185 protein-coding genes and 1 tRNA gene (1 of these 186 cut by a window edge) are annotated in these 230,686 nt (G+C 35.8%); 76 read left to right on the top strand and 110 right to left on the bottom strand.

Annotated features, from left to right (window positions below; genetic code table 11):
- Positions 1–52 precede the first annotated feature (52 nt).
- Positions 53–604 (top strand): hypothetical protein, encoded by a 552-nt coding sequence (locus OL225_RS05415; RefSeq protein WP_264517549.1) that lies wholly within the window; start codon positions 53–55, stop codon positions 602–604.
- A 159-nt stretch (positions 605–763) separates the two neighbouring features.
- Here OL225_RS05415 and OL225_RS05410 read toward each other — a convergent pair whose 3' ends face one another.
- Both OL225_RS05410 and OL225_RS05405 read right to left on the bottom strand, forming a co-directional pair.
- Entirely contained in the window at positions 764–1,252 is a 489-nt protein-coding gene (locus OL225_RS05410; RefSeq protein ID WP_047378072.1) for an ecotin, read from the bottom strand.
- Positions 1,253–1,401: 149 nt separating this feature from the next.
- The gene (locus OL225_RS05405) at positions 1,402–7,308 is read right to left on the bottom strand and encodes an alpha-2-macroglobulin family protein (protein WP_264517548.1); all 5,907 of its coding nucleotides are present in this window, start codon (positions 7,306–7,308) and stop codon (positions 1,402–1,404) included.
- An 18-nt stretch (positions 7,309–7,326) separates the two neighbouring features.
- Here OL225_RS05405 and OL225_RS05400 point away from each other — a divergent pair, with 18 nt between their 5' ends.
- From OL225_RS05400 to OL225_RS05390, 3 genes are all read left to right on the top strand, one after another.
- Positions 7,327–8,082 carry a hypothetical protein gene (locus OL225_RS05400; protein ID WP_264517547.1) on the top strand — a complete coding sequence of 252 codons (756 nt, stop codon included), beginning with the start codon at positions 7,327–7,329 and terminating at the stop codon, positions 8,080–8,082.
- Positions 8,083–8,085: 3 nt separating this feature from the next.
- Positions 8,086–9,165 carry a DNA replication/repair protein RecF gene (gene recF / locus OL225_RS05395; protein WP_264517546.1) on the top strand — a complete coding sequence of 360 codons (1,080 nt, stop codon included), beginning with the start codon at positions 8,086–8,088 and terminating at the stop codon, positions 9,163–9,165.
- A 154-nt stretch (positions 9,166–9,319) separates the two neighbouring features.
- Complete coding sequence (locus OL225_RS05390) at positions 9,320–9,613, top strand: hypothetical protein (protein ID WP_047378076.1); 294 nt, start codon at positions 9,320–9,322, stop codon at positions 9,611–9,613.
- A 56-nt stretch (positions 9,614–9,669) separates the two neighbouring features.
- On the opposite strand, the gene OL225_RS05385 is transcribed toward OL225_RS05390, so the two are convergent.
- Genes OL225_RS05385 through OL225_RS05375 form a run of 3 tightly spaced genes read right to left on the bottom strand, consistent with a single transcriptional unit; the run spans position 9,670 to position 13,450 of the window.
- Positions 9,670–11,700 carry a site-specific recombinase gene (locus tag OL225_RS05385; protein WP_264517545.1) on the bottom strand — a complete coding sequence of 677 codons (2,031 nt, stop codon included), beginning with the start codon at positions 11,698–11,700 and terminating at the stop codon, positions 9,670–9,672.
- 13 nt (positions 11,701–11,713) lie between these two features.
- The gene (gene mtgA / locus OL225_RS05380) at positions 11,714–12,358 is read right to left on the bottom strand and encodes a monofunctional biosynthetic peptidoglycan transglycosylase (RefSeq protein ID WP_047378078.1); all 645 of its coding nucleotides are present in this window, start codon (positions 12,356–12,358) and stop codon (positions 11,714–11,716) included.
- 45 nt (positions 12,359–12,403) lie between these two features.
- A complete protein-coding gene (locus tag OL225_RS05375) occupies positions 12,404–13,450 on the bottom strand; it encodes an ABC transporter substrate-binding protein (protein WP_264517544.1) in 1,047 nt (348 codons plus the stop codon).
- A 60-nt stretch (positions 13,451–13,510) separates the two neighbouring features.
- On the opposite strand from OL225_RS05375, the gene OL225_RS05370 reads away from it, so the two are divergent.
- Positions 13,511–13,587 (top strand) — tRNA-Arg (locus tag OL225_RS05370).
- 70 nt (positions 13,588–13,657) lie between these two features.
- Here the strand turns inward: OL225_RS05370 and OL225_RS05365 are convergent.
- A complete protein-coding gene (locus OL225_RS05365) occupies positions 13,658–14,203 on the bottom strand; it encodes a hypothetical protein (protein ID WP_264517543.1) in 546 nt (181 codons plus the stop codon).
- Positions 14,204–14,306: 103 nt separating this feature from the next.
- On the opposite strand from OL225_RS05365, the gene OL225_RS05360 reads away from it, so the two are divergent.
- From OL225_RS05360 to OL225_RS05335, 6 genes are all read left to right on the top strand, one after another.
- Positions 14,307–15,071, top strand: a complete 765-nt coding sequence (locus tag OL225_RS05360; protein ID WP_264517542.1) for a response regulator transcription factor — start codon at positions 14,307–14,309, stop codon at positions 15,069–15,071.
- 135 nt (positions 15,072–15,206) lie between these two features.
- Positions 15,207–16,028 (top strand): helix-turn-helix domain-containing protein, encoded by an 822-nt coding sequence (locus OL225_RS05355; protein ID WP_264517541.1) that lies wholly within the window; start codon positions 15,207–15,209, stop codon positions 16,026–16,028.
- 42 nt (positions 16,029–16,070) lie between these two features.
- A complete protein-coding gene (locus tag OL225_RS05350) occupies positions 16,071–16,793 on the top strand; it encodes an SDR family NAD(P)-dependent oxidoreductase (protein WP_264517540.1) in 723 nt (240 codons plus the stop codon).
- A gap of 498 nt (positions 16,794–17,291) precedes the next feature.
- Positions 17,292–18,428 carry a helix-turn-helix domain-containing protein gene (locus OL225_RS05345; RefSeq protein WP_047378092.1) on the top strand — a complete coding sequence of 379 codons (1,137 nt, stop codon included), beginning with the start codon at positions 17,292–17,294 and terminating at the stop codon, positions 18,426–18,428.
- Positions 18,429–18,529: 101 nt separating this feature from the next.
- Positions 18,530–20,026: a serine hydrolase gene (locus OL225_RS05340; RefSeq protein ID WP_264517539.1), complete on the top strand. Its 1,497-nt coding sequence runs from the start codon at positions 18,530–18,532 to the stop codon at positions 20,024–20,026.
- 5 nt (positions 20,027–20,031) lie between these two features.
- On the top strand, positions 20,032–21,465 hold the full coding sequence (locus tag OL225_RS05335) for a serine hydrolase (protein WP_264517538.1): 1,434 nt from the start codon (positions 20,032–20,034) through the stop codon (positions 21,463–21,465).
- A 69-nt stretch (positions 21,466–21,534) separates the two neighbouring features.
- Here the strand turns inward: OL225_RS05335 and OL225_RS05330 are convergent, their stop codons facing one another.
- From OL225_RS05330 to OL225_RS05315, 4 genes are all read right to left on the bottom strand, one after another.
- On the bottom strand, positions 21,535–22,053 hold the full coding sequence (locus tag OL225_RS05330) for a DUF2911 domain-containing protein (protein ID WP_264517537.1): 519 nt from the start codon (positions 22,051–22,053) through the stop codon (positions 21,535–21,537).
- Positions 22,054–22,088: 35 nt separating this feature from the next.
- Complete coding sequence (locus tag OL225_RS05325) at positions 22,089–23,780, bottom strand: sodium:solute symporter (RefSeq protein ID WP_264517536.1); 1,692 nt, start codon at positions 23,778–23,780, stop codon at positions 22,089–22,091.
- A gap of 100 nt (positions 23,781–23,880) precedes the next feature.
- Positions 23,881–26,385, bottom strand: coding sequence for a PIG-L family deacetylase (locus tag OL225_RS05320; RefSeq protein ID WP_264517535.1), 2,505 nt, complete (start codon positions 26,383–26,385; stop codon positions 23,881–23,883).
- Positions 26,386–26,791: 406 nt separating this feature from the next.
- Positions 26,792–27,463, bottom strand: a complete 672-nt coding sequence (locus tag OL225_RS05315; protein WP_264517534.1) for a hypothetical protein — start codon at positions 27,461–27,463, stop codon at positions 26,792–26,794.
- A gap of 149 nt (positions 27,464–27,612) precedes the next feature.
- On the opposite strand from OL225_RS05315, the gene OL225_RS05310 reads away from it, so the two are divergent.
- Positions 27,613–28,125, top strand: a complete 513-nt coding sequence (locus OL225_RS05310; RefSeq protein ID WP_264517533.1) for an ATP-binding protein — start codon at positions 27,613–27,615, stop codon at positions 28,123–28,125.
- A gap of 701 nt (positions 28,126–28,826) precedes the next feature.
- Here the strand turns inward: OL225_RS05310 and OL225_RS05305 are convergent.
- Positions 28,827–29,372, bottom strand: a complete 546-nt coding sequence (locus tag OL225_RS05305; RefSeq protein ID WP_264517532.1) for a hypothetical protein — start codon at positions 29,370–29,372, stop codon at positions 28,827–28,829.
- A gap of 91 nt (positions 29,373–29,463) precedes the next feature.
- Here OL225_RS05305 and OL225_RS05300 point away from each other — a divergent pair, with 91 nt between their 5' ends.
- The 4 genes from OL225_RS05300 (at position 29,464) to OL225_RS05285 (ending at position 33,128) form a co-directional block, all read left to right on the top strand.
- Positions 29,464–29,697 carry a helix-turn-helix domain-containing protein gene (locus tag OL225_RS05300; protein ID WP_002977873.1) on the top strand — a complete coding sequence of 78 codons (234 nt, stop codon included), beginning with the start codon at positions 29,464–29,466 and terminating at the stop codon, positions 29,695–29,697.
- A gap of 63 nt (positions 29,698–29,760) precedes the next feature.
- Positions 29,761–30,144 carry a hypothetical protein gene (locus OL225_RS05295; RefSeq protein WP_264517531.1) on the top strand — a complete coding sequence of 128 codons (384 nt, stop codon included), beginning with the start codon at positions 29,761–29,763 and terminating at the stop codon, positions 30,142–30,144.
- A 43-nt stretch (positions 30,145–30,187) separates the two neighbouring features.
- Positions 30,188–31,996 carry a hypothetical protein gene (locus tag OL225_RS05290; RefSeq protein WP_264517530.1) on the top strand — a complete coding sequence of 603 codons (1,809 nt, stop codon included), beginning with the start codon at positions 30,188–30,190 and terminating at the stop codon, positions 31,994–31,996.
- A gap of 331 nt (positions 31,997–32,327) precedes the next feature.
- Complete coding sequence (locus tag OL225_RS05285) at positions 32,328–33,128, top strand: hypothetical protein (protein WP_264517529.1); 801 nt, start codon at positions 32,328–32,330, stop codon at positions 33,126–33,128.
- A 530-nt stretch (positions 33,129–33,658) separates the two neighbouring features.
- On the opposite strand, the gene OL225_RS05280 is transcribed toward OL225_RS05285, so the two are convergent.
- Positions 33,659–34,621 (bottom strand): beta-1,6-N-acetylglucosaminyltransferase, encoded by a 963-nt coding sequence (locus OL225_RS05280; protein ID WP_264517528.1) that lies wholly within the window; start codon positions 34,619–34,621, stop codon positions 33,659–33,661.
- Between the two features lie 261 nt (positions 34,622–34,882).
- Between OL225_RS05280 and OL225_RS05275 the strand changes: the two genes are divergently transcribed.
- Positions 34,883–36,007: a helix-turn-helix domain-containing protein gene (locus tag OL225_RS05275; RefSeq protein WP_264517527.1), complete on the top strand. Its 1,125-nt coding sequence runs from the start codon at positions 34,883–34,885 to the stop codon at positions 36,005–36,007.
- 155 nt (positions 36,008–36,162) lie between these two features.
- A complete protein-coding gene (locus OL225_RS05270; protein WP_264517526.1) occupies positions 36,163–37,209 on the top strand; it encodes a serine hydrolase domain-containing protein in 1,047 nt (348 codons plus the stop codon).
- 103 nt (positions 37,210–37,312) lie between these two features.
- Here OL225_RS05270 and OL225_RS05265 read toward each other — a convergent pair whose 3' ends face one another.
- From OL225_RS05265 to OL225_RS05255, 3 genes are read right to left on the bottom strand one after another with little or no spacing between them, the layout of a single operon-like run.
- Positions 37,313–39,907, bottom strand: a complete 2,595-nt coding sequence (locus tag OL225_RS05265; RefSeq protein WP_264517525.1) for a pyocin knob domain-containing protein — start codon at positions 39,905–39,907, stop codon at positions 37,313–37,315.
- 1 nt (position 39,908) lies between these two features.
- Entirely contained in the window at positions 39,909–41,327 is a 1,419-nt protein-coding gene (locus OL225_RS05260) for a hypothetical protein (protein WP_264517524.1), read from the bottom strand.
- A 2-nt stretch (positions 41,328–41,329) separates the two neighbouring features.
- Positions 41,330–42,181, bottom strand: coding sequence for a hypothetical protein (locus OL225_RS05255; RefSeq protein ID WP_047378110.1), 852 nt, complete (start codon positions 42,179–42,181; stop codon positions 41,330–41,332).
- 502 nt (positions 42,182–42,683) lie between these two features.
- Here OL225_RS05255 and OL225_RS05250 point away from each other — a divergent pair.
- Positions 42,684–43,130 (top strand): hypothetical protein, encoded by a 447-nt coding sequence (locus tag OL225_RS05250; RefSeq protein WP_264517523.1) that lies wholly within the window; start codon positions 42,684–42,686, stop codon positions 43,128–43,130.
- A 168-nt stretch (positions 43,131–43,298) separates the two neighbouring features.
- Here OL225_RS05250 and OL225_RS05245 read toward each other — a convergent pair whose 3' ends face one another.
- From OL225_RS05245 to OL225_RS05170, 16 genes are all read right to left on the bottom strand, one after another.
- Complete coding sequence (locus OL225_RS05245) at positions 43,299–48,125, bottom strand: hypothetical protein (protein ID WP_264517522.1); 4,827 nt, start codon at positions 48,123–48,125, stop codon at positions 43,299–43,301.
- On the bottom strand, positions 48,125–49,144 hold the full coding sequence (locus OL225_RS05240) for a hypothetical protein (protein WP_264517521.1): 1,020 nt from the start codon (positions 49,142–49,144) through the stop codon (positions 48,125–48,127). The genes OL225_RS05245 and OL225_RS05240 overlap by 1 nt, the downstream gene beginning before the upstream one ends.
- A gap of 14 nt (positions 49,145–49,158) precedes the next feature.
- Positions 49,159–49,998, bottom strand: a complete 840-nt coding sequence (locus tag OL225_RS05235) for a hypothetical protein (protein WP_264517520.1) — start codon at positions 49,996–49,998, stop codon at positions 49,159–49,161.
- Positions 49,999–50,321: 323 nt separating this feature from the next.
- On the bottom strand, positions 50,322–50,762 hold the full coding sequence (locus OL225_RS05230; RefSeq protein WP_264517519.1) for a lysozyme: 441 nt from the start codon (positions 50,760–50,762) through the stop codon (positions 50,322–50,324).
- The gene (locus OL225_RS05225; protein WP_264517518.1) at positions 50,759–51,328 is read right to left on the bottom strand and encodes a hypothetical protein; all 570 of its coding nucleotides are present in this window, start codon (positions 51,326–51,328) and stop codon (positions 50,759–50,761) included. The genes OL225_RS05230 and OL225_RS05225 overlap by 4 nt, the downstream gene beginning before the upstream one ends.
- A gap of 77 nt (positions 51,329–51,405) precedes the next feature.
- Positions 51,406–52,722, bottom strand: a complete 1,317-nt coding sequence (locus OL225_RS05220) for an ATP-binding protein (protein WP_264517517.1) — start codon at positions 52,720–52,722, stop codon at positions 51,406–51,408.
- A gap of 670 nt (positions 52,723–53,392) precedes the next feature.
- Positions 53,393–54,130, bottom strand: coding sequence for a hypothetical protein (locus OL225_RS05215; protein WP_264517516.1), 738 nt, complete (start codon positions 54,128–54,130; stop codon positions 53,393–53,395).
- Positions 54,131–54,838: 708 nt separating this feature from the next.
- Positions 54,839–55,720, bottom strand: coding sequence for a hypothetical protein (locus OL225_RS05210; protein ID WP_264517515.1), 882 nt, complete (start codon positions 55,718–55,720; stop codon positions 54,839–54,841).
- Positions 55,721–55,774: 54 nt separating this feature from the next.
- Positions 55,775–56,632, bottom strand: coding sequence for a hypothetical protein (locus OL225_RS05205; RefSeq protein WP_264517514.1), 858 nt, complete (start codon positions 56,630–56,632; stop codon positions 55,775–55,777).
- 406 nt (positions 56,633–57,038) lie between these two features.
- Positions 57,039–57,446, bottom strand: coding sequence for a 5-fold beta-flower protein (locus OL225_RS05200; RefSeq protein ID WP_264517513.1), 408 nt, complete (start codon positions 57,444–57,446; stop codon positions 57,039–57,041).
- A 174-nt stretch (positions 57,447–57,620) separates the two neighbouring features.
- Positions 57,621–58,259: a hypothetical protein gene (locus OL225_RS05195; RefSeq protein ID WP_264517512.1), complete on the bottom strand. Its 639-nt coding sequence runs from the start codon at positions 58,257–58,259 to the stop codon at positions 57,621–57,623.
- A 280-nt stretch (positions 58,260–58,539) separates the two neighbouring features.
- Positions 58,540–58,944, bottom strand: coding sequence for a hypothetical protein (locus OL225_RS05190; RefSeq protein ID WP_264517511.1), 405 nt, complete (start codon positions 58,942–58,944; stop codon positions 58,540–58,542).
- A gap of 10 nt (positions 58,945–58,954) precedes the next feature.
- Positions 58,955–63,106: a hypothetical protein gene (locus OL225_RS05185; RefSeq protein WP_264517509.1), complete on the bottom strand. Its 4,152-nt coding sequence runs from the start codon at positions 63,104–63,106 to the stop codon at positions 58,955–58,957.
- A gap of 294 nt (positions 63,107–63,400) precedes the next feature.
- Positions 63,401–63,781, bottom strand: coding sequence for a hypothetical protein (locus OL225_RS05180; RefSeq protein WP_047378127.1), 381 nt, complete (start codon positions 63,779–63,781; stop codon positions 63,401–63,403).
- Positions 63,782–63,841: 60 nt separating this feature from the next.
- Positions 63,842–64,009 carry a hypothetical protein gene (locus OL225_RS05175; protein WP_156118455.1) on the bottom strand — a complete coding sequence of 56 codons (168 nt, stop codon included), beginning with the start codon at positions 64,007–64,009 and terminating at the stop codon, positions 63,842–63,844.
- A gap of 383 nt (positions 64,010–64,392) precedes the next feature.
- A complete protein-coding gene (locus tag OL225_RS05170; RefSeq protein ID WP_156118456.1) occupies positions 64,393–64,551 on the bottom strand; it encodes a hypothetical protein in 159 nt (52 codons plus the stop codon).
- A 771-nt stretch (positions 64,552–65,322) separates the two neighbouring features.
- Between OL225_RS05170 and OL225_RS05165 the strand changes: the two genes are divergently transcribed.
- Positions 65,323–65,985 carry a S24 family peptidase gene (locus OL225_RS05165; protein ID WP_047378128.1) on the top strand — a complete coding sequence of 221 codons (663 nt, stop codon included), beginning with the start codon at positions 65,323–65,325 and terminating at the stop codon, positions 65,983–65,985.
- Between the two features lie 75 nt (positions 65,986–66,060).
- On the opposite strand, the gene OL225_RS05160 is transcribed toward OL225_RS05165, so the two are convergent.
- From OL225_RS05160 to OL225_RS05080, 17 genes are all read right to left on the bottom strand, one after another.
- Positions 66,061–66,969, bottom strand: a complete 909-nt coding sequence (locus tag OL225_RS05160; RefSeq protein WP_264517508.1) for a hypothetical protein — start codon at positions 66,967–66,969, stop codon at positions 66,061–66,063.
- Positions 66,970–67,072: 103 nt separating this feature from the next.
- Positions 67,073–70,684 (bottom strand): PKD domain-containing protein, encoded by a 3,612-nt coding sequence (locus OL225_RS05155; protein WP_264517507.1) that lies wholly within the window; start codon positions 70,682–70,684, stop codon positions 67,073–67,075.
- Between the two features lie 86 nt (positions 70,685–70,770).
- Entirely contained in the window at positions 70,771–73,773 is a 3,003-nt protein-coding gene (locus tag OL225_RS05150; RefSeq protein WP_264517506.1) for a PKD domain-containing protein, read from the bottom strand.
- Positions 73,763–76,621 carry a hypothetical protein gene (locus tag OL225_RS05145; RefSeq protein ID WP_264517505.1) on the bottom strand — a complete coding sequence of 953 codons (2,859 nt, stop codon included), beginning with the start codon at positions 76,619–76,621 and terminating at the stop codon, positions 73,763–73,765. The genes OL225_RS05150 and OL225_RS05145 overlap by 11 nt, the downstream gene beginning before the upstream one ends.
- A 24-nt stretch (positions 76,622–76,645) precedes the next feature.
- Positions 76,646–79,696 (bottom strand): baseplate J/gp47 family protein, encoded by a 3,051-nt coding sequence (locus OL225_RS05140; protein ID WP_264517504.1) that lies wholly within the window; start codon positions 79,694–79,696, stop codon positions 76,646–76,648.
- Positions 79,697–79,784: 88 nt separating this feature from the next.
- Positions 79,785–80,195: a GPW/gp25 family protein gene (locus OL225_RS05135; protein ID WP_047378134.1), complete on the bottom strand. Its 411-nt coding sequence runs from the start codon at positions 80,193–80,195 to the stop codon at positions 79,785–79,787.
- Positions 80,196–80,308: 113 nt separating this feature from the next.
- Positions 80,309–80,599, bottom strand: a complete 291-nt coding sequence (locus OL225_RS05130) for a PAAR domain-containing protein (protein ID WP_034699500.1) — start codon at positions 80,597–80,599, stop codon at positions 80,309–80,311.
- A gap of 5 nt (positions 80,600–80,604) precedes the next feature.
- Positions 80,605–82,350, bottom strand: a complete 1,746-nt coding sequence (vgrG, locus tag OL225_RS05125) for a type VI secretion system tip protein VgrG (RefSeq protein WP_264517503.1) — start codon at positions 82,348–82,350, stop codon at positions 80,605–80,607.
- 1 nt (position 82,351) lies between these two features.
- Positions 82,352–83,071 (bottom strand): CIS tube protein, encoded by a 720-nt coding sequence (locus tag OL225_RS05120; protein ID WP_047378136.1) that lies wholly within the window; start codon positions 83,069–83,071, stop codon positions 82,352–82,354.
- Positions 83,071–83,232: a DUF5908 family protein gene (locus OL225_RS05115; RefSeq protein ID WP_185097854.1), complete on the bottom strand. Its 162-nt coding sequence runs from the start codon at positions 83,230–83,232 to the stop codon at positions 83,071–83,073. Before OL225_RS05115 ends, OL225_RS05120 begins: the two co-directional genes overlap by 1 nt.
- Positions 83,233–83,434: 202 nt before the next feature.
- Entirely contained in the window at positions 83,435–83,902 is a 468-nt protein-coding gene (locus tag OL225_RS05110) for a phage tail protein (protein WP_047378137.1), read from the bottom strand.
- A 2-nt stretch (positions 83,903–83,904) separates the two neighbouring features.
- Positions 83,905–84,336, bottom strand: a complete 432-nt coding sequence (locus tag OL225_RS05105; protein WP_034699490.1) for a phage tail protein — start codon at positions 84,334–84,336, stop codon at positions 83,905–83,907.
- A gap of 34 nt (positions 84,337–84,370) precedes the next feature.
- The gene (locus OL225_RS05100) at positions 84,371–85,744 is read right to left on the bottom strand and encodes a phage tail sheath family protein (protein WP_264517502.1); all 1,374 of its coding nucleotides are present in this window, start codon (positions 85,742–85,744) and stop codon (positions 84,371–84,373) included.
- A gap of 23 nt (positions 85,745–85,767) precedes the next feature.
- A complete protein-coding gene (locus OL225_RS05095) occupies positions 85,768–86,199 on the bottom strand; it encodes a phage tail protein (protein ID WP_034699490.1) in 432 nt (143 codons plus the stop codon).
- Between the two features lie 36 nt (positions 86,200–86,235).
- A complete protein-coding gene (locus OL225_RS05090) occupies positions 86,236–87,957 on the bottom strand; it encodes a phage tail sheath family protein (protein ID WP_264517501.1) in 1,722 nt (573 codons plus the stop codon).
- Between the two features lie 86 nt (positions 87,958–88,043).
- Positions 88,044–89,762 carry a phage tail sheath family protein gene (locus OL225_RS05085; RefSeq protein WP_264517500.1) on the bottom strand — a complete coding sequence of 573 codons (1,719 nt, stop codon included), beginning with the start codon at positions 89,760–89,762 and terminating at the stop codon, positions 88,044–88,046.
- A 47-nt stretch (positions 89,763–89,809) separates the two neighbouring features.
- Positions 89,810–90,394, bottom strand: a complete 585-nt coding sequence (locus tag OL225_RS05080; protein WP_264517499.1) for a DUF4255 domain-containing protein — start codon at positions 90,392–90,394, stop codon at positions 89,810–89,812.
- Between the two features lie 571 nt (positions 90,395–90,965).
- Here OL225_RS05080 and OL225_RS05075 point away from each other — a divergent pair.
- The 6 genes from OL225_RS05075 to OL225_RS05050 all read left to right on the top strand — a co-directional run bounded on the left by OL225_RS05075 (position 90,966) and on the right by OL225_RS05050 (position 98,304).
- On the top strand, positions 90,966–91,286 hold the full coding sequence (locus OL225_RS05075; RefSeq protein ID WP_047378143.1) for a hypothetical protein: 321 nt from the start codon (positions 90,966–90,968) through the stop codon (positions 91,284–91,286).
- Between the two features lie 46 nt (positions 91,287–91,332).
- Positions 91,333–92,775 carry a contractile injection system tape measure protein gene (locus OL225_RS05070; protein WP_264517498.1) on the top strand — a complete coding sequence of 481 codons (1,443 nt, stop codon included), beginning with the start codon at positions 91,333–91,335 and terminating at the stop codon, positions 92,773–92,775.
- A gap of 108 nt (positions 92,776–92,883) precedes the next feature.
- Positions 92,884–94,338: an ATP-binding protein gene (locus OL225_RS05065; protein WP_264517497.1), complete on the top strand. Its 1,455-nt coding sequence runs from the start codon at positions 92,884–92,886 to the stop codon at positions 94,336–94,338.
- A gap of 45 nt (positions 94,339–94,383) precedes the next feature.
- On the top strand, positions 94,384–97,539 hold the full coding sequence (locus OL225_RS05060) for a peptidoglycan-binding domain-containing protein (protein WP_264517496.1): 3,156 nt from the start codon (positions 94,384–94,386) through the stop codon (positions 97,537–97,539).
- A complete protein-coding gene (locus OL225_RS05055; RefSeq protein WP_047378146.1) occupies positions 97,532–97,789 on the top strand; it encodes a hypothetical protein in 258 nt (85 codons plus the stop codon). The genes OL225_RS05060 and OL225_RS05055 overlap by 8 nt, the downstream gene beginning before the upstream one ends.
- On the top strand, positions 97,786–98,304 hold the full coding sequence (locus OL225_RS05050; protein WP_264517495.1) for an HD domain-containing protein: 519 nt from the start codon (positions 97,786–97,788) through the stop codon (positions 98,302–98,304). Before OL225_RS05055 ends, OL225_RS05050 begins: the two co-directional genes overlap by 4 nt.
- 196 nt (positions 98,305–98,500) lie before the next feature.
- Here OL225_RS05050 and OL225_RS05045 read toward each other — a convergent pair whose 3' ends face one another.
- The 6 genes from OL225_RS05045 to egtD form a co-directional block, all read right to left on the bottom strand.
- Positions 98,501–100,411 carry an amidohydrolase gene (locus OL225_RS05045; RefSeq protein WP_264517494.1) on the bottom strand — a complete coding sequence of 637 codons (1,911 nt, stop codon included), beginning with the start codon at positions 100,409–100,411 and terminating at the stop codon, positions 98,501–98,503.
- Between the two features lie 488 nt (positions 100,412–100,899).
- Positions 100,900–102,057, bottom strand: a complete 1,158-nt coding sequence (locus OL225_RS05040) for a MalY/PatB family protein (protein ID WP_264517493.1) — start codon at positions 102,055–102,057, stop codon at positions 100,900–100,902.
- Positions 102,058–102,068: 11 nt separating this feature from the next.
- On the bottom strand, positions 102,069–103,634 hold the full coding sequence (locus tag OL225_RS05035) for an ABC transporter permease/substrate-binding protein (RefSeq protein ID WP_264517492.1): 1,566 nt from the start codon (positions 103,632–103,634) through the stop codon (positions 102,069–102,071).
- Complete coding sequence (locus tag OL225_RS05030) at positions 103,631–104,551, bottom strand: ABC transporter ATP-binding protein (protein WP_264517491.1); 921 nt, start codon at positions 104,549–104,551, stop codon at positions 103,631–103,633. The genes OL225_RS05035 and OL225_RS05030 overlap by 4 nt, the downstream gene beginning before the upstream one ends.
- Positions 104,552–104,559: 8 nt before the next feature.
- On the bottom strand, positions 104,560–105,750 hold the full coding sequence (gene egtB / locus OL225_RS05025) for an ergothioneine biosynthesis protein EgtB (protein ID WP_264517490.1): 1,191 nt from the start codon (positions 105,748–105,750) through the stop codon (positions 104,560–104,562).
- A gap of 16 nt (positions 105,751–105,766) precedes the next feature.
- The gene (gene egtD / locus OL225_RS05020) at positions 105,767–106,747 is read right to left on the bottom strand and encodes an L-histidine N(alpha)-methyltransferase (protein WP_047378150.1); all 981 of its coding nucleotides are present in this window, start codon (positions 106,745–106,747) and stop codon (positions 105,767–105,769) included.
- Positions 106,748–107,108: 361 nt separating this feature from the next.
- Here egtD and OL225_RS05015 point away from each other — a divergent pair, with 361 nt between their 5' ends.
- From OL225_RS05015 to OL225_RS05005, 3 genes are all read left to right on the top strand, one after another.
- On the top strand, positions 107,109–109,505 hold the full coding sequence (locus OL225_RS05015) for a hypothetical protein (RefSeq protein WP_264517489.1): 2,397 nt from the start codon (positions 107,109–107,111) through the stop codon (positions 109,503–109,505).
- A gap of 676 nt (positions 109,506–110,181) precedes the next feature.
- On the top strand, positions 110,182–111,336 hold the full coding sequence (locus OL225_RS05010; protein ID WP_264517488.1) for a helix-turn-helix domain-containing protein: 1,155 nt from the start codon (positions 110,182–110,184) through the stop codon (positions 111,334–111,336).
- A gap of 140 nt (positions 111,337–111,476) precedes the next feature.
- Positions 111,477–112,535: a serine hydrolase domain-containing protein gene (locus tag OL225_RS05005; protein WP_264517487.1), complete on the top strand. Its 1,059-nt coding sequence runs from the start codon at positions 111,477–111,479 to the stop codon at positions 112,533–112,535.
- A gap of 67 nt (positions 112,536–112,602) precedes the next feature.
- On the opposite strand, the gene OL225_RS05000 is transcribed toward OL225_RS05005, so the two are convergent.
- Positions 112,603–113,745, bottom strand: coding sequence for a serine hydrolase domain-containing protein (locus OL225_RS05000; RefSeq protein ID WP_264517486.1), 1,143 nt, complete (start codon positions 113,743–113,745; stop codon positions 112,603–112,605).
- A gap of 800 nt (positions 113,746–114,545) precedes the next feature.
- On the bottom strand, positions 114,546–115,067 hold the full coding sequence (locus tag OL225_RS04995) for a hypothetical protein (protein ID WP_264517485.1): 522 nt from the start codon (positions 115,065–115,067) through the stop codon (positions 114,546–114,548).
- A gap of 92 nt (positions 115,068–115,159) precedes the next feature.
- On the opposite strand from OL225_RS04995, the gene OL225_RS04990 reads away from it, so the two are divergent.
- The 8 genes from OL225_RS04990 (at position 115,160) to OL225_RS04955 (ending at position 123,739) form a co-directional block, all read left to right on the top strand.
- Complete coding sequence (locus tag OL225_RS04990) at positions 115,160–115,381, top strand: hypothetical protein (protein ID WP_047421839.1); 222 nt, start codon at positions 115,160–115,162, stop codon at positions 115,379–115,381.
- Between the two features lie 298 nt (positions 115,382–115,679).
- Entirely contained in the window at positions 115,680–118,028 is a 2,349-nt protein-coding gene (locus OL225_RS04985) for an ATP-binding protein (protein WP_264517484.1), read from the top strand.
- Positions 118,018–119,082: a hypothetical protein gene (locus OL225_RS04980; protein ID WP_264517483.1), complete on the top strand. Its 1,065-nt coding sequence runs from the start codon at positions 118,018–118,020 to the stop codon at positions 119,080–119,082. Before OL225_RS04985 ends, OL225_RS04980 begins: the two co-directional genes overlap by 11 nt.
- Before the next feature lie 3 nt (positions 119,083–119,085).
- Positions 119,086–119,802, top strand: a complete 717-nt coding sequence (locus OL225_RS04975; RefSeq protein WP_264517482.1) for a hypothetical protein — start codon at positions 119,086–119,088, stop codon at positions 119,800–119,802.
- A gap of 12 nt (positions 119,803–119,814) precedes the next feature.
- On the top strand, positions 119,815–121,644 hold the full coding sequence (locus OL225_RS04970) for a class I SAM-dependent DNA methyltransferase (protein ID WP_264517481.1): 1,830 nt from the start codon (positions 119,815–119,817) through the stop codon (positions 121,642–121,644).
- Between the two features lie 223 nt (positions 121,645–121,867).
- A complete protein-coding gene (locus tag OL225_RS04965; protein WP_264517480.1) occupies positions 121,868–122,548 on the top strand; it encodes a hypothetical protein in 681 nt (226 codons plus the stop codon).
- A 2-nt stretch (positions 122,549–122,550) separates the two neighbouring features.
- Positions 122,551–122,784: a hypothetical protein gene (locus OL225_RS04960; RefSeq protein WP_264517479.1), complete on the top strand. Its 234-nt coding sequence runs from the start codon at positions 122,551–122,553 to the stop codon at positions 122,782–122,784.
- Between the two features lie 466 nt (positions 122,785–123,250).
- Positions 123,251–123,739 carry a GNAT family N-acetyltransferase gene (locus OL225_RS04955; protein ID WP_264517478.1) on the top strand — a complete coding sequence of 163 codons (489 nt, stop codon included), beginning with the start codon at positions 123,251–123,253 and terminating at the stop codon, positions 123,737–123,739.
- A 24-nt stretch (positions 123,740–123,763) separates the two neighbouring features.
- On the opposite strand, the gene OL225_RS04950 is transcribed toward OL225_RS04955, so the two are convergent.
- Together OL225_RS04950 and OL225_RS04945 are read right to left on the bottom strand one after the other, a co-directional pair.
- Entirely contained in the window at positions 123,764–124,684 is a 921-nt protein-coding gene (locus OL225_RS04950) for a helix-turn-helix domain-containing protein (RefSeq protein ID WP_264517477.1), read from the bottom strand.
- A gap of 61 nt (positions 124,685–124,745) precedes the next feature.
- A complete protein-coding gene (locus OL225_RS04945; RefSeq protein WP_264517476.1) occupies positions 124,746–125,576 on the bottom strand; it encodes an SDR family NAD(P)-dependent oxidoreductase in 831 nt (276 codons plus the stop codon).
- A 222-nt stretch (positions 125,577–125,798) separates the two neighbouring features.
- Between OL225_RS04945 and OL225_RS04940 the strand changes: the two genes are divergently transcribed.
- Positions 125,799–126,863, top strand: coding sequence for a serine hydrolase domain-containing protein (locus OL225_RS04940; RefSeq protein WP_264517475.1), 1,065 nt, complete (start codon positions 125,799–125,801; stop codon positions 126,861–126,863).
- Positions 126,864–126,867: 4 nt separating this feature from the next.
- Here OL225_RS04940 and OL225_RS04935 read toward each other — a convergent pair whose 3' ends face one another.
- Positions 126,868–127,734, bottom strand: a complete 867-nt coding sequence (locus OL225_RS04935) for a LysR family transcriptional regulator (RefSeq protein WP_264517474.1) — start codon at positions 127,732–127,734, stop codon at positions 126,868–126,870.
- 94 nt (positions 127,735–127,828) lie between these two features.
- Here OL225_RS04935 and OL225_RS04930 point away from each other — a divergent pair, with 94 nt between their 5' ends.
- Both OL225_RS04930 and OL225_RS04925 read left to right on the top strand, forming a co-directional pair.
- Complete coding sequence (locus tag OL225_RS04930) at positions 127,829–128,806, top strand: alpha/beta fold hydrolase (RefSeq protein WP_264517473.1); 978 nt, start codon at positions 127,829–127,831, stop codon at positions 128,804–128,806.
- 45 nt (positions 128,807–128,851) lie between these two features.
- Positions 128,852–129,814 carry a zinc-binding dehydrogenase gene (locus OL225_RS04925; protein ID WP_264517472.1) on the top strand — a complete coding sequence of 321 codons (963 nt, stop codon included), beginning with the start codon at positions 128,852–128,854 and terminating at the stop codon, positions 129,812–129,814.
- Positions 129,815–129,953: 139 nt separating this feature from the next.
- On the opposite strand, the gene OL225_RS04920 is transcribed toward OL225_RS04925, so the two are convergent.
- From OL225_RS04920 to OL225_RS04910, 3 genes are all read right to left on the bottom strand, one after another.
- Positions 129,954–130,412, bottom strand: coding sequence for a MaoC family dehydratase (locus OL225_RS04920; protein WP_047378165.1), 459 nt, complete (start codon positions 130,410–130,412; stop codon positions 129,954–129,956).
- A gap of 346 nt (positions 130,413–130,758) precedes the next feature.
- Entirely contained in the window at positions 130,759–130,953 is a 195-nt protein-coding gene (locus tag OL225_RS04915; RefSeq protein ID WP_047378166.1) for a cold-shock protein, read from the bottom strand.
- Between the two features lie 134 nt (positions 130,954–131,087).
- A complete protein-coding gene (locus tag OL225_RS04910; protein WP_052184789.1) occupies positions 131,088–131,873 on the bottom strand; it encodes a DEAD/DEAH box helicase in 786 nt (261 codons plus the stop codon).
- Positions 131,874–132,314: 441 nt separating this feature from the next.
- Here OL225_RS04910 and OL225_RS04905 point away from each other — a divergent pair, with 441 nt between their 5' ends.
- Complete coding sequence (locus tag OL225_RS04905; protein WP_047379354.1) at positions 132,315–133,262, top strand: beta-1,6-N-acetylglucosaminyltransferase; 948 nt, start codon at positions 132,315–132,317, stop codon at positions 133,260–133,262.
- A 70-nt stretch (positions 133,263–133,332) separates the two neighbouring features.
- Positions 133,333–134,544: a winged helix-turn-helix domain-containing protein gene (locus tag OL225_RS04900; protein WP_264517471.1), complete on the top strand. Its 1,212-nt coding sequence runs from the start codon at positions 133,333–133,335 to the stop codon at positions 134,542–134,544.
- 77 nt (positions 134,545–134,621) lie between these two features.
- On the opposite strand, the gene OL225_RS04895 is transcribed toward OL225_RS04900, so the two are convergent.
- Positions 134,622–136,130 carry an adenosine kinase gene (locus OL225_RS04895; protein ID WP_264517469.1) on the bottom strand — a complete coding sequence of 503 codons (1,509 nt, stop codon included), beginning with the start codon at positions 136,128–136,130 and terminating at the stop codon, positions 134,622–134,624.
- Positions 136,131–136,803: 673 nt separating this feature from the next.
- Between OL225_RS04895 and OL225_RS04890 the strand changes: the two genes are divergently transcribed.
- The 3 genes from OL225_RS04890 (at position 136,804) to OL225_RS04880 (ending at position 141,577) form a co-directional block, all read left to right on the top strand.
- Entirely contained in the window at positions 136,804–136,956 is a 153-nt protein-coding gene (locus tag OL225_RS04890) for a hypothetical protein (RefSeq protein ID WP_255815997.1), read from the top strand.
- A gap of 192 nt (positions 136,957–137,148) precedes the next feature.
- Positions 137,149–140,103, top strand: a complete 2,955-nt coding sequence (locus OL225_RS04885; protein ID WP_264517468.1) for a SusC/RagA family TonB-linked outer membrane protein — start codon at positions 137,149–137,151, stop codon at positions 140,101–140,103.
- Positions 140,104–140,113: 10 nt separating this feature from the next.
- Positions 140,114–141,577 carry a RagB/SusD family nutrient uptake outer membrane protein gene (locus OL225_RS04880; protein WP_264517467.1) on the top strand — a complete coding sequence of 488 codons (1,464 nt, stop codon included), beginning with the start codon at positions 140,114–140,116 and terminating at the stop codon, positions 141,575–141,577.
- 749 nt (positions 141,578–142,326) lie between these two features.
- Here the strand turns inward: OL225_RS04880 and OL225_RS04875 are convergent.
- Entirely contained in the window at positions 142,327–142,839 is a 513-nt protein-coding gene (locus tag OL225_RS04875; RefSeq protein ID WP_264517466.1) for a hypothetical protein, read from the bottom strand.
- A gap of 87 nt (positions 142,840–142,926) precedes the next feature.
- Here OL225_RS04875 and bla point away from each other — a divergent pair, with 87 nt between their 5' ends.
- Both bla and OL225_RS04865 read left to right on the top strand, forming a co-directional pair.
- Complete coding sequence (bla, locus tag OL225_RS04870) at positions 142,927–143,817, top strand: class A beta-lactamase (RefSeq protein WP_264517465.1); 891 nt, start codon at positions 142,927–142,929, stop codon at positions 143,815–143,817.
- Complete coding sequence (locus OL225_RS04865) at positions 143,817–144,854, top strand: serine hydrolase domain-containing protein (protein ID WP_264517464.1); 1,038 nt, start codon at positions 143,817–143,819, stop codon at positions 144,852–144,854. The genes bla and OL225_RS04865 overlap by 1 nt, the downstream gene beginning before the upstream one ends.
- A gap of 664 nt (positions 144,855–145,518) precedes the next feature.
- Here the strand turns inward: OL225_RS04865 and OL225_RS04860 are convergent.
- Positions 145,519–146,634, bottom strand: a complete 1,116-nt coding sequence (locus tag OL225_RS04860; RefSeq protein ID WP_264517463.1) for an acyltransferase family protein — start codon at positions 146,632–146,634, stop codon at positions 145,519–145,521.
- Between the two features lie 183 nt (positions 146,635–146,817).
- Here OL225_RS04860 and OL225_RS04855 point away from each other — a divergent pair, with 183 nt between their 5' ends.
- From OL225_RS04855 to OL225_RS04835, 5 genes are all read left to right on the top strand, one after another.
- A complete protein-coding gene (locus tag OL225_RS04855) occupies positions 146,818–147,771 on the top strand; it encodes a sensor histidine kinase (RefSeq protein WP_264517461.1) in 954 nt (317 codons plus the stop codon).
- Positions 147,772–147,874: 103 nt separating this feature from the next.
- Positions 147,875–148,573, top strand: coding sequence for a LytR/AlgR family response regulator transcription factor (locus OL225_RS04850; RefSeq protein WP_264517460.1), 699 nt, complete (start codon positions 147,875–147,877; stop codon positions 148,571–148,573).
- A gap of 102 nt (positions 148,574–148,675) precedes the next feature.
- Positions 148,676–149,158, top strand: coding sequence for a nuclear transport factor 2 family protein (locus tag OL225_RS04845; protein WP_264517459.1), 483 nt, complete (start codon positions 148,676–148,678; stop codon positions 149,156–149,158).
- A 304-nt stretch (positions 149,159–149,462) separates the two neighbouring features.
- Positions 149,463–150,023 carry a hypothetical protein gene (locus tag OL225_RS04840; RefSeq protein WP_047378180.1) on the top strand — a complete coding sequence of 187 codons (561 nt, stop codon included), beginning with the start codon at positions 149,463–149,465 and terminating at the stop codon, positions 150,021–150,023.
- Positions 150,024–150,103: 80 nt separating this feature from the next.
- Positions 150,104–150,799 carry an ABC transporter ATP-binding protein gene (locus tag OL225_RS04835; protein ID WP_264517458.1) on the top strand — a complete coding sequence of 232 codons (696 nt, stop codon included), beginning with the start codon at positions 150,104–150,106 and terminating at the stop codon, positions 150,797–150,799.
- A gap of 68 nt (positions 150,800–150,867) precedes the next feature.
- Here the strand turns inward: OL225_RS04835 and OL225_RS04830 are convergent, their stop codons facing one another.
- Entirely contained in the window at positions 150,868–152,805 is a 1,938-nt protein-coding gene (locus tag OL225_RS04830) for an SPFH domain-containing protein (protein WP_264517457.1), read from the bottom strand.
- 446 nt (positions 152,806–153,251) lie between these two features.
- Here OL225_RS04830 and OL225_RS04825 point away from each other — a divergent pair, with 446 nt between their 5' ends.
- Complete coding sequence (locus OL225_RS04825; protein WP_264517456.1) at positions 153,252–153,689, top strand: hypothetical protein; 438 nt, start codon at positions 153,252–153,254, stop codon at positions 153,687–153,689.
- Between the two features lie 107 nt (positions 153,690–153,796).
- Here OL225_RS04825 and OL225_RS04820 read toward each other — a convergent pair whose 3' ends face one another.
- From OL225_RS04820 to OL225_RS04810, 3 genes are all read right to left on the bottom strand, one after another.
- The gene (locus OL225_RS04820) at positions 153,797–154,597 is read right to left on the bottom strand and encodes a patatin-like phospholipase family protein (protein ID WP_047379362.1); all 801 of its coding nucleotides are present in this window, start codon (positions 154,595–154,597) and stop codon (positions 153,797–153,799) included.
- A 257-nt stretch (positions 154,598–154,854) separates the two neighbouring features.
- Positions 154,855–156,243 (bottom strand): dihydrolipoyl dehydrogenase, encoded by a 1,389-nt coding sequence (gene lpdA / locus OL225_RS04815; protein ID WP_047378183.1) that lies wholly within the window; start codon positions 156,241–156,243, stop codon positions 154,855–154,857.
- Between the two features lie 227 nt (positions 156,244–156,470).
- Positions 156,471–156,734 carry a hypothetical protein gene (locus OL225_RS04810; protein ID WP_264517454.1) on the bottom strand — a complete coding sequence of 88 codons (264 nt, stop codon included), beginning with the start codon at positions 156,732–156,734 and terminating at the stop codon, positions 156,471–156,473.
- Between the two features lie 206 nt (positions 156,735–156,940).
- Here OL225_RS04810 and OL225_RS04805 point away from each other — a divergent pair, with 206 nt between their 5' ends.
- Together OL225_RS04805 and OL225_RS04800 are read left to right on the top strand one after the other, a co-directional pair.
- Positions 156,941–157,321, top strand: coding sequence for a hypothetical protein (locus OL225_RS04805; protein WP_264517453.1), 381 nt, complete (start codon positions 156,941–156,943; stop codon positions 157,319–157,321).
- Positions 157,322–157,431: 110 nt separating this feature from the next.
- Positions 157,432–158,319: a hypothetical protein gene (locus tag OL225_RS04800; RefSeq protein WP_047378186.1), complete on the top strand. Its 888-nt coding sequence runs from the start codon at positions 157,432–157,434 to the stop codon at positions 158,317–158,319.
- Positions 158,320–158,382: 63 nt separating this feature from the next.
- On the opposite strand, the gene OL225_RS04795 is transcribed toward OL225_RS04800, so the two are convergent.
- The 13 genes from OL225_RS04795 to OL225_RS04735 all read right to left on the bottom strand — a co-directional run bounded on the left by OL225_RS04795 (position 158,383) and on the right by OL225_RS04735 (position 177,719).
- Entirely contained in the window at positions 158,383–161,046 is a 2,664-nt protein-coding gene (locus tag OL225_RS04795; RefSeq protein WP_264517452.1) for a beta-glucosidase, read from the bottom strand.
- Positions 161,046–162,491, bottom strand: a complete 1,446-nt coding sequence (locus OL225_RS04790; protein ID WP_264517451.1) for an alpha-L-fucosidase — start codon at positions 162,489–162,491, stop codon at positions 161,046–161,048. The genes OL225_RS04795 and OL225_RS04790 overlap by 1 nt, the downstream gene beginning before the upstream one ends.
- Before the next feature lie 50 nt (positions 162,492–162,541).
- A complete protein-coding gene (locus OL225_RS04785; RefSeq protein WP_264517450.1) occupies positions 162,542–163,441 on the bottom strand; it encodes a TIGR01777 family oxidoreductase in 900 nt (299 codons plus the stop codon).
- 113 nt (positions 163,442–163,554) lie between these two features.
- Positions 163,555–164,259 carry a YqjF family protein gene (locus OL225_RS04780; protein ID WP_264517449.1) on the bottom strand — a complete coding sequence of 235 codons (705 nt, stop codon included), beginning with the start codon at positions 164,257–164,259 and terminating at the stop codon, positions 163,555–163,557.
- A gap of 19 nt (positions 164,260–164,278) precedes the next feature.
- Positions 164,279–164,755: an SRPBCC family protein gene (locus OL225_RS04775; RefSeq protein WP_264517447.1), complete on the bottom strand. Its 477-nt coding sequence runs from the start codon at positions 164,753–164,755 to the stop codon at positions 164,279–164,281.
- A 3-nt stretch (positions 164,756–164,758) separates the two neighbouring features.
- Entirely contained in the window at positions 164,759–165,541 is a 783-nt protein-coding gene (locus OL225_RS04770; RefSeq protein WP_264517446.1) for a fatty acid desaturase family protein, read from the bottom strand.
- A 12-nt stretch (positions 165,542–165,553) separates the two neighbouring features.
- A complete protein-coding gene (locus OL225_RS04765; RefSeq protein ID WP_264517445.1) occupies positions 165,554–166,366 on the bottom strand; it encodes a DCC1-like thiol-disulfide oxidoreductase family protein in 813 nt (270 codons plus the stop codon).
- Positions 166,339–166,725, bottom strand: coding sequence for a hypothetical protein (locus OL225_RS04760; RefSeq protein WP_264517444.1), 387 nt, complete (start codon positions 166,723–166,725; stop codon positions 166,339–166,341). The genes OL225_RS04765 and OL225_RS04760 overlap by 28 nt, the downstream gene beginning before the upstream one ends.
- Before the next feature lie 156 nt (positions 166,726–166,881).
- On the bottom strand, positions 166,882–167,385 hold the full coding sequence (locus OL225_RS04755; RefSeq protein WP_034696386.1) for a GbsR/MarR family transcriptional regulator: 504 nt from the start codon (positions 167,383–167,385) through the stop codon (positions 166,882–166,884).
- Between the two features lie 132 nt (positions 167,386–167,517).
- Positions 167,518–172,035, bottom strand: coding sequence for a TonB-dependent receptor plug domain-containing protein (locus tag OL225_RS04750; RefSeq protein ID WP_264517443.1), 4,518 nt, complete (start codon positions 172,033–172,035; stop codon positions 167,518–167,520).
- Between the two features lie 3 nt (positions 172,036–172,038).
- Entirely contained in the window at positions 172,039–174,807 is a 2,769-nt protein-coding gene (locus OL225_RS04745; protein WP_264517442.1) for a hypothetical protein, read from the bottom strand.
- Positions 174,808–174,872: 65 nt separating this feature from the next.
- Complete coding sequence (locus tag OL225_RS04740) at positions 174,873–177,188, bottom strand: T9SS type A sorting domain-containing protein (RefSeq protein WP_264517441.1); 2,316 nt, start codon at positions 177,186–177,188, stop codon at positions 174,873–174,875.
- Between the two features lie 12 nt (positions 177,189–177,200).
- The gene (locus tag OL225_RS04735; RefSeq protein WP_264517440.1) at positions 177,201–177,719 is read right to left on the bottom strand and encodes an RNA polymerase sigma factor; all 519 of its coding nucleotides are present in this window, start codon (positions 177,717–177,719) and stop codon (positions 177,201–177,203) included.
- A 197-nt stretch (positions 177,720–177,916) separates the two neighbouring features.
- On the opposite strand from OL225_RS04735, the gene OL225_RS04730 reads away from it, so the two are divergent.
- Entirely contained in the window at positions 177,917–179,119 is a 1,203-nt protein-coding gene (locus tag OL225_RS04730) for an aminopeptidase C (RefSeq protein WP_047378198.1), read from the top strand.
- Positions 179,120–179,314: 195 nt separating this feature from the next.
- The gene (locus OL225_RS04725) at positions 179,315–179,479 is read left to right on the top strand and encodes a bacteriocin-like protein (RefSeq protein ID WP_157885757.1); all 165 of its coding nucleotides are present in this window, start codon (positions 179,315–179,317) and stop codon (positions 179,477–179,479) included.
- Between the two features lie 222 nt (positions 179,480–179,701).
- On the opposite strand, the gene OL225_RS04720 is transcribed toward OL225_RS04725, so the two are convergent.
- Positions 179,702–180,763: an NADH:flavin oxidoreductase gene (locus OL225_RS04720; RefSeq protein ID WP_264517439.1), complete on the bottom strand. Its 1,062-nt coding sequence runs from the start codon at positions 180,761–180,763 to the stop codon at positions 179,702–179,704.
- Positions 180,764–180,929: 166 nt separating this feature from the next.
- Here OL225_RS04720 and OL225_RS04715 point away from each other — a divergent pair, with 166 nt between their 5' ends.
- Both OL225_RS04715 and OL225_RS04710 read left to right on the top strand, forming a co-directional pair.
- Positions 180,930–181,322 carry a winged helix-turn-helix transcriptional regulator gene (locus OL225_RS04715; protein WP_264517438.1) on the top strand — a complete coding sequence of 131 codons (393 nt, stop codon included), beginning with the start codon at positions 180,930–180,932 and terminating at the stop codon, positions 181,320–181,322.
- Between the two features lie 126 nt (positions 181,323–181,448).
- Positions 181,449–181,865 (top strand): carboxymuconolactone decarboxylase family protein, encoded by a 417-nt coding sequence (locus tag OL225_RS04710; protein ID WP_264517437.1) that lies wholly within the window; start codon positions 181,449–181,451, stop codon positions 181,863–181,865.
- Between the two features lie 26 nt (positions 181,866–181,891).
- Here the strand turns inward: OL225_RS04710 and OL225_RS04705 are convergent, their stop codons facing one another.
- Together OL225_RS04705 and OL225_RS04700 are read right to left on the bottom strand one after the other, a co-directional pair.
- The gene (locus OL225_RS04705) at positions 181,892–182,707 is read right to left on the bottom strand and encodes a hypothetical protein (RefSeq protein ID WP_264517436.1); all 816 of its coding nucleotides are present in this window, start codon (positions 182,705–182,707) and stop codon (positions 181,892–181,894) included.
- A gap of 96 nt (positions 182,708–182,803) precedes the next feature.
- Positions 182,804–185,236: a thiamine pyrophosphate-dependent enzyme gene (locus OL225_RS04700; protein ID WP_264517435.1), complete on the bottom strand. Its 2,433-nt coding sequence runs from the start codon at positions 185,234–185,236 to the stop codon at positions 182,804–182,806.
- A 138-nt stretch (positions 185,237–185,374) separates the two neighbouring features.
- Between OL225_RS04700 and OL225_RS04695 the strand changes: the two genes are divergently transcribed.
- Both OL225_RS04695 and OL225_RS04690 read left to right on the top strand, forming a co-directional pair.
- Positions 185,375–185,668 (top strand): hypothetical protein, encoded by a 294-nt coding sequence (locus OL225_RS04695; RefSeq protein WP_047378204.1) that lies wholly within the window; start codon positions 185,375–185,377, stop codon positions 185,666–185,668.
- Positions 185,669–185,797: 129 nt separating this feature from the next.
- Positions 185,798–186,607 (top strand): hypothetical protein, encoded by an 810-nt coding sequence (locus tag OL225_RS04690; RefSeq protein ID WP_052184794.1) that lies wholly within the window; start codon positions 185,798–185,800, stop codon positions 186,605–186,607.
- 73 nt (positions 186,608–186,680) lie between these two features.
- On the opposite strand, the gene OL225_RS04685 is transcribed toward OL225_RS04690, so the two are convergent.
- From OL225_RS04685 to queA, 5 genes are all read right to left on the bottom strand, one after another.
- Complete coding sequence (locus tag OL225_RS04685) at positions 186,681–187,658, bottom strand: polyprenyl synthetase family protein (RefSeq protein ID WP_047378205.1); 978 nt, start codon at positions 187,656–187,658, stop codon at positions 186,681–186,683.
- Between the two features lie 72 nt (positions 187,659–187,730).
- Positions 187,731–188,639: a hypothetical protein gene (locus tag OL225_RS04680; RefSeq protein WP_264517434.1), complete on the bottom strand. Its 909-nt coding sequence runs from the start codon at positions 188,637–188,639 to the stop codon at positions 187,731–187,733.
- 286 nt (positions 188,640–188,925) lie between these two features.
- Positions 188,926–189,876 (bottom strand): sterol desaturase family protein, encoded by a 951-nt coding sequence (locus tag OL225_RS04675; protein WP_047378207.1) that lies wholly within the window; start codon positions 189,874–189,876, stop codon positions 188,926–188,928.
- A gap of 72 nt (positions 189,877–189,948) precedes the next feature.
- Positions 189,949–190,983 carry a 23S rRNA (adenine(2503)-C(2))-methyltransferase RlmN gene (rlmN, locus tag OL225_RS04670; protein WP_047378208.1) on the bottom strand — a complete coding sequence of 345 codons (1,035 nt, stop codon included), beginning with the start codon at positions 190,981–190,983 and terminating at the stop codon, positions 189,949–189,951.
- Positions 190,984–191,054: 71 nt separating this feature from the next.
- Complete coding sequence (gene queA / locus OL225_RS04665) at positions 191,055–192,104, bottom strand: tRNA preQ1(34) S-adenosylmethionine ribosyltransferase-isomerase QueA (protein ID WP_047378209.1); 1,050 nt, start codon at positions 192,102–192,104, stop codon at positions 191,055–191,057.
- A 154-nt stretch (positions 192,105–192,258) separates the two neighbouring features.
- On the opposite strand from queA, the gene OL225_RS04660 reads away from it, so the two are divergent.
- From OL225_RS04660 to OL225_RS04635, 6 genes are all read left to right on the top strand, one after another.
- Positions 192,259–192,981 (top strand): hypothetical protein, encoded by a 723-nt coding sequence (locus OL225_RS04660; RefSeq protein WP_264517433.1) that lies wholly within the window; start codon positions 192,259–192,261, stop codon positions 192,979–192,981.
- Positions 192,982–193,008: 27 nt separating this feature from the next.
- Positions 193,009–193,701, top strand: coding sequence for an AIM24 family protein (locus OL225_RS04655; protein WP_047378211.1), 693 nt, complete (start codon positions 193,009–193,011; stop codon positions 193,699–193,701).
- 59 nt (positions 193,702–193,760) lie between these two features.
- Positions 193,761–195,296, top strand: a complete 1,536-nt coding sequence (locus OL225_RS04650; protein WP_264517432.1) for a hypothetical protein — start codon at positions 193,761–193,763, stop codon at positions 195,294–195,296.
- Between the two features lie 210 nt (positions 195,297–195,506).
- The gene (locus OL225_RS04645; protein WP_047378212.1) at positions 195,507–196,904 is read left to right on the top strand and encodes a Gfo/Idh/MocA family protein; all 1,398 of its coding nucleotides are present in this window, start codon (positions 195,507–195,509) and stop codon (positions 196,902–196,904) included.
- Complete coding sequence (locus OL225_RS04640) at positions 196,894–197,808, top strand: nucleotidyltransferase family protein (RefSeq protein ID WP_264517431.1); 915 nt, start codon at positions 196,894–196,896, stop codon at positions 197,806–197,808. The genes OL225_RS04645 and OL225_RS04640 overlap by 11 nt, the downstream gene beginning before the upstream one ends.
- Entirely contained in the window at positions 197,799–198,833 is a 1,035-nt protein-coding gene (locus OL225_RS04635; RefSeq protein ID WP_264517430.1) for a phosphotransferase enzyme family protein, read from the top strand. The genes OL225_RS04640 and OL225_RS04635 overlap by 10 nt, the downstream gene beginning before the upstream one ends.
- A gap of 164 nt (positions 198,834–198,997) precedes the next feature.
- Here OL225_RS04635 and OL225_RS04630 read toward each other — a convergent pair whose 3' ends face one another.
- The gene (locus OL225_RS04630) at positions 198,998–199,489 is read right to left on the bottom strand and encodes a DNA-deoxyinosine glycosylase (protein WP_047378214.1); all 492 of its coding nucleotides are present in this window, start codon (positions 199,487–199,489) and stop codon (positions 198,998–199,000) included.
- Between the two features lie 153 nt (positions 199,490–199,642).
- Positions 199,643–201,637, bottom strand: a complete 1,995-nt coding sequence (locus tag OL225_RS04625) for a S9 family peptidase (protein WP_047378215.1) — start codon at positions 201,635–201,637, stop codon at positions 199,643–199,645.
- 205 nt (positions 201,638–201,842) lie between these two features.
- Here OL225_RS04625 and OL225_RS04620 point away from each other — a divergent pair, with 205 nt between their 5' ends.
- Positions 201,843–202,709 (top strand): chitobiase/beta-hexosaminidase C-terminal domain-containing protein, encoded by an 867-nt coding sequence (locus OL225_RS04620; RefSeq protein WP_264517429.1) that lies wholly within the window; start codon positions 201,843–201,845, stop codon positions 202,707–202,709.
- Positions 202,710–202,761: 52 nt separating this feature from the next.
- Here OL225_RS04620 and OL225_RS04615 read toward each other — a convergent pair whose 3' ends face one another.
- Both OL225_RS04615 and OL225_RS04610 read right to left on the bottom strand, forming a co-directional pair.
- Entirely contained in the window at positions 202,762–203,106 is a 345-nt protein-coding gene (locus tag OL225_RS04615) for a phage holin family protein (protein WP_047378217.1), read from the bottom strand.
- A 116-nt stretch (positions 203,107–203,222) separates the two neighbouring features.
- Complete coding sequence (locus OL225_RS04610) at positions 203,223–203,645, bottom strand: PaaI family thioesterase (protein ID WP_047378218.1); 423 nt, start codon at positions 203,643–203,645, stop codon at positions 203,223–203,225.
- 228 nt (positions 203,646–203,873) lie between these two features.
- Here OL225_RS04610 and OL225_RS04605 point away from each other — a divergent pair, with 228 nt between their 5' ends.
- From OL225_RS04605 to OL225_RS04595, 3 genes are all read left to right on the top strand, one after another.
- Positions 203,874–204,296 carry a hypothetical protein gene (locus OL225_RS04605; RefSeq protein ID WP_264517428.1) on the top strand — a complete coding sequence of 141 codons (423 nt, stop codon included), beginning with the start codon at positions 203,874–203,876 and terminating at the stop codon, positions 204,294–204,296.
- A 210-nt stretch (positions 204,297–204,506) separates the two neighbouring features.
- Positions 204,507–205,361 (top strand): helix-turn-helix domain-containing protein, encoded by an 855-nt coding sequence (locus tag OL225_RS04600; protein WP_264517427.1) that lies wholly within the window; start codon positions 204,507–204,509, stop codon positions 205,359–205,361.
- A 200-nt stretch (positions 205,362–205,561) separates the two neighbouring features.
- The gene (locus tag OL225_RS04595; RefSeq protein ID WP_264517426.1) at positions 205,562–206,053 is read left to right on the top strand and encodes a hypothetical protein; all 492 of its coding nucleotides are present in this window, start codon (positions 205,562–205,564) and stop codon (positions 206,051–206,053) included.
- A 425-nt stretch (positions 206,054–206,478) separates the two neighbouring features.
- Here OL225_RS04595 and OL225_RS04590 read toward each other — a convergent pair whose 3' ends face one another.
- The 15 genes from OL225_RS04590 to OL225_RS04520 form a co-directional block, all read right to left on the bottom strand.
- Complete coding sequence (locus OL225_RS04590; protein ID WP_264517425.1) at positions 206,479–208,605, bottom strand: type IA DNA topoisomerase; 2,127 nt, start codon at positions 208,603–208,605, stop codon at positions 206,479–206,481.
- 506 nt (positions 208,606–209,111) lie between these two features.
- Complete coding sequence (locus OL225_RS04585) at positions 209,112–209,840, bottom strand: M17 family peptidase N-terminal domain-containing protein (protein WP_264517424.1); 729 nt, start codon at positions 209,838–209,840, stop codon at positions 209,112–209,114.
- A 313-nt stretch (positions 209,841–210,153) separates the two neighbouring features.
- On the bottom strand, positions 210,154–211,521 hold the full coding sequence (locus OL225_RS04580) for an alginate export family protein (RefSeq protein WP_264517423.1): 1,368 nt from the start codon (positions 211,519–211,521) through the stop codon (positions 210,154–210,156).
- On the bottom strand, positions 211,518–211,949 hold the full coding sequence (locus tag OL225_RS04575; protein WP_047378224.1) for a DoxX family protein: 432 nt from the start codon (positions 211,947–211,949) through the stop codon (positions 211,518–211,520). Before OL225_RS04575 ends, OL225_RS04580 begins: the two co-directional genes overlap by 4 nt.
- A 223-nt stretch (positions 211,950–212,172) precedes the next feature.
- Positions 212,173–213,945: an amidohydrolase gene (locus OL225_RS04570; protein WP_264517422.1), complete on the bottom strand. Its 1,773-nt coding sequence runs from the start codon at positions 213,943–213,945 to the stop codon at positions 212,173–212,175.
- Positions 213,946–214,004: 59 nt separating this feature from the next.
- Positions 214,005–214,694, bottom strand: a complete 690-nt coding sequence (locus OL225_RS04565) for a hydrolase (protein WP_264517421.1) — start codon at positions 214,692–214,694, stop codon at positions 214,005–214,007.
- A gap of 45 nt (positions 214,695–214,739) precedes the next feature.
- Positions 214,740–215,615 (bottom strand): pirin family protein, encoded by an 876-nt coding sequence (locus tag OL225_RS04560; protein WP_264517420.1) that lies wholly within the window; start codon positions 215,613–215,615, stop codon positions 214,740–214,742.
- Positions 215,616–215,724: 109 nt separating this feature from the next.
- A complete protein-coding gene (locus OL225_RS04555) occupies positions 215,725–216,117 on the bottom strand; it encodes a Rid family hydrolase (RefSeq protein ID WP_047378228.1) in 393 nt (130 codons plus the stop codon).
- Between the two features lie 505 nt (positions 216,118–216,622).
- Positions 216,623–217,207 carry a Crp/Fnr family transcriptional regulator gene (locus OL225_RS04550; RefSeq protein ID WP_047378229.1) on the bottom strand — a complete coding sequence of 195 codons (585 nt, stop codon included), beginning with the start codon at positions 217,205–217,207 and terminating at the stop codon, positions 216,623–216,625.
- 9 nt (positions 217,208–217,216) lie between these two features.
- Positions 217,217–217,528: a hypothetical protein gene (locus OL225_RS04545; RefSeq protein WP_264517419.1), complete on the bottom strand. Its 312-nt coding sequence runs from the start codon at positions 217,526–217,528 to the stop codon at positions 217,217–217,219.
- Between the two features lie 152 nt (positions 217,529–217,680).
- Positions 217,681–219,291 carry a Na+/H+ antiporter gene (locus OL225_RS04540; RefSeq protein ID WP_264517418.1) on the bottom strand — a complete coding sequence of 537 codons (1,611 nt, stop codon included), beginning with the start codon at positions 219,289–219,291 and terminating at the stop codon, positions 217,681–217,683.
- Positions 219,292–219,561: 270 nt separating this feature from the next.
- Positions 219,562–220,182 carry an alpha/beta hydrolase gene (locus tag OL225_RS04535; protein ID WP_264517417.1) on the bottom strand — a complete coding sequence of 207 codons (621 nt, stop codon included), beginning with the start codon at positions 220,180–220,182 and terminating at the stop codon, positions 219,562–219,564.
- A gap of 5 nt (positions 220,183–220,187) precedes the next feature.
- Positions 220,188–221,141, bottom strand: coding sequence for a ring-cleaving dioxygenase (locus tag OL225_RS04530; RefSeq protein ID WP_264517416.1), 954 nt, complete (start codon positions 221,139–221,141; stop codon positions 220,188–220,190).
- 210 nt (positions 221,142–221,351) lie between these two features.
- Positions 221,352–221,648: a GNAT family N-acetyltransferase gene (locus OL225_RS04525; RefSeq protein ID WP_047378234.1), complete on the bottom strand. Its 297-nt coding sequence runs from the start codon at positions 221,646–221,648 to the stop codon at positions 221,352–221,354.
- 58 nt (positions 221,649–221,706) lie between these two features.
- Positions 221,707–222,639, bottom strand: coding sequence for a ring-cleaving dioxygenase (locus OL225_RS04520; protein ID WP_264517415.1), 933 nt, complete (start codon positions 222,637–222,639; stop codon positions 221,707–221,709).
- 583 nt (positions 222,640–223,222) lie between these two features.
- Here OL225_RS04520 and OL225_RS04515 point away from each other — a divergent pair.
- From OL225_RS04515 to OL225_RS04495, 5 genes are all read left to right on the top strand, one after another.
- Positions 223,223–224,221, top strand: coding sequence for an EamA family transporter (locus OL225_RS04515; protein WP_052184798.1), 999 nt, complete (start codon positions 223,223–223,225; stop codon positions 224,219–224,221).
- An 18-nt stretch (positions 224,222–224,239) separates the two neighbouring features.
- Positions 224,240–225,268 carry a methionine ABC transporter ATP-binding protein gene (locus OL225_RS04510; protein ID WP_047378235.1) on the top strand — a complete coding sequence of 343 codons (1,029 nt, stop codon included), beginning with the start codon at positions 224,240–224,242 and terminating at the stop codon, positions 225,266–225,268.
- Positions 225,261–225,917, top strand: a complete 657-nt coding sequence (metI, locus tag OL225_RS04505) for a methionine ABC transporter permease MetI (protein ID WP_047378236.1) — start codon at positions 225,261–225,263, stop codon at positions 225,915–225,917. Before OL225_RS04510 ends, metI begins: the two co-directional genes overlap by 8 nt.
- Positions 225,918–226,035: 118 nt before the next feature.
- Entirely contained in the window at positions 226,036–226,845 is an 810-nt protein-coding gene (metQ, locus tag OL225_RS04500; RefSeq protein WP_047378237.1) for a methionine ABC transporter substrate-binding lipoprotein MetQ, read from the top strand.
- Positions 226,846–227,336: 491 nt separating this feature from the next.
- Positions 227,337–229,547 (top strand): glycoside hydrolase family 3 C-terminal domain-containing protein, encoded by a 2,211-nt coding sequence (locus OL225_RS04495; protein ID WP_413541851.1) that lies wholly within the window; start codon positions 227,337–227,339, stop codon positions 229,545–229,547.
- Positions 229,548–230,017: 470 nt separating this feature from the next.
- On the opposite strand, the gene OL225_RS04490 is transcribed toward OL225_RS04495, so the two are convergent.
- On the bottom strand, positions 230,018–230,686 hold the 3' end of the coding sequence (locus OL225_RS04490) for a TonB-dependent receptor domain-containing protein (RefSeq protein ID WP_047378239.1). It continues 1,518 nt past the right edge of the window; 669 of the gene's 2,187 nt are visible here — the last part of the coding sequence; the start codon falls outside the window, past its right edge — the gene reads right to left on this strand; the stop codon is at positions 230,018–230,020.

Here is a 230,686-nt window from a genome sequence, read left to right as displayed (position 1 = left end):
TGAGATCATAAAAGATTCTGACGGAGACGGGCTTAATGATCTTGAAGAAAAAATGGAATTTTTTACCGATCCTTTGTCAAAAGACACCGACAACGATGGAGTTTCTGATCCTGAGGATAATAATCCAAAATACAAAACGATAGACAATGATTTTACAAAAGCATTATTAGCCGCTTTATACGGGGAATATGATCTTGTTGATAATCCTGATCCGTTAACCATTGAGTTTATTGTGAATTTAAAAACATTTAAAGAAGATTTTGCTTCACAGAGAAAAAGGTATAATTCTTCTTCAAATAACACTAAAAAGAGTTTCCTTGATATGCTACAATATCATGTTATGGTAACGAATGATGAAAATCTAAGAAGAACAGATACTTTAAGTGAAAAGATAATTTTTCTTACCTCAAAAGAGTTTTCAAAATATGCCCAACAAAGTTTTAGCAATCTATACGTTCCTGTTTACAGCAACCTTTTCAAATGTGATGATAAAAAAGACACTTATATTTTAATCCATAATGGGGTTTCCAGAGGTGAAACTTATGTTATAACAAGAATTCCTGAAGGCTGGAATATTAAGGTAATTAATCAGTGGATAACATAATAAAATTGACTCTATTTTTTTTATTCTATTCTGAATTTAGAATCTGGATTCCAACGAAATGACAAACGCCATATTTAATACCATCTACTACTATAGATAATAAACGAAAACTCCCCACATCGCTGTGAGGAGTTTTCTGTATAATTATAATAAGCTGATTTATCTTTGAACTGCTTTTTTCAAGCCAGCATCAGGACGTAAAATTCTGTAACGAACTTCGATATCTTTCGGTACATAGAACACCAATGGAAGTTTACTGTTGTATCTTACCGTTTCAGGCTTTAAGGTAACAAACTTTTTAGTCAGTTTTTTATCCATGCAGCCCATCAGGGTTCCGGCAGTCTCACCTTTAGATTCTACCTCATAATAGTTGTATCCCCATCCCTGAAGATCCTGAGTTTTCATTTCCCCCATCAGGAAATAGTTGTTACAATCTAACATTTTTTCAGCACCTACAAAAAGTTCAACTTTTAAATCGTTTTCGTTTTTTGCTACGGGAAGCTGAATATATACTTGCTTATATCCTTCTTTTGCTTTGGGGAACATTTCAATCTGTAGCTTTTCAAACTTTTCTGCCTTCTTTTGTGCGAAAGCATTTACTCCAGCCATTAATACTAATCCTGTGATTAAAGTTTTAGAAAATTTCATCTTTTAATAATTTTTTAATTGCTATTATACTAATTCCAAAAACCATTCCAAAATTAAACAATTGTTTGACTTTTCGATTTAATTCTATTTTCATTGAAAGCCCAGAAACAAAAAGACTGCAGTAATTTTTACTGCAGCCTTTTTATAAGTTACTCTAAAATTACGACATTACTTCCTTTTGTATGTGCATTCATCTGTGGTGCGTAATAATTCTGCATCGTTGTAATTCCGTTGGAGAATTTTCCTGATGCATTGGCAACCACATCATATTCAAAAACATATTTTCCTTTTGGCATGTACTGAATATAGAAGTTGGTAGAAGCATCTTTAGTTGACTGATAGTATCCAAGATTATTCTTCCATTGATATCCGGATAATACATCTACGGGTTCAAATCCTGCCGCACGCATATCTTTAATATGAATAAACTCCATGGCTCTGTCTGTATTCAGAATCATTCTTACCGTTACTTTATCTCCTACTTTCAACGGTGTTTCGGTTGAGATTTTCTGAAGCTCTTCTCCGTTTACAGTTTTCACTTTCTTATAAAGTTCTTTAGTTACGAAAATATAATTTTCAGAAGATTTGATTTTATCAAGGTCTTCATAATATTGCCAGAACAATCCTCCCTGAACAATTCCTGGACCAGGTTTTGTAACGGTTACGGATGCTAAGTTTTTATCTATAGCTTCTGGTTTCAATGTTGATTTCACATAACCCGTAGCTTGTGTCTGAGGAGCTAATTCTTTTCCTCCCCAAACGATAGTCGCTTTATCACTTTCCGCTCCTGTCCATGATTTTCCTGAATTCAGAATGGTAAAGATCACTTCTGCTGTACCTCTTGAGCTTCCCCATGAGTTCACTTCCTTCTGAGTTACCAGCCAGATTTTCATGTCTTCAATAAAGCTTTGATCGTTAGATTTTAACTTGTTGAATACTTCCAATGCTCCAGCGTGATTGACTACCTTTGAACCAAACCATCCCCAGTCATTAAGGTTTTGCTTCCAGTAAACACCTTGGGTTTTTGTATCTGTAGACGTTTCTTTAAGGTAAGTCATCAATTTATCAGATACATCTTTTAGACCGTAATCATTCATTAACAATGCTGCACGGTGAAGTCCGAAGAATGTGAAGTCTGTGATCTTTGCTGTTTTTGCTTTTTGTTTAACTAACGTTTTCAGGGCAGCACCTTTTCCTTTCAACGGATATTGTTTTTCCCAGTAATTTCTGGTATCCAGATAATCCATAGCCCAGTTATTCCAGACGTTGCCTTTCTTTACATCAAAATACTTGTTGATTTCATTATCTACATACTGAATCAACTTAGCTGTAATAGCATTCTGGTCGGCACTTTGATAGTCTTTCACATTGTCTTTTAACCATGAATTGATTTTCCCTAAGTTTTTAAGGATATACAATGAGGTACCGTAAGAGCTTGGATACCCAGAATACCAAGAGAATCCACCATCTGGATTTTGTAGTTTTTTGAACTCATCCCAATCCTGACTGATAGAATTTTTCATGGTATTAGCATCAAATAATAATGCTAGTTTCTGCATCTGCTCGCCTTCATTTTTGCTTTCCAATACCCAAGGGGTTTCTTCCAGCAGCAGTTGTTTCAACTCCTGATTTTTTTCAAGATTTGAATTCAATAATCCTTTGTTCTGATATTCTTCAAAAACCGTTTTCATTTTTGGATTGGCTTTGAATATTTCTGAAGCCAGTACATCTGCAAACCATTTATTGAAGATCACATCTGCAGAGTTATTCTGATCATTTTTCAGACTTGGAAGGGCAAACATAATCTCCCAGATCGGATTAGTTGTCAATTCTAATGTATTGGAAACATTAGAGGCTGTCGTGGATGCATTATTTTTAAGATTATCCAGTACAAATGTTTTGGTTTCTCCTTCTTTCACAAATACAGGAACGGCATCCGTCACCAGCATTCTGTTTGGCAATATGGCAACGGCCTGTTGTTCCCCGTCAGAATATGCGCCAGCTTTAGCAACCACTTTGAAAATAATAGAGGAAACATTGTCCGGAACTTTTAATTTCCATGTTAATGCACTGCTTCCGTTTTCATTTAAACTGAAGTTTTGAGCTCCTGACGTAAGTCCAAATTTTGAAGAAATATTCTCATTGGTAAATGCATCCAGAATCTGTAACTCAGCAGAACCATTTAGTTTTTTATCTGTAAGGTTAGATAACTTCGACTGCAGATTCAGTTCATCTCCTTCTCTCAGGAATCTCGGATAGTTTGGAGTTACCGAGAATTCTTTTTGGGTTACCACTTCTTTTTCCAATGTAGCAGCTCTTGCATCCTGAGTGTGTGCCAGGAACATTAATTTCCATTTTGTCAGCGCTTCCGGAGAAGTGAATTCAAAGCTTACGTTTCCTTCTGCATCGGTTTTCAGATTAGGATAGAAGAATGCCGTTTCATTCAGATTTTGGCGTACAGCTACTTTGTCCAGTTCTTTTGCTACATCATCATGATCTAAAACTCCGTCTGCATTAGATGCCATTACGTCTATCGCTGCATTATCCACAACTTCTTTTGCCACAGATGCTCTGGCAGTTTTAAATCTTGCTCCTGCAATTGGTGATGGTGGTAGCGCATAAGCTGGAGCTTTTACTCCTTCTCTATTTTGAAGCCCTGCAACTTCTCCCTGCAACGTGTAGAAAAGATCACCATCAAACCAGTTGAACTGTGGAACCTGTACATACTTATCTTCAAAATATCTTAGTCTTTTCTGATAGTTTTGCTGCTGTAGATAATTGTTGATCCCGTATGAAGTAACGATCACAAATGGAGTGTACAATTTTCTCCAACTAAAGCTGTTTGCGGCAAACTGATCCAGAGACATATCATACATATTGGCCAATACCTCAGCATTGATCTTTTCCTTATCATTTCCAGTTACTTTTACCGTCCATTTTTCCTTTGCATCAGGCTCAAGTTTATCTCTGAAGGTTACTGTTTCAATTTTTAAAGGTTTTTCTGTGTCTTTTATTTTTAAAGAAACAGATTCTGTATTCACATCATTGAATGCTACCAGCTGAAACTGAAGGTTCAGGTCTGATACACTTTTATCTTTAGGAATTTCAGCAGTATATTCCAATATCCCTTTTTTCATCTGATGAACTTCTGAAATCGTTTTTCCGGATCCATCCTGTACAAAAACATTCACTAATGCATCAGGAATTGCTGAAAACACATACACTTTAGCCTTTTCTCCTCTTGACAATTCTTCTTTCGGAGCAATCACTGTAAGGAACGTTTTCTGAACCGGCTTTAAAGAGGTTTTATCCCAGACACTGAAATTCTGAGCTGTTTTTATAGTGTCTTTCCCTTCAATATTGAAAAGTTCCAGCTGGTAATCTCCTGCTTCCAGTTTTCCTAAATCAAGATTCGTTGAAAGCTGAGCATTGTCAGCAGATGGCTGCTGTTGTCTTTCAACCAATACTTTTTCTGTTTTCCAATTTTTGATCTCATCATTTTTATCGAAAAGATCATGTGGGAATTTGCTGATAAATTCTTCTTTTGAATATTTCGGTAGATTCTGAACATCAGACTTGAAATTATCTCTGAAAATTCTGTCCGGAGCAATCAGTTTTGATAACTTCACCTGATATGGTTTCTTAAGATTCTGATCATTATAGTTCTTGGTTTCTACCTTCACTTTCACATTGTCATCTGCAAAAGTATTGCTGATATTTTCTGCCTGGATGTAGTGAGAAACCGAAGCTACTTTCAATTGAGTATTTGCAGTCTGTGTCTCCCCATTGATGTCTGTCACAGAAGCATTGATGGCATAGTTATCAATTTGTATCCCTTCCAGTTTTTCATCTTTCTGAAGTTCTAAACGGATCATAAATTCTCCTTTTTCATTGGTCTTTGCTTCGCCCAGAATTGAGTTTTCATTATCATTGTCCTGCGGATACCAGCTGAAATATCTCCATCTGATATTCTGTTTTTTGATTTCGTAGTTAACGGTAGTATTGTTCAGCGGAACACCGGAGAACATTACTGCTTTTCCTTTCAGTTCTATAGTTTGTCCGTATTTATATTCCTCTTTTACCGGAGTAAAAGTGACTTCAAATTTTGGTCTTTTGTATTCTTCTACCCTGAAATTTTTATATCCCTGGCTTTCACCGTCTATTCTCAGATAAAAATCACCGTTCAGTTTTCCTTTTGGAAGGATAAAGCCTCCATGATAAGAGCCAAATTCATTGGTGGTAAAATCCTGTGAAGAAACCTCTTCACTATTCGTATTCAATAATGTGATTTTCTGTTTCAATCCTGAAAGAACAGATTCAACTTCTTTATTGATTCTGGTATTAATCACCTTGAAATACACTATCTGCCCCGGACGGTAAATCCCTCTGTCTATGAAGATCTGAGCAGTTGAACGGGTTTGTTTATTAGGATTATAATCGTCAGCATAGCCTCTGTTTCCATAGACCTGCATGATCTGGAAATCATTCGTCTTAGGCTGTTGAATCAGAAAAGTTCTGTAATAATCTTTGTTTTCAGAAGAAGGGAACATAAATACTCCATTTGCATTCGTTGCTCCTTCAATTTTAGTTAACGTTTTATTGGAAACAAATTCATAAAATCTAAGGCCTTCATTTCCTATAGGTTTACCATTTTCACTGTTAACCAATTTCAATTCATCTGCCAAAGGTTTTCGGTCTGTTTTAGATTGATAGATGATCCTGTTTCCAGAAACCAAAAAGTAAAAATTCTGTCTGGAGTCTGAATCTTTCATGTCAGCTCCTGCAACCGTAAATTCAGCTACATACACTCCTGAAGGAAGCGGTTTCACCTCCAATGTGGTTTTATGATTCTGATAATCCTTAGGATCCGGAAGCTGAAATGTTTCTTTTCTTACCAGATTTTTTTTCAGTTTTCCAAAGGTATTGGAATAAGAATCCTGAACGTATTGAAGCAATGGTGTAAAATCATCTTTCACTTCATAAATATTCAGGGTAAATTCTGATACATTCTGATATTGTGCAACAAAATGAATCGGCAGATTGTTCTGAGTCTGTGCTTCATATTTCAGAGTCAGATACGGATTGACAATCTGTGCTTCCTTGCTTTTGATATTTTCAATGAATGGAGATTTCGGGTATTCATTTTTAGCCTGGGCAGCCAATGCTATAGCTTCTTTAGGTTTCTTCTTGCCCACAAGCTCATCCATAATCTCTCCCATGATGACCACTTTATAATCTCCTTCTACATCAGATTTTAAAAGATTCTGAAGCTGTTCAAGTTTATCTTTACAATGATTGAAGTTGCAGTTCTCTGTAATCTTTTCTTTCATGAAATACAGCTTTGTATTTCCTGTATTCTGAGCAATCAGTTCATCATAAATGGCATTGATCGTAATGCGGTTTGCTGTCAGTTCATTTTTTGTGAAAATATTATTTTCAGATAAAAATACTACTTTCCTGATTGCGTACCAGTCAGACAATGTTGGAAAATAAGCGATATCCTCAGTACCTGAAAAAATATTCTTATACTTTTCCAGAGAGATTTTTTTCATTTCAGGTTTCTCCTGATCAAGTTCCTGAAAGCTTTTTGTTAAATAATTTTTAAAATCAAGCTTACTCCAGGTCTCAATTTGTGAAATATCCTGAGAGTTGATATTGGTTCTTCCATTGACTTTCCATGAGTTCTGGTTGTAATAATCCATGAAAAAACCATTCAGTAAAACTTTGTATACCAATTTGCCTTCCCCACTCATTTTGCCTTCTGCATCTTTAAGCTTTTTAAAAAATTGGGAAGCGGAATCATTCTGGTCATCATCCACCGTTTGATTTACAATACTGAACTCCGCTTTCAGAGAACGGATCAGTTCAAAAGTATTATTTTCTTTCATAGCTTGTTTCTGTATGTCTAAAATGATGGGAAGATTAGATTTATAAGCTCCTTTCGTACTGTTTTCAGCCACTTTTTTCCATTGGGTATCGTAATATTTCTGTGCGGATACCATTGAAAAGCTTAGCATTACTAGCAAAAGCAGAAAAATCTTGGAAAATCTTTTCATATATATTAATTTTGATAAATGAACATCTTAAAAATACTGAAAAAAACTATCATAGACAGCCAATTTTATGTCTCTCTTATGGGAACTCTTTTTGCAGTATTTTTCATGAAAGAGCAAAACACATTCCGTTTCCCTACCTTTGCATTAATTTTCATCACTTATTTCAGTGGTTACCTGTATACTAAATACCAATACACCAAACATTTTTTTAAAATAGTAGTCATCAATGCTGTTGCAGGAATGGTCTGTGCTTTTTTAATCATTCACAACCACAATGAAATAAGGCTTTTGAAATGGTTCATTATTGTAGTATTGGGACTGCTTTACAATAGTTTCTTTCTTGATGTTTATATCCGGAAAATCCCACTACTCAAAGTTTTTTATGTTGGATTAGTCTGGGCCTTGGTCAACTGCTGGCTCACCCTTCCGGAATTCAGTATTCCCATTTTTCTGATCAGCTTTTTCTTTATCACTGCACTTGTGCTTCCTTTTGACATCCGAGATATGAATAATGATACGGTAAAAACCTTTCCTATGCTGATAGGTGTTCAGAATACCAAACACATTGCCTATGCACTTGTTTTCATAAGCAATATTATTGGAGTTTTTTGTCTTGAATTATCTTATGCCGCAGCTTTTTTTATGACCAGTATTGTAACTTATATTCTCATCTATTTCTCTGATAACAAAAGAGATGACAGCTATTTTTCATTCGGAGTGGAAACTTGTTCGGCACTTCCTTTTTTATTTTTACTAATAATGGAGTATTTTTGACGAATGATTATTAAGAAGCTTTCCCTCTACAATTTCAAAAACCACTCTGAGAAAAAATTTGAATTTTCCCCGCAGATCAATTGTTTTGTGGGCAATAACGGTGTGGGAAAGACCAATATTCTGGATGCTCTGCATTATTTATCTGTAGGAAAAAGCTTCCTGGGAAATACAGATCTCAATAATATTAAAAAAGAAGAAGACTTCTTTACTCTTGATGCTGAAATTATGAATGAGGACAGCGAAGATATCATTAGAATCACCCAGCCCAAAGAAGCCAAAAAGGTGATCAAAAAGAATGATAAGAGCTATGACAGGCTCGCAGATCATATCGGCTACCTTCCGAGTGTTATGATTTCTCCCTACGATTCCAATCTCATTTCAGATTCCGGAGAAAGCAGACGAAAGTTTCTGGATGCAATGATCTCTCAAACGGATTCAGAATATCTTTTTGACCTCATCCAATATCAGAAAACAATTCAGCAGCGAAATGCTTTACTGAAATATTTTGCCAAAAACAGAACGTGGGATAAAGATTCACTTGAAATTTACGATGACCCGATCACAAAATTTGGGACTAAAATTTTTAAGAAAAGAAAAGAGTTTGTAGAACAGCTCAACCCTATTGTTCAGAATTTCTATCAGATTATTTCTGGTGGGAAAGAAACAGTATCTGTTATTTATGAATCTCATTTGCTGGAAGATTCTTTTGAAAACCTTTTAAAAGAAAGCCTTGAAAGAGACCGTATGCTCACCTATACTTCAAAAGGAATTCATAAAGATGATCTTCTTTTTGAAATGGATCATGTTTTAATCAAAAAAACAGGATCTCAGGGGCAGCAGAAATCCTTCCTTATTTCTTTAAAACTGGCTCAGATGAGTCTTGTAAAAGAGCTCACAAAAAAGACTCCTATTCTATTGCTTGATGATATTTTTGATAAACTTGATGATACGAGAGTTTCACAACTAATTGAGCTGGTAAATAAAGAAAGTTTTGGGCAGATTTTCATAACAGACACTCATCGAGAACGTACAGAAAGCGTGGTAAAGAAAATTAATGAGGAAAGTATAATTTTTGAAGTCTAACCAGCTAAGATAGGTATCTCCCCGAATTTTGAATCAAAAAAAAGAAGCATTTGAATTTGATTCTCCTTTTTATAGTATTTTTTATCTTAACTTATCATTCCCAAATCACGGAACGCTAAAACCCCAATCACGCCTCCAACCCCGCACCACGACAATGAAGAAGAAAAAACGTGAATATCAATCCTCCGAACTGGTAAAATCTTTTGCCAGAATCTATGGTTTTGAACATAAACTTGTTGCTTTTGACATTAAAGATTTCCTTGAAGAGTATCTTGATGAAAGCCTTTTCAATGAAATTAGAAGTGTCAATATAGAAAACCAATGTATTATTATTAAAATTGATTCTCCCTTACTGAAACATGATTTTAAAATGCGTAAAAGCTTTTATCTCAAAAAGTTCCAGGATAAATTTGGGGTAGAAAAGTTCAATGACCTTCAAATATTATAAGGACAAAAATGTATACCTATAGAAAAATGCTACCCGAGGGTAGCATTTTTATTATATTAATGTTCTTCTGATTTATTAGAAATAGTACTGTTCATAAGATCATCTGCTTTCTTATCCAGTCTGGAACTTAATGGCAGGAAGAATTTCAACGGATGCTTCATAAAATACCTGAAGATTTCTTTATAGATCTCACTTACCTGTCCGAAATTCATCTTTCTTGATCGGAATGCCAGGAACATGGATAAGCTGAAACTTACCAGGAAGTTGAAGAAACCTATCAGGAAAACTGTTACAAAAGACATCCAGAACGTATAAGAATCTACTGAAAAATCTTTTCCATATAGTCCCAACGCAAAGTTACCCGCTGCAAATGTAATATGCCTGATATCAAGATCCAACCCGAAAAACATCCCTACCGGAGCTGTTGCTCCAAGGAACACCCCAAACCAAAAGTTGGAAACAATTCCAGGCCAGTTTTTAGCATAATATTTTGAAAGTCCTTTAGCAAATTTCTTTCCGAAAAAGCTTCTGATTGAAAGGTTCTTGGCAATTCTTTCCGGAATCTGGTAAAACACGGAATTGTTCCCGATATTCCCTGAAATAATCCCTGAAATAAAAAGATAAAACCCAGCAATACTTGCATGCAGAATCGCTTTTGATTTAAAAGGATCAAGGTCTTTTAACAATTTATCAGATCTGTCTACAGCCAGATTTTGTGAGAAAAACACATCCAATCCGTAAATAATGGCAAGCGCCACCGGAAAAGCAAGCAATACATTTCCTACAAAGGCAATAAACTGACTTCGGAATAATTTGGATACCAAATGGGCAAACTCAGTATTGTTTCTTTGGGTCTTTCCTTCTTCAGACAATACTTTTGTCATCGTAGCAGCAGTCATTGCCGGCTGTTTTGTAGCAAGAGTAAAGCCCATCAGATAGATCATCACGAATCCCATTGCATAGTTCATGGAGTACAGAAAAGCGTGTGAAAAGTCACTCCCGGGGATATATCCGTAGAGCATTTTCAGAACACAAAGTGCCCCTACAATAATTCCACCGCCACTAGCCTTGTAGAACATGGTCATATATTCCTTTCGGGTAGAAGTAATATAGTGCGTCCCTGCTTCTGCGGTATGATTGGTAATAAGGTGGGAAATCAGTCTTGTACTATCGTTAATCAGATCAGAAATATTATTTTTATGAGATTTATAACTCAGAATATTAAAGATCAACTGTTTAGATTTTATCTGAACATCTTCATCGGTATCGATAACCAATAACTGAACAATTTCATATATCCTTTCAGTCTGCTGGCGAATTTTTAACAGGGATTGATTGATCTTTCCGGAAATACCATATTTGGCAGAATTTTTAAAAGCAATATTTACAAATTCCTGGCATTGTTCTGCATAGATTTTAATTTGCTTATATCTGCTGTCCTTGGAATGCAGCTGAAGTTCAGGGTCTTTTACCAGATCTTCTGCTAATGTTTCCAGTTCGTTCTGAAGCGCAAGAAACGGGTTGTCCAGATTTCTGTACTGCGGAGCCATTCTCACCACTTCCACTTCCATAGCCATCCCCGTAACCCTCCAGGAAAGAATATTCATTGAGAAAATAAGTTCTTTTTTCACATTGGGTTTCAGAATAAAATCCGAAGCCCCCAGCATGTTTAAAAATTCATCAATCTCATTTTCAGGAAGATTATGAAGATATCTAAGATCCTTCTTCGGTCTAAGACTCACATTATCAATCATAAACCACACCGTTTTTTCGTTTTCAACAGGTGGCAAAACCTTGTTCAGGATTCTTTTTTTAAGTTCCGGAAAGAAAGCATTTTCTGAAAGAATATTAGCCTCCGTCAACGAAAGATTGAAGGGTCTTCCTCTAAATATATTGTGGATATAATGTTTAAAGTTCTCAGCAAAATTAGGATTGCTTCTGAAAAAATTGAGCACATCTGTAAAGTCTGCCTCTTTAATTGTCTCTAAAAACTCTGCAAAGGGCTCTAAAGAAAGGGTTTCATTCTTAAAAGAAAAATATTTTTTAAGAACTGACTCAAAGTTTGTGCTGGAATTAAAGAATTTCATTAGTACAAAGATACTATTTCAAACTCACATTCCTCATCTGTCTCATGATCCAATTATGTTTCTTTCTTAAATAGGGAGATGGATTTTTAGGGTCATACTTTTTCGGATTAGGCAATACAGCGGCAATCCAGGCTGCATCTGAAGCACTTAGGTCTTTGGATGATTTTCCAAAATAATATTGAGCAGCAGCTTCCACCCCAAATACACCCTGCCCCATTTCAATGGAATTCAGGTATCTTTCAAGGATAATATCTTTACTCCATACTTTTTCTATGATAAAAGTATAGACAGCTTCCAGCCCTTTTCTTACCCAGCTCCTTCCCTGCCAAAGAAATATATTCTTTGCTGTCTGTTGGGAAATGGTACTTCCTCCTCTTATTTTTTTACCCTTCTCATTATATTTCATAGCTTTTTCGATGGCTGTATAATCGAAACCGTCATGATCAAAGAATTTCTGGTCTTCAGAAGCAATTACTGCTTTTTTTACATTGCTTCCCATTTCGTCATAGGAAATATAATCTCTGTGTAGTTTTCCATATTCAAAAAGACCTCCTATCTGGGTAAGGGTAATTGGCGGATTAAAAAACCTGCCCCAGATAATAAACACTACATTCAGAACCAGAATGATGAAGATAAGCTGTTTAATTTTTTTCCACATAATTGTATAAAAAGGAAAGGCAAAAATAAGCAAATAGTATGAGTTTTACTGTAATTCTTTCATGTAAGTAAGCTGATAATCTGGTAAAAGTTCAGGATGGAAGATTTTAATATAATCTTTAAGAATAAGATCTGCTCTTACGACACCACTTTCAAAGAAATCATTAGCTTTCAGTTTTTCTTTTCCTGCAATAGTGTATATTTTTCCTTTATTGAATACATCAAGTTTTCCGTAGAAGGGATTCATTCCAAACATTTCTTTTTTTGAAGTGTGACTTCCTGCATTTACCCAGTACTGTACCCCTCCTGCTTTGGCATATACTTCTTCAAAGCTCATTGTCAGTGCTTTTTCATCTTTGTTGTCCTTCATGATATAATTCGCATTGGCATCAGAAATATAATGAGCAACGGAAGTATTTCCTCCGGGAAGATACCACACATCTCCATACATTTCGTTAGCTAGGACAACTGGTTTTTCTTTTGCTGTTGAAGCCAGTTTTTTCAGCTCACTATAATTTTTTTCAACCTCCTGATATTTAGCTTCTGCTTCCTTTTCTTTTCCGAAAAATTCTCCGAAAAGCTTGATATAGGCCGTTTTTTCCAAAGGTTTCTGTTCCATGTATTCATCAAGAAATACAACCTGAATACCATTATTTTTCAAAAGCTCATAAGTATTATCAAAACTGGCAATATGATTGGTAAAAATAGCATCGGGTTTCATGGAAATGATCTTTTCCACATCGTATTTCTGTTCGCTTCCTACATTCTGAATTTTTCCTTCTTTCAGTAGATTCTGGATTTTATCTGAATAAATATACTCCGGACTGGAAACTCCTATGATTAAATTTTCTGCTCCGAGCTCTGAAATATACCCTGCCATACTTGCATTCAACAGGATAATTTTCTTGAATGGAGTCTGATTTTGTTTAAAATTATAAGTGAAATTCCCCGATTTCAGCTCCAAGGTACCATCATGCTCCTTAAACTGGGTACGGGCGGAGATATTTGTCCAGTCTGAGGACGAAATTTTTGATTCTCTTTTACAAGCTGTTAGCGCAAAAACCGTAAATAAAAGTAAAATTCTTTGTTTCATCTTTCAAAGAAAGGAAAAAAGTGCTATATTTGCAAACCTTTAAACAACAAGGTAACACAAGGCCTCGTGGCGCAACTGAATAGCGCATCTGATTACGGCTCAGAAGGTTACAGGTTTGAATCCTGTCGAGGTCACCAAAAGCCAAATGGCACCAACTGAATACAGTTGGCGCCATTTTTTTATTTTTTTCTGATTACTTAAGCTAGATTATCTTTTTATTTTCTTGCTCAAGAAAATAATGACGTTCAAGAATAGAGAAAAGATGGTAAAAGTAAGGAAGTACCCCTTTAGAGTTGTAATAGATGAAGAAAAATAAATATTTTTTGAACCGATAACAGGATAAGTTAGTAGCAGCTTTATAACCAAAACATCTTCCAGACAATCAAATATTCCCGCCAAAAGCGGCAAAAAAACAATTAAGAATAAAATCCGGGATTTAAAATTATTTTTTTCAAACAGCCTTACAATTAAAATTGTAAATGTGATGGCATAAAGAATGATAAAAGGCAAATCTCCGAAAAGCTCAAGATAAAGATAAGTAGATCTTCCTGACTCACCCAGCTGTTCCATTAAACTATTAACATCATTTAAGTTGTAACCGTTGAATCTTGTATCCAACAGCTCTCCTCCGCCTATTTGTTGTTGCAGATTCGGGATAATAAAAAAAGTCATGATGCTGAAGATGGACAACAACGGAATTAAAAATATCCAGAAATTAGTGGTAAGACAAAAGTTCACCAATTTTTGTTTCATATTGTTCATTGCTAAAAATTATAAGGATAAATAATTAAATTACCACAGATTTAGTAATTTTGACAAAGGTAAACAGACCTTAAACTTAAAAAAATAGTAAAAAATGACCATTTTTCCAGTAATTGATAATCAGGCTCCACATACTCTTCTTGACCAGACGTTTAAAGGAGAACTTGATCCGAAAATGTCATTGGAAAAATACAGACATGTTGCCTTTATATTTTCAGTACTGCAAAACTCTTTGGCAGTTCTTACTGATTTAAAATCAAAAGAAAAATATGTTTATCACGGAGGGCTGTCTTTATATTTTGGTATTGCTGAAGAAAAATCCAGTTCCATCCAAAGTTCAGTTGGAACCGACAGTATTCTATCGCTTATTCATCCTGATGATCTTAGGACAAGACATCTTTTGGAGCTTAAATTATTCCATTTTATAAAGGATAAAAACTCAAAAGACAGACTGAATTTCCATATCATTCTCGGTATAAGAGTGTTAAATAAAGACCAACAGTATATTCCGATTGAACTGAAAATATTCTTCGGGTCCTCTACAGACAGCATCCAACTCATTTTATATCAGTACAGTTTTAGCAGCGGTATGAATCATACTTCTGTGCCTGTAATCATCAATTCAAGTAATGGTCAAATTCTTTCTGATCATAATTTCAATACCAAAAAGATCCTTACCAAAAGAGAGGTAGAAATTTTAAAAGAAATATCAGTCGGCAGGGCCAGCAAAGAAATTTCTCAAAGACTTTTTATTAGCAAAAACACCGTTGATCGTCACAGGCAGAACATTATGGAGAAACTTCGAGTAAAAAGTGCGCTTGAAGCATGTCATATAGCAAATAAAATGGGGATTATTTAGAATTTCGTCTTCACAAATTAAATTCATCCTGGTAAATACATTTCACACACGAGCCAGATAGAAAAGTAATTTTGAGCCGAATAGAAAACCAACTATTTAAAAATCCGACTAATTTTGCTTTATAATTTCAAGGAAATGGCAACAACCGAACAGGCTCAGGTATTCTTTTACTGTACTGAACAAAATAATTTAGCGATCGAATCTTTTATGGTAGAACATAAGATATGGCATATCCAAAAAGGATATATATTATTTTATGAAGATGGTAAGACACACCGGGCAGATGCGGGCCAAACCATCCTACTCCGAAGAAACCAGCTGATAAAAGCTTCATTGATGGACAGTGAAAATGGGGAAAAGTTTGAGATGGTCAAAATTTTGCTTACACGCGATTTTTTAAATAGTCTTATACTGGAAGATCTACATGCAGCAAATACAGATTCAGACTCTTCCAAAGAATATATGGAAAGATTTCTTATAGCTAAAAATGATCTTATGTCAGGTTTTTTTGAATCGCTAAAGCCTTATATCAATTCAGGACAGAATATTCCAGGACAACTAAGTACTAACAAGACAAAAGAGATTTTTTTGTTGCTGGAAATACTTTGGCCCGGTATCAAAAAAAGTCTTTTTGATTTTACTGAACCGATAAAACTTGAATTGGGTGAGTTTATGAGCAAGAACTATATTTACAATATTACCTTAGAACGATTTGCTTACCTTTCTGGTCGGAGTTTAGCCACATTTAAAAGAGACTTTAAGAAAATCTATAATCTGCCTCCGCATAAATGGCTAATGAAAATGCGCCTTGAAGAAGCCAAAAGGCTTATTTTTGAAGAAAAGAAAGCCCCCTCTTCCATATACCTGCAGGTTGGCTTTGAAAATCTTTCACATTTTTCCACCACATTTAAAAAATACTATGGCTTCAATGCCTCCTCTGAAAAGATTCCCACGTGAATTCAATTATCATTTACTTTATAAACAACTAAACAGATTACAATGAGAAAAGTACTTATTACAGGTGCCAATAAAGGCCTTGGCTTTGAGCTTGCCAAATATCTTCTTCAGAAAGGATATTTTGTTTACCTCGGATGCCGAAATATTGAAATAGGCCAGAAAGCAATTAATGATTTAAAAAGCTCCGGTTTAGAAAATTGCATGCTATTAGAAATCAACATATCAGATGAAGAATCTGTAAAGAAAGCTGCAAAGGAATTCGGAAAGGATAGCGATGTGCTTGATATCCTGATCAACAATGCCGGCATTCTAGGTAGAAGACAAAGTAAGGATAACCCTTTAAATCTTTCTGATGTGCGGGAAGTTTTTGAAACAAACTTTTTCGGGACCATTGCCGTAACAGAAGCATTCCTGCCATATTTAAAAAAATCACCTCTGCCTGTGATTGAAAATATTACAAGCGATCTATCGTCATTAACAAAGCACCAGGACCCGCAATGGCTTCTATATAATGCTAAATCTATTAGTTATGGTCCTTCTAAAACAGCTTTAAACGCTTATACAGTTGCCTTAGCATATGAATATAAAGATCTTGGTTTTAAAATAAATTGTGTTACTCCGGGATGGACTTCCACAGACTTTAATGGTAACAGTGGTGGAAAATCTGCGGCAGAAAACTGTATAAACCTTGCTAAATATGCAATGCTTGACAAGAATGGGCCTACTGGAAAGTTTTTTGGAGAAGAGGGTGAATTACCGTGGTAATCGGAACAATGCAGACCGTTAAATGTTCTACATACATCTTTAAATGATAAATTTCAATAAAATTTAAGATTTCAAAAACTAAAAGAAATTATTTGATAAACACAGGATTTGCAATTCTTGTTTAATCTGGCTCAACCGAACCAAATCATCTATAAAAGTGTTTGAAGATACGCTCGTCTTGGTCCCAAACAGCCAAATGACGCCACTTAGAACAAGTGGCGCCATTTTTATTTACTTTTTACAAATTCGAGGTCTCGGAGGATATTTTTCAGCATTTCTTTAACGCATTCTGTCTGGTCTTTTACACCTTGCTTCAATAATTACTACAACAATTTCAAAATAAGTCGATGGCATCGCAGTATTAATATTTATAGCAATGCAACTTTTAGTATTTGAGCGGAATATTTTTAACATTTGATAAAGTAGGAGGATAAAATTATCTATACTTCTTTAAGCTTTGCTATTTAAATATTAAATTGCACCTATGTTAAAAAAACCATGGACAAATACAGCTTTTTAGAAATAACCGCCTTTATTGGAATTTTTCTTGTATTTTTTCTTGCGTTGTTTTTATTGACTGTAAAAACCAAGCACAGACTTGCAAATTGGCTTCTTGCTTTTTTTCTTTTTACAAACGCTGTAGATGCTTTTAAATTTTTGATGCGTGATTTTCCTGTTAATTTTATTAACCTCGAGGCTTTTCGTTGGAGTATAAACTATTTGGTTCCGGCATCATTTTATCTCTATGTACTGTCCGTTTGTTTTTCCAAATTTCGATTAAAACCGAAACATTTATTGCATACCATTCCGTTTGTTGCTTTCAATTTGTATATGATGTCAGGAATATATTTTGAGGATAGAGCTGCGAAAGTGAGTTTCATAAATGCGATGAATCAAACGCCTATCATGCATTTTTTTTATTTCCTTTTCGAATTTCTATTTCAAGTTTATTTTATTGCTTCATTTCTGGTTATTAGAAAATCTAAAACTGTCTATCTCGAGAATTATACAAATCCAAATATTTCTATTCTAAATGCACTTTACAAAATAACAATTCTATATTATGTTTTACATTTTTTAGTTCTTATAAGATGGCTGGTTAGCTTTATCTTTGGTTGGGGAGAACTCAGACAATGGATTGTTACCCTTGACGGATTTGCCTTTTTCTTTTGTACGTGTTGGTATCTATTTGTTGCATTAAATAATCCTGAATTTTTCAGAGGAGTTAATTCTCAATTGAAACCTCTCGTAGATCTAATTCCGAAACAAAAATCCTCTCCCATACTTGACGATGAAAAAAATAAGCAAATCATAGCTTTGAAAGAATTTATGATTAAAAATGAACCTTATTTAGATTCTTCATTGACGATTCAGGATTTGGCAGAACAATTAAATATGCCCGTCAAAGATTTATCGGCTTTGATTAATCTGTATATGAATAAGCATTTTTTTGATTTCATTAATGAATATCGAATCGAAAAAGCTAAAGAAATATTGAAAAATCCTTTGCAAAAAGAACTGACTATTTTAGAAATTCTTTATGAGGTTGGTTTCAATTCCAAATCGTCGTTTAGTACTTCTTTTAAAAAATATACAGGAACAACTCCGACAAATTTCAGAAAAAACCCAAATTAATCCATTCTTTTTCTAAGAAATGCGTTCGACTTTTTTTAGTCGGTCGCGTACTGAGACGTTTTAAAGCATCTTTGCAGCAAATTATAAAATCAGAATCGATTATGAAAAATTTCTTGTGTGTATTTCTAGTGCTTTTATCTCTGAATACTTTTGCACAAAAAGCCATATCCAATTCCAATAAAGAAAAAGCAAAAAAAATCGATTTGATTATTGGTAAATATCACGACTACAATCTTTTTAACGGAAGTGCTTTGGTTATTCAAAACGGCGAAATTATCTTGCAAAAAAATTATGGAAAAGCCGATATGAACTGGAGTATCGAGGCAACTTCTGACACAAAATTCAGAATTGGCTCCGTAACAAAACAATTTACTGCAATGCTGATTATGCAGTTAAAACAAGAAGGAAAAATCAAGCTGGATGACAAAATAAGTGATTATCTTCCTTGGTTTAGTAAAACGACAGGAAGTAAAATTACCATTCATCACTTGTTAACGCATACTTCTGGCTTGCCAAATTACACTGATTTCCCTGATTTTAAAACTAAAATGGTTTTCGAAAATTTGTCTAGGAAAGATTTTGCTATCAAATATTTCAAGGATAATTTAGGATTTGAACCAGGAACAAAGCATAATTACTGCAATACGGGCTATTATCTATTAGGATTAATTATTGAGGAAATTACCAAGAAACCTTATGAGAAAGTTCTTCAGGAAAAGATATTTGATGTCATTGGAATGAAAAATACAGGAATTGAAGATCCAAAAGAAATCATTTCAAATTATGCTCAAGGCTATGATTTTGATTACGACGGTTATCAAAAAACAGATTACATTAATATAAAAACTGCGGTGTTTTCTGCTGGTGGAATGTACAGCACAGCAAATGATATGCGAAAATGGGATGATGCTTTATACACGAACACTTTACTGAATGACGAGAACAAAAAAATATATTTCACGCCAAATTTAGGTGATTACGCTTACGGTTTGGTTGTCCAAAAACATCAGAATTTTTTAGGTTCGGGAAAAGACATTACAACAATGGCACATAGCGGCGGAATCAATGGTTTTTCCTGCAATATTGCCAGAATTCCTGAGGAAAAAACATACGTAATCTTGCTTGATAACACTAGAGCAGGTAAAAGAGGCGGACAATTGGAAGCTGTTATCGATGATGTCTTCGGAGTTCTATACAATACCAAAGTTGATTTGCCTAAACCATTAATTATCTTCGAAGTTTATAAAAAAATGAAAGCAGAATCAGTAGAAAAAGGAATTGCTTACTTGAAAGAACTGAAGAAAAACAAATTCGATTTCTATAATTTTAATGATTTTGAAAATGAATTGAATAGATTAACATACAAGTTTTTGGGTGAAGGAAAACCTGATGATGCTTTAAAAATTATTGATTATGCAGTTTCAGAATTTCCCAACTCATCCAATATTTATGATACACGTGGCGAGATTTATTTTAATAAAAAAGATTACAATGCTTCTAAAAAGAATTATCAGAAAACGTTGGAACTGAATCCTAATAATGATAATGCCAAAGAAATGCTTTCAAAAATCAATCAAATTCTATTTCCAAAAAACTAATTAAAATGAAGAACCGATTTTTCTTATTATTAACAATTGTTTTATTGACAAATACGCTTTCTGCCCAAGGGTTAAATAATCCAAAAGAAACAAAGAAGATACATCAAAATTCGACTGAACAAAAATCAGAAATCAATCAAATTGATTCTTTAATGACGAAATCTTACGAAAGAGGTTTGTTCAATGGAAATGTCCTTATTGCTAAAAATGATAAAATTATTTATCAAAAATCATTTGGTTTTACCGATGAAACGAGACAAACTCCTTTAAACAGCAAGTCAATATTCAATATGGGCTCTATCGCAAAGGAATTTAATGCTGTTGCCATCATGATTTTGGTTGAACGTGGTCTTCTAAATCTTGATGACAAGGTATCCAAATTTAATTTAGGATTACCAAAATGGGCAGAAAAGGTTTCTATACGTCATCTGATTAATTATGCCAGTGGTATTCCTCCAATCGAACGATTAAAACCGGAAAATGATGCGGAGGCATGGAATATTTTGAGAAGTAATAATAGTCTACTCTTTGAACCAGGTACCAGTTACAGGTATGATAATGGCAATGTCTTTTTGCAAAGAAGAATTATTGAAAAAGTAACCGGAATGTCTTTTCAGCAGTTTGTCATTAAAAACATTGTTAACCCTTTGAAAATGACTAATTCCGTATTTGATCCAATATTTGGCTCTAAAAACAGAACCTCTTGTTATGATATGGACAATGTCCGATGCCCGGAATTGAAATTTATTAGCGGCTGGCTTTGGGTAGATATCAATGATTTTTATAAATGGACTGAAGCGATGAATACAAATCGTTTAATATCCAAAAAATCCTTTCAAACTTTGTTGAATAACCCATACGCAAAAGAGGAAGGCGGATCACTTGGCAGATACTTTGAAAAAGAAGACCTACAAAGACACAATGGAATTTCGTATAAATTTGAATCCATTTTTTTAAACGATTTTAAAAATAAAATTACGATAATTCTAGTGTCCAATAATCTCAATAGAGTTTGGGATTTAGGACATATTATTCACAACTTAATGTTGGGAAAAGAGTATGAAATTCCTAAAAAATCTATTTACCAAGCGATAAGAAAAGAATCTCTCAACGATGTAAACAAAGGGATAGAAACCTATTATTTACTCAAAGAAAAATCTAAAAATGAATATAGTTTTGAGAACCCGGGAGAGCTTAATAAGTTAGGATATGAACTATCAAGACTCGGAAAAAACAGTGAATCCATAATAATATTTAAATTGGCTACCACTGAGTTTCCTAAAGATGCTAATCTTTTCGATAGTTTAGGGGAAGCCTATTTTACAGATAAGCAATATGATTTAGCATTAGAGAATTATAAAAAAGCAATCAGTCTTGGCGGAACCAATGGTAATGCTGAAAAAATGATTGATAAAATAGAGAAAGAAATGGGAAAATAAAATTTTCAAATCAAACTTTAAACAAAAAAATCCCGGGTTAGCCGGGATTTTAATTTCTGATATTCAAATTTATTTTATCTCTACAGGAACTGAGATTTTATCCCAATCCATGGTGAATCCATTATTGTTTATTTTATATACTAAAGTTTCCTGTGTTGCTGGTAAAGCTTTGGTTTTTACATCAACACGCAAAGCATCTTTTGATTCTTCGTATTTATAAGCACCCCATTGCTTTGGCTCTTTATTAAAAATCGCAGTCCATGTTCCACTTTCTTTAGGAATTAAGAAAAAGCTGTATTTACCTGCAGCCAGTTTTTTACCCTGAACGGTAATGTCTTTATCCGTTTCAAAAGTAGTTGCTTCATTGGCACCCGCACGCCAAACTTTATTATAAGCTTCTAAACCACCCCAGATTGTACGCCCTTTAACAGAAGGACTGCTATAGGCAATGGTAATGGTTGCATCTTTAATTTTTCCCGTAGCAGTAGCCGGAGGGCTGGCAGGTTTTTTAGTGTCCTGTGCAAAGGCATTCAAGGAGATTGTCATTGTCGCAACAAGTACGGCAGCAGATTTCATGATAGTTTTCATATTATTTTTATTTGTTTGTTTTTATTATTATTTGCTTACGAATTTACTTCTTTCTGTTTATAAAACAGCAATCCAATTGCAGAAAATATAATGACTGCTGCAGCACCAATTACATTAAGCCAAAGAAAAGAAACGACATCAAATTGATACACGGCAATAACCGTAATTTCTGATAAAATGGCAGCAATAAATACATTCGCTCCGTCGATTTTTTTATAGTAAAATGCAACCAGAAAAATTCCCAATATCGGACCGTAGAAAAGAGAACCCAATACATTAACCGCTTCAATAAGGGAACCCATTTGGGTTGCAAACATGGCTACGCCGATTGAGAAGATTCCCCAGGCTAAAGTATGGAGGCGGCTATACTTCAATTCGGTTTTCTCATCAGGAATTTCTTTACTGAATATTAAATGAACATCTTTTAATGAACAGGCAGCAAGGGAATTCAACGCAGCAGAAATGGAGCCCCAGCTGGCCAGAAAAATGACAGCAAACAGTAAACCTATCATCCCTACAGGCAGGGTATTTTTCACAAAATACAGGAAAATATAATTGGTATCCGTTTTCTCGGCATTGTAGTTTGAATTGTTAATCGCTTCTTCTACCCTTCCGTGAAGTGCTTTTACCTGCGTTTGTGTATTTTTAAAATCCTTAATTGTGTTTTGAAGTTGGGGGGAATGAGTATCCTTCAACCTTAAAATTTTTTTCGATTCTGCATTGAATTTTATCTGCAAATCCTGATGCTCTTTTTCAAATACCGCAGCCTGTTCAGGTTGTGATTCCTTTAAATGTTGATAAGAGCGTTCGTTAAAATAAATCGGAGCCGGTTTTAGAGAAAAGAATGCAAAAAGCAGAGCACCGATCAGAAGAATAGCAAACTGCATCGGAATTTTGACCAATCCGTTCAACAGCAAGCCCATTTTTGCATTGGTATTGTCCTTCGCAGTAATATACCTCCCAACCTGGCTCTGGTCAGTACCGAAGTAAGAAAGCGCCAGAAAAAAACCACCAATTAAACCGCTCCAGATATTGTATTTATCTTTCCAATCGAATTCTGTGGTGATTACATTGAGCTTTCCGGATTTCCCGGCCAGATAAAGCGCATCCTTAAAACCAATTCCATTCGGCATATTCTGAATAAGCAGAAAACCTGCAAAAGCCATTGTTCCCAGAATAATGAGAAACTGTAATTTTTGGGTGTGAGCAATCGCCTTTGCTCCGCCAACATAGGTATAAATCAACAGAATACCCCCTGTTAAAACATTGGTTAAATAAATATTCCAGTTTAAGACGCTTGATAAGATGATACTGGGAGCATAAATACTGATTCCCGTTGATAAACCTCTGGAAAAAAGAAAAAGCAGTGAAGTGAGTACTCTTGTTTTTTTATCAAAACGGTTTTCTAAATATTCATAAGCGGTGTAAACATTTAAGCGCTGAAAAATCGGGATGAAAGTGATACAGATCACAATCATCGCCAAAGGCAAACCAAAGTAATACTGAACGAAACGCATCCCGTCTGTATAAGCTTGTCCCGGTGCTGAAAGAAACGTAATGGCACTTGCCTGGGTAGCCATAATGCCTAAAAGCACAATGTACCAAGGCATTTTATTATCTGCTTTCAGATATGATTCGTTGCTTTTTTGGCCACGACCGATGAATACGCCGTAGACCACCACTGCAACAAGTGTAACAATGAGAACTGTCCAATCTATATTACTCATGCCCAGGATTTAGTAAACCAATAATAAAATGCGATCTGCAATACTAATGCAACAGCTAATAGTATGTACCAGATATTCCAATTTTTAAGTTCCTTGTTCATCAGTTTTTCTGTGCAGATAAAAAGTTAAAAAATAAACGTGCCGCCCCCACATTTCCTGCAGGCAGCTGTCTGAAAAATGCCAGCGGTGTATAAATAAAATTACCCTTCCCGTATTGGGCATATAAAGTTGATCCCTGCTGTGACTCTTCATCCGTATCGTGCATTTCAAAAAGCGGTTCATACGCGGCATCCCATTGAGCAGGGAAATAGGCGCCACGCTCCTGTACCCAGCCTTTAAAATCATCCGCAGTAATTTTGTTCGGAAAGTTCAATAATTTATGATTTGGGTTTAAAAATGTAACCGCTGCATTTTCTTCGGTAACACGTTTATTGGCAATACTGAAATTGTACATTCCCAATTTGTCAACGGTTGTATCCTGGTTGGTGTTATACTGCATCACCAAATTACCCCCAGCTTTTGCATAAGACCATAAAAAAGGCATCCAGCGACCCAGCTTTTTCTCAGTGTTATTTGCACGAACACCAAGTACGATGGCATCATATTGCGATAGCTTGTTTTGACTACCGTTTCCGCCAGATTCATCTATGTTGCCATAAAAATCTTCGTCTTTCAAGACATCAACCTGAATACCAGCAATGCGTAGGAACTCAGGAATGAAATCGCCTGCACCTTCTATGTATCCCACTTTTTTAACCTTTGCTTGGATGTCCCCTTTCATTACGGTTACCGTTGCAGGTGTAAAATATTGTAAGGAAGGTAAATGCGGATACTGGATTAATACCTGTTTTTTATTATAAGTGACTCCATCTGCAAGAAAACTGGCATCCAATTGCAAACGGGATGAATGTATTGAGGTAAGCTTAGTTTTCGGAATAATGTAATCAATGGTTGTATCTTTTCCATTGAGCGAGCTTACATCAGCGCCGCCTAATCGCTCCCCGTTATACATCAGATTGAGAGTACCTTTACTGTACTGTTTGTTAGAATTAACCTTAACATTTAAACTCAAATGTAGATCTTCATTTTCTTTGGCCCAGTACAATGGTTGTGTAAATTTCAGTTCTAATGCAGGAACAATACGCAAGGCTTCAACCACATCACCACGCACCGGGTCTAATTTCTTGAAAGATAAAGGAAGTTTAACCTGAAAATTTTCCGAACCGATTTTTAAACCAAGCAAAACATTCAGTGGTGATTCTGCCTCAGGCAAACCGACTAAAGTATCATTCGGAACAGAGAAAGTTGCTGCATTTGTAGGAGGTTTTGCCAACCAGTAAGGTTCTGTGGGTGCGGCATCTGCAGGAATCTGAATATCATGCTGAATGGTAATTAAAGAATCTTTTGATAGTTTTCTATTGAAGTTTTCTGACTGACTTAACCATCGTACATTTTCTAAAACGACAGGGTTTGCAGCTCTTGAAATCAGATTTAACCTGAAATTGTAATGATCCCCGGCAACAGCTTCAGCTTGGTTGGTAACCACCTCACCCATAAATCCAGCACAACTTAAAATGATATTGTCAAGAGATGTAATTTTATCCTTTTTCAGGTCTGCATCTTTTAACGCCATAACCTTTTTTCGCAAAGCAAGCAAAGCAGGCAAACTGCGGTCTGGAGTATTGAAATTGAACGCGGAAATAATTTCATCTAACGATTGGTCAATATCAGCGTTTCCTTTTGAAGTCCAGGTTTTAATTACTCCGTCAAAAAGTGTTGCTTTTGCAGGTTCGCCAACAACATGGGCAAAATATTCAGTTCTGATGCCGGCTACAGACTGTGTTCCCGCACCCTGGCTTTTATGTAAACTTCTGCTTAATCCTGCCAATTCACCATAGCCCATGCCCAATTGCGCATCATATTGCCCAACGGTAACTTTCAGTTGATTTTCAGCTGTTGTATTGACCCCGCCAAAGCGAAAGGTATTCCACAGTACACGTTTTGGCTGCCATACATTAACATATTTCAATTGATTTGGGAAAGCCGTTTTATCACCTGCCAGCTTAAAAGCTTTTTCTGCAACCACAGCAGAAGCCGCATGTTGCCCGTGGCCGGCCGCAGCAGTAGGAGGAAAACGACAAATGATAACATCCGGACGGAATTTACGGATTACCCAAACTACATCTGCTGTAATGCTGTCTGCATCCCATTGTTTAAAGGTATCGGTAGTGTTTTTAGAGAACCCGAAATCAATCGCCCTGGTAAAAAACTGTTGGGCGCCATCTAACTTTCTTGCCTCTAAAAGCTCATGGGTTCTGATTAAACCCAATGCAGCACCCTGCTCTGTGCCTAATAAATTCTGACCACCATCACCTCTGGTTAAAGACAGATAGCCTGTTTCTACATTTTGATCGTTGATTAACCAGGAGAGTAATCCTGTATTTTCATCATCGGGATGAGCTGCAAGGTATAAAACTTTAGGCAGCTGTTTAAGTGTTTTGAGTTCACGGTAAATTTCAGATGATTTTGATGGCCGAACCTGCTGGGCCGAACAAAAAACCGTATAAAATCCAAGGATAAATACAGTGCTTACTTTTTTAAACATTTAATTTTACTTTGCAGAGCAAATATAAGTAAATCATCTTTCTTTCAACCTTAAAAGAATTAGACTGTGAATTTCACAAAAAAAAGTTGTTTATTTTTTTATTAAACCACAAATCGAATGTTATCTCCTTTCAGTCGATGAATGTTATTTCGATGGAGTCAAAAGTCACAAAAGATTTTTAAACACTTAAGCTATTTTAAGTTATATACTTTGTGTATAAGAAGTACACGTAAGTTTTGTTGACAATCAAAGATTTTCATCTTATGTGAACTTAATTATGCGGTATTCCTTTAAACTTTCTAAAGTGTACTAAAGTGTTTAAAAAAATAAAATCTTTTGTGACTTTTGTGGTTAAATTCAAACACACTTATTTATTAATGAGAGTTTCAAAGAAAATAAAAACTCCTTATGTTTTTCTAATTATGTTCCGTGTAAGATAGATATAATTAAACATACAAAATGTTGCTGCCGCTCCGAAAGTATGCCATAAAAAGTGGGTTCCGAAACTCAACCATTCCCATTTATCAACGATACGGAAAGTGAGTGCGAGAGCAAATGACAATAAAGCAAAACCTACCCATTTGCCAGCTTTCCATTGGGTATAAATCAAATAACTTAATACCGAAAAAAGTACAAATGAGGCCATTATTGCATAATTTACGTTGATAAAAAGAGAAGTCTTATCTACCAAAATCCAATTTCTCAAAGCAAACATAAGCACCAGATATACCAGAACCATTACAACAGCATAGTACCATCTGATGCTCTGAGCTAAAAAATAAAATCCGGCAGACAAACAGAGCAACATAATGGGCATCCAATCCATCATGATAAATACCGGCCATTGTCTGAATGAATGGTAAACAGTTCCCCCTATGGCACCAATATATAATAACACCAGGCAGTAGGTTAAAAAAGGATATTCCTTAAAATTACCCTTTATTTTAAGGGTCCAAAAAATGACTATGGCTAAAAATAATATAGCAGTTACTGCATTTAATGGCTCGGGGAAAAACTGAGCCATATCTGTTTCTTTATATAACATGCCTCCGTCCGGAGGTAGTGGGTTTATTGGCATTGTCTTTTTTTATATTATATTTATATACTTGTTCTAAATATAGAAAAATTATGTGTTAAATAGATTGACAAAACGTTATATAATGGACGCTCAAAAAACAGGCACGAAAATTTCGTATTAGACTTTTGGATTACAATATAAACTGAAATATGAGAATTGCAATAATCGGCGCTCACAAAGTCGGTAAAACCACATTGGCAGAAGAACTTCTGGAGAACCTTCCCGGGTACACACTTGAAACAGAACCCTATTACCAGATGGAGTCTTCAGGGTATGAATTTTCAGAAGAACCTCATCCTGACGATTTTCTTGAACAATTTAATTATGCAGCCAAACTGGTCTTCAAAAGCGGAGATGATGTCATATTTGATAGATGTGTCATTGATATCTTAGCTTATCTTCATGTTCTTGATTCTGGTCGAAATATCCAGTTGCTCTTTGAAAAAGTTCAAACCATCATCGATGAAATTGATGTTTTTGTTTTTGTCCCTATTGAAGAACCCGATCTGATATCCAACCATCAGATAGAGCTGCCAAAACTCAGGCATAAGGTTAATGAGTTACTTTATGAATGGATTGAGGATCTTGGAATAAAGGTCATTAAAGTAAGCGGAACTTTATCGAACCGAAAAGACCAGGTACTGACCAGAATTTTATCCTAGAATCTGAGGTGCTTAACTTCTGTAAGGCTAAAAAAAGGTTACAGGTTTGAATCCTGTCGAGGTTAGTTTAAGAGACCATCATTGACAGTTGTTAGCCCTTAAAAAAATCAGAGCAGAAATAATCTACTCTGATTGATATTTGAATAACAAGTATTGAATGCTCTTCATCGTCTCCGCTCTCCGAAGTCTCCTGACTTTGGAGCAAGTGTAAAGGAAATAATCTTATTTACTAGCTCAAACTCGGGGGACCTTGCGCAACAGAGACAATAAAACACAATATTTGAAAAATGATTATTGACAATCATTTCTCGTTGATTCATCGAAGCGCATGGAGAAGCATAATGCTTCATCAGCGACAAAGTTGCATCACTTTGCCCACTTACAATAAAGCGGAATTATTCATCAACTTTGCGTTAATCTTTGTAATCAAAAATAATGCACTGATGGTATGTTTTTCTAACGCAAAGCTTTAGCTGCATTATGCCTATTTTTTAGGGAGCAAAGAATAAAATCAACGAAGTTGATTCGTCGAAGCGCATGGAGAAGCATACAGCTTCATCAGCGACAAAGCCGCATCACTTTGCCCACTTACAATAAAGCGGAATTATTCATCAACTTTGCGTTAATCTTTGTAATCAAAAATAGTGTACTGATGGCGTGTTTTTTAACGCAAAGCTTTAGCTTCATTATGCTCAACTTTCTTATCCCGAATGGGTGTCCGCCATCTTCTTTTCTCTCCTTCTTTGAAGAATAAGGTGGGCAGCATCCAGCATTTTAACCGTATGAATATAGGGCATAACGATATTCCTTTCCGGTAGATTTTCATAAACACCCATTGAGAAATAAACGATTCCCGACATAAAATAATCAAATTCTTTGAGGGTGTATGCTCTGAATGCTGTTTTGAAAACCAGCAGAGGATTCCGGTATTCCTTCTCCGAAAGCAGGCCAAGAACCCACGGAGAAATCTTTTCCGGCCTGGTATCAACCGTCCATTTCCTTTCCTTCAGCATGATGAGATAGCCTGCCCGGATCAATGACCTCATCGACTGGTAAAACTCAAAGATCACCGCCGGATCTTCATTGATCCAACTATTTCTTTTTACTGCATAATTCATCATATTGCTGAGCTTTTCTTTGGAAACATCCAGCTCATTGAACTGAAAGAAAGTTTTCATCAGCTGCACCCCGAAGTGCTTCTTACCTGCCCGAAACCGGGGAGCAAAATCTGTTTTTATCTTTTTCATGAGTTCGTATTTTTTTATAAATGTAATAAAACAAATCCAATTACGGTCGATCGACCGTAATTTTTTATTATTTAATTATTTCATTTGTTCTATGACAGATATAAACGAAAAAATTTGTTCATACATTACAAAAAAATGGTTGATACCTTGGCTTCAAGAAGGCAAGTCACAAAATTCTTTTGCCAAAAATCATGGTGTAGAAGAAAGTACCATCAGAAAAATTAAAAGTGAAGAAACTTACAGAATACCCGTTGAAACACTTTTCAAAATATGCGAAGCAAGAAAAATCAGTTTATCTGATTTCTTTAAACTTATAAATGAATAATCCTGACGAAAGTTGGGATTTTTTTTGTGATGAAATTTTCGAAAAAAAACGTAAAAATACTGAATGGAAGTTTTAAGATGGTTTTTATTTTTATTGTTTACGGAAAGCCGTAATCATCTTCTATGTTGCATTACTAAATTTGTTAAAAAGTATGATCTTATGAACTATCAAAAATCTCAAATGATCTATTCAGACTATAAATGGTCAGCAAAGGCTGATCACGATAATCCAAAATTTATAGGAGCTCAAGATGCCGCTATGTTAAATAGAGAGGAAGGTTATGAAATGTTATATTTTATAAACAGTATGGCTTTAACCTGGAGTTGGAATGACAGTCTAGTTTCACGTCAAAAATTAGAACATATAATTAGAGCTGAAGTACCAAGCGATATTCGAACACATTCAGGAATTAAAAACTGGATAGAACAAAATTATAAGGAAATCTAGCCTTTATTCAATTTTAGACATAATATTTATAAAATCACACTAAATGACTGCATCACAATTATTAGACAATATAATTCTGCACGAAAATGCTTACTTCTATATTAAGGAAACATCAGGTTTCCTTTCAAAAAGGATTATAAAAGAAACTTTTTCAGAGGCAGCCACAGATAAACATGGAAGATCTTTATTAGAAATTGTCAAAGAGAAAAAAACACTAAGTAATGGGATTGAAATATTTTATTCTATTTTAGTTTTTAAATATATTAAAAAACCCTCGTTCACAGAGGAATTAATAACAAATTGGGAAGAGGTAAAATTGGCTTACATGTGTATAGTTGATTTTGAAGAACATCTTGTTGTTACTCGACGAAATATTTCAAAAATATCAGATTTCCTTAAGACATTTGAAGCATTGGACTACAATGTTATAACTTCTATATATTCACAAGACAATACTTCTTTTGAAAAATTAAGTATGGATAACATGAACATTTCTGACAGAGCAATTAGGCAAAAAAGCTTAGAATCACCCGACTTAAAAGAAAATGTATCTAGCTTCGGATTACAAGGATACATTCTTAATACAGTAAGAGTAAGCAACGATGAAGAGAAAATTGCTTTATCTGTAAATTCATCAAGAATTAATCAACTTGGCCCCAAAAATACATTCAATGCTTTCTTAAATTGGTGTAACAAAACTGTAGAAAAAATAAAAAACTATGTACCAAAAACAAATTTTTTATCCTCTTTTGCAACATCAATAGATTACTCAAAACATAAAGATGATTTAACGCCAACGTCAATTCTTATTATATTAAGTAAAATTTATAAAGAATTTGAAGAAAACAAAATTAAAAGATGCTTTTTTAGAATCAAAAAAAGAAATGAGATACTTGAAAGAGAAATTAACTTAATTCCTATTTTAAAGCAATTTGAATATTTGTTAGAAATTGAAGAAATAGAAGATGTATACAAAATAAAAAACAATGTTGTTAACGATTTATTTTTATTTTTAAATAATAAATCTATAACTCTTCGTTCAAAAAAACTATCTAAACTTTTTATTGAGTATGAAACAGATCTATGCTATCCTATTCTTTCAGTAATTAATTGGACCAGAAGTTATATAATAACATTTGATAATCCTGAGTTCATCTACTGCAATAGAAAACTATTTAAAGATAGCCGTTTACTCGGAAACTTAGACTCTGTTTTAAAAATTTTTAAAGAAAACCCAGAACTTGAGAATGTTACCTCTGAAAAAGGAAAATTCCGAGTTAATTTAACAAATTTCGAAACTAACTCTGTATTTGGGTTTGTTGAAAATACATTTAAAGCAAATTATGAATATTTTATATGTGATGATCTTTCTAAAGAATGGGCAGATCACATAGGGTTAAATGAAGATTCAATAGCATTCTATCATTCAAAATATAAAAATTCAAATTTTTCAGCTTCTGATTTTCAAGATATAATAGGTCAGGCATTAAAAAATTTAGGTAATTTATCTCCCTCTGATGATCAATGGGAAATCAAAGAAAGGCTTTGGAACAATTTATATAAAAACGATTTCGTAGAAACTCAAATATCTAGAATAAGAACGGGTCAAAGCTCAAATCAAACAATTTCATATTTCAAAACAATAAAGGGCTATCCAAATATAAAAAAGCAAGTTCATATTGTTATAAATTTCATCTCTAAATCTGCTCTAGAAGATAGATTACATAAATTAAAAAATGGTGAATCTTTTCAAGAGAGAAATGAAGTTATACAAATTTTATGGTTTATTTCTTCCCTTATTTCAAGTTGCTTTGAAGCAAATACAGAAGTTTACATACATTGTAAACCGTAGAACGAATCTCCAGTGTGCATTTCACACTATTCATCCTTAGAAAAAATCCACAACAAAAAACAATCAGTTGATCTAGCTACATTCTGTGATTAATTCACTTTTAACTAATAAAACCACTGTCATCTTGCTATTCGAAGTCTCCTGACTTTGAATATAATGATCTGATTTTACCCCCTTAAACTTACAAAGTAGAAAGAATAGTAAGTCTTGACTTCGGCTTTCAGTTAAGTTGTAATTTGTACTTGTATGGAATATTGTTTCAATCTAAACAATTCCCTTAATCATTTATTTATAAATTTGAGATAATAACCAATTATCAAATATTCAGAATATGAATTTAAAAGCAACTTTCAGACAGAAAATGGAATATGATATATTTTATTACGAAACACTCAAAATATTTAAACAACATTTTTTGAAAGATTATGATTATCATACGAAAGGAGAAATAACTTTTATCGAATATTTAGAAATTCTTAAAAAAAATTATTGGGGAATAGTTGACGATTTATCAGAAATAATAGATTTACATTCAGATAATTTTCGAACTGACAGCTATGATATAACTGATGATAAAAAAGAATTACGAAGAAATCTATTATTTGAATTAAGTAAATATTTTGAGTTTTACGAGATACTTCAAAAAGTAACAAATAAAAAATACGAACATTACTTTTTAAACCACAAAGACATGAAAAATGCTGACATTTACTTTATAGAAGAAAACTCCAAATTATTTTTGGAAGGTGCAATGGATGAAATGATAGGCATTAAAGCTGAAATAGAAAATAAGATTAAAGAATTTGAATTGATATCCATTTTTATAAATGCTAATAAATCATCAAAAATATTAAATCCAAATAAAATATTAGTTAAAGGAAGCTTACAATCTATTGGCTATTTATTTTCGGAATTAATCGAAAAAGGGTTTATTGAAGCTCCAAAAAGAAATGGTAAGGATAATACCAGCGCTATATCTCGTATGATTTTAGACCATTTTGAATTTATAGATAAAGAAGAGCAACCAAAGCCTGAAGATATACGCAAAACTCTTTTTACAGAAAATAAACTTTCAATCGAAAAACAAAATCAGTTTAAAATTCCTCAAAGTAAAATTATCAATACAGATTAAAACGTAACAATTTAGTTTGTAATGAATTATTATCGTTTCTGGATAAACTGGATAATAATTTGGATAACACTCATATTCAACAATAATTAATCTTTGCAGTATCAATTAACAAATATTGCAAATGAGTACAATTAAAACTATTGAAAAAAGTCAGAGAAAATTTAATGAAGAGATCTTAACAAATTCCTATCAAGAATCTCAAAGCAACAATATTTTCAAAGATAATTCTGAAATACAAGTCATTGCAGCTTTTTACTTAATTTTCAAAATGTTTCGAAGAATCAAAATGAATTTTGATATTAATTTGAGAATTTATGGGAAAAACAAAAAGTAAACAAATTTACTTATTTACCAGCCCCCCAGCTCTCCGAAGTCTCATGACTTTGGAGCAAGTTTTAAGCAAATAATCTTATTTACCAGCTCAAAGTCGGGAGACGTTGCGCAGCAGAGATTTAACTGTTTTACAAGCAATAAAAAAACCTCTATCAATTTTGATAAAGGTTTTTTTATTAGAATTTTCAATACTCTTTTTAGTTGAGATGATTAAAATTTCTGTCCATATTTTTCACATGGGTTATTTTTACTGATGTTTTAAAAGGCTCATCATATTTCATCTTAATATAATCAATTATTTTATTGTCTACATTATCATCGAACTTCCGGGCAAAAAGATGATTTCCTGTTTGGAGAAAGCTGATATCTGTTTTGGTGAATGTTTTAGGACGCAATTTGATGTCTCCGTCAGGAATCCAGATAATTGCTCTTTTGTCATCATTCACTAAAGTCCCTGTAAATGAAGTATTCATTAAAACGGTTTGAAAAAAAGATTCATCAGCAATGAGTGTATTTAAATAATAGTCTTCAAATTTTTTAACCTCAGCATTGCTGTTTATAAATTCACAACAATCTCTCGTCAAAATCATCCATTGTCCTCCGATATAAGGTATTACATCTTTCATGAAGCCTCTTTTATGGGTTTTATCAGAAATGCAATCTTCCAATTCTTCAAAATAATTCTCAATTCTATTCATCGTTTCAGGTCTTATTTTTTCCTGATTATCAATTTTAATATAACTGTTCCCATTATTTTTCGATAAAAACTCTTTGATGATTTTTTGTGATTTTAACGGATAATCCTGCCCGCTTAGGTTGATAAAATAATCCCATTTTGCATCCATGCCCAACAGATATTTTATACCATCCAACTCAGCCTGAACCATACTGTATCCTCCCCAAATAACATTTTCACTGTTTAGGATATGTACGTTCGGATATTGTTTTAAAAAATCCTTTACATCTTTACCAATTTCCTGATTGGCTTTTTTGTCAATATGAATAAGGTAGAAATTAGTAGAATCGTAGATGGCTTTAAAAAGCTTCTTAAATTGATTCGGTAAGCGATGTACTAAAATTAAGTATGCTATACTAATTGATTTCATTGGAGTTTCACCAATTCTATGTCCGTCGCTTTCGCTTACATAAACACTTTTCATTTTATTTAATTTAAAAATTACTAATGTTTACAACTTATTTCATAAAGTATTAATAGACATTTTTATAAATATACGAAATTTAAACTGTTTTTATTGGAAATAATAAAATAAAAAGATTTTCAACCCACTGAAGCTTTGAATTATGAAAGAACGGATTAATAAAATTTGAAGGACTATTGATGATGAAATACAATATTTGAAAAATGATGATTGACAATCATTTCTCTTTATGACTTAAATCCTATTTTTGTAAAAAAACTAATGGACAAATTAAGTTTTCTGGAAGTTATTGCTGCAATTGCTGTTTTTGCATCGCTGCTGCTTTCCGTGTTTTTGTTAACGGTAAAAACAGAAAGAAAACTGGAAAACAGATTATTTGCAGCGTTCCTTATCATTAATGCCATTGATATCAGCGGAATTTTCATGCACCTTTTTGTGGAGAGTTATAATCTGAAAGCTTTCAAAATATCTGCTTACTTATTGGTAATGCCTCTTTTCTATCTGTATGTGAATGCTGTTTGTTATTCTGATTTCACCTTAAAAAGAAAGCATTTACTGCATCTTATTCCTTTCATTGTGGCCAACTTAATTTTAGTTCCAAGACTTTATCTGGCAGAAGGTGCTGCTAAAGAGGACTTCTTTACAACGATGTGGCAATCCCCTGAAATGTTTGTGTATCAACTCATCGGGGAACTGCAGTTTTTCTTTTATATCGTTGCCGTATTCATTGTGCTTAAAAAATATAAGAAGATTTATCTTGAAAACTACACGAATCCCAACACTTTATTATACCAATGGCTGTTTCAGCTTACCCTGATTTTCCTATTTATCCATGTATGTATTATTTTTAAAAATATCATACGATATACTGCATACAACGATCTGTTTATTTGGTTGCATATTTTAGCAGGAACTTCCTTTTTATTGGCTGCCTGCTGGTTTATCTTAAAGGCATTACATTATCCTGAGCTTTTTCGCAGGGTTGATTCTACTCTACAATTGACAGAAGATTTTACGGAAACCCAGGAAACTGAAAATAAAACCGACAAAACAAAAAATTCTCAGATCGAGCAGCTTAGAAAATTCATGGTTGAAAAAGAACCTTTCTTAGATCCTTCATTAACGATTCAGGAATTGGCAGATCAGGTGAATATTCCTGTTCGGGAGCTGTCTGTATTAATTAACCATCACCTCAATCAACACTTTTTTGACTTTGTGAATGAATACCGCGTTAAAAAAGCAATGACTATGCTGAAAGATCCCACAAAAAAAGAATATACGGTGCTGGAAATCTTGTATGAAGTAGGCTTCAATTCAAAATCTTCTTTTCACACCTCTTTTAAAAAATATACGAACCAAACGCCAACCGCATTCAGAAACAGTTGATAATTAGCCAATTGTAAAAAATCGAACTTTGAATTGTAAATAATCGGACTCATTCTATTCATGAAAATGAGTCCGACTTTTTTATACGGACTTTTTTCAAGATTCTCTACAGCATATTTGCATCAGATTATGAATGTCAAATTAAAATTCTGACCATGAAATATGTAACCCTTATTTTATTTTTTGCCTTACTTGGCTGTAAAAGTGTTCACACAACCCATCAACAAAATGTTGAAAATGCGATTACAAAAAATGCTCTTCAGTTATTAGAGGACAAAAGATTTCATTCTGTTTCTATTGCTGTGCTTAAAGATGGAAAATCAACGACAAAACATTTTGGAGAATTAACGATTGGAAAAGGAAACAAACCCAACGATTCCACCCTTTATGAATTGGCTTCTGTAACCAAAACCTTTACAGGGTATATCGCTGCTAAAGCTGTACTTGATCAAAAACTCAATTTAGAGGATGATATCAGAATCTATCTTGATGAACCTTATCCCAATTTAGAATATAAAGGGGAACCTATTAAAATCAAACACCTCATCACCCATACCAGTGGATTTCCTAATTTCCCTATAAAAAGTGAAAATAAAAAGGCTTTTTTTGAAGGATTAAAACTCATCAACATTGAAACGAAGCCTGGAGAAATCTATTCCTATTCAAATACGGCTCCGGAGCTGACCGCCTATATCCTTGAAAAAGTGTATCAAAAACCGTTTGAGGAATTGGTCACTGAATTTATTTTGAAACCCAATACAATGAACCAAACTAAGTTTACACTCACTGAAAATGACAGAACAAGACTGGTAAAAGGTTATAACGATAAAGACGAGTTAATGCCCAACTTCAACAGAACTTTATGGGGTGGAATTTCAGGATTGCATTCTACGACTACAGATTTGGTGAAATATATGAAACTACAGCTTGACCCATCAAATCCTATTGTCAAAGAATCTCATACAAAATTATATAAAGAAGGTTCTGATTTTTGGGAAGGTTATCATTGGTACATTATAGAAAATGACCATCAATTAATATATAGACACCACGGAGGGATATACGGAATGCAGAATTGGTTTGTGATTTATCCTAAACAAAATATAGGAATATCCATATTAACAAACACCAGCTTTAATGAAACTGGAGAAATTTTAGAAAAAGTAGTGGATAACTTGTACAATGACATACATGTAAACTAAAAATAAACAGCACATAACAGCAGGATCACAAAAAAATATCGCCACTTTAAACAAGTAGCGATATTTTTTCAATTTTTATCCTGAAATATATATTCTGTTTTTCTTACCAGATAAACTTACAGTTCTGTTCCTGTTCTGCAATCACTCTTTTTGATTTTGTTACATATAATCTAAGGAAACAGCCCGGGCTGATATTATAGATTCTTTTGCCATATACATCAACTCCCATCGTACCTCCACCATAGTCAAAGTTATAAATAACGATCTGCTGTTTTGGATAGATTTCTTTGAAATTCACCACCATTTTGATCTGTTCTCCAATAACATGGATAAGCCTGTTTCTATCATCTATACTAAGATTACTGGAAGAGAACTCATATTCGTGTGGATCTAATCTAACGGCATAATCATTAGAATCAGACTGATCATTAACAATTTCATCTTTGAGAGAAGCTGTTCTCCCATTAGGAATAAACATTGTATCCGGGTTTTCATCCTCAGATTTAAAGTTTCCACTGGCTTTTATGGAACCTTTTACAGCTAACTTATCGCTATCATTGGCGTCTCTTCCCATTCCGAAGCGACTGGACTCCATATGAAAATTCAAACCTCCCAACCCGTTATACTCAGAACCATAAGAATAATATTCGTTTCGTTTCGCTGCTACCAATCTTTTCTGATGAACATCTACAATACCTGACTCAGCACTATTCAGATGGTTATCTGAAATCATTAAACCTGATCCTGTATTTACTGTGAAGTCCGAATTCAGCTGTAATCCGTACTGAGCCATATAATTCCATTGCTGAATATTTGTTTCAGTAAAATCTGCCTCTGTCCAGAATTTATACCAGGAAGTAGTCCAATTTCCATCAATTCCTTTTCTAATTTTCAACATCGGAACGCCGGAACCATTAATGCCAGTCTGATTGGCAAATGCTAACTGGTAGGACGAATCACCTGTAGAAGCAGTAGTACCATCCCAGGGAGCATAGGTCATAATCCCTGCATAATTTCCAGAGGCTCCCAATCCTGCGCTGTTAGATTTAGCAAAATCAAATCTTACTCTTTTAGGTGTAGAATTGGGTGCAATATCATCTGCATTTCTTGATCCATCCTTTGATGTTACAAAAAAGTTGGTAAGACTAACAGAATTATTACCGCTGATAGTTAATTGCTGCCCTCCTTCATTTTCAGGAGTAGCACTTAATGCAATTTGGTTCATGTTTACAGCGTGTGTTCCTAACGTTCCATTAGGAATAACAGGACTATGGGTAAATGTCTTTGTATCACTTATTGTTTCAACTCCATTTTTTCTAATGAATACATCTAAAGATTCACTTTTTGTGTAGTAATTAGATAATACAGCATTCGAAAGATATCCTGCATTGGCATGATTTCCCCAATTAAATGCGGTATTCCAGTTGTTTATATTGGCTGCAGAAAAATCATTGGAATCCCAATCTTTTGTCCAGGGATACCAGGTTCCACTAAAATAGTATCTCCTGTAAACATCATTGTTATTAGCATAAGTAGTATACTCCTGTACTATATGGGTTGAAGTATAATAAACTCTTAATTGTCCTGCTAATGCGGCGGGGTAATTATTGGCAGAAGTTGCGTTGGCATTTCCTGTCTGAACCCACCATCCTGTAGAAGTAATGCTATTTAAATCTACTGTAGGACCTAAAACACCCTTGTAAAGAAAACCTGTATTGTATGCTGATATCCAGTCAGCAGAAGTTCCATCATTCAGGGTTGTAATTCTACCTGTATTATTAATTTTTACAACTTCAGTTAATGCAGGAATATTTCCGTTTGTACCTGTAGCACTTCCATAATTAAATGAAAAATTTTTATGGTTATTCACGGTAAGTCCCCATGAATTTAATGATCCCCTTGGCTGAATAAAATCAGTACCATTAAATTGTAAATTGTGGCCTAACCACAACCCATAACCATGTGTTGTATTCGCCAGATTAGTGTGGAAAATAGCTGATCCTGCCGCCGTTTGACTGCCAAATAACAAATTATAAGCATCTACAAACTGAGTATTATTAGCATTGATAACTACCTGGCCAGCGCTTGTTGAATCTCCCTGGGGTCTCAAATAAACAATTCCCGAAGCTCCATCCCCTGAAATTAATGTAAATGCAGACCCTGTTCTGATTCTGTTTACACCTTGTCTTTGAACCACAAGTTCACCCGCTGTACTGTTAATATCTCCCGCAACTCCTATATTTCCGGATGTATAACTATTTCCGGAAACATGAAGCCTATATCCGTCCAATGGTAATGATGATCCGTTTAATCCAATTCCTATTCTCTGATCCGACGTCCAAAGGAGCGCTTTAGTAGCATTGTAAGCTGTTGCACCGAAATAACCATACGACATCTTTACAGTCCCATCCGCATCTACTGCTCCAAACCATGCAACAGTATCCACTACGCCATTAGAACCTGCTAATTGTAAAATATCTCTTGAAAAACCTGTTGCTGCCGTTACCGTAGATAAATCTTTTTTTATGGTACTGTTGGTAGCATGATTAAACGTAAGGGTACCGCTCATCAGGTCTCCTGATCTATTAACATAGGAATTATTATCCAGAGAACCATCTGCTTTTAAAAACTGGGCAGCTGTGCCGCCCGTTACTTTATAGCCTTTAGAAGTGTTATAATATGCGTATTTTACATCCATGTTAAATATCTTTACGAGTTACTGTTATGGATACAGTATTAGGCAAAGCAGAATCAAATTCAACATCTATTTTATTCGGATCCGTTAATTTTATTCTGCCATCTATTTTGTAAAGCGTTACCGTATCATACATTGCAACATCAACATTTCTGGTCCCTAAGTTGTGTACCACACCTGAAGATCCGGAAATAGCAGTAGTGTATGATTTTACAGTATTATTTCCAGCGGTAACTCTACCTTTGGCATCAACGGTAACCTCATCATAAGTTCCGGCAGTTACTCCTGTTGCAGCTAATGTCAACCCTGAGGTAACGTTTGCAGAACCGTCAAAGGTTGTGGTCCACGTAGCATCACCTGAAGCAGAAATTGTTCTTGGCGTTGTCAGTTTCGCAGCTGATCCCGTTGTATTGATTGCTGCAGTGCCTGTTAATAATGTTGCAGGAACAGCAGTAACAGGTACTGCTACATTTCCGGAACCGTCAATAGTTTGTGCTGTTGCAGTAACTCCGGAAAGCGTAATCGTTCTTGGTGTAGTCCATTTTGTAGCGGAAAGTACATTTTTTGCTGCATCTGCCGTATTTTCGGCATTAGCTAATCCTACATGAGATTTGTTTAAGACTACCACACCCGTTAATCCGTTTACAGAATCTACAGCTCCGGAAGTGATGTAAACGAATGTAGTTCCCGTCCATCGGTAGGTTTTATTGGTATCAAGGGATACGTAGATTTTGCCTGTCTCACCGGTGATAAGAGTAGTATAACCCGCTTCTTTGTAAAACTTCCCGTCAGCTGTTTTATAATATCCCTCCAGAACATCATCCACGTAAGATGGCAATTGGGATGCAGGCACCAGTCCTGATGCATCCAGTGCAGCAACCCCATTCGCAGTACCTTTTTGTGATAACGGAATATAATTAGCTAAATCTGATGAAGTAGGCACAGAACCCAGATTTACCGTTATTCCATTGGTTGTCTGGCTAACTCCCGTAACCACATTCCCTGTACCTGAAGTAGTAACGGGTAAAGAAAATGTAGTTCCTGCCAATGTCAAACCATTACCTGCGGTGTAGGTAGTATCTGTAGAAGCTAATGTGATTGTATTTCCGGTCTGGTTAACCGCCATATTAGCCCCTGCTGCAAGAGTAACATCACCAGAGACCAAAGTACCGGATACCCCACCTTTCAGACGGGTAATGGTATCTGGCGTTGTAAATGATCTGTTTGCTGACAAATCATAGGCTGTACCGTTAATTGTTAAAGTACGTGTTTTGGGCACATAATCTAACGGATTTAAATTTCCATCATGCCAAAAAGAATTGATTGCCCTTGTACCGCCTCCTGCGGTTACAATATCATTGTCTGTTTTCCCTTCTATTTTATACCCTACAGAACTTCGGTAATAAGCGTATTTAATGTCCATAATTATATTTTTTTAATTGTTAACTGAATTATATTTGGTGGTAATGAGTCAAACAGCACTTCAATAGTATTGGTGTCTATTCTTCTTACCTTAATGGGTATTGTAAACATTGTGACGGTGTCGTAAGCATCAATCACAAAGCTTAAAGTATCAAGATCATGTTTTATCCTGGAGTCTCCCCTCACTCTCTCTTCATGTTTAATTTTTTCGGAACTGGCTGCATCTTCGATGCTTTTAATTTTAGCATACACCAAATCATTAAACTGATTTTGATAGGTGACTGCACCCCAGTTTGAATAAATGCCGGCAAGGTTAATTTTATCATCTGAGATATTTCTGATAATATCCTCTTTAAGCAGTTCTATCTGCTGCCGGTTTTCTTTGATATAGTCTACGATTTCCTGAAGTTCATCAAGATTGGCGTCATTAGAGAGCAGTATTTCATTAATTCTGGCAATATGCTCAAGCATTTCATTATCCTTTGTCTGAATTGCATTTACAATTTCCCCGATCTGTTCTTTTGTATAGACATTTCCAATCTCCCCTCCTCCATCTATAGTAGCGGCTAATTTGATTTTTAACTTTTCTTTCCATTCATCTACGTTGGCATCTGTAAGATTGGATGCATTCAGTTTTGCCAGCACTGAAACATGTGCATTTTCATCTTCCAGATGATTTGTAAAAGTGGTGGTAGACAGTGTTTCCTGAAAAGCTTCCTGTAAGCCCATCACCTCGTCCATTTTGATTTTTTCATCTAAATGACGGAATGATGAAAAGGTCTGTTTAAATTGATATTCTGTAGGAATATCACCTTTTTCAAACCAACTGAAAATTATATGTAATGGTGTACTCATTTTTGATTATTGAAAATTAGTTTTGATAGAATTGACAACTGCGGAACCTAAATTATTTTATAGGCCGATTGCTCTGAATGAAATTCTATTTTTTTTGAGTGATTTTAATTCACTCTTTTATCATCTTGTCAATTAACGGATTACTTATCTACAGACATCAGGAAAACTATACTTTTTGTCAATGTTATCGGAGTTCAAATTTCATTTTTCTTATCCTCTTTTCAAAGTTTTTTGACCTTCCTATTCTGTAGCTGCAGTAAACTTTATTTTTCTGAAACAGAGTGATCCTGTTTGTAATTACTGTGTCCAAAATTCTTATTTTTAAAGCTCCTGTGAAAGTTTTTTAGCCTCTCCATTCTGTAGTTGCAGTAAATTACAATTCAGCAAACTCAAACGAACCGAATCATTTGTCTGACTCTGCATTTGGAGATATCATTTTTATAAAAACAGGATCTTTTAAAAGAAAATGCCAAATATTCCGTTTAATTCTTAAATTTGGCCAATGCAAAAGTATCTTTATCTCATCCTTATATCATTTTCCCTTACCAGCTGTTATACTTATCAGGTAAAAAAACAGCCGGATCCAGCGGCCAACAATAAACAGGACCCTAAAAAGACTGCTGAATCTGTAGGTAAGGCTTCTACGCAGCTACAAAATGCAACAGCTCAACCACCTGTTCAGGTTAGTATTCAGGAGAAACTTGCCCCTAACAAAAATGTTAAGATTGACGTTGACGGAAAGAGCTATAAAATAATAGTTGACAGATGGGAAAGCGACAGTCTGGTTGCACACGCTGTTTATAATCCTAAAAAAATTCTGAAATTTCATAAGAACCAGATCAACAGTGAGAAAATTGCAGAAAAACGTTTTTCGCAACCCATAGCTGATATCATTACGGTTACTGTGTATGCCGGAATTGGTGTTTTAATATGGGCACTTGTTCATTAATTTTTTTAATTGCCCGATACTATTTATTCTTAAAAGCATCAAGATTCTCCATAAACCTAGTTTAGGGTAATCCGTTCTGGTCACAAGCAGTCAAATGACGCCACTTTAGGACAAAGTGACGCCATTTTATATAAGTTATATATTCTTTTGTTTCTGAATTTTTCAGTTTTAATACATCTTATTTTCTGCATATTTATAAACTGTCTTTTCATCCCAGACAAATAACTGGATAGAGCTATATGGTGGTATTTTGTATGAATACCCTGCACTTTCTATGTCAAATCCTTGCCAATTATCACTAGCATTTAACACCAATATTCTTTGACCTCGGAAACATTTTCCTAATATAAAATGCTCACCATATACACATCTGATGACCAGCATTCTATTATCAGAATCATAATATTGAGTTCCCGGCTGCTGTTCAATCATGCCATGAGATAATCTCATTCTGGATTTTTCATTGGTAATCTCATCATCAAGACGTGATAAACTTCCGTCCGGAATAAATAAAGTATTAGGATCTTCATTTTCGGATTTAAAGTTATTAATGGCCTTTACCGAGTCCCCAACATATACTCTACCAGCAACATCTACTGAATCCGAAACTTGTACTGAGCCCCCAACATTTACGGAGTCTGAAACATTTAATGATCCTGCAATATTTACTTTATGTGAGTCATTAGCTGGTGCACCAATACCAATATTTTTGTTTCCTCTATTGAAATTAATACCTTCCCAGCCCTTATAGCTGCTTGAATATTTATAATATTCATCTTTTAATACCGCTAAATAGAATTTATCTTTTTCATTATATATACCGGATTCTCCACCATTATAATTATCAACAACCATTAATCCGTTACCTGTCTGATTAGTAAATTGTTGGTTGACAATAATGCTATTGTTGGACATATAATTCCAGCTGTCAATATTGCTTTGTGAGAAATTCAAATCACTCCAGACAGTTCTCCAAGGCTGCCATCCTGTATCTCCGGCCCCTGCATAGCTTCCTCTGAATTTCATGCCGCCGCCTGTTCTGTCGATGGTTAACTGTTGTCTGCCATCAGCTGAATTCAGATTTAAAGTAGTGGTATAATTAAACCCGGAAGACGGGGCTTCCTGTCTGTAAATTCCAGATTCAGAAACTAAATTTAAATCAGCAACATATTTTAAGTCTTTAAACTTATCGTTCCAATTACTGATCATCGTAGGGGTAAGATTACCGGTATCCCAAATTGTATTTCCCTGAAATGTTGGTCTTGATCTTACATGATCAACGGCACCATAATTATCAATAGTCATCGCTATCTGAGGCCCTGCTGCAAACGAATTAGTAGTTGCAAAAGCCATAGATGTACCATTTCCGTCATTACTTCTTACATATATACCGGCTTGTGTTCCGCTATTAGAGGAGAACCCGATGGAAGCCGTATACTGATTATCAGTATTTGGACCACTTTCAGTTTCTACCAAGAAAGAATACTCGGCAGATGCACTGGTGTTGCCCCAGCCTGTACCTGTATTTTTTCCTCTCCCTTTAATAATCTTAAGTCCGGTAATATCCTGTTGGCCATCGACATTAACAAACTTGCTGTTTGTCCAACTTTGTGTTGCTAAAAATACATAACCATCTGTTCTATGGTAAATGTAAGGCGCACCTGCTGATAAACCATTTGAGAATCCTAGTGTTTGAGCATTTTCGGCGGAATTAACTTTAGCATCAGGATTAAAGTTATTATTGGTCCAAAGCGTTTCTCCATCTGACAATAAAGGAATATTCCCTTTTTTCGTCATGGTTGTTGTATTTATCGCCTGCCAATACTCTAAGTGGTTGCTGAATAAAGGAAAATCTATTCTATGATACCATGTATTACTTCCTGCAATGTGTAAAGAGTTACCATAAGTAGACGGGAATCCGGTACCTGTAGCCCAATCTGTAACGCTTAAAGGATAATCAGTTTTCACTGCGGTTGCATCCTGATGATTCCCTCTTTTAGTCAGGTATTCTCCGGGATTTAAATTGTTGGTAGTCCACGGAATACCTCCCTGAATTTTAACAACACCACTATCTGAACTCAATAATAAATCACCGCCATTTGCAGCACGAACTACAAAACTATCTCCTGTTCCGCCCCATAAGGCAGAATTTCCATCAGCTCCGATATAAGCTATATCTTTAGCTCCGTCATATTTTTGCCAGGTCAGATAATTCCCTGTTTGTGCAGTACTTTTCCACCTACCTAACATAGCTGGTGTCTCTATATTAAAAGCACCTGTCATAGTACCGCCATCTTTTCTGAGATAGTTTCCTAAGTCTGAAGATGATACAAAATCTGAGGCTAATCTCTGGCCTCCGCCTGCTGTTAAGATATAGTTATCATTATACCCAACTTTATTGAAACCTTTTGATGAAACCTGGCCTGCATCAGTGAATTCTATACCATTACTTAAATCCCAATCTTCTGCATTATTTGTAACAGAAGGTGCCAATATTAAATTGTTATTGGTAGGTTTCTGAATGGACCAGGATTTATATGAACTATTTTTTAGTTTGAAAGGTATTCTGTTATAATAAGTTTTTGCGGCCGATACAATTTCATCTGTATTTCTTGTCTGATAATCATTTGGTTTGAAATTTACATTATCCCAGGCTCTTCTCCATAGTGTCCAATTTCCATTATGCCCGCTTCTATAGACTAATTCTCCTGCGTCTGCATTACCATCATTATATTTTATCTGCAACTGTGCTGTAGTATCCTGAGCACCCATGTGCAGCATAGGACTATATAAATGCTGAACCCCTCCTGCGTTATTGTTGGCTCTGTAAATTCCAGAACTGGCATAACCTCCAAGACTGTTGAAGTCATCATTATATTGTACTGCTTTAGGGATATAGCTGCTATCTGCAAAATTAGTTAACCAACTTCTTGTAGCCACTACATCAGAAGGCAAAACAATGATATTGGCAGGATATAAGTCAAAGTTAGATTCTATCGCATGAGACCATCCCAGATTCCAATCCAGATTATAGTTTCCATATTTAACTTCTACTTTAGCTACTTCAAATGAAAAGTACCCATTCCAAAATGTACTTGGCTCTCCTAATAAAATACTGAGATATCCATCAGTTCCAATTCCGATTCTGGCGGTAGTTGTAGGAAAATTATCTGTTACTTCCCATATAGCTTTTGAACCATTAGAGACCATAGTCCCTGATACATATTTATAGAAAGCAACATTCACTTTACCTAAGTATTGACTTTCATATCCATAAATATTGATATCAATACTGAACATAGCCTGATCTGGTGAAGCTTGCGGCATTTTAATAGCTAAAATACCTGTATGTCCCCCAACATCATAATAGCCCTGATAAACTTTATTAAATATTCTTACATTATTTTGGTGTTTATTTATAGATCCCCCACCATCAAATTCTAAATCCTTTGCCCCAAGATTAACATCTTGTGTTGCACCATTATAGGGAACATAATTATTTAAAGTTGATGACTTAACAAAAGTTGACGGATCTAAATTATGAGAATCCCAAACTACACCATTTACTCCATCCTTATAGTGTATTATATCATTGTTATTAGATTCTATAATAGCATTAATAGTAGGGTTTCCTATATATAATGTAGATGGATTACCATAATTTAAAACCTGGTTATTTCCTGTAGTAAATGAAGTAGAATAAATACCTTGTTTAGAATAAATCTGACCTGACCGTCCCAGAAAATGAGTAGGATGGTCTGCATCTCCAAAATGGAAACCTATACCTTCATTCAGGCTATTGGCACTTCCCTGATAATAGGAAAGTCCATAACTATCAGCATTAGCAAATGACCAGATTCTGTTTCTTTCATCTACTTTGTAGAATCTGTTTTGAAAACCTTCATCTGTCTGAACAAAGCCTCTTGAATGTATTCCATGTGCAGGAATAAACTGTGAATCGGTATAGGCAGAAGAAGCCAATAAACCACCAGATAAGATAACCTGAGAACTATTACCGTTTAAACCCGCTATAGGTCTGTCTGAATCTAATACCCAATAACCGCCTGTATCTTTCTTCTCCCAAAATGTATTACCAGAAACTAACTCTTCTCTGGTAAGTAAATGTTTAAGATTGATCTGAACCCTTTTTGTACCTCCCGGATCCGGATGATCCGACACTGAAGTAACTCTGTTTCTACCCTGGTCTAAACCTCCATAGCCAGCAGTAACTTTTACATCAAACCCCTGCCAGTAAGATAATTGAGTAAACCAAAAACAAAGTTTACCGTTTAAGTTTAATGCAGTAATCGCATTCCAGTAATACAATGTGGAATAGCCGCTATGAGAAATAATAGTACCGTTATAGATATAGCCCTGGATCTTACAATCTAAAGGCTGATCAGTTCCGTACATATTACCTTTAATCTCTAAAAGAAACTGGTCTCCATAGTCTAAAGAATAATCTACATCAGTTTCAATCAATGTTCCCTGTGGAAAATCTCTTCCGGAATGATACCAGGAGTCTTCCTTTCTTCGGGAATCATAATCCCCGCCGCCTCCCGTAAGGAATCTTTCATCATTTGACCCGTCTTTATAATACCCGGCCGATCTCACGTAATCAAAAGCATTGCCATTGATATTCATAAAGTGATACCCATTTGACCTATACTGCAGTGTAGCAGCATAAAGACCCGGCTGATGAAAAGAAATTGCGGGGTAAATTGTATCAGACGCACCATTACCTTTTAATTCTAAAGCTACTGCATTGTAGGCATTACCTGTACCTCCTGAGAAGGATTTTCTTACCGGTATATCCTGATACGTATTCGTTGTTACTAAATTTAAATCAGAAACTATTTCCGCATGGGTTCTGGTGCTGATTTTTTTCGTTACAGAATTCCAAACCATTACAGAACCTGCATCGTTTGGAACACTTTTCACAATTATTTCGCCTTCTACAGCGATGTGATTGTTAAAATATTCAGGAGCAATCATTAGTCTAGTCTTGCAGTTAAAGTAATTCTATATTCATTCGGGGTAAGAGGTGCTAAAACATCTATTTGTACATCATTTGCTGATGTAGTCACACAGCTTACATTTATTTTTCTGTTATCGGTATTGCGGTAACAGATATAATCAACATTCAGGGTATTCCAGCCATGATTAATGGGAAAAGTAACGGAAGAACCATCTCCGATTTGCCATGTTTTGGATTTAATTTTTGCATCCAGAACCGCTTTCGTAGATCTTGGAGTCATTGCTTTATTAGGATCAATTCCTGCAATAGCTTCAACATCTGTAGCAATCTGAATCAGTCCTTTCACCGCATCTGTAGCATCTACAATATCAGGAATACCTTTTTCTATAATCTGATAATTTTTAGGAGTATTGGAAGCATCATCGGTATTAGCAATAAGATGGTCACCCACAGAAACGGGTTCATTGCCCACCCAGCCATTTGCTGTAATCACCCACACCATTCCTGTTTTAATGGCAGCTGATGTAACGGGTGATGGAGTCGTCATTGAACCCTGAGTAGTAGAAGGAATATAGCCGCCTGGCTGATAAATCAATGCTCCTGTAAGACTTTGTCCTATTAAGTTTTCAATATAAGTTTTAATCTTATTGGATGACCATGTATAAGTACCTGACTGAGTAGCGTCATTCAGAAAAATAGAGACAATATCTGCATTGGTAAGATTTCGGCCTGCGACTTTAATAACATGCCCTGAACTATTGGTCAGGATCTGACTTAGCAATAGAAGTCCGCTTGTCTGATCTGTCTGAAATGGATTATTAGTCAGCGGATAATCAGGATGTACATAATTCTGAGCCAGATTAATCCATTCCGCTCCGTTCCATTGATGCAGCTGCCCCTTATAATCAATTATCCAACCTGCAGGAACTCCATTCGTATCAGGAAATGAAGTATGGTAATGAAAACGGGTACGTTGCAGCTCACCAAAAAAATTATCCTGATGTGCGTTATTACTGATTACTGCGTTATTATTCATAGTTCTTTATTTTTTTATGGTTTAACTTTTAAAATGAGAATGTTAATTGGATTAGCGAGGTCTCCTAACATCTTAATCTCGATGGTTTGGTTGGTTGCGTAATCGTCAATATTTATTTTTTTACCTGTAACACTGTCCCTGGCTTGAATGATCACATTTTCCGTTTCAAGGGTATTGGGAAATACAGCACTTCCGGTAATCTGCACTACTGCACTTGTAGCTGTCTGTGAGAGCAGCAAGACCTTATCATAGATTTGCCTATTAAATTCCTGTTGGTTTTTCGGGCTGCTTAGCCAATCGTAGTCAAGTAACAGTTTTACTTTATCTTCACTTGTCTGCCCTGAAACAGCTTTCAAAGCTTCAATATCGTCACGACTTTCTTTAATGAAATCAATTATTTCCTGAAGTTCATCCAAAGAAAGATCATTAGATAACAGTATCCTTTTAATTTTTTCTATATCAGATGCCAGGTTCTTATCTGCATCTTTCAATTCATCAACAAAGCCATCTACCTGTATCTTAGTGTATACATTACCTGATTGCTCAGAACTGTCAACCGTAGCAACATTTTTAATTCCAAGTTTATTTTTCCAGTTGTCAACATGAGCTGGTGTTAGATTACCGGCATTCAGCAGAGCCAGATATTCCGAATGAGCCGCTGGATCTGTTAAGTGTTTTTGAAATGCTTCTGCACTGGCAAATAATTGAAAAATTTCTTCAAACCCTTCAATACCTTCCATGGGAATTAAGTCATCTTTGTGATAAAAAGATAAAAATGTGTCTTTAAACTGGGTTTCTGTTGGAAAATCTCCAGTTTCAAACCAACTGAAAATTGTATGTAATGGTGTACTCATTTGATAATTGATAATTAGTTTTGATAAAATTGATAATTAGGAAAGGCTTAAAGATTATTTCTATGGCGTGACATTTTAAAGGAGCGAAGAAGGCCATATACTTGCAGATGAAGCTATATGGCAATGTATTCACTTAGAAAGAATCAATGAAGCTGATTCCACTTTTGCGATCTCAAAATATTACAATGATACTATAACATTTTTGCGTAAAATTTGAACTGTATGAGCAGTTTGAAGCAGGAAAGGAAGGTCACACCTGGCTTTGAAGATTTATATCCAATGATAATAGATGATTTAAAGTCCCCACTATCAGATGGGAATTGTTATTTGGAAAAGAACAGATCAGCTTCAGCCTTTCTTCTGCGGATGAGTCCGTTTAAAGTTTTTCCACCTGCGGTAATGTACTTCGTGGTAAACCAATTTCTGATTGCCTGCTCATCTGCTTTTTTATTAATCAAAGAAAACAGTCCATCTGATCCTCCGGTATTGTAAGTATGCGATACGAGGGCATCAAATTGATTTTGAGTAAGCATCAATTTAATTTTACTGTTAACGATTTTTTCATAAGTTGGTAAAACAGATGAAAATAGCTCTATTCCTTTCTCTTTGCTGATTGCAGGGTCTTTCATGGTTACTTTCTTTCCTCCCGGATAATAAGTGTTACCATACCCTATTGTCGGAATTCCTGCAGAATCCAGATAGGGCTTTGAACTGAAGCCTTCAAATGATACAATCAGGTTGATTCCTTTTTGTGATGTTTTCATAGCTTAAAATATTTGTAGGTGAAAAAGATGAGTATTAAAGTAATTCCAAGGATCGTAATGAAAATCCAGGCCAGGATTTCAAATCCATCTGATTGAATTTTCTTTGTTTCTTCAGAGACTTTTGAAGCCACTTCTCTGATTGTTTCTTTTGAACCCGTTTTCTGGGTTACATCCTGAATAGCATGGGTAATTTCTTCTTTTTTAACCTCAGATTTTTCACGATTAACCTTTGCATAATAGCTGCTGATGGAATATTCTGCATTTCCCACGATGGAAATACGCTGAATGGTATCACCTTCCACCACATTATGGAAAACAAGGGGATTAGACGCATCAGATTTTCCTTTAATCAACAGATCTCCGGATATTTCATTTCTCTCTTCCTTCAGCAATACATTATCTGAAATACTTTGAGTTGATTGTAAGCTTTGAAAGCTTGAAGAATCAACTTTCACTTTTTCTGTTTCCTTTGTATTCTCTTTGTATGTAGTTGTAATTTTGTGTTTGCTTCGACAGCCTAACATGAGACTGCTCAATATGAGCAATAGCAGAATCTTTGTTTTCATTGGTTTTAGTTTTTAAAAATTGAACAGGCTTATCCTGAATTCTTCAGTTCCGGGAAATCCAGTTGAAATTCAAATTTTTACATAAAGATTTTATCTTCTTTTACGTATTCTTTTTTGATGCTATCCAACAACATGTCTGCACTTACTTTGTAACCAGGTTCTTTTAATGCAATTGTTTTTAAGCTTACATCCTGTATGATATTCATAATATTAGAACCTGTCAATTCATATCGTTGGGCAATTTGTTCCAGATCAATATCTTCAAGCTGTAATTGTTCGGGTAAATTTTGCTGCCAGATACGCAGACGCTCCTCATGTTTTGGATTATTGAATTGTATGCAGCTATGAAAGCGTCGCGTAAAGGCTTTATCCATATTATTTTTAAAGTTGGATGCCAGAATAATAAGCCCTGAAAATGTTTCTATGCGTTGCAGCAAATAAGAAACTTCCTGATTGGCATATTTGTCATGGGAATCTTTTACAGAGGTTCTTTTTCCGAAAATAGCATCCGCTTCATCAAAAAATAAAATCCAGTTTTTATTTTCTGCTTTGTTGAACAGTTTAGCTAATTGCTTTTCTGTTTCTCCAATGTACTTTGAGACCAGCATAGAAACATCTACTCTGAAAACAGGACGTTGGGTGTATTTTCCTAAGAGACTGGCGGCAAGAGTTTTTCCTGTTCCCGGTTCTCCATGAAACAACACTCTGAACCCTGGTTTAAGTTTTGTCTGCATGTTCCAGTCTTCCATAAGAATCCGGCTGCTGTTATACCAGGCTTCAATACTTTTAAGTTCCTGTAACGTAGTTTGAGGAAGTATTAAATCTGTCCATGATCGACGTGTGAGTATTTGTTCTGCCGGAAAATCATTGCTCATTTTCGGCAATAATTCCGTGTCAAAAATGATTTTGTTAAAAGCTTCTTCATGAACATTTATCTGGCTGTTCATTAATGCATGTTCATGGGCTGAACCTGAAAAAACAATGAGTTCTTCTTTACTCAAAACCGAATCCGGGCTGAAATAATCCAGTGATTTCAATCGTCCTGAAATACTATCTCCTCCTAAAATGTATTGAGCGGCCTGAATTGTAGGATAAAAGAGCCTGCCGCTATCGTTGGTTGAACAAAAGTCAAACAGCTCACTACCTGGAAACTCCAAATAAATGCGTTTCAGCAATGATGGATCCAATCGTGGTAATAAAGCCATTAAAAGAATCACAACTTCCTGATGGGCAAGCTCCTTCCCTGAAATATAATCTCCTAATTGAAAATTCTCATGGTTATTAGTGTTAAATTCAGGGGCTCCTACATTAAAATCCTCTGAAGGATTGTTTATACGCCATGTAATAACCTTTTCTAAATGAGTAAATAATTTTTGTAATTGTTCTGACTCCATTAGTTTTTATCTTTTTTAAGATCCGGTGTATTGCATCCTTCTCACTTTAGGACACATTCACTTATCTTGTAGTTGATTTCAAAAAACCTCAACCGGAAAGTAGCTCACATTTGAGTGTCTCTCCACAGCTGACACAGCAGCTGCTTTCGGAAAGTCGCTCCTTCATTGGAGTCCTTCTTTTTAAAGAATCAATCTGCGGCTGAAAGAGAACAAGAGATATGAAGACCTGCCATTCTGCTTCCAGGAGGAGATTCCAGTGTTTACACATCAGAAAATTCCTGGATTTCAGACGCTAAAAGGTGTCCTGCCAATGAGTATCTCTCCGATTGAGGTGTGTTGTATGTTTTATATGTTTTAAATATCATGCAGCATCTCAAGGAGAGTGCATTGTATTTTGTAGTTTGCTAAGAAAACCTCAACCGGAAAGTAGCTCACATTCGAGTGTCTCTCCACAGCTGACACAGCAGCTGCTTTCGGAAAGTCGCTCCTTCATTGGAGTCCTTCTGTTTAAAGAATCAATCTGCGGCTGAAAGAGAATAGTAGATCCGTAGGCCCGTCATTCTGCTTCCAGAAGGAGATTCCAATATTTACACATCAGAAAATTCCTGGATTTCAGACGCTAAAAGGTGTCCTGCCAATGAGTATCTCTCCGATTGAGGTATGTTTGTGATTAATCAATAATGTAATTAACCAAATCGTAAAAGTCCCGTCCCAAAATAATTTTTATATTAACGGGATACGATGTATATTTTTTCCCATTTATCTCAATTTCCAAAAGCATCTGAATAAGAGAAAATGGTTTTCTATGATGAACCGTATGTCTGAATGAACCAGGTCTGGTAAGTGTACCCGATGGATAAAACTCATTGAACTGTGATCCAGGTTTGAAATAATTAATAGGATTAATATCCAGAATCATTTCTTTAGACGTTACAGGGTATTCGGACATTCTTCCCAGGGATATTGCATCTAATTGCTGTTCCTTGTAAAAACCTGCATCTTTGAATCCATTTTTGACCTTTTTTTTCTGTTTGTAACGTTTTATAATAATCTTAGGTTTGTATTTATCAATATCCAATTCGTTTGATAATTTTACCTTTAAATATTTATAACTTACACTTCTGCTGAAAGTATGTACATAATTATCTATAGCCTGTGGTTCTCTTCCGGATTCTGCTTCCAGATTGATATGCCCTCGTCCTGATTTTTCAATATTCCCGGCTCTATAGAAATGATAATATTTCGCTGTCCAATCTGCTGATGCCTTTACATCCAGTCCGAAATTAAGCTCATTTAAATGGAGATAATTATCTATGAATCTGCCAAACTGGCTTTCTGTAGGATATTTCCCGGTTTCAAAGTAGGTTTTCAGCTCCTCTCTTGGGGTTAATATGTTGTTTTCTTCCATGATATTTTAGTTTTCTTTATTGGCTTATGTTCTTATTATAACCGCTTTCCGGAGCTGATTACCCGTTGTGATGTAAAGTTCAAAATTGATTCTTTTTTTGTTCTTATAAAAGTTTTTCACCCTCTCTATCCTGTAGTTGCAGTAATCCACATATTCCTCATAAACAATCTATTACACCTAAAATCTATGATTCACGTTCCTTCATTTTCTGCAATACATTTCCGCCTTCCATTTCCACAGAATTTATTATTTGCTTTAAAAAAAAAAAAAATAGATGTGACAACCCTCGTTTCGCATTGCGGATGAAATTCCAATGGAAAAGTTTCTGTTACAGAATATTTTATCCTATTGAGGTTGTATTTTTAGTCATGAGAATGTAATGGATTAATTCTCTGCTGCCTTGTGATCCAAATATCTTTTGTATTGGCAGGATAAGGTTTGTTTTGTTATCTAATAGCAATTATTATTTATGTTGTGATAACAGTTCAAAATTAATCACTTTATTGTTCTTATAAAAGTTTTTTGCCCCCGCTTGTCTGTAGTTGCAGTAACTCTTAATTTTCTAGAATCCAATGATTATTACCTGATTTCAAAATCTACATTTCTTTATTCTCAGATCCATTCTGCTGGAATTGATTATGCCAGTATCATTATTGCAGGAATAAAAATGCTTTGTATATCGATTGCTGCTCAGATATTCTAATATGATTATTTTTCATTGATGACATAATCACATTCGATTCTGACATTTCTGGTTTGATTGGTACTCCCGTTATTTGGAATGTTTACATTATTTTGGTTTGCAGCCAGGTAACCGGTGGCTAAAAGCTGGTCAGTATCTTCATCATAGATCCTGCATTCGATATTCTTATCAATTTTCCGAAGGTCTGCTCTATAAAAAAAGGTCAGAAAATCCCCTATATCATAATGATCTGTAACAATATCTCCACTTGTATATTCATGCCCCCAAAGACCTCCTCCTCCATATATCATATATTCAATAAAGGCATCAGTTTTATTAACAAATTTAATATTTGTGTTTACAATGTTTATTTTTTGCCCATAACTACGCTTGCTTATTTCAAAATAAAATCTTTTACCTTTCAGGGGACCAAAGTCAAACCCATCAGGAATTGAAGGCAGGGTATTCCCGAACAATCTAGACATCATACTATAAAACATATATGTTGGATCTGTTTCGTAGCGCAAAACATAATATTCGTTTTCTCCTAAATTTTCTGCTGAGAATTTTTTTGCCTTAATAGTATAAGGTGCACTACCCAGGAAATATTGCTTTACTCCTTCAGTGTTATTACCTTTACCCGCATCAATTACCTGATCTTCTTCATCCTGTGAACTTATTACAATCGGAAACTCTTCATCTGCAGCAGCATAATTTACATAGCCGATGAATCCGTTTTCAATAGCTCCTAACCTATTGGCAAGAGTTACTATTTCCTTATTAGTAAGACCATCTTCTTTATGCCTCAAAGAATCTATTAAATCAGAAAATTGATTTTGTGTGGGATATTTACCGGTTTTAAAATAGGTTTTTAATTCTTCTCTTGGGGTTAATTTATTTTCTTCCATATTACTTTATTGTTCCTTGGTTTTCATTTCTACGCATGCTCTGTCCGGAGCTCATTATTTTACATTCTCATAATAGCTGCATTCGATTCTTACATTTCTGACCTCATTGATCTGGCCGCCATTCACAGAATTCTGGTTTTGTCCTGCTGATAAATAACCTGTCGTCAAAAGGGTATCATTGTCGGCATTATAAACTTCACACTTTATGTGTTGATTGATTTTTGTAAGGTCTGCCTTATAAAAGAAGGTCAAATAATCTCCCAGATCATAATGATCAGTAACGGTATCTTCAGCTCTATATTGATCGCCCCATCCAACGGCTTCTATTCTATATTGGATAGGTACTTCCGTTTTATTAACGAACTTAACATTAGTGTTTAAAATGTTTATTTTTCTTCCATAGGCTCCTTTTGTGATTTGTATGGGTAAGCCGATACTTTCTACCTCTCCAAAGTCAAAACCAGCAGAAACTGCATTCAGATTATTTCCGAATAATCTGTAAATGGTATAAGTCTGATTTAATTGGTAAGCCAGATTATAATATTCCGTTTCTCCCAAATCACCTTCTAAGATTTCTTTTACTTTTATAGTATAAGGTGCGCTGCCTATAATATAACGTTTATCTAAAAAGCTTCTGAAATCAGTAGATGAGATCACCTGATCCGGTTCATCATTCGTGCTTACCACTATTGAAAATTTTAGATTTCCGACATTATTTGCTAAAAAATTAACGTATATGTTGTCAATAGCTGCTAAATTATTGGCAAAAATGGCTAGTTCTCTTTTGGTAAAGACATCTTCTCTAAGCCTTAAAGAATCTATTAAATCCGCAAACTGACTTTCTGTAGGATATTTCCCTGTTTCAAAATAGATTTTTAACTGGTCTCTGGTTGTTAGTTTATTTTCCTCCATAATACTTTTTTATAAGTTATGCTTCCGGGCATAATTACACTTTGGTTTCAATGATAATTTATGTTATGTTTTAAAGTTCTGAACTCATCCTTTTTTATCCCTGGAAAAGGATTTTAGCCTCGTTACGCTGTAGTTGCAGTAACATTTACTTGTAAGAAACCGGATGATGACTTCTTAAGTTTCATTGCCCAAAATTCATACTTTTTTTGTTCCTGTGAAAGTTTTTTGACCTGTCTATTCTGTAGTTGCAGTAGCCTTTCTTTTCCGAATAAGTAAAATAACCAGATCTGTATTTTTATTTAATAAAACCTGGCCTGTATCTATAATAAAAAAGGCTCAGATGATAAAATCCGAGCCTTTTTCAGCTTATATGCTTAATGCTAATTTCTTTTCGCAGCGTTGATAATTAATCCAGTTTAAAGAAGAAATACACTACCGCCGCCCATTCTTTTTTGACTCCTCTTGCATACCCGATAGTGCTGTGGCTGCTATTTTCAACTGTTCCATCATCTTTGATGTAACCAATAGTGGAATGGCTGCTGTTTTCTACTGTTCCATCTTCTTTCACATAGCCCACTGTAGAGCGGCTCTTGTTTTCGATAGTTCCGTCACTTTTGATGTACCCAATAGTGCTTCTGCTTTTATTTTCGACAGTCCCATCATTTTTAATGTATCCCACGGTGGAATGGCTGTTGTTTTCTATGGTTCCGTCACTTTTAATATATCCTGTGGTACTGTGGCTTCCGGATTCTATAGTTTGGGCACCTACGGAAAGACAGAAGAGCAGGGAACAAAAGAATAGTGTTTTTTTCATATTCAATATTTTAATGAGTTATTAACTTTGATTATTTGATGTATTCAAAAGTATTGATTATTCTTTTATAAAGATAAAACTTACAGATAAAATGATTGAAAATAAAAACCGCACGAAAAGATTCGTGCGGTAGTAATAGACTTTCTTTTAAATTTATACAAATTGTATAACAGATTATTGCATGCTCTTTTCTGCTTCTTCAATATTATATGCAATTCTATCATCTTCTTTTATCAAAGATTTAAAAATATCTGCATATTTATTAAAAGTACTTTTATCATAATGAACAAGTACCGGAAACAGCTGACTCGCCTGATAATATCTTTTATTTTGTAAGGCTGCCTGTATTGCCTGTTCTATTTCTTCTAAAAGTGGTTGGCAATTTTTCTTTAAAAGGAAATCTTTTAGATTGGATTCAAAAAATTTATCACCATAAATATTCAAAAAATGCTTAATATATGGATAAAGTTCCTGTTCCGTTTTTCCATTCAATGTGGCAATATATAAGGCGTTTGTAATTACATCATATACATTATCTTCACTATGAAGTCTATGGGGTTCAAAATTTTCTTTTTCATCCCATTTTTCGGAAATGAACCGATCAAGTTGTTCAAATCCTTCCGGTATTGCCCACGCCAATAAAATAAGCATGGCCTGATAAGCAATATATTGGTTGTCATTTTGAAGAAGTAATTTTAATTGTTCAACTCTGTCCGGATCTATTTTTTCAAGGAGTTGTACTTCGTTTAGATCATGTCCTTCTTTTCCATCTTCGTTATAGTGATAGAGGAGTTCGTTTATTTGGTTATTCATTTTATTATTAATTATTTTTTTAATATTAGTTTAAGAAACTATTCCTTCTTTAAAGATTATTTTTTTCAATTAAATTCCGAAATCCAATTTTCATTTATAATCAATGATTTATTTTTTAAATCATCCATATTCATTGTATAATCTGAGAACACACAATCGCTTTTTGGAAAATCAGAATATGATTTATAAATAAACTCTACTTTACGAATCACTAATTACAATTTCTTTAGCTCCAAGTTTTTTCATTGATTTTAATTAGATTTTTACCATTCAGTGTTTCTTATAAATCTAATCTATTTGTATTGAAATTTCCTAATTTTTTTGCTATCCATATCCTTTCAGCTTGCCTTTTAGTTAATCCTATAAACATATTGGATAGCTTTTCTATTTCTTCTTTATCAAAAAAATTGCTAGATATTCCAAACCAGTCCTCACCATTTAATAGATTAATTTTCAAGCGAAAATATTTTTCTTTTCCTTCTCTTTTTTTTATGTCATCAATTATTCTAGCACAAGGAATTATGGTCACTTGTATGTAATCTAATGTTTTCATATATTTTCGCATGATAGCATTACTTCCTGACCTTGAAATTAGATCTTCTTTTTTTTCATTATCATTTGTATCAGCGAATATTTCCCATATTTCACCATTCTCTGAATGATATTCTCTCCATTCTTTTCTCATATATAATAATTTAATAATATAAATGTACGTTATCTGAATAATATGTACCAGAACTTTCACTCCATGCATTAAAATGTCTAGGTGCTCCAAATGTGGAATGTCCTATTTCGTGGTCGTGGTATCCACTTGTTGGTTTTTTGTTAGAATCTAATTTTGATGAATGTTTTCCTATTTTTCTATTGGAATTATTGTTTTTATATGTATTCATTTCGTCTATGTAATCTTTTCTTCTAATAGTTATAGGATCGCTGCCAAGATCACCCGAAATCTCCGATGCTGCTTTCTTGGCACTATTTTTATCAGTGAATGTATATCTATTTTTGCCTGTTTTTTCTCCACCGTATTTTTTAGCAATTTTGTCAACATCTCTTACTATTTTATTATTAGCTAATCTTTCACTATTTTTAAGATTTGTCAAATCTTCCTTAGCTTTAATCTTATTCTCTTTCTTTATTTTAGAAAGTTTAGGTTCTATTTCCTTCGCAATCCAATCTGCTTTTTCCTGATCGGTAAGTCTGACATCTGCTTCTAGTTCATTTATCTGACGACTAATTTCGGGATTTTCTTCTAATTCTAATGTGTATTTTTCACGGATAGGCTCGCAAGGTGATGCACATACGTAAATTTCCCCTTTTTCCGTCATAGTAACTGTATGCCCTTCTTGAGTTTTAGCCTGCCCATAGGATTTGCCATGCTCGGTTTGAATTGGTTTTACATCCTCTTCCTTAATATTAGATTTACCACTGCCTTTTTCATTTCTCTTATTTTCAGGTAAAATATCCTCAGGGATCTTATTTTTAGTCGATTTCACATTAAAATATTCAGAAGGAATTTCACCTTTAATTAAAATCTCTTTGTCTCTTACACTGTTGTTAAGATCTCTTACCGCATCATCTACTCTTTTCTGATTTTTAGGCGTTGGACTTTCTTCAAATCTTTTCATCGCCTGATCTATTTTAGCCTGTAGTTCCGCTTGTACTTTTTCAGGTCTCAATACCTCTACCTCACTTATTTTACCAGCAGCGATATCAGCTTCCAGCCTTTTAATATCAACTTCAATCACATTGTCTCCGTAGGTTTTGCCTATACCAGGACCTTCATCTGAGAAAGAAGTATAAGGACTTTTACTTTTCATAGGTTCGCTTCCTCTTACGTGATCAGAAACAGTAGCACTTCCGTTTTTGTCTGCAGGAGTTAAGTTTCCTTCTTCATTAATGTGAGATTTTATCCTTCCTTCTTTTGAGCCTTCAGGAGAATAAGGTCTGTTATCTTGTCTGAATATGCTTTCTTCATATACATTTTCCTGCACCTGAACTGGTTTCACACCTTCTTCCTTAACATTGGATTTCCCGGTGCTTTTTTCATTTCTTACAGGCTGTTCGTGCATTCTGTCAGGAACGGTCTGCTCTTCAAAAGGAAGTTGATTCAGGTTGTGGCTTGGCGTTGTAGTAGTCTTTTTCTTGAAAGGTTCAGTAACCCAATCTTTTGCTTTTTTATACGCTGCTTTAAAATTTTGGCCCGCTTTAATCCATGTATCTTTTTTGAAAACAGAGGTTATTCTTCTAGGTATAGAAACAATACTTGCTTTTATTCCATTTCTTGCGGTAATGAACATTCGTTTACCAAAAGTTTTCGGGTTTCTTTTTGCCAGATCTTTTATGGAAGCTCCACCTTTTTTCGAGGCTTTTCCACCTATCATTGCCAAAATAGCCATACCTGAATTGGTAATGTCGCTTTTTAATTCACCAGAATTTTTGAACAAAACATCAGCCGTTTTTGCTGTATGTACGTCATAAATATTTTTAATTCCGTTGAGTATATTCAATCCTAATGCTATGGCTCCAATCCAGAATGTTATGGTTCCCATTGTTATAGTAGCTCCTCCCAGCCAGGCGGCTAATGGTGCTAAACCACCCAGAGTGAAAATAGATCCTACAGCGGCAGCTAATGTTAAAATCCCCAATATCCCTGTAATTACACCGGCTATGATGAGTACTTTATTGGCTATCCCGGCTGCTTTTTGGAGAATCATTCCTACCGGATCTTCTGAGAATCCCTTCCAACTTGTCAGATCTTCCCAAATACCGCTAATAGATCCTGAAATAGCCTCAACCCATGCTTTGGGACTAAAGATTGATTCAATAAATTTACCTACATCGGTCCAGGTAATGGATGTAACGTCATTCCAAATATCTGAAAAGGCAATAGATATAGACATCCATAATCTTTTTAAGCCCGTAATTCTATTCAGATTTTTGGTCACTAAGTTTAATGGTTTTTGTAAAGCATCTTTACGTTTATTGTTAAAGACCTCTATTTGAGAGTTTCTAATGCTGTCAACATTTTGGTCAATTAACCTTTGATGTTCTGATTGATCATTATCATAATTAGCATTTACTTCTTCAAATTTATCTCTTAATAAATTTTGTTGACCAGAGCTTAATTGTCTTAGAAAAGCTACTTGTTCATCTTTTGTTTTTAATTGTGTAAAATCAATCAATAAACGTTCTGCCTCATTAAGTTCTTTGGGGGTTTGCTGAATTTTGTCTTTTTCTTTTTGTATTAAACTATTTCGTCCCTCAACGGTGGCCATATTGGCATAATAAGCATTTTGCGTTTTTATAATCTCATGTTCAATAATATAAGAATCCAATAGTAATCCATCTGCTTCCTGATTTAATTTTTTACTTTGTGATTCTACCTGTTTTAGTTTTGGGGTAAGTTTTCCCAGCTCTTTTTTGGCTTCTATATTCTTTTTAGTATCTGCAGCCAGTTTAGCTTTTGATTTTCGTATTGACGCTCTGGAAGATGTTATTTCACTTTGTATCTTTGTATTCTTACCTTTAGCCTGTTGAGCTTCCTGAGATAATTTTTGAGTTGTATTTCCTGCCTGAGATACCGCTTGATTTATCGTCCCGGCATTGGTATTTAATTCATTTAATTTTCTGGTAAGGTTTCCAGAATCAGCATTTTTGGGATCTTGATGTTTTTGAGACCCACCAAGTAAATTTTTTGCTTCGTTATTGAAATCATTTGCTTTGGTCTTATTTTTATTATATTCCTGTTGATATATTCCGACCTCCTGCTCTACCTTTTGCTGTCTTTTTACTGAGGTTTCAAGTCCTTTTTCTAATTTTTTGATTAAAGCTTCTTTCGTTTCTATACTGTCTTCTGATTTTTCTAAATCAGCGTCTGATTTTTGAATTTCTCTTTCAACCTCTTTAATTTTATTTTTTAGTGTTTTTGCGGCTTCGTTTTGAGATTTTACCTGCCCCTTAGCTTCTACTCCCTGGTCTCTAAACTCCTGTGCAGCCGCAACAAGCCCCACTATGTTAATTGTCGTCTGTGCATCCGGAGCTATTTCGGCTTGCTCGCTATCAACAGCCTTATCCATTCTTGGAGTAACAACGGATTGGATATCATCCGGAATAGTAACTTTTGTTTCTTTTTCTCCTTTAGTTTTTGAATTTGATTTTTTATTATTAGATTTTTTGTCATCCACAGCCTTTTCTGAACGAGGCACTTCATTTTTATCGGCAGCCTTTTTTGAGCTATTGTTATTAACTTCAGATGAGACTGGTTTAATTGGAGGTATTTTAACCTCAACCGCTTTCTCTTTTGGCTTCTGATCTATAACAGGCTTTGATGCTTCAGATTTGCTGTTAATGTTTTTTAATGTTTCTTTTTCTCCTTCTCTTGTTGTTTTTACAGAAGTTTCCTGATTTTTAACCATCTGACGGACTGCCACCTGCTCTTCCGGTGTCTTCGCCGCATAATTTCCCGATTTAATATTATTATAATCTTGTACCTGATTCACATTCAGGGCTGCCTTATATCCTTTCTCAATCTTTTGAGTATCAGGATGGTTGATATCGCCGGTCTTGATTAGACTCTCCTGAAGTCTTTCATACATTATTTCTGCGCCTTGGTCGTAAATGGTTTGCGAACCGTGAACGGCTGCAATAGTTCCATTGAGGTTGAGCATACTATCATTAGGACCTCCTGATCCGGCAGTAACGCCCCGATTTCCGGATTTTTGTGTTTGTATACCGGCCACATCTACCTCAGACAGAGGGACAACTACCGGATCCTTCGGCTTCTGCTTTTTGCTCTGGTTTTTATGGGCCTTATTGTCTTTTTCTACAGGTTTTGCTGCTTTCATTGACTTAGTTTTTTAATTTCATATTGTTTTAAAAGACCTATAGGCACAACTAAAATATTGTGCCTGATAGGGTGCCTGCCGGGTTGGAAAAATCATACCGGGTGAGGTAGATTCTTTAAGAATTTAAGTAAATAGAAATGGTATTTGACTTTGAGAAACAGGCAACACTGAACCATTTCCTGGTTTCTTCTCTTGTTTTTGAATTTTCAGGTTTTTTAAGTTTTAATACACTCTTTTCCGGATAATATCTCCTTGGGAGTGATTGATTCTGTCATTACGGTCAGAATCTTTTTATTATTTCATATCATCTTTCTTTTCTTCTTCCTCATCAGATGATCTGTCTGTATTGCTGGCACCATATCGGTTTTCAATAAGAAGGTTCACTGCTTTGTCAATCCAATTAGGCAGATTATTAGTGATCATCTTCAGGAATTTATCATAACCGTACCCCAATACAAACAGTACCCCTGTCGAATACCATTTGTCATGCAATTCGGCTCTGTTCATTAAATAGCTCATCGTAAAGCCTACGATTACTACGATTACCAATGTGATAAAATGTTCCCATGGCTGTTTTTTCTCTTTATTTTGTATGGAGACCAGTACCCTTAGTACCCCTCCTGAAAATGCTATTGCAGTTCCGATTAACAGGGCTTTTATACTATCCAAATTCATTCTTTTCTTCTCTATTATTTATTAAAAATTTTAATTTTCAAGCAACTTTCAGATGTTTAATTATTCCTGAGACAGGATGTACATATCATCTAAAAACTTTCTGATTTTCCGGATATTTTCGCTCTCATCTGCATAAGCTAACTCGTCAATAATATCACTGATATCTCTGCCTGGCTTCTTTAGTTTTTCCTTATCTTTTTTCTTTTTTTTCTTTTCTTTTTTTTTCATGGTGACTAGAATTTTATTAAATGAATAATTGATTTTTTAGTTTTTTTAAGTTGATTCCGCTTCCAATACACTAAGGCCAAACGGTTTCTTTTTAAAGTTCATGTCTCATTTAAAACAACAGAACTAAAAAGCAAAAACCGTTTTTCACCTTAATATTTTACCTATAATTTAAATTTGAGAAAGATATCAGAGCAGCCTTTTAATCTGATGGATGGGCTGTTGAGGATCTAGCAATAACTTTGAATCCCTTTTATCTTTTTAGAATGAATAATTTCAAGAAATGAATTATGAATACACACTATCTACAAACATTATCTTATTGATATTCACATTACAACATTATATTAAATGGTAAGGACTGAGCTTTCTTCCGTGATCATACGTTATGGCTGAAGAATAATGTTATATATTGTTCTTTCAGACAGAAACAACATTTCCATAAGCTCATTGACAATCACTTTCATCTGTTTATCCTGATTACGTCTTACATAATCAATGACAAAATCTTTTCTTTTTTCGACTAATTCTTTACTACGTTTCATATTCTATGGTTAAAAGTTTTTTTGGTTAAAAAGTTTTTTCTGAATCAGACAAGCTTCCTATTCTTATATATTGACCGTTTCATTAAGTCATAAGAAACCCTAAAGGCGAATATTCCGCCTTTTAACAAGATGTCTGATTCCATTATTTAAATTTGTTTTTTTAGAAGCGGGTACCTGATATTTCCCAATAAAAATCTCATTCTGGCTTCTATCTTCTAAATTTCATTTGCCTTTTTAGTATGTATTATCAACCTTACTGCCAACTATAATTAATCGATATTTTATATGCTGAACAGCAGCGTTATTCTACATTTCCGGGTTGTTTTTTATTTTCTGGAAAAACAAAGAGCAAAATGATTGCTTTATTTAGATATCAATCAAAAAATAAACGCATTTTTATCATTATTAAAACAGTCTTAAAACGAACAAAAACCCAAAAAAATTTAAAACAAAAACGCACTTTTTACATTTTATAGATTATTGAAAATTTTTCTATTCCTATCTGCGCCGGATAAAACAAAAAAGGAAAATATCTACATTTTAAATATATTGGGCACAAAATAAATACTTAACTTTTTTAATTACAGATAATTATAAGCAAAAAATAACATTTTCAAATATTAAAAAAAAATTAAATTTTAAATATAATTTTGTACATTTGTACTGTTTCATCATAATGACGAAACAAATATACGAACATTGTTCGTTTTTCAAAATAAAAAACGAACATTTTGTTCATTTTTTTTCACAAATAACTATAAACATATCAAAATGAACTATTTAGAATTCAAAGAAATCAGGAAGAAACTAAACATGAAGCAGGCTGATATCGCAAAATCTATAGGAGTGGGTACCAGAGCTGTGCAATATTGGGAAAAAGGCGAACGAAAAATACCGGAAACGACGGCTTACTTTGTCACCAATTTACTGTTAAAACAGCAGGAACTCAATGATGACAGCGCATCTCCGGTTGTTTTTTCAGATTTGAAGATTATGCATGTCCCGTTGGCGAATCAATATGCACAAGCCGGTTATCTGAGTAATTTTGCTGATGAAGAATATATAGAAAGCTTACCCACTATTCCTTTTACGGACGATGTAGAGCACAGAGGTGAATACATGTGTTTTGAAGTAAAAGGAGACAGTATGGATAACGGATCGTACGAAAGCTATCTGGAAGGAGACATTATCTTATGTAGAAATATCAGACAGGATTACTGGATGAGTAAGCTGCATTATGATAAATGGGATTTTGTGATCGTTCACAAAGAGAAAGGAATTCTGGTAAAGCGAATCATCAACCATGACGTGGAAAGAGGAATTATCACCCTTCATTCTCTGAATGAATATTATGAAGATTTCGAAATCCATCTGAAGGATGTTGCGAAACTTTTCAATATTATAAGTACAAGACGTAAAAACAACAGAAGATAACTGCCTGAGTGAATAAAATCCTCAATTGCTTGAGGATTTTATTGGGGCATTAAGATCATCTCAGTATAAGATATTCTAACAGCTTACTTTGTCTTCCCTACCAATTATTGTAGCATTTTCCGGATCTACCCGATAAATGGCACTTGGATTAAGATATGAACTCAGGAATCTGATCCATCTGATCCCACTTCTTTTGAAGCTTTCGGGTGCATTTGGCTCAAATTCTTTTATATTTGTAGGTGTTGCAAGCATACCATTAGTCAAGTAAATCAAAGTTCCTATATCTGCTGAAGAGGGTTTCAAAATTACTTTCACTTTCCAGGCAGGGTCTGTCCCATTACAAAGAGGGTCTGGGTTCAGATCATCTACACCAGACAAACAATAGGCTTCTACTGCACCACTCCACTCTTTAGAATCAAACTGAACAACATCTGACCAATCCGAAATTCCATCCGGTTTACAATACTTTCTTATTCTTATATATAACTTAGTATTATCAGGAATTTTCCCATTTTTCATATCAATATTTTCAAATTGGGTATACGCAGTATCGCTAAAGCCCACCTTTGTATAAATAATGTCTGTAAAGTCAGGATCTTTTGCTATCTGATATTCCAATGTTGCAAGATTGGTGGTATCATCAACCCAGTAGTTCATTACGATCTGGCCGTCATCCAGCACTTTTATATCATAGATTTTAGGAACGTAACAAGAAGAAGAAGTATTACATCTCCCAACGTTCAGAAAAAAATCTCTCTTAGTAACAATTCCGCCTACAGCCAGTTTCACTTCCAATTCGTATGTGCCTGGAGTTTGAATATCATTTTGAATATCATTAAGCTTTATTGCATTACCCGTTACAACCAATTGCTTTATATCATGGGTAGGTCCCGGCGGATTTAAATAAGTCACAGTCGCCTCTGTTAGTGGCAATGAAGATTCATATCCTATTTTGAATGAAACATCACATTTTGCTGCTGCCATTATATTATGTTTTTATTGTTAATATTATATTTTATCAATATCTAAGGGGTGTTGAAATCATTCTAAAGAAAAAACACCCCTTGATATCAGATTAGGTTTAATATCAATACACTGTTACAGTTGTTGTATCAATACTAAATGCATCACTATTCGCATCCTTAACCAGAAGCTGGAATTTATAGTTACCAGCAATTAAATCTTCAACGATCAGTTCTCCGTTAGCAGGATCACTAATAAGTTTCACATCCGGACCTTCTAGTTTGCTCCAGAAGTATAGAAGTACGGGCGCTCCGTCACCTGATCCTTTTAATCCAAATCTCCCCAGTTCTAAAGAAAACCGCAGATCTTTCGCTCCGGCATCAGCTTTAATAATCGGCAGAGTGGCAGGACAGCAGTTTACACTATCTGATAAGTCTATCTTTTTGATCGCCACGTACCAATCTCTTACCGTAATAGTCTGAGTACATTCACCGTTACTCACCTTCACATTGATCACCGGGATATTTTTTGGATCTACATTCATCAAGGTATAACTCATATTTCCATTAGCATCCGGCTGAGAAAGCGGGTTACCATCTACACTGTAAGTATAGTTTGTAAAGCCTGGCCCTGAAACGACAAAGTTTACTTTTGTTTCATTTGAATTACCGGCCGGATAATCAACAGATTTAACAGATATCCCAACCTTCGGTGTTGAAATAACCCTAATACTGCAGTTGGTTTGTTTTCCGTTTACAGTAAAGGTAATTACCTGACCGTGTAACGCAGGATTCACCAGGTTCGGATTGAAGGAATATCCCCCAGCACCGGATACAACACTGGCTTCAGCACCAGCACTGGCTGCTACAACTCCATTGCTGGGTACCACGTTAAAAGGTATAGAACCGGATTCAGAACAAATAGTATTCACCGGCAAGCTTAATTGAACCGGAGCATCATACCAACCTCTTATAGTCGTGTATTGAGCACATCCTCCTCCAGTCACATTCACTCCTATCACCGGAATATTTTTTGGATCAAGATTAGAATATTTATAACTTATCTTACCATTTATAGGTTTGGGAGGAGTAAACTGTCCGGTACCCAGAAAATCCCATTCGTACATATATTCTGTAAAATATGGTCCGGAAACGTCAATGTTTATTGTGGTTTCTGTTGAACCGTTCGCTGGATAATCAACAGTATAATTAATATTAACTTTAGGCGGCGGAATAACCTTAATACGACAGTTCGTTGATTTATCGTTTACAGTAAATGTAATATATTGACCATACAAAGCAGAATTCACTGCATTTGGATTGAAAGAATAACTTCCATTGCTGGATACAACACTGGCTTCCGCACCGGCACTGGCTTTCACAATCCCATCCGTAGGGAATAGATCAATAAAAGGTATGGAATCAGATGAAGAACAAATAATATCTGTTGCTAAACTTAACCGAACCGGAGCATCGTACCAGTCTCTTATTATAACATCCTGGATACATCCGCTGCCATCTACTTTTACTCTTATTGCCGGAATATTTTTAAGATCCAGATTGTAATACTTATAACTCACAAATCCATTTGCATCCGGCTTTATCGGAACCCAAACATCAGTCCCAAGGAAATCCCATCTGTACGTATAGTCTGCAAAGTTTGCTCCGGAAACTTTAATGTTTACTATTGTTGCTGTTGAGTCTCCTCCAGGATAAATGACAGGTTCTACAACTTCTACTTTAATATCCGGTTCTGAAATCACTTTAATGCTGCAATCAGTAGGTTTCCCATTGACAGTAAAGGTAATTTCCTGACCATAGAACTGTTCTTCCACAGCCTTCGGATCAAAGATATATTGTCCATTGATAAATTTCACACCATTACTGATACTTGCTTTCACAACTCCATTCATAGGGGATACAGTAAAAGGTATTGGGTCGGATTCAGCACAGATAACAGAAGTTGGCAAACTCAATTTGATGATTGCTTTTGGAGTACAACAGATGTATGGAAGTGAAAAGTCTGCAATAACTTTTGGATTTCTCACAGAATCATAAACCAGAATAAAAGTGCCACCACGTTTTACTCCCCGCTTATGTTCCAATCCCGAATTTTTTTCTACATATTCATTGAAATATGCTTTTGAAAGGTCTTTATTTCCTTTTATTTCTTCTAAAGACAAGAGCATAATATCAAATCCCAGCTGCTGCTTATCCTTGATTTCCTTTATCTGTTCAAAGGCAACCTGGTAATCCATCCCCTGATGACCTTCTATATTATAAAACGAATAGTTATCTATATTGAGATTTAAAGGACTTTCTTTTTCAAATTGTCCTATTAACACCCAATCTGTATCAAATGTTAAATTGCTGCCAGATGACCGGTTGCTCGTTTTATCAAAGTTCCACGCTTTTAAGAAATTTTCTGTAACCGTGTAATAAAAAGGAATCGCTTTATTACTCAGAGGATTCAGTTTTTGTGATGGAGTAATTTTAACCTTTTCCTTATTTTTAATAATATTATCAGGATTAAAATATCCCACCTGCTGATTAAAACGATTAATCAGGGTTTTAACTCTTTGGGTTGCTTTTTCATCATCCAAAGCAGGCGAATTATAAAACTGATGTCTTGAGAAATCCAACTGGATATCTGATATTAATTTCCCAAGCATGATGTGTTTAGGAAAAGAAACAAAATCCGGAAAACATTTAGTAAATGCTTTAGGAAGCAATTCTACAATTTCAGAATAGGTATCCATTAAATCTTTTACGACATCGTAAGCATACTGAAAACCTGAGTCCTGATTAAAAATTCTTGTAAATGATGCTTTAAACGTATCGTAATTGGCTGTTGGAATCCCTACTATTTTACCGATTGCTTCCATTCTTTCAAAAACAACCTTCCCAAAATCAGTTTTATCCAGAGCCTTGATATATATATTTTTTAAATCAGAAGCACTCAATTTTTTATTTGAAACAAACTGTTCTAAAATAACACGGTTTTGTTTCACAGGCTCCATTATATCTTCTATAAACAAAGGATGAGGCTGAAGACGATCTTTTCTTTTGAGCTTAACCTCACCTGTTATAGGGTCAGGTAGAGTAAAACCATCTTCTCCAAGAATATGAGTGATCCCTCTTGCTGTAGTAACTAATACTTTAAGGTTTCTGATTTGCTGTATTCCATGATTATCACAGTCAACACCTCTACAAGGCTTAACTTCTTTTTCATAGTCCTCCAAATACAGCAGCAGGTATTTGTCTTCTAATTTTGTAAGATTATTGACAGGCTGAAAATCAGATCTTGCTTCCTGAGCTGTTGCCAGTTCCCATAGTTCAATCTGCTCGCTCCCCTCGTAAAACGCAGGGTATTTTATTTTAAAATTATCATATACTTTAAAATGGGTGAAGTTTTTATTTTCAAGATCAACCGTTTTCAGATCGCTCATGTACAAATCTTCACTTATCTTACTCGTATTGTTCAGGGTTAATAAATCTCCGTCGGTGGTAAGCGCTGCTCCCTGAGAAAGCTGTATGCCGCTGAGCAGCCTGTTTTTATATATAAGTGTTGGTTTGAGGCCGCATACAATACCTACTCCCTGCAGCAGTACTCTGGACAAACGGTCCTGATCTTCAAAAAAATCCAGGAACTCATTGAACTGATCAGGATCTTCTATATACTGCCCTTTACTGAATTTACGGTATTGGACTGCTATACTACTTAATTGATTCTTCATTATTGTTCATTTTTTAATGATTTATTAAGGTCTTTTAATAAACTTCATAGACAATTGAAACTGCCTATGAAGTTATTATCTGACTATTATTTTGTCACTCCTGTACAAGGGTTTATTCTTAGGAAATTACCATTTGGATAACCAAAATAAATAGGAACTGTAGCGTTTGCCAGGAATATTTCGGTATAGGCAACATCCTGGTGGCAACCAGTTGGCGGTCTGTTATTAACAGGTAGAGCACATTCAAGTGAAAACTCTACAAAACCATCTGATGATTGTGATGCCATTTGCTTAGCTTCTGCCTGAGTGATGATAATTTCATTATATCTGCTCAATGCAGGAGTACCCTGTTTATGGTTACCTCTATCCTGACTGCCTCCTGTATTACTTAAATGTATATTTCCAATAAAGCCAGGGTATGGATTGATCCCTCCTATGACAATACCATTTCCTTTTAAGTTGAAAGTAGCATCATTACAAACGTGACCTGTGTCTATATCGTCTCTATACTGAATGACTACTCTCATACCACTTAAACATGCAATAGTGGATTGACCTTTTAATTTTAGCGGAGCTAATTTGTAGACCGTACTACAGCCATTAGCATTGGTTACTGTAAGTGTTGGATTGAAAGTTTTCTCTTGTCCGGCAACAAGCTTATACACATGGATTTTTTTGTTAGTTGGTGCCTCGTTATGAATAATTGGAGTACCATCATCAAAATTCCAGGTAAATGTAAGACCTGTAAAGTCTCCAGAAGCATCAAACTCAACTGTTGCATCCGGGTTGTTTGCATTTTCGTCCATCGTAGGAGCATCATAACTCACCGTACCTGTAGTCACAGATATATTTGGTTGTGCATACACTACCATCTGTGCTTCCACTGGATCATCATTAACGGTAAACGTAATAGTTTGTCCAAAATAAGCCGCGTTAACCAGACCAGGATCGAAGAAGCTTTGACCTCCCGATTGTGTAACCGCAGGAATCTGAGCACCATTTACAAATGCTTTTACCTGCCCATCTACCGGAACAATTGTCATCACAATTGGAGCATCTTTCTGACATAGTTTGTTTGCCGGTAACGACAGGAATGCAGGATCCTTTTTAGAGCAACACAGATAAGGCAGTGAAAAATCTGCAAGAACCTGGTTATCAGCTTCCGAGTGATAAATCAATGCGAAAGTTCCGCCCGGTTCCACTCCAGCCACATGCTCCAGGCCTGATTTCCTTTCTAAAAATTCGCTTAAAAGCTCACTTACAACATCATCTTTTTTAGGATCCTGTTTTACTACTGTAACCCCATCTGAAGATCCTTCTTTTGAGAATTCAGCCTGGTTCAGTAATCTTAGCTGCTCATCCAGTTTAGAGATATTCAGTAAAGTATGCTGTGAATTGGTGGTCCTGTTGCTTACATCACTGGAAATGGATATCAGCTGCTTTCTGAGCTCATCAATAGATACTGTTTTTTCACGGATTGGCGGCTCGCTGCCAGGTTTTTCGCCTTTTTCCAGAACCAATGCAATAACATCAAAGGCTAAACCGTATTGTGTTTTAAGATCATTGATGTTTTGCAATGCTGTTTTATAAGGCATTCCAATGTGACCTTCGATTCTATAAAAATCATTATTGTCAATGTTATAATTCAGTGGATTCTGAATAAAATCTTCTCCTGATAAATTGGCTGTATGATAACTTAAATTGTAAGCAGCTCTATCGGTTTTTGCTTTTTCAAAGTTCCATTGGGCCAATAAAGATTGATCTACATTATAGTAATACGGTATTGCTTTATTACCCAATCTTACATTCAGGTTTGAAGGCGTAATTTTAATACGTCCGATATAGGATTGAAATCCATTGACTTTCTGCACAAAACGATTGGCAAGCATTACAACTCTTTCATAATTCTCGTCATCATTGGTCGTAATTGGTGAATTATAAAAATCGTGACGTAATGGGATATATTCTCCTAATTCCTGCTTTGCTCCAACTGGTCCTAGCATAAGGTGTTTAGGGAATGAGGCAATATCCGGACAACATTCAGCATTCAGGTGCAGGATCAAACCTTTTATTTCATTGTAGGTATCAATCAAGTCCTTTAGTAAATCATATCGGTACTGATAATCTTCTAAGGCCGGAGAAGTGCTTGTCAGCAAGGGGTTCAGTTTATCATAAAGCGTCTGCCCGCCCAGATTCATATTTACATTAAAAGCTCCTGCAATAGAGGTAAAGCCATCACTTAATTCTGCAACAGTACTGATAGCGCCCTGAAATTTGGTCTTTAACTGCGGTGCTGTTTTTACAAGAGCATCCAGAATAACTCTTTTGGCCGATATGTTAGGCAAACTGTCAAAAAGCTTTTCATACGTATTGTGTTGTTTATAGATAGCATCTTTTGCATCTCCTTTCGTGATAAGCTCTGAAACAGACGCTGAATCTGCCAGAAGTATTTTAAGATTAGATACCTGCTCTGCTCCGTTATTGTCACAATCAGCATCCTGACATGGGGTCTCATCATTAGAATAACTTTCTAAATACAGAATTACAATTTTATCATTTAATGAACTATAAATCTCACTTACCTGTTTAAAATCTCCGGCATTAGCCCCTTCGTTCAATAATTGTCTATACTCTTCTGTTGTAAACAATTCTAAAAGAGGAATTTGCTGTCCTCCGATACGAAAATGTTCATATCCTTGAACATCAATATAATTTCTATAGTATTTGTAATTTTTAGCCTTGAAGTCTATGATAGCCTCTGACCTTTTGCTTCCTACCTGGCGCAGCGTTATCAGGTCTCCATCAGTAGTAACCCCAGCTCCCTGTGTAATCATAATAGTATCAAAGGGAATCTCAAGATCCATATCTCCTGGTCTGGATGCTTTTTCTGTCAGAGAAGGTGAGATTTCAAGTTCTACGTACTTCGATTGAAAACCGCATACTACCCCAACTCCACTCAGGCGGGTTCTTGATAATCTGTCCTGATCTTCGAAATAGTCTATAAATTCGTTTAATTGCCCTTCTGTTAACGCCTGATTGTCGTTGAACTTTCTATATTGGGTTGTTACATTGTCTAATTTAGTGTTCATTATTTTTCAATTTTTTTGATAAGTTCGATTGTCCTAATATGATTTTTCCGTCCAGAGTGTCGTTATCATTGGCGTCGCAGTCCAAAAGCCTTCCCGGTCTATAAATATTGTTTAAATGGCTAAGAGCGGTTAGTAAATCCGTAATGCTGTTTCCAAGATTCACAATATTGTTCCTCGCTTTATCTGAAAGGTATTTTTTAAATGCTGTTTCAAATTCAGCCAAATCGTTCTGAGCGGTTTGTTTTTCACTCAAACGGTCTCCCACCCAGCAGATTTTTGCTAAAACATGAGCCGGAATTTCCTGTCTGATCACGGTTTCCGCATAACGCCTGAAATCAGGATCCTGGAAACGATAAGCAAAGCCAGGAAGAACAACACTCACCCTGTAAGAATAAGGGTCAAAAACATCTGTTTCGCAGCCTTCTTCACACGAAGACATAAAGGCTTCCGAATATTCTATCGGATCTGTTGAAGGATTTTCTTCTTCCAGGTCATACATGATTCTGAAAGTACCTCCTACAGACATACAGCCAATACCTCCCATAAGTTTATAATCTTTAGTGGTGGGCTTTAGCAATAAATGTTCAACAAGGAAAATTCCCTCTTCCGTAAATTCATATTTGAAATACTTCACCGTTGCCTTAATTCCTTCTTTCAATTCTTTCAAATCTGAGTAAGGATTAGTTTTTTTGTGAACAGCAATTACATTTTTTGCATCCGTATCATCTACAATTTCCAAATAATAGTTACCACCCAATGAAACACGGATTTTTATGTTTCCGATGAAGCAATACCCATCTTCACATGCTTTTAATTTTTCTAATGTAACTTCAGGATGTTTTTCATCCAATCTGTCTAAGGCATTCTGAAGATCTTCCTCATCAATCTGAATGGTTTGATAAATGGCATCATTCAGGTTTTTGATGGCAATATGCTCAGTAGTATAAACATTGACAGATGATAAGATGATATTGCTTCCTGTATCTTTTACTTTCCAGGTGTAAGTATTTTTACCGGCATTGTCTGTTGTTTCAATAATGGATACCGGAGACTGAGATAAGTTTCTCTGGGTATAATCTTTAATTCCCAGCAACCGGGCAATTCTTTTCTGAACACCGGAAATATTACTGGTATTCCAAAGATCTGAATCTCCAATTAAGGTATAATTATAGCCTAAACCTCTGTCTTTACTTAATGATGAATATTCTTTTAAGAAATTTTCTTTGTTGTATAAGACAATTTCATCGGTAGATTTCCCATACAGTGATTTCATCAAGAAGGTATAGTCACTGAATGTTTCAGCAAAACGGGAGATTAAATGATCCAAAACCTCGTTTCGGCGTTCCACACTGTTATCCAGCTCTTCATATAACGAATCTGTAAGTTGATCATCACTTTCCGTATCATAGTTAGAAACCAGTTCATCAAAGCCTTTAATATTCTTAAGAGCCTGAGTAAAAAAGGTTCTTTTTAACTTACCGTTAATACTTAATACTTCTTTTACTTTTTCAAGATGTTTGAAATAGCCGGCAAGGATCTGATCAAAAAATAACAAATACCCTTTCATTTGTTTGGCCAGGGCTTCTCTCTCCGGTGATGGATTCCCAATAATTCCAGATTCTCCTACTCCATAGGTATCCGGAAATTCATTCAGAATAGTAGCATAGTTTGCGATATCATATGAAGTTCCTTGCGGCAATACCAACTCTTTATTCTGTCTTGCATCATCTCTAAGTACTTCTTCTTCTCTTTTAAGAGTTTCCAGGTAATCCTGAACTTTTTTCTCATTGATATTTAGTGGAAGAGATCCTTTACTGTAGCTGAATGAACTCAGCTCGCACAGCTCCGGTTTTCTGCCTTTTTCAATGCAGATCAGCCAGTCATTATTTTGTTTGATCACGCTGTCACAACCTGCAATAGATACGTCATGAATTTCTTTAACACCTTCAATCTTCATGATTTCACTGATGATATCAGAAAGACGGACTTCTGTTCTTAACTGACTGTTTCTAAGTTCTTCAGTATCAATAAAGCCGTTATCCAGAAGCGGACCTTCAAAAATCTGATCTGTGGTCAGCCCTTTGTCAAGCATTTGTTTCAGTGAATAAAAATGAACCTCCGGAGACAGATAATTATTGATTGTTCTGATGACTTTAGCATGCACCAGTTCTTCATCAGCTTTACTGACAAGTCCGATACGGGCACATACTGCAACTTTCTGGATTTCAACTTCTTTAATTTCCGCCAGATCTTCACAAAGTCCTCTATTGGCATGATAGCTGTCTAATATTTTGGTATTGACATTAGATTTTTCACATCCAACACCATCTGTATCAATATCTTCAGCATAATCTACATAAAGGTCATACACTCCTTTTACGTTAAAACTCTGTGTTTTTTCTCCGATAGGTTTAAAGTCTAAATCCCCGGTTTTGCAATCGACATATAATTTTTCATTTTTAGGAACCAGCCAGCAGTTACGGATTGGTCTTCTAAGACTTCCAGGCATGCTGATATCTATAAACAGCTTTCTGTAGTCCAGTTCGTTTAAAGGTCTTGAAGGTAAAATTTCTGCAGCCTTTAAAAACTGGGTATGAATGTCTGTTTTTACATCATCAGATGCCAGGATATCTTCCATGTTCAGGTTCATCCTCATCCCAAGATCCGTTATGGCATAACTTAAAACTTCCAATGTGGTGATACCAGGATCATGAGAGTTATAATCGGTCCAGAGTTTTCCTCCTAACTTTTCTATGTATTCAATTCCTGTTTTGCGTAGAAAATGAAAATCTGTCTGATCCCCGGTTTCTATATTTTTTGATATACTAATATGTTTATTTTCTGACATGATTATGTTTCTTCTTGTTTATTATTAAATACATACCTGTTCTGTAATAGTGACATTATGCTGCTTGGCAGATACCAGAATTGATTTTGGATCTACTTCTATTAAAGATTGCCTTTGCAGGACATTATTCACAAATATTTTAATCTCATCAATGTAATCCACATAATACAGCTGCTCCAGATAATTAACCAACTGATTAATATTCAGCTCTACATTAAAATCAATATTTTCAGAGTCTGTAAAAGCCCAAGGCGATATATATTTTTTAATATCTTCGTCCAGTTGTTTGGTATAAAATGTTTCGTCATACTGCTCAAAGAATTTGACCTTTGTTTCCACTTTTGCTTCTTTATAATTGGGATTGATCACCTGAGCTTTCACATGCATTGTATTTAATTCATTTACATAATTTTGAATTTTATTCAATGATGCTCTGCTTACTCTCGGCTGATAGACATCAAAAGCATTTTTATTTTTAATATTAGGAACCACCATCAGGGTTACATGGCCCGGCGCCATATATGAAGTTTCGGAAGTATGATTTAAACATTTTACTTTAAAGACTTCCGGGAATTCCTGTAATACCAGATGTTCGTAATCCCATTGTGTAATGGCTCTGTGCTTATGTCTCAACCGTTCACTTACACGTCTGTAAAACTCTGTATCTGTTTCTTTGTATTTACCATCAAACGAGTTATAAGGCTGGCTGACGGATTTTACCTGAGGCACTCTGGTGATTAGCTTGGTAATGGTTTTTGCTTCCAATCCGTTATTGAGGTGAGACAGATCATTGCCCTGATTCTGGAATGCTGCTAAAACAGCCTGAGTATAGATTCCCTGGATTTTACATACGGCATCATAGCTTCTTTGTGATCTGGCTCTGATCCAGACTAATCCGTTGGTAAATCTTGTATGGCTTTTATCAATATCCTTAGGCACTTTGAACTTTACAATCCCTGATTCCAGGAACTTTCTCGTATCGTTTTGCAGCATATAATCCGACAGACTCATCCATGTATTGCCTGAAAGGATATTCCATTCTATAAATTCTTTTTCCAGGAAAGTATCCACTAAAGGGTTTTCACTTCCTTCCAGCATTTGAATTAATAGTGAAACGGTAGTCTGAGGCATTGCTTCCAGACCGATGTACAATTCACCTCCGTTTTGGTGTACCGGTACAATGCTGTTGGTTTCAACTTCTTTTTCATATTGACCGAATACATCTTCGTGATACAGCTGTACTTCTTTATTTCTTGAAGCTTCTCCGGCAGATTCTCTTTTCAGGTACGAATACACATTTTCTTTCGCACTGTAATTCAGCTCTATATCTTCAGCAAAAGGGATATATGGCTCGTTGGGAATAAGTTTTTTAAAGGTCGGATTACTTGATAATGCCAATGTATACAGCTTTGGATATACATCCTGTAATGATGACTGATTCAGTGTTAATCTGATCGTCTCACCTGTTCCTGCCTCATTGCTTGTATTATTTACAGAAAACTGAATTTTATAAGCATCTTTTACTTTCGTGAATACATCAATATCATTAGCTTTGTCATACCAGATTTCCTTATCCAGCAAGGCAACATCTGCTTTAAAATAAGCGTCAGAACCTACGATTGAGGAGTTTTTTAAAGCCTCAAAATCAGTTAAACTAATGTTTTGATTAGGTTGAATAACATATCCGCTGTATAAATCTTTTATAGAATCCGGAGCATTTTTCCAGTTGATCGTAATGTCTGCATTCTGCCATTTTTTGGAAAACATTTCAGGACATTTGATATAGAAATTAGATCCTTTAACAGGTTGTGCGGTGAAAGGATAATAAGGCTTTTCTGAATTTAATGTTCCGTTATCATTTTCTATCTGAATAGATTTTACCCCTTTTACATCAACCGCTATTTCTATGTTCTTTATTGATTTTTCTGAAAGAGCTTCATATAGATCATAATATTTTTCTCCTTCGATCATCAATCTTACCACGGGAAAGCTGGTTTGAAATGTTTCCGAAAGCACTTCTTTATTGTATTTTACAACGGCTGGGAAATCTTTAGATAATGTAAAAGAAAGCTCTAATCTTGCTTCTTCGTTTTTAATGCATTTTAAAACAGCACCTGATAACCATTCTTTCTCCCCGCTGCAAAGCACTTTGATATTATTTTCAATATCGGTTTTTGAAAGATTCTGTAATTTCTGGGTTGAGTTTTTATTAAAGTCGATCTTAAGAGTGACTGTACGTTCTCCTTCTTTTAAATCAAATAATGAGGATGCTACTGAAAAGCCCAGTTTAGCTTTCGGAAGTTCCTTATAAATAGATTTATTGGAACCCGTTTCATCAGAATTATATCCAAACGGCCACCAATAGTTGCTGTCTTCCGGCAATTTATCGCCCAATCCGTCGGCAGAGTTGGCTACCGGAGCCATTTTCAGTTCTCTTTTTTCAACATCATTTAAGAAACTTTTGATCTCAACTACTTTTGCCTGGTTGGGCACAAGTTCATCCCCTGTTTTGTAAATTCGTTTTTTGCCATTAACATCTTTATTCCCATCCAGTAATGTACCGGCTGGAATTTTTTCCTGAAGTGCTTTTTTGGCGAGTTCAAAAATCACATAGACTTTGTCTGATTTGGCATCATTTTTCTCAATTTGAAGAATTTCGTTATAATAGAAATCCAGATGCCTTTTCGTCAGATTATTGAAGGCATTTTTTGAGAAATCTAATAATTTTAAAAAGCAAACAAATAATGTCAGGTGAGGCGTCAGGCTGCTGTCCTGTTCAAATTGGGACATAAGATCTGTAACCTGTTTTTTCATACTTTTATACTCAACGCTTTCTCTACGTGGAATAGCCTTGGTATCATCACCCAGGAAGAAGTTTCCCCAGTTTCCTTTTGGTGTTGTATTATCATCTTTGTCAAAATAGTTTACACGTTGAGCAAAATTGTTTGCGAATAATAGCCAGTCAAACAAATCGAAATCGTGTAACTCAAGATTCCCAGGATCTAATTCTGCTAAAAAGCGCTGCATTTGTGATTTTCCTTCACGATAATGTGAAAATGTATCTGTTTTTTTCATTTGTTTATATTTATCTTTCTATGGTCAGATGCAATACTTATTGTATGTTTGGTAGTATTCAAAATGGCTACAGACATCCCGTAATTCATTATATTTCGGTAGCTTCTCCTTTGTAAAAAGGGAAAACCATATTGCTTCTTGTATTAGTATTTCTTACTTCGTAGTCTACTTGTATTAAAACTTCTCCCTGAAGTTCTTCCTGAGTATCAATTTCAATACTTAGAATGTTTATTCTGGGTTCATGATATAAAATAGCACGCTCAACGATTCCTTTCATTTGGGTAATCAGCGTTAAGTCCAGAGGTTTAAAGAGCATTTCCTGCAAGTCACACCCATAGTTTGGGAACATGACACGTTCACCGGGGCGGGTTGACAATAAAATCTTAAGGCTGTTATTGATGTCTTCTACATCTGTGGTCATGGCCAGTTTTCCTTCAGTCTCGTTAAACTCAGGCGGAAAACTCCAGCCTGTTCCTAAAAAATCTGTATTTATTTTCATACGTTATTTGTTATATTGAATGTTCACATCCTGCATCTGTAGCATAGAGTTTTTGGTTATTCTAACCGTTTTTATTATTGATGTTTTACATTTTTATTTTTAGTCAGATTCTATCATCCGCCTATTAAAACAGTAGCATCACCTGCGGTTATTACCCCTCCATGAGCGGTAGAATCTCCCATTCTTGCTGCAGGTTTCCCGCCTATCAAAACACTTGAAGATCCTGATGCAATGGTGTCCGGTGGCCCTGTACATACTGCTTTATCTCCTTGTCTTGCTGCAGGCATTCCGCCAATAAGCACTGTGGGTTCTCCTGCCGGAATGATAGGACCTCCTACATGGGGAACAGTTCCCGTTACCATAGGACAGGTATGCATATCTGTAATTCTTGCTGCCGGTTTCATGATTATTAATTAATTTTAACTTGAGATCCTTTTACTACGGTTACTGCTCCAGATTTAAGCTCTGAGCCGGAACTGCCTTCTGCTTTGAATTGAGCACTTGCTTTTACATTGATATTGGTTCCTTCCATATTAATGTCTCCTTTTGCTTTGATCTTGATGTCTTTTCCGCTTTCCATACTGATACCGTCTTTATTAAGGGTAAGAATATTAGAATGCTCATCTTTTATTGTAATGACATCGGCATCTTCGTCTACAATCACTTTTTTACCTTTTGGTGTTTCCAGTGTGTACGAAATTTTGTCGTCATTAAAAATCATTTTCATTTCGCTTCGGGTAACAAATCCTTTTTCGTGATTATCGTCAGAAGCTACAATAGGAGCTGGTTTTGCACTGCTGTTCAGCATTCCAAGCACAATGGCATCATTAGGGTCATCATTAATAAATCCGATGATAACCTCATCTCCTATTTCCGGTCTGAAGAATGATCCTCTGTTTTCACCGGCATCAAGGGTGGCAATACGTGCCCAGATTCCTTCTTCCTCACTATTAATGATAGGAATCTGTACCAGAATTCTGTCTTCTCCGTCCGGATCTGATTCCAGTTGGGATACTACCCCTACATGCAATCCGCTTATGGCAGGCATAATTCCTGAACCTGGCATTTCACTTACATCATAGGTTTCGGAGAACCATGTTGGAGAAAGTCCGAACTGAGCATCCACCAGCCAGTTTCCTTCGGCAATTTCATGACGGACACCGGTTATGTATATTTTCCCGTTGAATCGGTTTCCTACTCCTTGCAGTGTTAATGAAGCTCCTGGTATCACAGATGGAATTCCCTGGAGTTTTACTCTTCCTCTTGTTTTGGCTAATTGCTGGAAAGTGGCTTTGGCATCACCCCATTCCTGCAGTTCCCCTTGGCTAAGATTTCCACCATGCTTAAGCTGCAGATCTTCAATTCCGAAAACATTGGCTAAATCACCTGATGAAAGATTTCCATTGAGATTAATGGCAGGATCCTGAGCTTCCACTTCTGTCAGTTCCTGATCAGTATAGCTCCATGTTTTGGCTGTAATCTTGCTGAATTGGTCTCTGGCGTCAATTTCCCCGTCAAATTCATGTACAGATGATCCGTAAACTACTGTTTCTACGGCTTCAGCGCTAAAATCAGGTTTGGCAATTTTGATGGTTCCATCTTCAACGAAACAAAGTTTACCGTTTGCCTGCGCTCTGGTAAGCATAAAATCCCAATCAGAAGTCTGGTACTGAACCAATTCTTTATGAGAATTTGAAGTAGCTTCAACATCGGCAGTAAGCCCATTATTACTAATGAGTTCTTCCATGACATTACTGTCTGTACTTTCGTAGAAATATTTGCTTTTTCTTCCTAAGGTCATTTTTACAGCCTTATCTCTGCATTCTACAATCAGGTAAGAAGATCCGCTTCTGATTTTTATGTTGTGCTTTACAACAACCCCTTTAAAAATGGTTTCTTCTTCAGAATGGTATCCAGCGGTAATCTCAATTTCTTTTCCGGGAATTAACAGATCTTCATTACTGAGCTTGAAATCCTGCTCCGGTACACTTCCGTCTAAAATAACAATACGGGCATAAGGAATTCTGTTGAATTCTTTTTCCACGACAATGCTTTTCACACCATATTTCCCCGGCAGTTCTGTTCCTCCGGACATGACCTTATAGGTGACTAAATCTGGATTTTTTGCTGTTTGTATGTATCCGCTATTATTCATATTATGAGACTTTTTCTAATGGTGGAAAGAATAATTCCTGCCCTGGTTTTAGCTGTCTGAAATTGACAAGATTGTTTACTTTAGCTACCTCCAGATAGTATTTGGAATCTCCATAAATTCTTTCGGTCATTAATGGCAGTGTATCGCCTGCCTGTACAGTTCTTTTGTGGGTAAGATCCGGTGATTCCAGCTTTTCAATTTTACCTGCAAGTTTCGGACTTGTTGATTCACTGAATGTTGCCTTTCCTATGGCTCTCAGAGGCTGACCTTCGTTATCAAATAACTTATATTCTATCGTTAATTCAGAAAGCACTCCTTTAAATTCAAAACTTCCCCAGTTAAGGATAACATTATAGGGTTTATGGATAGAGCCTACGAGCTCGCCTGTCGCCTTATAAAAATCTTTAATCTGTTTTGTTACAGCTGTTTTCGCAAACGATTTTCCTTTAATTTTATTGATAAGTTTAATACCGGAATTTGCTTCCGTAACTCCTGTACCATCAAATAGAAATTCTAATTGTAAATCAGGTGATGCTGATGATGTATATCCTAAATTAGGTTTAGAATTACCATCTGCCTGGTCTGTATTATATTTCGTTTTATAGGTCATAGAAAAACCTGTCGGATTGATAAAAGCTTTAAAAGCGCCGCTCTGAATTCTTTTTTCATAATCGGAATTTTCATATGTTCCGATTGTCAGTTTTTGAATTGCTCCTCTCATTATCTTTCTTTTTTACGGTTTTCTATCTTTGCTGCCTGTTCTACACTTTCGCTGATGGCACGCATGAGCTGTGCTTCATCTACCGATGTGGCAGTCGTAGTTGCTGCTGCTTTTTCGTCCACATTTATTTTAATGTGAAGCTCTTTTATTTCTATTGGCATTTCGTTTGTTTTTTAATGATCATTAATATTCAAAACACTAATAACCAATGATTTAACATGTTTATTTAAAAAAAATCCAAGCACATGAAGGGTGTGTTCAGTCTCTGTTATAGACCAATCTGTTATTTTTTTATGAAAAAGATTTGGGTAAAATTTATCTTTAAACTAACACACGTTCAAGTGCTTAGATTTGATTTAGAAATTACAAGCCTAAGCTTGCTAACGATGAGGGTATTGTGAAATATCTATATTTCAGTTCTATTGTTTCAATAGCAAGTTTGCTTTCTTCTGCGTTGAATTCGGATACTTCCCATCTTACGGGGTATGCTCCCACTACATTCCAAACCATTAGAGGTGCTGTAGACTGGATCCCGCCTGAAAGAGAAATAATCAGGTCTCTGGGCTCAAACTGGAAGTTTTCCATCGCATTTCTACACCAGCTTATCAATCCGGAACTTACGATTAACCCACGCTTAAGAACTAAATTAGGATATTTGGGTCTCAAAGGAAGTTGGTGTGTAAACCTGTTTTCGCCTCCTTCGGCATATTCTTCAGTTCCAATTTCTGTTGATAAACCAGATATAGATTGAAATCTGGAGTCAATACCCTCTGTTGTTGAAATCCCATTAACAATAAAAGAGAAACTGGTTGGAGGATATAAAACTGCCATGATTAATTATTTTCAATAGTTAATCCTTCGTGTGCAATTTCCAGAGTTTCAATAGCTACCTCATTACCTTCAGCTTTCAGATCTGTTGATTGTAATTTAAGCGGGAATGCATTTTTCACTTTCCAGGTTACTGCAGGAGCTCCTGTTTCATCTAAAAGGGAGATCGTGATAGATCTGCGCTCTACTGTACTTAGCTGAATACTTTGGAACCAGTCGAAATATTCGTTATCAGTTTTGAAAGTTCCTCTCTTTAAAGTAATGTTACTGAAAGTTTTCATTCCAGGCATTTTAATCTTACTGAAATCAGGACTTGCGCCATGTCTGTACTCAATTAAAGCTGCTTCAACATTTAAACCGCTCACTTCCTGGAATCCTACTTTTGTTCCTCCCCAATCTACTTCAAAGGCAAACTTTACTAATGGATATGTACTCATAATGTTTTTATATTTATTTGTTATTTAATTTAGTTTATGCTTCCTGTAATTTGTGTGAAAAACGTAACACGATAAATTCTGCCGGACGTACTGCTGCCATACCAATTTCAATGTTCATTCTTCCTTCCAAAATATCCTGAGCAGACATTGTTTTGTGTAAACCAACGCTTACGTAATAAGCTTCTTCCGGCTTGCTTCCTGCTAATGCACCGTCTCTCCACTGCTGATCAAGGAAATTTTCGATCATAGCCTGTACACGAACCCATGTATTGGCAGTATTCGGTTCAAAAACGAAACGTTCTGTAGCTTTCTTCACAGATTCTTCTACCATATTGAAGAATCTACGTACAGGTACATATTTCCATTCGTTACTGTTTCCGTCTAATGTTCTTGCTCCCCAAACCAACGTTCCTTTTCCTGTAAAAGTTCTGATCGCATTGATTGATTTTCCTGCTACCGCATCTACGTTAAGACCATCTTGTACTTCATTGGAAATTTTTACAACTGGTGCAAGTACATTACTAATTGCTAAGTTAGCTGGTGCTTTCCATACTCCTGAAGTACTGTCTACTTTAGCATAAATTCCGGCAATTGATGAAGATGGAGCCAATACCAATCTTTTAGATTCAATTTCTCTTTTTGCCTGGTTGTACAACGCTGAGCTTCTTGATTTCAGCCATGCTAAATTATTTTCATTCTGAGGCATTGTAACATCCACAAGCGCTCCTGAAGCATTAAGTTCTTTATAGCTATCGATTTTAACATCTTTATCATCAAAGCTATAGCTTAACACTGTTTCTAATTTTGGATAATATGCAGCTCCATATTTTAATCCTGTAGCATTTACTCCGGTTCTAAAAGCAGCAGCATCTTCAAAAACATCCATAATAACGAATCTGTCTTTCAAGTCTTCTGCCTGATCCAAAGCTTTATTGTATAACTTGTAGGCATCTGCTCCTAAAACTTCAGCATCCGGGAAAACAATAAGCGTTGGCTCATCTTCTTTTTCAAGTGATTTCAATCCGAACCATAAACCGCCAGCAACTGTTTCTGTTCCTAATACAGGAGTTTTTTCATAGTCAGCTACTGAAACAATATAACATGGTCCACCACCGTTTGCAAAATACATTTGCATAGCATAATGCATTTTATAAGGGCTTAGCTTGGCGTTGTCTACTTTTGCAGTTACCACAGTATCTTCGATTGAAATAGAGATTGCCGTTTTTTCATTTTTTGCTCCTCCAAAAATGGTTTCATATTCCAACATAGAAGAGATTCTTGTCGGTTCATTTCTTGGTCCTTTATCCGTATGTCCGATAAAAGCAGGGATAGCTGTTTCTACTTGTGCTACAGAGGGTGGGAATTTCGCAATTTCTTCTACGTAAACTCCAGGTGTTTTGTAATTCATTTGTTAAAAATTTAAAGTTAATATTAGTTATTTTCAATAGTTAATCCTTCGTGTGCAATTTCTAAGGTCTCGATAGCTACCTCATTACCTTCAGCTTTCAGATCTGTTGACTGTAATTTAAGCGGGAATGCATTTTTCACTTTCCATGTTACTGCAGGAGCTCCTGTTTCATCTAAAAGGGAAATTGTAATAGATCTGCGTTCTACCGTACTTAGCTGAATACTCTGGAACCAGTCGAAATATTCATTATCTGTTTTGAAAGTTCCTCTTTTTAGAGTGATGTTACTGAAAGTTTTCATTCCAGGCATTTTAATCTTACTGAAATCAGGACTTGCGCCATGTCTGTACTCAATTAAAGCTGCTTCAACATTTAAACCGCTCACTTCCTGAAAACCTACTTTTGTTCCGCCCCAATCTACTTCAAAGGCAAACTTTACTAATGGATATGTACTCATAATTTATTTTTAATTTTATTTGTTATTTAATTGATTTTATGCTTCCTGTAATTTGTGTGAAAAACTTAACACGATAAATTCAGCCGGGCGTACTGCAGCCATACCGATCTCGATGTTCATTCTTCCTTCCAGAATATCCTGAGCCGACATTGTTTTGTGTAAACCAACGCTTACGTAATAAGCTTCTTCAGGCTTGCTTCCTGCTAATGCACCGTCTCTCCACTGCTGATCTAGAAAATTCTCGATCATAGCCTGTACACGAGTCCATGTATTGGCAGTATTCGGTTCAAAGACGAAACGTTCTGTAGCTTTCTTCACAGATTCTTCCACCATATTGAAGAATCTACGTACAGGTACATATTTCCATTCATTACTGTTTCCGTCTAATGTTCTTGCGCCCCAGACTAATGTTCCTTTTCCCGCAAAAGTTCTGATCGCGTTAATTGATTTTCCTGATGCAGCATCTACATTAAGCAGATCCTGATCTTTGGTAGAAATTTTTACTGCAGGAAGATCTACTAAACTAAGCCCTACATTGGCAGGCGCTTTCCATACTCCGGAAGTACTGTCTACTTTAGCATAAACTCCGGCAATTGCTGATGACGGTGCCAGTACTACTGATGCAGACTCAATTGCTTGTTTAGCCTGATTATACATTTCAGAATTAGCATTCTTCAAATCCGCCAAAGTTGTGATACCAGATGCACCGGTAACTAAAACATCAGCATCTTTGAAATCATAGCTTAAAACAGTTTTCAGTTTTGGATAATAAGCTGCACCATATTTCAGACCTGTAGAAGTTACTTTATCTCTAAAAGCAGCCGCATCTTGAAGAATATCCATAATGACGAACCTGTCTTTTAATGCTTCTGCCTGATCTAAAGCTTTATTGTACAAAGCATAGATTTTGCCGATGGCAACAGCATCACCTGCTCTGGAAGTAACAAGACTGCTGGCAGCAACCGCATTGGTTTCAATAGTTGCAGCTGAAGTTAAATCTGTATCAAAAGCAGTTACAACATCCTGAGCAGCAGCCTTAACAGTAGCAACAGTAGCATTAGCAACAGCAGCAGCAATCTTAACAGCCGCTACAACAGCCTGACCACCCTGAGCACCAGCAGCCTGTAACTCGTTAGGATTAGCAACATTAAACTCAGCAGCCTTAGCAGCCGCAGCAGCAACTGCAGCATCTACATTAGCACCCGCAACAGCGTCTGCAACAAGGCCTGCAATACTTTTAGCAGCGGAAACAATATTTTTAACTTTTAACGCTGTAGTAACAACAGCCTGAGCAGCAGTAACATCAGCAACAGAAGGAGCTAAACTTTGAAGATCCGGAAAAACGATCAGGGTAGGTTCGTCTTCATTTTTTAATAATTCAAGACCTGATAAAAAAGCTTCTGCTGGTGTAGGCGCACCTACAGCCTCCTGGCTTTTATAATCTCCTACAGAAACAATATAACAAGGTCCTCCACCATTGGCAAAATACATCTGCATGGCATAATACATTTTAAAGTCGCTTACCTTGGTTGGAATTGCTGTTGCAACACCATCTTTGAAAGCTACAGCAAAGATTTCCGGATTTGCCTTTCCAAAAAGTGCTTCATACTCCAACATCGAAGCAATTCTCGTTGGTTTATTTTTCGGTCCATCTGCTGTATACCCAATAAAAGCAGGGATAGCCGTTTCAACTTGCGCTACGGAAGGGGGAAATTTTCCTTGTTCCTCCACGTAAACTCCAGGGGTTTTGTAATTCATTTTAAAAAATTTTACGTTAATATTAATGATTCCTCGAAGTAGAACTCCGGGTATTTATTCGTGATTGATTTATTGATTTTATCTTTTTAGAACTGTTGCAATTTGTGTGAAAAGTTGAGTACAATAAACTCTGCCGGGCGCACTAATGCTATTTTGAGATTTACATTCATCGTAGTCGTTCCTTCTACTCCCTTAACTGTTACTTCGTAAGCTTCTTTCGGAGTGCTGCCTGCTAATGCACCCTCCATCCATTGCTGGTTAAGAAAATTTTCTAACATTGTTTTTGCCCGTAACCATGTGTGAGGGATATTAGGCTCATTCATAAACTTGTTGAGTGCATCGTTGATCGATTGTCTGATCATATTGTAATAGCGGCGTACATGTACATACTTCCATTCGTTATCCTTCCCTTCATCATTTTTATCTTTTCCTTCAAGGGTTCTGGCTCCCCAGATTAAGGTACCTTTTCCTGTAAAAGTCCTGATCGCATTGATTGATTTCCCGAAAGCATCTATGTTTAAAGCAGCCTGTTCCTGATCGGAAATTTTTTCTGTCGGAGTAGTGACATGGCTAATATTGATATTTGCCGGAGCTTTCCACACTCCTCTTGTACTGTCTATTCTGCCGTATGCTCCTGCTATGGCTGATGATGGCGGTAAAACAACTTTTAACGACTGTATTTCTTTTTTCACCTGATTGTACAGTGCAGAATTGGATAATTCCAGATTTTTAAGTGTTATCCCGTTTGCATCTCCTTTTTCGTCTTTTACTTCAAGGATTGCAGTTTTTAATGCATCAAACTCTCCACTGAAAACAGGTGCATTTTCGTCTAAATCATCGGGAATCTTAAAATCATCTATTATTCCCTCATATATAGCTTCCAACACTACTTTTGCCTCATTAATTACTTCTGTTAAAGCATTTTTTTTATCACCTGCATCAGCTGCTTCATTCACTTCTTCTGCTATCACAATAGCCTGATCTAATAAATCGGCAAGGACGTAAGCGTCGGCAGACCCAGTTGAGATTTCGGCACTTGCCAAACGTTTTAATTCATCTAAAGCTGCGATCTCCCCCGCATAAAAAAGAGCACTTCCCTGCCCTGCTTTTTGTAAACCGGTATGTACGATAGGTGTTTTAGTCTCATCAAAAGTATAATTCAAAATGGTCTTTAAGTGAGGGAAATAAGCTGCCGCGTGATTGGTTGGATTTACTTTACTTCTGAAAGATTCAATGGTGGTAAGATTGTTTGATTGGACAACAGAATTTCCGTAATAAGTGTCCAGTATAACAAACCTGTTTTTATTCTCTACTTTAGCTTTATCAATAGCCTGATTGTAAATGCTGTAAAACTCGGATTCATTGGTAAGCGAAACAGCATCAGGGAAAATAATAAGAATCGGTTCTTTAATGTTTTTATGATCAATTTTAGCCAGTCCTGCTTCCAATGAAGATAATTGTACTTGTGCTGATGTATAATCTCCTACAGAAATGATATAACACGGTCCGCCGCCATTTGCAAAATACATTTGCAATGAATAATACATTAAAAACTGTGCCTGAGGTGCTATAATAGTTGCTCCTTTGCCTTCTACATCCTGCAGCTGGATATTTTCTTCTTTTGCTTTTCCAAAATATTGTTCATATTCTAAAAGGGAACTGATGGTGAAGGGCTCATTATACCCAACAGGGAGTAGTTCGGTATACCCAATAAATGCTGGCATAGCTGTTTCTATGTAGGCAACTGAGTATGGAAGTTTTGTAATTTCTTCAACAGAAACACCTGGTGTTGCTGGATTTAACATGTTTAAAAATTTAAAGGGTTATTAGTTTTTAGTTTTTGCTTTTATGATTAATCAACTTTAATACTTTGTATATTAATGTCATTAATTAATTTGACTGGGACTACATCTTTAGCTGCAATCTTTATCACACTGATTTTATATAAAGCAGAAGGCATTATTTTTCCGCCTAATAAACCCCAGACGTAACTTAGCTGTTCAAAGGGAATGGAATGCAGTTCAATTCTGAAACTGAAATTGTTTTGAGGTTCAAGGTCTACATACTCCAGAACATTCTTGGCCTGAAATACCTCAATAACTTTTGAAATACTTAGTAAAGATTTGTTGTATGTACTTCTGTTGGCAGCAATCATTACATATAGATTTAAGTAAGCAGGAGTACTTTCCTTATCATATCGGACCGGATTGTTTTCTACCACAACCGGCTGATACCTTGATCTGTTTTTCAATGTTGATTCTTCCTCAATGTTGAGCAGACTAATTACTACTTTGTTACTAAGTCCTTCAGTGTTGTCATCATGTTTTGCAATGTCATCAACAACAGCGATTTCAATTTCGCCAGGAACGTTAGGATCCCACAAACCATCCGGAGCATTTAGCTGATTTTTTAAAACTGTTAATACTTTATTAATCATAATTTCTGTTCTTAATTATTATGGTGCAAACATACAATCACACCCCCTCAAAAGACAAATATTTTGGGGGTTCAATACAGTCTTTGCAGTAAATAGGATTTTAATTCTTATCAAAGAAAACTAAAAACAACACCATTAATACACTGACAACAAACACATTAAAAACGGTATTAAAAAAAATAAATTTTAGCCCGAAGATTTCCTTACTCTTATGATGGCCAAATTTCAGTCTGTAATTGAGTCTCATTCTGCTTTTAAAAATCATTGTATTTCAACATATGATTATCTATTAATTAGATGGCTATTCTTAGTGGTCTGTATTTTCCGAATGGTTAATAATTGAATACAATGATGGATTGCCTAAAGTATTAGTTCTCCCAAAAATCATATGCTTTCCTGATTAGAAAGATCAGCTTTTTTGCACCCGGTAATTTCCAGAAAATATAAATCTGCATCATTAGGATATGATTTTGTCTTTTACTGCAAAGACAGAATAGAGCCGCCTTATAATTCGCAAAATAGGATCCCTTCTTTCTAATTTTGACCCAATAATTTTAAAAACTTTAATCATATGAACATTAAAACACTTTTCAGCAAGCGCAATGAAATCATTGGCGGTCATTTTAACGAACTACGCTCAAAATTGGGCGTGGCAGATCAAAACGAAGAAGCTATTTTCTCTTTAAGAGAAGAAATTTGTAATGCATGTCCTTTAAAAAACGGTAACAATTGCAACGCAATGAAATGGCTCAATCCAGATACACTGGAAGTAATAGATGGTCCAAAAGATGGATTTGTAAGAGGCTGCGGATGCAGATTGAGTGCCAAGCAGAGATCAAGATTCAGTCTTTGTCCTGCAGGTTTCTGGGGTGGTGAGTTCGACAAAAAGTAAGACTGTCTGACGATTCCCAATATTTTATCATTTAAACCTATTCAATGTGAAGCAAAATCATATCATTCAGAAAGTTTTTCTTGAAATTACCGTCAACAACAAAGAAAAAGCATTGCGTATAAAAGATGATATTAACAGCTTTTTGTCTATTGATGTTTTTCCGGAAATAGAAAAGCATATCAACGCTTTAGAATATAAGTTGGCAGGTCATACCCTTCAGGTTCCTCGTTTAGAATTAAATGTGGAGGTAAAAAACAGCGCATTAAATACGGAGTTAAAAGATCAAATAGCTGAACTCTTTAAAGAAGAACTGTCAGAAATTACCAAACCTATTGAAACTTCTCATCAGGAAACAGAAAGTGAGGCTAAACCCTATCTTGTAGATCATCAGGAAAAGATGCTCAGGGCTTTTATCTATTTTTTAGAAAAAGGAGCTATGCCCTGGTGGAATTCGGAAAGCAATGCTATGGCTATTTTGGAACCATCGGTTTTTGAACGCATTATTTCGGCTGACAGCTTTCAAAAAAGTATTGTATCTGCTTTGTCAAAAGAAAATGTCCGGAACCGGCTTATCAATCAGCTTTCCGATGAACAAATTGCACAATTATGCCTGGCAATTTTGAAAAACAAGGAATTGAAAATCAACCTGAAAACTGATACAATACGTTATCTATCGAAACTCAATCATACAGATAGAATTGCAATATGGCGTTTAGTCTTCAATGTAATATCGGAGTATCTGAATACATCCAATAACCATCCACGGGAGTATCTTTTACAAGAAATTTCAACAATAGAGCAGATTGGTTTATCAACAACAAAAAACAATCATCAGAACAGGAAAACAGTAGTTAAGATATTCCCTTTTATTACAGAAAATGAAATTTCTGAAAGCATCAAAACGAATGTAGCAGATCAGCCTGAAAATGTAGAAACCTCGACAGAACCCATTCAGGAAAAAAATGTAATAGTTCAGGAAGATGTAACCCAGAATGAGGGACAATATATTCAAAATGCAGGGCTTATTCTGATCCACCCATTCATCAAAACCCTGTTTGAACATTGTGAACTTATTGATCCCAAAACCCAGCAGCTCACTGATCCGGAATTGTGTGCCCATCTGCTGCATTATATCGCCACCGGAAAAATAAATGCTCCTGAATATGACATGATTTTTGAAAAATTCCTGTGTAATATTCCGATGCATCAAACGATTAACAGGCATATTAAGCTTTCACGTAAACATAAAACGCAGGCTAAAAATGTCATAGAAAGCGTACAGCACAACTGGGCTCCCATGAAAAAATCATCTGCTGCCTTATTACAAAACGAGTTTTTCCAGCGGCCGGGGAAATTAGTCATCACTGACTCTGATTACACCCTTATTGTAGAACGAAAAACACAGGATATTCTTCTTGAAAAGCTTTCCTGGGGAATTGGTCTCGTAAAACTTCCCTGGCAGAAAAAATTCATATTTGTAAACTGGTAATAACAGGTTACATTTTCTAAATCCTCTGAAGTTTTTCAAATACTCTAAAGTTGCTGATTTTACATCAGCAATACCTTCACTGTAACCCCATTAATTCAAAATAAGATTATGAAATCTCCTATTAACCATGAACACTCATCATTAATAAAAACCAATGTTAATGAAAAAACAGAAATAATCAATCCGCTATTTCAAGCCAATGCTGTAAATCATAACTCTTTAAATGAAGAAATGAAATGGTTACAATCCCTTATTGAAAAGCGATGCAAAGAATTATTTCTGGAAGATGAGACAGAATTGAATATTGGTTATGAAATACCTGAACCTCCGGAATCAGATGACCAATCTCCTTATTCCATTACGATCAACACCCACCAGCTTACTGTTGTAGACAGAATAATCTTAGCGCTGGGCATTGCTTCGGCTCATTATCCTTCCATCCTGAAAACATTTGTACAGATAGAAGAAAGCAGCAATGCATTTGCTATTGAAGCAGGTGGTGAATATGATAAAATCAGCCGCAGCTTTAAGCCTACTTTTCAAACTGCACTTTTTTTGCTGGCAGGTAAAGATTTATCACTGTGGTCACAGTATGGTGCACAACTCATCAATGGCAGTGTACTATTGAAAAATGATATTATTTACAATCGTTCTTCAACAGAATTTATTCATGGAAAAATTGAATTGGATACCGCTTATCTCAATTATTTTTTATCAGGACAGAAACCACAACTGGATCATGGTTCTTACTTTCCCGGCAGGCTTTACAAGTCTGATCTCACCATGGAAGATATTATTTTGGAAGATAATGTGAGAGATCAGATAAAACCCATTGGGCATTATATAAAAGCATTGGAAAACGGCTTTTTCAAAACCAATGAGCATAGCTTTAAACCAGGTTTCATTGCCTTATTCTACGGTGCACCGGGAACGGGAAAAACGATGCTGGCCGGAATTCTTGCTAATGCATATGGTATTGATATGTACCATGTAGATCTTTCACAGGTAGTGAGCAAATACATTGGTGAAACTGAGAAAAACCTTGAAGTGTTATTCAACAGGCTGCAGGGTAAAAACTGTATGCTGTTTTTTGATGAAGCTGACGCTTTATTTGGGAAACGTTCTGATGTAAAAGATGCTCATGACCGCTACGCCAACCAGGAGGTTTCTTATTTATTGCAGCGAATAGAAAAATTTGACGGATTAACAATTCTGGCTTCCAATTTTGAAAACAATATGGATGATGCTTTCAAGCGCCGTATAGATGTTTCTGTGAATGTAATTCGTCCTACAGAAACCACCAGAAAAGCCCTTTGGGAGCATTATTTGCCTAAAAACATAACTTTTGAAAGTGATGCCCTTTTACAGCATTTAACCAAAGAGTATACCTATACGGGTGCTAACATCCGAAACATTATGAAAAATGTAGCAATGGCATTACATGACCGTAATGAAACCAGCATTACCTATTCATTAATAAGCACTTATTTAATGATAGAAAACGAAAAGGCTTTTGGAAAAAATCAATCCCGCCTCAGCCCATTTGTACAAAAACCAGAATAAACCCCTTAGCACAGCATAATAAAAACTCATCTAATAACCAATACCATGAGCAGACACAAAAAAACATTTGCACCCAGGGCTGGCAGGTCCGAGAAGCAAAATACCCATAATAAAGAGGATAAAGAAAAACCTGAGCAGATCACCGATCAGGACAGCAAAATATCTCTCGCAAAAACAGAAGTTACCCAAATAACATATGATCCTTTCAGAAGCAGAGCATTCAGTAAAGTAGAAAAAAGCGGATCTGTCATTCAATTATTTGACAACGGGCAGCATGTAGCAGCAGTTAATAATACACTTGATAAATTAGGGCATACAGTATCCGAGAACAAAGCCTATTTTGGTGATAAAACAAGGATTGCACTCATCAATTTTCAAAGCAATAACGGCATTGCTGCTTCTGGAATTTTTGACAAACCCACCTTATTGAAAATGAATGAGGTAACAAAAAATTTAGATAAAAGGGAAACTATCAGAAAAGCCACATTACCAAATAAAAAAACAGAATCGGACAAAAGAAATACAGGTACATCTGAACCTGCATCTCGTTTAGAATCTAAGCTTGAAAGTCAAGAATTTTTTCAATCATCTTTCCAAACAGGCAAAGATCCTATAAAATTAAAAAAATGTGACCCTAAACATGCAGATGATTACTGCCTAATTGTTAGCTTCATTCCCACTACAAAGATTCCAAAAGGAAATACGATTGAAGGATACGCTATTTATTATCAGGCTGTATATGGTGGCAGTAAAGAGAATGCTATAAAAGTAGCTGAACGCTGGGGTAAAGACGGTAGAATAAACTTTGCAGGAGAGATCAAAGCAGGAACACCAACCAATGTAAATGTACCTCTTGAGAAATATCTGGATAATCTTTTCTTTGAAGCACCAAAAAACGAAGCTGCCAGAGAAGCTTTAAAACAAAAATTATTAGGAATTGTAGACAATCATAAAGATAAAAAAGATGAAAAGGAAATTAACAGAGAAGAACTTAACAAATTTTTAACCAACGAATACAGTAAAATTACAGAGGATAGTGAATATATAGCACTAAAAAACAAACTAAAATCATTAAAAGCACCGGAACTATCTCCAAAAGGCAAAAAAGCAGCTGCAATTTTAGAGAAAACCCCTAAAAATAGCGAAGCACAAGACATATTAATTGAAGAGTTTGAAAAATTCGGAAAAGAAATGGCTCTTTACATGCTTCAAATTAACAGGAAATTAATTCTTACAGAGGCAGAGAGACATGGTATTTGGCTGCCATATGGAGAACATAAAAATAAATTACAGGAACTTAAAACCGGTATAGAAGCTTATAAAAAACAAATGACTGCTATACAAGCTAACCTACCTAGTTTTAAAGAGCAGCAAAAGCTATATCAAGAAGCATATGATGCTATTGGCAGGGATCCTTATGCAACAGACATTCATGATCAAAAAATAAATAAAGCATCAGGAATTGAAAAAAAATACTCTGCCAGAAATGAAATTTACAGAGCTATTCCAATTTTATCAATAGGTGATGATTTCAACAATAAAGGACTGAAAGCCGAAAAACAAGAATGGGCCCCTGATTGGGAAAATTTTGATTTAAAAACCGACGAACAAATTATAACTGCTTTAAAAAACAGTATTATAACACAGTTGGAAAAAATAAATGAAGCTGAAGAAAATATTATAGATGAAGATATAGATTTCATTTGGGATTTAGGAGAACTTATTCCTATTTCTATACAACAAGCGGGTATTTCCAGCAATAAAAATGCTGTAAAAGTTATACAGGATAAAGTCCGGCAGGAAGCTAAATATGAACTTATAAAAAATATTATTCTTATAGCCGGAGGTATCATTCTTTCTATTGTATCTTTAGGACAAGCTACCCCATTTTTATTAGCCATTTTAGCCAGCGGAGGTACTTTAGCAATTAGTACATATTATGTAAAACAGGAGATTCATGACTATAACTTAAACCAAAGTCTATATGATGCCTCAATACAAGTCGGGCAGGTGCTGCAAGGTGACGATCCAAGTTTGGCTTGGCTGGTACTTGCCATTGCAGGTGCTGCGTTAGATGCAGGATCATTAGCAAAAATACTGAGATCAGCTAAACCTATTTCTGCAGCGGCCAAAGCATTTAATGATGCCGATGATGCTACAAAAGCATTAGCCACTTTAGAAAGTGATCTACTTAAAATCGATGGTCTTGAAAGAAAAGTAAGGGAAAATATTATTAAACAGGCTAAAATACAAGCCCAACAACAAAAAATACTGGCTGGCTTTGTAAAAGCAAAACAACTTACCTACGTAACAATACCAGGTTTAGCACAAACAGGCGAATTATTAGCCAGAGCAGTATTTGCTATTCGGAAAGGAATTGTTACATTTGATAGTTTTGTAGCCGAACTCAAACTAACCAAGCTCATAAGTGATACAGGATTAACCCCTGAGCAATTGCTTTTAGTTAAAAATACCTTTGAAAAGGCAAAAACTTTAGCTAAAGATGACAAGCTGGCTATTGAACTTGAAAAAGCAATGGCAGATAATGATCTTGCAAAGGTGAAAAGCTTATTGGAAGAAAACAGTGGAAATACAAAATATGCTGCTGCCAATAAAAAAGCAAAAGAATTAATTTCCCGTGCTCAACTTGAGAAAAAGCAAGTACAGTCAGAACTGGTTAATTTGGCTCAAGAAACAGGAGGTAAAATGGAAGGTTTAGAATATGCTCTAAAAACAGAAGAGTCATTAACAAGGAAAATTGCGGACAGAATTAAAGAATCAAATATTAAAAATTATGGATTAGAAAATGCGATTGAAACAACTTCTTCAGCAATGAATGATGTTCTTAGATTTACTATCACCTATGATGCAGATGTATATGTTGAGAGTTATTTTAAAATTGTACAAAAACTAGAGTCAAAAGGTTATAAAAAAGTTAAATCATTTAATGCATGGTTTAAAGGTGATGGTTCATATAAAGGATTGAATACTACCTTTGAGACACCAACAGGTCAGCAGTTTGAGTTACAATTCCATACTGAAGAAACATTTAAAGTAAAGTCTGAAACGCACTATTTATATGAGGCATCACGAGCAGCAGATGCAACAAAAGAAACAAGAGCAGCAAATACCGCTAAACAGGCTGCAGAATATAAAAAAATAAAAACACCAAAAAATATAAATTTACTTGAAAATGAATAAAAAAGATACAATAGAAGAGATTTTATATTATCACTTTGAAATAGAAAAGATCAATAATAAGGAACACTATTCACTACTAAGAGCGGTAATGTATAAAGACACAGGGTTGCAGGGAGAAGAATACTATAATGGAGAATGGCATAGTGAAAAAGCAGCATTAAGTTATTATCCGGATCCAACACCGGGGGAATTTGTAGATGAAATCAGAGCAAAAGAGATCATGAAAATAATAGATAAAGAAGTAAGATGAATTATAAAGACCAGCTGTATAATGCTAGAAAATTTGCAATAGAAAAACACAATGGTCAGCACTATGGAATATACCCATATGAAATTCATTTAGGCAATGTAGTAAGTATATTAATGAGATTTTCTATTCTTCCGACAAATCAAGAAAACACTGATATCCTGATAAGCGCATGGCTTCATGATATATTGGAAGATACTACAGTTTCAATAGAAGAATTAGAGAAAAAATTTGGAAAAAAAGTTACTGAAATTGTATTTTCTTTAACCGATGGAGAGGGGAAAAATAGAGATGAAAGGAAAAACAGCATGTATAACAAACTGATTCACAATCAAGCTGGTATTATTGTAAAATTAGCTGACAGAATAGCTAATGTAGAGTTTTGTTTGATACAAAATAATAAGAATTTATATGAAATGTATCAAAAAGAACAACCAAAATTTCAACAAATAATATCATCTAAAATGAACACAGAATTAGCAAATTCTCTATTAATCTACTTAAAAACATTACTGTAAAAAATCTCTATCCGAAAATTGACTGCCTGATATATTTTTTTGTAACTGCTGCTAGTCAAAGCCACCATACTTTAGCTAAGAGATATTATAAAGAGTTAAAAGCAAAGCATAAAATTTATATTAGATTAAGGAATCAGAGCAGATTATTTCTGCTCTGATTCTTATCTGATCAGTAACTATTTGTTTTCAGAAGCAGCTATGAGTTATCTGAAAAGAGCATATCTTTTTCAGTCACTACTTTTGCTTTCTTATCATTCACATAAACAGGAATACCGCCTACCCAGGTTTCCAATACCGGAATATCCCGCATTTTCATATATTGTAATGAAGGTGTATTTAAGGAAAGAGGGTTCTGTTCCAATATAACAAAATCGGCAAAGTATCCTTTATCCAGCGATCCTACCCATTTGTCTGCGTAGCATTGCCATGCAGCATCATAAGTAACCGCAATCAGAGCCTGTTCGGGAGTAAGACGTTCGGCACCGTTTAAAACATCAATATCCTTTGGATTCTTTTCCATTATTCTGGTAATCGATTGTTCCATCATTCTCAAAGGTCCCAGTGGACTTACCTCATTGTCGCTATGAAGGGTAATTCTCATACCAGCAGCAAGCGTTGAACCGCAAAGATCCAGCATTTGTGCTTTTTCACCAAATATCACTTCTTTAAAAGCATATCCCCAATAGCCTACGTGTCCGATCAGGAAACTTGGCGAAACCCCCATTTGGAGCATATTGGTAATCTGATCTGCTGTAAGAAGGGAACAATGTTCTATACGGTTACGAAGCTCCGGGCCTTTATATTGAGCAAGAGTACGCTGATAAGCATTGATGGCAAATGTTACTGCCTGATCACCATTGGCATGAACCATTAGCGGCCAGCCTTTTCCAGCCACCACGGTATTGATCAATGTATTATAGCTTGGCGGAATTGTATGGGCAGGAATACCTGTCTGTGGAAAATTAAATACACCTGTATTATTGGCAGGATTGCACAGATATGGAGCACTCTGATAACCGGTTAATCCTTGATTTGAACCATCTGAAACGACTTTAATATGTCCATAATATACAGGTTTATAATGCTCCGGTACTTTATATGGCTCCAGGTTATCAACATCTTCCTGATTAGAACAAAGATACGCTCCTCCTGTTCTTACCACTTCAGGATGAGTCTCAAAATATTTGGTTAAAAGGATTTCTGATCCTTTATTCAGTCCGGCATCATACATAAAAGTAACACCTCTTGAATTGGCAGTCTGAAAAAGCTCCGTAAGATAACGATTGATCTCTATGCTCATCGCAATGATCTGCAGCTTTATGGTCTTCAATGCAGGAGTCATCTGTAAACCTTCCTGTAGCTGGCCTTTTGTTTCACTGATATACCTGTCAACAGTTTTATACTCGTTCTTTATATCCGGATTGTGATCAAATACATACTCTAATGCCTTAGTATTCAGATAAAGGGTATGCATAGAGGCACTTAACAGCATCATAGGAATATCATGATTAATCGTATCAAGTATTACATTATCAATCGTAATTAATTCCTTTTTTCCATCAGTTTCCTTAAAAGGCATTAATGACGGATCCAATCCTCTTCCTAAAATAACCGCTCCGGGAATTTTAGGAATATGTCCGTTAATGATAGCCCCAACAGAAGCCAAATCATATATCGCTTTTAAATTCTGTCCGTCAAAAGGGCTCAAATCTAGCCAGCCGGTCATCATTGCCGTAGGAATCATATGAACATGAGGCTCAATCAATCCAGGGAGTAAAGTTTGAGTTGCCGTTAATGTTTTGGGCAGAAATCCTGAGTGATTGGCAGCCATATAATCGTTTACATCTGATTCACTGCCGGTTACAACAACTTTCCCGTCAGCAATTCCAATGGCTTCAACGGTACCAGTAGATCCACCAATCATTGGCAGAATAGTACCTCCGCTTATCATCAGCGTTTGTGGTTTTTCGTGGGTCGCTTTTCCGGAACCGGGATTTATTTTCGTCAGATTTTCGGCGCTGAAAAGTTCGTCTTTAAGAACATCTAAAACAGGATTGTGGCAAGAGCAATGGGTGCAGCCATGCGTGTGGTTGTGTTGTTTTTCCATAAGAATAATTTGGTTTTAAGGTATGGTTAAAGTTTAATTCTTTCCGTGTCTATTTTCAATAATACATTGCCTTCAGCACATAGAAAGATACTTTTGCTACCGAACAGGATTTATTGTATTATTAAAATTAAAATGAATTATTTTTAAGATATTATTTTTTAATAAATATTTATATATGAATAATTTTCATTTATTTACATGTATTAGTTTATTTTATAAAAATAACAAAAATATTCTTTCAACCTACTTTTTTCACTCAATATTGATTATTTTCTTCTGTCTGAAATTTTAATTTACTGCACAGTTTTATTTAATTCACTATTACGACATGTATTTTTCAATACTCCATAATATTCTAAAGCTCAACACCTTCATACTCTGACAATTTGTAAAAACAATCAAGCCGAGAGCGAGGTTATCTAAATACAGTAAGCGCCAATTTTAAAAACTGGCGCTTACTGTATTATTAATTGATATGGATTACCCTTTCATTCCTTCAAAGCTTTTTTCAGCCGCTCCAGACCCACCGTCAGAAGCTGTCTTGGACAGCCAATATTGATTCTCAGGAAACCTTCCCCGTTTTTACCATACATCGTCCCCGAATTAAGCCAAACTTTACCCTCCATCAGAAGAATTTTTGACAATTCATCAGAGGTTTTACCGAATGAACGGCAATCCAGCCAAACCAGATAGGTCGCTTCCAAAGGAATCACTTTGATTTCAGGCAGATGTTCATTGCAAAAATTTTTCAGGAATATAACATTCTGATACAAATAGTCTTTCAGTTCAGCTACCCATTCATGTCCTTTTGTGTAAGCCGCAATCAAGGCTTCCATGGCAATTGGATTAGGATAACTGTTTTCCTGAAGTTCCAGCATTTTTTTGGTCTGCTCCAATATATTTTTGTCCCGTGAAATAAGATATGATACCGGCAGTCCTGAAAAATTAAAAGTCTTACATGGAGAACCGCAGGTCACCGACTGAAGATTATAATGCTGAGCTACCGAAACAAACGGAATATGCCGGTGATTATTAAAAATCAAATCAGAATGAATCTCATCAGAAACCACTATCACATTATTCCGTGAACAAATGTCAGCTACTTTCTCCAAATCTTCTCTTGTCCAGACTTTTCCCACCGGATTATGCGGATTACAGAACAACAAAAGTTTAGTTTTGGGATCGGAAGCTTTCTTTTCGAGATCATCAAAATCAATGGTGTAATTTCCTCCTTCGTACTTCAATTCATTGCAGACAATATGACACCCATAATTTTCCAAAATGGTAAAAAAATGATTGTAAACAGGTGTTTGCAAAATAATATTTTCGTCAGGTTGCACAAAAGCACGAATGATGGCCGAAAGTGAAGGAAGAATTCCCGTTGCAGGCAGAAGCCAGTCTTTTTCTATGGTAAAATGATGGTTCGTTTTCCACCAATCAATCACCGAATCATGAAACTCTTTAGGAATCGTACCATATCCGAAAATTCCATGAGAAACTTTTTCAGAAATAGCCTGAATCACTTCCGGAGCGGTTTTAAAATCCATATCAGCCACCCACATAGGTAAGATATCTGCCTTTGCCCAGTCCCATTTTACGGAATGAGTTCCTCTTCTTTCTATGATTTCGTCAAAATTATACTTCATGTTTAACGTCATTATTTTGAATCCAGATAATTTTTCAGATCTGAAATATTTTTAATTTTAAGTTCATTCGCCTGTTTCTTTCGCATCATCAAAGCATACGCATTATTAAACCCGAGGGGTTTCAACCATTGGATTTCATATTGTTTCTGGAATTCCAGATTGACATAGTTAAATGTTTTTTCCGGGCTTTTAGAGACTTCTTCTATCGTTTTTTCATAAGGTTTCAGCAAAACTAAAAGCCCGGTTCCTGTATATTCGGGATAAAAGTCAACCGCATCATTCATCAGAGCATCAAAGCAGATTTTTGTTCCACCAAGCCCTGTTTTCGTTTCCACTTTATAATCAGTATAGCCTTCAATGAGTATTTTATAAATTTCGGCAAGAATATACTGTTCACCAAAAATTTTTGATCCGATTTTTATCGTTTGGGAATTTCCCTTGCGTGGATCTTTATATAAATTTGTTTTTATTAAAAAATCCTTGGCAATTTTCTCAGGAGTTTGTTTGAGGTAATCAGCTTTATAATTCAGATCTGTCATTATGGAATCATTGAATTTTCCTGATAAAAGATTCAATGTTTTTTCCAATCCGGGAAACTTTTCCAGTGTCTTTGTTTTGATTACCGGCGCTGCAAAATAAGGAGGAAAAATCTTCTTGTCATCCTCCAGAACATACAGATCAAAAGCCTTAATTCTTCCATCTGTAGAATATCCGCTGATGAGGTCCAGATCTTTTTCGTAAGCTGCTTTGTACATAATGGCATCACTTACAACCAAAGGGTGTACATCCAGCCCATATACCGATCGAAGTCCCAGATCACCATCCTGCCGTCCCATAAATTCCGGCGTAAAACCTGCTTTAAGCTTATGATCCGAAACGGAAGTCAAAAGATAAATGCTACCAATAATTACCAATACAACAGGAATTGCATATTTTAATTTCTTTACAGACTGATAGCTTAATTTCTGTAAAACGGCAATGGTTTGATCCAAAAAAATAGCCAGTAACGCTGCAGGAATAGCTCCCGCGAGAATCATATTGGTATTATTAAGTGAAATTCCTCCAAAAATAAATTCTCCCAATCCTCCGGCTGCTACAAATGAAGCTAATGTTGCCACCCCAACATTGATGACCGCCGCTGTTCTGATTCCTGCAATAATTACAGGCATCGCTAAAGGAAATTCAACTTTGAAAAGCCGTTGCTTTCTGTTCATTCCCATTGCTTTTGCAGCTTCAATGACCATTGGATCTACTTCTGTAATTCCGGTGTAGGTATTTCTGATAATGGGTAAAAGAGCGTAGATCAGCAAGGCAACAATGGCCGGAGTAGCTCCAATTCCGAATGCGGGAATCATAAAACCAAGCAATGCAATACTGGGAATAGTCTGCAAAATCCCTGCAATTCCTAAAACAGAACCTGATAATTTTCTTTTTCGGGCAATTAAAATTCCTAAGGGTACACCAATAATGATCGCCAGAAACAGAGACAAAAAAGTGAGTCCCAGATGCTGTACAACCTGAGTAAGCAATTTCTCATGCTGCTCTGTGATAAACTGCCAAAAACTTAACTCACTCATAAAGTCTGAAATTTTCGGTATTCATTAAAAGCTTTAACCAGATTTTCATAATCTTCGGAAAGTGAAGTATCTGCACTCAATTTTTGAAGAGCATCCCATAAACCTGTATTTTCGGAAAACTGAAGTTCTTCATAGAAACGACGGCCATCAATCAGAGGTATCACATCTTTCAGTCTGGCCACTTTGTACTCCAGTAAAAGCCGGTTTCTAGCAAAGAAATTTTTAACAAAATCATTTTCCGGCTGATAAAGCATTTCTTTTGGAGTTCCCGTCTGAATAATTTTCCCTTGATCCATCAGGCAAATTTTATGACCTAAGTCGAATGCTTCCTGAACATCGTGGGTAACCAGAATAATTGTTTTATTTTTAAACTCTTCCAGTGATTTGAATTCTGCATGAATATCGGTTTTGGTAATATTATCCAACGCTCCGAACGGTTCATCCATCAGCAAAACAGGCGAATCGGCAATCAAAGCACGGGCAATTCCCACTCTTTGCTGCTGTCCGCCGCTTAGCTCGTTTGGAAACCGAGTAAGTACCTCTTCTGAAAGATGAAGCTTATGTAATAATTCCAGTGTTCTTCCAACAGTCTTTTTTTTATCCCATTTCAGTAAATCGGGAATGACTGCAATATTCTGCTGAATAGTGTAATGGGGAAACAATCCGGAATGCTGCATGACAAAACCAATTCCCATGCGTACCTCTTCCACTTTTTGTGACTGAATATTTTTACCGTCAATCAAAATATTCCCGAAATCTACTTCGATGAGGCGGTTTATCATTTTCAGCATGGTTGTTTTCCCGCATCCGCTTGTTCCCAAGAGCACCAGAATTTCCTTATCATTAGCCTGAAAAGAAATAGTATCAACCGCTTTTTTCCCGTTAAAACTTTTTGAAACCGATTCAACTGTAATCATAGGCAAAATTATTGTGCAAGTCTGATTCCGGTAAACTGCCACTGCAAATGGGTCTGGAAAAAGTTCCGGTAGGTATTTCTGCTATGTCCGGGCGGAGTGGCTACTGAAGCACCGCGAAGTACCATTTGATTCACCATAAATTTCCCGTTATATTCCCCCACAGCTCCTGTTTCTTTTTTAAATCCAGGGTATGGAAGATAGGCGGAATTTGTCCACTCCCAGCGTTTTCCCCAGTCAAAATATTCTGATGCGGCTTCCCATTCGGCTTCAGTAGGCAGGCGTTTTCCTTTCCATGAAGCAAAAGCAGAAGCTTCAAAAAAACTGATGTGGCAGACCGCTTCCTCTAGATCGATTTCCTGTAAACCGTTTAAAGTATAATTCATCCATTTTCCATCAATAAAATGCCAGTATAAAGGGGATTTTGCATTATTTTGCTTCACCCAGTCCCAGCCCTCAGCGTGCCAATGGCGGAAATCTTTATACCCCCCGGCTTCAATAAATTCTAAGTATTCTTTATTGGTTACTAACTGACTGCCAATAGTAAAGTCATTCAGATACACCTTGTGTCTTCCGAGCTCATTATCAAAACAGAAACCTTCACCCTTAAAACCGATTTCATAAATTCCTTCTGAAAAATTAATCATTTCTGAGTTGCCAGCGCTTTCCTTTTTAGAAATATCTTTTTTTCTGTAAGCTGGAAATAAAGGATTGTGGCCTAAAATATATTTGATATCTGTCAGTAACAGTTCCTGGTGCTGCTGTTCGTGGTTTAAACCTAATTCCAACAGAGATTCCAGTGATTCTGTAAGATATCCGTTATGAAGAAATTCATCCATCTTCCGGTCTACATATTCACGATATTTAAAAACATCTGAAACGGAAGGACGGCTGAGATTTCCTCTGTCGGTACGGATAACACGAGCTCCGATGGTTTCGTAATAACTGTTGAACACAAAATTATACTGAGGATCAAAAACTTCGTACTCCGGAAAATTGGGCTGCAATATAAAGGTTTCAAAAAACCAGGTGGTATGGCCTAAATGCCATTTCGGAGGACTTACATCCACTATAGGCTGAACCACATAATCTTCAATTTCCAAAGGGCTGCAAATCTCAACGGAATGATTTCGGATTTCCGAGTACTTTTTTATCCAGTTTTTATGAGAATTTGCTTTTGCCAGTGCTGCATCTTTATTCATAAAAAATCATTTTAAATTAGACCATCCAAATAGAATCTACAAACCAGTTTTTTGCATCTTTAATTTCAACAAGGATATGAAATCCCGAATCTCCAGCCAGCTTTTTAATATCCTGTTCAGAAAATTTCTGAGAAATTTCCATATCAATCAGCTCATCTTTTTTAAAGTAAAACAAACGGTTTCCCACATGAACTTCCTGATCACAGAGACTTACCAGAAAACTCCTGCAGGCTCCCGAAATCGGATCATAATTTTGATAATGCTGGAAATTTTCCATCTTGAAATCAGCTTTCAGTTCCCGGTTGATTCTTGTCAAAAGATTAAGATTAAACGAAGCGGTAATTCCTGCTGAATCGTTGTATGCGGCAAGAATCGTGTTTGGATTTTTCTTAAGATCAAAACCTACGAGAAATAAGTCTCCGGCATTCAGTTTTCTTTTCACTTCATTACAGAAATGTCTGGCTTCCTCACTTTCCATATTCCCTATATTTCCGCCTAAAAAAAGGACTACTTTTTTCTTTTTTGAAATACCGGTGGCTTTATCAAGCATATCAAAATACTCCCCTTCCAGCGGTAATATTTCCAGCCCCGGCAATTTTCTCTTCAGGTTTTCCTGCAAAACAGAAAGAATATTTCCTGAAATATCAATAGGCATATAAGTAAAATCTGTTCCTTTCTCTACTAAATTTTTGAGAAGATAAGAGGATTTCATCGCATCACCTGCTCCTAATTCTATCAGATCAAAAGATTCATTGATATTGGAAATTGCTTTTGCGAGTTCTTCAGTTTTATTTTGAAATATATCCAGCTCACAATTGGTAAGATAATATTCCGGCATGGCCATAATCTGCTGGAAAAGGCGGTCGCCTGTTTTGTCGTAAAAATATTTTGAAGATAATTTTTTCGGATGAGCGGACAAGCCTTTTAAAACGTCCGAACCGAAATTATCGATACCTTCATTTTTAAAATGATCATCTTTTTTTAACGGTACATTCATAGTTTGTATTTTGTTTTGGTTGTTCATTGAGTACAACTATCTTGCCGACACCGGAATTACTTCCCATGTACCTATAAGCGTCTCCAATTCATCTAATTAAAGGTAGGATTTATTTGTGAATTTCACCTACCACATCTCATTTTATTGATAAAACACGAACAATTCACGGGTGCTCTTCCTTGATTAAACCACTTTATCAGCATAGTTTTCCGATAAAGACCACCAACAGTTTTGCAGTTAATAACCAGTGAATCACAATCTGAAACTAATATTCTTTAAATTGGATAAATATCAGTTTTTAACCTTTCCGAAGTCTTTAAATGATTAAATTAGCCCAGAATTAAAATGCGCTGAGATTTTTATGAAAAATATATTCTGTGTTTTGCTTATTTCTATGGTACAGCCTGTACTGGCCCAAACTAAATTAGAGAAAGCAATTACCAATCTTGAGAATAATTACGAACAGGAGAAAGTATACTTACTTACCGACAAATCCCAATATGCCGCTGGTGACAAAATCTGGTTTAAAAGTTTCGTATTTGACGGATATAACCGTTCTGCATTATCTACTACTCTATTTGTTGAATTGTACAATTCTGATAAAAAATTAATAGACTGGAAAACGGTACTTCTTACCAATGGTGAAGGCAGCGGGGATTTCCAACTGAAAGAAGACCTTCCTGAACAGGTTTATTTTGTGAGAGCTTATACGCCTTACATGACCAATTTTAACGAAGATTTTCAGATTGTTAAAACCCTTCCGGTTTACAACCCTAACTCCACAGAATCATTAGTGATTGCTAAAAATTCTGACTGGTCTGCAAAAGCCTTTCCGGAAGGCGGAACTTTCATTAACGGAATACCTACCAAATTTGCCGTAAGATTATCCGGCAATTCTTCTTTACCGGAAAATTGGACCGGAAAAATAATTGATGCCCAAAATCCAAAAACTCCTATCACTACATTTAAATCTTTCGATAAGAATGTTGCTTCCTTTAGAATAACTCCGGCATCAGGAAAAAAATACCAGGCTGTCATCCAGGATAACAATGGAAAAAGCCTGACAATAGATCTGCCGCAGGTTGCTGACAGCGGTCTGAATGTCGATATTTCCAGCTCTAAAGAAGGAATTAAATACACTTTAAAAGGCGTTAATCTGAAACAACAGCTCCAGGGTTATAAAATTGTAGGACTTATCAATAACCATCTTGCTTATAGAGCAAATATCAACCATTTAACCAATGAGGCTTCAAGTCTTATTCCCACAAAAATCAGCAACGGGGCCAACGGTGTTTTGCAATTGGCCATTTTTGATGAGCAGGATAATCTTGTGGCCCAAAGACTTTGCTTTATAAAACCCGGTGATTTAAAGATTGAAAAAGCAGAAATCATAGCCCAGAGCTTAAAACAAACTCCAAGGGCTTTCAACAGCATTGATCTTTCTCCGGAATCTTATTTTAAAAATTATACTGTTTTGGTGAGTGAAGATGACGGCACCTCAACTCCGGAAGAAGATAATATCCTTAGCGGACTGTGGTTAACGGGAGATTTTACTTCAAAAATAGACAGCCCGGCACAATATTTTTCCAAAAATGCCAATAGTGAAGCACTGGACGCTCTGCTTATTTCTGAAAGCTGGAAGAGATTCGACTGGAATTCCGTACTCAGCGGAACTGCCCCCATCATTAAAACCAAATCTCAGCAATATCTTTCTTACAGAATAAAACCTATTAAAAATAATGCTCTGCTGATCAACTCCGATGTAAATTTAGTATTGCAATTAGGGAAAAATGAACCTGCTTTCAATCAATTTAAAACAGATCAAAACGGATATGTCTATTTGAGTAATCTCAATAATGATGAACCTGTAAATGTTTCCTTATTTGTAAATTCAGAAAATAAAGAATCAAATACTGATAATTTATTTGTCACCGTAGAACCGCTGGTAACTCCTTCAGAATTTAAAGGCAGCTTCCCGGGTACAAAATATACACTGATAAAATCTGCTAAAAATAAAACCCTTCCCCCAGCAATTTCCAGAGCGATCAATACTCAAAAAAACTATAAAAAAATAGAAGGTAATGATATCCAGATTCAGGAAGTAGCATTGGTAGGGAAAAAGAAAGACCCAAAAGAAGAATTAGACAAACAACTGTCCACCGGAATGTTCAGTTCTGTAAATTCTACAGTCTTCGACTTCGTGAATGAAGACCAGCATGCCACAGCATATACTAATATACTAGACTGGCTGCAGGGAAAAGCAGCAGGTTTAACACTTCAAAGAAATAATTCAGGCGTAAACGTGCCTTACATCCGCGGCCAGCAGGCTAAGCTGTATTTAGATGAGGTACTTACTGATGGTTCAATGATTTCGTCCCTTCCTGTAAGTAATATTGCAATGGTAAAAATTATTAAGGGATCAGGATTAATAGGTGATGCCGTAGCCATATACACCATGAAAGGCAATATGAAGTCTAAAACCAATGAAAAAGAAGTTCCAAAGAACAACTCAGCCATCATCAAAGGATATGATAAACCTTCAGAGTTTCTTGTTGAAATGATAGATGAAGATGCTCCGGCAAAAATTGAAAATGACACCAGAGAAACCCTTTACTGGAACCCTAATTTATTTGACAGCGACTACGTTCCGCCAAGAATTAAATTCTTCAATAACGACAGTGCCAAACAATATAAAGTACTGATCATAAGTTTTGATGAAGATGACCATATTCTTTATGATCAGCAAATTTTGAAATAATAAAAAAGCCTTTCAATGATCTTGAAAGGCTTTTTTTGTTTTGAAGCAGGAAGCTGGAAGGAGGAAGTTATGATCGTCATAAAGAATACTTGTTTGTGTTTTTTTAAGTTGTATTTTTTAAAATGATAACTTTATCTCTATTATTGACTACCTCAAATCTTAGATTTCTAACGAGGAATTGTCATTCTGACGAAGGAAGAATCTTATTGATAAGTAGACATCTGAGATTCTTCATACATTCCTGAACTATGTTCGCAGACTTTTAGTCTGTATTCAGAAATCAAAGATTCGACGTAGTCAATGACACTAAAACCAAAAGTCGCCTGTTTTGTTGACTATAAGCCGCTACAACTAAAAACAACTTCCAGCTTCCTTCCTCAAGCTTCCAGCCTTTTGTATATTCCTTAAACGCAAAGAAAATATTCAATCCGTTTACTAAAAAGGAAGCAAAGAGAGCGACAAAGTTGCGGATGAAGCTATGTGGCTATATGTTCGCTTAGAAAGAATCAATGAAGTTGATTCCGTCTTTGCTCCCTTAGAATATGATATTTAAATTATAAAATCTTTGCGTTACATCATACTGCATAAGCACAAACAACATTCTTTAAATTATTTTAAATAATTATATTTACGAAAGTAAAACCTGGATCAAAATACAGAACATAAAGCATTATGAATGGATAAAATGAATTTATTAAGTCTTGTAACGATAATCTCGTTGTTCGTTTCATTCTTTCTTGTATTTTTTTTACTTACAGTTAAAACAGAGCACAAAACCAGTAATCGTCTTTTTGCTTTTTTCCTTATCCTTACTGCAATAGATGTGAGCGATCCTTTATGGAATTCAATTTCTAACGGTCCCTCCAATCTGGGAATGCTGAGAAATACATTTGCATTTTTACAGATTCCTGTTTTCTATCTGTATGTACTGTCTGTTTGCTATTCTGATTTTAGGCTCAAACCTAAATACCTCATACATCTCCTTCCGTTTTTAATTGTAAATATTGTTTTGCTGCCTCGTTTTTATGCTGTAGATACCGCTTCTAAAATTGATTTTCTTGTCAATCGTCAGCATATGACAGAGCTTCAGTTCAATCATATTCTGTTTCATATTCAGGTTATTGTTTATTTTACTGCTGTATTTCTGCTTTTGAGAAAGGCCAAAAAGCTCTACCTTGAAAATAATGCCGGTACCCATGTCAATTCCTACCACTGGCTCTTCCAGTTTACGGTTGTACTCACCATTTTATATTCCATAGCTCTTTTGAAGAATATTTTCAAGTTTTCGGATTATCCGTACATCTCAGAATGGATAAAAATAGGAGCATTGGTCCTTCAGCTTTTTATTGTCTGCTGGTATCTGTACAAAGCATTGAATAACCCTGGTCTTTTCAGAAATATTGATTCCAAATTAAAGCTTGTTTCCGATATTATTTCTGAGGAAAAAAATAATAATTCCGAAGCCGTTAATGAAAATGTACACAATGAAGAATTATTGAAACTGAAGAAATTCATGGCAGAAGAAAAGCCGTTTCTTAATCCTTCTTTGACCATACAGGATATTTCAAAAGAACTTGAAATTCCCGTTCGTGAATTGTCTGTTCTTATCAACCATCAATTAGGACAGCATTTTTACGATTTTGTGAATACATATCGTATTGAGCATGCGATGAATATTTTAAAAGACACTACAAAAAATAAAGTAACCATTCTGGAAATCCTGTATGAAGTAGGTTTCAATTCAAAATCTTCCTTCAATACTGCTTTTAAAAAGCATACAGGAAACACGCCTACCCAATACCGCAACACACTACAAAACAACGCTTTGTAATTACTCGTACTCTTATCTTACATTACCCGAACGTATTTTTTCAGACCAATGAGGCCGAATACTTTTATTCGGTCGCCTAGATGTAAGCACTTCCACATCTTTGTATCGAAATCATTTTTAACCATTAAAATAACGATACAATGAAAACTTCATTCACTTTTCTAGCAGTACTATTATTGATCAGTACTTTTACTTTTGGACAGAATATTTCCAAAAAAATAGATTCCATCATCAAAGACAATTATCAGAAAAATCCGGACGTGTCAATCAGTGTCGGGTTGATCAGTAATGATGAGGAATATTACACGGCTTATGGAAAACTGAGCAAAGAAAGTTCTGTTAACATTAACAAGAATTCCATATTTGAAATTGCGTCTATTACTAAAATTCTGACTTCAAATTTAATTGCCCAGGCCGTTATCGAGAAAAAGCTAAAACCGGAGGATTATATCGACAACTATTTGCCTAAAGGATATATTTTACAGAAAAATCTTAAAAACAAAATCAAAATTTCAGATCTGGCTTCTCATCAGTCTGGCTTACCAGATATAGATTTCGCCAAATTAATAGAACAGAATCCGCAGCAGCCTGTAAGCAGCATCACAGAAAATACATTGACTTCCATTGTCAACAACTGCAGTGAACTCATTGATTATGGCAAATACCGTTATTCTACCATTGGGTATACGTTGCTTGGACAAATACTGGAAAAAGTGTACGGTAAAAGCTATGATGAAATAATTCGTGAAAAAATAATCATTCCTCTGCAGATGACCAACACATTGACAAAGGATTTCAATGTAAAAAACATTACAGCCGGATATAATCCCAATGGCGGTGCTCAGGAATTTTTCAAGTGGAACATTACAGCATCAGCAGGATTGGTAAAATCTAATGCCTCGGATATGATCACTTATCTGAAAGCTGTTCTTACCAACGGAAATCCAATATCTGATGCCGCACTTTTAACAGAAAAGCTCTACTATAAAGATGAAAAAAGAGAAATGGGACTAGGTCTTACCATTAGCACTGATGATCAGAACACCATTTATCTGAAGTCCGGCGATTCTATGGGCCAATCTTCCATCATCTGCTACAACAGGGCAAAAAAATGGGGAATCATCATCCTTCTCAATCAAAGAAATTCAAAAATGAGACAAAATCTGCTGAATGAGATCTACGACAAAGTCCTGAAATAAATCTCCTAAGCCATCATACAAAAATCCAGAAAACAATTTTCTGGATTTTTTATTACAGTACTCTGTTTCAATTTGCTTTTATTCTTTTGGCCCAGCTCTGATAGATTGGGAACCAAACACGATCTCCGTTTGAGCCATTACAGAGAATTACAATACTGCTCTTTGTGGGAAAATGCATAAACAGGCCAGCGCTCCAGCCCTCATTTTCTCCGGTATGCCCTACTGTTTCAAGCCCTTCATAATTCATGAACCTATATCCAAGACCGCTTTTTCCTTTATCAGAAAATGGTAAAACAGGTTTCTCCATCAATTGTACGGTTGCCGGTTTCAACACTTTATGTAGTTGGCTTTGTTCATAGTTTAGTGACAGTTCTGCGAAATGCGCCAGGTCCAAAACTGTTGTTTGCAATCCTGCTGCAGCCTGTTCTGTAAATATTCTGTTCTTTATAGGTTTACCCGAAGCATCATAAGCTGTTGCAGAATTTTGCATCATTTCTTCAGTCCATTCATATGTAGTATGATTCAATCCTAAAGGGTTGAAAACATTCTTTTTCATATAATCTGCAAATTTCTCCTTCGTTCTTTCTTCCAGCATCAGCTGTGCTAATGTGTAGCCACCGCCTGAATACTCCCACTGTGTTCCCGGCTCGCTTATTAAACGTACACTTTCTCCGTTTCTTTTTGTCTTTCCGGAAAGAGATTCTTCCAGACTCAACAATTTTGTTCCTTGTTCAGAACCTCCGTAACCATGTACCGAAAGCCCTGCCGTATGACTGAGAATACGCTTCAGAGTAACTTTTGATATATCATATTGGGAAACGGGTAATTTCCAGCGGGTCAGGTATTCATTTACTGGGTTATCCAGGTTTACAAGCCCTTTTTCTGTAAGTTGCATCAATCCCCATGCAGATACCATTTTAGAAACAGAACCTACATTAAAAATGGTTTCTGTGGTTACCGGCTTTTGGTTTTCTTTATCAGCAAACCCTATACATTGTGTCCAGACTATTTTTCCATTCTGAATAACAGCTATGGCTACTCCGGGAACATTGTTATTTTTGGTTGCTTCCAAACCGATTCGCTGAATTTCGGTATAGAGTGAATCTCTTTTCAGCTTTTCAACCTCAGCAGCATGCTTTGTTCCCGAACAGGAAAGAAGAAGTAAGGTAAAAGATAAGCCAAAGATGGATTGTATTATTTTGCTGTTCATTTTCTATTTGCTTACAATATTTCGGATTGAAAGGCCAATACTTTCTTCGCCTTTGTTGCCGTACTAAAAATACAAAGAATATCATCAGTAGTATGCTCTGCTTCAGGAGTTTTTTATTTTTATCTAAAAAACGTCATTGTATGCGGCCTAAAATAACTTTTATCTTCCAGTCTTTTGTTTCTTTAAACGCAAAGAAAATTTTCAATCCGTTTATTAAAAAGGAAGCTAAGAGGGCAACAAAGTCGCAGATGAAGCTGTAAGGCTATGCGTCCGCTTAGAAAAATCAATGAAATTGATTCCAGCTTTGCTCCCTTGTAATAGAATAATAATTTTAGTAAACCTTTGCGTTAAATCCTTAGCTTAGCACTGTCATTCTGACGAAGGAAGAATCTCCCTGGAAATATATGAGATTCTTCACTACATTTCTCAACTATCTTCCAACCTTCTGTTTCTTTAAACGCAAAGAAAATTTTCAATCCATTTATTAATAAGGGTGCAAAGAGGGCGACAAAGTCGCGGATGAAACTGTAAGGCTATGCGTCCGCTTAGAAAAATCAATGAAATTGATTCCAGCTTTGCTCCCTTATAATAAGATAATGATAGTAGTAAACCTTTGCGTTAAATCCTTAGCTTAGTATTGTCATTCTGACGAAGGAAGAATCTCCTTAAAATATATGAGATTCTTCACTACATTCCATTTCGTTCAGAATGACAGCCTTGAAATTAATAGGTATCCATACCAACCAGCTATCACTACACCTTACAATGACTTCCATCTTCCAGCCTCACGCTCCCAGCTCCTACTTTCCTCTCCTTTCCAGCATAAGATGCCCCGCATCCAGCATTTTCAGCAGGTGCAAATATGGATTAACAAGATTTGTTTCCGGAAGTTTATCGTAGGCTCCCATTGAGAAATAGACTATCCCGGACATAAAATAATCAAACTCTTTGACACTGTATTCTTTGAATGCTTTTTTAAAAACCAACACTGGATTTTGGTATTCTTTCTCCGAAAGTAAGCCGAGAACCCATGGAGAAGGATTTTCCAACGGAGGATCTGTAACCCATTTCTTTCCTTCCAAATGGATGAGGTAGCAGGCACGCACAAACGACCGCACCGCCTGATGAAACTGAAAAACTACCGATGGATCTTCATTGATCCAGCTGTTTCGCTTTACGGCGTAACTCATAATGCTGTTTAACTTCTCTTTAGAGACTGCCAGATCATTGAACTGGTAAAAATTCTCCATCAGCTGTAACCCAGAGCGCTTCTTACCGCCTTTCCAAAGCTGAGGTTCAAAATGTATGCTTGTCTTTTTCATGTTTGTATTTTTTTTATAAATGTAATAAAAAATTGCAAATATTCGGACTTGAGTCCGAGATTTTTATAAGAATAAGTAATTTATTTGTTTCTATGACAGAAGCAAATAGAAAGATTGTTGAATTTATAAGGGATGAATGGGTTATCCCTTTGAACAATAACAGTAAATTTGCAGTAGATCACAATATTGATGAAAAGACTGTCCGAAGAATAAAAGATGATGAAAATTATCAAATTGCTCTTCTTACAATCATGCGAATTTGCCATGCTAAGAACTTAACGCTTGCCAGCTTCTTTAAGATGGTTGGAATATAGATTACGAAAATAATATAATGAATAAATCCTGACGAGAGTTGGGATTTTTTTATGTCGAAATTTTGAAAGTATTTTCGTTTGAAATTTTAAAAATTTCCGTGAAAATACTGAATCGAAATTTTAAAGTGATTTTTATTTTTGTTGTTTACGGAAAGCCGTAATGTAATAAAAAAAAAGTGCTATATCTTTGAAGTTAACAACTAGAAAAATAATTATGAAAAAAAAATATGATAATTAATTATACCAATAGCCTTACCTATTTTTAGTATATTTACATATTTAATATTAATGTTTTTTAATGAACGATCAAGAAAAACTTAACCTTTTAAAGAATGATTTAAATATTGAATTATCAAAGGATATTATTGATAGTTCTAAAATTATTAAGTTGTCGGGAGAAATAGCTGACTTAGATAAAAGTAAAGTGCGATTTTCTATTGATTCTGGGGTAATAGATAGACTTGGTAAAGAATTAGTTGCAAGGCAAGAAACAGCTGTTTCAGAATTAGTTAAAAATTCTTACGATGCTGACGCCACTTTAGTTGAATTACGTTTTATTGATACTAATGATGTTGGAGGTATTTTAAAAATTAAAGATAATGGAGCAGGTATGAGTCGAGACGAACTAATTAATGGTTTTATGCGAATATCTTCTACTAATAAAATACATAACCAATTTTCAAAATTATTTAATAGAAAAAGAGCTGGTCAAAAAGGGATAGGTAGATTTGCAGTACAAAGACTTGGTAGTAAATTAACAATTCTGACTCAAACTGAGAGGTCTGATACATGTCTTAAATTAACAATAGATTGGAACAAATATCTTGCTGATTCTGATTTAAATTCTATATATAACTTATTAGAAGAAATACCAAGCAAGGATAAATCTGGGACGGAGCTAATTATAAGTGATTTACGGGATAAATGGTCAGAAGCATCTATCAAGAGAATTTATAGATATGTTTCGGATATAATTCAACCTTACACTTTAAAACCAATTATTGAAAAATCACAAATTAAAGACTCAAGTAAAGATAATGACGAATATTCAGAAAATATTTTTTCAACAAAATTTTACAAAGTAGATAATGGAGTTCGGAAAACAATTGCTGATAATCAGAAAATGATTTACGACCATGCTGTTGCCGAAATAGATGGTCATATCAATGGTGAAGGAAAAGGAATATTTAGTATTATAAGTAAAAAATTAGATATCAATGAAATTGGTGATATAAGTAGTGATCCAGATATTGAGGGTGTTCCATTTAAATTTATAAAAAATCTTAATTTCAAGGCTTATTATTTTATTTATGAATCCGATCTGATACCCGCAACCCAATCAACATTAATAAAAAAACTAGCAGCCACTCAAGGTGGAATAAGATTATACAGAAATGGATTTAGAGTATTACCATATGGTGAGCCATCTAATGATTGGCTAAAGTTAGATAAATCTGCTAGACAAAGATCAATACTGCCACCACATTCAAACAATAATTTCTTTGGATTTGTTCAATTAGTTGATCATGAAAACTATTTTTATGAAACATCAAGTAGGGAGGGACTGACCGAAAACGATGCGCTAATAGAAATGCAAAACTTTGTTTATAGAACATTAATAACTGGTGTTCTAAAAGTTGCTGAACTTCGAAATATAAAAGTTACATCAGGCCAAACGAAAGACCGGGAAGGAAATTGGGAAAAAATTGATTTACGTATAAAAAATATTTCTCATACACTTGAAGAACTTGATCAAGCTTTAGAGAATGAGACCAATAGTATAGAAGTTAAAAAAAGAAGAAAGAAAAAATTAGATGCATTAAAAAAAACAATTTCCGAAATTGACAAGCTGCAAAAAGAGGAGCAAGCAGATTTTCTAAAAGAAAAATCTATGTTAAGAGTTCTGAGCAGTGTAGGTTTAACAATTGCGCAATTTATACATGAAATCAAATATTATACAGATAACATAAAGAGTGATATTAATTTTCTTATTAGAAAACTTGATAACGATCATGTTGCTTTGAAGAGATTAACATTACTAGATAATAATTTCACTACTTTTAATAATTACACTTCATATTTTGATAATGTTGTATCACAAAATTTAATACGTGAGCTGATACCATTGGATTTAAGAGTGATCACAAAAGACTTCATAAACTCATTAGAAAGTGGCCTTTTAGATAATAAAATTTCAATATTTGAAGAGCCAATATTTAGAAAATATAGATTATTTACTAAACCTATGCATCCATCAGAGTGGTCTTCAATATTATTTAATTTATACACAAACTCAATAAAAGCTATAAAAAGAGCAGGTGTTCAAGGTAAAATTCTTATTGAATGTGGCGATGTTGAAAATCTAGTATATCTCGAATTTTCAGATAATGGTGATGGCATTTCAGCTGAAATTGAAGAGAGAATTTTTGATGAGTTTTTTACTACAACTTCATCAATTAATTTTGAAAGTTTTGCCCCTTCTAATGAAATATCAGGAACAGGGCTTGGATTAAAGATAGTAAAAGATACTGTAAAAAGTTACAGAGGAAATATATTTGTAGCTTCTCCTAAGGAAGATTATTCTACAACTATAAGAATAGAAATTCCAAAAGCAACAGAAAAAGATTTAGAAAAATATGGCATATAAAATTATATACATTGAAGATCTTGAAGCAAGTTCACTTGCCATGGATATTGAACAACATGATATTGAAGTCACTCCACATAAGCCTACAAGCTTTGATAAAGTATTTGTAGAAATGATATCTGATACTTTTCAGGCAATATTATTGGATTTTAAATTAGATGAAGAATCAAATAATGTTATATTATTCAATGCTCCATCATTAGCTCAAAATCTTAGGACAAAAAATATTGAAGACAAAAAATATAAACCTATCTTCTTAATTACCAATCAAGAAAATATAAGTACATATTATAAAGACTTTACTAGTCATGATTTGTTTGACTTTGTAAAAACTAAAACAGAATTCCGACAAAGGTTACCCGAAATGTGTACAAGAATCAAATCATTTATTGAAGGTTATAAAACAATTGCTTCATCGGATAATAATTTACAAAAAATTTTGCAAGCTACAGATGATCAATATTCAGGAGTTGATTATTTAGTAAAAGAAACTTTAGAAGGAGATCAATATAAAGATAACATAAATAAAATTGCTTTTTATATCTATCATAAGATAATAAAATCATTTAATTTTCTTGTAGGAGAAGACGTCCTATCAGCTAGACTAGGAATTAAAAAAGATTCATTAGACTGGAATTCATTACTTAACGAGTTTACTGAATACAAATACAAAGGTATCTATTCAACTTCACATAATAGATGGTGGTGGAACGAAATTGAAGAATGGTGGCTAAAAAAAACTGACGGACAAAATATTAGAAGATTAAAAGGACCCGCGAGGTGTGAAAAAATTACGCAAATAACTGGCTTAAAAAGATTAATACCGTTAGAAAAATCAACTCATTCTAAAAGCGAATATTTTTGGACAATCTGCCTTGATAAACTTCTACCTATTGATCCATTAGATGGATTAGAGCTACGAAAGAAAAATTTACTTCCTTGGCAAGATAACGAGTATATTTCAATGGAAGCATCTCTAGAATCTTCTAAACTAAATAAATATCTTAATAACATAGATAGAGAGAAAATGATTGAATACAATAAAACACTATAAAATATGTCTAGATGGAACTACAATTCATTTTATAGAAACTTATCTACTTTAATAAAAAAATTTAGCGCTTATAATATTCCAGTAGAATTAGTTAATTTACGAAAATTAGAAAGTGTAATATACTCCCAAATTAACTATAATGGAAAATTCAACATTGATGCTAAAGAAATAATAATAAATATTAACCACTGTATTTCTGGTACAACTCCTATTGCTATTAAAGATTTTATAATTTATTTTGATCATTATATATTAATAGATTCTGCTAGAGATTATAATAAAAATGATTTAATTGAAGAGTATGCTTTCGATATACAAATTGTTGGTTATGACGAAGACGCAAAAGAATATAACTATGCATGGCATCTAGATAAAAATATCGCTTCAGCAGAGCCAAAATATACTCACCCGTATTATCATTTTCAGGGAGGAGGTCAAAAATTAGAAGGAATGGAGACAGGGGAAATCTTATTGATTGATTTTCCAAGAATTCCTCATCCCCCAATGGATCTATTTTTAGGGTTACATTTTATCATAAATAATTTTATAAGTTCGAAAGATGTTCCAAAAAAAATGGACCTTTTAAATGATCATGATTATCAATCAATTATAATAGACTCACAGAAGCTTATGTGGGACATTTATTTCAAATCATTTGAAACAGACTGCAGGCATGATGATTTTAATTTTAGAAATGTATTTCCTTTATACATTCATTGACAAAATATTTAAATGGCATTAAGTAAAGCTTTTTTTAATTTTTTAAAAAAGTACAACACTGAAAACAATACAGTTAATTGTTTAATTGTTAGTAATTATTTATACAACAAAAAAACAATTAATATTAAAAATACATATATAAAAAGTCTATACCAAGTTTCTGATGATTTAATAGAACTTAATAATCTAGGATCAATAACGAATTTTGAAGAACTTATTGAGGCTTTTGAATTTGTGATTTCACCATCCACTAAGATTGTAAATGGTGCTGTATATACTCCAAAATTTATCCGGGATTTTATTGTGGAGAAAACTTTTGCGCAAAAAAACAATAATGAAATTCCTGATATCAAAATTGGAGATATTTCCTGTGGTTGCGGTGGTTTTTTATTAACTGCAGCTGAAAAAATTTATAAAAAAACTAATAAATCTTTTTACGAAATTTTTGAAAATAATATTTTTGGAATTGACATAGAAGAACATAGTGTTGAAAGATCTAAAATTTTATTGAGTTTATTAGCAATTGAATATGGAGAAGATTCAAAATATTTTAAGTTTAATTTGTATCAAGGAAATTCTTTAGATTTTGATTGGCGTAAAAAGAATAATAAAATAAAATTATCAAATGGATTTGATATCATAATTGGTAATCCCCCATATGTCTGCTCAAGAAATATGGATACTGAGACTTTAGAAAAGCTAAAAAAAATAGAAGTATCTAAGACTGGACATCCAGATTTATATATACCTTTTTTTCAAATAGGAATAGAAAATCTAAATTCTAAAGGAATATTAGGATACATCACTGTTAACACTTTTTTGAAAAGCATTAATGGCAGAGCATTAAGAGACTATTTTAAAAATTCAGAAATTGATTTAACAATTATTAATTTTGGAGGTGAGCAATTATTTAAAGATAGAAATACTTATACCTGTATTTGTTTTATTTTATTAGATAATCCTATAGTAAAATATATCAGGACTGAAAGTCAAAATATAAATAAAATAAAATTAGATTCTTTTAAGACATATTTATACAATGAACTGAACAATTTTAGTGGATGGAATTTAGTTAATGATGAATCTACAGCAAAATTAGTTAGAACTGTTGAAAATATAGGAGAACCATTTTCAAAAGTTTTTACTACAAGAAATGGAATTGCTACACTAAAAAATAATATTTATAAGTTTACTCCCTTTAAAGAAGATGATAATAACTATTATTTATTAAAGGATAAAATTGAATATAAAATTGAAAAATCAATTTGTAGAAATATTGTAAATGCAAATAAAATTAAAAAAAGTGATGATATCAAACTACTTAATGAAAAAATAATTTTCCCATACGATTCAAACTTAAAAATAATATCAGAAGATCGTTTTATAATTAAGTACCCTAATGCCTATGAATACCTTTGTGATATGAGAGAAATTCTATCCACGAGAGATAAAAGCAATGGTAAATATGAAGAATGGTATGCTTACGGAAGGAGACAATCATTAGATATTGATAAATTTAAATTATTTTTTGCCCATATATCTAAGAAACCAAAATTCATTATCAACCTTGATAAGGATTTACTTTTTTATAATGGGATAGCTGTAATATCAGATTCTAAAGAAGAGCTTATGATACTTAAAAAGATTCTTGAGTCGGATATTTTTTATAAATATATATCAAATGTGTCAAAAGATTATTCATCTGGCTTTATATCTTTCAGTAAAAATTATCTAAAAAATTTTGGAATCTGTAATTTAAATGAACAAGAAAAACAATTTCTCTTAGAAGAGGAAAATAAGGAATTACTTAATATTTTTTTTAAACAAAAATATCAAATTTAAATACAAAGAGCCTATGGAATACTGTCATAATATTTCTTTCACTTCTTTCACCTCGTTCACCAACGAATCCTTTCGTATAGTATTAATATTATAAATCAAACATTCTAACAACAATATGATTTAAATATGCAAGACCTAATAAACCTATTCTCTTTTCACTATTGAAAAGAGTTACCTATATTTGAGACTTATCGAAATTATAGAACACCCCAACCCTTACCATATGAAAACAAAACTTAGCTATCTGTTTATTCTGTTATATGCTCTTGTAAGTGGTCAGGAAAAATCTATCATTAATGACCTGAAGTTTTCTAACTATTTTGGGCATCCCAAAACCATCACAGAGATCACCACTTATTCACCGGAGAACAGCTATAAAAACATTTCCTATTATGACAAAGAGGGTTTTCTGACAAAAATAGAATATTACAATGCTATCGGAAGTGGACCTTCTCAGGAAAGATCTATCAATAAGATCATCACTTATAATTCAAAGGACAAAGCCAAACGCTATTTTGAAGCCTTTAATCCTGGCAATAAGAAGATAGAAACTACAGGCTATTTTGAAAAAGTTTCGGATTCTCTGTACAAAAGAGTTTCAAAGGATTCTGCTCACAATATATCCCTTAGCAAGCTGTTTTATTTTGACAAAAATAACCGTCTTATAAGAACAGAAGAAACCGGAAATTTCTTTGAAACCCCGGTTAACAGTACTATTTTCTACACCTACATCAATGAAATGAGAAGTGAAACCCTTCTTGAAGATGCCACTAAGCAAAAAAAATCTAAGCTCATTTATAAAGATGTAAAGCTTGATCCGCAAGCCAACTCCATTTATGAAGAATTAGTAGATGATCAGGGAGCAATACAACAAAAAACAGAAAGAGTATTTGAGTATTATTAACCATGCTGGTTCAGCGCTTTCATAAAAACATAGAATTCAAATACAAAGGCTCAAGGAACTTTCAAAGAGCCTCCGGACATTTCCATAAGTATCCGGAAGTATTTTCCAAACTGTCTGCACCCCCTTCAAAAGTAATCTGCAACACTTACCCAAGTGTCCGGAGCCACTTACAGAAATATCTTCAGCTTCTTCCCTGGTCGCTCTCACCACTTAAAGAACTGTCTGCAGACACTTAGATAAGTGTATATCGACAATGATACAAGTGTGTCCTGAAACCTATAAACCACCTCCAGACCGTTATCTAAGGGGCTCTACCCACTTATCATACCCTCTCCAGGGTCTTCCGAACAGCCTCTACCCCCTTGAGGAAGTGTCTCCAGCCTCTTAAGTAAGGAGATCTACCCCCTTGGGTAAGGGGGTATAGGGGGTTGTATAAGGGGGTAAAGGGTGTTACACAAGGGGCTCGAGGAACTTATCAAAGAGGGTCTAACCCCTTGTATTAGTGGCTCGAGGGGCTTCCGAGGGGGGGGTAAAGGTTATAAAACCACAAACATCTGTGAAAATCTGTGATATCCTTGTGAAGAATAGGTACACATAAGTTTTTAAAAATCTTTGATTTTTTCTCAGATTTAAAGATCAGGCTACTGTGTGAAAAGCTTAAATAAGTTTTATATTTGAAGATCAACCAACACATCCATTAACATGAAAAACAGTAGTTATGAAATACAACTCAGACCAACCACAGTAGCGGATCTGGATATCCTTTTTGAATTTCAGCTTGAGCCTGAAGCCAGGCATCTGGCAGCCTTTATGTCAAAAGATTCCACCGATAAAGAAGCCTATCTGGCGAAATTTACAAGATTGCTGGCTGATCCCACCATTAACAATCAGACAATTATGGCAGGTAATGAGATCGCCGGAAGCATTGCCAAATTTATCATGGAAGGGGATGCAGAAATCACCTATTGGATTGATAAGCCTTTTTGGGGAAAAAGGGTTGCCACAACAGCATTGAAAGATTTTCTCACCCTTGAAACCACAAGGCCTATTTTTGGACGGGTTGCCTTTGATAATCTGGGTTCGCAAAAGGTGCTGGAAAACTGTGGTTTTATAAAAGTAGGTACAGATAAAGGCTTTGCCAATGCCAGACAAACGGAGATTGAGGAATTTATTTACAGACTTGACCGTTAATTTAATCCCAAATAAATCAAAACATTAATTGAAAGACTTCCTGAATTCCAAAGGAGAAAGCTTGGTTTTTGTTTTAAATAAATTACTGAACGACTGGGAATGCTCAAACCCCAGTGCATATGCCACTTCACTTACAGACAGGCTGGTGGTGGAAAGCATTTCCTTTGCCTCGCTGATCAGTTTATCATGAATATGCTGCTGGGTACTCTGCCCCGTTAAGGAACGCAGCATATCGCTTAAGTAACTGGGTGAAAGATGGAGATTTTCTGCAAAATAACTGACCGTGGGTATTCCCTTATTAAGAGACATTTCATCTTTAAAATATCCATCCAGCAAATCTTCAAATTTTTGCAGTAGGCTGCTGCTGGTTGCTTTACGGGTGATAAACTGGCGTTTATAAAAACGGTTGGCATAGGTAAGAAGCAGTTCTATCTGAGAGATCATCACATCATGGCTGAAGTCGTCAATACGGCTGTTGAGTTCAGACTCAATAAAATTAAAGATAGAAAGCACCGTATTTTTTTCTTCTTCAGAAAGGTGCAGGGTTTCTTTCGTAGAATAGGAGAAAAAACCATATTGCCTGATCTTCCTGGCGATGGGATATCCCAGAAAGAAGTCAGGATGAATGAGCAGAGAATATTGTGAACAAACGGTATCACTGTTTCCGTTCCCTCCTATCACCTGGCCGGGTGCTGCAAAGAGCAGTCCGCCTTCATTAAAATCGTAGTAGCCTTGTCCATATTCTATTCTGCCTTCCAGTTTGGGTTTATAGGATATTTTATAGAAACTCAACACATGTTTTTGAGACAATTTATCTGTTGCCACCAGATTATGTGCCCCATTCATTAAGCTGATGAGTGGATGCTTGGGGGTTGGCAGTCCGAAAAACCGGCTGGCCTCTGATAACGATTCAAATTTGAACGGAGTTTGATCTGTCTTTTTCATAATTGGTATTTTAAAGGTACGAAAAACCGGCTATAATTGTATAACCGGCTGTTACTGTTTGCTATGATCCCTGCGCTGCACTGGAAACTTCATCCCAGGCTTCCCAAAGATTGATTCTTTCTGCATATACAGACTTCACCAAAGGAAGATTATGACTTCCCAGATGAAAGCGCAACGGTGGATTTTCAGCATCTACCATTTTAAAGAGCGCTTCTGGTGTCGCTTTAGGATCTCCTTTCTCATAAGACTGAATGGTCTTTATAAATTCTGTTTTAAAGTCATTGTACACCTCCATGTTCTGAGAAAACTTCAGTGAGTCCTGACTTCCAAATTCTGTAGCATACGCTCCCGGTTCTATAATGGTTACCTTTATCCCGAATTGCTTAATCTCTTCTGCAAGACTCTCATGGATTGCTTCAAAAGCCCATTTGGAAGAACTGTAATACCCAATGACGGGTAATGTAACGTGTCCGAGATTACTTGAAGTCCCCAGAATATGCCCGTATCCCTGCTCTCTCATGATTGGCAATACCGCCTTAATAACACTTACGGGACCAAGAATATTGGTTTCATATAAAGCACGGATTTCATCTGCACCCGCCTCTTCTATGGTTCCTACCAGCGAATATCCTGCGTTGTTCAGTACAATATCCAGCTTTCCGAAATGCTGGTGGGCTTTATGTACGGCTTCTTTTACCTGCTCAGGATTCGTAACATCCAATGCTAAAGTAAGTACGTTATCACCATATTTCTCTTTAAAATCGGCAATGCTTTCCAGTTTTCTTGCGGTGGCCACCACTTTGTCACCACGTTCCAATGCTGCTTCTGTCCAGATGCGTCCGAAACCTCTTGATGCTCCGGTGATAAACCAGATTCTATTTTGCTGTATCATAATTTTAAAATGTTTTTTTGATAAAGCAAAATTATAAAGCCTGTCTCCTGAAATTGTAGTCTAATCGCAGACCTTTGTAGGCGAATTGAGGATCTTTAAGTTGAAACAAAACCACAAGAGCTTTAAACACTTAACTGAGTTTTGGAGGACAAAAACATCATCATATGTAATATTCTTACCCATCCGGTTGTTTTATAAATGACTAACCCACAAAAACTCATCATGAACATTAAAATTACATTACTGCTTATTCTTATTTCCAATTATCTTTTTTCACAAACCATCAACCCGGAAAAATTAGATCATTACTTTAATTATATTGAAAATAATAATCTGGGAGTGGGCAGTCTCTCGATTTTCAAAAATGGTAAAGAAGTCTATTCTAAAAATTTCGGACAAAAAAACATCCCGCAATTAACTTATAATAAGGATACTAAATATCAGGTAGGCTCTGTTACCAAAATGATTACAGCTGTTTTAATTTTCAAGTTAATTGAAGAAAATAAACTGAATCTCAATAATAAACTTTCTGAGTTTTATCCTGAAATTATCAATTCAGATAAAATAACTATTAAAAATTTACTAGAGCATACCAGCGGACTGGGAAGCTATGTGGTGAGAGATGGGGAAGTATGGGTAACCGAAAAAGTAAGTGACAAAGAAATTATGGATCTCATTATAAAACAAGGGAAGAGTTTTGAGCCGGGTGAAAAGGTTGCTTATTCCAATTCTGCTTATTACCTTTTAACGAAAATTCTTGAACAAAAATATAAAAAAACGTTTCACAAAATAGTTCGTTCAGAAATTCTAAAACCCCTCCAATTAAAAAATTCAGCTTCTTTCCAGGCGAATCAAAAAAATATATTTCTGCCTTATCGTTATGAAAACAATTCCTGGAATATGCTGAAAAAGGAAATAGACTTTCTCAATGTAATTGGTGTGGGTGACATCTCTTCAACGCCTTATGATCTGAATATTTTCATCAACAGTTTATTCCATAATGTTATTCTGAAAAAAGAAACACTGAAACTGATGGAACCTGTATTGGGAAAAGAAAATTGGGGAAGAGGAATGGCAATCTGGGATTTTGACGGTATTACATTTTATGGTCATGGCGGTGATACCTTAGGATCACACGCTATTCTTATCTATAATAAAGAGGCAGATATCTCCATCGCTTATGATACCAATGGAGAACGGATTAAAAAGGAGGATTTTATAAAAAATATAGTTAATCTGCTTTATAACAAAGAAATTACGCTTCCTGAAATCAAAAACAAATTGTAATAGATTATAATAGTTGCGCATGCATGTCAATAAAGCACTGTAAAGCCCTCGACTGCGGACCATCTTTTCTGAAAACAAGAATGGTATTCATGGTTCCCAGCTGCTTATTCAGTCCATAAGTCTTAATGTCTCTTCCTGCGTAGTATTTGGAAACAATTTCTTCCGGCAGTATACTGATTCCCAACCCTGCTTCTACGAAATTAATGACACCCTCAATAGAATTCAGGGTGGTGCTTTTATAGTTCAGGATTCCCTTATGGCTTAACCAGGATTCTAACCTTTCTCTGAAAATACAGCCTTCATCGAATACTACTATCTTCAGTGGTTCATTCACGATGAGTGTCTGCAGGTTCGGGCCTTTTGATGAGGTAAGAATCACAAGCTGTTCTTCTTTAATACAGATTTTCTCCAGTCCTTTAGCATTTACAGGAGCAGAAACAAAAGCTGCATCAAGGTTATACTCCAAAACACCGGAAAGTACTGAATCTCTGGTGTCTGATTTAAACTCCAGTTCAATGCCTGGATATTTCTCATCAAACGTATTAAGGATTTCAGGAACCTTTAATGCCATCGTTGTTTCTATACAGCCTATTTTCAGACATCCTCTGATGTTTTCACCGCTCAGAATATTATTCTTTGCTTCTTCTACCAAATGCTGAATCTGTTTAGAATACTGCATCAGGATCATGCCTTCGGAAGTAAGTTCTACTTTTCGGGAAGTACGTGAGAAAAGCTTAGTATTAAATTCATCTTCAAGACTTTTTATTCTTGCCGTAACATTCGACTGAACCGTAAACATCATGGAAGCTGCTTTTGTAAAACTGCCACTTTCTGCCACGGCTTCAAATATTTTCAAATCGTTTATGTTCATCCCAATTAATCATTATAAGTGATTACACTGATTACAATTAATCGTTTTCAGTAATCAAATATCCGTATTAATTTTGGACTATCAAAAAAAATAAATGAAAATAATATTCAGACCATTCATTGCAGCCCTCTCGTTTGGCTTGCTTGTAAACAATATGACAATGGCTCAAACCAATCAAAAATTAACATTAAACCATCACATTATGGAAAACCATCCTATCCACTATCGCAACATCAAGGTAAATGATTTAAATCTGTTTTACAGAGAAGCAGGCCCTGCCAACGCTCCTACAATACTTCTTCTGCACGGCTACCCTACCTCTTCCCATATGTTCAGGAACCTGATTCCTATACTGAGTAAAAAATACCATGTCATTGCTCCGGATCTGCCTGGTTTTGGGTATTCTGATGCTCCGGATCATCAGCAGTTCTCTTACACCTTTGATCATCTTGCAGAAACTGTACAGGCATTTGTAGATCAACTTGAAATGAAACGTTTTGCGGTTTATATTTTTGATTATGGTGCTCCGGTAGGTTTACGCCTTGCCATGAATAATCCTGAAAAGATCACCGGGATTGTCTCTCAAAACGGAAATGCCTATGAAGAAGGGTTAAGCAAAGAATGGAATCCTATACAGAAATACTGGAAAGACCCATCACAGGCAAACCGCCTTGCCCTCAAAGACTTTGTTTCTAAAGAAGCCACCATGTTTCAATATTATCATGGCGTTTCTGATCCTTCTTTAATTGCACCTGAATCCTACACTCTCGACCAGAAATTTCTTGACAGACCTGGTAATATAGATATACAGCTTGACTTAGTAAAAGATTACAGAACCAATGTAGCCTTATATCCGAAATTCCATGAATATTTTAGAAAACACCAACCGAAGCTGTTACTGGTATGGGGAAACAACGATCCGTATTTCCTCCCTGCAGGAGCCGAAGCCTATAAAAGAGATCTGCCGGATGCGAAATTAAAGTTCTATGATACAGGACACTTTGCTCTGGAAACAAACGTTGAAGAAATAGGTGCTGAAATATTTGAATTTATGGGGACATTGCCCCAATAGCCAAGTAAGTTTTAAACTATTAAAAAGTAAGCGAAATATTTAATTATGAAAGCAATTGTCATTAAAAACTATGGTGGACCGGAAGTTCTGGAGGTAACGGAAATGCCCGTTCCTTCTATCACAAATCCTTTTCAGGTATTGGTAAAAGTAAAGGCTGCTTCTGTAAATCCTCTGGATTATCAGGTAAGACGCGGAGATTATGCGTCCCTGTTTGAATTACCCATTATAACCGGTCATGATATTGCCGGTGATGTTATTGCAGTAGGTGAAGCCGTACAAAAATGGAAACCTGGCGATAAAGTCTATTATTCCCCACGTTTTGGAGGTTCGGGCAGCTATTCTGAATATCACCTTACTGAAGAATCCTCATTATCAGGAATGCCCAATAACCTAAGCTATGAGGAAGCGGCAGCTATTCCGCTTATTGGAGGAACGGTATGGGAAATGATTGTGGTACGTGCCCAATTAAAAAAAGGAGACAGCATTCTCATCCTTGGAGGTGCAGGAGGTGTTGGCTCACTCGCCATACAGGTGGCCAAATCATTAGGTGCCTATGTGTACACTACAGGGCAGAGCAGCTTACATGGAAAGCTTCGGCATCTTGGAGCAGATGTAGTTATTGACCATCATAAAGAAAATTGGATTGAAAAAATACAAACTCATACCAGGGGAAGAGGTGTTGATGTCATCATTGATACCGTGGGAGGAAACACGCTCTCAGACAGCCCTCTTGCTTTAGCTGATTATGGTACTGTTGTAAGCCTGGTTGACATTGCCCGGCCACAAAACCTCATCCACGCCTGGGAAAAAAATGCGACGTATCATTTCGTTTTTACCAGACAAAGCAGAGATGAACTCCATCATATTACCCAGCTCATCGAAACCGGACAGGTAAAGCCTGTTATAGACAGTATCTACCCGTTTGAAGATATTAAAAGTGCCCATCAAAGAATAGAGGATTCAAAACGGGACAGACCTTTATTGGGCAAAATAGTGCTGTCATTGTAAAAATACATAGATAACTGTTTTATAATAAGCCGTAGAACAGATAACAAAAACTTAAAAGTGTCATTGAAATCAATGATGCTTTTTATTCATAAAACACTAACACTAATTAAGTTAACAGGTTAATTTTTTAAATTTTGTATCAGAAAAAATGATAAAGGAAAACGACATCACCTGTATAGGCAGGTTTTATATGATCTTTAATCAGCAGTTTAGCTTCAACGACTGCTTTTACAGTTCCCTTGAGATTGATTACTGATTTTACCGTCGCCTGCAGCCTTACCTCACTGTTTACAGGAACAGCATCTCCGAATTTAAGGTTCTCTATTCCGTAATTGATTTCCATTTTTACATTCCGAACATCTGCAATCTGTTTCCAGAGATAAGGAATCAATGATAATGTTAAATAACCATGAGCAATAGTTGATTTAAAAGGGCCTTCATTTTCTGCCCTTTCCTGATCTGTATGAATCCACTGATCATCTAAAGTAGCATCTGCAAATCTGTTGATCTGATCCTGATGTATTGTATGCCAGTCAGAAACTCCTATCATTTGTCCTTCAAAAGACTTATACTCATTAAAATTATTAATAATAATCATATTATTTCTGAACCTTTTGAGGGATTAAAATATGTACAGCTGTTGTAAACACTGTAATAATGATATACCAAGTCTGCATATTTTTTATATTTTTCAAACATTCAATCTTAGTCTATCAATATCTGGTCCAATTACCATCCTTATATTTTCAAATCCCGGAAAACCTCTCACATAAGTAAGAGGCTAATGAAAATAAAAAGTAATCTAAATTACATCCATGTTTTTTCAAACAATAGATCCAGATACTAAGTTTTATGGATTTTGAATCTGTAAAAAAAATATAAAAAATATGAAACTTAATATGGAAAGGTATGTTATTGTAACATACCTGCAAGTAAGACTTTAATTATGCCAACTTTACGTTAACAGCATTTAAGCCTTTATCACTTTTTTGTACATCAAAAACTACTTTATCATTTTCACGGATTGTTCCTGTGCTTAATCCTGAAGAGTGTACAAATATATCTTTACTTCCATCTGCTGGAGTAATAAAACCGAAGCCTTTTGCTTCATTGAAAAATTTTACGGTGCCTTCTTGCATTGTAATTATTATTAAAAATTGTATATTATAGTCTGTAAACGCTACAGATTCTATTCATAAAAATGAAATAGCAGTTCCTTCTATTCCGGTTTATCCAATCCTATGAACACAGGTTTCAGGAATATCCGGAAATTCTACTGCTGCTGGACCAGTTTATTGGCTACATGTTGAGTACGTGTAAAAACCATTGATCTTATATTTTTTTTCTGCAGTTTATCTGTCTGCAAATCTGTTTTTTTTTCTTTTTCTACAAAACAAACCGGCTGGCTGGCCATCTTTGCTGTTGAAGAAACCGGGCTGACAATAACCTCCACGGGATTGTTCAGCATTGTTCCGGCAAAATGTCTTACGCTTCCTGGCATTGTTGTCGAAAAAACCAGATTTTGTCTTTTCTGGGGAAGCAGTTTTAAAACCTGTTTCACTTCATTAATGAACCCCATATCAAGCATTTTATCTGCCTTATCTAAAACAAATATTTCAATTTTGGAAAGGTCAATATGTCTTTGATTCTCTAAATCAAGCAGTCTTCCCGGTGTTGCCACAAGAATATCCACTCTTTTCCTCAGCGCTGCAAGCTGGCCTCCAATAGGAAAACCTTCATAAACAGAAAGCTGAGACAATGGTAAATACTTACTGTAAATTCCAAGATTTTCTTCTAGCTGCATAGCCAATTCCCGTGTTGGCGTAAGTATTAAAATTCGTATCTCTTTATGGTCCGGAGTATGCCTTTTCAATAGCTGCAAAATAGGCATAACAAATGCTGCTGTTTTTCCTGTACCCGTTTCTGCACATCCTACAACATCTCTTCCCGATAAAATAGACGGAACTGCATTACACTGTATTTCAGTAGGCCTGGAATATCCAGCTTCTGTCACTGCACGGATAATTGGGTTGATTAAATTTAAATTTTTAAAATTCATTATAAATTCCGGCTTTCCGGTATTTTGTAAGCAAATCTGTTGATCAGAATTTGAATGGGTATCTGGTAAGGATAAACAAATAAAGAGTATTCTTTTCTGCTCATCTTTTTCTTGTTTTAGCTACAATAATATCTGTAATATATTACCCAGCCATGACGTATCGCTCCTAATCTACAATAGAACTTTATAATCTTTGTTTTCTGCCAGGAAAATGAAGATTATAAATTGGTAGCTGAAAAAGCAAAACTGAAAGAAAAAAATGTGATTTTAAACTATGACAGAATAGCAAAGGCAGTGACCTGTTTTATAAATGTTTTGCAAACTTACAATAAAAAAAACAAACACAATTCCATTTAATTAATTGATTATCAAAAATTTATTCGTATCTTCTAGCAATTAACTAAATTGTTTGTTGATGCAGATGATTTTAAACTCCGAATCATGCAAACTTCTGATCCCAGAACAAAACCTTATCCCAGAACATTAGAGTCACATACGGGCCCGCATGTAAGGATTGCTTATTTTATTATGGTACATCATAAACCTGAAGTATTTAAGGAGATGTTTAAGAAAATTTATACAAGGGATCAGTTTTATCTTATTCATATTGACAGAAAAGCCAAGCCCGATCTCATTGAAGAAATACAGCTGTATGTAGTTCAGTTTCCCAATGTCTATATTCTGGACAGCCTGAATATTGTTTCAGGAGGCTTCAATATGGTTCAGGCTGAGTTGAATGCCATGGAGTTTCTCTTAAACGTAAGTAAAGAATGGGATTATTTCATTAATCTAAGCGGTGAAGATTATCCCCTGAAATCACAAAATATTATCCGCCAATTTCTTTCCACCCATAAAGACAGAAATTATCTTTTTTATTACGACCAGAAATTTTATAGACCAGACACCCTGCAAAGAATACAAAGTTATTTCACTGAATTTGCCTATGTGATTTCATCTTTCATCTACAAAAGAACATTTATGAAAGGAGTAGTCCCTTTTATTGGTGGAAAATGGTTCATTTTTACAAGAGAAACCTGTTTATTCTTAATCAATAATAAAATGGTAATGGATTTTGAAGATTACTATCTTCATACTTTTTTACCTGCAGAATCTTTTTTTCAGACTGTTCTTATGAATACATCATTTAGTGATATCATTATTAATGATGATAAAAGAGCTGTACTTGAGAAATCAATTTTTCAAAATACACAGAGTACATTCAGTTATATTGAATCTTTAAAATCCGGCAATCAGCTTTTTATCAGAAAGATAAACAACAAAACTGATGAAAATATCAGAAAATATATCGAGGAAAGTTTTCATCTTCCCCTACCCTATGTGAATGAAATTGAAAGGGAATTAAAAAGAGATAACCGTCAGAACAACTGATATCTTACTCAAAATTTTTCGATCAAATCCTTATATTTGAAAAAACATCACAAACCTGTTTTCTTCAGATATGGAAAAGAAGTTGGCGCTAGAGCACTTAAAGCTTGCAACATTAAATAGTCAGGGATTAGCACAAAATACACCGTTCGGAACCGGAAAAGATGCGGTGCTTTATGCTTTGGAGCATCTCGGATATATACAGATTGATACTTTGTCTATGGTGGAACGCGCCCATCATCATACACTTTGGACAAGAATCCCTGACTTTAAGGCTGATTATCTTGAAGAACTGGTAGAGGAACGCCAGGTATTTGAATATTGGTTTCATGCAGCTTCTTATCTTCCGATGCAGGATTTCCGGTATGTTTTACCCCAAATGCTTACCATCAAACGAGGAGAATCCCGTTATTACAATGCAGACCCAAAAGTAATGAAATATGTCATAGACATCATTCGCAGTGAAGGTCCCAAACGGGCAAGAGATTTTGAAAACGAAAGTCATAAAGCAGGAACCTGGTGGAACTGGAAGCCTGCCAAACTAGCTCTTGAAAGACTTTTCATGCAGGGAGACCTGATGATCAGCGGACGCTCCGGAATGCAGAAAACATATGATCTGACTGAAAGAGTTCTGCCTTCTTCCATCAATACCACAGAACCTACTCCACTTGAGTTTGCGAAATATCTGGTAACAACCAATCTCCGTGCTTATGGATTTACTACGGTAAAGCAGATCACCCATCTTCGGACAGGAAATGACCTGAAGAAGAATGTGAATGAGGTTTTACAGGCTATGCTTGAAGAAGGTACAATATCGAAAGTTAAAGTTGATGGAGGAAATTCTGTTTATGTTCAAAATAATCTGCTGGAAAAAAGATTTGATGTGACAGATTCTAATGTATGGCTGCTGTCACCGTTTGATAATTCTATTATTCATCGTGACCGGATCAAACAGGTTTTTGATTTTGATTTCCGGTTGGAATGCTATACTCCGAAGGAAAAAAGACAATATGGTTACTTCTGTCTGCCCATTCTGTTTGGGGATCAGTTTATCGGAAGGGTTGACTGTAAAGCGCACAGAAAGGAAAAAAAGTTTGAGCTTATCCATTTACATATTGAAAACAATACAATAGCTCCTGAATTATGGCTTACACCTTTTGTAGAAACCGTAAAACGTTTTGCTGTCTTCAATGGTTGTGAATCTTTGGTTCTGACAAAAGTAAGTCCTTCAAAATTAGGTTCTATGGTAAAAAAAGAATTATCCAGATCAAAGTTGAGAAAGTAATCTTGGTTGATCTATTAAAAGACAAATCGCATTATTAAGTCAATAATGCGATTTTATTTTTTTCAGGAAAATCCCGGTTAGTTCAATTTCTGATTTGTTTTCTGGACAAAATCATTCCATTGCTGATTCAGATAGGATAATGAATTCTTTTTCTCATTTTCATTCAGAGAAGAATAATTAATGGAATTGAAAACCAGTTTTTTTAGTGCTTTTACATCCAGCTCCCAATACACCATTGCTACCCAGAAATCATAACTAAGCCCTGTGTATCCATATACGGAAGGATCATCACTGTTGATGGAACACTGCACTCCATTGCTTAATAATACTCTGGCAGGGTGATTTCTCATATCACTCACATATCCCAGAACCTGGTTACTGATTGGGCTCACTTCCACCAGTTTATTTTGTGTTCTTATCTGCTCCATTGTTTTGGGGAAGTAGATCAGATTCAGTCCGTGCCCGATTCTTTTGTTATTTAATAAAGCTACATCCAGAACATTTTTATTCAAGGCGGAGTTGCTTTCTCCTGCGTGAAGGAAAAGAGGCATTTCTACGCCGTATTTTTTAGTAAGCTCGTTCAGTTTTGCCCAGTTTTTCTCAAAAAAATTGATGTTGTGTCCAGCAGCTTCATCTGCTACAAGATCAAATCCTGAAATCATATCCGGAAATTCTTTCTTCATCTCAAATGCTGTTTCCAGCTGTTTCCCAATACTTTCATTATCCAGGAATTTAAAGCTTGAATAAATCAGTTTCAGGGTGAACTGCGGATCAGACTTGTGTACTTCTTTAAGAATATCCTGCAGATCTGTGATGGAAGTTTTTAAAGGGTATTTCCCATGCTGGAAGTCATAAAGCTCATCAAAAATATATCTGATTTCTACGTGCTGTACTTTATCTTTGATCAAATCCTGGAATCCTTTTAAATAATATTCTTTGAAGAAAGGACGGTAAGGAAGCAGCAGATTGATACGCTTAAAACGTTTTTCAAATTCAATCCAATAATCTGTGTAAGAGCAAAGGTTTTCACGTTTCAACGTAAGAAGGTCCTGTAACTGTTTTTCAAAATCAGGGTTTGAAGCCAGTTTTTTATCAAGACTGACAAATCCGTTCGGAACTTTTCCTTTTTCAAAAAAAGCCAGCTGTCCGAAAATGAACTGATCATTATCTTTCTGATCGTAAACGTAGCATTCCTGGTATTTTCTGGCAGCCGAAATTATCCATTTCACCTCCGTTATCCCTCCGCTGTGGGTATGCAGCAAACCTCCTTTCGGCATGGTCTGTACTATTTCATACAGCTTACTGCCTTCTATTAAAGGTTTTATTTCATAAAAAGAGCTGTTGTATAAAGATATCTTTTTGGATTCTGTGTCACTTAGAAACTGCTTACGTAGTTGCAATATCTTCTTATCCAAAACTATTTCCGCATCAGATAATTTTATATCATTATCAAATGCCATGGCTTCATTTTCCTTCTCTGATAGCTTCAAGCTATTCTGGTAAGCAGATGTTCCGATTACTTTATTTTGTCCCCAAAACAAAGGTGTTCCCAAAAGTGCTATATAAGTAAGGTATTTTTTCATCATATTATTGGAGTGGTTTTCTACAATCGTTACGCTTTATCACTTTTGATAAAGAATTGTGCAAATAAAATAATTATCAAAAATATAATTAATTTTTCTGTAAAAGAACTCCAATCACCATTAAGAATGATGAAAGATATCAATTTTTAAATTTCAGAAACAGTTTTTCAAAGACTGCGGCAAATGCAATTCACTGAGTTACAAAAGCAATCTTAAGAAAAAGGCTGCCTTACCTGGAAGACAGCCTTTTTTATTATTTTCTTTATCAAAACTATAAAATTTATTTATTCTTAGACATCTGATAAAGCTGACATCGCCGGATCTATCTTCTTCTTAGCCAAAACCAAACCTCCTACAAAAATTTCACCTATCAGTCTTCCAGTTCAGACAGCAGCTTGTGTTATAAAATAAATAAAAAGTCTATAAAAACAATAGACTTATGGTGTTAATTTTAATTCACAGCTTTAAATCCTATTTTTTTTATAATTTTTTAACATTTTTAATACTCAATCAAATTAATGATTATCAAACAGATACAATAAGTAAGCTTTACATTTTCATATTAGTCTACTAATTTAGTAGGTTAATATGATTTATCTCATACTCCCCTTTTACCGGGGTTCATCAATTATTAAATAATTTTGACACAGTTAAAAAAAACATAAACTTTATTCTCATGAATAAGAACTACTTTGATTCTTACCTATGCACTATCACGGCAACAGCTCCGATGCAGCATCAGTGTTCTGCAGAGTCCCGCCATTCACAGCACACCTGTATTTCTCAAGACATGTGCTTTGATATGATGTGTAAAATGATGATGTCATAACTTTTTAAGAGATACATTCATTACTGTAGGAATGAAAGCCATGAGTTCAAGGCTTCTTTAATCCGGGTACATCTCCTGTAAATTTTACTATCTATTTCTTATACCCTCCCTGAAAAAGGAGGCAGGAAGTTATATTTAGCATAGAGAGATCAGCAGTAATACACAGTTCAATTTTAAACCTAGATTAATATAATGAAAAAGAAACAATGTAAACTTGGTGTATTGGCTTTACTCCTATTCGCGGAATACGGCTTTGCCCAAACTAAGGACAGCCTTTCCCAAGAAACTTCAATAAAGGAAGTGGTTGTGGTGGCCTTCGGGAAGCAAAAAAAAGAAGAAATCACAGGATCTGTACAATCATTGAAGGCAAAAGACCTGTCTAATCTTCAGAACGGAAATATTCTTCAGGGAATTGGAGGAAAAGTAGCTGGGGTACAGGTAATCTCATCAGGACAACCAGGTTCTCAGCCAACAATCAGAATGAGAGGAATAGGCTCCATCAATGCTTCCAGTGATCCATTAATTGTACTGGATGGCATCCCATACAGCGGAAATCTGAACAGTATTGCTGCCTCGGATATTGAAAGTATTTCTTTTCTTGAAGATGCTTCTTCCAATGCATTATACGGTTCCAGGGGAGCCAATGGAGTGATTATTGTGAATACAAAAAGAGGGAAAAGTAAAGGAGTAAATATTGAAGCCGATGTAAGAACCGGGGTCAATTTCAGATCTATTGAAGATTACTCAGTTTATACTTCTCCACAGGATTATTACACTGCTTATTATAACAGAGCCAGAATTGGCGAAATCGCAAGATTGAAGCAACCGGGAGCTGTTCCTTCTGGTGCCAGTCCCCATGATGTAGGCCTTTCAGCGTTGAATAAATTAGAATATAATGTTTATAATGTTCCTTTTAATCAATTGATTTCAAAGGATAGATCTTTCAATCAGGATGCAAAATTGTTATATCAGGATGACTGGAAAAAACTGCTTTTCAGACCTTCTTTGAGAAGAGAAGCCACGGTAGGGATCAACGCCAATGGGGATCAGATAAAGTCTTACACCTCTCTTAATTATCTGGATGACAAAGGGTATTTAATTTCTTCCGGATTTGAAAGATTCGGGATCAGATCGAATGTAGACTACTCTATCACATCAAAGCTGAAATTAACCAGTGCTTTGTCTTATACCTACAGTAAGCAGGATTTTGGGGAAACCGGAGGTTTTTCCAACCCTTTCCAGTTTGCCAGAAACATTGCTCCTTTCTATCCTGTTTTCCTCAGGGATAATAATTACCAGAGATTGTATGACAGCAATGGAAATGCTTTATACGATTATGGAGCCGGCCAAGGACCTAACGGAGCCGCAAGATCGTATGCCGTTTTTGAAAATCCTGTAGGAAACCTTCAGAAAGATAAATCTCAGATCATCAGCAATATTACCAATCTTAATCTTGGTTTAAATTATGAAATCATCAAAGGACTGGATTTCACGTACAATTTCGGTGCCTATCTTGAGAATACAAGAAATCTTCAGTTTGGAAATACGGAAGGAGGAACTTCATCTTCTGTAGGGGGAACTATTTCGCAAGGTTCTAATTTTAAATATACGTTGAACCACCAGCAATTGCTTACCTATCAGAAAAAAATTGGAAATCACAGCTTCAATCTTCTTGTAGGACATGAACTGAACAAGATAAAAGATGATGGCTTTTCAGGATCAAAACAGCAGCTTTTATTACCTGGCTCACAAGCTTTTGATAATGCTGTGAAAATTACCGATTTATCAGGAAGCGGTTATGAATATGCTGTAGAAGGGTATTTCACAAGGTTATTGTATAACTATGACGGAAAATATTTCTTCAATGCCAATATACGTAGAGATGGTTCTTCTGTTTTTTCACCTGAAAGCAGATGGGGAAATTTCTATGGATTGGGACTGGCCTGGAATATTGCAAAAGAAGATTTCCTTAAGGACAACAGCGTGATTAATTCTTTAAAATTAAAAGCGTCTTATGGGCAGCAGGGAAATGACAATATCCTTTTAGGAGGTTCCAGCAGGGATTATTATGCATATCAGGATATCTACGGAATTAATAATTTCGGTGATGACAAGCCGGTTCTTTCACTTAAAAAACAGGGAAACAAGGATTTAAAATGGGAAACCTCCAAAAACCTGAATGCCGGTTTTGAACTCTCACTTTTAAAAAACAGAATAACCCTGAATGCAGATTATTTTGAAAGGAAAGTATCGGATATGATCTACACGCTTCCTCTTCCTCCTTCCAATGCAGGTTCTTATGTGAAATACGGAAACATTGGAGATATGACCAACAGAGGTGTTCAAGCTAATCTAAGTGTGGATATTCTCCATGGTGGTGAATTTCAATGGAGTGTTTATGCCAATGCCACTCATTATAAAAATAAGATTACCCGATTACCTGCTGAGCAAAGAAACACAGGCTTGGTTAGCGGATTATTTATCTTAACGGAAGGTGGAGACCGTTATACCTACTTCCTGAAAGAATTTGCCGGAGTAAATCCTGAAAATGGTGACGCTTTATGGTATCGTACATCCATAAACCCTGTCACTCAGAAAGAAGAAAGAACGGTTACCAACAATTATAAGGAAGCTACGGATTATAACACTGGTAAATCGGCTATTCCAAAGGTATATGGTGGATTCGGAACAGATTTTACTTATAAGAGATTTAATCTGGCCGTGAATTTCGCCTATCAGTTCGGAGGATATGGATATGATGATATTTATAGAAGCTTATTCCACTCAGACAGCTATGGCTCAAACTATTCCACAGATCTGGATAAAACATGGACTCCTGAAAATCCGACGGCAGCGCTGCCAAGAGTAGACCTCACCGCTACAAACCAAAACGGAAATTCAACGCTTTATTTAATTAAATCGGATTATATCAGTCTTCAGGATGTAACCCTCTCCTATCAGCTTCCTGATGGTTTTGCACAGCAGGCAGGTTTATCTGGTCTGAAAATCTATGTGACAGGCAACAACCTGTATCTGTGGTCCAAGAGAAAAGGATATGACCCAAGAGCGTCATTGACAGGAGTTTCTGATGCATACCGATATTCTCTGTTGTCAAGTGTCTCTTTAGGTTTTAAACTTAATTTTTAAAAGAATAGGAATGAAAAAAATAAAATACTTTATAGCAGCTGTAACCCTAGGTTTTATTACTTCCAGCTGTGCCAATGATCTCAATACTTTACCGGATGGCGATATTTCCGGTGAACAGCTGAATAATGATTCTTCCAGCCCGGAAAAAATCCTGGGCGGCATCTATCTTGATCTTCGCAGCAATGGTGCCGGCGGTACTACTGCTCACTCAGATTTTGGAATCATGGGAATCAAAGCAGGAGCTGACCTGATGTCAAATGATGTCATCCAGTCTACAAACCAGCATTTGGGAATGTTTTATAATTACGAAGCAACCAATGCCAGCAACATTGCTTCTGAGATTGTCTGGACTACTTTTTATGCAAGAATATTTGTGATCAACAAGCTTCTAGATGATTTAGATAAAAATGCAAACGCAAAGAACAGAGCTATTGCAGGACAGCTATTGGCTTTAAGAGCCTACTCTTATTTTTATCTGGTTCGTTTTTATGCCAACGATTATAATGGCCATCAGTCTGAGCCGGGGCTTCCATTGGTACTTACCGCAAGCAATCCAAGCCAGGGACTTCCAAGATCAACTGTTGCTGAGGTGTACGGACAAATCAAGAGTGATATTGAGGAATCTATTACCCTTTTAGATACTTATGCCCGGCCATCCAGAGCCCAGATTGACCGAAGAGCAGCCAAGGCTATTGCAGCTGAAGTATTTCTGGAAACAGGAGATTACACTAAAGCTGCCAAATATGCTGAGGAAAGCAAGCAGGGGGTTGGCCTTATGACAGAAGATAACTATACCACTACCGGATTTTCCAGCATCAATAATCCAGAGGTAATATGGGGTTTTCATAATACAATTTCCACAATGAGTATCGGAAATCATTATGCATCATTCTTCTCGATGTTTGATAATACCAACGAAGGATATGCCGGAGCTGCACAGATCCGTAAACTGATAGACAAACGCCTTTATGAAGCGATTCCGGAAACAGATTACCGTAAAAAAGTGTTTAATGGAAGCCAAAGTGCACCCTATACTTTTAACGGAAAAACAAAAAATTATCCACCATATGTAAGCTGGAAGTTTAAAGATCCCACTCTTTTTGAAGGAGACTATATTTACATCCGAGCTTCCTCACTGTATTATGTACAAGCTGAAGCCCTTGCCAGACAGGGAAGAGAAACGGAAGCAAGACAAATATTATTCGAAATCACCTCGAAAAGGGATAAAGCCTATACCCTGTCTACAAAATCCGGTAATGATCTGATCAATGAGATCATCCTGCAAAAAAGAATAGAACTGTGGGGCGAAGGCTACGCATGGTTTGATATGAAAAGATTAAACACCCCCTTAGAAAGAGTATACACAGGAACGAATCATACTTTTGGAAGATTCAACCTTACTCCTGACAAATTCAGATTCCAGATTCCTAATAAAGAGATTAATAATAACCCACAAATCAAACAGAATGAATAGATAAACCTAAAACAATTTTACATTCAAATATATTCAGTGACGAGGCATCATTTACTTGTAAATGGTGCCTTTTTTATGATACCATTTTTATTCTGAATACAGCAGGGATCTAAACCTTAATATCCTCACGCAGATCTTGCAAATTAAGCAGGTCTTTATGTAAAAAAAGATTATGCTATCTTAAACGCAAAGTTTAATAAGGTGAAAAATATAATAAAGGTGGCAAAGAAGCGCGACTTCGTCACTGATGAAGATGCTTGGTAATGCGCCCACTTAGAAAGAATCAATAAAATTGATTCCTCCTTTCCCCTTACAAAATGATGGAAGTATAAAAGAAACTCTTCGTTAAAAAAAATCCAGATAAATTCTCTCGCAGATCATGCAAATTAAGCAGGACTTTATGTAAACTATTTAGTCCATTAAAAAAACCTTGCGCCTTCATGATTTTCCAACAAAGAATAAAAAGGTTATGCTTTCTAAACGCAAAGTTTAATAAGGTGAAAAATATAATAAAGGAGGCAAAGAAGCGCGACTTCGTCGCTGATAAAGATGCTTGATAATGCGCCCGCTTAGAAAGAATCAATAAAATTGATTCCTCCTTTGCTCCCTTACAAAATGATGGAAGTATAAAAGAAACTTTGCGTTAAAAAATATATAATTTCTCATGCAGATTCGGGAGATTACGTTGATTTTTTAAATCTGCTTAATTTGCATGATCTGCGAGAGATAAAAGGAGCTCTACAAATTTTTTATTTTATAATAATATCAGACTTGTAATTGTCTTTCACAAACTCACCGTTTTTATACAACCGCTGGTTGATGACCTTCCCTTTTTCATTGAAATAAAGCCACAGTGCATTTTTTCTTCCTAAGGAATCCAGACGTCCCATTTCTTTCGGCATTTTATTATTATGAAGAATTTGAACAGGATACAATCCTTTCAGGTTTTTTAAAGAATCCATTTTTTCAGGAATCAGTTCAGCTTCATTCCCTATTTTGAAAGTATACTTTTTTCCTTTACCGCTTCTTAAAATAAGTTCATCCCCTGATATTTCATATTTTCCTTCTGAAAATGGAGCCGTTGAAATCTGATCATAGCTTATAAGTTCTGTTTTTAAAAATTCAAAAGTTCCGTTTTTTATATAGAGTGAATATTCTCCGCCTCCGGATTGAAGCTCAACATATTTAGGATATTCTACATCTTTTTTACAGGAAATAATCGTGAAAAGAAGGACAAAAAGGCTAATAGTTTTTATTTTCATAGAACTAAATTATTAAAATATTTGCAGTAAAAGAAAAGAGGAAATACATATATTTGGAAATCAAAAAAACTTTAAAACCAGACTCAAATGAAGAAAGGAATTATTTTCGCGTTATTCGCACTCGTGGTCAGTCTACCTCTTTTTTCGCAGCACACAAAACTTTCGGATCTTAAGAAAACCATTGAATCCATTATCTCCCATAAGAAGGCAGATGTGGGGGTTTCAATCATGGGACCTTATCAGAAAGAAACAATACAAATTAATGGCAATAAGCTGTATCCCATGCTCAGTACTGTAAAGTTTCCTATTGCTTTAACAGTATTGAAAAAAGTAGAAAAGGGTGAGCTTTCTTTACAGCAGAAACTATTCATTAAAAGAGAAGAGCTTCTTGAAGATACCTGGAGTCCGTTCAAAAAAGAACATCCGGATGGTAATATAGAAATCAGCCTGGAAGAAGCTCTGAAGTGGATTGTTTTATACAGTGACAATAATATCTGTGATATCCTGATGAGATTAGTTGGCGGGCCGGAACCGGTTCAGCAGCTGGTCAACAGTAAGGATTGTATCATTCAAAACAATGAGGAAGATATGCATAAAGACTGGGAATCTCAGTTTGTAAACAAAATAACACCCAATGAAGCGATCCGGCTTCTTGAAACATTCAATAATGGAAAAATTCTGAATAAAAAACATCATCTTTGGCTGTATAATGCCATGCTCAATAATACTGCCGGCCCCAAAAGACTTAAAGGAAATCTGCCAGAATATGTGAAAGTAGCACACAGAACGGGAACATCTTTTACCAACAAAGAAGGAATGACCGGCGCCATAAACGATTTTGGTATTATTGAACTTTCCGGCAGCCAAAAAATATACATCGCCGTTTTTGTTCATGACACCTATGAAAAGTTTGAAAATGCAGAAGCAATTATTGCTGATATCGCTAAAGTAACTTATGAATTTTACCAAAAAAAATAATGATCACAAAAAAACTGTTCTTCACCGGCGCATTTGCAGCCCTTCTATCTATTTCCTTAGCTGCCCAGAAAAAAGAGACTTATAGCTATAAAATTGACAGTATTATAACCGCTGCCAGCCCTATCGCATTTAACGGCGTTGTTTTGGTTGCTCAGAAAGGTAAAATCCAATATCTGAAATCCAATGGTTACAAAGATTTCGAAAAGAAAGTCCCTTTGAAAACAGATGACCAGTTTGAAATCATGTCCAATTCAAAGCAGGTTACCGCTGTTTTGATTTTACAGGCTGCTGAACAAGGAAAGCTGAGTCTTCATACTCCCATCAAAAAATATCTTCCTGCTCTTACCCAAACCTGGGCAGATACGGTTACTATCCATCATCTTCTGAATCATACTCATGGTATTACAGATATTAATAAGCCAGCAGCTTTCAAAGCCGGTTCCCAGTTCAAATATGGTAATCTTTCTTATAAACTGTTAGGGGAAATCCTTAAAAATACAACCGGAAAAAGCTTTACAGAACTTGCCACTTCTCTTTTCAAAAAACTGAAAATGGATAGAACTTTGGTATACAATACTAGGAGCAATCAGGCTCTTGTTCCCGGCTATATGAATAAGGACAATCAGTTTGAAAAGGTAAAACAATCATTCCTGAATGATGATATTGCTCCGGCAGCCGGTATCATTTCTACTGTAAAGGATCTTGCAAAATGGGACGAGGCATTATTTAAAGGAAAGCTTCTCTCACCAGCGTTTCAAAAGCAGATCCTGACCCCTTCCACAAGCTCCCAGCACAATGTTTTTGGAAAAGAAAATATGGGATTTGGGTACAATGTAAGGTTTATCAAAGAAGCGGGCCTGGATTATTTTGCCGTGACAGGTCTTGGTGATGGATTCACATGTCTTAATGTATACTTCCCTTCTACGGATACTACTTTGGTCATTTTAGAAAATCAGATGTCTGAAAAAAGTGAATACTGGAGTTTTAAAGAGGCTTCAATAAAGAATGTAGTACTGAAGGCAATAATCTCTCAATAATCATTTTATTCTACAATCTATACGTCAGTTTCAAAATATAAACTGACTTTTTTATTTTTTATGCTCTCGCAGATTATTCAAATTAAGCAGATCTTTATGTAACATTATTTAAAGAATAAGAAGATTGTTCTATTTTAAACGCAAAGATTAATAAGGTAAAAATACAATAAAGGAAGCTAAGAATCCCGACTTCGTCGCTGATGAAGGCACTTGGTAATACATCCGCTTAAAAAGAATCAATGAAGTTGATTCCGGCTTTGCTCCCTTAAAAATAATCAAAGTCTAAAAGAAGCTTTGCGTTTAAAAACATATAATTTCCCACGCAGATACGGGAAATTTCGCTGATTTTCTAAACCTGATTAATCCGGGAGATTTTTTTAATATTCACTTGCTAAAAATCTTAGGGATAAAAAAACTACGCCTTTGTGTTTTCCAATTAAACCTATCTTTCTATGTTTTAGGAAAATGCAAAGATTAATAAGATAAAAAATATAGTAAAGGAAGCAAAGAAGTGCGACTTTGTCACGCATGAAGATGCTTGGTAATACGCCCGCTTAGTAAGAATCAATGAAGTTGATTCATCCTTTGCTCCCTTAAAAATAATCAAAGTCTAAAAGAAGCTTTGCGTTTAAAAACATATAATTTCCCACACAGATTTGGGGGATTACGCTGATTTTTTCAACACCCTGGATTTAATTACTGAGAAAGGTTTTTCAATAACAAACCTATAGAACAAACCACCTAAAACACAAGCAAACAGACAAATAAGAATAGTGATATTATCTGAGGTTTCAAGTTTAAAATAATCAAGCAGCTCCTGTACCATATGGATAATTCCTTTATGGGAAAGGTAAACAGCATATGACATAGCAGCCAGCTGAGCGGTAATATATGACTTCAAACGATACAGGAAAGATGATTGGGAGATAGCGGCCATCAGGATCATTCCGTAGCTTACCGCCACCAGTGTAAAACCAAATACAGAAGCAGCTTTGGAAGCCTGCTCATTGCATATCCAAAATGAAATTCCCAACAGTAGTATTCCAAGAAAAAAAAGCTTATTTCCGTTGCCGGCAACTATTCTTTTAAATATTGAAGAATACTGCATAAGATACCCGATCAAGACACCCATTCCCAGGCCATCTAATCTTGTATGGGTAGGATAATATATTTTCATATACCATAATTTCCAGAAATCTGTGGAAAAAGTCTCTGGCACTGCAATACATTCATTCCATGCCATCAGCCTTGCTACAATAGAAAATCCAATGACAGCAATCATCAGAACCGCGATATATTTGAACAGTTTTGTTGGCATGACGATCAAAAGGAACAAAGGAAGAATGAGATAAAATTGTTCTTCAATACACAATGACCATGCATGGGAAAATGTTCCCCGACTGATAACGTTCAGTCCATAGTTTTGAGTGAAAGTCACAAACTTCCATAAAGGGGATAAAGCTTCCCTCTCCCTGAAAAAAGGAAATGTAAAATAGAGAAAAAGGGTAAAACAGTAAGCCGGAATAATCCTGAAAAACCGTTTTAAATAAAATGTTTTCAGACTGATACTTCCATTGTTTTCTATTTCTTTAAACAGCTGTCCTGAAATTAGAAAACCGCTTAGTACAAAGAAAAGATCTACTCCTGTCCACCCAAATCTCCCGATACTGTCTACCCAGCCGGGATGTTTAAAGGCCCGGTAGTGATACAGTAATACGAGTAAAATAGCAGCAGTTCTCAGATGATCCAATCCGTAAAGTCTTTCAGAATGTTCCTTCATTATTTTTTTATACAAATGTTCACCAATTTCAGATTGCTTTCTGATAAAGAATCCGGACAACAGATGATTAACTACCAATAGCAAAACAGGCAGTTTGTACAGTAAATGATGTTGTCTGACATTATTTTAAAGTCTTTAGCATAACATTTCTCTGGCGTAACTTAAGTTTTTATATTTTTGAAGATGATGAAAACGCCATCAGGAACTCAGATCAGACCAATGCTATACTTCCAGCTGTTCTTCTGGAGTGCTTTATTTTTATTCGGAACAGCAAGAATGTACGGAGAATATGAAAGTGGGAATTTTAAAGAACTGATGATCTATAACTTCTGCCACTGGATTTTCCAGATTGCAGGGGCCAATTTTATTTATTTTGTGCTGATCCGTCATTTTTTTGACAGGAAAAAGTATATTGCATTTTCGCTGTATCTCATTATCAGCCTTTATCTTATTTCAATCATCAACAGGGTTTTTCTGGTTTATATCGCTGAACCTCTTTTCACCCAGGAAGTGAAAGACAGTATTTTCAGCATTTTTACAGATATTCCTTATCTTTTGCTTCATTATACATTTCCTGTTATCAGTGGGGCATTTGTTTTTGTTTCCATCATGTTTATCATTCGTTACAAGGATGAAAAAGAGCATACAATCAAACTGCAGAAGGAAAAGACCGAGCTTGAACTGCAATCTCTCAAATCCCAGCTCAATCCTCATTTTCTTTTTAATACCCTGAATAACATTTATTCTCTGTCGGTCAGCCGTTCTGATAAAACCTCCCAATCTATCAGTCAGCTATCGGATATTCTGGATTATATTTTATACAAAGGGCAGAAAAAATGGGTGTTGGTTTCTGATGAACTGGCTGTTATAGAAAATTATATTTCGCTGGAAAGCCTACGGTACCATGATGAAAGATTAAAAATCAGGAAACACATCAGGTTAAACTCCCAGAATACTATTCCACCCCTGCTGTATCTTACATTGGTAGAAAATACCTTTAAACATGGAGTGGGAAAAAGTTCAGAAACCACAGAAATAAAGATTGATATGGAAACGAATAGCCAGCATTCTGTTTTTACAATTGAAAATACATTCTCAGACCACCAGACAGCTAATGAAAAAGGAATCGGACTGTAGAACATACAAAGACAGTTGCTGTATCACTATCAGAACCATTTTACCTTCCAGATCTCACAGGAAAACAATATTTTTAAAGTTGAAATAATCACTCCTTCACATTATGATTAATTGTATTATTGTAGATGACGAACCTCTGGCCATGTCATTACTGGAAAACCATATTTCTAAAATCGACGATTTAAAGCTGGTGGGGAAAGCTCAAAATGCAATGCAGGCTTATAAAATACTGCAAAACCAGACTGTAGATCTTATGTTTCTGGATATTCAGATGCCTCACCTCAATGGAATTGATTTTCTGAAGTCACTGCCTCAGAAACCCCAGACTATTTTCACTACCGCTTACCGGGATTTTGCTATTGAAGGTTTTGAACTGGAAGCAGTAGATTATCTCCTGAAACCTATTACTTTTGAGCGTTTTTTTAAATCTGTAGAACGCATTCTCAGAACTGCGACTGACCATAAAGAAGATTTCATCCTCATTAGAACTGAAGGAATGCACCGGAAACTTATGCTTTCAGAGATCGTCTATTTTGAAAGCCAGGGAAATGACATTAAAGTGGTTCTCGTAACCAATGAAAGTTTTATTTCGAAAAGTAAAATTACAGATCTGGAGCAAACGTTGTCGAGTAAGGATTTTGTAAGAATTCACAGGTCTTTTATCATTAATTCTGTTTTTGTGACGGCATTCAGCAATAATGAAATTGTTGTCAACAATCATAAAATTCCTGTGGGAAGAAGTTATAAACATGAGTTTGATACTTTTATATCTATTTTTTCAAAACGTTCTATTAATAACTAAAAGAATAATTTTCATAATCTACTAAAATTTAAATGATTACATTTAAACCGAGAGCAATCATAATATGCTTTTGAGAAATTTTGAATTATAAAACCATTAAATATGAAAAACAAATTCTTTATTCCATTATTTTCAATCCTATTATGTTGTTTAATATGGACTACCACTTTCTCACAATCAAAATCTTATACACCAGTCTCTCAAGAGCTTTACAATACCATAATGAAAAAGGACAGCATTCTTTTCAGTGCTGCCAACTCAGGAAATATTGAAAAACTTAAAACATTTTTTACTGAAAATCTTGAGTTCTTTCATGATATGGGCGGCCTGGCAAACTATAAAGAAACTATTGATAATTTCACTAGAGTAGCTAAAAACTATGCATACACCCGAAGAGTTTTAGTTCCTGAATCTGTGGAAGTATATCCTATTAAAGATTATGGAGCAATACAGACCGGAATCCACCAATTTTGCCGTTTGGAAAATGGTTCTCTGATCAATTGTGGAACGTTCAAATTTGTTCATATCTGGAAGCAAACCCCTCAGGGATGGAAAATATCAAGAGTTATCAGTTATGGACATTAAATTAATTACATTTTATTTTCATCTAAAAAATTACACACTATATATCAGCAGATTATGATAAAAAAACACATCATTTTATAATTTTAACATTTCTTGAAGCGGCAATTCCTCAACAACATAAAACACTACAAATGAATACATTATAGTCAAATTCACATATAATGAATTACATAACATTATTCTACCAACCTGTATGGATATTAAAAAAAATGGTTATTTTTGCTCCATCCGAATAAAATTGCTTTTACGCTTTTTTATTAGTAATTTTATGTGCACCAATTTATAAAACATTAAAATTCAATTCATGAGAAAAATAATTCTACTTATTACATGTATGTTCGGTATTTCAGTTTTCTCACAGATTAAAGTGTTGAAGAATGAAAGTTTGGTGGAAATTGGTAAAGATAATTCCGTTGGTCTCTATAAAAAGGAAGATAAATTTACAGTCAACTACCAGGATCTGAACACCAGCAACCTGAATACAATCCGATCTTTTTCATTTCAGAATCTTAATGGTGATGTTGCCGGCCTATACAAACTTATTATGGATGGTTTTATCTCCACTCCAGAAGAGAATGTTGTGCTGGAATTACCTAATGATATCATCGAACTTCATTATGAAAAGAATTATGGCCAACAAACCATGCAGTTTATCCAGGTAATCAATAAAAACCGGAAATACATTGGAAAATCACAGTTTTTAAATCAAAAGCAAGTGGAGAAAATTTTCGGAAGAACCAATGGAAAATATACCATGTATGACAAACCTGCTTCTATAAATCCTTCAGCGAATAAAGGAAACGGAAATACAGCTTCTACTGCTGCCCCGGCAACAGGCGGAACCAAGAAAAAATCAAGAAAATAATTATATTTTATAAATATTGCGAAACTCATTCTATCGGATGAGTTTTTTTATTTTATTTTTGCAGAAAGACATTAAAACTTATGCCGCTTCAGATAATCAATTTAACCAAAAAATTTGGTGAGCAGACTGCCCTTGACAATATCAACATTTCTATTGATAAAAATGAAATCATCGGTCTTCTTGGCCCGAACGGTGCCGGAAAATCTACCCTGATGAAATCTATTGTCGGAGCACTGAAAATTGACCAGGGTGAAATTATTTTCAATGGTATGAATATCTCAAACCATGAGATTGAAAGCAAAAAGAAAATAGGATTTCTTCCTGAAAATAATCCGCTTTATCTGGAGATGTACGTAAAAGAATACCTTCAGTTTGTAGCCAATATCCATAAAATCTCTGAATCCAGAGTAGATGAGGTAATAGAACTGGTAGGAATTACCCCTGAAAAATCTAAAAAAATAGGACAGCTCTCTAAAGGATACAAACAGCGTGTAGGATTGGCACAGGCTATTATTCATCAGCCGGATTTACTGATTCTGGATGAACCTACCAATGGTCTTGATCCCAATCAAATTATTGAAATCCGTAATGTGGTAAAACAAATCGGCCAGCAGAAAACCGTCTTACTTTCCACTCACATCATGCAGGAAGTGGAAGCGCTTTGTTCAAGAGTGATTCTTATTCATAAAGGGAATATACTTCAGGACTGCCCTATTAATGAGTTTAAAGGTAAATTTGAAAGCCTGGAAGAGGCGTTTGCAAGTTATACTGTATAAAAAATACGAAATCGCCCGGAAAAATTTCCGGGCGATTTCGTATTTTTTAATTATTCCTTAGGCTAAAGTTAAGAATTGTTATCCGGTTTTTCTTCAATTACAGTAACCGTTTCAGCATTTTTCTTTTGCACCTGCTCCAACAGCTGAAGTCCCAGAAGTCCGCTGATTCCGCCATTTGCTGAATCTCCGTTTCCACCAATTAATACCTCAGGCATTATTCTTACATTCTGGCTGGCTATATTCTCCATAATTTTCAATTGGGTAAAGTTATTTCCGCCCATTGCTTCTACAGATAGCTTGTAAGATTCTGCATTAGATTTACCAATGGCCAGAATTTTTTCCGCTTCTGCATTACCGGTTAATGAAATTTGTTCTGCATTCGCTTTTGCCAGCAATTCTATCTTTTCTGCTTCGGCTTTGGCAAGAAGTCTTGTTTTTTCTGCTTCACCTGTTGCTAACAGTTTCAACCTGTCTCCTTCCGCATTCGCCTGTAATCTTACTGAATTGGCATCTCCGGTCGCTTTTTTCACCGATGCATCAGCTATCCTTTCTGCAATCACAACACCCTGATCTGCTTTTACAATTTCTTTCTGCATATCAGCAACAGCCGTTTCTTTTTCCAGAGCCTGACGCGTTTCCTGGGCCAGCATTTCAGTTTCGTAGGTGATTTTCTGTTCTTCCGCCAATTTTCGATCGGTGAGCGTTTTCATTAAACTTTCCGGAGGAACAATCGCTCCTATCAAAGTATCTACAGCATTTACATTATATTGTTCCAAAACACTGCTGATGTGATCTTTTGCCGACTGTTGTCTTTCTTTTCGGGTTCCCAGGAAGGCAATCACATCACTATCCTGTGCTGAGTTTCTGAAATAGTTTCCAATGGTTGGTTCTAAAACCTGACTTACAAGATTGATCATATTTCCAAAACGGGCTATTACTTTTGGAGCTTCATACGTAGGAATATGGATGATTTGCGATACATCAAGATTGAAAGGGAAACCGTCTTTACTTCGTACTGTAATCGTTGAAAGGTTTTTATCCAGTTGGTGAGACTCGCTTCTTTCATAGGCCCAGTTTAGCACCAAATTGGTAGTCGGAACAAGTTCAACCTTCATAATGTAAGGATTGATAGGATATTTTCCGGGACCAATAGGTTCTGCCCAAACTCCTTTATGGCTTTTCTCCACTATATTTCCATGTTTAAAATCAATCCCGCTCAAATCCAGTCCTTCTTCTCCTACATAACTGATAATGACTCCCACATGGCCAATTGGAATTTCCGTCATTTTCACCATTTCAACTTTTGTAAACCAGGGATTCAGGAAATAGGAACCTGCCAGAATTACCTGTTCCTGAAGCCCTTTAAATCCTCCTTTGTTTAAAAAAGTATCTACGTCCTGAAACTTATTATGATCATTGATAATCTTACCGGCAATCTGACCTTCTGCCAAGGGATCTCCTTCCATGGTCGTGATAATTCCCACTGCATTATCAGGAATCTGAGTCATATCCGTTAATTCTATTTCAAAAAGCAGCGTATTGATTCTGTAGGATCCCGGCGCAATAATCGCGGTCTGACGGCCTTTCCTTCCTCCGTTTTTCAAAAAAGCTTCAGCATCCTGAAAAGAATCACAGTCCACTTTTCTGCCTAAGATTCTTCCGGTTTCTAATTCTGCACCATCTTTTGCCAATAATAATCCTATTTTTCCTGTGGGAATCACTATAAAAGGCTGAAAATCGATAGAATACTGCCATATCCATTTTCTGAAATATACGCCCGGAGCTAATGTCTGGGCCTGAAAACCTGCTTCTCCATTGGTGGCGATAATTCTTCCTTCCGGAAGTTCCTGCTTACCAACCAGCACAAATTTTTTGGTAACTAACCCTATTTTGTCCTGAGGGACAATGATTAATCCAAAGAAAATTCTTAAAATGAATTTATAAAAAAGTATGCACAACAGTGCAATTACGGCCGGAATCATCCAGCCATGAAAAGCTAATTCCATAGTTTTGTTTTTTGTTTTTGATTATATTTGAAAACAGGGATTGTGCTCTATTTCTTCGGTATATGAAAAAACAGAGTACGAATTATGTGATAATTCTTTCGAAAAAATTAAGAAATTACAGGAGGAGATGTATTAAAAATCGTGAAGATGATTTCTGATACTTTTAATAAAGAAAACTTAAAGTTAATTAGTTTCATTTTGATAATAAAGGAACGAGATCCTTTGATGGTACAAATGTACATAAGAAAAGTAATCAGTTGTTTCAGAAATTGACAATATTTTGCCAATAAAATAATAATCAATTGAAAATCAGTATTATTATTTTCAAAAAACAAGCATTCAAAAGCTGCAAAAAACTAATTTTCAGTACTCTATATTTATATTCTAAATTGAAAAATGGCGTTATATTTGATAGAATCTAAAATGTTAACCAATAACCATTTAATATGATAAAGCATATTTTATTAGGAACTTTCTGTTTAGCTCAGTTTTCTTTCGTTAATGCCAAAGAAGTTCCGAATCCAACAACAGACCGTTTTATTACTTCCTCTACCTTTCAGCAGGTACCGAAGACTGTCATCATCAAAACCAAAAAGTTCAAGATAAGAATTGACAAACAACCAAACGGCAAGTACCTTTACCAGTCGTGGAATGCCAACACCAAGATTACGGCAAAACCAAGTATGATCATCAGTGATGGTGAACTAATTCCTGATGGTACAGGCGGCAACTATTATATCAACTTCAATAATGAGGGCCATAGCTATCAGATCTGGAGAAATTATCTTACGGATTCTCCGAAAAAAGCACCTTATACATTGGTGGTAAATGATGCTAATGACCGTGAAATTGTTCGCCAGGACGGATATGTAGTGAAAAATTAAACTGGAAAAGCTGGAGGTTGTTATAGCCTATCTATAACTTCTCTTTAAGAACTCAAAATCGTTTTCCCTTTTATAAAATAAAATCCTGCATCAATATGCGGGATTTTTTATGTTCCGGATTGTTTTAATTCTTCAAAAAAACCACTGGCTTCATAACTTTCTTTAGCAGCTTTGTACCCGATATTAAAAATTTCTTCCAGTCTGTCTTTTCTTCGCTCAAAAGTGCCATAAGAAGATAGTTTCTGAGAGGAAATGAACCAGTCGCAGTACTCAAATTTTACTTTTTCAATTCTGTAGGAAAGTAAATCGTAAGAACGGGAAACAATAGCTTTAATGGAGTTCAGGTCTTTAATTTTAGCTTCGTTGGGTGGAGATACAAATACACCAATCAGTTTATCACATTCATCCCTGATGATGTCTGCAGGAAAGTTGTTTAGTACACCTCCATCACAATACATTTCCTCACCAATGATGTAAGGAGTTGTAATTCCGGGAATGGAACACGAAGCAATGATGGCATCCACAATCTCAAAATCTTTATCAAAAATCTTCTGAGTCCCGGAAACCAGTTCTGTTGCCACAATTTTCACTTCAATATCGAGATCACCCAATTTCATTTCATGGAAAATAGGCTTCAGATAATTCCTGAAAATCACTGAAGAAACAAGTCCCGGCTGATTGAATGTAAAATGTTTCCAATTGAAAAAATACACAGAATTGAAAAATTCCAGAATTTCTTCCGGAGTTTTTCCGATAGCATGAAGACATCCTACAATAGAACCTGCACTACAGCAGGAAAGGATATCTACGTCAATCCCTTTTTCCTGTAAGAATTTTAATACTCCTGCATGAGCGATTCCTTTGGTACCGCCGCCTGATAAAACAAGTCCTACTCTGTCAAAATTCATAGAATAAATGTAAGGAAACAGCATGAGATAATAGAGTTAATTTTTATAAATATGCTGATTTTAAAATTATTTTAAGAAAATCCATTGTATGCAAGCTAAAATTTCATCAGAAACCTTTTAAGAAAAACGGATAATAAGTAATAAACCTAACAGGTTTCAAAAACCTGTTAGGTTTGGTTTATATTTCAGATTAGTATCAACGAAAAAAGCCCGGACTTCTCCGGGCTTTTTATATAGATTTCTATATCTTTTTCAGATTAAATGTGAATCACTTCACCGTAAGCAGCAGCAGCAGCTTCCATAATAGCTTCAGAAACTGTTGGGTGCGGGTGGATAGATTTGATGATCTCATGACCTGTAGTTTCTAATTTTCTAGCTACAACAGCTTCAGCAACCATATCCGTTACTCCTTCACCAATCATGTGGCATCCTAACCATTCACCATATTTTGCATCGAAGATCACTTTGATAAATCCGTCTGTGTTTCCGTTTGCAGTAGCTTTACCACTTGCGGAAAGAGGGAATTTACCAACTTTGATTTCGTATCCTTTTTCTTTAGCCTGCTTTTCAGTAAGACCTACAGAAGCGACTTCAGGGTGACAGTAAGTACATCCAGGGATATTGCCATAGTCGATTTTTTCAACGTGCATTCCTTTGATTTTCTCAACACAAGTGATTCCTTCTGCAGAAGCAACGTGAGCTAATGCCTGAGTTGGAATGATATCTCCAATGGCGTAGTAACCTGGTACTGAAGTTTCGTACCATTCGTTTACCAATACTCTTCCTTTATCTGTCTGGATTCCTACTTCTTCCAATCCGATGTTCTCGATATTAGCAGCAATACCTACAGCAGATAATAAGATATCAGCTTCAAGCGTAATGTTTCCGTTAGCTGTTTTCACAGTAGCTTTTACACCTTCACCGCTTGTATCAACACTTTCTACAGAAGCGTTTGTCATGATCTCGATTCCTGTTTTTTTCAGAGATTTCTCTAAGTGTTTAGAGATTTCTTCGTCTTCTACAGGTACGATGTTTGGCATAAATTCAACAACAGTTACTTTTGTTCCCATTGTGTTATAGAAATCAGCAAATTCTACCCCGATAGCTCCAGAACCTACAACAATCATAGATTTTGGCTGCTCAGGAAGAGATAATGCCTGTCTGTATCCGATTACTTTTTTACCATCCTGTGGCAAGTTTGGTAATTCTCTTGAACGAGCTCCTGTAGCGATAATGATATGAGTACCTGTATATTCAGTTACTTTACCTTCTTTATCTGTCACAGAAACTTTTTTACCTTTCTGTACTTTTGCAGTACCAAGAATTACGTCAATCTTATTCTTTTTCATCAAGAATTCGATTCCTTTGCTCATTTTGCTGGCAACACCACGGCTTCTCTGAATTACATTCGGGAATTCAAAGCTTGCCTCCACTTTATTCAAACCATAATCTTCAGCATGGTTGATATAATGAAAAACCTGAGCAGATTTCAATAAAGCTTTAGTTGGAATACATCCCCAGTTAAGGCAGATTCCTCCTAAATTTTCTTTCTCGATAATTGCGGTTTTGAAACCTAATTGCGCTGCTCTGATCGCAGTAACATATCCACCAGGACCACTTCCAATGACAATAATATCGTAATTCATTACTTTAAAAATTTTTATGCGAATTTAAGGAAAAATATTGGATGTTTAATGTTTCCGCAGACTGATCTTAAAATGTATCAACAAGGCGATTTTATTTAATTTTAAACAAAGAAAGAGAGCTCAAAACGCACTCTCTTTCAATAAATTTTATTATACTTTGAAAATTTATCAAAACTCACAGCATAAAAATCTGTTTTTCAAATTTTAATAACTGCAAAAATACTGTATTATTTTGCCTGTTTAAGTAATCGTTTTTCAGTTGCATATCTTTGATTTAAGGCTTTCATCTGGTCTCTCTTCATCTGTTTGGTAGCCAACGGATGATTAAGAATCAGCTTTTTCTCAAGATTGTATTTTTTGGTAAGCTCTTGCATTTTAATATTAACCAGCTCGCTTTTTGAAGGGTGTGGGGGTGCTGGTGGATGTTTTTGCGCAAAAACATTCATGGATAAACCTAATAACAATACTGTTGAAATTAATAACTTTTTCATAATGTTCATATTTTTGAATGATTTCAATCAATTCAATAGTTTTAATTAAATTCATTCCGGTTCATGATAAATCTTGCATATATCATACCAATATTTTTTTTAAGAAAGTAAAATCCATATTGTAAAATCATTGACTCATTTGAAATAATGATGGTTAATTACCATCTATTTTTCATACATTTATCTTTTAATAAACACTTATGAAGATGTCTGCAAAAAAGGGTAATCTGACCAAAAACAGTATCTGGATGAAAGAACCTGAATCCCACGATTTTCCTGCAGCACAGGATTATCTGGAACTCCTTTTTGAACCGGATAAAGCCAGAAAAATGGTTGAAAAATTAAAATCGGCCTCTACAATAACAAAAAAATCAAAAGATATTTTAAGAGCAAGTAAGCTTCCCCTGCTTCCTGAGACCAATATTCATGTGAAAGAAAACCTCAAAAAAGTAGAAAAAAATAAAAAACTATCGCCAATATTGTTGGTTAGAGGTCAAAATGAGCTGATCATTGCTGATGGTTATCACCGTCTTTGCTGCAGCTATTATCTTACCGAAGATTTGGAAGTTCCGTGCAGATTGGTTTAATAATTCAATGCTATATAGTGATTTAATTAAAATAAATATAATTTATTAAGCTTTAACTAATTTTTAGTTATTTTTTTTCTATATTTGATAGAACTCAAATTTCTTACACAATGAAAAAATACATCTCGATCCTTTTATTTGGAGCCCTTCCCTTAACTGCACAAGTAGGTATTAATACAACAACCCCTAACAGTACGCTTGCCGTCAATGGTTCCTTAAGGGCTGGCTATAGTGAAGTCACATCCACTGCTTATAATATTCTGGCTACCGATCATTACATCACTTATAATGGAGCAGCCGATGCCACATTTACCCTTCCTGTCATCGGAACCGGAACAACAAGTTTTACGGGAAGAATTTATAAGATCAAAAACATTTCGCCGAATAATATCACACTCCAGGCTTCCAGTGGTAATACATTAAGAATTGACAATACTCCTGTTGCTTCTTTTGTGATTCCTATCGGAGCCTATGCTGAAGTGGTGAACAACGGTAATACAACTGGCGGAACATGGGATCTGTCTTTTACAGTTCTTCCTAAGCCGAGCAATGTGGAGATCTACGGTACACAGTTTTTTATTCCTCCTCATGCGCTTGGAACAGCAGCTCTTGCCGACTGGACCAATCACGCTAATGCAGGTTATGATTCAGGTTCTGCAACTGACAGATGGTGGATCGTGAGTAAAACATCTGTAGACAGGGCTCATACAGCTGCCTACTCCAATACAAGCAGAATGACCCTGGTTTATGAATATCAGGGTACTCCTTTCAATGTTAACAATATGTATCCTATTCTTACTGCAGGAAATAACTCAAGTTTCCCGGATGTATTTACAGCATCTTTTGTAAGCCTTGCCAATAATGGTACAGGTGGTAAAACCAGGCTTACCGTATCTGTTGCCCGTGTAGATTTTATTGGTACGAATGGTGCCACTACCAATAACAGTAACTGGGCAGGAACATTCTTATTGAATGTTTTACTAGCCAGAAAATACTAGATATCTTCAAAAAAATATAATAAAAAAGAGCAGAAATTTCTGCTCTTTTGTTTTTTAATTTAACTATAAAACTTCAATATTCTGTTTTAATGGTAAGTTCCTGGATGAATTGCCGACCATAATCCTGTAAGTTCCTTTTTCTACAACCCATTCCATTTTTTCGTTCAGGAACTGTAATTGCTTTATGGGAACTTCAATGGTGACAGATTTTGATTCTCCCGGCTGCAATTCTACTTTCTGAAATCCTTTGAGCTCAATCACCGGTCTGGAAACTGTAGCCAGCAAGTCTTTCACATACAGCTGAACCACTTCACTTCCTGCTCTTGAACCTGTATTTTTTATGTTGACTTTGGCAATAATAGTTTCATTTTCTGAATATTTTGTTTTGTTCAATTGCAATCCGGAGATTTCAAAGGTGGTATAACTTAAACCAAATCCAAACGGATACAATGGCTCACCACTCAGGTCATGATAATCATTTCCTCTTCCCGTTGGATGATGATTATAAGTCAAAGGCAGCTGGCCTTCTTCGACCGGAAAAGTGATGGGCAGTTTCCCTGATGGATTTTCAGCACCGAAAAGAGTTTTTGCCACGGCATTTCCTCCTTCTTCACCGGGATACCAAACATCTAAGATTGCTCCTACTTCATCTTTCCAGGCGGTTGTTTTTATAGCAGATCCTCCTACTAAAACTACTGTTACCGGTTTTTTCAATTTTGAAATTTCCTGAATAAATAATTCCTGATTTCCGGGTAAACTCAAGGAGGAACGGTCCTGAAATTCGCCTTCATGAATTCCGGCAGCAACGATGATATAATCTGCATTCTGAGCAAGATTTAAAGCTTCCTTATATTCTTTCTGGTACTTATGAAGTCCGTAGTTCCAGATCAGTTCAAGATTAGCTTCACCCCTGTTTTCATGAAACTCTATCGTTATGTCATATTTTTTCCCTTTTACAAAATCTACATCAACCATTTTGGTGGAATAGCTTAGTTTTTCCCATTGGTCAATAGCTAATTTGCCATCAAGGTATAATCTGAAGCCGTCATTTCCCCGCAATCCTAGTTGATATTTTCCTGAATCCGGTGCTTCCAGTTTTCCTGTCCAACGAATGCTGTAATGATCCGATTGAAGTTTTTCAGGATCAGGAGAATATAAGGTCCACTTAAAATTAATCTGTTCATCCTGTTTTTCAAAAGCAGGATTTCCTTTTAAATCAATATTAGAGAAATAGAATCCTTTTAATCCTTTTTTATTTTCGGAGGATAAATATTCATTGGAAATTGTGGTAAAATCCTTTACATTCCAATCAATCCCTTTTGAATAAACGACTTCAATGTTTTTATCTCTGACATAATTTTTAATTCCGTCTACAATATTTATTTTTTTATTTCCCGGCCCGGAATAACCACCTAATCTGGCATCAGCAGCATCTGTTCCTACCACCAGAATTTTTTTTACATTTCCGGGAACAGGAAGGGTCTGGTTATTGTTCTGAAGCAAAACAAAAGATTCTGCAGCTGTTTTTTCTGCCAGAGGCTTGTGATTAAGCTTTTTTAATTCTTCAATTTCTTTGAGTGAAACGTAAGGGTTTTCAAATAATCCAAGTTCAAACTTTGCTCTCAATACTCTTGAGACGGCATCATCAATTCTTTCTTTTGAGATTCTTCCATCCAAAAACGGAGGAATAAAGAGCTCATAATGTTTGTATTCTGTCTGGAAAATTACATCCAGCCCTGCATTGATTGCCTGTGCAGAAGCATCATCATAATCTTTTGCCGTAAAATGCAGCACATTTGCTCCTCCTACCGCACTTGCATCACTGATGACAAAGCCTTTGAAATCCCAGTCTTTTTTTAACTTTTCTGTTAACAGCCAATGATTTGCTGTTGAAGGTCTCCCATCAAGAAGATTATAAGAGGTCATTACTGAGCGGCTTTTTCCTTTTGTAAAAGCATTGTTAAAAGGTATTAAATGCGTTTCTTCAAGATATCTTTTGCTCCAATGAATCGGGTATGAATCTCTTCCACCTTCTCCTACATTGGCCAGAAAGTGTTTCGGAGTTGTTATGATTCCTATATTTTCAAATGAACTAACGAAACTGACTCCCATTACTGAGGTCAGAAAGGGATCTTCACCATAAGTTTCCTCCGTCCTGCCCCATCTCACATCACTGGCCAGATTCACTACAGGCGTCAGAATCTGACGGATTCCTCTCAATTTGGATTCTTTTGCAATTGCTGTTGAGACTTTATTCATCAACTCTGGGTTGAAAGTAGCAGCCAAACCAATTGCCTGTGGAAAGGCAGTTGCTCCTTCTCTCACCAGTCCGTGTAAGGCTTCGTCAAAGGGAATAATCGGGATTCCTAATCTTGATTCTTCCACGAAATATTTCTGAATAGCATTGATTTTTTTCACCAATCTTTCTGCATCTTCATTGGCATTATATTTCAATAACTGCCCTGCTGCTCCGCCACCTTGGTTTCCTGCGCTCACCTGCAACCCAAAAATTCCATGAGAATATTGTTCCTTCGGGACGTTATCTAAATCTCCGGGAATCATAAAACACTGCCAGAATTTTTCTTCAGGTGTCATTCTCTTCAACAGATCCTGAACTCTTACTTCAATGGGTTGTTTTGGGTCTTTATATAAAAGTTTTTGGGCAGAAATAATCACCACATTCAACAATAATGCTACTCCTGTAAGGTTAAAACGAAATAGTCTCATTATTGCACGATTTGAATTACGGTTGCATATTTCAGATTTTTTCTTTCTTCAGGCAATTTGATTTCAAGCGTATTTTCTGTTGTTGTTTTCCATTGAATTTTTGAAGAAAGACCTAATATTTTTAAAGATTTTGGCTTAAAGTTTTCCGGGATGGAAAAGGTAAGTGCTGCCGGAGCCTTATATTCTGACTGTTCATCAATATGAAATACATTTACTGTATGATGGTCCTTACTTTGGGTATAATAGTAGCTTCCTTCGTGATAGGGTGCAATACTTCTGGTTGCAAAAACCGCAGACTGATTTTTCTCCATCCACCCGGAAATCTGCTGCAATCTTTCATAGACTATTGGATCATAATCACCATTCGGTCCGGGAGCAATATTCATGAGATAGTTTCCTCCCCTTGAAATGATTTTAACCAAGGTTTCAATGATCTTCTGGGAGGTTTTATAATTGTCATTCGGAACATAGGAAAAGGAATCTCCCATTGTGATACAGCTTTCCCAAGGGATGGAAAGAGCATGTTCCGGAACTGCCTGTTCTGGAGTAACATAGTTTTCCCATTTGCCGGGAACAGTACGGTCTACAATGATGATTCCCGGCTGATTTTTTTTGGCCATCGTTCCTATTTTATCCATATCAATGTCCTGCTCCACTTTGATGGTGCGCTGCCATTCCACTTTCTGATCTATGGTGTGAAAAGGACGTACCCATCCTCCATCTAACCAAAGAATATCAATTTTTCCATAATTGGAAGTGATCTCATTCAGCTGATTGAAAGTGAATTTTTTAAAATTCTCCCATCTTTCCGGATATTTCTTCGGATCATAATTGACGTTTCTGTCTTTTGGTGGAAAGTAAGACCACCAGTAATCATCGGAATGCCAGTCAGGCTTTGAAAAGTAAGCTCCGATTTTAAATCCTTCTTTTCTGAAGGTATTGAAAATTTCTTTCGTTACATCTGATTTTGGATGTTTTGAAAAGGGTGTCTTAGGAGAAGTGATTTTATAGTCTGACTGCTGGGTATCAAACATTGCAAAACCATCATGATGCTTGGTGGTAAAAACCACGTATTTCATTCCGGCTTTTTTTATGGCATCTGCCCATTTCTGAGGATTAAACTGTGTTGGATTAAAAGTTGTCTGAAGGTTTTCATAATTTTTTACATATTCGTCATAAGATTTTCCGTGCTCAGGTTTTCTCTGTGTCCATGATTCGTCTTCGGGGCATAAGCTCCAGCTTTCAACAATTCCCCACTGGCTGTAAGTTCCCCAATGCATAAACAGTCCGAATTTCATATCCTGCCACTGGTCCAGATTCTGGGCAACCAAAGGATCTGTGGGTTTCTGATATCCATCAGACACATTATGAGCCTGTGAAAATACTATTGAACTAATTAAAAAAGATGAAAGGAAAAAGGGTTTTATTTTGGGTATAACCAGCATATGGGATAGTTTTCCGCTAATTTAATTATCCTTTGGGAAATCCGCAAACATTAGGATTCCAAGAGATTAAGAATAGCTTCATCAAATCCGGGATAGGAAAACTGAAATCCATCTTTTATGAGTCTTTCAGGATAAACATTCCGGCTTTTTAAGAGTAATTCGGTTTCTGTATCCAGGAATATAGCTGCAATTTCCAGCTGCCAGACAGGAGCATTGAGCCCAAAAGGTATTTTCAATTCTTTTCTTAATTTTTTCATCATATTTTCATTGGAAACCGGAGCTGGAGCAGTTATATTGATCGTGCCCGACGTATTCTCATGTTGAATAATCCATTCTACTGCTTTACAAAAATCATCAATATGAATCCAACTTACCATCTGATTACCTCTTCCCTGTTTTCCTCCCAAGCCCAGCTTCGTAATCATTTTAAGTTTTGGAAAGGCACCGCCATTATTTCCAAAAACGATAGAGGTACGAAGAGCAATTTTTCGTATTTCTTCATTTTTGACGGCAAAGAATTCTTTCTCCCAGCTTTTGCAGATATTCATGGAAAAATCATCTCCTATAATTCCGTTTTCTTCTGTATTGAGATGTTTTTCAGAATGAACGTAAATGGTTGCAGAACTGGCATTCAGCCACACTCTTGGTTTTTCAGAACATTGATCTACTGCTCTTTGCAATATTCTTGTACTATCAATTCTTGAAGAATAGATTTCCTGTTTATTTTTCTCATGATAACGGCAGTCGACTGATTTTCCTGTCAAATTGATCAGAACATCTGCTTTTTCAAGGCTGTTTTTCCATTTACCTATCGTTTGGGCATCCCAATAGATTTCGTTTTTACGTTTAGGATTACGGGTAAGGATGTAGACTTGATTTCCTTTTTCTGTAAAGTATTTTTCAAGGTTTTCACCAAGAAATCCGGTTCCTCCGGCTATGATTATTTTCATTGTTTGAGATTTAATGTTTAAAGTTTTGGGTTCAAGGTTCATGATTTGCCCACAAATTTCACAGATTTGCACAGACGGTCTTGGAAGGAGGAAGGTATTTTGCTCTTATTATTTTAGCTGATGTATTTCTTGGTTTTGACTTGAATTTCTGAGCCTTCGGCTAACATTACAGAAATGGGTTGCTGATCATTCAGGAAGGAAAAATCACTTCCATAGATTTTTTGAAAATCAATTTCCAACTGGTGGTATTTTACTGTATAACAATCCCATTTTGGGTGGCAAACTTCATATTCAGAGGTTGTATTTTCTTTTTTGGTAAAGCCAAAATAATGTTCTGTGATAAATTCAAATTCTGAGTTTTCTTCCATAGGTTTTGCGATAGCCTCAGCCATAATCTGAATAGAATGCCAGCTTTTATCTTTCCATGAATACCGGATCAGCAGCTCATCTCCACTTTCATCAATCTGGTTTTTCATCGGCATGGTATGATAATTTTCTTTATAGATGGAATTTGCAACCAGGCTTAATGCAGGTTTGGGAACAATCTCTTTGATAAATACCACTCCTCTTTTCCAAACTCCTTTTTCTTCTTTTTTTACATAAAATCTTAGGTTTACTTCTTCAAAATTTCGGTGAAAAGGAATGGGTAATCCCAACAGTTTTGTATTCAAAAACATAAATCCCACCAAGCTTACATAGCATCTGCCATTATAAAAATCGAGTTCTGTTCCTTTGGGTAAATAGGGCAATAAGACATCAGGATCAATATCGTAATTGATGATGGCCAGCTTTCGCCATTCTGCTTTTAAAAAGTTCATTACAATCTGTTTTTTATGGTTAAAAAATGGCTATTCCGTCACAGGTAGAAGATTCTGCAATGGTTTTGATCATTTCGTTTCTTTTGATCAGAAATTTTCTGAGATATCCTGTAAGAAAAATGGCATTAAATAATTTTCCAATGATGCCAAGCGGAGATTCAAATTCAAAAACATCTGTCATCAGTGTTTTTCCGTTTACCGTTTTAAAAATATGACGGTGTCGCATAGATTTGAAGGCTCCTTTCTGCATCACATCAATGAACTGAACAGGTTTTTCCATCCTGACAATTTTTGTTGTGAGGTTTTGATATACTCCCAGGTGTTTTGCCCGCCAGGTTACGGTTTCATTTTCTTCAATCAATCCAGAGGTACGTCCTGCAATTGCTTTTTCATGAGATGTTGAGGTAGACTGCTGATGCAGATCAATATTCCTTGCCAGGTCAAAAACATAGTGAATATCTGCTTTGATGACTGTGTTTAAATAGATTGTTGACATTTTTTAAAAGGTTTGTTTTTTGTTTAATTCTGGAAGCTTTTTGTCTATTCTTTCTGCAAGCTCTGGAAGCTTTATGGTAGGCACCGCAGGAAAAAGATGGTGTTCCATATGATAAAACATACTGAAACTCAATTTATTCTTCCAGAATCCGCGCTGTGTTCTGGCGATATCAGGATGCTCGTGGGTATCGTGATGAACAGTCCACACTGCAAAAAATGCCATTAGAAATTCGCCTAAAACCATCATCAATATGTGATACATCAGGAAATAAATATGAAAATAAAACACTACTGCTATAAGAATGGTTATAGACGCCAGCTCTAACATCATATTCTTCCGATAGGTTTTATTGGCTTTTTTAAAAGTAACCCAATGAATCAGAAACATATGTTTGGGCCCATACAGAATGGCTTGATACCATTTCATAGAAGCAGATTTACCTTCATAATCTTCTTCTGAGAGGCAAAATTTATGATGTCTCAGGTGATTGAATTTTACGGCGTGAATAGAGGTCATCATTGTAAGACTATTAAGATATAAAGACAACCATGTCAACCTTTTTCCGGTTCCTAATGAATTGTGAAAGCCATTATGTACCTGTCTCAATGCGGTGAGGAAATAAAAACCTGAGAACGGCAATGCTAATCCATAATATCCTTTATACGCTAAAAACAAAGAAATAAAAAGCCATGGCAGACTGATGTTATTTTCAATCAGTATTTCCTTTGGAGAAAGTTTTTTTAGGTCTTTCCACTCTATGGTTCTAATAATTTCAAGATGATTCATGTTTTTAATTTTTTAAATGGTTGTCAGAATGACAATAGCCAGCGCTGTTATCCTAAACAATATCCATGAAATGGTTGGAAGAAAATTTAATTTTAGTATTCTGCATCTTCTTATATGTTCCAGAAACATGATCAATACTACAATCCCAAAGTATACCAGATAAAAGACAGGAGTAAAATCGATTATCAGAGCAGGAATTAAAAGCAAAGTCCCGATTAAGGAAACAGTCATCATATTTCCGAGATAATCCCAAATTTTATCTTTGAGATAGCTTTTTAAAAAGAGGGTCTGCCAAACGATCTGACCAAGACAAACAGCAAATTCTCTTAGAAAATTTCGTTCTAAATTAAAATCAAACTTCAAAGAAAATTGACTTAAGATGTATGCTGAAAAAACAACAACAAAACTGATGTATGCTATTCTGTATTTCAGGTTAAAATCCGGAACACAGGATTGTTCTGTATAATCTTTTGAGGAAGGAATAATCTGTTTTCTATTGTAAGAAACAAAGGAATACAGCTTTTGGAAAAACCAATACAGAGGTTTTGTCCGAGCAATTTTTGCCAACAATGGAAAAGAGTTACCGATGATAAGGAGCAGACTGTCTAATCCGTAAACGACTTCATTTTTGTTGTGATCTACCAGAGCAATTTCATTTTTCGCACGGTTGAAGTCTATCAGTATTTTATTTTTCACTGAAAGTTCCGTAAATGCTTCTCTTCCATCTTCATCCAGCATTCCGCATTTAGTAAAACCTTTGGAGTAGAGATTACACATAGGACATTCATTGTCGTAGATTAATGTGTGGTTTTTGAGCGTTTCCATAATTGTGATTTATAAGGTTCATAAGTAGTGTAACAGTCATAAACATACGCCGCTGCCATCACAGGGCTATATAAAAGAGCGGCCATTAAAACATATCCAAAAAAATCATTGATGTGTTTCTCTGTAAACAAGATGGTTACAATAATCCAGACCGGTACTATTACAATTCCATACGCGATATACAGCGCTGACTTTTTTGTTTTAAAAAACAGTTTGATCAGGAAACTTACCAATTGAGGAATTCCTACTATAAAATAAAACAGAACAAATCCAGACAAACCACCAAATATAAAAGCCTGAGGTCCAATTATTATAAAGAATAACTGAATGTAATAATCATATTTTGCAAATGTTTTCATGGCAGCAATGGTTTTAAAGTGATCCTTTTCTTCTGAAATAAATAATCAGGAATAAATGAATGATTAAATTTTTCATAATTATTATTAATTTTATATTTTCAGTAATTTTTGAAAATTAAATTGAAATAAAAAAGGATTTTCATCCTCTTTCTTTTTCTATTTCAACAGATTGGTAATCTTCCCCACCAGCCAGTGATCATCACTTTTTATCGCCAGATCCATAATATTATTAATTTTTCCGGTTACAGAACTGAAATCATTCATCAGCTTGATAAATTCCTGAGCTTCTTCCGAATCTTTATCTTCGATATTCTTTAATTCTTCAAGAAAAGAAATCACAGGTTCTATTTCTCTTTTTCTGCGCTCCTTGGTAATTTGTTTGAATAAGTACCAGACATCTTTCTCCGCTACGAAATATTCTTTACGATCACCTTTCACAAACTCTTTTTTCACGATTCCCCAGTCTATCAAAGCACGAAGATTCATATTGGCATTTCCTCTTGAAATCTCCAACTGTTCCATTACTTCGTCTGTAGAAAGAGGTTTGCCGCTTGCCAAAAGCAGTGCATGCACCTGTGCCATCGTACGGTTGATTCCCCAATTGGTAGCAAAGGTTCCCCAGGTCTGAATGTATTTTTCTTTTGCTTCTGAAAGTTGCATTTTGTTTTCCTTTTAGATTTCTGTAGCAAATGTAATTATATTTTTTGAATTTTCAATAATTTTTGAAAATTAATTTTAAAAATAGAACAGACATCCCTGAGAATGTCTGTTTGGGGTTTATAAAATTTAAAATTAAGGTTCTATTTTAGTAATTATACCCTGATTCCAATGTTTAGCTTCCGGCATGTAGTAGAGATATACATTGCTTGATTTTCCGGTATAAGTTCCTGCAAATTCTACTTTGAGATCCAGATTGATGGTTTTTGTCTCTTCAGCATTGAAATGTTCCCAGTACAAAACCAAATAATTGTCAAAGATTTCATAATAAGAAATCTGTTTTTTATCAATCAGATCTTTTAGCAAAGCATTTTGTAAGGTCAGTCCTGCAGGGATACCGATCTTCGCTATGGTCATTGGTAGTTGGCCATTGATTTTATTTTTAACGGTCACTGTCATTCTGTTGGTCTCTCCCACTCTGGACACCGCAGATTTTAGCTTTGTTTCCATAGTAACAGGAATATCTTTGCTTTCCGGGGCCAGAAGTGTATAATACTGATATTCTAATTTATAAGGCAGACCTTTTTGTGTTGGATAATGAATACTGATATTATTTTCTCCAGCTTTAAATGCTGACGAAAGACTCATCATAGGTGAAATTTGTGCCTGATTAATCTTGATGGCAGGCCTTTCAGTTCCATATAGTTTTCCGTTTTTAGAGAAAAACTCAGACAATGCCTGTATGGCGAGTGTTGTAGCCTGTGTAGAACCGAACCCGTAATATCCATTGAAATTAATGAGCTGATCTGCTGCTTCGGCAATTTTCAACTGATTCAGTGTTTCATCTTTCTGAAGTGCCATAATATATAGCGAGAGAGTTTCTGCATCTGCAGACATTCCCCATGATCCTGTAAAAGTGATGTTGGATTTTATATTTTTCGTTTCATACTGCTTGTCCAATATTTTCATCAGATCATCATATTCCTTTTGTTTTCCTAATTGAGCCGCAGCATTGGCAAGTAAAGCCAGCTGATAAGAATCTTTTGTAACCAAAACTCTTTTCATCATTACTGTAAAGGAATCTTCTATTTCATTTTTAAAACCCAGCTTAGATAAAGCATACAGCACATACATATTTCTTGACCAGGAATATCCCGAGAAATCCCTTTTTGATTCATAGGGTCTTCTTACTTCAAATAATCCGTTTGTATTTTTCTTAGACAAAATGAATGAGGAAAGTCCCTGAATGATCTTAGCATCCGGGGTTACATACTTTTTTAAATCCGTAAATTCTAATAGCGCAAACGCAGAAAGCGCCACATCCGAATCTTCGCTGCTGAAATACCCGAAACCTCCGTCTCTGTTTTTATAACTCAACATTTTCTGGAACCCTTTTTTCATATTTTTAACCACCAGATTCTCAGTTGCTGTATCTATTTTTTTATCTGATTTTAAATAATCCAGAATAAAAATATTAGGATACACCGTTGAAGAAAGTTGTTCAAAGCATCCGTAAGGTTCTCTTTTCAACTGTTCCAGATCTTCAAAAAGCTTCAAAGCAGTATTTTCGAATACATAATATGATGAATAGAGGCTTCCGTTAATGTATTCCGGAATAGTAATTTTGATATCTTCTGTTTTATTATTAATGATGGAAAACTTATGTGGGAATCCTTTCTCTTCTACTTTAAACGGAAGAATCATCGTTTCTCTGAAATCTCCGGATCTTATAGTAAATTGAATGTTGGAATCTACAATCTCGTCTGTTTGTATTTTGACAAATAATCTTCCCGATTCCAATGGTTTTAAGGTAATTAAGCTGTCAGAATGAACCAGTTTTACATGATTGGGAACAATAACATCCATCGTCATTTTCCGTATTTCTGAAGAATTATTTTTAATAACAACAGGAATCATCATCTGGTCCGTTCTTGTCAGATATTGTGGAATTTTAGCATCCAGTGAAATAAGGCTCTGTGCAGCATAAGTGGTTTCATCTCTGCCCAAAAGCCCTGTTGCAGAAATACCTTCTGTCATCACTCTAAAAGTAGAATTGGCATCTGAATTATAAAGCTCTACTTTTGCCTTCCCATTTTTATCGGTTTCTACAACGGGATTCCAGTAAAGTGCGTCCCTATAATCGAACCGGTAGGATGTGTTGGTAGTTTTATATTCCGGATAAACAAAAGTTCTTGATCCGGCATATGAAGTAAGTCTTCCGTAAGGCAGCGTTTCTATTGCAACATAAGATTTCGGAGTAATATCAAAGCTGATTTTTGAGCTGTTATTTTTATATGAATTAATAATCACAACCCCGTTTGCAGCCCTGCTTCCATAAATAGCGGTAGCAGCAGCATCTTTGAGAACTGTAATACTATTGATATCATTCGGGTTTATAGTGGTATTGAAGTTTTCTACGGGAGTACCATCAACGATGAATAATGGAGTCTTATTGGTAATGGATGCTGTTCCTCTTATTCTTATCTGTGTACTGGCTGCTGGCTGTCCTGCCGGCGTAATTACTAATCCGGCAACTTTTCCGCTTAATAATGAGGCTACATTGGGATTCTGAATTTCCATCGAAGACATTATTGTTGCAGAAGTAATCGCGGTTTTATCTCTTTTTAAATTGTATCCTAAAACAACAACTTCTTCAATCCTTTTATTCCGGATAGTATCAGATTTTGAAAAACCGGGTTTGCTCAATGTTTGGGTATTATTTCTGTTTTCTGTTCTTATAACTTCTTTTCTTTCAGCTTCTTTTACAATTTCTTCTACATCAATATTGTATAACTTTTGCTTCACTAAAGGATTAATATCCAGATTATACGACAAGATCCTGATTTTTAATGTATGTTTAGGCTGAGAAGATCTGGCTATAATTTTATACGAATGGTCCGCATTCAGATCTGAAAAATAAAAACGTCCATTTTCCGCAGCGGTCTGTTTAAGAATTTTTTTATTATCTGTATTCAAAAGAAAAACATCTGCATTTACAGGTTTTTTGTGTTCATCTTCCACCACTCCATAGATTGTATTTTTCTTTTCAGGAAGAAACTTGTACTTATTGGTTGTAATAATTTCCGGGATAAACTCGAAATACCTGTAACCATTTGTCAGCATAACAAGATCTAAACTTTTATCGGCTTTTTCTTCTTTTTTATCGAAATAAAACTGTGGCTTTTCAATTTTCCCTTTCAACTCGGAGTCCATCAGAAGCCAGGAAATGATATGATTCTGTTTGTCATCAGCGTAGGTCCAGAGCTTATCATCCACTACGCTCAATCCAAGGTTGGCAGGAACAGGTCTGTTATTTTCATCAGTAGTTTCGATATCCAAAATTACTTTTTCCCGCGGCAGATAATGTTGTTTTACAGGTTTAACCTTTATATTCAATTTGTTTTCTTTATTAGTAAAAACCACACGTTCTGCAAGAGGAATATTGTTTTCCAGTACGGTAAATCTGCAGATTCCTGTGGGGAAGTTTTTTTCATTAATTTCCAATAAATTGCTGCCTTTTTTTAACAGAAGATCTTTGGTATACAATTCTTTTCCGCGGAAATTTCCCTTCAGGGTAATCGTTTTTTCATCGGTTGAAATGAGGGTAAAAATTACTTTTTTGTTTTCATTCCGGATATTAAAAACTACCCCTTCATCTTTTGCGGCAGGGAAATTAAAAGTCTGGGTACTGTTTTCCGGCTTTACCACTTTTGCATAATAGATTTCTCCTTTTTCCGGCGTAAAACGGAAGCTTCCCATCCCAAAATTATAGGCTGGAATTTCTTTTATTTTTTTATGATTCTGATTGTAAACAGCAAGAACAGCATCTACAGGTTTTTCAAATTCATCAAGAATTTTAAAGGCAATATTTTGCTCTACTCCATTGATAAAAGTTCCGCCTTCAGGCAAAAATTTCACATCCAGATTATTCAGAACTATTGGGATATTTCGTGAAATAGATTCTGTAAATCCGTCAAAATTCACTTTAATATTCAAAAGGGCATCAGAGGATTTCAAAATTTCCGGGAGCTTGAAGCTTAATTGATTTTTACCTTCTTTATCTGTAATAATTTTACCTTCTGAAACAGTTTCCCCGTTGGTCATTACCGTATAATCTGCTTCATAAAAAGGAATCGGAAGGTTACTCAGGCTTCTCATTGAAAAATCGGCTGTCACCTCATCTCCCGGGCCGTATCCTTTTTTAGGAAAATCCAGCTTCATTAAAATTCTTGGAGAGACTATTTTCTGGAGGGTAATTTCTTTCTCAAAGGTATTTTTCCCTTCTTCATTCTGCATCCAGTTGGTAAAGGCTCTGATCTTATAAATTCCACCTTTCATATCTTCATCAAAATAGAAATAACCCTGGGCGTATCCATTGGTAATCTCATATTTCATTTTTTTCAAAACACTTCCTGCAGGATCAATAATTTCAAAATTAACGATTCTGCTGTCTTCTGCCGGAAGGTTACTTTTTCCTTTTACAACGTATATTTTAAAATACATTCCCTCACCAGGTTTATAAAAAACATGATTGGTCTGAACGTAGGTCTTTTCTTTTTCAAAGTCCTGAAATGGCTGCTGTGCTTTTAGGAAAACCGTTGACAATACTAAGCTCAGCAAGATGATATAAGGTGATATAAGCTTGAAATTCATGGGTTAAAATTTGAGTGAAACAATACATCCGAATGTTTTAAAAGATGGAAGGTTGAAAAAATCAAGTCCTCTTCCATTATCCATATCATAAAAATTCTGATTGGGATCTGCTCCTTTACTGGCCTGCCAAAGCATTAGATTATTTACATAAAAAGTAAGTTTAAGATTCTGCTTGCCATAGTTGATTGGAAAATTGGAAGACAGTGAAATATTGCTGATCCTTACATAATCTGCCTTTTGAATATAGTTTTCCGCCACACCCAGGTAGCCATATCTTGTCCATCGGGTTTCCAGAACATTCAGATTGGGATCATAGAAATCTACAGGAATCTGGTTTACAGTTCCATTTGCTTGCACGCCTTGGAAAACATAGTTTTTGATATTTCTATCTTCTCCCGAGTCGGAAGAACGGCCGTAATAATCAAGAACAGCCTGTGTTCCGTTCCAGAGCTGTCCTCCTTTCTTCCACTCCCAATTGATATCTAAGGAAAAAATTTTATACGCAAAACTATGAGTAAATTTCATCACGAAATCTGGTGTAGGGTCTGCGATAATTTTCATTCCTTCTGCTTTTTTGGGGAATCCAGGCTCATCAATGATCAATTGCCCGTCAACATTTCTTTCAAAATAGCTCCCCATGACAGCTCCCAAAGCCTGGCCTTCAGTAAGGGTTTTATAAATGTCTTTAAATCCTGAAACAGGTATATTCTTATAACCGGGAGCTATCTTGTCTACGATATCTTTATATTTGAAAAATGACACTTTCTGGATACTGTAAAAGTCATCCCCAAGGCGCAAACGGTCATAGGCAAAATTGAATTCATATCCACTGTAGGTATGATCTGCTATATTCTTTAATTTTAACTGATTATTTTCAAAAACAGGAAATATATCATCTGTATTTTTTCTGTTGAAATATTCTCCTTCCAGACTTATATTATAACTAACGTCAAGCCTGGCACCCGCTTTCCACTCCTTTGTATTAATATTGGATAAACCTCTGAAGCTCTCCACTTCCTGTACCGGGAAATATTGATTATAGTTTTGTGCATTCAATAAAGTGGTGGCATAAGAAGCGTATGATCTTGTAATTTCCGGCTCGGTGCTCAGCTGTGTATAACTTCCCAATAATTTAAAATTGTAATTATACCAATTGAAAATGTTATTGAACTTTACATAAAAATTAGCTTTGGGAAGCCAGTAGTTGTTATTAAGGGATGTATTAGAAATATAAAATGAATTTCCAAGATTAAAACCAGCTTCAAAATCATAATCACGGATATCCATATTATAATTAAAAATATGATCCTGCGAAGTTCTCTGATATTGGTATTTCTGATTGATAAAGCTGTTATAAACATCCGATTTTCTATCGTTTAAGATAAAATTCAGACTGAACGTATTTTTAAAATCATAATCCCCTAATGCATAGGAACCCAATATATTGGAATGATATAAGCTGTTGTTTTGAATCCTTTCATTCAATACTCCATTGCTGAAGCCATAAACAGAAGGTTTATACTGATCCCGGTTCCAGATATTGTTACTTTCATAAGACTGGCTGATATTCAGTTTAAAATTACCCCAGTTTTTTCCAACATTAAGACTGAATTGCCTTTCACGATTCTGATACCGGTATTTGTCATCCTGTTCAAAAAGGAATGAGGGATTGTCTGCATCTTTGCTGTAACTTCTTTGTGAACCATTATTCAGAAGGATATTTTGCTCATTTGAAAAAGAAATGGGTGTTAACAATGAATTCTGATAGGCTCTGTTGAACAGTCCTATTCTATTGGTATTGGTAGCTTTTTCTTGTTCGTAATTAAAAGCAAGATTAATTGAATATCCATTAAGCTCTGTATTCAGCTTTGCTTTAAAAGTGTTGGTAATATCAAACTGATCTATAAAATACATCTGGTTCTTCTGCTGGCCAAGGTTCAATGACAGCCGGATTTTCTCATTGTAACCTTCTTTTATAAAAGCATTTACATTCAACTGGTTATTGTACCCTACCGTTGTTTTAAAAAGGCTGTTATTATATTTTCTGGCATGCTGAACTCCATCAACCCAAGGAATCAGTCTTCCGTTCTGATCATATTCATAAGCCAGTCCATCAAACCCCAGGGTAGAAATATCCGGTCCAAAACTGAACATTTCGTTGGTTTCCGGTCCTTTCCAGACAAGACTTCCATTTTCTGATCTTCCCTGTACATATTTGCTTTGAGTTCCGGGAATCCCATTCCTGTTTTTAATATCTAAGGATGTGGTAAAACTCCCATTAAAAAGTAATGTTTTCTGGTTGAGCCTTTTTAAAACATAAAGGCTGTCATTTTTTGGTTTTAACTGTCTGATTCTCTCAAAATAAGAATGTGACCTTTTACTTAAACGGGTCTTTGTTTTTTCAATACTGAAATCATCTCTGATCTCTTTTGAAACCAGGCTGTCATAGGTTTTACTATAAATATTTTCGACATTTCTATTGCCAGTCTGATTTTCCAGAATAGTTTTTAATTCCTTAAGCTCATAGGTAGAAATAACATGAGTATTTTTGCCTTGATTCCATACAAGGGTATCATAAGGTTTCGCAGCAATAATGGCAAATCCTTCCTCATCGGTCAGTTCATAAACACCACTGTTTTTATTAGAAACCTTTAAAAAGTTCTGAGCTTTATCTTTTGTCGTTAAAAATTTCCCGGAATAATATAATTGTGAATTTTGTGCCTGTAATAAAGTAATGGTAAACGGCAGCAACAGCAAATAATTCTTTTTCATCAGTTATTAGTATGTTTAAAAATATAAAAAAAGAAACTTCCGGGGAAATTTCTTTTTTAAATATGTTAGTTTTTAATGACCTTAAATGTTTCCCACAGACCATTAGTATGAATACGTACAAGGTAAATCCCTTGAGGATAAGAAGTTAAATCAATTGTATTTTTACCTTCGGGTAGTTTTTCTTTTCTCATAATAATTTTTCCGGCGAGATCATAAACAAACAGTTCTTCAATTGATTTTCTTGTTTTTATCTGCATCAGACCTTTTGTTGGATTAGGAAATAGTATAGTCTTACTATCAACCTGGCTATCAATTTCTTTCTCCATTTTTTTATTGATATGATCATTTGAAATTCCTGTGCCGCATTCCGGTACAACTGCTCTTTGAAGGATTAATCTTAATAATAAATCATTCAGTTTTTCAACTTCATAAGAATCTATGGTTGGTTTGATATGGCTGTTTCCTATCCCACTGTCATCTGTAAGGAATGTATAGGTACCATTGGTGAGTAAAGCAAATGTCCGCATCAGATACTCTGTCTGCTTATCTGTATCACTGGCAGCCAGTGGAATAATCGTAATACCTTTCTTTGCAGCAGCCTTTATTGTACTATAAAGTTCCTTTATATTCTGTTCCGAATGGTGTGGTGGTGCATCCAGAATTAAAAACATTATTTTGGTTGAATTTTCATTACTCCATTTCAGCTCGTCGACAGAAACTTTCAGGGCTTCTACAACAGCTTCCGGTGTATCTCCACCACCTCCGGCCTTTTGTTTTTTAATAAATCCAACAAGATCCTCAGCTTTATCGGAAAAATCAAATTTTCGGGTCACATATTCATCTCCATGATCTCTGTAAAAAACGGACCCGTACCTTACAGTTGTATTTTTAAGCTTTCCTTCGATCTTTTTCAACACATCCAAAAGTTCAGACTGAAGATAAGAAATCTCATCCCCCATAGAACCTGTAGCATCCACTACAAAAGCGAGATCCAATCTACGTTTTTGTAGACAGGGCTTATCCAGAATAATCAGATTCTGTCCATTTTTAAACGTCCTGATATTGCTGCTGATTATCTGCCCTGAACCATCAGATAAATAATATTTCTCTGAACCCGAGTTTTCATCTGTCATTGGTGAAATCCATAGTTCTACATTGCCCAGGTTATCTGAAACGGCTTCCCAAATAACATTTTTCTTATCATCCAACAGTTTTACCTTTTCACCCACTATTGGTCTTTTATCTCGGTTTACCAATTGAACAGAAACCCTGTTATCAGGAAAAAGCTTCCAGGTATTTTTATATTGATCAAGAGTTGGAACTGCAATATCTGTCCAATACTCCCATTTAGAAAAATCATTTACTTCTCCGGCTGTCAGCTGACCTGCTTTAGGAAGTATTTTTTCCGGTTCTTCATCTTCTTTTGAGGATTCTTTTATACTATCTGAAGATATTTTTTTTAAGTTTTCTATTTCATCTCTGGATAATCCTTTGGTTGTGATCACCACTACTCCATTCGTTGCTTTACTTCCATATAAGGCTGTAGCTTCTACATCTTTTATTACTTTTACTTCTTTGATCTTTTTAGGATCAAGTGTATTAAAAAAATCAGATTTCCTACCTATTATAACTCCGTCAACTACATATAAAGGACTTATCGAACGACCGTCTATACTCTTAGCTCCTCTAATCAGTATTTCACCAGATCGTTTAGTCCCACTTGTTACTTCTAACCCTGCAACACTTCCTGACAATGAAGATACTACAGCCGGAGGACGTACAGAAGGTTTATCTGCAGAAGCAATCATAACCGTTGAAGATGCAGCAACAGATTTATAACTCTTTTTAATCCTTAATGCAGTGACAACAACTTCATCAATACTTTGTGTTTTTAAAGTGTCACTATATATTTGGGGTAAAGATGTTGTTATTCTATCAGGAGCTTGTACTGGTGGTAAATTGCAGGTAGGCGGAGATTTGTATACATCTATTCCTAAAATTGGTGAAGGTTGATTCGGTAAAGGAAGAGGTACAGATCCAGGCAATTCTTCTTTCCCTATATTTTCTTTTATAGTACGGTCAATTTTTGCAATATCCGTTTTGCTAATAGGTCCTCTTGACGTTGTATTCTCTGCTATTATTGGTTTTAAAGGTTCTGCAGCTTCTTTTTTATTCATAAAATAAAAAGCACCCAGTCCAATCACCAGACTTGCAGCAATACCATACGGCAGCCAAAAAGGAATTATTCTCTTTTTATTTTCTTTTTTATCTAGTTTCTCTTCAACTTTTTCCCATACTTTTTCAAAACCAGGAAAAACTGTTGGTTCTTCTGAAAGCTTGGAAGCTTCATTGAATTGTTGGTCTATATGATTATTTTCCATTGTTGTAAAAGTTTAAATGTTTTGATTCACTAAAAGTTCCTGCAGCTTCTTTCTTGCAAAATTGAGCTGTGATTTTGAAGTTCCTTCACTGATGGAAAGCATGGCAGCTATTTCCTTGTGAGGATATCCTTCAATAACGAAAAGATTAAAGATTGCTCTGCAGCCTTCCGGGAGAAAGTTCAGTAAACTCAAAATATCTTTTTCCAGAGAAAGGCTTTCTGTAGTTCCTTCAGAATGATCAATAAAGTTTTCTTCCAGGGAAATAAACAGTCCTTTGTTGGTTCTTAATTTCTGCAGACATTCGTTCACAGCAATTTTTCTTGCCCATGCTTCAAAAGTATCAGCATTATGAAGCTGTGTAATTTTCGTAAATATTTTGTAGAACGTATCAGCCAATACTTCTTCTATATCTTCGTCGTTTTTCAAATAGCGTCTGCAGACTGCGTAAAGTCTGCCCGCCATTTTCTCGTAAACTTTCCGCTGTGCATTGCGGTCGCTACGTTGGCATTCCAATAATAATTCTTGTTCCATAGTCAGGAGTTATACTATTATAGATGCAGAAACTTTTGCATAGGTTGGAAACATGATCAACTTTTTTGGATAAAATGATAAAAAAGCAAATTTGAAAATCAGTTTTTTAGTATTTTTTTCATTTCAAATTTAACTTTTCCTTGTGTAACAAATCTCTATTATCAACGACTCTTAATATAAATAATCTTTTTATAGTAATGAAAAATGCCAAAATTGCATCATTACTTTTTGTTTTGTCTGCAGGAAGTATGATGTTTGCCCAAGATGACTTAATCAACAAGTTAAAAAACAACCAATCACAAAATGCTAATTTTCAGTTCACAACGTTAAAAGACGTTGGTGCAACTTCTGTAAAGAATCAGGGATCATCAGGAACTTGCTGGAGCTATTCAGGAAATTCATTCCTTGAATCTGAAATGCAGAGAATGGGCAAAAAACCTGTAGATCTTGCTGAAATTTTTACAGCAAGAAACTCTTATCATGATAAAGCTAAATTATATGTGTTAAATAATGGCGCTATCAGTTGGGGTGACGGAGGAGAACTTCATGATGTAATCAATATGTACAAGAAGTATGGTGCAGTTCCTCAGGATGTGTACACAGGGTTAAAAGCCGGACAAACGACGAATAACTTCAAGGAAATGCAGGGGAAACTGAAGCCGGTTCTTGACAGCCTTGTTCAGGCTTCTTCAAAAGGAAAACTTACAGATAACTGGATGGATTCTGTAGATGCTATTCTTGATGAATATTTAGGAAAAGTACCTGCCAACTTCACATATGAAGGGAAAAACTACACCCCGAAAACATTTGCTAAAGAAGTAGTAGGAATCAATCCTGAAGATTATGTAGAATTATCTTCTTACAAAGATTATGCTTATTATGAGAAATTTGTAGTTCCTATTCCTGATAACTGGAGCCATGATTCTGACTGGAATGTTCCAATGAAAGATCTTACAGCCATCATCGACAATGCAGTAACGAAAGGATATTCTGTGGGTTGGGCAACTGACGTTTCTGAACCTTATTTCTCTTATAAAAATGGTGTAGCTTATGTTCCGGATATGGAATTTGATCAGATCACTGCAGAGAACAAGCAGACTTTGTTTACTGAGCCTAAAAAAGATAAAACCATCACTGAAGACATGCGTCAGAAAGCGCTTAACAACCTTTCTACAACGGATGACCACGGTATGCATATCGTAGGTTTGGCAAAAGACCAGACAGGTAAAGAATATTATATGGTGAAAAACTCATGGGGAGTAACCAATGATTTTGCCGGATATCTTTATGTAACAAGACCTTATGTTGAATACAAATCAACAGCCATCCTTGTTCACAAAAATGCAATTCCGAAAAGCATCTTAAAGCAATTAAAGCCAACTAAGAATATCGGTTTATAAGATAAAGAAATCATTTCTGCCGGCTTAAAGGCAGTTTTAGATATTTAAATCTGTTAAAACCCGCTTCCGGAAATTCCGGAAGCGGGTTTGTTTTTAAAATACATTCTTTGAAATAATTTATTTCCCATTTTAGTGTAAAGTATTGTTTGATTTACAAAAAATATTATATTTGCATGAATCAACAAACTAATTAACATGAAAAATCTAAAGAAATTAACAAAATCGACATTAAAGAACATCATCGGAGGAAATGCACCACAGTGTGAAGGAGATACTGTTGCCTGCCGCCACAAAGCTGAAAATGGTGTTCCTGCCTACTGGTCATGCGAACCCGCTGCAACAGGATGCAGATTCTTATAAAATGACCTTCAGAATTTTCAGAAGTTATTTATAAAACAAATAAGAACCCGATTTCAGAAATTCTGAAATCGGGTTCTTTAATAAATAGGTGAAAATTAAATATAAAATAAAGTGAATTATGCTGATTTAATACCAGGCTGAATCATTAATTCCGCTTCACAAGTGAATAAATTATGCTGTTAAAAAATCGACTGTGAAGCGAGTCCATCATTCTAATTGATATTAAAATAAAACGCCCATACTTTCTGCTGAAAAATCTAAAAGAGCTTCTGTATTTCCGTCTTTGATCTTCTGTACCCACTGGTGATCCTGTAAAATAGCTCTTCCTACAGCAACAAGATCAAATTCTTCATTATCAAGTCTTCTGATCAGTTCTGTAAGATCTGTTTTTTCTGTTCCCTGTCCTGCAAAAGCATTCAGGAAATCTCCGTTTAAACCTACAGATCCTACGGTAATGGTTGGCTGTCCGGTAATTTTTTTAGCCCATCCTGCAAAGTTTAAATCAGAACCTTCAAATTCCGGCTCCCAGAAACGACGTTGTGAACAGTGGAAAATATCTACACCTGCTTCTTTTAACGGTAATAACCATTCTTCCATTTCGCTGGGAGTGAATGCCAGTCTGGTTTTATAATCCTGCTGTTTCCACTGTGAAAGACGGATGATAATGGTAAAATCTTCTCCTACTGCTGCTCTGATCGCTTTTACTACTTCTACAGCAAATCTGCTTCTTTCTTTTAGTGTTTTACCACCGTATTCGTCAGTTCTTGTATTGGTTACTTCCCAGAAAAACTGGTCAATAAGGTATCCGTGAGCTCCATGAATTTCAATACAGTCGAAACCAAGGTCTTTCGCAGATTTTGCAGATGCTGCAAACTGTGCAATGGTATCCTGAATATCTTCAATCGTCATTGTGGAAGCCTTTTCCATTGGAACCAACGGATAGTCTTCAGACATTCTTGTATCTCCTACATGCCAGATCTGAGGGCCCATTTTACCTCCATTCTGATGTACAGTATCAATTACATTTTTCCATCCGTTTAAAGCTTCTGTTCCATAGAAATCAGGAATATTCTGCATATTTTTTGATCCCGGTCTGTTGATCACAGTTCCCTCAGAAAGAATTAATCCTACTTCTGAAGCGGCTCTTCTTCCATAATAGTCTGCGACATTCTGAGTTGGGACTCCATTGTCAGACTGTGCTCTGGTCATAGGAGCCATTACGATTCTATTTTTAAGCTGTAAATTTTTGTATTGAAACGGTTTAAATAATGATGATGTGCTCATATTTAAATTTATATTTTATAATTGTTACACAAAGTAACTAATAATAGTTCGCTTTTGTATCTTTTATTAAAAAAATAGTGGTAACTTCGCAGTAACTTACATTAGTAACATCAAAGTAACGTATGAAACGCAGGTCTCATATGATATTTAAAATAAAGATCTCTCTATGAAAAAGAATGAATTAATGCAATACAGCTGTCCTCTGGGCAAGGCAATGGCCGCTTTGGGAAGCAAATGGAAGCCTATTATTGTTCTTGTTATTAAAGACAGAAAGTTACGTTTTGGGGAACTGGCAGTACGCATTAATGTCATTTCCAGAAAGGTATTGACTGATCAGCTGAGAGAGATGGAAGCCGATGGACTGGTTATTCGTGAAGAGTTTAAGGAACTTCCTCCAAGAGTGGAATATTCTCTTACAGAAAAGGGATTGGCCTTGCTACCCATCCTCTATTTATTGGAAGAATGGGAAGCAAAATATCAGGTGAAAGGGCAACATGAAGATAAAGATTGTACTTTTTTGAATGAGGATGTGAAAAATATAAAGGCTGTCAATGTTTGATGGCTTTTTTGTTTTTAAAATGCTACGTTCCATAAGGATACTTTCAAAAAGGTAAGTGTATAACCAAAATGTAAGCATATAGTTTCTGAAGTGTTTCTGATGCAAATTTGCATAAAAATTTTCATTATGAATTACAAAGAAATTGCAAAAGAAACGATTGAAAATCTGTACAGAGCACACAACAGCATTAGAAAATCCGGTATTGATGAAAAGTTAATTGCATTAGTAGAATTGCGTATCTCTCAAATCAATGGATGTGCCTATTGCTGCAGTTTTCATGCTAAAGAACTTTCCGATTTTGGCCTTGAACAGGATATCATTAACAGACTTCCGGGCTGGAAACATACCCAAGTCTTCAATGATCAGCAAAAACTTGTTTTAGAATGGGCAGAAGCTATCATTTACAATAAATATGATTGGGAAAACACTAAGGCAAAACTGATAAAGCATTTTACAGAGCGTGAAATTGTAGAACTTACTGCAAGTATAACTCTGATGAATACTTTGAATAAATTGAGGATAACTTTAGCTGGAGAGGATTAAAAAACTTAAAGGTTATCGTTTGATATTTATTTTATAGAAAATAAATTGGATTCCGGAAAATCTATGTTTTCATTTTTCTTCAAAAATTCAGTTACGGCATCAATTCGAGTTGCAATAAGTCTCTTCCTATTAAGAATTGACCAGTCCGTCATAATTCCAACTAATTTTGGATCCGCACTCTTATTATAATCCTCTGGATCTAGATACCATAATCCACATCCACTTATTCCAAACAAATCAGGACCATAGCTAAACTCTTTTGATTTAAAGTTTAAACTATTTTGCCTATCATACTCAACTATTAAGTTCAAGAATTCATACCTATTGAGTTGCTGATATTCTATTTGATCAACACATTTTGTAAAATGAATAAAAGGGCGTGAGTGAAATGAGTTTCTTGAAAGAGATTTTTGAGACCAACTTGAAGGATAGCCCCAAATTATGTAATTATGTAAATAACTATTTTTATGATTAATCTGTAAACTATTCTCATTTAAAAAATTATAAGTCTTCTTTATATCTTTTATTGTAATTTCATCTAACATAACAATACCAATATCCAATTCATCATTATTTCTTGAAGATTTAGGAACATTTACAATAATTCTACCTCCAGGTTGTATTAAATTCTCACCATTATCTATTGGAATAAATAGTTCATGAAAATTATCAAATACATGAGCAGCAGAGATAAGTAAATGTAAATTTCCAATCTTTATAAATACACCTGTTCCATCCACTTTATAATTAAAACGATTTTTTATTAAAACACATGTATAGTTTTGAATTAATGGAAGACTATCAATTTGCCTTTTTACTATTTGCTCTGAAATATTTTTCATGAAGAACTTTATTAATCTAATCCTAAAAATAATAATTTTAAACAAAAAAACCGCTCCCCAAAGGAAGCGGTTTCAAAAGTTTATCTAAAATCCCGATTAGAATATCGCTGGATATTTCTGAGGATTTGTTTCATTAAACATTGCATAGATTTTCTCTACCATATCATCTGTAGACGGCTTGCTGAAATAATCACCATCACTTGCATAAGCAGGTCTGTGATCATTTGCAGAGATCGTCAACGGATCTGAATCCAGATATCTGAATGCTTTCTGCTTTTCAAGAATCTGCTGTAAGATGAATCCTGTAGTTCCACCTTCCACATCTTCGTCAATTACGACTAATCTGTTGGTTTTTTTAACACTTTCAGCAATTTCGTGAGATAAATCGAAAGGAATCAACGACTGAATATCAATTACTTCTGCAGAAATCCCTAGTTTTTCCAATTCATTGGCTGCTTCAGTTACAATTCTCCATGTAGACCCGTAAGTAACCAAAGTAACGTCTTTTCCTTCTTTAGTTACTTCAATTTTCCCTACAGGAACAGTGAATTCACCTAAGTTATCCGGCTGTTTTTCTTTTAATCTGTATCCGTTCAGACATTCTACGATGATCGCAGGTTCGTCAGCCTGAAGCATAGTGTTATAGAATCCTGCTGCTTTCGTAAGATTTCTAGGTACTAATACTAAAATACCTTTTGAAAGGTTAAGAATCCCTGCCATTGGAGAACCTGAATGCCAGATTCCTTCTAATCTGTGACCTCTAGTTCTGATAATCAACGGAGCTTTCTGACCTCCTTTAGTTCTGTAATGTACGGTTGCCAGATCATCACTCATTCCCTGTAAACAGTAAAGAACATAGTCTAAGTACTGGATTTCTGCGATTGGTCTTAAACCTCTCATCGCCATACCAATTCCCTGTCCAAGAATCGTTGCTTCACGGATTCCTGTATCAGCGATACGTAAAGCACCATATTTTTCCTGCATTCCTTCCAATCCCTGGTTTACGTCACCAATGTTTCCGGTATCTTCACCAAAGATTAAAGTTTCAGGATATTTTTCAAAAATTTTGTCAAAGTTATTTCTGATCACTACTCTTCCGTCTACATCTTCAGAACTGTCAGAATATACCGGTTTGATCTCCTGGATATTTTCAGACTTCCATTCCGATTGAGAATATAAGTGAGAAGAATAGTTATCTTTCTCCACAGCAGCCACTTCATTGTATTTCTGCATCAGCTGAGTTCTTTCTGCAGAGTTTGTACCTCTTGTTGCCAGTAAAGTTTTTCTTACTAGATGGAAAATATCTTTTTTAGCTTTTGAAACAAGCTTATTGAATTGAGAAATATATGTTTCCACTTCAGTATTCTGCCCTTTAAGGTTTTCTACTAAAGGTAGAACAGACTGAATAAGTTCTGAAACTGCTTTCTGATAGTTTTCCCAAGCGGTTTTCTGTCCTGCTTTTGCGATCTTTTTTGCCTCTTCATCAATAGTTTCCAGCTCTTCAGCAGTCGCAATTACTTCTTCATTTCCATCAATATCAATAGAATAGTTCAGGATCCACTCTTTGAATTTTGCCAGTCCGTCATACTCAGCTTCCCAAGCCAGACGTTCTTCATTTTTATATCTTTCGTGAGATCCGGATGTAGAGTGCCCCTGAGGCTGGGTAACATCAATTACATGAACCACTACCGGTACACTTTCTGTTCTTGCAAAATGTTCTGCCTTAGCATATGCATCCAATAATGCAGGATAATCCCAAGCTTTCACCTGAATGATTTCACATCCCTGGTTCTCTCCTTCCTTTCTCTGGAAACCGCTTAGCATCTCACTGATATCAGCTTTTGCTCTTTGATTTTTAGTAGGAACCGAAATTCCATATCCATCATCCCAGATAGAAACAATCATAGGAACCTGAAGTGCACATGCTGCATTCAAAGTTTCCCAGAAGTGTCCTTCTGCTGTAGAAGCATCCCCAATAGTTCCGAAAGCAATTTCGTTACCTTCTCTTGAGAATTTTTCTGAACCGTCAAATTTTACACTTTTATAGATTGTAGAAGCCTGAGCCAATCCTAATAATCTCGGCATCTGTCCGGCTGTAGGAGAAATATCAGAAGAAATATTTTTCTGACCTGTCAAATCTTTCCAGCTTCCGTCTTCATTTAAACTTCTTGTTGCGAAATGCCCGTTCATCTGTCTTCCAGCTGAAGCAGGCTCTCTTTCCACGCTTGTATCTGCGTACATCTGTGCAAAGAAACTTTCTACTGTTAAGGCATCTATTGCCAATGCAAAAGTCTGATCCCTGTAATATCCTGAACGGAAGTCTCCATTTCTGAAAACTTTCGCCATTGCAAGCTGAGGAAGTTCTTTTCCATCCCCAAAAATTCCGAATTTAGCTTTTCCTGTGAGTACTTCTCTCCTTCCGAGATAAGACATTTCACGAGAGATCCTTCCTAACCTGTAGTCTTCAAGTATCTGATTTTTAAAATCTTGAAAGGATATTTGCTGTGTTTCAATGTAGGTTGTTTGCATAGCTAAGTAAAAAAGTTTTTTAATCTTCAAGTATTTTGCTAATATACACTTTTTAAATTAATTTTAATTTTTAATAATCTTTTTTAAAAATTTGATAATAAAAAAAATTGTGCTTTATTTTGAAAAAAATTGTAAAAGATGGAAAAAAAATCACCTCACATTTTGAATGCCTCGAGCAATCTTTTAGGGTTTTCATTGATTATCATGACGTCTCTAAAAATCGCTAAAATCAGTCAGAATACGCATTTAGACGAATTTGCAGGTCTTGCCAGCATCTTTTTTGCATGCAGCTGCTTTTTCTCATTTCTGGCTATCAGAACGAAAACGAAAAAACGGGAATCCACCTTTGAGAGTATTGCGGATTATTTATTTTTAATCGCTTTATTTTGTATAGTTCTGGCAGTTATCATTGTAAGTCTAAAAATAATTTAATTTAAAAACACAAATTCAATTATCATTATCAAACTATAAGTCATAGATTTTTATCGATAATCGCTTATTTTCATTCCTCTGGTATATTATTTGAAATTAACATTAATAATTTTTTAAAAACACTAGAAAATGATGAAAAAATTACTTACCGTAGCTAAGGTTTTTGCCTTTTCTACACTTTACTTTGCACAGGTAGGAATAAATACTTCCAATCCTCAGACGACCTTTCATATTGATGGGGCTAAAGATAACCCAACATCCGGAGTTCCTTCTGCAGCACAACAATCTAATGATTTCACAGTGACTAATACCGCACAAATAGGAATAGGAACTGTTACTCCAACAGAAAAACTGGATGTAAGTTCGGGAAATGTACGTGTCCGAAATATTAATTCCAATATAGGAGTTGGCGGAACAGACAGAGTAGTGGTTGCAGATACCAATGGTGTTCTGAAAACTATAGATTTTACAGCCTATTCACTATTCCATGCCCGCCTGGCAGCTGATCAGAATATCAGTAGTGCAGCTTCTATTGTGACATTAATGTTTGCCAGCCCAGTTGCTACTTCCCCATTTTATTCTTATAACACTTCTTCAGGGGTTCTAACTTTTAATCAGGCCGGTAATTATCTGGTGACTTTACAGGCAAGTTTTACAAATATTTCTGCAGGAGCACAATTACTTTTAGGGATCAGACCAGTTCCGGACAGTAACTATCTGGGAAGAGGAAGCCATTATGCAGGAGCTGCAACTCCTACCCTAACAGCTTCAACAAGAATTGGTGAACTAATGAATTACACGACTGTAATTGTAGTGCCTACAGCTGGGTATCAGATTCGTTTTACAGCAGCTCCTAATCAAGCATGTACGATTTTATCAACAGAGATGGGACCTACAGGAAATGGAAATGTAACCAATGTAACGGTACAGAAAATATAAACAGGAAAACATTGATAAAAGGTTTCGGCGCACCTGTGGTGCGCCGAAACCTTTTTTATTTATTAATATTTTTTTAAAACTTTCTTTCAATTACATAATCCAACATGCTATGCAGCGATTTTCTTGCCTCAGAATCCGGGAAATCGTTCAGAAGATCTTTCGCTTTCTGCTGGAAATCTTTCATTACCTTAATGGCATATTCCAATCCTCCCGAGTTTTTAACGAATTCTATAAGCTCTTTTACACGTTTGGGGTTATTGTTATAACGTTTTATAGTATCGAAATAGTACTTTCTATCCTTCTCACTGGCTATTTTCAGGGTATGAATTAAAGGCAGGGTCATTTTCTGTTCTTTAATATCAATTCCTACGGGCTTTCCGATCACATTTGAACTTAAATAATCAAAAAGGTCATCTTTGATCTGAAACGCCATTCCTGTAAAGGTTCCGAAGTCCATCATCTTCTTAGCCAGAACTTCGTCTGCATTGTTAGAAAGAACTCCTATTTCACAGCAGGCAGCAATGAGAGTAGCCGTCTTCTGACGGATAATCTCATAATAAACATCTTCTGTAATATCCAGTTTTCTGGCTTTTTCCAGCTGAAGAAGTTCTCCTTCTGACATTTCACGGATGGTTCTGGAAATTACTCCAAGCAAGTCATAATCTTTGTGGTCTGTAGATAGTAAAACTGATTTTGATAAAAGATAATCTCCCACCAAAACCGCAATTTTATTTTTCCATAGCGCATTGATTGAAAAGAAATTACGACGTTTAAAACTTTCATCTACTACATCATCATGTACCAGAGTAGCTGTATGGATTAGTTCGATCATAGAAGCACCGCGGTACGTCTTCTCTGTCACCTCTCCTACCAGCTTGGCACAAAGAAATACAAACATAGGACGCATCTGTTTTCCTTTGGTGGTAACAATAAAACGGGTTACTTTATCTAATAAAGCTACTTTACTCTGCATTGATTCATAAAACTTCTGTTCAAAAAGTTTCATTTCATCATTGATCGGTCGTTTAATCTCTTCTACTGTATTTGCCACAATCTGCGATGCTGGGTGAATAATTATTAATTCTCACAAAGATAATTTTTTTCGCTCAATTTTAAGATAAAATTAATCTTTCAGTTCATCTTTCGGGATAAAATAAAAAGAGGGTTTTGTAGTTCCCAATGGAGATTTGAATTTTTCACCGGAAATATAAATTCCCGTTTCATCTACACTTATTCCTTCAATCTGTGATAATGAAAGAGCTGTTCCCAAATAATAGTGCTTTGGTTTTTGCTTGAAAAATATTCCGGGCTCTGTTTCTGTAAAAATATCTAAAAAGACTTCTGTTTTCTTAGTATATCCTATCAAATAAAGCTTTTTATCAAAGTAAGAAGCATCCGTTACCACAAAACCTGTTTTATAGGTTTCTGTTTTTTCTGCCTTTTGCAGTTCTGAAATGTCAGGATCTACGATATAATGGGAGGTTGCTTTTGACGCCCATTCTTTAGTAAATATATGCAGCTTTCCATTTAAATAAATCATGGCTTCTGCATCGAAGTCATTCTTTGTATTTTTAGAAATGAATTCAGTCTGTTCAGGATAATAAAAAGAAATTGTCGTTCCATCTAAAGCTCTTTCTGAACCAGGAATTTTAATGTTTATAGATGTATCAAGACGTTCGTAAGGAACTTTATAGATCATCAGATTTTTCCTTGTTCCTGCATTATTTCCAAAATCTCCTATATAAAAATTCTCACCGTCATTAGCCAAAGCTTCCCAATCATTATTAATCAGATTGGTTTTCAGTGTTCGGATAATTTCGCCATTATTTTTATCAATTTCAAAAAGCTCGGCTGGATTTCCACTATCGTTGAAAGTGTATAATTTTCCGTTTAAAATATCCAGTCCGGAAGTTTCTTCAATTTTATCATTCAGATAATTAACTCTGTATTTTTTTATTTTCAGAAAGTCGGTCTGCTGGGAAAATGCAGATTGAGTAATGATGAAAGTGAAAATCAGAAGGAGTTTTTTCATAAGACAAAAGTAGGGTTTTATTCTGAGCTAGAGGGTTTGAGAGTTGGAGGGTTTGAGTGTGGTTATGGGAGTACGAGATTTCAGGTTTCGGGTTTCGGGGATGTGAGTTTGAGAGTGAAAGTGTACAAACTACACGCTTAGTCTATCTATCCATACACTTTGTCATTCCGAAGGAATCTAAATATTGTATGCAACCTTTGAAAAAGAAATATCCATTAAAAAAAACAGAAAAACGGACTAAAATAGTCCGCTCTTCCTTAGATTTCTATTGATTTTAAAAACAGGCTTAAGCAGTTTTCTGCTCTTCCTGAGTTTGCTGTTGTTCTTTCTTTTTGGCCTGTTTTGCAAAATATTCTTTCTGGTATTGCCTTACCGTCTTTCCGGTTCCGTCATGTCTCCATCCCGGTGAATTGAAAATATAATTGATCCTGTCTGTAAACTTTAATCCGGGCTGCTTCAGATCTTTCCAGATTTTTCTCCATTCATAAAAAAGTACCGTATCTGGTCTGTTATCAGGCATTTTAGGATAGATTCCATATTTTACGGGAATATTAGGGTCCTCTTTTTGAAAGGTTCCAAATATTTTATCCCAGATGATCAGACACATTCCCATATTTTTATCCAGGTATTTTACATTGCATGCATGATGAACGCGGTGGTGGGAAGGAGTCACAAGAATATATTCTAAAAATCCCATACTCTTCACTGTTTGTGTATGAACCCACGTTCCATATACCTGACCAATAGCATAAGCCACCATAATATGCCATGGATTGAATCCTAAAAATGCAAGCGGTGAAAAATATAAATATCTGTAAAGCGGCTGTAGGACAGGACTTCTGAATCCTGTTGTAAGGTTAAAATATTCTGAACTGTGGTGCGTGATATGAACTGCCCAGAATGCTCTGGAACGGTGGTCAACATAATGCAGTACATAATAAGCAAAATCTGTGATGATAAAACAAGCCAGCAGATACCATACACTAAGATCCCATGAAAAAAGCCTGTGATTGTAGAAGAAAAACATAACGCCCATGGCAAATGCTTTCATGATAAGGTCCAGACCAAAATTCATTAAGGCCAGATAAACATTTGTAGCAAGATCTTTCCCACTATATAACTTAGCCTCTGAAACGTGGCTGTAAATCATTTCAGCTAAAATAACAGTTGCATGCAACGGGATAGCCCATGCATACACATTTTCCAGCCCATCCTCGCTCATAAGAAAATCCATCATCACAAAATAATTTGTGCAAAGGTAGGGTTTTAACCTTTTTTTAAGGAAGTTTTGATTTTTTTTAAGGAAATTTTAATCCGTTGCTTTGTTGGCCAATTGCCCGCAAGCTGCATCAATATCACCTCCGCGGCTTCTTCTGACCATTACAGTAATACCTGCATTTTCAAGCTGACGGATGTAGTTTTCTTCCGCCTGTTTGTTACATTGGTCATACTTACCATCACCAATCGGGTTGTATTGAATAAGGTTTACTTTTGAAGGAACCTGTTTGCAGTATCTGATTAAAGCTTTAATATCTTCATCTCCGTCATTGATTCCTTTCCATACACAATATTCAAAAGTAATGACAGAACCTGTCTTTTGATACCAGTACTGAAGGGACTCCATAATATCCGTCAACGGGAATTTATCAGAGAAAGGCATGATCTCGTTACGTTTGGACTCGATAGCAGAGTGAAGGGACAAAGCCAGTTTCACACGCAGTTCGTCATCAGCAAGCATTTTGATCATCTTTGGAATACCGGATGTAGAAACGGTAATTCTTCTTGGAGACATTCCCAATCCTTCCGGCTGGGTAATTTTTCTGATGGCCTCCACTACGTTTTTGTAATTCATCATCGGCTCTCCCATTCCCATAAATACGATATTGGAAAGCGGTCTCTCGAAGTACATTCTACTCTGGCTGTCAATCAGAGCTACCTGATCTACAATTTCAGCCACTTCAAGGTTTCTCATCCTCTTCAGTTTTGCTGTAGCACAGAATTCGCAGTTTAATGAGCATCCTACCTGCGAAGATACACAGGCTGTAGTTCTTGTTTCTGTAGGAATAAGAACAGACTCCACCATCAGTCCGTCATGAAGTTTCACTCCGTTTTTGATGGTTCCGTCAGTACTTCTTTGAAGAAGATCTACGGAAACAGGGTTGATTGTATATTCTTCGGAAATTTTTTCACGAAGTGATTTCGAAAGATTCGTCATTTCATCTATCGAATGGAGATTTTTACTCCACAGCCAGTCATAGACCTGTTTCGCACGAAACGGTTTTTCTCCTAAAGACTCAAAGTAATCTTTAAGCTGGTCCAGTGATAATATACGGATATCTTTCATTATAAGGTTGTAGATTTTAGGTGGCAGGTGGCGGGTAACTACTACCTGCCACCTTTTACCTATTATCTTTTTTATAGAATTAACATTGCGTCACCGTAAGAATAGAATTTATACTTTTCTTTTACGGCTTCTTCATAAGCTTGCATTACGAAATCTTTTCCAGCAAACGCAGCAATCATCATAAGAAGTGTAGACTTCGGTGTGTGAAAGTTTGTGATCATTGAAGTAGCTACTCCGAAATCGTGAGGCGGATAAATGAATTTATTGGTCCATCCGTTGAAAGCAGAAATCTTTTTGTTTGAAGAAACAGAAGTTTCCAGTGCTCTCATTGTAGTAGTTCCTACCGCACAAACTCTTCTGTGAGATTCTACCGCTCTATTGATAAGGTCAGCATTTTTCTCATCGATGATGATCTCTTCAGATTCCATTTTGTGCTTAGAAAGATCTTCTACCTCAATCGGGTTGAATGTTCCCAATCCTACGTGAAGTGTTACTTCAGCAAAATTGATCCCTTTGATCTCTAATCTCTTCATCAAATGCTTAGAGAAGTGAAGACCTGCAGTAGGTGCTGCAACAGCTCCTTCTATTTTAGCATAGATAGTCTGGTATCTTTCTGCATCTTCCGGCTCTACAGCTCTTTTGATATACTTTGGAAGTGGAGTTTCTCCCAATTCTTTTAATTTCGTTCTGAATTCGTCGTAAGAACCGTCGAATAAGAATCTTAACGTTCTTCCTCTTGAAGTAGTGTTATCAATAACTTCCGCTACCAAAGATTCATCTTCAGTGAAGAATAATTTGTTACCAATTCTGATTTTTCTTGCCGGATCTACCAAAACATCCCAAACTCTGGTTTCTTTATCAAGTTCTCTTAATAAGAAAACTTCAATTTTAGCACCTGTTTTTTCTTTATTTCCGTAAAGACGGGCAGGGAAAACTTTAGTATTGTTGAAGATAAACAAATCATCCTCATCAAAATAATCCACTACATCCTTGAATAATTTATGCTCGATAGTTTGTGTTTTTCTATCAAGTACCATTAATCTAGCTTCATCTCTGTGCTCTGATGGGTGTTCTGCTAATAGTTCCGCAGGAAGATCAAAATTAAAATCTGATGTTTTCATTTTTTAAATTACGGTTTAAAAATTATTGAAATTACAAGGTGTAATTTTCGGAGTGCAAATATACGACATTGAATACCCCTTTGTCAAGTATTATTTACAATGAAATATAAAACCGTGATTTTACGGGGAATTTTAAACTTAAAAAGTTTTACTTTTGGGAAAATTAAAATTCAGCATGGAGCCAGTAAGCACAATCTATTTCCTTAATAATCCGTATCCTGACGGTCATAAAATCGTTACATTCAACTGGAGCGGACGGATTGATGAATATGGGTTTATCTGGTTTGATTTTCATTTAAAAACTGAAAATTATTATGCAAATGATGATGACAGCGACGAAGAAGACGAAGATTTATCAGACTGGGACTCCAAAGTCGTATGGGGAAATTACCATGCCTGTACTCTATCGTCAAATTATTGGGGTGAGCAAAGAGGAATAAGAATTAACAACCTTGATGAGAAACTTGACTTCGATGCTGTTGTTAAAAATAACCTTTTCAGCAACGATCTTCCATCTGAACAACATTTTGATGATGATGATCTGGTATTCAATATTTATCTGCTGGGACATGACAGTTGTGCCGGCCATCAGATACAGTTTTCAAAAACAGACAGTAGTCAATATGATATTACTTGGACCGGTAAAATAGCATTAACTTACGCTGGTGATGATGAGTTTTCTCATGATTTCAAAGCAGAGATTTTCAATGCAGAATTTGAAGGTTTTCATTATCCTAAAACCTGGTCAGTAGAAAAAGCAACGGAAATGTTCAAAGCTAGACTTGCCAACTTTGAAACCTATGAATTTGTGGATCTGAATCCGAAAAGTAATAAGAGAGAATACAAATTAAACAGAATCAAATCGATAACCGCATAAAAACAACCAATCAAAAAAATTATCATTATGAGTAAATATTCAATTGAAGCATTTATCAACGAAACAAAAGAGAATCCGCAGCAAAGAGATTATTTTGAACTGGAAACCAAACATCTTCTGGAAATCAACCTTAATAATCAGGCAGTATGGACCAAAAAAGGAAGTATGGTAAGCTATGTGGGAAATGTCAATTTTGAAAGACAGGGAATGCTTGCCGGAGGAATTGGAAATCTTCTTAAAAAAGCAATCAGCGGGGAAGGAAGTAAGCTTATGAAAGCGGAAGGAACCGGAAAATTGTATGTGGCAGATTCCGGAAAAAAAGTACGTATCCTTTATCTGAACAACGAGTCAGTATGTGTGAACGGAAATGATGTTCTTGCCCATGAGCAAAGTGTAAAAAGTGATATTACCATGCTTAAGAGTATTGCAGGAATGATGTCTGGCGGACTTTTCCAGGTGAAACTTTCAGGAACGGGACATATTGCCATTACAACTCACGGAGATCCATTAACTCTACTGGTAACTCCTGATACGCCTGTGTTCACAGATCCTAATGCTACTGTTGCATGGTCCGGAAATCTGAGCCCGGAACTGAAAACAAATGTTTCTTTCAAAAGCCTTATCGGAAGAGGAAGTGGTGAAGAATTTCAGATGAAGTTCTCAGGCCACGGATGGGTATTGATTCAGCCTTACGAAGAAGTTTATTATATGGAAAAATAAACCCGGCAAACCTTAGAGGGAATTTTGTATTTTCGTAGTACTTATTAAAACAATAGCAAATGAATACTCTGATAAAGCTATTTTTTCTGACCGTTATAATTCCTAATATAATTATAGCCCAAAAACCAAAGAATAATTACGAATACAATATAGATCTTCTTCATATGTCCAACGATGAAGTCCGGGTTTCTTTTGCTCCGCCCAGGAACAATCTTCAACAAGGTAAGTTTATTATCCCTAAACTGGTTCCCGGATTTTATCAGGCTATGAATTTCGGCCAATATGTTTCAGATTTTTCAGCTACCGACAAGAACGGAAAAAAAATACTGACAGAACGCCTGGATAAAAACAGCTGGCTGGTACACGATCTTAAACATGTACACCAAATATCATATCAGGTAGCCGACGGTTGGGATTCTTTAAAAAATGATACCCAGGAAGCCAAATCTCCAGGCAGTATGTTTATCAAAGACAGCGTTTTTGTAATCAACTATAATTCTTTAGTGGGATATTTTGAAGAAATGAAAGATAATCCTTATCAGATTAATATTACAAAAAACAAGGACTTTTACGCTTCTTCTGCCCTGGATTATAAGCAGAAAAATAAAAATACAGATATTGTCTGGGCAAAAGATTACCGGCAATTGGTAGATTCTCCTGTTTTATATTGCGTTCCTGATACTACATGGCTCAAAATAGGTCATACCAAAGTGCTTGTATCATTCTATAACAAGAAGGAAAGACATTATTCTAAAACGATTGCTAACGAAATAGAGAACATTCTGAAAAATCAGCAGGCTTATCTTGGCGGAACATTACCGGTCAACAAATATGCTTTTTTGATTTATTATGAATCTTCCAATGAAAACGGATATCTGGGAGACGGGCTTGAACACTCCCACTCTACAGTCTGCCTGTACCGTTCAGGAAGTATGAAATTTCTTCCGAATGCTTTAAACAGAGTGGCTTCTCATGAGTTTTTCCATATTGTTACCCCTCTCAATATTCATTCAGGAGAAATTCAACATTATGATTTTCTGAATCCTGTCATGTCTAAGCATCTTTGGCTGTATGAAGGAATGACTGAATATGCTACGATTCATATGCCTATCAAACAAAAAATGATCAGTCTGGAAGATTTTGAAAAAAGCCTGGAAGAAAAGATACATGGTATGAAAGAATTTGATGATAAATTTTCTCTTACTGAATTGAGTAAAAACTCCATGGAAAGACAGGATCAGTATATGAATTTTTACATGAAAGGAGCATTACTTGGATTATGTCTGGACATAAGGCTAAGAGAACTCTCAAACGGAAAAACAGGAACTCAGGATCTGATGCAGATGCTTATGAAAAAGTATGGAGAGGGTAAATATTTTAATGATGATGAACTTTTTGATGAAATTACCAAAATGACCTATCCGGAAATACGTGTATTTTTCAAAGATTATGTAGAAGGTACCCAACCTATTCCATTAAAGGAATATCTGGAAAAAGCAGGTCTTAGCTATGATGAAACAACCGGAAAAGTAACTACGATACCTAATCCCGATTCAAAACAGCTGGCTTTAAGAAAAGCATGGATTAATCAATAGACTTTCAAACGAAATTATAAAAGTGAAAAGAGCTAAAGAGTAAAAATTATTTAGCTCTTTTACCCTATTTCAAACATTCTTAAACCATCTTACTCTCTAGCCCGGAAACTCTTTCACTCCCAAATCCTCCAGCTTCCCCTCCCTCACCTGATATTATCCATCACCTCATCGGGATTTACAAAAGTTTTAATATATTTAGGAAAAAAATAGATGGACAATAGTAATTCGCGCAGGAATTTTCTTAAGACAGCAGCTTTAGCAAGCTTTGGGGCATTGGTTTTACCCAATTCATTATTCGCCTATTCCAATGATTTTAAAACAGATAAAAAAGTCCGTGTCGGTTTCATCGGCGTTGGTCTTCGTGGGCAGGAACATGTGAAATTACTGGCAAAACGCAATGATGTAGAGATTGTAGCATTTGCAGATCCTGAGAAAAGAATGCTTGCTGCTTCTCAAAAAATATTAAAAGACAACAATAAACCGGCTGCTCAGGAGTTTTCCAACGGGGAATATGACTATAGAAATCTATTAAAATTAAAAACAATAGATGCTGTTGTCATTGCTACTCCATGGGAATGGCACCTTACACAGGGTGTAGAAGCTATGCGTGCTAAAAAAATTGTGGGCATGGAAGTTTCCGGAGCAATAAAGCTTCAGGACTGCTGGGAATTTGTAAAAGTATACGAGGAAACAAAAGTTCCTATCTTCATGATGGAAAACGTGTGTTACCGAAGAGATATTATGGCCATTCTGAATATGGTTCGTAAAGGGATGTTCGGAGAATTAGTTCACGGAAGAGGTGGTTATCAGCATGATCTGAGAGGTGTGCTTTTCAATGACGGGGTTAATCCTTACAATTCCGGTGCAGAGTTCGGAGAAAAAGGATTCAGTGAGGCAAAATGGAGAACCGAACATTATGTAAAACGTAACGGAGAACTTTATCCTACACATGGATTAGGTCCGGTTGCCATGATGATGGATATCAACAGAGGAAACCGTTTAACAAGACTTTCTTCATTCTCTTCAAAATCTGTAGGACTTCATAAATATATTGTAGAACATCCTAAGGGAGGAGAAAATCATCCAAGTGCCAAAGTAAAATTCAATCAGGGAGATGTGGTAACTACGCAGATTGCCTGTGCCAATGGGGAAACCATCCTTCTGACTCATGATACAAGTTTACAGCGGCCTTATGATTTGGGCTTCCGTGTTCAGGGAACTGAAGGATTGTGGCAGGATTTCGGATGGGGAGATTTCAATCAGGGTCATATTTATTTTGAGAAAACAATGAACCATACCCACCGTTGGGACAATACAGAAAAATGGATGACAGAACACGATCATCCGATGTGGAAAAGGTTTGAAAATACTGCTGCAGGAGCAGGACATGGCGGAATGGATTTCTTTGTAATGAATACTTTTATTGAATGTATCAAACGAAATATAGAATTCCCGATGGATGTGTATGACCTTGCTTTATGGTATTCCATTACGCCGTTGAGTGAAGAGTCTATTGCCAAAGGCGGTCAGGTAGTTGATATCCCTGATTTTACCAATGGAAAATGGAAAACCCGTAAACCTGTATTTGGAATGACCGATGAGTTCTAAGAAAACACTACTCATATTAGCAGGCGGATTAGGCAGCAGATATAAAGGGCTCAAACAGGTAGACGGAATACTCAATAATGGCTCACCGATTCTGGAGTATTCTATCTTTGATGCTCTGGAAGCCGGTTTCCAAAAAGTAGTTATTATTGTCAATAAACTGATTCCTGAACGTTATATTGAAAGACTCAACAGCATTTCAGAAACTAAGAATTTTGAGCTGCATTGGGTATATCAGGAAATAGATAGTATTCCTATTTCACTGGAAGGTTTTGATTATCCTGATCGTGAGAAACCATGGGGAACTGCTCATGCTGTTCTTTGTGCCAAATATTCAGTACAGGAGCCTTTTGTGATGATTAATGCGGATGATTTTTACGGAAAAGAAGCGTTTCAATTGGCCGCAAATGAAATTAACCATCATCATATCTCAGATTCACAATTGGGAATGATTGCTTATCCCGTAGGAACAACGTTGAGTGATAATGGAGCTGTAGCCAGAGGAATATGCACGCTGGATCCGGAAAATTATCTGATCAAAGTTGAAGAACAAACTTCCATTCAAAAAATAAATAATTCTATCGTTTATATTAAAAATGGAGAAAATGTAAAATTAGATCCTGATACTTTGGTATCCATGAACTTTTTTATACTCCATCCTCATATTTTCTGTTATCTGGAAGCCTATTTCTATGACTTTATCGAATCTGATCCACTACCAACTCAGGAATTTTATATTCCTTCTGCTGTACAGAGAATGATAGATGAAAACAGAGTACAGGTAAAGGTAAAAGCGTCTCTGTCTCAATGGATGGGTGTCACTTATGCCGATGATAAAGAGGAAATTAAAGATTTTTTGATTTCAGAAGTTAGAAACAATAGATACCCGGAAAATTTATGGAGCTAAGCGATATTGTTATCCAATTTATTGGTACAGATCATTACGATCTCACTCCTATTACTGACGGGTTGATCAATACCACCTATCTTTTGGAAAATAAAGATCAGGGGAAAAAGTTTATCTTACAGAAAATCAACAATCATGTTTTCAAACGGCCGGAGGTGATCGTTAATAATCATTTAATGATTAATGAAATTCTCAGGTCAAATAACTATCAGTTTCAAATTATTGAGCCTATACCTTCTCTTACCGGTAAACTTCTGGTAAAAGATACAAATGATGATCCATGGCGTATGTTGAGCTTTGTAGAAAACAGTGTTTCTTTTCTTACCGTTCCATCACTGCAGACGGCATTTGAAGCAGCTAAGACCTTCAGTTATTTCCTTACTACCGTTAATACTGAAAAGCTGCCTGCTATTGAAGATACACTTCCTGATTTCCTTAATTTTGAGAAAAGGGTTGCAGATTATAAAAATGCACTTAAAGATGCGGCTCCTCAATTAAAAGAAAATGCAAAGGCTGAAATAGAAATCACCAATCAGCTTCTGTCCTTGCCTGATCAATGGATCGAAATGGAGAAAAACAATCAGATTCCTAAAAGAATCATACATGCAGATGTGAAAATCAGCAATATCCTCTTCGATCAGAATCATAAACCATTAGCTGTCATTGATCTGGATACTATGATGATTTCCACGATTTTATATGATTTTGGAACAATGATCCAGTCTTATACCAATACAACTCATGAAGATGATGGAAATGCCAGAAACAATTTCAAACCTGAAATGTATAAGGCTGTAAAAGAAGGGTTCTTATTCTATTTAAAGGAAAAACTTACCCCGGAAGAATCTGACAATCTTGATTATGCTGCACAAGTCGCTATTTATATTCAGGAACTTCGTTTTTTAACGGATTACCTAAATGGAAGCACCTATTATTCTACGAAATATCCTGAGCATAATTTAGACCGGACCAAAAACCAACTGGAGCTGTTGAAGGGATTAAGGGAATATCTGGGATGTGAATGATGTTAAAAAATCCTTTAATTTTCTATCAAGATTAAATACAAAATTTAGATTCCTACGGAATGACAAAGTGTACGCATAAATAAAGCGCTCTGTTTGTCATTCCGTAGAAATCCCCACTCTTACAAACAACGCCCTAACTCGTAAACCCTCCCATTCTCAAACTCTCAAACCAAAAACTCCAGTATTCTCTTCCACTCCTCCAGCTTCTTCTCAAAGGAAACGGTATGAAGCGGACTTGTAGAAGGCAATAGGAAAATGGGCAGTTTATAATCTTTTCCCAGCAGTTTTTGTAAATTTTTATGAGATTTTCCACCATTGCAGAATATGGCTTTGACATTTGGGTATTTTTCCAGCAGTTCATCAATCTGGTTGGCCTCTTCATTTCTGATTTCGGAATCCAGGCTTCCTTTTCTTTCGCAGGAATCAATAACGTCCCAAAGAGCAATGTGATGTTTCATGATGGTTTTGATTCTTTGGGTATAATCTTCAGTAAATTCTTCGTTCAGCAACTCAAAAATAATTTTCCAGAATTTATTTTGCGGATGGGCATAATATTGTTGTTTTTCCAATGATTTCACGCCCGGAATTGAGCCTAAAATTAAAATTTCAGATTGGGCATCAATAAGGGGTGAAAATGAAGAAATACGGTTTTGCATATTCAAATATATAGATTTTATTTCTCGCAGATTATGCAGATTACACAGATTAAAAAATATGTTGCTATTTAGGTTTTGGCTAAAGCCATTGAATTTCTGGGCATAAAAAAAGCGGGCTAAAGCCCACTCCTATTGATATTTATTTTGTTTCTATTATAAAGTTTCTTTCAACCAATCAAAGAATTCTCTCTGCCATACCAATCCGTTTTGTGGATGAAGTACCCAGTGATTTTCGTTCGGGAAGTACACCAGTTTAGATTTTAATCCTCTTAATTTTGCAGCCTGGAAAGCTTCCTGTCCCTGCTCGTAAGGAACACGGAAATCAATTCCTCCCTGAACGATCATGATAGGTTTATTCCATTTATCTACAAAATTGCTTGGATTGAATTCTGTATAAGCTTTTGGCTGTGGTTTTTCCCATGGTGAACCAAGATCCCAGTTTGCAAACCAAAGCTCTTCAGTAGTAAGATACCATGATTTCATATCAAATAATCCATCATGAGCGATGAATGTTTTGAATCTGTTTTCATGGATTCCTGCCAGCATAAATACGCTGTATCCTCCGTAACTCGCTCCTACTGCGGCTACTCTGTCTCCGTCTACATATGGTAAAGTTTTCGCAAAGTCTGTTGCTGCCAGATAATCTCTCATTGGCTGCCCGCCCCAGTCTCTTGAAATCTCTTCATTCCATTTTGTACCCCAGCCTGGCATACCTCTTCTGTTTGGTGCTACCACGATATAGTCGTTGGCTGTCATCAGGGCAAAGTTCCATCTTACGCTGAAAAACTGAGTAAGAGCAGACTGCGGACCACCCTGGCAGTATACCAAAGTAGGATATTTTTTGTTTGGGTCAAAGTTTGGCGGATAGTGGAACCACACGCCCATTTCCTTACCGTCTGAAGTCTTCACCATCTTAAGTTCAGATTTCCCCTGAGCCAGCTTAGCATATGTTTCTTTATTGGCTTCAGTCACCTGCTTCATTTCTCCGTTTTTAACGTTTACAGAGAATAATTCTGTGGCATGGTTTACATCTGTTCTTCCTACTAAAAGTGAATTTTTATTGTCTGTAAAGATTTCGTTTACGTCAAAATCTCCTTTCGTAATCTGTTGTACTTTTGCTGATTTTGAATCCAGAGCAAAAAGCTGTTTTGTTCCTCTGAACGCTGCTGTGAAGTAGATCGTTTTTGAATCTGCACCCCAAAGTACATCTCCTGAAACACTTTCATCCCAACCAGAAGTTAAATTAGTTGTCTTTCCTGACTTCCAATCCATGATTTTCACATCATTCTTATCTGCTTCATATCCATCTCTGGCCATGCTCTGCCAGATCAAAGATTTTCCATCCGGACTGAATTTAGGATTTACATCATATCCTTTGTTGGATTCTGTAAGATTTTTGGTTGTTCCTGATGCTAAATCGTAAGCAAAAATATCTGTATTGGTACTTGTAGAATAGTCTTTTCCACTTTTAGGTTTTGTAACATATAAAAGCTGTGCAGAATCTGAACTCCAGATAAAGTCTTCAGCACCCCCGAAAGGTCTCTGAGGAGAATCCCACATTTTTCCTTCCAGCAGGTCTTTAGCTGATTCTGCTTTATCAGAAGTATTCACTACAAATACATGGTTGTATTTTCCTTCATTGAAATAATCCCAGTGTCTGTGGTTCAGATCTGTATACACCTGAGCCGTAGTTTTAGGAGTATCGCTGAATTTATCTTTCCCCATTACTTTTTCTACCAATACCTGCTTGCTGAAAGCAATTTTCTTCCCGTCCGGAGAAATTACGATATTGTCTACTTCACCAATGGTATAAAATTCTGTCCAGGTTTTTCCTGCATCTTTAGAAAGATAAATTTTATCACCTTCCTGAGCATAAATCCCATTTTTATCCCATTGAATAAGGGCTTTTTTACCGAAATCAATTTTGGAAGACTGATTATTAAGAACATTCAGAAAATAGTTCTCATTTTTTGTTTTTTCTGTTTTCAGATCAACCTGTCCTACTTTATAGATAAGAGAACCCTGATCCGGTGAAACAGCCTGTACTCCAACTTTTTTCAAAGTCCAAAGAATTTCAGGCGTCATTACTTGTTGTGCATTCATTAAAAGCGGAGCTGCCAAGGCCAGCAGACTGTACTTAAGTTTCATATGTTGATATTCATTTTTTAACGGATGTACGGAATCCTGCTGATTTCATACCCTCCTTTTATTAAACTCAAAGATTGCCAAAGTTAACTATTAAAATAAAATTAACGAAAGAATTAACATTTAAGTTTTCTAAAGTTTAAAGTAAATCATTTATCAATTGGTAAATTCATTAATTTTATAAAAAACAAACTAATACCCATATTTCATGAAAAAGTTTCTGCTTATTTCGTCATTTCTTCTATCATCATTCTTTTTTTCACAGTTAACGATAAGTCCTTTTGCAAGTCATTATGATAATCCTTATCAAGCCATTATTTCAGGAAACGGCACAATTTATTATACGACTGATGGAAGTACACCCACACTAAGTTCTAGTTCTGCCCTCAACAATGTGCAGATTCCTATCGACCAGAATAAAGAAATCAAAGCATTTCTTGTTAACGGACAGGGAAATTCCTCAGCTATCATCAGTAAAAAATATTATACGGGAAGTATTCCTGATGCTGTTATTTATTTTAAAGCACCTTCTACCTGGACGGGCGGAAGCTGTGTCATGATTGATATGATTAATCCCAATTCAATTAACGGATTTGCAATAGATACGTTATGGCCCGGAATAGTGATGCAGCCTGCAGGATGTGAAACCTGGTACAAAATCACCAGAAATTTTGAAAATGCCAATGTACGTTTTAATAATTGTTCTCTTTTTGAAAATATTCCTCCGGCCATCAGTACGAATTTGATTCCGATGGGAAGTACTTTGTATTATGATTTTACAGATGGAGTGATAACAACTCCACCTTCATGCCTGTTTTTGGCAGCTCATGAAACACAGCTTAAAAACAACACCGTTTTGATCAAGGTTTATCCGAATCCTGTTTCAGATGTTTTAAAGGTGAATACAGACAGAAACTTCAAGGAATATGAAATTACAGATGTGAACGGAAGAGCTATTGTAAAGGGTCAGTTTGTAAAAGAAATTTTAATTAATCAGCTTATTTCTGGAAATTACTTTCTAAAACTGAAAGACCAGCAGGGAAATTTGGTTTTACTGAAATTCATTAAAAAATAAAAAAATCCGCTCGTTGAGCGGATTTTTTTATTTTGATTTATTATGATTTTAATTAATCTCCATCTGAGAACATTGAATTCGCCAGAGACGTCACGATTGACAATAATATACTGAAGATAAATGCCCACCAGAAACCATCTACCACCATACTATCTATGAAGTAGTCTGCAATCAGGATAATTCCGGCATTGATTACCAAAGCAAAGAATCCTAATGTAAGAATGGTCAACGGCAGACCGAACAGGCTTAAAATAGGCTTTACAAATATGTTAAGAACCCCTAGCACAATAGCAAAGATAATGGCTGAAGAAAATCCTTCAAAATGTACTCCCGGTAAGATTTTAGTTAAAAGATAAGCTACAATTGCTGTTACAAATAATCGGATAATTAAGTTCATTGAGTTATTTTTTAATGTTTATGGGGTGTATGGAGCAAAAGCCATTCCATTCCGGAAAAAAGAATCCTTTGAAACCCTTTATTTAAGGAATATCTTGTCTTTTTTTCTTTAATGTTTTATTTTATTTTCATCATTGTGACCAATGAAGTCGCCACATGGCTTTCTGAGTCTGATCCTTCAGTCTGAACATAGATTTCTGTTCTCACCACAATGATTTTCCCTCCGCCTTTGATGACATAGGATTTTGAAACCAAAGCATCACCCATGGCAGGACGAAGGTAATTCACTTTCAATTCAACAGTTACCACATAACAGTCTTCTGCGTAATGGCTCACCGCTGCATAACCTGAAGAAACATCTACCAAAGAAGCAATCATAGCCCCATTAAACATTCCGGCTTTCCTGGTCATCATTTCCATTTTAGGAATCTTCATGGATATAAAATCGGTTTCTACTTCCAGCAGTTCTGCTTTATAGAACTGTAAAGTTTCCGAACGGTTGAAGCTGTCTGTGATGAGTTTTCTTTTTTCTGGAGTCATTACTTTTTGAATTTGTATGTAAAGGTAGAAATTGATTTAAAGATTAAAGAATTTAAAGATTAAAAATTTTCCAGTGGCAAGAAGCTTTGAAGGAACTGATATAAACTTATGCTGCTGTTTAATTTCTACATGAATATTTAAACCTTATAGGTTTGCTGATATGTGGTTTGTTCAGCAATAATCAAAATTTTTCAGTTCAAAAGATTAGCTTTGCAGAAAAGCTTTACTATGGGTTTAAAAAGGTTTTTCCAATTTTTAGGTTTAGTGGCAGGCTCCAGTTTCCAGGCGCAGACTCTGCATTTGTATGGCGGCGCAGATCAGGACCAATATCTGGGATGCTTAAACTGTGATAAGTTTGATAAGAATTCGATATGGAACAAGTTTAGCGATTATGGAAATGCCTTCAGTTCAAAATCTATCTGGAATGCCTATGGAAATTACGGAAGTCCCTACAGCACCTACTCTCCATGGAATGAGTATGGAGCTTATCCTCCGGCAATTGTAGATCAGGATGGAAATTTCTTTGGGTTTCTTACTGTGAATCCTTATAAATCTGAAAGATCAGAGCTGGAACTGGCTGCGATTTTGTGCAAGCATCATGAGGAGATTAAAAATGATGTTAGTGGCTGGCATGAGAAATTGTTCCGGTAAACCACCCCGTCAAAAACTCTTTGAATTTTCGTCCCCCCTCCGGAAGAGGGAAATTTTCACGCCTTCAGTTGTAGTATTTGTAGTAGGACAAAGATTATAAAAGTACAAGACTGGATTCCTTCAGAATGACAAGGTGTACGGATAGGCTACATTTTACAAGAATTTTTTTTAACTTTCACATGATTCAATTCAAAACGAACTTCATCCATTATGCTGAATGATTATAAAAAATACGAATTGTTTGGAAAGACTCTGATACAGAAAATTGATATGACGGGCCCATTCAGATATGATTTTCCGGTTTCGGAGCAAGCCTGTTTTCTGTATGTGATTAAAGGAGAATTTCAATATAAAACAGATGAGCAGGAATTTGATGTTCCTACCCATTATTCCCTGTTTCTGAACTGTATCAGTTCTGGAAAGCATATTCAAAATTCAAATTCAGAGGATAATTGTCAGGTCGTAATCGTTACTTTCTACCCGGATATTTTGAAAAGAATCTATGACAGAGAATTGCCTTTATTACTGCAAAGACCTGCCAATAATACTTCAACTCCGTCCAGTGAGAAAATAAATAATGATTTTCTAATTCAAAAATATGTAGAAGGATTGCTTTTTTACTTTGAAAATCCTTCACTCATTAATGAAGATATATTAATACTTAAACTGAAAGAGATTATGTTGCTGCTCGCCCAATCACAGAATGCAAATACCATTCAATTGATTTTGTCTCAACTTTTCTCTCCAACAACTTATTCTTTTAAGCAAATCATTGAAGCCAGCTTATTTTCACAACTCACCATTGAACAGCTTGCGGAACAATGTAATCTGAGTATATCATCCTTCAAAAGAGAATTCGCAAAACTCTATAATGATACTCCTGCCAACTATATAAGAAACAAAAAGCTGGAAAAAGCTGCCGAATTACTTTTAATATCCGATGAACGCATTACTGATATCGCATTGGACTGCGGATTTAATGATCTGGCTACTTTCACAAAAAATTTCAGCGACAAATATCTTGTCACTCCTTCCAATTACCGTCATCAACAGAAAGAAAAATAATTGAAAAGCATTTTATACAATGATAAGGACATTTCTTATTTCAATAAGGAATAATATTTTCTGGACTAAAATCTCAAATTCTTGAACTAAATCACAAAGTCATTTCTGTGTTTCTATCGCAAATTTGTACCGTCAGCTTCAGGGAATAGAAGTATGTCTGTAGCTCAGACTTATGAGTATAAATTTAAAATAAAATCAATATGAATCTATCAAGTTTAGGAATTTTTCACACCATTATTGGCATTGCAGCACTTGTTGGCGCCATCATAGGGTTTATCAAATATGGTAAAATCAATCTGGCCCAGCCGTCAGGAAAAGTTTATTTTTATGCTACTGCCATCACCTCACTTACCGCATTAGGCATCTCAAAAAATGGTGGTTTCAATGCAGGACATGTATTCTCATTATTCATCCTAGTATTGATCTTTGTTGCCTATTTCCTTTTTTCAAGTAAAAAGGATGTCAATAGAGCCAGATATTTTGAGAACTTCCTGCTGTCATTCAGCTTTTTTCTGTCCCTTGTCCCAACTATTAATGAAACTTTCACAAGAGTTCCGATAGGTCATCCTTTGGCTAAAGACATCAAAGATCCGATCATTGGGCAGACTCTTCTGATCCTTTTCCTGCTTTTTATTGCTGGATCTGTTTTTCAGTTTATAAAGCAGAAAAGAGAGAATGTTGAAATTTCATGATAATAAGGCGTTCAAAAAATTGTAAAACCACCCCGTCAAAAATTCTTTGAATTTTTGCCACCCCTCCAAAAGAGGGGAATTTTTACGTCTTCAGTTGTAGTATTGGTAAATAGGGTAAGGATAGATTCCTGCGGAATGACAAATACTACGCTTAGTTTATCCGTACAGTTTGTCATTCCGTAGGAATCTCTGTATAGATGGGTTGGAAAACGCGGAGGCGCAAGGTCTTTCTAAACTGTGTATTTTTAAGGTGTAAAGATTTTATCTCCGATAAAATGTGATAATGTCAAAAAACTATCACGTTTGACTGGCAGTCAAAAGGTCACGGGTTCGAATCCCGTATTCTCCACCCAATGATGCTATTTAATCTGTTTTCCCGGAATCATGGACAAAAACTTGACAAATTTTGGATCAGATACTATTGATTAGCTAAGTTGTGTCTGAAAGTCATCACTTAACGTCAGAACTCCTTCTGTAATAGCTTCCGGATGTGTGGTAAAACCTTTTAATTTTGAAGTTTTTCCTTTTAAAACGAGATCTAAAAGCTGTTTATCTGATAATTTCTTACCAAAAATTTCAAAAGTTATTTTAAAGCCACAGTTTTTGAAATCGGAACACCCTACTGCTGTTTTTCCTTTGATCAGATTGTGTTCTTTACATTTCGGACATTTTGTTTCTTCCCAGGACTGAAGTTCTTTTTTCTGTGCAGGTTCTCTTTTTTTCTTCTCCTTCACTTCTTCTTTTTCCTCTTCCTGAAGGGTAATCACTTTTCCTTTTCCGTACACTACTTTCTCGGTAAGTTCAGTAACCATCTGAATCAGTTCTTCTTTGAAAAGATTGGCTTCATACTCTCCTTTTTCAATTTTACGAAGTTTTGATTCCCATTCCCCGGTCAGTTCCGGACTTTTTAACAGCTCGTCCTCGATGGTATCTATCAGCTGAATTCCGGTTTGGGTTGCGATGAGGTTTTTCCTTTTTTTCTCAATGTATTTTCTCTTGAAAAGGGTTTCGATGATATTCGCACGGGTGGATGGTCTTCCGATCCCGTTGTTCTTCAGCATTTCACGCAGTTCTTCATCTTCTACCTGCTTTCCGGCAGTTTCCATGGCTCTCAGCAACGTTGCTTCGGTGTAAGGCTTTGGAGGAGTGGTTTTTCCCTGATGAATCATCGGATCGTGTGGGCCGGTTTCTCCTACAATAAATTCAGGGATGGTTTGTTCTTCCTCTTTTTCTTTTTCCTTGTCTGTGGTTTCCTCTTTCGGTTCTTTGGCGTAAACAGCTCTCCATCCTGCTTCAAGAACCTGTCTTCCACTGGTTTTGAAAGGGATAGTTCCTACTTTTCCTTCTACCAATGTATTGGAAATTTTACATTCCGGATAGAATACAGCGATAAAACGTTTTGCTATCAGATCATAAATCAGTTTTTCTTCCCTGCTCAGATTTTGAGAAGGTGGAATTTCCGTAGGAATGATCGCATGGTGATCGGTTACTTTTGTATCGTCGAAAACAGCTTTTGATTTTGGAATCGGAGCTTCCAGTAATGGAGCAATCAGATCCTGATAAGGGTACATTTTTTGAAGAATCCCTGATATTTTCGGATATAAACTTTCGGATAGATAAGTGGTATCAACACGTGGATAAGTCACATGTTTCTTTTCATAAAGGCTTTGGATATAATTCAACGTATTTTCTGCTGAATACCCATACTTTTTATTGGCTTCTACCTGAAGTCCGGTCAAATCGAAAAGTCGTGGATTTTTCTCTTTTCCTTCTTTAATTTCGAAAGAAACGATTTCAAATGGATTTACTTTAAGATATTCCAATCCTTTTTCAGCACGTTCCAGTGTTTTTAATCGGTCAATCGCTGCATTGAAAATAACGTCACGGTATTTGGTCTTCAATTCCCAATATTCTTCTGTGGTAAAGGCATCAATTTCTTTCTGACGCTGCACCAGCATGGCCAATGTTGGGGTTTGCACTCTTCCAATGGAAAGAACAGCTTTATTTCCGCCAAATTTCTTGGTAAAAAGCCTCGTAGCGTTGATTCCTAACAACCAATCTCCTATGGCTCTAGCATTTCCAGCCAGATACAGGTTTTTATAATCTTCCGCTGGTTTTAAGCTCGCAAAACCTTCTTTAATGGCATCTTCCGTCAATGAAGAAATCCATAAACGCTGGATGGGTTTGTTGCATTTTGCTTTCTGTAATACCCAACGCTGAATGAGTTCTCCCTCCTGCCCGGCATCCCCACAGTTAATGACCTCATCACATTCTTCGACCAATCTTTCAATCACTTTAAACTGATTTTCAACGCCTTTATTCGGGATCAGCTTAATACCAAAACTACTGGGAATAATTGGTAATGAAAAAAGGTTCCAGGATTTGAACTGTGGACCGTAGTCGTGCGGTTCTTTCAGGGTACAAAGGTGTCCGAACGTCCATGTTACGCAATAGCCGTTTCCTTCCATATAGCCTTGTTTAGGCGTGGTAGCGCCCAATACTTTGGCGATATCTCTGGCAACACTGGGTTTCTCGGCAATACATAATTTCATGAACTCGGGTTTATAGAAGGAGTGCAAAAATCGGGATTTTTTTTGACATTGCAAATTTAGTTGGATGTTGAAGGGTTACATCTGAGAGAGAGGAAATTAAGTTCTGTATTCTAAAGATGTGAAGTTTTACAATGTATTTAAACGCAAAGGTTATTGGATTCTATTATATATTTGAGGGAGCAAAGAAATGCGATTAAAGTCGCTGATGAAGCGAAAGGATAATCTACCCTATTTAAAAAGAGATCATGCCAACGGTCTATCAATCGTCTTCTGTCATTCTAACGAAGGAAGAATCTTATTGATAATTAAATGAGATTCTTCACTACATTCCATTCAGAATGACATTTTTGAGGTATCTATATTCAATACTGCTTAGAATTAAAAGATTTAAGCTAAAATTTTATATTTAAATAATTGCTTAGTAGATATATAATCGTGATCCTTCTTATACAAAAAGCCCCCTTAAAAAAGGAGGCCGAATCAACAATGTAATGAAACCAGGTTCATTATTTCTTTTGGGCTTCTGAAATGGCATCGGTAATTCCTCCGCCTGCGGTTTCAAAGAAGGCAGGACCAGCCAGAAGATATACTTTTTCTAATTTTTTTGTGGTGGAAAGTTTGTGTTCTTTCAGGTAATTTTCAGAACGGTTGGCGTGAACGATTCCTCTTACTACATTTCCGGCTACCAAAGCGGTTGGAGAATCTATTCCTGCATCTTTCAGGTCACTGGCAAAGGCAAAGTTGGTAACACCCAATCTCATAGCTTCACGGGCCGCCACTTCTCCTACGGAAGTCATTAAGTCTGGTGTGAACTTGTTACGGTCACCCAAACCGATCAATAATAATTTCTTTGCAGACATAGACCCTGCAGGAGGAGTAATTAAAATGGTTTCCAAAGAATGTCCCTGAAACTGTCCTGTTTTTCTAAGGTTCGTCAGCTCTCCTTTCAAAGCTTCATCAAGGTGAACTAATCCATTCAATTTAGCGGGTAATGCCTGAGCATTGAAGATGTCTCCTTCTGTATATTCAAAAACACAGGCTACCTGAAGCTGGGCCTCTGCTGAAGAAGGTCCCTGAACTAATCCTACCATAGAGATTCCGTCTACGGTTCCCCATGTTTTAGAGGTTCCTATGGCTGTTGTTTTTGCAGGTGCTGTGGTGGTGGTTTGTGCAAAGCTTAGTGTAGATAATGCTAAAGCTGCTATTACCAGTGAGTGTTTTAGTGTATTTTTCATGAGATTTATTTTTTTGTTGGTTTTTGTTGTTGGTTGCTGGTTATTTTTGTTTCGAGTTATGAGTTTCGGGGATGCGAGATACGGGTTGTAAAGGTTGTTTGTTGGATAACGCAAAGACGCTAAGTTTTTTAAGGTTTAAATTTTTAAGGCGCAAGTCGCTCCGCTCCGGCTATTTCTTTTTCAAAGGTAGTTTCTGTGATGGAAAGGGGCATTGATGTGGGGTAATTTTTTGTTATGGGTACGGGATTCGAGGTGCGAGTTACGAGGTACGAGATTTTTTTTGTTACGGGATTTATTTATGTTGTTATGTCTATTAAAATTTAAATACAATTCTGGAGTTGATAAAGAGTCCATCTTTGTGGTTGTCGATTACATCGTTGATAAAGGCTCCGGTATTGAAGTATTGTATTCCGGTATTAAAGGTTAAAAATGTATTGATCTTATAATTAAAACTTCCTAAGAAAGCTGTTCCGATGTATCTCTTTTTTGAGTTTGACGAAGGAAGGTTCAATGTTCCGCTGGGTCTGTAAATCCCGTCCTGGGTAGAATATCTCCAATTGAAAACTACGTCTGCCTGAACGGTTATTTTTTTACCTAAATCAATGGTTGCATAAGGATGAATATCAATTAAATTCACCGGACCGATCTGAGGATTAAATCCAAAATAGCCGCCTTTCGGGTACAAAGGATTGAAAGTTCCCAATGTTCCGTCTCCTTTATTACTGTCTCCTGAAATATAATCGTTTCTAAGGTTGATGGTTGGTTTTCCTTTTACATTTTCAAACATATATCCGATGTCTGCAGAAGCTGTCCATGCGCTGATATTTCCTTTATTAAAGTTACCGAACTGATAGGCTGCTTCAAAATTGTAAATAAAGCCTCCTCCATATTTCCAGAACCTCCCGCCAAAAGTGTGTCTGTTCTCATCTGAAAGCCCATCCTCAAAACGTACATCCTTTCTGTGAATTCCCAAATAATACAGCTCCAGGTTTCCGCTTCTGGGGATAATCCATGTATTGTAACTTCCCCAAAGGTTAACTGATTTTGAAGATGTATTATCGAATGCTCCCGGACTGATTTCACTGGCTGCCATCATAAACGCATCAGATCTGAAATTTCCTCTTTTGTACATAAATTTCAATCCATCAAAATACAGTCTTAAATTCGGACCTTCTCTTACCGAGATCAGTCTTCCGCTTCCATAATCCAGCTCCTGTCTTCCTGCACGCACCGTCAGTTTTTCTTTCTCATTTTTCAGGATATCCACATCAATGAAGAGATTCTGAATATTCAAATGATCCTCGTCAATAGGTCGCGGACCATTCTTTCGTCCGTTTTCCCAGGCACTTCTCACCTGCCCGAAAATTCTTACCCGTGAGCCCAGATGCAGATCTGCATGTACGTTATATCTTTGGATCAGAAAAGGATTGCTTCCGATATCCATTCTTCCCCAATCTTCATTATTAAAATCTACAAATTCCAGTCTTGCTTCTCCTCCTACTGACAGATAATTGTTATTTTTTTCTGCAAGCGGTATATATTTTATGGAGTTATAAAAAGTCTTTGCAGAATCTTGATAAGAAGCATAATCTTCATCAAACCTCATCAGCCTGAACTGAGCAGATAACTGAACCGGAATAAAAATCTGCAGCAAGAGTACAATGGCAATCAGTTTTTTCATGATGATTTCTTTGTTAAATAATGATCAACCGAATATTTCCCAGCCCCCATAAACATTAGAAAAAGGTAACACAAACTGTACATAAAAGGAGTATCTTTCACCAGTAATGCATCATTCCAATGGAGAATAAAATATCCTGTAAGTGTTACAGCCAAAATGGGTAATACTGCTATTCTCGTGAAAAAGCCAAAGATCACAAATACCGGAAATACCAGATTGGCAGCATCAGCAAAAAGGCTGTTGAATGCTTCGGGAAGATGCAGCGGGTTGGGCACCTGCTCTGCTTCTGAAACACCTACTCCTATTTTTTTCAATCCGTGGGCTACGATCAATTCTACCGAAAGTAAGATTCTGAATACTAAAAGTGCAGCATCGGTTAATTTTCTTTCCGGACTGGTATTGGTGATGATATGGATTATTTTTTTCATGATTGGAATGAAGTTTTAAGGTTTATTTTTGTTTTTTTAACCGCAGATTGCACGGATTGACACGGATGATTGTGGTTATTTTATACTGTTGATGGTTTTGCGTGTAAGACCACCCCGTCAAAAATTCTTTGAATTTTTGCCACCCTCCAAGGGAGGGGAATTTTTACTCCTTCAGTTGAAATATTTGTATACAAATGAAATATTAGTCCTTATTGCTTACCAATTATTTTGTCTGATACCCTCCGTAATATTTTACCGGTGACCAATCCGGGATTACTGGAAGCGGTGCTGGAGCTGCTGTTTTGTAGGTTTCGTCTCCGTACACTACTTTTCCGTCTACGATTGTAAGTTTTGAAGTGATGTTTTTGATTTCTTCATCATTGACCGTGAAATAATCTTTATCCAAAATGGTAAGGTCCGCAAAGTATCCTTTCTGTATTTTTCCTTTCTGATAGTCTTTTATGAGTTCATACCCTCCATAAGTAGAAAGAGATAATGCTGTTTTTCTATCCAGTGTATTTTCTTTGCCCATTACCTGGTTTCCTCCTATTGTTTTTCCTGTCGTGATCCAGTATAAAGCAACCCATGGATTGTAGCTTGCTACTCTTGTTCCGTCTGTTCCCAGTCCGACAGGAATTCCCATTTCAAGCATTTTTTTCACCGGTGGGGAAGCTAAAGCTGGTTTTTTACCATATCTGTGGATGAAACTTTCACCCTGATACGCCATTCTGTGCTGTACTGCAATTCCTCCACCCAATGCTTTAATTCTTTTCATATTGTCTTCAGTCACGGTTTCGGCATGATCAATAAACCAGACTAATCCGTTCAAAGGAGTCTCTTTATTGACTTCTTCAATGACATTTAAAAATCTGGTGATGCTTTCATTATACGTTGCATGAATTCTGAAAGGCCATTTATTTTTTACCAGAAGACTTACTACATCTTTCATATTCTTTTCCATAGTAGCTGGAAGTTCCGGTCTTGGGAAAAGGAAGTTTTCAAAATCGGCTCCGTCTGATACCAGGTTTTCCCCTCCTCCGTTGACATGATAGTCTATTTCATTAAAATCATTGTGACCATGGTCATCAATCTCTACCATTCCTGTCCATTTGGTGTAATCTGCAAGTTCGGAACCTTTCTTTTGAGCAAATAAATAGTAAGGAAGACGAACAGTAATTTTTCCCTGTTTATTCAGTTGATCTGTTGTTCCGTAGTCGTCCGGAAAATTCTGGAATCCACCTCCTGCATCCATTACAGCGGTTACTCCTAATCTGTTCAGTTCGGTCATATACTGGAGGGTAGAATTTACTTTTTCTTCTTCTTTCAGCTCCGGCAGTTTCGCCAATGTTGAATAAAGGATAAATGCATTGGGTTCTGCCACCAGTAGTCCTGTAGGATCTCCGTTATTGTCTTTTTCGATCAGACCTTGTGCAGGGTTTGGAGTATCTTCGTTGATATTCAGTTCTTTTAATCCGGCTTTATTTAACCAGGCTTTTCCGTAGAGATACATGATGAAAGTGGGTACATTTCCTGTTGCTTCATTAATTTCAGCCAATGTGGGAAGCCGTTTTTCTTCAAACTGATATTCATTCCAGCCTCCGATTACTCTTACCCATTGTCCTTTGGGAGTTCGCTGAGCCTGTTCTTTCAACATTTCTAAAGCTCTTTTCAACGATTTTACTCCATCCCAGCGAAGTTCTGTATTATAAAATCTGCCTCCGCGAATTACATGCAAGTGGCTGTCAAACAATCCCGGAATCACTCTGTTTCCTTTGGCATCAATGACTTTTGTATTGCCGTTTTTTAATTTTAAAATTTGAGCATTGGTTCCTGCCTGTAAGATTTTGTGATCTTTTATAGCAACAGCCTGTACTTCGGGATTTTTATCATCCATTGTGGTGATCTTCCCATTAGTGATGATCATGTCTGCTTTCTGAGCATGGAGAATTCCTGTAGCAAAAACCATGGTAAGTGTAAGTATATTCAGTAGTTTCATTATTTCAATATTTAAGTTTGAAGGTTTCGGCAGGCTTTCAGCCTGCCGAAACAGCCCTATTAATGTTTTAACATTTCCTGAGCGTACTGAATTCCAATCCCGTAAGCCCCACCATGTTTTTTCATCAGGTCATTAACCGGTTTGTACGTTTCTTTTCTTGCCCAGTCTCTCTGCAGTTCCAATACATACTGAACAGAAGTAATAGGATGTGCCCCAGCCTGAACCATACGGGCGATTGACTGATCGTGAGCTTCTTTAGAAATATCCCCTGAAGCATCTGTTACCACATATACATCATATCCTTCGTCAATTGCTGATAATACAGGCCCTACGATACATACACTTGTCCATAATCCGGCAAAAACCAATTTCTTTTTATTTTTTCCAGTAATGGCTTTGTGAGCGTTAACATCTTCCCAAGTATTCATAGTAGTTCTGTCCACATATCCGCTTGTTGCCTCAGGATATACTTCTGAAATTTCCGGGAAAACAGGTCCGCTGAATGATTTTTCAGCTACCGTTGTTACCACTGTAGGAACATTAAATATTTTTGATCCTCCTGCTACAAGTGCTACATTATTTCTTAATTCTTCCATGCTGATGCTTTTTGTAGCGAAAGCCATTTGACCTTCGTGGTCTACAAGCACCACTGCATGATTCGTAGGATTTAATAATGATTTCCCAGGGTTTTGAGCTGTTGCTGTTAATGATAATAAACCAGCTGCAAATGATAGGATTAATTTTTTCATGATAATTTAAAATTTAAGTGTTGTTATTTCTGTTGAATTTTTTATTTATAGTGTCATAGGTACTTCCATTAAAAGGATTTCTGTACCTTCTTTAATAGCTTTGATATTAATCTCCTGAATATCCCAGACTCCGAATCCATCACGTTCTTCAATCGTCTCTCCGCCTATTTCTGCGCTTCCTTTAAGGATAAAAACATAGACTCCGTTTCCTTTTTTTCGGATCTGATAATGGGTTTCTTTATTCTCATCAAAAGTTCCCAGGTGAAACCACGCGTCCTGATGGATCCATACACCTTCATCATCAGCATTGGGAGAAAGAATCTGTTGAAACTGATTGTGGCCTTTTGTTTTGTCTAAAGTAATCTGGTCATATCTTGGTGTAACATTTCTCTTTTTAGGATAAATCCAGATTTGAAGGAATTTTACCAGCTTATCACTGTTTTTGTTGAATTCGCTGTGCATGATTCCGGTTCCTGCACTCATCACCTGGATATCTCCGCTTCTGATCACTGCTGTATTTCCCATGCTGTCTTTGTGTTCAAGATCACCTTCCAAAGGAATACTGATGATTTCCATATTGTCATGAGGGTGCGTTCCAAAACCTCTTCCCGCCTCCACTCTATCGTCATTCAGGACTCTCAATACTCCGAAGTGCATTCTTTCAGGATTATAATAATTGGCAAAACTGAAAGTGTGCTGGCTCAACAGCCATCCGTGATCTGCTTTCCCTCTTGAATCTGCTCTGTGGATGACAGAGTTTTCTTTTATTTTTGATTCTGTATTGGGAAGATGATTGTATCCGATGGGTTCTAATGGCTCAATCTCGTCGATGTCATTTTTCATAGCACTGGCTAAGGAAGCAGATGCTACAAACATTCCTGTTCCCAATAATCCTTTCTTTAAAAAATCTTTTCTGTCCATATCAGATTGTTATTTGTTGTTGTTTGATAGTGCAAATTTAGAGAGACCGGAAACCCTGCACATTTAACTAGTTTAATAAATGATGATTTTGGAAAATTCATTGATAAATTTATATCGTTGCAATAATTTTAATTTCCACAAGCTGCTCTGGCAATGCAAGTCCGCTTACTCCAACCATTGTACTGGCTACAGTTTTAGGATCATCATAAAATTCTGTTTTGAAATTTTTTCTTGCCTCAAATGCAGCTGCCATATCCATTGCATAAATCACTTCTTCTACTACATTTTCCATTGTCATCTCATATCTCGATAGCAATTCTTTGATATTCGCGTAGGTTTGTTTCATCTGCGCTTCCATTCCTTCTGCCAGTTCACCATCTTTGTTGTGACCTAATTGACCGGAAATCCAGACGGTATTTCCTTTTTTTACCGCTTGTGCGTATCCGTAAATATTTTCCCAGGGCATCCCAAAGCCTTCTGCTGTCTTGTTTTCCTGTGACATTTTTTTATTTTTTTAAATTAATAAGACAAAGGTAGAGCAGATAGAAATCTTAAAAATTTAACTAGTTTAATAAAGCACTTTTTGCAAAAAAAAATGCCTGATACAAAAGTATCCGGCAGTATGAATATATTGGATTGTTGTTTTTGGGGAAACGCAAGAGTGTTTATTTACTCTTAGGAACTATTTAATTTGAAAGAATAATTTAAAGAATAGCTTTATTTAGATTCCTACGGAATGACACAATTGCAATAATGGCTTACCCATACAGTTTGCCATTCCGTAGGAATCCAGCCAGTATTATTCAAATAAGAAAAGTATCAACAAAAATTCCAATTCTGATCCAAAATCTCAACTGAAGACGTAATGATTCCCCTCCATTGGAAGGGTGGCGAGAATTCAATGAATTTTTGACGGTTGGTCTTATATGTAAAATTATCATGAGTAAAAACTCTCATAATCATCCGTGTCTGTATGCACGACCCGCAGGTAAAAAATTCTCAAAGATTTATTTCTCTTTTGAAGCAAGTCGCTTTCTGATGGTACTTACAAATTCTTTTGAAACACCAAGATATGATGCTATATAATACTGCGCCACACGTTGCGGAATTGTTGGATAAACTCTTATAAATTCCAGGTAACGTTCCGTTGCAGGCTGAGAAATAGTATTAACCAAGCGGTTTTGAAGCGTCACCACATACCTCTGCATCATCATTCGGAAAGCTCTTTCAAACTTAGGAACTTTCTGCAATAATACCTCCTTCGTTTCCGGGGTCAGCATATAAATTTCTGTATCTTCCAAAGTTTCAATAAAAATCTTAGAGGGTGTTTTGTTATTGAACGAATCAATATCAGTTATCCACCAATCTTCAACGGCAAACAGAAGTGTCACTTCAAAGCCATTTTCATCAAGATAATAAGTCCGAACACAACCCTTCTTTATAAAACCCTCGAATTGACAAATCTCTCCTTCGCGCAAAAGATGTGTTTTCTTTGGAAAACTCTGAAGCTTTAACAAGTTCTCATAGATTTTTTCCTCTTCAGGAGTTAAGGTGACAAATCGAGAGATATTTTTGATGATATTTTGAAACATAAATTTATTTTACCCCTGCAAATTAGGAAAAAGACTGTAAACTTCATTCTTTAAAAGTCCGCTTCCTCCTCCATAATGGTCGATTACTTTAACATCTTTATCCAGCCCGGCGCAAAATATTTTTATATCTTTCTCAAAATCATCTTCTAAACCGGAGCTTAAAAGGACTATGTCTACTATATTATTTTTTATGTATTCATAGCAGAAATTTTCATCACTTTGTATTTCTGCTGTCCAGCCTTCATTATTTTCTATAATTCTTTTCAAAGTAGCCAGAATTTCCTGGTTCTTTCCCATGACTAAAAAATGTAATATTTTCATTTTGTTCAAGGTTTAATGTTTAAAATTCAAGGTTCAAGGTTTAATGTTCAATGTTTATGTTGTTGGAGTAAAGGATAAAAGCCAGATGAAATAACTATGATACTCTCAAACCCTCCGACCCTCAAACTCGTATCCCGAACTTCGCATCCCTCCTACAAGTGCTTATTCCCTGTAATTTTCAGTTCATTCAGATCCAGTTGTGATTCGGCTTTTCTTATCTCGTCTTCGCTGAAGCGTTTTTCACGTTTCATTTGAAACAGTTCTTTTCTTTGCAGGGCAAATATATCCAGCATCACGTTATGATATTCTGCCATATCATTTCGTCTGTTGGTACACATTTCCAAAGAGCTTAAATGGTTCTGGTGAAGTTTGATATCGGTTTCCAAAGCTTTTTTAAAATTTTCAAGCAGGCTATTGCTGTTCACCAATTCATTATACTCTTTATCAAGTTTTTGGACTGCAAGTTTATCCAGTCTCATTTGAATTCCCGCCTGCTGTTCATGAGAAGGAAGAATAGGATCGATTTCTTCGATTTTTGTCAATCTGATCACCAAAGGCAGTGTCAATCCCTGAAATACCAATGTAACAAAAATAACGACAAATGTGATAAAAATGATCAGGTTTCTCATCGGAAATTCGGACTGGGTATTCATCATTACCGGAATAGACAGGGCTGTAGCCAAAGAAACAACTCCTCTCATTCCTGCCCATCCTATAATTAATGGATTTTTCCATCCCGGACTTGGATCGCGGCGGGCTTTTTCACTCAGCCACCTTGGAATATGAGCCACAGGATAAATCCATAACAGACGTACTACAATTACGATCAAACTTATAATTAAACCATATTTGATTCCTTCCATTAATGAAATTTCACCCAATCCATTGATGATATCCGGAAGTTCCAGACCTATTAATACAAAGACTAAAGCATTCATCACAAAAATCAGAGTATTCCAAACTCCTGTCATATTGATTCTTGTAGTTCCTGTTTTAAAAATTTCATGAGCACGGAAAGACATAAACAACCCTCCGCTCACCACAGCCATTACTCCCGAAAAATGAAAATGTTCTGCAGAAAGAAACAGAATATAAGGCGTAATCACTGTAATGGCAGCATCAATTGCAGGTGTGGTGGGTAAAAAACGGTGAATGGCATAAAAAACATGAGCCCCTGCAATTCCTATGACCACACCCATTCCTGCTACCAGAAAAAACTGCCCCGTTGCTTCATGCATTGAGAAAGCTCCTGTCATTACGGCTGCCAGCGCAAATCTGAAAACAATCAGTGAAGAGGCATCATTAATCAAACTTTCTCCTTCCAGAATGGCAATAGTACGTTTGGGGACTTTTAATCCTTTTAAGACTGTGGTGGCAGCAATAGCATCCGGTGGTGAAACAATTCCTCCCAATAAAAACCCTAATGCCAGTGTAAATCCCGGAATCAGCATTTGTGAAGTATAAGCCACTACCAGAGATGTCAAAAACACCAAGCCAAAAGCCAAGAGACTGATGGGACGTTTCCATTTCCAGAAATCATTCCATGAGGTGTACCAGGCCGCTTCGTACAAAAGAGGGGGTAAGAAAATCAGAAATATAATTTCCGGATCCAGTTTTAGAACAGGTACTCCCGGAATAAAGCTGATGCCCAATCCGGCGAGAACCAGAAAGATAGGATAGGCAATTTTGATCCGCTGTGCCAGCATTACCAGCAGCATGACGAGTAATAAAAGTCCCAGGATTAAAAGGAGTTGTTCGTGCATGTTTTTAGAAGTTAGAAATTAGAGGTTAGAAGTTAGATTTCAGATTCGGGGTTATGTAAGTTTTGGCTAAAACCAATGATTTTTTGTTTTTTGTTTGGCAGGCTAGAACCCACCTCTATTGAATGCTAATTTATACATTTGGTTAGATTCCTTCGGAATGACAATGTGAACGGATAGATAATGCGCATACTTTGTCATTCCGAAGGAATCTCAACTTCACTTAAATATCTGAAGTATGGCAAAAACTGCACACTTCCATCTTAAAAACACTTACTTAAATAGTATAGAGTTGGCCAATTCAATTTCTTCCTCATTAATAGAGTGTCCAAAATTGGCATATACTTTTTCTGTTACATCAGCATTCATTTCTCTTAAAATATTGGCTGTAGCATATACTCTTTCTATAGGAACATGAAAATCAGGGTTGCTGGTTCCCAGAAAAACCGGAGTTCCGGCAAAATCACCTTTATAATTTTCACGATTGATCTTATCTCCTATCACACCGCCAATAATGGCCGCCGCTCCACCAAACTTCTGAGCATTACGGGCCAAAAACTCCAGAGTAAGACAAGCACCTTGAGAAAATCCGAAAAAGTATATATTTTCAGGTTTAATTCCAGCTTTTACAGCGGCTTTTACTGTTTCTTCTACCATTTCAAGGGCAGATGATAACCAAGGTTCGTTTTGTTCTACCGGAGCTATAAATGAAAAAGGATACCAGGTGTGGTTTAAAGCCTGTGGGGCTAATAATGCATAATCTTTTACATTCAGGTGCTGGGATAAACTCAGAATATCCTGAGCGCTTCCTCCGCGTCCGTGAATCATGATCAAAGCTTTTTCTGCCTGATGTAATGGAATTCCTGCTGTTTTTATATTTAAAATATGACTCATTATTTTTATCTGAATTTTTCTGTTGGATAATTAATTGCCGGAAGAACTTCTTCCAAACGTTCTCTTCTTTTTTCAAACTGCGGTGGCAATTGCAGATCTTCCCCTAAAAATGCGGCTTCTTCATCCACATCGAACCCGGGACCGGAAGTTGCAATTTCAAACAAAACTCCACCCGGCTCTTTAAAATAGACTGAAGTAAAATATTTTCTATCCTTCACTTCAGTATGTTCCAATCCATATACATTTAACCGCTTTACCATTTCAAGCTGAGATTCTGCATCCGGAGTTGCAAAGGCCACATGGTGCACGGTACCTCTTCCTGCCAATCCTTTCAGTGCATTGGGAGTAGATAAAAGATCTACATATTTCCCGGGCATATTGTCTGTTCCCAATCTCAGTCGGTCAGGCGTTTCCTTAATCACCTTATGATCCATCTGGGTTGTAAGAAGAGCTGCCGTTCTTTCATAAGCATCCTGCCAGATTTCTACATGATGGATTCCTTTTATGGCATAATCTTTAGGAATATAACCATTGTAGTATCCTTTTCTTTCATCTTGATCATTAAAAACCAATTCCAATCCCAGCCCATCAAAATCTTCAAGATAAATAAAAACTTCATCAGAGAACCTTTGCTGTGGCTGCTTAAAAGGGATATTGAACTGTTCCAGACGGTTCATCCAATAATCCAGGCCCTCTATAGAAACTGAAAATGCCGTTGTATTGAGCATTCCTTTACCATGTCTGCCATTGATAAGATCTTTACCATACGGAAAAGTAGTCATGATCGTTCCCGGTGTACCATATTCGTCTCCGAAATAAAAATGATAAACATCTGAGTAATCAAAATTAACCGTTTTTTTGACCAATCGAAGTCCTAAAACTCCGGTATAAAAGTCTATATTTTCCTGTGCATTGCCGGTAATTGCCGTAACGTGATGCAGTCCTGTGATAAGTTTCATTGTGATAAAATTGTTAATTGGTTATTGTGATAGGAGGCGAGATTTCGGAGGTTAGGGGTTCGGGATTTGAGTTGATACGTTCAAGAGTAGCTTTATTCATCTTTTGTCTTTCACCTCTGTTTTTAGCTCGGGACTCTCAAACCATCTTACCCTCCGACTCTCAAACTCGAATCTCGAAAACCCGCATCCCGAAACCCGACCCTCAACTATCTATAGCACCTCCTTCAACCAAACATCATTGTATTCTTCCGGATGACGTTTGAACTGTGCGTGAACATACGGACACAGCGGCAGAATCTTTAAATCATTTTCTCTTGCATAGGAAACCAGTCTTTCCAGTAATATTTTAGCAAAACCTTTTCCTTCATATTCCGGATTTACTTCGGTATGGTAAACTGTTAATTTTTTTCCAATGACTGAAATGTCCATTTTACCGGCCTTGTGATCGTCTGAGAAAAGCTGAATTTCACCTTTCCTTCCTTCTAAAACTATTTCTGTTCTTTCCATTTTTTTGTTTTTAAATCTTTATTCAAAATTAGCATCTTTATGAGAGCTGGCCGATGATCTATGATAAGTTCGGAAGCACTCCTTCTATTTTCTCACGCATTCCTTCATACTGTGCAGGAAGCTTCAGATTTGTTCCCAACTCATTCAAAGGTTCATCTACAGTAAATCCCGGATTGTCAGTTGCAATTTCAAACAAAACTCCACCCGGTTCACGGAAATACAATGAATAAAAATAGTCTCTGTTGATCTTCGGAGTGATGCTCAGTCCTGCGGATAATGCTTTCTCACGATATTCCATCAGAATCTCATCATTTTTTACTCTGAATGCAATATGATGATTGGTTCCGGCAGCATTTCTTCCGGCAGGAATTGTATCATTTTCAATAATATCTATAAGGTTAGCCGTGTCAATTGCATCAGTAGCGAATCTGTATCTTTCTCCTTCCTGTTTTTGCAGATTGTATCCTAAAACATCAGTCAGAACTTTGATTGTAGGATCTGCTTTTTTTAAGGTTAAAGTGACATTGTGGAATCCTTTCAATGCATTTTCATCTTTAATATCATCAGTTGTCCATACTTTTCTGTTATCATCACCTGATGGTTCTATAAACTGCAACTGAAGACCGTCAGGATCTTTAAAAGAGATCATTTTTTCTCCAAATACTTCTCCTTCTTCCACGCTTACATTAAAGCTTTGCAAACGGTTTTTCCAGAATTCAAGGCTTCCTTTCTGTACTGAATATCCGATATGGGTAGCCATTCCGCTTCCATTGTTACCTTTACCAATTCCTTCCCATGGAAAGAAAGTAAGGATCGTTCCCGGCGTTCCGTTTTCATTCCCAAAATAGAAATGATACGTTCCCGGATCGTCAAAATTTACCGTTTTTTTAACCAGTCTTACTCCTAAAACCTGTGTATAAAAATCTAAATTTCTTTTGGCATTGTCTGCAATGGCAGTAATATGATGCAGACCTAATATTCTATTGTCCATGTCTTTTAATTTTGATGCTAAATTACAGTGAACAGAAATGCTGCACATTTAACTAGTTTAATAAATGTAACTCCTTCATTTTAGCCAACATTGTTTAGCATACCTTTTAAATATTAAATAAGAACATAAAACCACCTTTACATAATTCCTAAAAATATCAGCATATTTTATCTTTTCCACAACACCAATTAAGATGTAATTTCAGTATCATTTGAATTTAAAAGCATAAACTGTTATAATTTTTTAAAAATCTATTTAAAAACAAAAATACAAAACACACTGATTTTAAACATATTAAATCATTAATAATAAATTAATATTCAAAATGTCTACTTTTTTAGTGGACTAATAAAAATTATATTATATATTTGCAACCGTATTCAGGAAATAAAACAAAATGAAGGCAGAATTCAAAAATAATTCAATTAAGAAACATACCATCAAAAATATGATGAAGGATATCTGTATGCCTATACATCAAGAATACTGTGGTTGACCTTACTTTTATATAGATATATTTTCAGAGGCTTTACCACGTGGTAGAGCCTTTTTCATTGAACACAACAACATTAAAAAAATAAAAATGAGTAATTCTAAAAACAAATGGTTGATTCCATTGGCTTTTACAAACATCTATGTGATATGGGGAATTACGTTTTTAGCTATTTCATTTGGCTTAAAAGGTTTTCCGCCGTTCATTCTTTCAGGGTTAAGATTTCTGGTTGCCGGTATTCTGATGATAGGATATCTTCTTTCTAAGGGAGAAAAAGCAAATTCTCTGATCAACTGGAAGAAAAATGCAATTACCGGTATTCTTATTCTTACCGGAGGAACAGGACTTGTAGCCTGGGGAGAGCAATATGTAACAGCTTCTGAAGCGGCAATATCTATTGCAACCGGCCCGTTCTGGTTTATTGCAATCGACAGAAAAAACTGGAAATATTATTTCTCAGATAAATTTATTCCGATAGGATTGGCCATTGGATTTGCAGGATTAATTATGTTTTTAAAAGGCAGTGTAAATTCAAATGCAGCTCATGCAATTGCTAATGAAAATCTACGTATTACTGCATTTGTAGTTTTGGGTCTAAGTTCCATCGCATGGGTACTGGGTTCTTTATATTCAAAGAAAAATCCGGCTTCTCAATCTACCTTTATGAATATTGCTCAACAGCTTATAGTAGCGGGATTAGCTTCTTTTTTAATCTCTTTTATAAGAAAAGAATGGACTGGTTTTTCAGTTTCTGCAGTCCCGTTATCGGCATGGTTTGGAGTCCTATTTTTGATCTTCTTTGGATCGATAGTCGCTTATTTGTCGTACATTTGGCTTCTGTCCGTTAAACCCGCTGCCTTGGTAAGCACACACACCTATATCAATCCTATTGTAACAGTGATTGCAGGTTGGATTGTTGCCAGCCAAAGCATCAATGGAGGTCAGCTGTATGGTTTATTTATCATATTGCTGGGAGTACTTCTAACGAATGTCACCAAGTATTTCAGACTTTCAAAACGGTCAAAAGTAAAAATCAGAAGAGTAAGAAGATTTTTTAACAGAGCAGGCAAGCCATATCAGCCTATTTAAACAGAATACAAAATCAGAATGATAGAGATCAGAAACATATCGAAAACATTTCACCAGAAAAAACAGTCCTTTAAGGCATTGGATAAGGTGAGTTTAAATATAGAGAAGGGAGATATTGTTGGAATTATCGGTTTTTCGGGTGCTGGAAAAAGTACCCTGATCCGTACAGTAAATTTACTGGAAAGACCAGATGAAGGGCAGATTATTATTAATGGAAAAGATTTTACGCAGCTTAATGCTAAACAATTGGCTGAGGAACGCAAAAAAATAGGAATGATCTTCCAGCATTTCAATCTTCTTTCTTCCAGAACTGTTTTTGATAATGTAGCTCTTCCTTTAGAACTGGATCATAGCAGTAAGGATGAGATCAACAAAAAAGTCAACGAATTATTGAAGATTGTGGGACTTGAAGATAAAGCCAATGATTATCCCAGAAGTCTTTCCGGTGGACAGAAACAAAGAGTTGCCATTGCCAGAGCTTTAGCCAATGATCCCCACCTTCTGCTTTGTGATGAAGCAACCAGCGCACTGGATCCGGCTACAACACAATCTATCTTGCAGCTTTTAAGAGATATCAATCAGAGACTGGGAATTACCATCCTTTTAATTACCCATGAAATGGAAGTTATCAAAGCGGTCTGCAACCACGTTGCAGTGATAGACCAAGGAAAATTATTAACAAAAGGAACTGTAAGCGAGATTATTTCGGATAAAGAGAACCCGATCATCCGCCAGTTTATAAATTCAGATATCATGACCCTGCCACAGGAATTCATTAGCAGACTGCAGAAAGAACCCAAAGACGGTTTATTTCCGCTGGTCGAAATAGAACTTAACGAAAACATCAGTGTGGAACAAATTCTTTCAACACTATATAACCAATATAAAATCCCTTATAAACTTTTAAAGGCAGACGTAGAGTATTTTGGAGATTCCAATTTCGGAAAACTTCTGCTTCAGCTTCAGGGTGAAGCAGAAGAAAACCAACAGGTGATTTATTATTTCAACCAAAACAAAATTCAAAATACAGTAAAAGGATATGCTTAGTGATACGGTAATTGCCCTTTTGGCAAAAGGAACCTGGGAAACGGTTTATATGACATTTTTATCCGGATTTTTTGGATTTGTACTTGGTCTTCCGGTAGGAATCATGTTGTTTTTAACCAGAAAAGGACAACTGCTGGAAAATGCAGTCTACCATAGAGGATTGTCTATTCTGGTTAATATTTTCCGTGCCATCCCTTTTATTATTCTGATCGTATGGATGATTCCTTTTACCAGAATTCTGGCAGGAACTTCTATTGGAGTAAATGCCGCTTTGGTTCCGCTAAGTGTGGGTGCAGCTCCGTTTATTGCAAGACTTGTTGAGAACAGCCTTATTGAAGTTCCTCATGGTCTTATAGAAACCGCAAGAGCACTGGGAGCATCTCCTTTACAGATCATTAGAAAAGTATTGCTTCCTGAGGCACTTCCTTCATTAATTAACAACGCTACTATCACTTTGATTACACTTGTAGGTTACTCTGCAATGGGTGGTGCTGTTGGAGCTGGCGGACTTGGACAGGTGGGTTACCAATACGGATATATCGGATATGATATCGTCATTATGAATACAGTATTGATACTTCTTGTTCTGCTGGTGTTTATCATACAATTCGCGGGAGACCGATTGTCAAAAAGATTTGATCACAGGTAGTTTTTGGGTGAGAGGGTTTGAGAGTGGTGTTTGAGACTCGGGGTACGAGTTTCGGGGCATGGAAAAGATAAAAACTTTTTGCTCTTTCGCTTCCATGGTATTTAAATAAAAAAATAGAATGAAAAAAATAAAGATTTTTGGTTTATTAGCTGCTGGAATATTGTTGTTCAGTGCCTGTTCGGGAAGAAAAGATGACCCGAACTTTATCCGTGTCGGGATTACTTATGGCCCGGAACAGGAAATTGCTGAGGTTGCCAAAAAAGTAGCTAAGGATAAATACAATCTGGAAGTGGAGCTTATCCCTTTTAATGATTATGTAGTTCCCAATGAAGCTCTGACTAACGGAGATATTGATGCCAATGCCTTTCAACATCTTCCTTATTTAACAGAACAGTCCAAGCAGAGAGGTTACAACCTCGTACCTGTAGGAAATACATTTGTCTATCCTATTATTGCCTATTCAAAAAAGATTAAAAATATCAGTCAGCTGCAGGAAGGTAACACTGTTGTTATTCCCAATGACCCAACCAATGGAGGACGTTCTCTGCTTCTTCTGCAGAAAAGCGGTCTGCTGAAATTAAAAGCAGGTGTAGGACTTCTACCAAAAGTAACAGATATTACTGAAAATCCCAAACAACTTAAAATCATGGAGATTGAAGGAGCACAGATCCCAAGGGTTTTAGATGACAGAGACGTTGTTGTAGGAATTATCAATAACAATTTTGCAGCCCAGGCAGGATTAGACTCGGAAAAACAGGGTATCCTAATTGAAGATAAAGACTCTCCATATGTGAATCTGGTGGTGGCCAGACAGGATAATAAAAACAGCCAGAAAGTAAAAAACTTTGTAAAAGCCTACCAGTCTCCGGAAGTGGAAAAGAAAGCCAAAGAAATTTTCAAAGGCGGAGCTGTGAAAGGATGGGATTAATGAGTTTGAGGGTTTGAGAGTGCACGAGTTTGAAATGCGAGGTTCGAGATCCGGGTTTTGGGATTCGGGATTCGCGGTTTTGTGTGAGAGTTTGAGAGTAAGAAGGTTTGAGATTGTAAGAGCTTAGATTCCTGGACAAACTACGCGCTTTACCTATACGTCAACCTTGTCCATTCCGTAGGAATCCAGACATTATATTAGAAGCATTGTAGGATTCGAGGTATTGAATGGAAAGTATAGATGAGTAGTTTCGTTTGTCTTTTACTTTTTCCACCTATCAAATTCTATTTATTTTTTTCGCTATTATAAATACAATATTTAATAATGAGCTGTCTGCAAATATGTGGGCAGTTTTTTATTCATTAAAATTTATTTTCTCAATTTGAGATAATAAAAAATTTTCTCTATTTTTGCTTTTAATCAAATAGAAAGGCATCATGTTAAAGAAAACCGTCATTATAAGTTTATTCACCTTTATTTCTGCTTCTTATATGGCTCAGACCAATACTACCATACCCGTTTATTTAGATGAATCCAAACCTGTAGAACAGCGTATTCAGGATGCATTATCAAGAATGACACTGGAAGAGAAAGTGGCAATGCTTCATGCACAGTCCAAATTCAGTTCACCAGGTGTTCCAAGATTGGGAATTCCTGAATTCTGGACAACGGATGGTCCTCATGGGGTACGTCCGGAAGTAATGTGGGACGAATGGGATCAGGCTGGCTGGACCAATGATTCTATTATCGCCTACCCTGCCCTGACGGCCTTATCCGCTACCTGGAATAAAAAAATGTCATGGAACTACGGTAAAGCATTGGGTGAAGAAGCCCGCTACAGAAAAAAAGATATCCTTCTTGGACCTGGAGTGAATATTTACAGAACTCCGCTGAACGGAAGAAATTTTGAATATATGGGTGAAGATCCTTATCTGACCTCAAAAATGGTAGTTCCTTATATTAAAGGAGTCCAATCTAATGGTGTGGCAACTTCTGTGAAACATTTTGCACTCAACAACCAGGAAATGTTCCGTCACACCAGCAATGTGAATGTAGACGACAGAGCGCTTTATGAAATCTATCTCCCACCTTTCAAGGCAGCAGTAACAGAGGGTGATTCATGGACGATCATGGGTGCTTATGATATGTACAAAGGTCAGTATGCCAGCCAGAATCAATATTTATTAAATGATATTTTAAAAAAGGAATGGAACTATAAAGGGGTTGTAGTATCCGACTGGGGTGCTGTAAACAATACAGAACAGGCCATCCACAATGGTCTTGACCTTGAATTCGGATCATGGACCAACGGACTTTCTGCCGGAACTAAAAATGCCTATGACAATTATTACCTGGCAAAACCTTATCTGGATCTGATTAAAGCAGGAAAAGTAGGAACCAAAGAACTTGATGATAAAGTAACAAGATTACTTCGTCTTGCTTATAAAACTACGATGAACCGCAACAAGCCTTTCGGAAATATTGCTTCAGAAGAGCATAAAGCGGTGGCAAAAGAAATTGGTGAAGAAGGAATCGTTTTACTAAAGAACCAGGGAAATGTGCTTCCTATTGACCTTAATAAAGCTAAAAAAATAGCAGTTGTTGGAGAGAATGCCATTAAAATAATGACTGTTGGTGGAGGTTCTTCATCTTTAAAAGTTAAATATGAAGCTCTTCCATTAGACGGAATCAAGTCCAGATTTGGAAAGCAGGCAGATGTACAGTACGCAAGAGGTTATGTAGGAGATATCGGAGGTGAATATAATGGGGTAAAATCCGGACAGGATTTAAAAGATACCCGCTCTGAAGCTGAATTACTGAACGAAGCGGTAGAATTGGCCAAAAAATCTGATTACGTCATTTTTGTTGGCGGACTGAATAAGGCAGACTTTCAGGACAGTGAAGGAAATGACAGAAAGAGCTACGGACTTCCTTATAATCAGGATCATGTAATCATTGCCCTTGCAAAAGCAAATAAAAATCTTGCTGTTGTTCTGGTTTCCGGAAATGCTGTAGCTATGCCTTGGATCAAAGAAGTACCAACTGTTTTACAATCGTGGTATCTGGGTTCTGAAGCTGGAAATTCTATTGCTTCTATTCTGGCAGGTGATGCAAATCCATCAGGAAAGCTTCCGTTTACATTCCCTGTAAAGCTTGAAGACAATTCAGCTCATCAGCTTGGAGAATATCCCGGACAAAAAGATGAATTGGCTGCTGGAAAAGGTAAAGATCAGAAAAATCCTATCAACATTACTTACAACGAAGGTGTTTTTGTAGGCTACCGCTGGCATGATACTAAAAATATAAAACCTCTGTTCAGTTTCGGACATGGATTAAGTTATACGACTTTTGAATTTGGAAAAGCAAAAGCAGACCAGACCACGATTTCACAGGATGGTAAAATTACCTTTACCGTAACGGTTAAAAATACAGGTAAAAAAGCAGGTGCCGAAGTTGCCCAGCTTTACATCAGTGATTTAAAATCATCTGTTCCGCGTCCTGCAAAAGAACTGAAAGGGTTTGAAAAAGTGTATCTGAATCCAGGAGAACAGAAGGAGGTGAATTTCACCATTGATAAAACGGCTTTAAGTTATTTCGATGCCGGAAAACACGACTGGGTTGCAGAACCGGGAGACTTTGAAGCATTGATTGGAAATTCTTCTGATGCTATTAAAACTAAAGTGAAGTTTACCCTTAAATAAAAACTGAGAGTTAAGAGTATAAACTCTATTTAATAATTATTTGATAGAATGCAAACAGATTCCGGATTGGGATCTGTTTTTTGTTTAATACTCAATATTTTTTAGATCTGCTTAATCAGCAAAATCTGCGAGAGATATTTTTTAACACAAAGATTAAAAAAAGAAATGGTAACACTTTTAAGGAAGCAAAGAAAGCAACTCTATTGCTTACGAAGCTTTATAGTAATACATACACCTAGAAAGAGTCAATGCAATTGGTTCAAAGCTTTGCTTCCTTAGAATAGTAAGGACTTCAGATAAAACCCTTGCGTTAAAATTTAATTTGGCTCATGCAGATTTAGGAGATTTTGCAGATTTTTTTAACAAACCTCAAGGTATCTTTCACTTCTTCACTCTTCCTACTTCCAGCCTAAAATAAAAAGCAGATTCCGAATGGGAACCTGCTTTCATTTTATCTAACAAATCTTGAATTATTTTCCGCCGCCACCATTTTTCTCCACGTCGGTTTTTGTATTTTCTTTTACTTTCTGATTTCCAAAACGCTTTACAAACGTAAGAGAAACCCCATACCAGTCCCATTTTGAATACTCTCTGAAAGTTCCGTCCGGGCTGTAAGTGGTATTATCCCCATAAGGTCTTTTAAAAATATTCATCAGCTGCATACTCAGTTCCATTTGGGTTTTCGGGAAAATTTTGGTGACTGAAATATTGTGGAATACATTGGTATTATTAGCATATGAGTTCCCGTTATTCTGATTGGCAAGCTCTACCCAAGCACTCAGGTTAATGTTTTTATTGAATAGATTGGTATAAGAAACATTCGCAGAAGCTCCCCAATAGCTGATATAATCTTTGGCTCCTAACTTATTTTTTTCATTAAAATCTTTATTATTAATGTAGTACCATCCAAATCCGGCATTTACATTCAGCTTATTTTTCAGGAAGTTCTGATTGGTATTGGCAAAAAGGTAATATTTTTCAACTTTCCCATCAAAGTTCCCCGGTAACGAAACTGTTCTTCCGTTTTCCGTTACATAAGTCGTCCAGTAATCCTGATTGGTATGCATATATCTTGCAGAAATAAAATACTTTTTCAGAATTCCGAATTTCAGATAAAGCCTGTCATTCGGATTGGGATT

This window comes from Chryseobacterium viscerum (assembly GCF_025949665.1).
GTDB classification, from domain to species: Bacteria; Bacteroidota; Bacteroidia; order Flavobacteriales; family Weeksellaceae; genus Chryseobacterium; species Chryseobacterium viscerum_A.
This window is presented reverse-complemented; position numbering and strand designations above follow the sequence as displayed.

What these genes read in the sequence shown, in the direction of transcription:
- OL225_RS05120 (WP_047378136.1), bottom strand. Translation starts at nt 83,071, where the DNA reads ATGAGAGGAGCAATTCAAAAACTGACAATCGGAACATATGAAAATTCC.
- OL225_RS04790 (WP_264517451.1), bottom strand. Translation starts at nt 162,491, where the DNA reads ATGCTGGTTATACCCAAAATAAAACCCTTTTTCCTTTCATCTTTTTTA.
- OL225_RS05160 (WP_264517508.1), bottom strand. Translation starts at nt 66,969, where the DNA reads ATGGCAGCAGCAAAATGTGATGTTTCATTCAAAATAGGATATGAATCT.
- OL225_RS04905 (WP_047379354.1), top strand. Translation starts at nt 132,315, where the DNA reads ATGCAAACTTCTGATCCCAGAACAAAACCTTATCCCAGAACATTAGAG.
- OL225_RS05390 (WP_047378076.1), top strand. Translation starts at nt 9,320, where the DNA reads ATGAAGAAGAAAAAACGTGAATATCAATCCTCCGAACTGGTAAAATCT.
- OL225_RS05095 (WP_034699490.1), bottom strand. Translation starts at nt 86,199, where the DNA reads ATGAGTACATATCCATTAGTAAAGTTTGCCTTTGAAGTAGATTGGGGC.
- OL225_RS05265 (WP_264517525.1), bottom strand. Translation starts at nt 39,907, where the DNA reads ATGGATGTAAAATACGCATATTATAACACTTCTAAAGGCTATAAAGTA.
- OL225_RS05205 (WP_264517514.1), bottom strand. Translation starts at nt 56,632, where the DNA reads ATGGAGGAAAATAAACTAACAACCAGAGACCAGTTAAAAATCTATTTT.
- OL225_RS05415 (WP_264517549.1), top strand. Translation starts at nt 53, where the DNA reads ATGGAATTTTTTACCGATCCTTTGTCAAAAGACACCGACAACGATGGA.
- OL225_RS05245 (WP_264517522.1), bottom strand. Translation starts at nt 48,125, where the DNA reads ATGATTGCTCCTGAATATTTTAACAATCACATCGCTGTAGAAGGCGAA.
- OL225_RS04585 (WP_264517424.1), bottom strand. Translation starts at nt 209,840, where the DNA reads ATGAAAAATACACTAAAACACTCACTGGTAATAGCAGCTTTAGCATTA.
- OL225_RS04875 (WP_264517466.1), bottom strand. Translation starts at nt 142,839, where the DNA reads ATGAAAATAAAAACTATTAGCCTTTTTGTCCTTCTTTTCACGATTATT.
- OL225_RS05345 (WP_047378092.1), top strand. Translation starts at nt 17,292, where the DNA reads ATGGACAAATACAGCTTTTTAGAAATAACCGCCTTTATTGGAATTTTT.
- OL225_RS04565 (WP_264517421.1), bottom strand. Translation starts at nt 214,694, where the DNA reads ATGAAAAAATTAATCCTATCATTTGCAGCTGGTTTATTATCATTAACA.
- OL225_RS04775 (WP_264517447.1), bottom strand. Translation starts at nt 164,755, where the DNA reads ATGTCAACAATCTATTTAAACACAGTCATCAAAGCAGATATTCACTAT.
- OL225_RS04745 (WP_264517442.1), bottom strand. Translation starts at nt 174,807, where the DNA reads ATGAAAAAGAATTATTTGCTGTTGCTGCCGTTTACCATTACTTTATTA.
- OL225_RS05325 (WP_264517536.1), bottom strand. Translation starts at nt 23,780, where the DNA reads ATGAGTAATATAGATTGGACAGTTCTCATTGTTACACTTGTTGCAGTG.
- OL225_RS05310 (WP_264517533.1), top strand. Translation starts at nt 27,613, where the DNA reads ATGAGAATTGCAATAATCGGCGCTCACAAAGTCGGTAAAACCACATTG.
- OL225_RS04910 (WP_052184789.1), bottom strand. Translation starts at nt 131,873, where the DNA reads ATGAATTTTAAAAATTTAAATTTAATCAACCCAATTATCCGTGCAGTG.
- OL225_RS05190 (WP_264517511.1), bottom strand. Translation starts at nt 58,944, where the DNA reads ATGAGAAAAGAATGGAGAGAATATCATTCAGAGAATGGTGAAATATGG.
- OL225_RS05220 (WP_264517517.1), bottom strand. Translation starts at nt 52,722, where the DNA reads ATGGAGTCAGAACAATTACAAAAATTATTTACTCATTTAGAAAAGGTT.
- OL225_RS05055 (WP_047378146.1), top strand. Translation starts at nt 97,532, where the DNA reads ATGAATAAAAAAGATACAATAGAAGAGATTTTATATTATCACTTTGAA.
- OL225_RS04705 (WP_264517436.1), bottom strand. Translation starts at nt 182,707, where the DNA reads ATGAAAAATATTTCAGAGCAAATAGTAAAAAGGCAAATTGATAGTCTT.
- OL225_RS04515 (WP_052184798.1), top strand. Translation starts at nt 223,223, where the DNA reads ATGAGTAATTCTAAAAACAAATGGTTGATTCCATTGGCTTTTACAAAC.
- egtB (WP_264517490.1), bottom strand. Translation starts at nt 105,750, where the DNA reads ATGAATAAAGATGCAGCACTGGCAAAAGCAAATTCTCATAAAAACTGG.
- metQ (WP_047378237.1), top strand. Translation starts at nt 226,036, where the DNA reads ATGAAAAAAATAAAGATTTTTGGTTTATTAGCTGCTGGAATATTGTTG.
- OL225_RS05285 (WP_264517529.1), top strand. Translation starts at nt 32,328, where the DNA reads ATGAATTTAAAAGCAACTTTCAGACAGAAAATGGAATATGATATATTT.
- OL225_RS04850 (WP_264517460.1), top strand. Translation starts at nt 147,875, where the DNA reads ATGATTAATTGTATTATTGTAGATGACGAACCTCTGGCCATGTCATTA.
- OL225_RS04535 (WP_264517417.1), bottom strand. Translation starts at nt 220,182, where the DNA reads ATGAGTCATATTTTAAATATAAAAACAGCAGGAATTCCATTACATCAG.
- OL225_RS04625 (WP_047378215.1), bottom strand. Translation starts at nt 201,637, where the DNA reads ATGAAACTTAAGTACAGTCTGCTGGCCTTGGCAGCTCCGCTTTTAATG.
- OL225_RS04770 (WP_264517446.1), bottom strand. Translation starts at nt 165,541, where the DNA reads ATGAATCATCTTGAAATTATTAGAACCATAGAGTGGAAAGACCTAAAA.
- OL225_RS05235 (WP_264517520.1), bottom strand. Translation starts at nt 49,998, where the DNA reads ATGAGTACACCATTACATACAATTTTCAGTTGGTTTGAAACTGGAGAT.
- OL225_RS05185 (WP_264517509.1), bottom strand. Translation starts at nt 63,106, where the DNA reads ATGAAAGCAGCAAAACCTGTAGAAAAAGACAATAAGGCCCATAAAAAC.
- OL225_RS05145 (WP_264517505.1), bottom strand. Translation starts at nt 76,621, where the DNA reads ATGTCAGAAAATAAACATATTAGTATATCAAAAAATATAGAAACCGGG.
- OL225_RS04950 (WP_264517477.1), bottom strand. Translation starts at nt 124,684, where the DNA reads ATGAAAAAGACAGATCAAACTCCGTTCAAATTTGAATCGTTATCAGAG.
- OL225_RS04630 (WP_047378214.1), bottom strand. Translation starts at nt 199,489, where the DNA reads ATGCAAAACCGTATTTCTTCATTTTCACCCCTTATTGATGCCCAATCT.
- OL225_RS04730 (WP_047378198.1), top strand. Translation starts at nt 177,917, where the DNA reads ATGAAAAATGCCAAAATTGCATCATTACTTTTTGTTTTGTCTGCAGGA.
- OL225_RS04800 (WP_047378186.1), top strand. Translation starts at nt 157,432, where the DNA reads ATGAAAAAATACATCTCGATCCTTTTATTTGGAGCCCTTCCCTTAACT.
- OL225_RS04925 (WP_264517472.1), top strand. Translation starts at nt 128,852, where the DNA reads ATGAAAGCAATTGTCATTAAAAACTATGGTGGACCGGAAGTTCTGGAG.
- OL225_RS04635 (WP_264517430.1), top strand. Translation starts at nt 197,799, where the DNA reads ATGGAGCTAAGCGATATTGTTATCCAATTTATTGGTACAGATCATTAC.
- OL225_RS05065 (WP_264517497.1), top strand. Translation starts at nt 92,884, where the DNA reads ATGAAATCTCCTATTAACCATGAACACTCATCATTAATAAAAACCAAT.
- OL225_RS04655 (WP_047378211.1), top strand. Translation starts at nt 193,009, where the DNA reads ATGAGTAAATATTCAATTGAAGCATTTATCAACGAAACAAAAGAGAAT.
- OL225_RS04520 (WP_264517415.1), bottom strand. Translation starts at nt 222,639, where the DNA reads ATGGACAATAGAATATTAGGTCTGCATCATATTACTGCCATTGCAGAC.
- OL225_RS05080 (WP_264517499.1), bottom strand. Translation starts at nt 90,394, where the DNA reads ATGATTAATAAAGTATTAACAGTTTTAAAAAATCAGCTAAATGCTCCG.
- OL225_RS05165 (WP_047378128.1), top strand. Translation starts at nt 65,323, where the DNA reads ATGAACTATTTAGAATTCAAAGAAATCAGGAAGAAACTAAACATGAAG.
- OL225_RS04755 (WP_034696386.1), bottom strand. Translation starts at nt 167,385, where the DNA reads ATGCAACTTTCAGAAGCAAAAGAAAAATACATTCAGACCTGGGGAACC.
- OL225_RS05010 (WP_264517488.1), top strand. Translation starts at nt 110,182, where the DNA reads ATGGATAAAATGAATTTATTAAGTCTTGTAACGATAATCTCGTTGTTC.
- OL225_RS04780 (WP_264517449.1), bottom strand. Translation starts at nt 164,259, where the DNA reads ATGAACTTTTTAAAAGCAGAATGGCGAAAGCTGGCCATCATCAATTAC.
- OL225_RS05275 (WP_264517527.1), top strand. Translation starts at nt 34,883, where the DNA reads ATGGACAAATTAAGTTTTCTGGAAGTTATTGCTGCAATTGCTGTTTTT.
- OL225_RS05100 (WP_264517502.1), bottom strand. Translation starts at nt 85,744, where the DNA reads ATGAATTACAAAACACCTGGAGTTTACGTAGAAGAAATTGCGAAATTC.
- OL225_RS05000 (WP_264517486.1), bottom strand. Translation starts at nt 113,745, where the DNA reads ATGAACAGCAAAATAATACAATCCATCTTTGGCTTATCTTTTACCTTA.
- OL225_RS04720 (WP_264517439.1), bottom strand. Translation starts at nt 180,763, where the DNA reads ATGAGCACATCATCATTATTTAAACCGTTTCAATACAAAAATTTACAG.
- OL225_RS04920 (WP_047378165.1), bottom strand. Translation starts at nt 130,412, where the DNA reads ATGATTATTATTAATAATTTTAATGAGTATAAGTCTTTTGAAGGACAA.
- OL225_RS05030 (WP_264517491.1), bottom strand. Translation starts at nt 104,551, where the DNA reads ATGATTACAGTTGAATCGGTTTCAAAAAGTTTTAACGGGAAAAAAGCG.
- OL225_RS04805 (WP_264517453.1), top strand. Translation starts at nt 156,941, where the DNA reads ATGTCTGCAAAAAAGGGTAATCTGACCAAAAACAGTATCTGGATGAAA.
- OL225_RS05195 (WP_264517512.1), bottom strand. Translation starts at nt 58,259, where the DNA reads ATGAATAACCAAATAAACGAACTCCTCTATCACTATAACGAAGATGGA.
- OL225_RS04580 (WP_264517423.1), bottom strand. Translation starts at nt 211,521, where the DNA reads ATGAAAAAACTGATTGCCATTGTACTCTTGCTGCAGATTTTTATTCCG.
- OL225_RS04645 (WP_047378212.1), top strand. Translation starts at nt 195,507, where the DNA reads ATGGACAATAGTAATTCGCGCAGGAATTTTCTTAAGACAGCAGCTTTA.
- OL225_RS04620 (WP_264517429.1), top strand. Translation starts at nt 201,843, where the DNA reads ATGAAAAAGTTTCTGCTTATTTCGTCATTTCTTCTATCATCATTCTTT.
- OL225_RS04930 (WP_264517473.1), top strand. Translation starts at nt 127,829, where the DNA reads ATGAAAATAATATTCAGACCATTCATTGCAGCCCTCTCGTTTGGCTTG.
- OL225_RS04495 (WP_413541851.1), top strand. Translation starts at nt 227,337, where the DNA reads ATGGCTCAGACCAATACTACCATACCCGTTTATTTAGATGAATCCAAA.
- queA (WP_047378209.1), bottom strand. Translation starts at nt 192,104, where the DNA reads ATGAAAACATCAGATTTTAATTTTGATCTTCCTGCGGAACTATTAGCA.
- OL225_RS04710 (WP_264517437.1), top strand. Translation starts at nt 181,449, where the DNA reads ATGAATTACAAAGAAATTGCAAAAGAAACGATTGAAAATCTGTACAGA.
- OL225_RS04615 (WP_047378217.1), bottom strand. Translation starts at nt 203,106, where the DNA reads ATGAACTTAATTATCCGATTATTTGTAACAGCAATTGTAGCTTATCTT.
- OL225_RS05105 (WP_034699490.1), bottom strand. Translation starts at nt 84,336, where the DNA reads ATGAGTACATATCCATTAGTAAAGTTTGCCTTTGAAGTAGATTGGGGA.
- rlmN (WP_047378208.1), bottom strand. Translation starts at nt 190,983, where the DNA reads ATGAAAGATATCCGTATATTATCACTGGACCAGCTTAAAGATTACTTT.
- OL225_RS04545 (WP_264517419.1), bottom strand. Translation starts at nt 217,528, where the DNA reads ATGAAAATATTACATTTTTTAGTCATGGGAAAGAACCAGGAAATTCTG.
- OL225_RS04610 (WP_047378218.1), bottom strand. Translation starts at nt 203,645, where the DNA reads ATGACTCCAGAAAAAAGAAAACTCATCACAGACAGCTTCAACCGTTCG.
- OL225_RS05040 (WP_264517493.1), bottom strand. Translation starts at nt 102,057, where the DNA reads ATGAAGTATAATTTTGACGAAATCATAGAAAGAAGAGGAACTCATTCC.
- OL225_RS04650 (WP_264517432.1), top strand. Translation starts at nt 193,761, where the DNA reads ATGAATACTCTGATAAAGCTATTTTTTCTGACCGTTATAATTCCTAAT.
- OL225_RS04760 (WP_264517444.1), bottom strand. Translation starts at nt 166,725, where the DNA reads ATGAAAACATTTGCAAAATATGATTATTACATTCAGTTATTCTTTATA.
- lpdA (WP_047378183.1), bottom strand. Translation starts at nt 156,243, where the DNA reads ATGAATTACGATATTATTGTCATTGGAAGTGGTCCTGGTGGATATGTT.
- OL225_RS04970 (WP_264517481.1), top strand. Translation starts at nt 119,815, where the DNA reads ATGGCATTAAGTAAAGCTTTTTTTAATTTTTTAAAAAAGTACAACACT.
- OL225_RS04525 (WP_047378234.1), bottom strand. Translation starts at nt 221,648, where the DNA reads ATGGAAAGAACAGAAATAGTTTTAGAAGGAAGGAAAGGTGAAATTCAG.
- OL225_RS05365 (WP_264517543.1), bottom strand. Translation starts at nt 14,203, where the DNA reads ATGAAACAAAAATTGGTGAACTTTTGTCTTACCACTAATTTCTGGATA.
- OL225_RS04980 (WP_264517483.1), top strand. Translation starts at nt 118,018, where the DNA reads ATGGCATATAAAATTATATACATTGAAGATCTTGAAGCAAGTTCACTT.
- metI (WP_047378236.1), top strand. Translation starts at nt 225,261, where the DNA reads ATGCTTAGTGATACGGTAATTGCCCTTTTGGCAAAAGGAACCTGGGAA.
- OL225_RS04695 (WP_047378204.1), top strand. Translation starts at nt 185,375, where the DNA reads ATGGAAAAAAAATCACCTCACATTTTGAATGCCTCGAGCAATCTTTTA.
- OL225_RS04935 (WP_264517474.1), bottom strand. Translation starts at nt 127,734, where the DNA reads ATGAACATAAACGATTTGAAAATATTTGAAGCCGTGGCAGAAAGTGGC.
- OL225_RS04890 (WP_255815997.1), top strand. Translation starts at nt 136,804, where the DNA reads ATGAATAAGAACTACTTTGATTCTTACCTATGCACTATCACGGCAACA.
- OL225_RS04795 (WP_264517452.1), bottom strand. Translation starts at nt 161,046, where the DNA reads ATGAGACTATTTCGTTTTAACCTTACAGGAGTAGCATTATTGTTGAAT.
- OL225_RS04785 (WP_264517450.1), bottom strand. Translation starts at nt 163,441, where the DNA reads ATGAAAATAATCATAGCCGGAGGAACCGGATTTCTTGGTGAAAACCTT.
- OL225_RS05405 (WP_264517548.1), bottom strand. Translation starts at nt 7,308, where the DNA reads ATGAAAAGATTTTCCAAGATTTTTCTGCTTTTGCTAGTAATGCTAAGC.
- OL225_RS05200 (WP_264517513.1), bottom strand. Translation starts at nt 57,446, where the DNA reads ATGAAAAAAACACTATTCTTTTGTTCCCTGCTCTTCTGTCTTTCCGTA.
- OL225_RS04830 (WP_264517457.1), bottom strand. Translation starts at nt 152,805, where the DNA reads ATGGAATTAGCTTTTCATGGCTGGATGATTCCGGCCGTAATTGCACTG.
- OL225_RS04675 (WP_047378207.1), bottom strand. Translation starts at nt 189,876, where the DNA reads ATGATGGATTTTCTTATGAGCGAGGATGGGCTGGAAAATGTGTATGCA.
- OL225_RS04555 (WP_047378228.1), bottom strand. Translation starts at nt 216,117, where the DNA reads ATGTCACAGGAAAACAAGACAGCAGAAGGCTTTGGGATGCCCTGGGAA.
- OL225_RS05305 (WP_264517532.1), bottom strand. Translation starts at nt 29,372, where the DNA reads ATGAAAAAGATAAAAACAGATTTTGCTCCCCGGTTTCGGGCAGGTAAG.
- OL225_RS05260 (WP_264517524.1), bottom strand. Translation starts at nt 41,327, where the DNA reads ATGGACATTAAATACGCTTATTACCGAAGTTCTGTAGGGTATAAAATA.
- OL225_RS04985 (WP_264517484.1), top strand. Translation starts at nt 115,680, where the DNA reads ATGAACGATCAAGAAAAACTTAACCTTTTAAAGAATGATTTAAATATT.
- OL225_RS04740 (WP_264517441.1), bottom strand. Translation starts at nt 177,188, where the DNA reads ATGGAAAATAATCATATAGACCAACAATTCAATGAAGCTTCCAAGCTT.
- OL225_RS05410 (WP_047378072.1), bottom strand. Translation starts at nt 1,252, where the DNA reads ATGAAATTTTCTAAAACTTTAATCACAGGATTAGTATTAATGGCTGGA.
- OL225_RS04690 (WP_052184794.1), top strand. Translation starts at nt 185,798, where the DNA reads ATGATGAAAAAATTACTTACCGTAGCTAAGGTTTTTGCCTTTTCTACA.
- mtgA (WP_047378078.1), bottom strand. Translation starts at nt 12,358, where the DNA reads ATGTGGAAAAAAATTAAACAGCTTATCTTCATCATTCTGGTTCTGAAT.
- OL225_RS05360 (WP_264517542.1), top strand. Translation starts at nt 14,307, where the DNA reads ATGACCATTTTTCCAGTAATTGATAATCAGGCTCCACATACTCTTCTT.
- OL225_RS04965 (WP_264517480.1), top strand. Translation starts at nt 121,868, where the DNA reads ATGAAAACAAAACTTAGCTATCTGTTTATTCTGTTATATGCTCTTGTA.
- OL225_RS05375 (WP_264517544.1), bottom strand. Translation starts at nt 13,450, where the DNA reads ATGAAACAAAGAATTTTACTTTTATTTACGGTTTTTGCGCTAACAGCT.
- OL225_RS04735 (WP_264517440.1), bottom strand. Translation starts at nt 177,719, where the DNA reads ATGGAACAAGAATTATTATTGGAATGCCAACGTAGCGACCGCAATGCA.
- OL225_RS04880 (WP_264517467.1), top strand. Translation starts at nt 140,114, where the DNA reads ATGAAAAAAATAAAATACTTTATAGCAGCTGTAACCCTAGGTTTTATT.
- OL225_RS04810 (WP_264517454.1), bottom strand. Translation starts at nt 156,734, where the DNA reads ATGAAAAAGTTATTAATTTCAACAGTATTGTTATTAGGTTTATCCATG.
- OL225_RS04955 (WP_264517478.1), top strand. Translation starts at nt 123,251, where the DNA reads ATGAAAAACAGTAGTTATGAAATACAACTCAGACCAACCACAGTAGCG.
- OL225_RS05115 (WP_185097854.1), bottom strand. Translation starts at nt 83,232, where the DNA reads ATGCCAATAGAAATAAAAGAGCTTCACATTAAAATAAATGTGGACGAA.
- egtD (WP_047378150.1), bottom strand. Translation starts at nt 106,747, where the DNA reads ATGAATGTACCGTTAAAAAAAGATGATCATTTTAAAAATGAAGGTATC.
- OL225_RS04550 (WP_047378229.1), bottom strand. Translation starts at nt 217,207, where the DNA reads ATGTTTCAAAATATCATCAAAAATATCTCTCGATTTGTCACCTTAACT.
- OL225_RS05130 (WP_034699500.1), bottom strand. Translation starts at nt 80,599, where the DNA reads ATGAAACCGGCAGCAAGAATTACAGATATGCATACCTGTCCTATGGTA.
- OL225_RS05385 (WP_264517545.1), bottom strand. Translation starts at nt 11,700, where the DNA reads ATGAAATTCTTTAATTCCAGCACAAACTTTGAGTCAGTTCTTAAAAAA.
- OL225_RS04560 (WP_264517420.1), bottom strand. Translation starts at nt 215,615, where the DNA reads ATGGACAGAAAAGATTTTTTAAAGAAAGGATTATTGGGAACAGGAATG.
- OL225_RS05050 (WP_264517495.1), top strand. Translation starts at nt 97,786, where the DNA reads ATGAATTATAAAGACCAGCTGTATAATGCTAGAAAATTTGCAATAGAA.
- OL225_RS04845 (WP_264517459.1), top strand. Translation starts at nt 148,676, where the DNA reads ATGAAAAACAAATTCTTTATTCCATTATTTTCAATCCTATTATGTTGT.
- OL225_RS04885 (WP_264517468.1), top strand. Translation starts at nt 137,149, where the DNA reads ATGAAAAAGAAACAATGTAAACTTGGTGTATTGGCTTTACTCCTATTC.
- OL225_RS05155 (WP_264517507.1), bottom strand. Translation starts at nt 70,684, where the DNA reads ATGAAGAATCAATTAAGTAGTATAGCAGTCCAATACCGTAAATTCAGT.
- OL225_RS04895 (WP_264517469.1), bottom strand. Translation starts at nt 136,130, where the DNA reads ATGATGAAAAAATACCTTACTTATATAGCACTTTTGGGAACACCTTTG.
- OL225_RS05290 (WP_264517530.1), top strand. Translation starts at nt 30,188, where the DNA reads ATGACTGCATCACAATTATTAGACAATATAATTCTGCACGAAAATGCT.
- OL225_RS05015 (WP_264517489.1), top strand. Translation starts at nt 107,109, where the DNA reads ATGAAAAATATATTCTGTGTTTTGCTTATTTCTATGGTACAGCCTGTA.
- OL225_RS05085 (WP_264517500.1), bottom strand. Translation starts at nt 89,762, where the DNA reads ATGTTAAATCCAGCAACACCAGGTGTTTCTGTTGAAGAAATTACAAAA.
- OL225_RS04915 (WP_047378166.1), bottom strand. Translation starts at nt 130,953, where the DNA reads ATGCAAGAAGGCACCGTAAAATTTTTCAATGAAGCAAAAGGCTTCGGT.
- recF (WP_264517546.1), top strand. Translation starts at nt 8,086, where the DNA reads ATGATTATTAAGAAGCTTTCCCTCTACAATTTCAAAAACCACTCTGAG.
- vgrG (WP_264517503.1), bottom strand. Translation starts at nt 82,350, where the DNA reads ATGAATAATAGCGGATACATACAAACAGCAAAAAATCCAGATTTAGTC.
- OL225_RS05140 (WP_264517504.1), bottom strand. Translation starts at nt 79,696, where the DNA reads ATGAAAAAAACAGATACATTTTCACATTATCGTGAAGGAAAATCACAA.
- OL225_RS05300 (WP_002977873.1), top strand. Translation starts at nt 29,464, where the DNA reads ATGACAGATATAAACGAAAAAATTTGTTCATACATTACAAAAAAATGG.
- OL225_RS05035 (WP_264517492.1), bottom strand. Translation starts at nt 103,634, where the DNA reads ATGAGTGAGTTAAGTTTTTGGCAGTTTATCACAGAGCAGCATGAGAAA.
- OL225_RS05350 (WP_264517540.1), top strand. Translation starts at nt 16,071, where the DNA reads ATGAGAAAAGTACTTATTACAGGTGCCAATAAAGGCCTTGGCTTTGAG.
- OL225_RS05320 (WP_264517535.1), bottom strand. Translation starts at nt 26,385, where the DNA reads ATGTTTAAAAAAGTAAGCACTGTATTTATCCTTGGATTTTATACGGTT.
- OL225_RS05400 (WP_264517547.1), top strand. Translation starts at nt 7,327, where the DNA reads ATGAACATCTTAAAAATACTGAAAAAAACTATCATAGACAGCCAATTT.
- OL225_RS04820 (WP_047379362.1), bottom strand. Translation starts at nt 154,597, where the DNA reads ATGAATTTTGACAGAGTAGGACTTGTTTTATCAGGCGGCGGTACCAAA.
- OL225_RS05255 (WP_047378110.1), bottom strand. Translation starts at nt 42,181, where the DNA reads ATGAGTACACCATTACATATAATTTTCAGTTGGTTTGAAAAAGGTGAT.
- OL225_RS04715 (WP_264517438.1), top strand. Translation starts at nt 180,930, where the DNA reads ATGAAAAAGAATGAATTAATGCAATACAGCTGTCCTCTGGGCAAGGCA.
- OL225_RS04570 (WP_264517422.1), bottom strand. Translation starts at nt 213,945, where the DNA reads ATGAAACTACTGAATATACTTACACTTACCATGGTTTTTGCTACAGGA.
- OL225_RS05270 (WP_264517526.1), top strand. Translation starts at nt 36,163, where the DNA reads ATGAAATATGTAACCCTTATTTTATTTTTTGCCTTACTTGGCTGTAAA.
- OL225_RS04725 (WP_157885757.1), top strand. Translation starts at nt 179,315, where the DNA reads ATGAAAAATCTAAAGAAATTAACAAAATCGACATTAAAGAACATCATC.
- OL225_RS05175 (WP_156118455.1), bottom strand. Translation starts at nt 64,009, where the DNA reads ATGAAAAAAAAAGAAAAGAAAAAAAAGAAAAAAGATAAGGAAAAACTA.
- OL225_RS04600 (WP_264517427.1), top strand. Translation starts at nt 204,507, where the DNA reads ATGCTGAATGATTATAAAAAATACGAATTGTTTGGAAAGACTCTGATA.
- OL225_RS04595 (WP_264517426.1), top strand. Translation starts at nt 205,562, where the DNA reads ATGAATCTATCAAGTTTAGGAATTTTTCACACCATTATTGGCATTGCA.
- OL225_RS04940 (WP_264517475.1), top strand. Translation starts at nt 125,799, where the DNA reads ATGAACATTAAAATTACATTACTGCTTATTCTTATTTCCAATTATCTT.
- OL225_RS04765 (WP_264517445.1), bottom strand. Translation starts at nt 166,366, where the DNA reads ATGGAAACGCTCAAAAACCACACATTAATCTACGACAATGAATGTCCT.
- OL225_RS04990 (WP_047421839.1), top strand. Translation starts at nt 115,160, where the DNA reads ATGACAGAAGCAAATAGAAAGATTGTTGAATTTATAAGGGATGAATGG.
- OL225_RS05225 (WP_264517518.1), bottom strand. Translation starts at nt 51,328, where the DNA reads ATGAAAACAAAGATTCTGCTATTGCTCATATTGAGCAGTCTCATGTTA.
- OL225_RS04840 (WP_047378180.1), top strand. Translation starts at nt 149,463, where the DNA reads ATGAGAAAAATAATTCTACTTATTACATGTATGTTCGGTATTTCAGTT.
- OL225_RS05075 (WP_047378143.1), top strand. Translation starts at nt 90,966, where the DNA reads ATGAACATTAAAACACTTTTCAGCAAGCGCAATGAAATCATTGGCGGT.
- OL225_RS05005 (WP_264517487.1), top strand. Translation starts at nt 111,477, where the DNA reads ATGAAAACTTCATTCACTTTTCTAGCAGTACTATTATTGATCAGTACT.
- OL225_RS04825 (WP_264517456.1), top strand. Translation starts at nt 153,252, where the DNA reads ATGATAAAGCATATTTTATTAGGAACTTTCTGTTTAGCTCAGTTTTCT.
- OL225_RS04575 (WP_047378224.1), bottom strand. Translation starts at nt 211,949, where the DNA reads ATGAAAAAAATAATCCATATCATCACCAATACCAGTCCGGAAAGAAAA.
- OL225_RS05295 (WP_264517531.1), top strand. Translation starts at nt 29,761, where the DNA reads ATGGAAGTTTTAAGATGGTTTTTATTTTTATTGTTTACGGAAAGCCGT.
- OL225_RS04945 (WP_264517476.1), bottom strand. Translation starts at nt 125,576, where the DNA reads ATGATACAGCAAAATAGAATCTGGTTTATCACCGGAGCATCAAGAGGT.
- OL225_RS05315 (WP_264517534.1), bottom strand. Translation starts at nt 27,463, where the DNA reads ATGCCAATAAACCCACTACCTCCGGACGGAGGCATGTTATATAAAGAA.
- OL225_RS05045 (WP_264517494.1), bottom strand. Translation starts at nt 100,411, where the DNA reads ATGGAAAAACAACACAACCACACGCATGGCTGCACCCATTGCTCTTGC.
- OL225_RS05150 (WP_264517506.1), bottom strand. Translation starts at nt 73,773, where the DNA reads ATGAACACTAAATTAGACAATGTAACAACCCAATATAGAAAGTTCAAC.
- OL225_RS05090 (WP_264517501.1), bottom strand. Translation starts at nt 87,957, where the DNA reads ATGAATTACAAAACCCCTGGAGTTTACGTGGAGGAACAAGGAAAATTT.
- OL225_RS04860 (WP_264517463.1), bottom strand. Translation starts at nt 146,634, where the DNA reads ATGAAGGAACATTCTGAAAGACTTTACGGATTGGATCATCTGAGAACT.
- OL225_RS05170 (WP_156118456.1), bottom strand. Translation starts at nt 64,551, where the DNA reads ATGAAACGTAGTAAAGAATTAGTCGAAAAAAGAAAAGATTTTGTCATT.
- OL225_RS05135 (WP_047378134.1), bottom strand. Translation starts at nt 80,195, where the DNA reads ATGAAAATAAATACAGATTTTTTAGGAACAGGCTGGAGTTTTCCGCCT.
- OL225_RS04750 (WP_264517443.1), bottom strand. Translation starts at nt 172,035, where the DNA reads ATGAATTTCAAGCTTATATCACCTTATATCATCTTGCTGAGCTTAGTA.
- OL225_RS05250 (WP_264517523.1), top strand. Translation starts at nt 42,684, where the DNA reads ATGCAAAAGTATCTTTATCTCATCCTTATATCATTTTCCCTTACCAGC.
- OL225_RS04680 (WP_264517434.1), bottom strand. Translation starts at nt 188,639, where the DNA reads ATGAAAAAACTCCTTCTGATTTTCACTTTCATCATTACTCAATCTGCA.
- OL225_RS04540 (WP_264517418.1), bottom strand. Translation starts at nt 219,291, where the DNA reads ATGCACGAACAACTCCTTTTAATCCTGGGACTTTTATTACTCGTCATG.
- OL225_RS04865 (WP_264517464.1), top strand. Translation starts at nt 143,817, where the DNA reads ATGATCACAAAAAAACTGTTCTTCACCGGCGCATTTGCAGCCCTTCTA.
- OL225_RS04975 (WP_264517482.1), top strand. Translation starts at nt 119,086, where the DNA reads ATGTCTAGATGGAACTACAATTCATTTTATAGAAACTTATCTACTTTA.
- OL225_RS05060 (WP_264517496.1), top strand. Translation starts at nt 94,384, where the DNA reads ATGAGCAGACACAAAAAAACATTTGCACCCAGGGCTGGCAGGTCCGAG.
- OL225_RS04640 (WP_264517431.1), top strand. Translation starts at nt 196,894, where the DNA reads ATGAGTTCTAAGAAAACACTACTCATATTAGCAGGCGGATTAGGCAGC.
- OL225_RS04855 (WP_264517461.1), top strand. Translation starts at nt 146,818, where the DNA reads ATGATGAAAACGCCATCAGGAACTCAGATCAGACCAATGCTATACTTC.
- OL225_RS04960 (WP_264517479.1), top strand. Translation starts at nt 122,551, where the DNA reads ATGCTGGTTCAGCGCTTTCATAAAAACATAGAATTCAAATACAAAGGC.
- OL225_RS04510 (WP_047378235.1), top strand. Translation starts at nt 224,240, where the DNA reads ATGATAGAGATCAGAAACATATCGAAAACATTTCACCAGAAAAAACAG.
- OL225_RS04700 (WP_264517435.1), bottom strand. Translation starts at nt 185,236, where the DNA reads ATGCAAACAACCTACATTGAAACACAGCAAATATCCTTTCAAGATTTT.
- bla (WP_264517465.1), top strand. Translation starts at nt 142,927, where the DNA reads ATGAAGAAAGGAATTATTTTCGCGTTATTCGCACTCGTGGTCAGTCTA.
- OL225_RS05330 (WP_264517537.1), bottom strand. Translation starts at nt 22,053, where the DNA reads ATGAAAACTATCATGAAATCTGCTGCCGTACTTGTTGCGACAATGACA.
- OL225_RS04530 (WP_264517416.1), bottom strand. Translation starts at nt 221,141, where the DNA reads ATGAAACTTATCACAGGACTGCATCACGTTACGGCAATTACCGGCAAT.
- OL225_RS05230 (WP_264517519.1), bottom strand. Translation starts at nt 50,762, where the DNA reads ATGAAAACATCACAAAAAGGAATCAACCTGATTGTATCATTTGAAGGC.
- OL225_RS05180 (WP_047378127.1), bottom strand. Translation starts at nt 63,781, where the DNA reads ATGAATTTGGATAGTATAAAAGCCCTGTTAATCGGAACTGCAATAGCA.
- OL225_RS04900 (WP_264517471.1), top strand. Translation starts at nt 133,333, where the DNA reads ATGGAAAAGAAGTTGGCGCTAGAGCACTTAAAGCTTGCAACATTAAAT.
- OL225_RS05215 (WP_264517516.1), bottom strand. Translation starts at nt 54,130, where the DNA reads ATGGAAGAAAACAACATATTAACCCCAAGAGAGGAGCTGAAAACCTAC.
- OL225_RS05340 (WP_264517539.1), top strand. Translation starts at nt 18,530, where the DNA reads ATGAAAAATTTCTTGTGTGTATTTCTAGTGCTTTTATCTCTGAATACT.
- OL225_RS05210 (WP_264517515.1), bottom strand. Translation starts at nt 55,720, where the DNA reads ATGGAAGAAAATAAATTAACCCCAAGAGAAGAATTAAAAACCTATTTT.
- OL225_RS05355 (WP_264517541.1), top strand. Translation starts at nt 15,207, where the DNA reads ATGGCAACAACCGAACAGGCTCAGGTATTCTTTTACTGTACTGAACAA.
- OL225_RS04995 (WP_264517485.1), bottom strand. Translation starts at nt 115,067, where the DNA reads ATGAAAAAGACAAGCATACATTTTGAACCTCAGCTTTGGAAAGGCGGT.
- OL225_RS05280 (WP_264517528.1), bottom strand. Translation starts at nt 34,621, where the DNA reads ATGAAAAGTGTTTATGTAAGCGAAAGCGACGGACATAGAATTGGTGAA.
- OL225_RS04605 (WP_264517428.1), top strand. Translation starts at nt 203,874, where the DNA reads ATGGGTTTAAAAAGGTTTTTCCAATTTTTAGGTTTAGTGGCAGGCTCC.
- OL225_RS05335 (WP_264517538.1), top strand. Translation starts at nt 20,032, where the DNA reads ATGAAGAACCGATTTTTCTTATTATTAACAATTGTTTTATTGACAAAT.
- OL225_RS04835 (WP_264517458.1), top strand. Translation starts at nt 150,104, where the DNA reads ATGCCGCTTCAGATAATCAATTTAACCAAAAAATTTGGTGAGCAGACT.
- OL225_RS05240 (WP_264517521.1), bottom strand. Translation starts at nt 49,144, where the DNA reads ATGAATAATAACGCAGTAATCAGTAATAACGCACATCAGGATAATTTT.
- OL225_RS05110 (WP_047378137.1), bottom strand. Translation starts at nt 83,902, where the DNA reads ATGGCAGTTTTATATCCTCCAACCAGTTTCTCTTTTATTGTTAATGGG.
- OL225_RS04590 (WP_264517425.1), bottom strand. Translation starts at nt 208,605, where the DNA reads ATGAAATTATGTATTGCCGAGAAACCCAGTGTTGCCAGAGATATCGCC.